Source organism: Streptomyces sp. NPDC033178, from assembly GCF_055577685.1.
Genome location: NZ_JBVIPT010000005.1, coordinates 112,983 through 326,628, shown reverse-complemented (window position 1 = coordinate 326,628; position 213,646 = coordinate 112,983). Strand labels below are relative to the sequence as shown.

At 70.6% G+C, this 213,646-nt stretch carries 187 protein-coding genes, 1 tRNA gene and 1 pseudogene (1 of these 189 running past the window's edge); 79 read left to right on the top strand and 110 right to left on the bottom strand.

Translation table 11 applies throughout. From position 1 onward, the window contains the following. The first annotated feature begins 465 nt into the window (after window positions 1-465). Window positions 466-2,262: a coagulation factor 5/8 type domain-containing protein gene (locus ACZ5VQ_RS15015; RefSeq protein WP_469105237.1), complete on the top strand. Its 1,797-nt coding sequence runs from the start codon at window positions 466-468 to the stop codon at window positions 2,260-2,262. Window positions 2,263-2,351: 89 nt separating this feature from the next. Here the strand turns inward: ACZ5VQ_RS15015 and ACZ5VQ_RS15010 are convergent, their stop codons facing one another. From ACZ5VQ_RS15010 to ACZ5VQ_RS14990, 5 genes are all read right to left on the bottom strand, one after another. Then, window positions 2,352-3,191, bottom strand: coding sequence for a carbohydrate ABC transporter permease (locus ACZ5VQ_RS15010; protein ID WP_469105236.1), 840 nt, complete (start codon window positions 3,189-3,191; stop codon window positions 2,352-2,354). Further along, window positions 3,188-4,552, bottom strand: coding sequence for an ABC transporter permease (locus ACZ5VQ_RS15005; RefSeq protein ID WP_469105235.1), 1,365 nt, complete (start codon window positions 4,550-4,552; stop codon window positions 3,188-3,190). Before ACZ5VQ_RS15005 ends, ACZ5VQ_RS15010 begins: the two co-directional genes overlap by 4 nt. Window positions 4,553-4,557: 5 nt before the next feature. Further along, window positions 4,558-5,883, bottom strand: coding sequence for an ABC transporter substrate-binding protein (locus ACZ5VQ_RS15000; protein ID WP_469105234.1), 1,326 nt, complete (start codon window positions 5,881-5,883; stop codon window positions 4,558-4,560). A gap of 74 nt (window positions 5,884-5,957) precedes the next feature. After that, window positions 5,958-7,631 (bottom strand): glycoside hydrolase family 13 protein, encoded by a 1,674-nt coding sequence (locus tag ACZ5VQ_RS14995; protein WP_469105233.1) that lies wholly within the window; start codon window positions 7,629-7,631, stop codon window positions 5,958-5,960. A 161-nt stretch (window positions 7,632-7,792) separates the two neighbouring features. Then, the gene (locus tag ACZ5VQ_RS14990; protein WP_469105232.1) at window positions 7,793-9,067 is read right to left on the bottom strand and encodes an ABC transporter substrate-binding protein; all 1,275 of its coding nucleotides are present in this window, start codon (window positions 9,065-9,067) and stop codon (window positions 7,793-7,795) included. A gap of 165 nt (window positions 9,068-9,232) precedes the next feature. Here ACZ5VQ_RS14990 and ACZ5VQ_RS14985 point away from each other — a divergent pair, with 165 nt between their 5' ends. The 3 genes from ACZ5VQ_RS14985 (at window position 9,233) to ACZ5VQ_RS14975 (ending at window position 12,938) form a co-directional block, all read left to right on the top strand. After that, window positions 9,233-9,748, top strand: a complete 516-nt coding sequence (locus tag ACZ5VQ_RS14985; protein WP_189840474.1) for a PadR family transcriptional regulator — start codon at window positions 9,233-9,235, stop codon at window positions 9,746-9,748. Beyond that, the gene (locus tag ACZ5VQ_RS14980; protein WP_469105231.1) at window positions 9,745-10,515 is read left to right on the top strand and encodes an ABC transporter ATP-binding protein; all 771 of its coding nucleotides are present in this window, start codon (window positions 9,745-9,747) and stop codon (window positions 10,513-10,515) included. The genes ACZ5VQ_RS14985 and ACZ5VQ_RS14980 overlap by 4 nt, the downstream gene beginning before the upstream one ends. 131 nt (window positions 10,516-10,646) lie before the next feature. Then, on the top strand, window positions 10,647-12,938 hold the full coding sequence (locus ACZ5VQ_RS14975; RefSeq protein ID WP_469105230.1) for an ABC transporter permease: 2,292 nt from the start codon (window positions 10,647-10,649) through the stop codon (window positions 12,936-12,938). A gap of 29 nt (window positions 12,939-12,967) precedes the next feature. On the opposite strand, the gene ACZ5VQ_RS14970 is transcribed toward ACZ5VQ_RS14975, so the two are convergent. The 13 genes from ACZ5VQ_RS14970 to ACZ5VQ_RS14910 form a co-directional block, all read right to left on the bottom strand. Continuing rightward, a complete protein-coding gene (locus tag ACZ5VQ_RS14970) occupies window positions 12,968-13,960 on the bottom strand; it encodes a hypothetical protein (RefSeq protein WP_469105229.1) in 993 nt (330 codons plus the stop codon). A 103-nt stretch (window positions 13,961-14,063) separates the two neighbouring features. After that, complete coding sequence (pgi, locus tag ACZ5VQ_RS14965) at window positions 14,064-15,719, bottom strand: glucose-6-phosphate isomerase (protein WP_469105228.1); 1,656 nt, start codon at window positions 15,717-15,719, stop codon at window positions 14,064-14,066. Between the two features lie 239 nt (window positions 15,720-15,958). Beyond that, entirely contained in the window at window positions 15,959-16,294 is a 336-nt protein-coding gene (locus tag ACZ5VQ_RS14960) for an RNA polymerase-binding protein RbpA (RefSeq protein ID WP_003957010.1), read from the bottom strand. 235 nt (window positions 16,295-16,529) lie between these two features. Next, window positions 16,530-16,760, bottom strand: coding sequence for a preprotein translocase subunit SecG (gene secG / locus ACZ5VQ_RS14955; RefSeq protein WP_055615078.1), 231 nt, complete (start codon window positions 16,758-16,760; stop codon window positions 16,530-16,532). A gap of 145 nt (window positions 16,761-16,905) precedes the next feature. Continuing rightward, a complete protein-coding gene (gene tpiA, locus ACZ5VQ_RS14950) occupies window positions 16,906-17,682 on the bottom strand; it encodes a triose-phosphate isomerase (RefSeq protein WP_469105227.1) in 777 nt (258 codons plus the stop codon). 6 nt (window positions 17,683-17,688) lie between these two features. After that, window positions 17,689-18,900, bottom strand: a complete 1,212-nt coding sequence (locus tag ACZ5VQ_RS14945) for a phosphoglycerate kinase (protein WP_469105226.1) — start codon at window positions 18,898-18,900, stop codon at window positions 17,689-17,691. A gap of 129 nt (window positions 18,901-19,029) precedes the next feature. Next, a complete protein-coding gene (gene gap, locus ACZ5VQ_RS14940) occupies window positions 19,030-20,040 on the bottom strand; it encodes a type I glyceraldehyde-3-phosphate dehydrogenase (RefSeq protein ID WP_469105225.1) in 1,011 nt (336 codons plus the stop codon). A 213-nt stretch (window positions 20,041-20,253) separates the two neighbouring features. After that, entirely contained in the window at window positions 20,254-23,208 is a 2,955-nt protein-coding gene (locus ACZ5VQ_RS14935; RefSeq protein WP_469105224.1) for a M14 family metallopeptidase, read from the bottom strand. A 288-nt stretch (window positions 23,209-23,496) separates the two neighbouring features. Next, window positions 23,497-24,486, bottom strand: coding sequence for a DNA-binding protein WhiA (whiA, locus tag ACZ5VQ_RS14930; protein WP_055615083.1), 990 nt, complete (start codon window positions 24,484-24,486; stop codon window positions 23,497-23,499). Further along, entirely contained in the window at window positions 24,477-25,544 is a 1,068-nt protein-coding gene (locus tag ACZ5VQ_RS14925) for a gluconeogenesis factor YvcK family protein (RefSeq protein ID WP_269653520.1), read from the bottom strand. Before ACZ5VQ_RS14925 ends, whiA begins: the two co-directional genes overlap by 10 nt. Then, window positions 25,541-26,647, bottom strand: a complete 1,107-nt coding sequence (gene rapZ, locus ACZ5VQ_RS14920) for an RNase adapter RapZ (protein ID WP_469105223.1) — start codon at window positions 26,645-26,647, stop codon at window positions 25,541-25,543. The genes ACZ5VQ_RS14925 and rapZ overlap by 4 nt, the downstream gene beginning before the upstream one ends. Further along, complete coding sequence (gene uvrC, locus ACZ5VQ_RS14915; RefSeq protein ID WP_469105222.1) at window positions 26,644-28,713, bottom strand: excinuclease ABC subunit UvrC; 2,070 nt, start codon at window positions 28,711-28,713, stop codon at window positions 26,644-26,646. The genes rapZ and uvrC overlap by 4 nt, the downstream gene beginning before the upstream one ends. A 64-nt stretch (window positions 28,714-28,777) precedes the next feature. Then, complete coding sequence (locus ACZ5VQ_RS14910; protein WP_469105221.1) at window positions 28,778-29,449, bottom strand: response regulator; 672 nt, start codon at window positions 29,447-29,449, stop codon at window positions 28,778-28,780. A gap of 223 nt (window positions 29,450-29,672) precedes the next feature. Here ACZ5VQ_RS14910 and ACZ5VQ_RS14905 point away from each other — a divergent pair, with 223 nt between their 5' ends. Beyond that, window positions 29,673-29,885 carry a hypothetical protein gene (locus ACZ5VQ_RS14905; RefSeq protein ID WP_469105220.1) on the top strand — a complete coding sequence of 71 codons (213 nt, stop codon included), beginning with the start codon at window positions 29,673-29,675 and terminating at the stop codon, window positions 29,883-29,885. A 266-nt stretch (window positions 29,886-30,151) separates the two neighbouring features. On the opposite strand, the gene ACZ5VQ_RS14900 is transcribed toward ACZ5VQ_RS14905, so the two are convergent. Further along, window positions 30,152-32,803 (bottom strand): nitrate- and nitrite sensing domain-containing protein, encoded by a 2,652-nt coding sequence (locus ACZ5VQ_RS14900; RefSeq protein WP_469105219.1) that lies wholly within the window; start codon window positions 32,801-32,803, stop codon window positions 30,152-30,154. 248 nt (window positions 32,804-33,051) lie between these two features. Continuing rightward, window positions 33,052-34,431 carry an ABC transporter substrate-binding protein gene (locus ACZ5VQ_RS14895; RefSeq protein ID WP_469105218.1) on the bottom strand — a complete coding sequence of 460 codons (1,380 nt, stop codon included), beginning with the start codon at window positions 34,429-34,431 and terminating at the stop codon, window positions 33,052-33,054. A gap of 172 nt (window positions 34,432-34,603) precedes the next feature. Here ACZ5VQ_RS14895 and ACZ5VQ_RS14890 point away from each other — a divergent pair, with 172 nt between their 5' ends. The 4 genes from ACZ5VQ_RS14890 (at window position 34,604) to ACZ5VQ_RS14875 (ending at window position 38,194) form a co-directional block, all read left to right on the top strand. Next, the gene (locus tag ACZ5VQ_RS14890; RefSeq protein WP_200398986.1) at window positions 34,604-34,954 is read left to right on the top strand and encodes a response regulator; all 351 of its coding nucleotides are present in this window, start codon (window positions 34,604-34,606) and stop codon (window positions 34,952-34,954) included. A 220-nt stretch (window positions 34,955-35,174) separates the two neighbouring features. Continuing rightward, window positions 35,175-36,122 (top strand): hypothetical protein, encoded by a 948-nt coding sequence (locus ACZ5VQ_RS14885; RefSeq protein ID WP_469105217.1) that lies wholly within the window; start codon window positions 35,175-35,177, stop codon window positions 36,120-36,122. A 129-nt stretch (window positions 36,123-36,251) separates the two neighbouring features. Then, the gene (locus ACZ5VQ_RS14880) at window positions 36,252-37,286 is read left to right on the top strand and encodes a LacI family DNA-binding transcriptional regulator (protein ID WP_469105216.1); all 1,035 of its coding nucleotides are present in this window, start codon (window positions 36,252-36,254) and stop codon (window positions 37,284-37,286) included. Beyond that, window positions 37,283-38,194 carry a carbohydrate kinase family protein gene (locus tag ACZ5VQ_RS14875; RefSeq protein ID WP_326730742.1) on the top strand — a complete coding sequence of 304 codons (912 nt, stop codon included), beginning with the start codon at window positions 37,283-37,285 and terminating at the stop codon, window positions 38,192-38,194. Before ACZ5VQ_RS14880 ends, ACZ5VQ_RS14875 begins: the two co-directional genes overlap by 4 nt. A 72-nt stretch (window positions 38,195-38,266) precedes the next feature. Here the strand turns inward: ACZ5VQ_RS14875 and uvrA are convergent, their stop codons facing one another. Further along, the gene (uvrA, locus tag ACZ5VQ_RS14870) at window positions 38,267-41,374 is read right to left on the bottom strand and encodes an excinuclease ABC subunit UvrA (protein ID WP_469105215.1); all 3,108 of its coding nucleotides are present in this window, start codon (window positions 41,372-41,374) and stop codon (window positions 38,267-38,269) included. Between the two features lie 247 nt (window positions 41,375-41,621). Between uvrA and ACZ5VQ_RS14865 the strand changes: the two genes are divergently transcribed. The 5 genes from ACZ5VQ_RS14865 to ACZ5VQ_RS14845 all read left to right on the top strand — a co-directional run bounded on the left by ACZ5VQ_RS14865 (window position 41,622) and on the right by ACZ5VQ_RS14845 (window position 46,055). Further along, entirely contained in the window at window positions 41,622-42,344 is a 723-nt protein-coding gene (locus tag ACZ5VQ_RS14865) for a maleylpyruvate isomerase family mycothiol-dependent enzyme (protein ID WP_469105214.1), read from the top strand. Window positions 42,345-42,354: 10 nt separating this feature from the next. After that, the gene (locus ACZ5VQ_RS14860; RefSeq protein WP_143637485.1) at window positions 42,355-43,011 is read left to right on the top strand and encodes an MBL fold metallo-hydrolase; all 657 of its coding nucleotides are present in this window, start codon (window positions 42,355-42,357) and stop codon (window positions 43,009-43,011) included. A 481-nt stretch (window positions 43,012-43,492) separates the two neighbouring features. Beyond that, window positions 43,493-44,377 carry an ABC transporter substrate-binding protein gene (locus ACZ5VQ_RS14855; RefSeq protein WP_469105213.1) on the top strand — a complete coding sequence of 295 codons (885 nt, stop codon included), beginning with the start codon at window positions 43,493-43,495 and terminating at the stop codon, window positions 44,375-44,377. After that, the gene (locus tag ACZ5VQ_RS14850) at window positions 44,374-45,288 is read left to right on the top strand and encodes an amino acid ABC transporter permease (protein ID WP_469105212.1); all 915 of its coding nucleotides are present in this window, start codon (window positions 44,374-44,376) and stop codon (window positions 45,286-45,288) included. The genes ACZ5VQ_RS14855 and ACZ5VQ_RS14850 overlap by 4 nt, the downstream gene beginning before the upstream one ends. Next, window positions 45,285-46,055, top strand: coding sequence for an amino acid ABC transporter ATP-binding protein (locus ACZ5VQ_RS14845; protein WP_307525707.1), 771 nt, complete (start codon window positions 45,285-45,287; stop codon window positions 46,053-46,055). The genes ACZ5VQ_RS14850 and ACZ5VQ_RS14845 overlap by 4 nt, the downstream gene beginning before the upstream one ends. A 173-nt stretch (window positions 46,056-46,228) precedes the next feature. On the opposite strand, the gene aroQ is transcribed toward ACZ5VQ_RS14845, so the two are convergent. Then, entirely contained in the window at window positions 46,229-46,702 is a 474-nt protein-coding gene (gene aroQ, locus ACZ5VQ_RS14840; protein WP_469105211.1) for a type II 3-dehydroquinate dehydratase, read from the bottom strand. Between the two features lie 103 nt (window positions 46,703-46,805). Between aroQ and ACZ5VQ_RS14835 the strand changes: the two genes are divergently transcribed. Both ACZ5VQ_RS14835 and ACZ5VQ_RS14830 read left to right on the top strand, forming a co-directional pair. Then, window positions 46,806-47,852, top strand: a complete 1,047-nt coding sequence (locus ACZ5VQ_RS14835) for a S66 family peptidase (protein ID WP_469105210.1) — start codon at window positions 46,806-46,808, stop codon at window positions 47,850-47,852. Between the two features lie 92 nt (window positions 47,853-47,944). Continuing rightward, window positions 47,945-49,216, top strand: coding sequence for an MFS transporter (locus tag ACZ5VQ_RS14830; protein ID WP_469105209.1), 1,272 nt, complete (start codon window positions 47,945-47,947; stop codon window positions 49,214-49,216). Between the two features lie 188 nt (window positions 49,217-49,404). Here the strand turns inward: ACZ5VQ_RS14830 and ACZ5VQ_RS14825 are convergent, their stop codons facing one another. From ACZ5VQ_RS14825 to ACZ5VQ_RS14795, 7 genes are all read right to left on the bottom strand, one after another. Continuing rightward, on the bottom strand, window positions 49,405-50,505 hold the full coding sequence (locus ACZ5VQ_RS14825; RefSeq protein WP_469105208.1) for a calcium:cation antiporter: 1,101 nt from the start codon (window positions 50,503-50,505) through the stop codon (window positions 49,405-49,407). 71 nt (window positions 50,506-50,576) lie between these two features. After that, a complete protein-coding gene (locus tag ACZ5VQ_RS14820; RefSeq protein WP_362074377.1) occupies window positions 50,577-50,879 on the bottom strand; it encodes a hypothetical protein in 303 nt (100 codons plus the stop codon). Window positions 50,880-51,010: 131 nt separating this feature from the next. Beyond that, window positions 51,011-52,012 (bottom strand): TerC/Alx family metal homeostasis membrane protein, encoded by a 1,002-nt coding sequence (locus ACZ5VQ_RS14815; protein WP_362074374.1) that lies wholly within the window; start codon window positions 52,010-52,012, stop codon window positions 51,011-51,013. A 286-nt stretch (window positions 52,013-52,298) separates the two neighbouring features. Then, complete coding sequence (locus ACZ5VQ_RS14810) at window positions 52,299-54,329, bottom strand: TerD family protein (protein ID WP_469105207.1); 2,031 nt, start codon at window positions 54,327-54,329, stop codon at window positions 52,299-52,301. A gap of 45 nt (window positions 54,330-54,374) precedes the next feature. After that, the gene (locus ACZ5VQ_RS14805; RefSeq protein WP_151478427.1) at window positions 54,375-54,953 is read right to left on the bottom strand and encodes a TerD family protein; all 579 of its coding nucleotides are present in this window, start codon (window positions 54,951-54,953) and stop codon (window positions 54,375-54,377) included. A 140-nt stretch (window positions 54,954-55,093) separates the two neighbouring features. Beyond that, entirely contained in the window at window positions 55,094-57,232 is a 2,139-nt protein-coding gene (uvrB, locus tag ACZ5VQ_RS14800) for an excinuclease ABC subunit UvrB (protein ID WP_469105206.1), read from the bottom strand. A gap of 40 nt (window positions 57,233-57,272) precedes the next feature. Then, window positions 57,273-58,136 (bottom strand): MHYT domain-containing protein, encoded by an 864-nt coding sequence (locus ACZ5VQ_RS14795; RefSeq protein WP_469105205.1) that lies wholly within the window; start codon window positions 58,134-58,136, stop codon window positions 57,273-57,275. A gap of 277 nt (window positions 58,137-58,413) precedes the next feature. Between ACZ5VQ_RS14795 and ACZ5VQ_RS14790 the strand changes: the two genes are divergently transcribed. The 4 genes from ACZ5VQ_RS14790 (at window position 58,414) to fdhA (ending at window position 62,834) form a co-directional block, all read left to right on the top strand. Then, on the top strand, window positions 58,414-59,289 hold the full coding sequence (locus ACZ5VQ_RS14790) for a glycerophosphodiester phosphodiesterase (protein ID WP_469105204.1): 876 nt from the start codon (window positions 58,414-58,416) through the stop codon (window positions 59,287-59,289). Window positions 59,290-59,380: 91 nt separating this feature from the next. After that, window positions 59,381-59,935: a methylated-DNA--[protein]-cysteine S-methyltransferase gene (locus ACZ5VQ_RS14785; RefSeq protein WP_469105203.1), complete on the top strand. Its 555-nt coding sequence runs from the start codon at window positions 59,381-59,383 to the stop codon at window positions 59,933-59,935. Between the two features lie 283 nt (window positions 59,936-60,218). After that, the gene (locus ACZ5VQ_RS14780; protein WP_469105202.1) at window positions 60,219-61,490 is read left to right on the top strand and encodes an MFS transporter; all 1,272 of its coding nucleotides are present in this window, start codon (window positions 60,219-60,221) and stop codon (window positions 61,488-61,490) included. A gap of 117 nt (window positions 61,491-61,607) precedes the next feature. Next, window positions 61,608-62,834, top strand: a complete 1,227-nt coding sequence (gene fdhA, locus ACZ5VQ_RS14775) for a formaldehyde dehydrogenase, glutathione-independent (RefSeq protein ID WP_469105201.1) — start codon at window positions 61,608-61,610, stop codon at window positions 62,832-62,834. 93 nt (window positions 62,835-62,927) lie between these two features. Here fdhA and ACZ5VQ_RS14770 read toward each other — a convergent pair whose 3' ends face one another. After that, a complete protein-coding gene (locus ACZ5VQ_RS14770; RefSeq protein WP_362074352.1) occupies window positions 62,928-63,356 on the bottom strand; it encodes a VOC family protein in 429 nt (142 codons plus the stop codon). Window positions 63,357-63,455: 99 nt separating this feature from the next. On the opposite strand from ACZ5VQ_RS14770, the gene ACZ5VQ_RS14765 reads away from it, so the two are divergent. After that, window positions 63,456-64,361, top strand: a complete 906-nt coding sequence (locus tag ACZ5VQ_RS14765) for a pseudouridine-5'-phosphate glycosidase (protein WP_469105200.1) — start codon at window positions 63,456-63,458, stop codon at window positions 64,359-64,361. Then, the gene (locus ACZ5VQ_RS14760; protein ID WP_469105199.1) at window positions 64,358-65,302 is read left to right on the top strand and encodes a carbohydrate kinase family protein; all 945 of its coding nucleotides are present in this window, start codon (window positions 64,358-64,360) and stop codon (window positions 65,300-65,302) included. Before ACZ5VQ_RS14765 ends, ACZ5VQ_RS14760 begins: the two co-directional genes overlap by 4 nt. 234 nt (window positions 65,303-65,536) lie before the next feature. On the opposite strand, the gene ACZ5VQ_RS14755 is transcribed toward ACZ5VQ_RS14760, so the two are convergent. Next, entirely contained in the window at window positions 65,537-66,331 is a 795-nt protein-coding gene (locus ACZ5VQ_RS14755; protein WP_469105198.1) for a methyltransferase domain-containing protein, read from the bottom strand. Window positions 66,332-66,582: 251 nt separating this feature from the next. Between ACZ5VQ_RS14755 and ACZ5VQ_RS14750 the strand changes: the two genes are divergently transcribed. Beyond that, a complete protein-coding gene (locus ACZ5VQ_RS14750; RefSeq protein ID WP_200398960.1) occupies window positions 66,583-67,710 on the top strand; it encodes a magnesium and cobalt transport protein CorA in 1,128 nt (375 codons plus the stop codon). A 66-nt stretch (window positions 67,711-67,776) separates the two neighbouring features. Here ACZ5VQ_RS14750 and ACZ5VQ_RS14745 read toward each other — a convergent pair whose 3' ends face one another. Then, window positions 67,777-68,205 carry a CBS domain-containing protein gene (locus ACZ5VQ_RS14745; protein WP_469105197.1) on the bottom strand — a complete coding sequence of 143 codons (429 nt, stop codon included), beginning with the start codon at window positions 68,203-68,205 and terminating at the stop codon, window positions 67,777-67,779. Between the two features lie 158 nt (window positions 68,206-68,363). On the opposite strand from ACZ5VQ_RS14745, the gene ACZ5VQ_RS14740 reads away from it, so the two are divergent. From ACZ5VQ_RS14740 to ACZ5VQ_RS14720, 5 genes are all read left to right on the top strand, one after another. After that, window positions 68,364-69,005, top strand: coding sequence for a nucleoside/nucleotide kinase family protein (locus tag ACZ5VQ_RS14740; protein WP_469105196.1), 642 nt, complete (start codon window positions 68,364-68,366; stop codon window positions 69,003-69,005). A 76-nt stretch (window positions 69,006-69,081) separates the two neighbouring features. Continuing rightward, complete coding sequence (locus tag ACZ5VQ_RS14735) at window positions 69,082-69,477, top strand: PPOX class F420-dependent oxidoreductase (RefSeq protein WP_469105195.1); 396 nt, start codon at window positions 69,082-69,084, stop codon at window positions 69,475-69,477. Between the two features lie 57 nt (window positions 69,478-69,534). Further along, window positions 69,535-70,251 carry a DUF2293 domain-containing protein gene (locus ACZ5VQ_RS14730; protein WP_469105194.1) on the top strand — a complete coding sequence of 239 codons (717 nt, stop codon included), beginning with the start codon at window positions 69,535-69,537 and terminating at the stop codon, window positions 70,249-70,251. A 371-nt stretch (window positions 70,252-70,622) separates the two neighbouring features. Continuing rightward, window positions 70,623-71,102 (top strand): anthrone oxygenase family protein, encoded by a 480-nt coding sequence (locus ACZ5VQ_RS14725; protein WP_362074334.1) that lies wholly within the window; start codon window positions 70,623-70,625, stop codon window positions 71,100-71,102. Window positions 71,103-71,330: 228 nt separating this feature from the next. Next, window positions 71,331-72,818 (top strand): glutamate synthase subunit beta, encoded by a 1,488-nt coding sequence (locus ACZ5VQ_RS14720; protein WP_469105193.1) that lies wholly within the window; start codon window positions 71,331-71,333, stop codon window positions 72,816-72,818. A gap of 109 nt (window positions 72,819-72,927) precedes the next feature. On the opposite strand, the gene ACZ5VQ_RS14715 is transcribed toward ACZ5VQ_RS14720, so the two are convergent. Next, window positions 72,928-73,428: a carboxymuconolactone decarboxylase family protein gene (locus ACZ5VQ_RS14715; RefSeq protein WP_469105192.1), complete on the bottom strand. Its 501-nt coding sequence runs from the start codon at window positions 73,426-73,428 to the stop codon at window positions 72,928-72,930. 47 nt (window positions 73,429-73,475) lie between these two features. On the opposite strand from ACZ5VQ_RS14715, the gene pdxR reads away from it, so the two are divergent. The 4 genes from pdxR to ACZ5VQ_RS14695 all read left to right on the top strand — a co-directional run bounded on the left by pdxR (window position 73,476) and on the right by ACZ5VQ_RS14695 (window position 78,490). Further along, window positions 73,476-74,885: a MocR-like pyridoxine biosynthesis transcription factor PdxR gene (pdxR, locus tag ACZ5VQ_RS14710; RefSeq protein WP_469105191.1), complete on the top strand. Its 1,410-nt coding sequence runs from the start codon at window positions 73,476-73,478 to the stop codon at window positions 74,883-74,885. Between the two features lie 247 nt (window positions 74,886-75,132). Continuing rightward, on the top strand, window positions 75,133-76,824 hold the full coding sequence (locus tag ACZ5VQ_RS14705) for a PEP/pyruvate-binding domain-containing protein (RefSeq protein ID WP_469105190.1): 1,692 nt from the start codon (window positions 75,133-75,135) through the stop codon (window positions 76,822-76,824). After that, complete coding sequence (locus ACZ5VQ_RS14700; protein WP_469105189.1) at window positions 76,742-77,560, top strand: hypothetical protein; 819 nt, start codon at window positions 76,742-76,744, stop codon at window positions 77,558-77,560. Before ACZ5VQ_RS14705 ends, ACZ5VQ_RS14700 begins: the two co-directional genes overlap by 83 nt. 213 nt (window positions 77,561-77,773) lie before the next feature. Beyond that, a complete protein-coding gene (locus ACZ5VQ_RS14695) occupies window positions 77,774-78,490 on the top strand; it encodes a protein tyrosine phosphatase family protein (protein WP_469105188.1) in 717 nt (238 codons plus the stop codon). A gap of 89 nt (window positions 78,491-78,579) precedes the next feature. On the opposite strand, the gene ACZ5VQ_RS14690 is transcribed toward ACZ5VQ_RS14695, so the two are convergent. Together ACZ5VQ_RS14690 and ACZ5VQ_RS14685 are read right to left on the bottom strand one after the other, a co-directional pair. Next, entirely contained in the window at window positions 78,580-78,843 is a 264-nt protein-coding gene (locus tag ACZ5VQ_RS14690) for a DUF397 domain-containing protein (protein ID WP_055616070.1), read from the bottom strand. Continuing rightward, window positions 78,844-79,704 carry a helix-turn-helix domain-containing protein gene (locus tag ACZ5VQ_RS14685; RefSeq protein ID WP_469105187.1) on the bottom strand — a complete coding sequence of 287 codons (861 nt, stop codon included), beginning with the start codon at window positions 79,702-79,704 and terminating at the stop codon, window positions 78,844-78,846. A 178-nt stretch (window positions 79,705-79,882) separates the two neighbouring features. Here ACZ5VQ_RS14685 and ACZ5VQ_RS14680 point away from each other — a divergent pair, with 178 nt between their 5' ends. The 3 genes from ACZ5VQ_RS14680 (at window position 79,883) to ACZ5VQ_RS14670 (ending at window position 83,385) form a co-directional block, all read left to right on the top strand. Then, a complete protein-coding gene (locus tag ACZ5VQ_RS14680) occupies window positions 79,883-80,521 on the top strand; it encodes an ATP-binding protein (protein ID WP_469105186.1) in 639 nt (212 codons plus the stop codon). 91 nt (window positions 80,522-80,612) lie between these two features. After that, window positions 80,613-81,068: a hypothetical protein gene (locus ACZ5VQ_RS14675; protein WP_143637573.1), complete on the top strand. Its 456-nt coding sequence runs from the start codon at window positions 80,613-80,615 to the stop codon at window positions 81,066-81,068. Between the two features lie 454 nt (window positions 81,069-81,522). Continuing rightward, entirely contained in the window at window positions 81,523-83,385 is a 1,863-nt protein-coding gene (locus ACZ5VQ_RS14670; RefSeq protein ID WP_362074545.1) for an ABC transporter ATP-binding protein, read from the top strand. Window positions 83,386-83,514: 129 nt separating this feature from the next. Here ACZ5VQ_RS14670 and ACZ5VQ_RS14665 read toward each other — a convergent pair whose 3' ends face one another. The 4 genes from ACZ5VQ_RS14665 to ACZ5VQ_RS14650 form a co-directional block, all read right to left on the bottom strand. After that, entirely contained in the window at window positions 83,515-83,685 is a 171-nt protein-coding gene (locus ACZ5VQ_RS14665) for a hypothetical protein (RefSeq protein WP_186001198.1), read from the bottom strand. A 203-nt stretch (window positions 83,686-83,888) separates the two neighbouring features. Next, window positions 83,889-84,602 carry a DUF899 domain-containing protein gene (locus ACZ5VQ_RS14660; RefSeq protein ID WP_469105185.1) on the bottom strand — a complete coding sequence of 238 codons (714 nt, stop codon included), beginning with the start codon at window positions 84,600-84,602 and terminating at the stop codon, window positions 83,889-83,891. Between the two features lie 109 nt (window positions 84,603-84,711). Continuing rightward, entirely contained in the window at window positions 84,712-85,980 is a 1,269-nt protein-coding gene (locus ACZ5VQ_RS14655; protein ID WP_469105184.1) for a cytochrome P450 family protein, read from the bottom strand. A gap of 127 nt (window positions 85,981-86,107) precedes the next feature. Beyond that, complete coding sequence (locus ACZ5VQ_RS14650; RefSeq protein WP_469105183.1) at window positions 86,108-87,553, bottom strand: amidohydrolase; 1,446 nt, start codon at window positions 87,551-87,553, stop codon at window positions 86,108-86,110. Window positions 87,554-87,700: 147 nt separating this feature from the next. Between ACZ5VQ_RS14650 and ACZ5VQ_RS14645 the strand changes: the two genes are divergently transcribed. Further along, window positions 87,701-88,651 (top strand): endonuclease/exonuclease/phosphatase family protein, encoded by a 951-nt coding sequence (locus ACZ5VQ_RS14645; RefSeq protein WP_469105182.1) that lies wholly within the window; start codon window positions 87,701-87,703, stop codon window positions 88,649-88,651. Window positions 88,652-88,785: 134 nt separating this feature from the next. On the opposite strand, the gene ACZ5VQ_RS14640 is transcribed toward ACZ5VQ_RS14645, so the two are convergent. From ACZ5VQ_RS14640 to ACZ5VQ_RS14615, 6 genes are all read right to left on the bottom strand, one after another. Then, a complete protein-coding gene (locus ACZ5VQ_RS14640) occupies window positions 88,786-90,738 on the bottom strand; it encodes an FUSC family protein (protein ID WP_469105181.1) in 1,953 nt (650 codons plus the stop codon). A gap of 664 nt (window positions 90,739-91,402) precedes the next feature. Then, window positions 91,403-92,134 (bottom strand): DUF7873 family protein, encoded by a 732-nt coding sequence (locus tag ACZ5VQ_RS14635; RefSeq protein ID WP_200398941.1) that lies wholly within the window; start codon window positions 92,132-92,134, stop codon window positions 91,403-91,405. A gap of 45 nt (window positions 92,135-92,179) precedes the next feature. Further along, window positions 92,180-92,965 (bottom strand): nucleotidyltransferase domain-containing protein, encoded by a 786-nt coding sequence (locus ACZ5VQ_RS14630; protein ID WP_469105180.1) that lies wholly within the window; start codon window positions 92,963-92,965, stop codon window positions 92,180-92,182. 109 nt (window positions 92,966-93,074) lie between these two features. Further along, window positions 93,075-93,512: a hypothetical protein gene (locus ACZ5VQ_RS14625; RefSeq protein WP_469105179.1), complete on the bottom strand. Its 438-nt coding sequence runs from the start codon at window positions 93,510-93,512 to the stop codon at window positions 93,075-93,077. Window positions 93,513-93,607: 95 nt separating this feature from the next. Continuing rightward, window positions 93,608-94,288: a hemerythrin domain-containing protein gene (locus tag ACZ5VQ_RS14620; RefSeq protein ID WP_469105178.1), complete on the bottom strand. Its 681-nt coding sequence runs from the start codon at window positions 94,286-94,288 to the stop codon at window positions 93,608-93,610. 402 nt (window positions 94,289-94,690) lie between these two features. Continuing rightward, window positions 94,691-95,872 carry a peptidoglycan recognition protein family protein gene (locus ACZ5VQ_RS14615; protein ID WP_469105177.1) on the bottom strand — a complete coding sequence of 394 codons (1,182 nt, stop codon included), beginning with the start codon at window positions 95,870-95,872 and terminating at the stop codon, window positions 94,691-94,693. Window positions 95,873-96,012: 140 nt separating this feature from the next. Between ACZ5VQ_RS14615 and ACZ5VQ_RS14610 the strand changes: the two are divergent. The 4 genes and pseudogenes from ACZ5VQ_RS14610 to ACZ5VQ_RS14595 form a co-directional block, all read left to right on the top strand. After that, window positions 96,013-96,321: pseudogene (locus tag ACZ5VQ_RS14610) on the top strand (pyrophosphohydrolase domain-containing protein); the annotation flags it as partial. 90 nt (window positions 96,322-96,411) lie between these two features. After that, window positions 96,412-97,554: an asparaginase gene (locus tag ACZ5VQ_RS14605; RefSeq protein WP_362074280.1), complete on the top strand. Its 1,143-nt coding sequence runs from the start codon at window positions 96,412-96,414 to the stop codon at window positions 97,552-97,554. A gap of 218 nt (window positions 97,555-97,772) precedes the next feature. Continuing rightward, complete coding sequence (locus ACZ5VQ_RS14600) at window positions 97,773-98,192, top strand: RidA family protein (protein ID WP_362074277.1); 420 nt, start codon at window positions 97,773-97,775, stop codon at window positions 98,190-98,192. 9 nt (window positions 98,193-98,201) lie between these two features. After that, window positions 98,202-98,816 carry a gamma carbonic anhydrase family protein gene (locus ACZ5VQ_RS14595; RefSeq protein WP_469105176.1) on the top strand — a complete coding sequence of 205 codons (615 nt, stop codon included), beginning with the start codon at window positions 98,202-98,204 and terminating at the stop codon, window positions 98,814-98,816. 19 nt (window positions 98,817-98,835) lie between these two features. Here the strand turns inward: ACZ5VQ_RS14595 and ACZ5VQ_RS14590 are convergent, their stop codons facing one another. From ACZ5VQ_RS14590 to ACZ5VQ_RS14580, 3 genes are all read right to left on the bottom strand, one after another. Continuing rightward, window positions 98,836-99,840: a glycoside hydrolase family 6 protein gene (locus tag ACZ5VQ_RS14590; RefSeq protein ID WP_469105175.1), complete on the bottom strand. Its 1,005-nt coding sequence runs from the start codon at window positions 99,838-99,840 to the stop codon at window positions 98,836-98,838. Window positions 99,841-100,102: 262 nt separating this feature from the next. Continuing rightward, window positions 100,103-100,819, bottom strand: a complete 717-nt coding sequence (locus ACZ5VQ_RS14585) for an aspartate/glutamate racemase family protein (RefSeq protein WP_362074269.1) — start codon at window positions 100,817-100,819, stop codon at window positions 100,103-100,105. Window positions 100,820-100,821: 2 nt separating this feature from the next. Continuing rightward, entirely contained in the window at window positions 100,822-102,324 is a 1,503-nt protein-coding gene (locus ACZ5VQ_RS14580; protein WP_469105174.1) for an NCS1 family nucleobase:cation symporter-1, read from the bottom strand. 252 nt (window positions 102,325-102,576) lie between these two features. Between ACZ5VQ_RS14580 and ACZ5VQ_RS14575 the strand changes: the two genes are divergently transcribed. Together ACZ5VQ_RS14575 and ACZ5VQ_RS14570 are read left to right on the top strand one after the other, a co-directional pair. Further along, window positions 102,577-103,302 carry a GntR family transcriptional regulator gene (locus ACZ5VQ_RS14575; protein WP_469105173.1) on the top strand — a complete coding sequence of 242 codons (726 nt, stop codon included), beginning with the start codon at window positions 102,577-102,579 and terminating at the stop codon, window positions 103,300-103,302. After that, complete coding sequence (locus tag ACZ5VQ_RS14570; protein ID WP_469105172.1) at window positions 103,299-103,706, top strand: (2Fe-2S) ferredoxin domain-containing protein; 408 nt, start codon at window positions 103,299-103,301, stop codon at window positions 103,704-103,706. The genes ACZ5VQ_RS14575 and ACZ5VQ_RS14570 overlap by 4 nt, the downstream gene beginning before the upstream one ends. Window positions 103,707-103,780: 74 nt before the next feature. Here ACZ5VQ_RS14570 and ACZ5VQ_RS14565 read toward each other — a convergent pair whose 3' ends face one another. Next, entirely contained in the window at window positions 103,781-104,530 is a 750-nt protein-coding gene (locus tag ACZ5VQ_RS14565) for a uracil-DNA glycosylase (RefSeq protein ID WP_469105171.1), read from the bottom strand. 66 nt (window positions 104,531-104,596) lie between these two features. On the opposite strand from ACZ5VQ_RS14565, the gene ACZ5VQ_RS14560 reads away from it, so the two are divergent. After that, window positions 104,597-105,103 (top strand): RNA-binding S4 domain-containing protein, encoded by a 507-nt coding sequence (locus ACZ5VQ_RS14560; RefSeq protein WP_469105170.1) that lies wholly within the window; start codon window positions 104,597-104,599, stop codon window positions 105,101-105,103. Between the two features lie 159 nt (window positions 105,104-105,262). Here the strand turns inward: ACZ5VQ_RS14560 and ACZ5VQ_RS14555 are convergent, their stop codons facing one another. From ACZ5VQ_RS14555 to ACZ5VQ_RS14545, 3 genes are all read right to left on the bottom strand, one after another. Next, the gene (locus tag ACZ5VQ_RS14555) at window positions 105,263-105,733 is read right to left on the bottom strand and encodes a DoxX family protein (RefSeq protein WP_469105169.1); all 471 of its coding nucleotides are present in this window, start codon (window positions 105,731-105,733) and stop codon (window positions 105,263-105,265) included. A gap of 218 nt (window positions 105,734-105,951) precedes the next feature. After that, a complete protein-coding gene (locus ACZ5VQ_RS14550) occupies window positions 105,952-106,644 on the bottom strand; it encodes a class I SAM-dependent methyltransferase (RefSeq protein WP_469105168.1) in 693 nt (230 codons plus the stop codon). Between the two features lie 167 nt (window positions 106,645-106,811). After that, on the bottom strand, window positions 106,812-107,849 hold the full coding sequence (locus ACZ5VQ_RS14545; protein ID WP_469105167.1) for an acyltransferase domain-containing protein: 1,038 nt from the start codon (window positions 107,847-107,849) through the stop codon (window positions 106,812-106,814). A gap of 35 nt (window positions 107,850-107,884) precedes the next feature. Between ACZ5VQ_RS14545 and ACZ5VQ_RS14540 the strand changes: the two genes are divergently transcribed. After that, complete coding sequence (locus tag ACZ5VQ_RS14540) at window positions 107,885-108,148, top strand: DUF6343 family protein (RefSeq protein ID WP_469105166.1); 264 nt, start codon at window positions 107,885-107,887, stop codon at window positions 108,146-108,148. Between the two features lie 118 nt (window positions 108,149-108,266). Here ACZ5VQ_RS14540 and ACZ5VQ_RS14535 read toward each other — a convergent pair whose 3' ends face one another. The 5 genes from ACZ5VQ_RS14535 to rpsA all read right to left on the bottom strand — a co-directional run bounded on the left by ACZ5VQ_RS14535 (window position 108,267) and on the right by rpsA (window position 114,002). Continuing rightward, window positions 108,267-108,647: a tetratricopeptide repeat protein gene (locus ACZ5VQ_RS14535; protein ID WP_055617514.1), complete on the bottom strand. Its 381-nt coding sequence runs from the start codon at window positions 108,645-108,647 to the stop codon at window positions 108,267-108,269. 49 nt (window positions 108,648-108,696) lie between these two features. After that, a complete protein-coding gene (coaE, locus tag ACZ5VQ_RS14530) occupies window positions 108,697-109,305 on the bottom strand; it encodes a dephospho-CoA kinase (protein WP_469105165.1) in 609 nt (202 codons plus the stop codon). A gap of 120 nt (window positions 109,306-109,425) precedes the next feature. Next, window positions 109,426-110,364 (bottom strand): PAC2 family protein, encoded by a 939-nt coding sequence (locus ACZ5VQ_RS14525; RefSeq protein WP_362074236.1) that lies wholly within the window; start codon window positions 110,362-110,364, stop codon window positions 109,426-109,428. Between the two features lie 184 nt (window positions 110,365-110,548). Next, window positions 110,549-112,075 (bottom strand): flavin monoamine oxidase family protein, encoded by a 1,527-nt coding sequence (locus ACZ5VQ_RS14520; protein WP_469105377.1) that lies wholly within the window; start codon window positions 112,073-112,075, stop codon window positions 110,549-110,551. A 415-nt stretch (window positions 112,076-112,490) separates the two neighbouring features. Next, complete coding sequence (gene rpsA / locus ACZ5VQ_RS14515; RefSeq protein ID WP_362074233.1) at window positions 112,491-114,002, bottom strand: 30S ribosomal protein S1; 1,512 nt, start codon at window positions 114,000-114,002, stop codon at window positions 112,491-112,493. A gap of 245 nt (window positions 114,003-114,247) precedes the next feature. Between rpsA and ACZ5VQ_RS14510 the strand changes: the two genes are divergently transcribed. Both ACZ5VQ_RS14510 and ACZ5VQ_RS14505 read left to right on the top strand, forming a co-directional pair. Then, entirely contained in the window at window positions 114,248-115,213 is a 966-nt protein-coding gene (locus tag ACZ5VQ_RS14510; RefSeq protein ID WP_469105164.1) for a class I SAM-dependent methyltransferase, read from the top strand. A gap of 42 nt (window positions 115,214-115,255) precedes the next feature. Continuing rightward, window positions 115,256-117,874 (top strand): ATP-dependent RNA helicase, encoded by a 2,619-nt coding sequence (locus ACZ5VQ_RS14505; protein ID WP_469105163.1) that lies wholly within the window; start codon window positions 115,256-115,258, stop codon window positions 117,872-117,874. Here the strand turns inward: ACZ5VQ_RS14505 and pgfA are convergent. The 3 genes from pgfA to ACZ5VQ_RS14490 all read right to left on the bottom strand — a co-directional run bounded on the left by pgfA (window position 117,864) and on the right by ACZ5VQ_RS14490 (window position 120,919). After that, window positions 117,864-118,856 (bottom strand): cell envelope lipid trafficking protein PgfA, encoded by a 993-nt coding sequence (pgfA, locus tag ACZ5VQ_RS14500; RefSeq protein ID WP_469105162.1) that lies wholly within the window; start codon window positions 118,854-118,856, stop codon window positions 117,864-117,866. The two genes, ACZ5VQ_RS14505 and pgfA, sit on opposite strands and share 11 nt — an antisense overlap. A gap of 60 nt (window positions 118,857-118,916) precedes the next feature. Beyond that, a complete protein-coding gene (locus tag ACZ5VQ_RS14495; protein ID WP_469105161.1) occupies window positions 118,917-119,051 on the bottom strand; it encodes an SPW_0924 family protein in 135 nt (44 codons plus the stop codon). A gap of 152 nt (window positions 119,052-119,203) precedes the next feature. Continuing rightward, on the bottom strand, window positions 119,204-120,919 hold the full coding sequence (locus ACZ5VQ_RS14490; protein WP_469105160.1) for a lytic transglycosylase domain-containing protein: 1,716 nt from the start codon (window positions 120,917-120,919) through the stop codon (window positions 119,204-119,206). A gap of 310 nt (window positions 120,920-121,229) precedes the next feature. Between ACZ5VQ_RS14490 and ACZ5VQ_RS14485 the strand changes: the two genes are divergently transcribed. After that, window positions 121,230-122,084: a DUF4184 family protein gene (locus ACZ5VQ_RS14485; protein ID WP_469105159.1), complete on the top strand. Its 855-nt coding sequence runs from the start codon at window positions 121,230-121,232 to the stop codon at window positions 122,082-122,084. On the opposite strand, the gene ACZ5VQ_RS14480 is transcribed toward ACZ5VQ_RS14485, so the two are convergent. Further along, window positions 122,005-123,093, bottom strand: a complete 1,089-nt coding sequence (locus ACZ5VQ_RS14480) for a serine hydrolase (protein ID WP_469105158.1) — start codon at window positions 123,091-123,093, stop codon at window positions 122,005-122,007. The two genes, ACZ5VQ_RS14485 and ACZ5VQ_RS14480, sit on opposite strands and share 80 nt — an antisense overlap. A gap of 245 nt (window positions 123,094-123,338) precedes the next feature. Continuing rightward, complete coding sequence (polA, locus tag ACZ5VQ_RS14475; protein ID WP_469105157.1) at window positions 123,339-126,065, bottom strand: DNA polymerase I; 2,727 nt, start codon at window positions 126,063-126,065, stop codon at window positions 123,339-123,341. A gap of 188 nt (window positions 126,066-126,253) precedes the next feature. On the opposite strand from polA, the gene ACZ5VQ_RS14470 reads away from it, so the two are divergent. From ACZ5VQ_RS14470 to ACZ5VQ_RS14430, 9 genes are all read left to right on the top strand, one after another. Beyond that, a complete protein-coding gene (locus ACZ5VQ_RS14470) occupies window positions 126,254-128,557 on the top strand; it encodes an FdhF/YdeP family oxidoreductase (protein ID WP_469105376.1) in 2,304 nt (767 codons plus the stop codon). A gap of 61 nt (window positions 128,558-128,618) precedes the next feature. Then, window positions 128,619-129,107, top strand: coding sequence for a PaaI family thioesterase (locus ACZ5VQ_RS14465; protein ID WP_469105156.1), 489 nt, complete (start codon window positions 128,619-128,621; stop codon window positions 129,105-129,107). Between the two features lie 66 nt (window positions 129,108-129,173). Next, a complete protein-coding gene (locus ACZ5VQ_RS14460) occupies window positions 129,174-129,584 on the top strand; it encodes a hypothetical protein (RefSeq protein WP_469105155.1) in 411 nt (136 codons plus the stop codon). A gap of 128 nt (window positions 129,585-129,712) precedes the next feature. Continuing rightward, window positions 129,713-130,213: a Tat pathway signal sequence domain protein gene (locus ACZ5VQ_RS14455; RefSeq protein WP_469105154.1), complete on the top strand. Its 501-nt coding sequence runs from the start codon at window positions 129,713-129,715 to the stop codon at window positions 130,211-130,213. A gap of 280 nt (window positions 130,214-130,493) precedes the next feature. Next, a complete protein-coding gene (locus tag ACZ5VQ_RS14450; protein WP_469105375.1) occupies window positions 130,494-131,729 on the top strand; it encodes a branched-chain amino acid ABC transporter substrate-binding protein in 1,236 nt (411 codons plus the stop codon). A gap of 111 nt (window positions 131,730-131,840) precedes the next feature. After that, window positions 131,841-132,773: a branched-chain amino acid ABC transporter permease gene (locus ACZ5VQ_RS14445; protein WP_055615817.1), complete on the top strand. Its 933-nt coding sequence runs from the start codon at window positions 131,841-131,843 to the stop codon at window positions 132,771-132,773. 5 nt (window positions 132,774-132,778) lie between these two features. Beyond that, window positions 132,779-134,608: a branched-chain amino acid ABC transporter permease gene (locus tag ACZ5VQ_RS14440; RefSeq protein WP_469105153.1), complete on the top strand. Its 1,830-nt coding sequence runs from the start codon at window positions 132,779-132,781 to the stop codon at window positions 134,606-134,608. Window positions 134,609-134,613: 5 nt separating this feature from the next. Further along, window positions 134,614-135,525 carry an ABC transporter ATP-binding protein gene (locus ACZ5VQ_RS14435; protein WP_469105152.1) on the top strand — a complete coding sequence of 304 codons (912 nt, stop codon included), beginning with the start codon at window positions 134,614-134,616 and terminating at the stop codon, window positions 135,523-135,525. Next, window positions 135,522-136,238, top strand: a complete 717-nt coding sequence (locus tag ACZ5VQ_RS14430; RefSeq protein ID WP_055615814.1) for an ABC transporter ATP-binding protein — start codon at window positions 135,522-135,524, stop codon at window positions 136,236-136,238. The genes ACZ5VQ_RS14435 and ACZ5VQ_RS14430 overlap by 4 nt, the downstream gene beginning before the upstream one ends. A gap of 101 nt (window positions 136,239-136,339) precedes the next feature. On the opposite strand, the gene ACZ5VQ_RS14425 is transcribed toward ACZ5VQ_RS14430, so the two are convergent. Beyond that, window positions 136,340-136,996: an ANTAR domain-containing response regulator gene (locus tag ACZ5VQ_RS14425; protein WP_055615813.1), complete on the bottom strand. Its 657-nt coding sequence runs from the start codon at window positions 136,994-136,996 to the stop codon at window positions 136,340-136,342. 100 nt (window positions 136,997-137,096) lie between these two features. Here ACZ5VQ_RS14425 and ACZ5VQ_RS14420 point away from each other — a divergent pair. Together ACZ5VQ_RS14420 and ACZ5VQ_RS14415 are read left to right on the top strand one after the other, a co-directional pair. Beyond that, window positions 137,097-137,170 (top strand) — tRNA-Leu (locus tag ACZ5VQ_RS14420). A 105-nt stretch (window positions 137,171-137,275) separates the two neighbouring features. Next, window positions 137,276-138,058, top strand: coding sequence for a transcriptional regulator (locus ACZ5VQ_RS14415; RefSeq protein ID WP_469105151.1), 783 nt, complete (start codon window positions 137,276-137,278; stop codon window positions 138,056-138,058). Between the two features lie 20 nt (window positions 138,059-138,078). On the opposite strand, the gene pyk is transcribed toward ACZ5VQ_RS14415, so the two are convergent. Beyond that, window positions 138,079-139,515 (bottom strand): pyruvate kinase, encoded by a 1,437-nt coding sequence (pyk, locus tag ACZ5VQ_RS14410; RefSeq protein ID WP_469105150.1) that lies wholly within the window; start codon window positions 139,513-139,515, stop codon window positions 138,079-138,081. Window positions 139,516-139,647: 132 nt separating this feature from the next. Continuing rightward, window positions 139,648-140,376 (bottom strand): SIMPL domain-containing protein, encoded by a 729-nt coding sequence (locus ACZ5VQ_RS14405; protein WP_469105149.1) that lies wholly within the window; start codon window positions 140,374-140,376, stop codon window positions 139,648-139,650. A gap of 151 nt (window positions 140,377-140,527) precedes the next feature. On the opposite strand from ACZ5VQ_RS14405, the gene ACZ5VQ_RS14400 reads away from it, so the two are divergent. After that, window positions 140,528-142,339 (top strand): 5'-nucleotidase C-terminal domain-containing protein, encoded by a 1,812-nt coding sequence (locus ACZ5VQ_RS14400; protein ID WP_469105148.1) that lies wholly within the window; start codon window positions 140,528-140,530, stop codon window positions 142,337-142,339. Window positions 142,340-142,389: 50 nt separating this feature from the next. Here the strand turns inward: ACZ5VQ_RS14400 and ACZ5VQ_RS14395 are convergent, their stop codons facing one another. From ACZ5VQ_RS14395 to ACZ5VQ_RS14370, 6 genes are all read right to left on the bottom strand, one after another. Next, window positions 142,390-143,832, bottom strand: a complete 1,443-nt coding sequence (locus ACZ5VQ_RS14395) for a lysine N(6)-hydroxylase/L-ornithine N(5)-oxygenase family protein (RefSeq protein ID WP_469105147.1) — start codon at window positions 143,830-143,832, stop codon at window positions 142,390-142,392. Beyond that, on the bottom strand, window positions 143,829-145,211 hold the full coding sequence (locus ACZ5VQ_RS14390) for a pyridoxal phosphate-dependent decarboxylase family protein (RefSeq protein ID WP_469105146.1): 1,383 nt from the start codon (window positions 145,209-145,211) through the stop codon (window positions 143,829-143,831). Before ACZ5VQ_RS14390 ends, ACZ5VQ_RS14395 begins: the two co-directional genes overlap by 4 nt. A gap of 362 nt (window positions 145,212-145,573) precedes the next feature. Then, window positions 145,574-148,114, bottom strand: a complete 2,541-nt coding sequence (gene pepN, locus ACZ5VQ_RS14385) for an aminopeptidase N (RefSeq protein WP_469105145.1) — start codon at window positions 148,112-148,114, stop codon at window positions 145,574-145,576. Window positions 148,115-148,207: 93 nt separating this feature from the next. Next, the gene (locus ACZ5VQ_RS14380) at window positions 148,208-148,681 is read right to left on the bottom strand and encodes a response regulator (RefSeq protein ID WP_469105144.1); all 474 of its coding nucleotides are present in this window, start codon (window positions 148,679-148,681) and stop codon (window positions 148,208-148,210) included. Between the two features lie 183 nt (window positions 148,682-148,864). Continuing rightward, a complete protein-coding gene (locus tag ACZ5VQ_RS14375) occupies window positions 148,865-149,221 on the bottom strand; it encodes a chorismate mutase (RefSeq protein WP_469105143.1) in 357 nt (118 codons plus the stop codon). Between the two features lie 113 nt (window positions 149,222-149,334). Next, window positions 149,335-150,225 carry a helix-turn-helix domain-containing protein gene (locus ACZ5VQ_RS14370; RefSeq protein ID WP_362074168.1) on the bottom strand — a complete coding sequence of 297 codons (891 nt, stop codon included), beginning with the start codon at window positions 150,223-150,225 and terminating at the stop codon, window positions 149,335-149,337. Window positions 150,226-150,347: 122 nt separating this feature from the next. On the opposite strand from ACZ5VQ_RS14370, the gene ACZ5VQ_RS14365 reads away from it, so the two are divergent. Beyond that, complete coding sequence (locus ACZ5VQ_RS14365; protein ID WP_469105142.1) at window positions 150,348-152,192, top strand: glycoside hydrolase family 35 protein; 1,845 nt, start codon at window positions 150,348-150,350, stop codon at window positions 152,190-152,192. Between the two features lie 104 nt (window positions 152,193-152,296). On the opposite strand, the gene ACZ5VQ_RS14360 is transcribed toward ACZ5VQ_RS14365, so the two are convergent. Next, the gene (locus ACZ5VQ_RS14360) at window positions 152,297-153,094 is read right to left on the bottom strand and encodes a S1 family peptidase (RefSeq protein WP_469105141.1); all 798 of its coding nucleotides are present in this window, start codon (window positions 153,092-153,094) and stop codon (window positions 152,297-152,299) included. A 175-nt stretch (window positions 153,095-153,269) separates the two neighbouring features. On the opposite strand from ACZ5VQ_RS14360, the gene ACZ5VQ_RS14355 reads away from it, so the two are divergent. After that, entirely contained in the window at window positions 153,270-154,166 is an 897-nt protein-coding gene (locus ACZ5VQ_RS14355; RefSeq protein ID WP_469105140.1) for a hypothetical protein, read from the top strand. A 164-nt stretch (window positions 154,167-154,330) separates the two neighbouring features. Here the strand turns inward: ACZ5VQ_RS14355 and ACZ5VQ_RS14350 are convergent, their stop codons facing one another. The 4 genes from ACZ5VQ_RS14350 to ACZ5VQ_RS14335 all read right to left on the bottom strand — a co-directional run bounded on the left by ACZ5VQ_RS14350 (window position 154,331) and on the right by ACZ5VQ_RS14335 (window position 160,382). Continuing rightward, window positions 154,331-155,377 carry a hypothetical protein gene (locus tag ACZ5VQ_RS14350; protein WP_469105139.1) on the bottom strand — a complete coding sequence of 349 codons (1,047 nt, stop codon included), beginning with the start codon at window positions 155,375-155,377 and terminating at the stop codon, window positions 154,331-154,333. Between the two features lie 114 nt (window positions 155,378-155,491). Continuing rightward, window positions 155,492-158,548 carry a helix-turn-helix transcriptional regulator gene (locus tag ACZ5VQ_RS14345; RefSeq protein ID WP_469105138.1) on the bottom strand — a complete coding sequence of 1,019 codons (3,057 nt, stop codon included), beginning with the start codon at window positions 158,546-158,548 and terminating at the stop codon, window positions 155,492-155,494. 61 nt (window positions 158,549-158,609) lie between these two features. Continuing rightward, entirely contained in the window at window positions 158,610-159,527 is a 918-nt protein-coding gene (locus tag ACZ5VQ_RS14340) for an SDR family oxidoreductase (RefSeq protein ID WP_469105137.1), read from the bottom strand. An 87-nt stretch (window positions 159,528-159,614) separates the two neighbouring features. Beyond that, window positions 159,615-160,382 (bottom strand): SDR family oxidoreductase, encoded by a 768-nt coding sequence (locus ACZ5VQ_RS14335; RefSeq protein ID WP_469105374.1) that lies wholly within the window; start codon window positions 160,380-160,382, stop codon window positions 159,615-159,617. Between the two features lie 161 nt (window positions 160,383-160,543). Here ACZ5VQ_RS14335 and ACZ5VQ_RS14330 point away from each other — a divergent pair, with 161 nt between their 5' ends. The 4 genes from ACZ5VQ_RS14330 to ACZ5VQ_RS14315 are packed head-to-tail and all read left to right on the top strand — an operon-like array spanning window position 160,544 to window position 164,064. After that, window positions 160,544-161,359 (top strand): enoyl-CoA hydratase family protein, encoded by an 816-nt coding sequence (locus ACZ5VQ_RS14330; protein WP_469105136.1) that lies wholly within the window; start codon window positions 160,544-160,546, stop codon window positions 161,357-161,359. Then, window positions 161,352-162,206 carry a CoA transferase subunit A gene (locus ACZ5VQ_RS14325; RefSeq protein ID WP_469105135.1) on the top strand — a complete coding sequence of 285 codons (855 nt, stop codon included), beginning with the start codon at window positions 161,352-161,354 and terminating at the stop codon, window positions 162,204-162,206. Before ACZ5VQ_RS14330 ends, ACZ5VQ_RS14325 begins: the two co-directional genes overlap by 8 nt. Further along, window positions 162,203-163,009, top strand: a complete 807-nt coding sequence (locus ACZ5VQ_RS14320) for a CoA-transferase subunit beta (protein WP_469105134.1) — start codon at window positions 162,203-162,205, stop codon at window positions 163,007-163,009. Before ACZ5VQ_RS14325 ends, ACZ5VQ_RS14320 begins: the two co-directional genes overlap by 4 nt. Then, window positions 163,009-164,064, top strand: coding sequence for an NAD(P)H-dependent flavin oxidoreductase (locus ACZ5VQ_RS14315; protein ID WP_469105133.1), 1,056 nt, complete (start codon window positions 163,009-163,011; stop codon window positions 164,062-164,064). The genes ACZ5VQ_RS14320 and ACZ5VQ_RS14315 overlap by 1 nt, the downstream gene beginning before the upstream one ends. A 94-nt stretch (window positions 164,065-164,158) precedes the next feature. Here the strand turns inward: ACZ5VQ_RS14315 and ACZ5VQ_RS14310 are convergent, their stop codons facing one another. Genes ACZ5VQ_RS14310 through ACZ5VQ_RS14300 form a run of 3 tightly spaced genes read right to left on the bottom strand, consistent with a single transcriptional unit; the run spans window position 164,159 to window position 166,788 of the window. Next, window positions 164,159-165,316: an acetyl-CoA C-acetyltransferase gene (locus ACZ5VQ_RS14310; protein ID WP_469105132.1), complete on the bottom strand. Its 1,158-nt coding sequence runs from the start codon at window positions 165,314-165,316 to the stop codon at window positions 164,159-164,161. A gap of 44 nt (window positions 165,317-165,360) precedes the next feature. Further along, window positions 165,361-165,972: a TetR/AcrR family transcriptional regulator gene (locus tag ACZ5VQ_RS14305; RefSeq protein WP_362074533.1), complete on the bottom strand. Its 612-nt coding sequence runs from the start codon at window positions 165,970-165,972 to the stop codon at window positions 165,361-165,363. A gap of 30 nt (window positions 165,973-166,002) precedes the next feature. Further along, window positions 166,003-166,788 (bottom strand): SDR family oxidoreductase, encoded by a 786-nt coding sequence (locus tag ACZ5VQ_RS14300; protein ID WP_469105131.1) that lies wholly within the window; start codon window positions 166,786-166,788, stop codon window positions 166,003-166,005. 48 nt (window positions 166,789-166,836) lie between these two features. On the opposite strand from ACZ5VQ_RS14300, the gene ACZ5VQ_RS14295 reads away from it, so the two are divergent. Beyond that, window positions 166,837-167,994 (top strand): acyl-CoA dehydrogenase family protein, encoded by a 1,158-nt coding sequence (locus tag ACZ5VQ_RS14295; protein WP_469105130.1) that lies wholly within the window; start codon window positions 166,837-166,839, stop codon window positions 167,992-167,994. Further along, window positions 167,994-169,007 (top strand): acyl-CoA dehydrogenase family protein, encoded by a 1,014-nt coding sequence (locus tag ACZ5VQ_RS14290; protein ID WP_469105129.1) that lies wholly within the window; start codon window positions 167,994-167,996, stop codon window positions 169,005-169,007. The genes ACZ5VQ_RS14295 and ACZ5VQ_RS14290 overlap by 1 nt, the downstream gene beginning before the upstream one ends. A gap of 34 nt (window positions 169,008-169,041) precedes the next feature. On the opposite strand, the gene qcrB is transcribed toward ACZ5VQ_RS14290, so the two are convergent. From qcrB to ACZ5VQ_RS14270, 4 genes are all read right to left on the bottom strand, one after another. Then, window positions 169,042-170,673 carry a cytochrome bc1 complex cytochrome b subunit gene (gene qcrB, locus ACZ5VQ_RS14285; RefSeq protein ID WP_469105128.1) on the bottom strand — a complete coding sequence of 544 codons (1,632 nt, stop codon included), beginning with the start codon at window positions 170,671-170,673 and terminating at the stop codon, window positions 169,042-169,044. 114 nt (window positions 170,674-170,787) lie between these two features. Continuing rightward, complete coding sequence (locus tag ACZ5VQ_RS14280; RefSeq protein ID WP_469105127.1) at window positions 170,788-171,510, bottom strand: vWA domain-containing protein; 723 nt, start codon at window positions 171,508-171,510, stop codon at window positions 170,788-170,790. A 36-nt stretch (window positions 171,511-171,546) separates the two neighbouring features. Continuing rightward, window positions 171,547-172,650, bottom strand: a complete 1,104-nt coding sequence (locus ACZ5VQ_RS14275) for a magnesium and cobalt transport protein CorA (RefSeq protein ID WP_469105126.1) — start codon at window positions 172,648-172,650, stop codon at window positions 171,547-171,549. An 18-nt stretch (window positions 172,651-172,668) separates the two neighbouring features. Continuing rightward, on the bottom strand, window positions 172,669-172,887 hold the full coding sequence (locus tag ACZ5VQ_RS14270; RefSeq protein WP_469105125.1) for a hypothetical protein: 219 nt from the start codon (window positions 172,885-172,887) through the stop codon (window positions 172,669-172,671). Window positions 172,888-172,962: 75 nt separating this feature from the next. On the opposite strand from ACZ5VQ_RS14270, the gene ACZ5VQ_RS14265 reads away from it, so the two are divergent. After that, window positions 172,963-173,805, top strand: a complete 843-nt coding sequence (locus ACZ5VQ_RS14265; RefSeq protein ID WP_469105124.1) for a chitosanase — start codon at window positions 172,963-172,965, stop codon at window positions 173,803-173,805. A gap of 396 nt (window positions 173,806-174,201) precedes the next feature. On the opposite strand, the gene ACZ5VQ_RS14260 is transcribed toward ACZ5VQ_RS14265, so the two are convergent. The 3 genes from ACZ5VQ_RS14260 to ACZ5VQ_RS14250 all read right to left on the bottom strand — a co-directional run bounded on the left by ACZ5VQ_RS14260 (window position 174,202) and on the right by ACZ5VQ_RS14250 (window position 181,355). Beyond that, window positions 174,202-175,662 (bottom strand): glutamate synthase subunit beta, encoded by a 1,461-nt coding sequence (locus ACZ5VQ_RS14260; protein WP_362074103.1) that lies wholly within the window; start codon window positions 175,660-175,662, stop codon window positions 174,202-174,204. Next, window positions 175,655-180,250, bottom strand: a complete 4,596-nt coding sequence (gene gltB, locus ACZ5VQ_RS14255; protein WP_469105123.1) for a glutamate synthase large subunit — start codon at window positions 180,248-180,250, stop codon at window positions 175,655-175,657. The genes ACZ5VQ_RS14260 and gltB overlap by 8 nt, the downstream gene beginning before the upstream one ends. A gap of 373 nt (window positions 180,251-180,623) precedes the next feature. After that, entirely contained in the window at window positions 180,624-181,355 is a 732-nt protein-coding gene (locus ACZ5VQ_RS14250) for a VIT1/CCC1 transporter family protein (protein WP_469105122.1), read from the bottom strand. 273 nt (window positions 181,356-181,628) lie between these two features. On the opposite strand from ACZ5VQ_RS14250, the gene ACZ5VQ_RS14245 reads away from it, so the two are divergent. The 6 genes from ACZ5VQ_RS14245 to ACZ5VQ_RS14220 all read left to right on the top strand — a co-directional run bounded on the left by ACZ5VQ_RS14245 (window position 181,629) and on the right by ACZ5VQ_RS14220 (window position 188,788). Continuing rightward, window positions 181,629-182,642 (top strand): ADP-ribosylglycohydrolase family protein, encoded by a 1,014-nt coding sequence (locus ACZ5VQ_RS14245; RefSeq protein WP_469105121.1) that lies wholly within the window; start codon window positions 181,629-181,631, stop codon window positions 182,640-182,642. Window positions 182,643-182,863: 221 nt separating this feature from the next. Beyond that, entirely contained in the window at window positions 182,864-183,967 is a 1,104-nt protein-coding gene (locus tag ACZ5VQ_RS14240; RefSeq protein WP_469105373.1) for an ADP-ribosylglycohydrolase family protein, read from the top strand. Between the two features lie 7 nt (window positions 183,968-183,974). Further along, window positions 183,975-185,120, top strand: coding sequence for an ADP-ribosylglycohydrolase family protein (locus ACZ5VQ_RS14235; protein ID WP_469105120.1), 1,146 nt, complete (start codon window positions 183,975-183,977; stop codon window positions 185,118-185,120). Beyond that, entirely contained in the window at window positions 185,117-186,634 is a 1,518-nt protein-coding gene (locus tag ACZ5VQ_RS14230) for an ADP-ribosylglycohydrolase family protein (protein WP_469105119.1), read from the top strand. The genes ACZ5VQ_RS14235 and ACZ5VQ_RS14230 overlap by 4 nt, the downstream gene beginning before the upstream one ends. A gap of 76 nt (window positions 186,635-186,710) precedes the next feature. Next, the gene (locus ACZ5VQ_RS14225; protein WP_469105118.1) at window positions 186,711-187,919 is read left to right on the top strand and encodes a CaiB/BaiF CoA transferase family protein; all 1,209 of its coding nucleotides are present in this window, start codon (window positions 186,711-186,713) and stop codon (window positions 187,917-187,919) included. Beyond that, window positions 187,916-188,788 carry an HpcH/HpaI aldolase/citrate lyase family protein gene (locus ACZ5VQ_RS14220; RefSeq protein WP_469105117.1) on the top strand — a complete coding sequence of 291 codons (873 nt, stop codon included), beginning with the start codon at window positions 187,916-187,918 and terminating at the stop codon, window positions 188,786-188,788. The genes ACZ5VQ_RS14225 and ACZ5VQ_RS14220 overlap by 4 nt, the downstream gene beginning before the upstream one ends. 68 nt (window positions 188,789-188,856) lie before the next feature. Here ACZ5VQ_RS14220 and lgt read toward each other — a convergent pair whose 3' ends face one another. The 11 genes from lgt to hisI all read right to left on the bottom strand — a co-directional run bounded on the left by lgt (window position 188,857) and on the right by hisI (window position 198,265). Continuing rightward, a complete protein-coding gene (gene lgt, locus ACZ5VQ_RS14215) occupies window positions 188,857-189,918 on the bottom strand; it encodes a prolipoprotein diacylglyceryl transferase (RefSeq protein WP_469105116.1) in 1,062 nt (353 codons plus the stop codon). Between the two features lie 198 nt (window positions 189,919-190,116). Continuing rightward, the gene (locus ACZ5VQ_RS14210; RefSeq protein WP_362074074.1) at window positions 190,117-190,890 is read right to left on the bottom strand and encodes a DsbA family protein; all 774 of its coding nucleotides are present in this window, start codon (window positions 190,888-190,890) and stop codon (window positions 190,117-190,119) included. Between the two features lie 101 nt (window positions 190,891-190,991). Beyond that, entirely contained in the window at window positions 190,992-191,807 is an 816-nt protein-coding gene (gene trpA / locus ACZ5VQ_RS14205) for a tryptophan synthase subunit alpha (RefSeq protein WP_388468824.1), read from the bottom strand. Continuing rightward, complete coding sequence (gene trpB / locus ACZ5VQ_RS14200) at window positions 191,804-193,096, bottom strand: tryptophan synthase subunit beta (RefSeq protein ID WP_469105115.1); 1,293 nt, start codon at window positions 193,094-193,096, stop codon at window positions 191,804-191,806. Before trpB ends, trpA begins: the two co-directional genes overlap by 4 nt. 177 nt (window positions 193,097-193,273) lie before the next feature. Next, a complete protein-coding gene (gene trpM, locus ACZ5VQ_RS14195) occupies window positions 193,274-193,561 on the bottom strand; it encodes a tryptophan biosynthesis modulator TrpM (RefSeq protein ID WP_469105114.1) in 288 nt (95 codons plus the stop codon). Between the two features lie 9 nt (window positions 193,562-193,570). After that, entirely contained in the window at window positions 193,571-194,380 is an 810-nt protein-coding gene (gene trpC, locus ACZ5VQ_RS14190; protein ID WP_189840339.1) for an indole-3-glycerol phosphate synthase TrpC, read from the bottom strand. 168 nt (window positions 194,381-194,548) lie between these two features. After that, window positions 194,549-195,007 carry a DUF2752 domain-containing protein gene (locus ACZ5VQ_RS14185; RefSeq protein WP_362074062.1) on the bottom strand — a complete coding sequence of 153 codons (459 nt, stop codon included), beginning with the start codon at window positions 195,005-195,007 and terminating at the stop codon, window positions 194,549-194,551. A gap of 118 nt (window positions 195,008-195,125) precedes the next feature. Next, window positions 195,126-195,365 (bottom strand): HGxxPAAW family protein, encoded by a 240-nt coding sequence (locus tag ACZ5VQ_RS14180; protein ID WP_200398865.1) that lies wholly within the window; start codon window positions 195,363-195,365, stop codon window positions 195,126-195,128. A gap of 203 nt (window positions 195,366-195,568) precedes the next feature. After that, the gene (locus tag ACZ5VQ_RS14175) at window positions 195,569-196,210 is read right to left on the bottom strand and encodes a TIGR02234 family membrane protein (protein WP_362074059.1); all 642 of its coding nucleotides are present in this window, start codon (window positions 196,208-196,210) and stop codon (window positions 195,569-195,571) included. 112 nt (window positions 196,211-196,322) lie between these two features. Next, window positions 196,323-197,816 (bottom strand): anthranilate synthase component I, encoded by a 1,494-nt coding sequence (locus ACZ5VQ_RS14170; protein WP_469105113.1) that lies wholly within the window; start codon window positions 197,814-197,816, stop codon window positions 196,323-196,325. A gap of 11 nt (window positions 197,817-197,827) precedes the next feature. After that, on the bottom strand, window positions 197,828-198,265 hold the full coding sequence (hisI, locus tag ACZ5VQ_RS14165) for a phosphoribosyl-AMP cyclohydrolase (RefSeq protein WP_469105112.1): 438 nt from the start codon (window positions 198,263-198,265) through the stop codon (window positions 197,828-197,830). Window positions 198,266-198,349: 84 nt separating this feature from the next. On the opposite strand from hisI, the gene ACZ5VQ_RS14160 reads away from it, so the two are divergent. After that, complete coding sequence (locus ACZ5VQ_RS14160; RefSeq protein WP_469105111.1) at window positions 198,350-198,985, top strand: TIGR03085 family metal-binding protein; 636 nt, start codon at window positions 198,350-198,352, stop codon at window positions 198,983-198,985. Between the two features lie 20 nt (window positions 198,986-199,005). Here ACZ5VQ_RS14160 and ACZ5VQ_RS14155 read toward each other — a convergent pair whose 3' ends face one another. The 10 genes from ACZ5VQ_RS14155 to hisD form a co-directional block, all read right to left on the bottom strand. Next, window positions 199,006-200,256: an MFS transporter gene (locus ACZ5VQ_RS14155; RefSeq protein ID WP_469105110.1), complete on the bottom strand. Its 1,251-nt coding sequence runs from the start codon at window positions 200,254-200,256 to the stop codon at window positions 199,006-199,008. A gap of 40 nt (window positions 200,257-200,296) precedes the next feature. After that, window positions 200,297-200,884, bottom strand: a complete 588-nt coding sequence (locus ACZ5VQ_RS14150) for an ArsR/SmtB family transcription factor (RefSeq protein ID WP_362074044.1) — start codon at window positions 200,882-200,884, stop codon at window positions 200,297-200,299. Between the two features lie 143 nt (window positions 200,885-201,027). Then, window positions 201,028-201,783 carry an imidazole glycerol phosphate synthase subunit HisF gene (gene hisF / locus ACZ5VQ_RS14145; protein WP_469105109.1) on the bottom strand — a complete coding sequence of 252 codons (756 nt, stop codon included), beginning with the start codon at window positions 201,781-201,783 and terminating at the stop codon, window positions 201,028-201,030. Next, the gene (locus ACZ5VQ_RS14140) at window positions 201,780-202,178 is read right to left on the bottom strand and encodes a RidA family protein (protein ID WP_469105108.1); all 399 of its coding nucleotides are present in this window, start codon (window positions 202,176-202,178) and stop codon (window positions 201,780-201,782) included. Before ACZ5VQ_RS14140 ends, hisF begins: the two co-directional genes overlap by 4 nt. Continuing rightward, window positions 202,175-202,909, bottom strand: a complete 735-nt coding sequence (priA, locus tag ACZ5VQ_RS14135) for a bifunctional 1-(5-phosphoribosyl)-5-((5-phosphoribosylamino)methylideneamino)imidazole-4-carboxamide isomerase/phosphoribosylanthranilate isomerase PriA (RefSeq protein WP_469105107.1) — start codon at window positions 202,907-202,909, stop codon at window positions 202,175-202,177. The genes ACZ5VQ_RS14140 and priA overlap by 4 nt, the downstream gene beginning before the upstream one ends. A 3-nt stretch (window positions 202,910-202,912) precedes the next feature. Then, entirely contained in the window at window positions 202,913-203,563 is a 651-nt protein-coding gene (gene hisH, locus ACZ5VQ_RS14130; RefSeq protein WP_469105106.1) for an imidazole glycerol phosphate synthase subunit HisH, read from the bottom strand. Further along, complete coding sequence (locus ACZ5VQ_RS14125) at window positions 203,554-203,718, bottom strand: hypothetical protein (protein WP_200398857.1); 165 nt, start codon at window positions 203,716-203,718, stop codon at window positions 203,554-203,556. The genes hisH and ACZ5VQ_RS14125 overlap by 10 nt, the downstream gene beginning before the upstream one ends. 4 nt (window positions 203,719-203,722) lie before the next feature. Beyond that, window positions 203,723-204,316: an imidazoleglycerol-phosphate dehydratase HisB gene (hisB, locus tag ACZ5VQ_RS14120; RefSeq protein ID WP_359725515.1), complete on the bottom strand. Its 594-nt coding sequence runs from the start codon at window positions 204,314-204,316 to the stop codon at window positions 203,723-203,725. Beyond that, on the bottom strand, window positions 204,313-205,428 hold the full coding sequence (locus tag ACZ5VQ_RS14115) for a histidinol-phosphate transaminase (RefSeq protein WP_469105105.1): 1,116 nt from the start codon (window positions 205,426-205,428) through the stop codon (window positions 204,313-204,315). The genes hisB and ACZ5VQ_RS14115 overlap by 4 nt, the downstream gene beginning before the upstream one ends. Further along, complete coding sequence (hisD, locus tag ACZ5VQ_RS14110; protein WP_469105104.1) at window positions 205,425-206,747, bottom strand: histidinol dehydrogenase; 1,323 nt, start codon at window positions 206,745-206,747, stop codon at window positions 205,425-205,427. Before hisD ends, ACZ5VQ_RS14115 begins: the two co-directional genes overlap by 4 nt. 212 nt (window positions 206,748-206,959) lie before the next feature. Here hisD and ACZ5VQ_RS14105 point away from each other — a divergent pair, with 212 nt between their 5' ends. From ACZ5VQ_RS14105 to ybaK, 4 genes are all read left to right on the top strand, one after another. Next, window positions 206,960-208,543, top strand: a complete 1,584-nt coding sequence (locus ACZ5VQ_RS14105) for an oxidoreductase (RefSeq protein ID WP_469105103.1) — start codon at window positions 206,960-206,962, stop codon at window positions 208,541-208,543. 173 nt (window positions 208,544-208,716) lie between these two features. After that, entirely contained in the window at window positions 208,717-209,772 is a 1,056-nt protein-coding gene (locus ACZ5VQ_RS14100) for a hypothetical protein (RefSeq protein WP_469105102.1), read from the top strand. 11 nt (window positions 209,773-209,783) lie between these two features. After that, window positions 209,784-210,524 carry an LON peptidase substrate-binding domain-containing protein gene (locus ACZ5VQ_RS14095; RefSeq protein WP_190230354.1) on the top strand — a complete coding sequence of 247 codons (741 nt, stop codon included), beginning with the start codon at window positions 209,784-209,786 and terminating at the stop codon, window positions 210,522-210,524. 49 nt (window positions 210,525-210,573) lie between these two features. Continuing rightward, window positions 210,574-211,125 (top strand): Cys-tRNA(Pro) deacylase, encoded by a 552-nt coding sequence (gene ybaK / locus ACZ5VQ_RS14090; protein ID WP_469105101.1) that lies wholly within the window; start codon window positions 210,574-210,576, stop codon window positions 211,123-211,125. 194 nt (window positions 211,126-211,319) lie between these two features. On the opposite strand, the gene ACZ5VQ_RS14085 is transcribed toward ybaK, so the two are convergent. The 3 genes from ACZ5VQ_RS14085 to ACZ5VQ_RS14075 all read right to left on the bottom strand — a co-directional run. Further along, on the bottom strand, window positions 211,320-211,955 hold the full coding sequence (locus ACZ5VQ_RS14085) for an AAA family ATPase (protein ID WP_469105100.1): 636 nt from the start codon (window positions 211,953-211,955) through the stop codon (window positions 211,320-211,322). A 34-nt stretch (window positions 211,956-211,989) separates the two neighbouring features. Beyond that, window positions 211,990-212,841 carry an ABC transporter permease gene (locus ACZ5VQ_RS14080; RefSeq protein ID WP_469105099.1) on the bottom strand — a complete coding sequence of 284 codons (852 nt, stop codon included), beginning with the start codon at window positions 212,839-212,841 and terminating at the stop codon, window positions 211,990-211,992. 70 nt (window positions 212,842-212,911) lie between these two features. Further along, a protein-coding gene (locus ACZ5VQ_RS14075) for an ABC transporter ATP-binding protein (protein ID WP_469105098.1) crosses the window boundary here: on the bottom strand, window positions 212,912-213,646 show its 3' portion. 297 nt of this gene lie beyond the right edge of the window; 735 of the gene's 1,032 nt are visible here — the last part of the coding sequence; its start codon lies off the right edge, out of view — the gene reads right to left on this strand; the stop codon is at window positions 212,912-212,914.

The following is a 213,646-nucleotide window of genomic DNA, read 5'->3' as shown; positions in this document are numbered from 1 at the left end:
TTGTCTCCGCCGCCTCCACCCGGAGGGGGGGGGGGGGGGGGGGGGGGGGTTTTTTTTCCCCCCCCCCCCCCCCTACCCATTCCCGTCCCTTACTCAGGGGCTCCGCCCCCGAACCCCCGCTCCTCAAACGCCGGAGGGGCTAAAGACTGCACAGCCGCCCCCACACCGGCACCCGCACCGGGCCGTCCTCGGATCGGCCAACTCCTCGCGTCACCAACCCGTGCGGCCCTTGGCACGCACAAGGTTCATCTCTCCCAGCCCAGAAGGCACTTACGTCTCCCTCCCCGCTTCCGGCCTCATCTCAACCGAAACGGCGAGATCAGTTGATGTTCACTCAGTAACAGCATGCATGGACTCCGGTCACAACTCTTGACGTGTGGTTCACGTGGATGAAGCATTCATCGGCGAGAGAGCGCTCCCTGAACCCCCCACCGTTCATTTCATGAACCAGGAGTGTCGCCCCCCATGACCCCTTCCCCCACAGATTCCTCGTCCTCCGGCAGAACTCCCCTCGCCCGCCGGTCGGTTCTCGGCGCCGTGGCCGCGGCGGCGGCCGCGCCAGGGCTGCTCGCCCTGTCGTCGTCGGCATCCGCCGCTCCCGCCCGCGCCCGGGCCCTGCCGGGAGGTGGCGATCTCGGCCCGAACGTCATCGTCTTCGACCCGTCCACCTCAGGTATCCAGGCCAAGCTGGACCAGATATTCGCCCAGCAGGAGACGGCGCAGTTCGGCACGGGCCGCTATCAACTGCTGTTCAAGCCGGGCACGTACAGCGGGCTCAACGCCCAACTCGGCTTCTACACCTCCATCGCCGGGCTCGGTCTGTCTCCCGACGACACCTCGATCAACGGGGACGTGACCGTTGACGCGGGCTGGTTCAACGGCAACGCCACCCAGAACTTCTGGCGTTCGGCGGAGAACCTCGCTCTCACCCCGGTCAACGGCACCAACCGCTGGGCGGTCGCGCAGGCCGCTCCGTTCCGGCGCATGCACATCCGGGGCGGTCTCAACCTCTCCCCCAACGGCTACGGCTGGGCCAGCGGCGGTTACATCGCCGACAGTCGCATCGACGGCACGGTCGGTCCGTACTCGCAGCAGCAGTGGTACACCCGCGACAGCTTTGTGGGCGGCTGGCTCAACGCCGTCTGGAACATGGTGTTCTCGGGCGTCGAGGGCGCCCCGGCGCAGACCTTCCCGAACCCGCCGTACACCACGCTCACCACCACGCCGATCTCCCGCGAGAAGCCGTTCCTCTACCTCAACGGCACGGAGTACCGCGTCTTCCTGCCGGAGAAGCGCGTCAACGCGCGCGGCACCACCTGGGGAGCCGGCACGCCTCGCGGTACGTCACTGGCGCTGACGCAGTTCTACGTGGCGAAGCCCGGCGTCACCGCCGCCACCCTCAACGAGGCACTCACGCAAGGCCTCCATCTGCTGCTGACGCCGGGGATCTACCACCTCGACCAGCCGATCCAGGTCAACCGTGCCAACACCGTGATCCTCGGCCTCGGTTACGCCACCCTGATCCCGGACAACGGTGTCACCGCGCTCAAGGTGGCCGATGTCGACGGCGTCCGCCTCGCGGGCTTCCTCATCGACGCCGGGCCCGTCAACTCCGCCACGCTGCTTGAGGTCGGCCCCACCGGCGCTTCGGCCGACCACTCCGTCAACCCGACCACGGTGCAGGACGTCTTCATCCGCATCGGCGGCGCGGGCGCCGGCAAGGCCACCACCAGCATGGTGATCAACAGCCGCCACACGATCATCGACCACACCTGGGTCTGGCGCGCCGACCACGGCGCCGGAGTCGGCTGGGAGACCAACCGGGCCGACTACGGTGTCCGCGTCAACGGCAACGACGTGCTGGCCACCGGGCTGTTCGTCGAGCACTTCAACAAGTACGACGTCCAGTGGTACGGCCAGGGCGGCCGCACGATCTTCTTCCAGAACGAGAAGGCGTATGACGCCCCGAACCAGGCCGCCATCCAGAACGGCGACATCAAGGGGTATGCCGCCTACAAGGTCGCCGACACCGTGACCACGCACGAGGCATGGGGCATGGGCAGCTACTGCTACTACAACGTCAATCCGGCGATCCTCCAGCACCACGGATTCGCGACGCCGGTCAATCCGAACGTGAAGTTCCACAACATCATGGTCATCTCACTGGGCGGTCAGGGTCAGTACGAGCGCGTCATCAACGACACGGGCTCGCCGACCTCGGGATCGGACACGGTGCCGTCCGTGGTGACCTCATACCCGTGACCGGACCACCGTGAGGGACCGGTAGGGGGGCGGGAGGCAGGAAATCCACCCCCGCCTCCCGCCTCCCGCCTCCCGCCTCCCGAGGGACGTCACTTCACCGACCCCGCCATAACCCCCTGCACAAAGTGCTTCTGGAAGGCGAAGAAGACCACCACCGGCACCACGAGGGACAGGAACGCCCCGGGCGCGAGCACATCGATGTTGCTACCGAACTGCCGTATCTGCGACTGGAGTTCAACCGTCAGCGGCTGCGAGGAACTGTCGGCGAAGAGCAGCGCGACAAGCATGTCGTTCCAGACCCACAGGAACTGGAAGATGGCGAGACTGGCGATGGCGGGACGCCCGACCGGCAGCACGAGCCGCGTGAAGATCCGCCACTCCCCACCGCCATCCATCCGCGCGGCCTCCAGCATCTCCTTCGGCATCTCGGCGAAGTAGTTCCGCAACAGGAAGATCGCGAACGGCAGTCCGTAGGAGACGTGGAACAGCACGACTCCGGGAATCGTGCCGAACAGCCCCAGCTCCCCGAAGAGTTTGGCCACCGGCAGCAGCCCGATCTGCACGGGCACCACCAACAGCGCGACCACCAGCAGGAAGAGGGGGTCACGGCCGGGGAAGTCCAGCCAGGCGAAGGCGTACCCGGCGAGCGCGGCAATCACGACGACGAGGAATGTCGTCGGCACCGAGATCAGCACCGTGTTCCAGAACGCCTGCGTCATCCCCGAATTGCCCAGCAGCGCCGAGTAGTTGTCGAAGGACAGCTGCCCGGGAGAGGCCAGCGCGGTCCACCAGCCACCCGTCGCGGTCTCCTGGGCGGACCGCAGCGAGGAGAGGAACAGCCCGGCGAGCGGAGTGAGCCAGACCAGGCCGACCAGCACCAGGAACGCCTGCACGAGACTGCTCGCGAGCCCCCGCCTGATCGCGTTCATCGCTGACTCCCTCGGAAACGGCGGACGTTGAAGACCATGGCGGGGATGACCAGAAGCAGGAGCAGCACACCCAGCGCACTGCCCAGGCCCTGGTTGTTGCCGCCGCCGAAGGACACCAGCCACATCTGGGTGGCCAGCACGGTGGCGTCCTCCTGCACCGGACCAGGCGCAATGATGTAGACGAGGTCGAAGACCTTCATCACGTTGATCACCAGGGTCACGAAGACCACGGTGAGGACGGGCCCGAGCAGCGGCACGGTGATCCGGCGGAAGATCTGCCACTCGTTGGCGCCGTCCATCCGGGCCGCCTCCAGCGCGTCACGCGGCAGGGCGGCCAGCCCGGCCCCGATCAGCACCATGGCGAAGCCGGTCCAGATCCACAGGTACGCGCCGATGATGGCGGGCGTCACGAGCGCGGGACCGAGCCAGGAGATGCCCTCGTACGGCGCGGCGAAGTTCGAGGCGGGCAGCCGCACGGTGTACGAGCCCGGATCGAGGCCCTGGAAGCGGAAGGAACCGTCGGCCGCGGTGGTGCCGCTCGCGACCGCCGCACCGTCGCGAACCGCCTCGACCTTCATCTCCGGCAGCCCGCTCTCCGTCCTGTCGACCTTGCCCTGCTCCCCTCCCCCACCACGTGTGAAGTCGAGGTAGACGACACCGCGCAGTTCGTCGGCCGACGCCTTCCGCCCCGACGCCGGGTACGCCGACCGCGCGTCCCCCGGCAGGTCCTCGGCACGTACGCCCACCAGACCGAGCCCGACGGTGTCACCGGGGGACGCGGTGGCCGTCGTACCGTACGAGCCGTCGGCGGCCTTGGTCAGGCCCTGGCCGTCGCGGGCCCGGGCGTTCGGGTACGACGACGCGTCCTTGAAGGCGTCGTGCACGGAGACGGCGGCGGCGTTCAGGACGCCCTTCTCGGGGTCCTCGTCGTACGCGAGGCGGAAGATGATGCCCGCGGCGAGGAAGGAGACGGCCATCGGCATGAACAGCAGGAGCTTGAACGCCGTCGCCCAGCGGATCTTCTCGACCAGGACGGCCAGGACGAGACCGAGACCGGTGAGCAGCGTCGGTGCGACGACGACCCAGATGGCCGTGTTCCGAACGGCCTTGAGCGTGGCCGGGTCGCGGAACATCTCGGTGTAGTTGTCGCCGCCCACGAACCGGTTGCCGGAGGCGTCGAAGAAGCTGCGGCCCACGGAGAACAGCACGGGGTAGACGACGAGCGCGCCGAGCAGGAGCAGGGCGGGGAGGACGAACGCGACGGCGATGATCCGGGCCCGGCGCCGGGCGCGACGTCTGCGTTCGCGGTCGGCCGGGGCGGCGGGCGGCGGGCTCGCCTCTTTGAGGAGCGTGGCGGTCACGGCGATCAGCCCTTGTACGCCTTGGCCGCCGCCTGCTCCAGCGCGGCGGCGGTCCCCTTCGGGTCGGACGGGTCGCGCAGGAAGTCCTGGAGGAGCTTCCACTCGCCGGCGCCCTTGGTGCCGCCGAACGCGGCCGGGGCCTGGTCCGACATGTCGAAGCGGACCGAATCCCCCGCGTCCACCAGGGACTTGGCGGTCTCGCGGGTGATGTCGTCGCCGTAGGAGGCGAGGTCGAGCTTCTTGTTCGGGGAGAGGAAGCCGCCGACCTCGGCCCACACGGCGGAGGCCTCGGGGGTCGCGAGGTACTCCAGGAACTCCATGGCGGCCTTCTGACTCTTGCCGTCCTTGAGGACGACGGCCGCGTCGCCGCCGCTGACCACGGGTGCCTTGCCGGTGCCGACCGCGGGGAAGGGGAAGAAGTCCGCGTCCTCGCCGATCTTCCTGCCGAACTGGTCCTTGGCGACGCCGGCCACGAAGTCGCCCTCGTAGACCATGCCCGCCGTGGGCTCGGGCCCGAAGACCTTCTCGACGGAGCCGGGGAAGTCGGTGTTGAGCGCGCCCTTCTGGCCGCCGGCTATCAGCTCCTTGTCCTTGAAGAGCTTGCCGAGGGTGGTGAGGGCGTCGACGACGGTCGGGTCGGTCCACTTGATCCTGTGGGCGGCCAGGGCGTCGTACTTCTCGGGGCCGGCCTGCGAGAGGTAGACGTTCTCGAACCAGTCGGTGAGCGTCCAGCCGTCCTGTCCTGCGACGGAGAAGGCCGCGAGGCCCGACTCCGAGACGGTCCGCCCGGCCTTCAGCATCGCGTCGTACGTCGTCGGTGTCTTGACGCCCGCCTCGTCGAGGGCGTCGGGGCTGTACCAGACGGTCGACTTGTGGGCGGCCTTGAAGTAGAGGCCGTACAGGGTGCCGTCGACGCTGCCGTAGTTCTTCCACACGCTCGCGTAGTTGCCGTCGACGGACTTCTGGGCCGTCTTGGAGAGCGGCTTGAGCCAGCCCTCCTTCGCGAACTGCTGGAGCACGCCGACCTGCGGGACCATCACCACGTCGGGGGCGTTACCGCCCTCGATCTTGCTGCCGACCACCGTGGAGACGTTGTCGCCGGTGGACGTGAACTGGGTCTTGGCGCCGGTCTTCTCGGTGAACGCGTCCAGGACCTTCTGGAAGTTCTTCTGCTCGCTGCCGGACCAGACACCGGCCACGTTGATCGTCTGACCGCTGAGCGGCTTGTCGCCACCGCCCGCGGAGACAGGGCCTCCTCCGCAGGCGGTGGCGCCGAGGGAGAGCGCGAGGGCGGTGCAGCTCGCGAGCAGGGTCGTACGTCGTCGCATCATCGTTGATGTTCCTTCGAGAGCAGGAGAATTGACGGTCAGTCAGCCAAGGTGGGGGTGGTACGGGAGTCGGCCGCTCAGGGGTTGGTGCAGTCGCTGATCCACCAGGCGGCCGTCGAGCCGGGCAGGACGCCTGGCGCGCAGGGGCCGCTGGACAACAGGGGTGTGCCGGAAACCGGCGCGGACGTCGGCGCCGTACCGAAGTTGACGGCGCACACCAGGCCGTCGCCGCGGACGAAGGCGAGGACGCCGGGCTGGGTGTCCAGCCAGCGCAGCGCACCCTCGCCCAACTGGGGCAGCCCGGCCCTCAGTTGGAGTCCGTCGCGGTAGAGGTGCCAGAACGAGTGGGTGTCGGCGAGGGCGCGGTCGGTGGCGTACTCGGCGAAGTAGGCGGGCTGCGGCAGCCATGGCTTGGCGCTCTCGGCGCCGGAGGTGAAGCCGAACGGTGAGGCGTGCCCCGACCACGGCAGCGGCACCCGGCAGCCGTCGCGGATCCGGGCGCGGCTCCCGGTGCGGCGGAAGATCGGGTCGGTGAGCACGTCGTCGGGCAGATCGACGACCTCGGGCAGTCCGAGCTCCTCGCCCTGGTAGATGTACGCGGCTCCGGGCAGCGCCAGCATCAACAGCGCGGCGGCGCGGGCGCGGGCGGCGCCCAGGCCGCTGCCCTCGGTGCCCAGTTCGCCGTAGCGGGTGACCGTGCGGACCTGGTCGTGGTTGTTGAGGACCCAGGTGACCGTCGAGCCGGTGCCCGCGATGTCCTGCATGGCGTGGGAGATGACCTTGCGGAAGGCGTCCGCGTTCCAGGGCGCGCTCAGCAGGTCGAAGAAGAAGGCCTGGTGCAGCTCGTCGTGGCGTACGTACAGGGCGTGTTCGCGGGCGGTCGGCACGGAGACCTCGCCGACGAGCAGCCGCTCCTGGCCGTCGCGGGCGGTGTACTCCTCGCACACCGACCGCCAGTGCCGCCAGACGTCGTGCACCTCGGGCTGGTTCCAGGCGAGCGGGTTGACCGAGTCACGGGTGCGGGCGTCGGCCTCGGGGTCGGGCGAGTCCGGCAGCTCGGGGTGCTTGTAGAGGCCGGCGGCGACGTCGATGCGGAAGCCGTCGACGCCCCGGTCGAGCCAGAAGCGCAGGGCGTGGTCGAAGTGGGCGCCGACCTCGGGGTTGCGCCAGTTCAGGTCGGGCTGTTCGGGTGTGAACATGTGCAGGTACCACTGGCCGGGGGTGCCGTCCTGCTCGGTGACCCGGCTCCAGGCGGGGCCGCCGAACATGGAGTGCCAGTTGTTGGGAGGCTCGGAGCCGTCCGGGCCGCGGCCGTCGGCGAAGTGGAAGCGGGCGCGGTTCTCGCTGCCCGGTGCCGCGACCAGAGCCTCCTGGAACCACGGGTGCTCCTCCGAGCAGTGGTTCGGGACGATGTCCAGGAGCACCTTGATGCCGAGCCGCCGGGCGTCCGTCATCAGCAGGTCGAACTCGCTGAGGTCGCCGAAGACCGGGTCGACGTCGCAGTAGTCGGCCACGTCGTAGCCGTGGTCGTGCTGCGGCGAGGGGTAGAAGGGGCTGAGCCAGACGCCGTCGACGCCCAGCTTCTTCAGATACGGCAGTCCGGCCCTGACCCCGGCGAGATCGCCGATGCCGTCGCCGGTGCTGTCCAGAAAACTCCGGACGTAGACCTGGTAGATCACTGCGTCGCGCCACCAGCGGTGCATGTCGATCGTCACCCGTTGACCTGTCTGTGCGTGCCTCCGGTTATGCATGCATGTTAAGTAGCCGTGTCGCGCAGGTGTCAACGAGTAGGCGGAGAGTCCTCAGAAGTTGGGGTTTTATAGGAGGATATTTCTATCCACTGATAGCCGAGACGAGACGTGCGCGTTACCTAACAAGTAACCAGGGCCCGTCGAGTGTGACGGAAGAGGGCTCAGCCCTGGCGGGAGATGTCCGCCAGCTCGCGCGCGAGGCGTCCCACCGCGGCCTCGGGCGTCTGACGCCCGGTCATCGCGTCCTGCACCACGGCCTGCACGGCCAGGCTGACCTGGTCGTAGCGCGGACTCTTGGGACGCGGCGCCGCCGCCGCGACGCTCGCGCGCAGCGTCGGCAGATACGGGAACCGCCGGATCAGCTCCGGGTCCCGGTAGAGCGCGGCCCGTACGGGCGGCAGCGCGCCCTTGGTGAGGACCAGACGCTGCACCCGCTCACTCGTCAGGTACGCGATGAGGCGCGCGGCGGAGTCGGGGTGGCGGGCATGTGCGCTGACCGCGAGGTTGGAGCCGCCGAGCACACTCGCGCCCGGCCCGTCGGGTCCGGGCAGCGGCACCGCGCCGATCTTCCCGGCGACCGCCGAGCCCTTGGCCGAGGCCCCGACATAGGCGTACGGCCAGTTGCGCAGGAAGAGGAGACGGCCGTCCTGGAAGGCCTGCTTGGACTCCTCCTCCTTGTACGTCAGCGCCTTCCTGGGGATCCAGCCGTCCCGCACGCCGCGGGCGAGGAAGCCGAGGCCCTCGCGGGCCGCCGCCGAGTCGACGGTGACGCGCTCGCCCTCGTCGCCGAGGATCGTGCCGCCCGCCGAGTAGACCGCCTCGGCCGCGTTCACCGTGAGCCCCTCGTAGGGCAGGAACTGGCCCGCGTAGCCGTCGAGTCCGTACTTCGGCGCGATGTCCTTCGCCTGTTTCTCCAGCTCGGCCCAGGTGCGCGGCGGAGCGAGGCCCTCCTTGTCGAGGATGTCCTTGCGGTAGAGGAGCAGTCCCGCGTTGGTGACGTACGGGACCGCGTACAGCCGTCCGTCGTACGTCGCCGTGTCCTCGACCTGCGGCAGGAAGCCGTCGAGCGGGAAGCGGTCCCGGGACAGCGGGGAGATCCAGCCGGCGGCGGCGAACTCCGAGGTCCAGGCGACGTCGATGTTCAGGATGTCGAAGCGGCTCCGGTCGCCGCCGCGCAGGTCGGTGGTCATCTGCGCCCGGGTCTCGTCGGCGGAGTCCGGGAGCTCGACGAGGGTGACCTTCTCGCCGGGATGGGTACGGTTCCAGCCGTCGAGCAGCGGCCCAAGATAGCTGGTGAGATCCCCTGCGGTGGCCAGCGTGAGCGGACCCCGGCCGCCGCCGCGCGCTCCGTCGGTCTGCGCGCCCGAGGCGACGTAACCGGTCAGAACCACCGCCGCGACCAGGAGTCCCCTACCCGCGGCACGTATCCACCGCATAGGTTCCTCCTTGGTACACCGGCTGCCGGGCACCTTCGCCCGGAGTCAGAGGCCATGTATACCTGTTAGGTATGGGCGATACTAGGGCCTGCGGCACATCGGCCCCTCAACACCGGCTGGAGCGCCCCGAAGGCGAACCGAGAGAAAAGGCGGAGGAGAGCACTGGTGCGGCTGCCCCTCCTGGCCCTGCTGGCGCGCGGCCCGGCCCACGGATACGAGCTCAAGCAGGACCTTGAGCAACTGCTGGGCTCCGCGTACCCTCAGCCGAACGTCGGCCAGATCTATGTGACGCTCGGCCGCCTCGAGAAGTCGGGACTGATCGAGGGCGAGGAAGTCGAGCAGTCGAGCCGGCCCAACAAGAAGATCTACCACCTCACCGACGCCGGGCGTGAGGCGCTGCGCGCCTGGTACGAGGAGACGGCGGACGAGCCGCGTGTGCGGGACGAGTTCTTCATGAAGCTCGCGCTCGCGCCGCAGACCGGACTCGCCGACCAGATCACCCTGATCAACAAACAGCGGCGCGAGTACCTGAACACCATGCGCAGCCTGTCGAAACTCGCCGCCACCGAGAGCCGGGACAACCGCATCTCCCAGCTGCTCATAGAGGGCGCCATGCTGCATCTGCAGGCCGACCTCGACTGGCTGGAACGCTGCCAGGAGGAATTGGAGGAGCTGGAGTGAGCCGCACCGCTCCTTCGTCGCGCGCCGAGGGCGCTCCCCTGCTGCGCGCCGAGAGCCTGGTCAAGACCCACTACGGCGAGGGCGCGCCCGCGCATGCCGTGCGGGGCGTGGATCTCGCCGTACGGCAGGGTGAGTTCATCGCCGTCACGGGCCCCTCGGGCGCCGGGAAGTCGACGCTGCTGCATCTGCTGGGCGGGCTCCAGCGACCGGACTCTGGCAGCATCTGGCTGGACGGCACGTGCACAGACGCGTACGGCGAGGCCCGCTGGGCGGTCGAGCGCCGGCGTCGCATCGGCATCGTCTTCCAGTTCTTCAACCTGGTCTCGAACCTTTCGGTCGCCGACAACGTCGAGCTGCCCGCCCTGCTCGCCGGCCTCTCGCCCAAACAGGCCCGCGCCGAGCGTGAGCAGCTCCTCGCCGAGCTGGGCCTGGAGGGCAAGGAGCGCAGCATGCCGGGCGAGCTGTCCGGCGGCGAGCAGCAGCGTGTCGCGCTGGCCCGCGCCCTGGTCAACCATCCGCCCCTGCTGCTGGCCGACGAGCCAGCGGGCAGCCTCGACAGCAAGGGCACCCGCGAGGTGACGCGGCTGCTGTCCCGTTTCCACCAGCGCGGCCAGACCATCGTGCTGGTCACCCATGACGCACGGCTCGCGAGCGCCGCGGACCGGGTGATCAGCTTCTTCGACGGCCGTATCGCCGACGACGCGGAGCTCGGCACCGCGCCCGCGCGCGGCACGGGGATATCCGGCGTGCTGGAACTGAGGGACTGAGCGGCATGCGCGAGCCTCTGTCGAAGGCCATCCGCCAGGACCTCTCCGCCGTGCACGGGCCGCGGAACCGGTCCCTCGCGCGCGGGCCGCGGAGTCGGCCCTTCGTACGCGGGCCGAGGGGCTGAGCCGCCGTGCGGGCCACCCTGCGCTGGGCGCACGCCGATCTGCGCACGCATCGCGGCGAGGCGCTGTTCATCGTGCTCGCGACCGCCGGGATCGTCGCCTCGCTGCTGCTGGCCACGGCACTCTTCGGGTACGCGACCAACCCCTGGCAGCGCGTCTTCACCCAGTCGCAGGGCGCACACGTGTGGATCCACACCGGCCCGTCGGCCGACGCGCGCGAACTCGCCGAGGTGGACGGCGTCACGTCCGTCTCGGGCCCGTACCCCACCGCCGCGGCCACCGTCGAGTCGCGCGGCACCCGCGCCTCCGTCGAGCTGCGCGGCATCGTCGGCCGGCCCGCGACCGGCCGTCCACTGCTTGCCTCCGGCCGCTGGCTCGACCCCGCCACGCCGGACGGTGTGGTGCTGGAGAGCAGCCTCGCCCGGGCACTGTGGGCCGAGCCCGGGGACACGCTCACCGTGCCCGGCACCGCACGGACCCTGACCGTCCTCGGCGTCGCCGACAGCGCCGAACCCCGTTACAGCCCCGGAGAGCGGCCGGGCCTCGTGTGGGCCCTCCCGGCCGCCGTACGGCACACGGACGGGCGCGGCGGCCAGGTGACCGGCCTGCGGCTGACCGATCCCGGTGACACGAACTACGCCGTCCAGCGTGCCGTCACCCTGCTCGGCCCGGGAGCGGTCACCGACGTCTCGCACTGGCAGCAGGCGCGGTCGGAGGCCCAGGGCGGCAACCGGCTGCTCGGCCAGGTCCTCGGCCTGTTCGGCCTTGGCGCCCTGGTCGCCGCCGCGCTCGCCGTGCACGGGGCGATCGGCACCCGTATCCGCGGCCATCTGCGGGACATCTCGGTCCTGAAGGCGATCGGCTTCACCCCGGGCCAGGTGGTGCGGATCTTCCTGCTCCAGCATGTGGCGTTCGCGTTCCTCGGCGCCGTGCTCGCCACCGTCCTCATCCAGGCCCTGGGCAGCCGGGTCCCGGGGCGTCTCGGGGACGCGGTCGGTGTGTGGCAGGGGCTGCCGGGGCACACCGCGGCGCTGCTCGCCGTGCCCGTGGCCGCTGTGCTGTTCATCGCCGCGACGACCGGGCTCGCGGCCTGGCGGGCCGGGCAGGTGCCTCCGGTGCCGGGGCTGCGGGCCGCGGCACCGCTCGGCGGCCGGCTGTCGGGCCTGGCGCGCGGGGCGCTCGGGCTGAGGCTGCCGTCCGCGCTGGTCCTGGGCTGGCACAAGGCGTTCTCGCGCCGGCCCCGCTCGCTGGCCACGCTCGCCCGGCTGGCCCTGCCGCTGCTGCTGATCGTCGTGGCCATGAGCGCCTGGAGCACCATCGACCGCTTCCAGACCAGGCCCGACCAGGTCGGCCTCGCCGCCGCGCTCACCGTACGGGCCGACGAGACCCTGACCGATCCGGACGTACGCGCCCTGCTGGCCCGGAACCCGCGGGTCGACGCCGTCCACCCGGGCGTCGAGGTGGCCGCCCTGGTCCCCGGCCAGACGGGCACGATCGCCCTGCGCGGACTGGGCACGCAGGAGGATCCGTACCCGTTCTCGCTGGCGGAGGGACGCCCCGTGCGCGGCCCCGACGAGGCGGTGGCCGGTCAGGGTCTGCTCGACCTGCTGGACGTGCGTGTCGGGACCTGGGTGCGGATCACGGTCGGCACGCGGCCGCAGATCCTGCACATCGTCGGGCGCAGTATCGAGCCGGAGAACAGCGGCCGGGTCATCTCCACCTCGCTCGACACCCTCCGGGAGAACAACCCGGGGCTCGGACCGGCCCTCTATCAGCTCCAGCTGAGCCCCGGCGCCGACCCGCAGCGGGTGGCCGCGGAGCTGACCGAGGCCGCGCACGGAGACATCAGCGTGCACGCCGTGCCGAACCCGGCCGACGGGCTCTCACCGCTGCGCGGAGTCGTCGTGGGGCTGATCGCCGTGCTGGCCCTGATCGGCCTCATCGAGCTGCTCACGGCGATCGGTGGCACGGTGCGCGAGGGCGAGCGCGATCTGCTGGCGCTGAAGGCGATCGGGCTGACCCCGCGGCAGATCACCGCGATCACGGTGACGGCCACGGGGTGCACGGCGCTGGCCGCGGTCCTCGTCGCCGCGGCGCTGGGGGTGCCGCTCGCCCACTGGCTGATCGACGCACAGGGCAGGTCGAGCGGTATCGGCGCCGGGATCGCCCAGGGGCCCTCCCCCGGACTCCTGCTGCTCCTCGGCACGGCCGCCGTGCTCGGCGCCGCCGCGCTCGCCGCCCTGCCCGCGGCCCGATCGGCCCGCCGACGGCTCGCGGACACGCTGAGCGCGGTGGCCTGAGCCGCCGGGTCGGGTCAGGACCGGGTCGCTCAGGACCGGTACGGCGACTGCGGCGGCTGCGGCTGCGGCTGCGGCTGCGGCGGTCCGTACGGGTTGCCCTGGACGTACGGCGAGTGCGGGACGCCGTTGCCCGGCGGGTACGGCTGCCCCGGAGGAGGTGCGTACGGCTGTCCCGGTGGCATATACGGCTGACCGGGAGGCGCGTAGGGCTGCCCCGGCGGCGGGTACATGTTCCCCTGAGGCGGCACGAATCCGTTGTTCCGTGCGTACGGCCGGGGAGCCGGGAGCGTCGACGGATGCGCGCTCAGCCGGATGCCGTGGTGGCGTCGGAGCCGGTGCAGCTCCAGGGCGGCGATGCCCGTGACCGTCAGCGGGGCGCCCAGGATGAAGACGATCCCCAGCTTGAAGCTGAGCCCGTGCAGATCACCGGTGACCAGGTCCGGAAGGGCCATCAGCCACGTCGTCACGGTGGCGAGCAGCGCCGGCAGGGCGCGGTGCACGGCGGCGGAACCGAAGAAGTTCCCGGACAGCTGCACCGCCCCGTACATCAGCATGCCGGTGATCCACATCGCCGGCAGGCCGAGCACCACCGTCCAGATGGTTCCGAGCTGGATCGACAGCTGCCACAGCAGCACCGTCCCGACGACCATGACGATGAAGAGGAGCAGCAGCTTGAGCGAGTTGAACAGGGACCCGCGCAGCTCGCGGATCCTGCCGGTGCGCCGCCAGACGAAGAGCATCACGCCCACGGTCAGCGGGGTGATGAACAGCAGCACGAGGGCCGCCACCACGATGTTCTCGAGTACCTCGTTGAAGTCGAACTTGCCCTCCACGAACGTGTACACGCCGAACGCCGCCACAGCTCCGGCAATGACACGTACACGCTTGAGGCGCTCCACCGACGGATCGACCGCCGGTGGGATCCACGCCGGGTGGAACACCGCCTGGGCTACGGCCTTGGGCTGCAGAATCGACGCCACCGACAGGTTGCGGCTGAGCCATCTTCCGCGCGAACCAGCCATGTTCAGCTCCCCCGAGCCCTCGACGCCATGATCGCCGGGAATTCTACGGGAGGCGGACGGTCAACTCACCGTCCGCCTCCCGACCCACACGACTACTCCACGACTACTTCCGGCCCCGCAGTTCCCGGTACTTGGCCACGAGCGCGGTGGTGGACTCGTCGAGGCCCGGCACGTCCGCACCCTCCGTCAGCGCGGGCTCCACACGCTTGGCGAGGACCTTGCCGAGTTCGACGCCCCACTGGTCGAAGGAGTCGATGTTCCAGATCGCGCCCTGCACGAACACCTTGTGCTCGTAGAGGGCGATGAGCTGGCCGAGCAGCGACGGGGTGAGCTCGCGCGCGAGGATGGTGGTCGTCGGGTGGTTGCCCTTGAACGTCTTGTGCGGCACCAGTTCCTCGGGCACGCCCTCCGCCCGCACCTCGTCCGGCGTCTTGCCGAAGGCCAGCGCCTGCGTCTGCGCGAAGAAGTTGGCCATCAGCAGGTCGTGGTGGGCGACCAGACCCGGCAGCAGATCGGCGACCGGCTCGGCGAAGCCGATGAAGTCCGCCGGGATCAGCTTCGTGCCCTGGTGGATGAGCTGGTAGTACGCGTGCTGTCCGTTGGTGCCCGGCGTGCCCCACACGACGGGGCCCGTCTCCCACTCCACGGGACGCCCGTCGCGGTCCACGGACTTGCCGTTGGACTCCATGTCGAGCTGCTGGAGGTACGCGGTGAACTTGGACAGGTAGTGCGAGTACGGCAGCACCACATGCGACTGGGCGTCGTGGAAGTTGCCGTACCAGACACCCAACAGGCCAAGGAGCAGCGGCACGTTGTACTCGGCGGGCGCGGTCCTGAAGTGCTCGTCGACGAGGTGGAAGCCGTCGAGCATCTCCCGGAAGCGGTCCGGGCCGATCGCGATCATCAGCGACAGACCGATCGCCGAGTCGAACGAGTAGCGACCGCCGACCCAGTCCCAGAACTCGAACATGTTGGCCGTGTCGATACCGAAGTCCGAAACCTTCTCGGCGTTCGTCGACAGCGCCACGAAGTGCTTGGCGACGGCTTCCTGACCGGCCTTCAGCTCGGTGAGCAGCCAGTTCCGGGCGGAGGTCGCGTTGGTGATCGTCTCGATGGTGGTGAAGGTCTTCGAGGCGATGACGAACAGCGTCTCGGCCGGGTCCAGGTCCCGTACGGCCTCGTGGAGGTCGGCCCCGTCCACGTTCGACACGAAGCGGACGGTCAGGTCGCGGTCGGTGAAGGACCGCAGGACCTCGTAGGCCATCGCCGGGCCGAGGTCGGAGCCGCCGATGCCGATGTTCACCACGTTCTTGATGCGGCTGCCGGTGTGCCCGGTCCACTCGCCCGAACGGACGCGCTCGGCGAAGCCGGCCATCTTGTCGAGGACGGCGTGCACGGCCGGTACGACGTTCTCGCCGTCGACCTCGACGACGGCGTCGCGCGGGGCTCGCAGCGCGGTGTGCAGGACCGCGCGGTCCTCGGTCGTGTTGATCTTCTCCCCGCGGAACATGGCGTCCCGCAGTCCGAACACGTCCGTGGCTGCGGCCAGCGCGCGCAGCAGCCGCAGCGTCTCGTCGGTGACGAGGTGCTTGGAGTAGTCGACGTGCAGATCGCCGACCTGAAGCGTGTATCCGGTACCGCGTCCGGGGTTCCGGGCGAACAGCTCGCGGAGCTGCGCCTCGCCGAGTTCCTCCCGGTGCCCGGCCAGAGCGGTCCACTCGGGTGTCTGGTCGAGCCTGGTACGGCTGTCTGCGTTCATGTGGGACTTCCGCCTCTTTCCTGCCTGTGCTGCGTACCTTGCCCCGCTGCCGGTCCCAACCTAATTGATCAGGGCGGGACGTGAGCTGTCGTCCCGCCGTCGTCCGGCTCAACAACAGATACGTCCGGCTGGAGCACGCGTATCAGCGCGGCGGAGGAGGAAGGCACAGGCACAGTCCTCGTGCGCGTCCCAAACACGTCCGGCCGGACACCCATGGGTGTCCGGCCGGACCTCGACTCCTAGATCTCGCCCCGCAGTTTGGCGAGCGCCTCGGCGAGGATGGCCTCGCCGTCCGCGTCGCTGCGCCGTTCCCGTACGTACGCGAGGTGCGTCTTGTACGGTTCGGTGCGCGGCGGGTCCGGCGGGTTGTCCCGGTCCTGTCCGGCGGGGAAGCCGCAGCGCGGACAGTCCCAGGTATCGGGGACCTGCGCGTCGCTGGCGAAGCTGGGCTGCGTCTCGTGCCCGTTCGAGCACCAGAAGGAGATGCGCAGCCGCGGCGCGGACTCGCCACGCTCGGCCTCGCCCATCGGCCCCGCCCCGACCCGGCTTCCTCGGATCGCGTTGCCACTTGCCACGGTCGTAACTCCCTGCGTAATGGTGCCGCAAAGCGAGTCGGCGTTTCGCTTCGCTGCGAGCGCCTCAGTCTACGTAAGGCCCAACGCGCGTCTAGTGGATGGAGTTACACCCCGCCGCAAGACGCAAGCCCCATGATAGGCCGCGCTTGCGGGCGCGTACCGTACATGGGGCCTTACGTGCGGAATGTGCTTGCGTAATGTGCGTTTGTGCTGGTGCAGCGGTGTCGGGCGGTGATCAGTTGTTGACCTTCATCAGAAGGCCCAGCACCACAATGGACGCGAACCACAGCAAACCGACCACCACGGTGATGCGGTCCAGGTTGCGCTCGGCGACCGAGGAGCCGCCGACGGAGGACTGCATGCCGCCACCGAACATGTCGGACAGGCCGCCGCCCTTCCCCTTGTGCATCAGCACCAGCATCATCAGCAACAGGCTGAAGACGATCAGGGCGATCGAGAACCCCATAACCACGGCTGGACCAACTTCCTCGGACTTGGAACGGACGACGGGGGCCGGCGCTTCGGGTACGAAGCCGCCCGGCCCCCGCAAGGGTACGACGTAACGCCGCTACGGCCTACTCGCAGGTCGTCGGTTCGTTACGGAACGCGGCTCACTGGTCGCGGAAGCGGACGATCTTGACGAACTCCTCGGAGTCCAGGGACGCGCCGCCGACCAGGGCACCGTCGATGTCGGGCTTCGCCATGATCTCGGCGACGTTGCCGGCCTTGACGGAGCCGCCGTACTGAATACGGACGGCGTCGGCCAGTTCCTGCGTGTACAGCTCGACGAGCTTGCCGCGGATCGCCGCGCAGACCTCCTGGGCGTCGTCGGAACCGCAGACCTTGCCGGTGCCGATGGCCCAGACGGGCTCGTACGCGATCACGATGGTCTCGGCCTGCTCGGCCGGGAGGTCCTTGAGACCGCCCTCGACCTGCGTGAGCGTGTGCGTGACGTGGTTGCCCGCCTCGCGGACGTCCAGCTCCTCGCCGACGCACAGGATCGGGGTGAGGCCGTGCTTGTAGGCGGCCTTGACCTTGGCGTTCACGATCTCGTCGGTCTCGTTGTGGTACTGGCGGCGCTCGGAGTGGCCGATCGCCACGTAGGTGCACTTGAGCTTGGCCAGCATCGAGCCGGAGATCTCGCCGGTGTAGGCACCGGAGTCGTGCGCCGAGATGTCCTGGGCGCCGTACTTGATCTTGAGCTTGTCCCCGTCGACCAGGGTCTGCACCGAGCGCAGGTCGGTGAAGGGCGGCAGGACCGCGACCTCACAGGCCTCGTAGTCCTTGTCGGCCAGGGCGAAGGCGAGCTTCTGGACATGGGCGATGGCCTCAAGATGGTTGAGGTTCATCTTCCAGTTGCCCGCCATCAGCGGCGTACGAGTGGTCATACGGGGTCAGTCCTCCAGTGCGGCGAGGCCGGGGAGCGTCTTGCCCTCTAGGTATTCGAGGGAGGCGCCGCCGCCGGTCGAGATGTGGCCGAATGCCGTCTCGTCGAAGCCCAGGATGCGGACGGCCGCGGCGGAGTCGCCACCGCCGACGACCGTGAAGGCCGGGGAGTCGAGAAGGGCCTGGGCGACCGCCTTGGTGCCCTCGGCGTAGTCGGGGTGCTCGAAGACGCCCATCGGACCGTTCCAGAAGACCGTGGCGGCGTCGGTGAGCTTCGATGCGTACAGCTTGCGGGACTCCGGACCGATGTCCAGGCCCATCTGGTCGGCCGGGACGGCGTCCGCGGCGACGGTGGTGGGGTTGGTGGGCGCCTTGGCCTTCAGGTCGGGGAAGCCCCCGGAGACCACCACGTCGACCGGGAGGACCAGCTCGACGCCGTTCTTCTCGGCCCGCGCGATGTACTCCTGCACGGCCGGGATCTGGTCCTCCTGAAGGAGGGAGGCGCCGATCTCGTGGCCCTGCGCCTTGAGGAAGGTGTACGCCATTCCGCCGCCGATGAGGATGCGGTCGGCCTTGCCGAGCAGCTGGTCGATCACGGCGAGCTTGTCGGACACCTTGGCGCCGCCGAGCGCGACCACGTAGGGGCGCTTGACGTCCTCGGTGAGCTTCTTCAGGACACCGACCTCGGTGGCGATGAGGTAGCCCGCGTAGTGCGGCAGCCGCGCCGGGAGGTCGAAGACCGAGGCGTGCTTGCGGTGCACGGCACCGAAACCGTCGCCCACGTAGACATCGGCCAGGGCGGCGAGCCGGTCGGCGAACTCGCCGCGCTCGGTGTCGTCCTTGGACGTCTCGCCGGCGTTGAAGCGCAGGTTCTCGATGACCGCTACCTGGCCGGGCTCCAGCCCGTTGACCGCGTCGTGCGCGGCGGGGCCGACGGTGTCCTGGGCGAACGCCACGGGCGCGCCCAGCAGCTCGCCGAGGCGCTCGGCGGCGGCGAGCAGCGAGAAGGCGGGGTCCGGGGCGCCCTTGGGGCGGCCCAGGTGCGAGGCGACGACCACCTTGGCGCCCGCCTCGGCGAGGGCCCTGACGGTGGGCAGGACGGCACGGATGCGGCCGTCGTCGGTGATGAGGCCTTCGGCCAGCGGCACGTTCAGGTCGGCGCGGACGAAGACCCGCTTGCCGTCCACACCTTCGGCGAGAAGTTCGTCGATCGTCTTCATGAGGGGGCTCCTAAAGAGGGCTCAAGTGGTCCGAGAGGGCTGATCGATCAGCACGCGGCACAGGGCTCGGGCAGCGCGGCGGTGCGCTGCCCGAGCCCTGTGCTCACATCGAAGTGCCTGCTCTGGGACTTAGAGCTGGCCGCCGACGAAGACCGTGAGGTCCACGAGGCGGTTGGAGTAGCCCCACTCGTTGTCGTACCAGCCGAGGATCTTCACCGTGTTGCCCTCCTGGACCATGGTCAGGGAGGAGTCGAAGGTGCAGGAGGCAGGGTCGCCGACGATGTCCGAGGAGACGATCTGGTCCTCGGTGTAGGTCAGGAAGCCCTTGAGGTCGCCGTCGTCGGACGCCTTCTTGAACGCGGCGTTGACCTCGTCCTTGGTGACCTCGCGCTGCAGCGTCACGACCAGGTCGGTGGCCGAGCCGGTCGGGACCGGGACGCGCATCGCGATGCCGTCGAGCTTGCCCTTGAGCTGCGGGAGGACCAGGGCGGTGGCCTTCGCGGCACCCGTGGTGGTCGGGATGATGTTCTCGGCGGCGGCACGGGCGCGGCGCAGGTCCGAGTGCGGGAAGTCCAGGATGCGCTGGTCGTTCGTGTACGCGTGGACCGTCGTCATCAGGCCCTTGACGATGCCGAAGTTCTCGTCGAGAACCTTGGCCATCGGCGCCACACAGTTGGTGGTGCAGGAGGCGTTCGAGATGACGTGGTGGCTCGCCGGGTCGTACTTGTCCTGGTTGACACCCATCACGATGGTGATGTCCTCGTCCTTGGCCGGAGCCGAGATGAGGACCTTCTTGGCGCCACCGGTGATGTGCTTCTCGGCGTCGGCCTTCTTGGTGAAGATGCCGGTCGACTCGATGACGATGTCGACACCCAGCTCGCCCCACGGGATGTCGGCGGGGTTGCGCTCGGAGAGAACCTTGATCGTCTTGCCGTCGACGGTGATCGTGTCGGCGGTGTGCGACACCTCGGCCTTGAGTCGGCCCAGGATGGTGTCGTACTTCAGCAGGTGAGCGGTGGTCGCGGTGTCACCCAGGTCGTTGACAGCCACGATCTCGATGTCTGCACCCTGCTCCAGCAGCGCGCGGAAGTAGTTACGACCGATGCGGCCAAAGCCGTTGATGCCTACGCGGATCGTCACGAACCGATCTCCTCGTTAGGAACGCCGGCTTTGGACGCCGGCGAGTTTGTATGGGATGTCCCCGACCGCCTACGACCCTACCTCCCTGACGCTCCCGGAGTGACATCGAGTGCCCCATACACGGCAGGGCGGCCCGTACCCACCAGTAGGGGTACGGACCGCCCGGGCTTGACGCCCTTGTCGCCGTGTCAGCCGCTCACGGCGTCGCCCGTGTCAGCTGCGCAGCGCCGCCAGGGCCTTGCCCAGCAGGGCCGTCCGGTCGGCGGCCGCGGTGACGTGCTCCAGGCCGAAGCCGAGGAGCACGGTGTCACGCGTGGTGACCGCTCCGTACGTCTTGAAGAGTTCGCCGGACAGACCCCAGTCCTTCACGACCGCGGGGCTGCCCGCGGGCGGTCCGGGGACGCTCCAGGCGCCGAGCGAGGTCTCGAAGCCGTCGGTCTGGCCGGCCGTGCCGCCGGTGACGACGGAGGCGTTGTCGGCGAGTACACCGTGGCCGCCCGATCCCGGGTCGGTGATGTAGCTCAGCGACACCTCCACCGTCTTTCCGGCGTACGCGGAGAGATCGAAGTTGACTTCCTGCCAGCCGTCGGAGGCCCCGGTGAAGCTGTTCCAGGCGCCGCTCGTGCCGGTCGCGGTGCAGCCGGCGGAGCCCGGGGTCAGATAGCGCTTGAGGGCGGGGTGCGCCTGGATGAAGTACCCGGCCTCGCACTCCACGGGAACCGCGGTGCTGGTGGCGCCGCCCTTCTCGGGGAGCGTGGTCCAGTCGTCGGCCCCGGCCGTGTGCGCTTCGAGCGCCGCGTGGTCGTAGCCGGCCTCGGTGTCCCACAGGAGCTGGGTGCGCAGGGTGGGCGCGTCGGCCGCGGTGACCCCGGTGAGGTCGATGGTGCGGGTGAGACGGTTCCAGGCGTAGTCGGAGTGCGTGACCGCCGCCATGGAGGTGCCTGCGAAGGGACCGTAGGGGTTGACGGTCCCCGGGTACGCCCCGGCTCCCGCGCTCGCGAACTGCGGGAACGTCTCGACGGGCAGCGTGTCCGAGGTGACGCTGTACGCGCCCGCCGCGTTCAGCGGGTTGCCGGGGGCGCCGCCGAGCGCTCCCGTGGCTCCGGCGAGCTTGCCCGAGCCGGTGAAGGACGTGACGCCCGGCGTCGTCGTACGGGAGTAGGCGCCGAGGTAGTACTGGCTGAAGTCGTTCGTCAGGGCGCCCGGCAGTGCGACGTTGCCGCCCGCCTGTTCGCCCGCCTCGATCAGCTTGCCGCCCTCGTTGAGGTAGGCGCGCAGTTCCAGCTGGGTGGCGTAGCCGGGGCGGTCGGCGCCCGTGTAGTGGACGACGTTCTTGAAGTGGCCGAGGACGCCGAGCGCGTCCGGCACGCCCTGGGTGGCGACGTCCCAGACGAGCGGCTTGCGGCCGTTGGCCTTCAGGGCGTCGACGTAGGTCTGTGCCTGCGTCGCGGCGGCGGCACCCTCCTCGGCGACCACCAGCGTGTCGGCGCGCGGCCGCTCGGCCACGGTGTAGGCGAAGCGCTCACTGGAGGTGGGCTTCCCGCTCTTCGTCTCGCCGGTGAACCAGACCTCGACCTTGTCGCCCGGGTCGCCGTCCGCCACGAAGGCGCGGTACTCGTCGAAGTAGAGGTTGTCCTCGCCTCCGAAGGTCTCGCCGCCCTTCCAGGGCTTGAGCGCCATGTCCTCCGTACGGCCGCCGTTGACGCGGTACCTGAGCTCCTTGTCGCGTACGGACTTGCGGGCGACGACCGTGATCTCCTGGTCGGCGCCGCGGGAGTACGACGTGGTGAAGGGGGCCGGGGTGAAGTCGGGGGCGTCGATGCCGACCGAGGACTTCGGCTGGTCGGGCCTGGCGGCGGACTCGGCGACGGAGAGCGCGAACGGGACGTTCTTCGCGAACTCCTGCTGGATCAGCTTCTCGTCGTCCGGGAAGGTGAATATCGACTCACAGTCCACCGCGTTCCAGGCGTCGTTCGGGTCGACGTTCGACGCGGTCTGGCAGGTCGACATCTCGGGGGTGAACATCGCCGTGCCGTTGACGTTGGACGCGTGTCCGTCGGCCTCGCCGTTGGTCGTGTAGAGCTCGGAGGAGACCTGCGGGCGGTAGCCGGGGATCGCCGGGTTCTCGGGGGTTCCGGCGAGCGACTTGTAGAGCACGTCGTCCGGGCTCGGCGTCGCCACCTGCCAGCCGACTCCGTAGAGGATCAGTTCGGCGGCGGAGTGGTAGTTGATGCCGTAGTCGAAGCCGATGCGCTTCTCGAAGGCGTCCAGCGCCTTGGTCTCGGGCTCGGAGCCGGGGCTCGCGCCGCGATAGGTCTGGCTGGTCGGGTACGGCGACGAACCCTCGTCGTCGTAGCCCCACTTGTAGGAGAAGTTGCGGTTGAGGTCGACGCCGTCACCGGTGGTCCAGGCGCCGTCGCCGTTGACGTCACGCATGTTCTTGCGCCACTGGCGGTCGCCCTCGGCCTTGAACGTCCAGTCGTAGCCGTCCGGGTTGGCGGACAGGACGAACCACAGCTCGGTGGAGTTCACGAGCTTGGTGACGCGCTGGTCCTTGCCGTAGTTGTCCAGGTAGTAGTGCATCAGGCGCCGGGTCATCTCCGGCGTGATCCACTCACGGGCGTGCTGGTTGGACATGTACAGCATGGAGGGCTTGGCGCCGTCCTTGGTCGTCTTGGCGCCCTTGCTGAGCTTGAGGGCCAGGATGTCCTGCCCCTGGAGGGTCTTGCCGATGGAGACGACCTTCGTCAGGGACGGGTTCCGCTGCCCGGTCCTGAGGATCTCCTCCTGGAGGTTGCCCTTGCCGCTGTAGGGCCGGTAGACGCCGTCCCCCGCGGCGGCCACGCGCGCGCGTGCCTTGGCCGAGAGCTTGTGCTCGGCGAGGTCGACGCCCTTGTTCTCCAGCTGGTCGGCCTGCTTGTCGGTGAGGTAGACCTCGACCGTGGCCGTGCCCTTGTCCGGGACCTGTTCGCCCAGCTCGTGACTGTCCTGGCCGGCCGCGAGGAGCAGGGGTACCTGTTCCTTCGTGACGTCCGCGCGGAACACCTTGACCTCGTCCGCGCCCGGGGCCGTCGCGGCGCCGGGTTCTGCCTGTGCCATGGGTGCGATGGCCACTCCGCCGAGCAGGAGCGCGCCGGCAGCGAGGATCGATCTCGCTCTTCGTCTCATGAGCCCCCCTTGCAGTTGTCCGCCACAGCAGCGAACAGATGCCAGGCTCATGACACTTCATGGTCAAGTCAAGAGCGCGTCGAGGACGGCAAAACGCCGGTGCGGTTACCCCAAATGGGCGCACGCACCGGCGTGTTGAGGATCGGTGCCGATTTCCCCGGTATCGGCGGAGCACCACCGACGGGTCCGCGGACCGGCCTGCGGGGATCTCCCGGGCTCGGCCCGCGATGATCTCCGTGGTTCAGCCCGCGACGATCTCCGTGGTTCACCCCGCCGCGGTCCCGTGGTTCAGCCCGCGAGGTTGTCGGCCATCTCCTCGGTGAGCGTGGACTCCGTACCTGGGATGCCGAGGTCCTGGGCCCGCTTGTCGGCCATGGCGAGCAGCCGGCGGATACGGCCCGCGACGGCGTCCTTGGTCAGCGGCGGGTCGGCGAGCGCGCCCAGTTCCTCCAGGGAGGCCTGCTTGTGCTCCATCCGCAGCCGTCCGGCGGCCGCGAGGTGCTCCGGGACCTCCTCGCCGAGGATCTCCAGGGCGCGACCGACGCGGGCCCCGGCGGCGACGGCCGCGCGGGCCGAGCGGCGCAGGTTGGCGTCGTCGAAGTTGGCGAGCCGGTTGGCGGTGGCGCGGACCTCGCGGCGCATCCGCCGCTCCTCCCAGGCAAGCACGGACTCGTGGGCGCCGAGGCGGGTGAGGAGGGCGCCGATGGCGTCCCCGTCCCGGACGACGACCCGGTCCACGCCCCGTACCTCGCGGGCCTTCGCGGCGATCGACAGGCGGCGGGCGGCGCCGACCAGCGCGAGCGCGGCCTCGGGGCCCGGGCAGGTCACCTCCAGGGAGGACGAGCGGCCGGGCTCGGTGAGCGAGCCGTGGGCCAGGAAGGCCCCGCGCCAGGCGGCCTCGGCGTCGCAGGTGGCCCCCGAGACCACCTGCGGCGGCAGACCCCGGATCGGGCGCCCACGGCCGTCCACGAGCCCCGTCTGGCGGGCCAGCTGGTCACCGCCCGCGACCACCCGTACGACGTAACGGGAGCCGCGGCGCAGACCGCCCGGAGCCATCACGATCAGCTCGGAGCTGTGGCCGAAGATCTCCAGGATGTCCCGCTTCAGCCGGCGCGCCGCCATCGCCGTGTCCAGCTCCGCCTCGATCACGATGCGGCCGCTCACCAGGTGAAGGCCGCCCGCGAACCGCAGGATGGCGGAGACCTCCGCCTTTCTGCAGCAGGTCCGGGTGACGGGAAGCCGGGAGATCTCGTCCTTCACCGCTGCCGTCATCGCCATGGGCCGATCCTTCCATGCATCCGAAAAATACGGTCGTACGCGGCGGCCAACAGCTCCGGATCGTGCCTCGGAGACCCGTCGGTCCGGGCCACGGGCGCCAGCTCGACCGCGGCGCCGAACCGCTTGGCGGCATCGGTCAGTAAATCGCGGTCGGGCACGGCGGCCTCGTCGGCCAGCACCACGTCCAGGGCGAGTTTAGGGGCGTGTCGTCCCAAAACCTCCAAATGACGCTGCGGGGAGAAGCCATCGGTTTCTCCGGGTTGCGGAGCGAGATTCAGGGAGAGGACCCGGCGGGCCTTCGTCTCGGTGAGCGCGTCGAGCAGCTCGGGCACCAGCAGGTGCGGGATCACCGAGGAGAACCAGGAGCCGGGGCCGAGGACCACCCAGTCCGCGTCGAGGACCGCCGCGACGGCCTCGGGGACGGCGGGCGGGTCGTGCGGCACGACGTGCACGGACTGCACCTCGCCGGGCGTGAGCGCCACGGTCGCCTGTCCGCGGACGGTGTCGATGTCCTCGGGCCGCTCCGGGTCGTGGCCCTTGACGAGCGCCTGGAGCTCCAGGGGCACCGCGGACATGGGCAGCACCCTGCCGTGCGCGCCCAGCAGCCTGCCGACCAGGTCGAGTGCCTGGACATGGTCGCCGAGCTGCTCCCAGAGGGCGACGATCAGCAGATTGCCGACCGCGTGCTCGTGCAGCTCGCCCTTGGACTGGAAGCGGTGCTGGATGACGCGCGCCCAGGTCTGGCCCCAGTCGTCGTCGCCGCACAGCGCGGCCAGGGCCTTGCGCAGGTCGCCGGGCGGGAGGACGCCCAGCTCGTCGCGCAGCCGGCCGCTGGAGCCGCCGTCGTCGGCGACCGTGACGACCGCGGTGAGGTCGCCCGTGATGCGGCGAAGCGCGGTGAGGGAGGCGGACAGGCCCATGCCGCCGCCGAGCGCGACGACCTTGGGCTGGGCGCCGCGGCGGCGCGGCTTGGCGCCACGGCCCTCGACGGGCTTGCCCCCGCGTGCCTCGGGGGCCATCCGCCGCAGCCTGCTCAGCCGCGGACTACGTCCCGTCATTCGCGGCCCATGTCCCGGTGGACGACGACCGTCTCCACTCCCTCGGACACCAGACGGGCGGCGAGCTTCTCCGACATGGCGACGGAGCGGTGCTTGCCGCCGGTGCAGCCGACCGCGATGGTCACATAGCGCTTGCCCTCGCGGCGGTAGCCGGTCTGGATGAGGCGCAGCAGCTCTGCGTACCGGTCGAGGAACTCCTTGGCACCGGGCTGGTTGAAGACGTACGCGGCCACCTCCTCGTTCAGGCCGGTGTACTGGCGCAGCTCCGGGACCCAGTGCGGGTTGGGCAGGAACCGCATGTCCACGACCAGGTCGGCGTCGACCGGCAGGCCGTACTTGAAGCCGAAGGACATGACGGTGGCCCGCAGCTCGGGCTCCTCCTCGCCGGCGAACTGGGCGTCCATCTTGGCGCGCAGCTCGTGCACGTTCAGGCTGGAGGTGTCGATCACCAGGTCGGCGTCGCCGCGCAGCTCGCGCAGCAGTTCGCGCTCGGCGGCGATGCCGTCGACGATGCGTCCGTCGCCCTGGAGGGGGTGCGGTCGGCGCACTCCCTCGAAGCGGCGCACCAGGGCGTCGTCCGAGGACTCCAGGAAGACGATCCGCCGGGTGACGTGCTTGGTCTCCAGGTCCGCGAGGGACTCGCGCAGGTTGTCGAAGAATCGACGCCCGCGGACATCGACGACGACCGCGATCCGCGCCACGTTCCCCTGCGAGCGGGCGCCGAGCTCCACCATGGTGGGGATCAGCGCGGGCGGCAGGTTGTCGACGACGAACCAGCCGAGGTCCTCCAGACACTTGGCGGCGGTGGACCGGCCCGCGCCCGACATCCCGGAGATGATCACCAGCTCCGGAATGGCCGCCTCGGGGACGCCGGCCGTCTCGTTGGTCGTGCCCGTGTTCACTTCCGCTCCGTCTTTCTGTGCCGCTTCGTCGGCTTCCTGGCCGGCTTCCTCGCCGGCCGCTTCTCGTTGCGTTCGATCCTCGCGTGCCTCGCTGTGCGATGCCTCTGTTTCGGCCGCCTGCGGTTCCCCGGTTCCGGCCGCGGGCGGTTCGGTTTCCGCCGTGCGCCCTGCCGAGGGTTCTTCCTGCTCGTGCTCGGTCATCTCTCCTGCCCCCGTCGTTCGTCCGAGGAGCCCGCGGACACGGGCTCCCCCGCGGAACCCGCCGTCGTCTCGGATTCCGCGTCTGTCGCGTATTCCTCTGTCGCGAGTTCCTCGTCTTCCATGATCTCTCCAGTCGCGGTGTTCACGGCGGGAGCCGCCGGGGCCGCCTGGGCGAGGGCCACGGCGATCGACTCGGCCGTCTTGCGGCCTATGCCGGGAACCTCGCAGATCTGGTCGATTGTCGCGGACCGCAGCTTCTTCACCGAGCCGAAATGCTTGATCAACGCCTGTTTGCGCGTCTCACCGAGGCCCGGCACGTCGTCCAGCGGGCTCGCCCTGAACCGCCGGGCCCGCTTGGCGCGCTGGTAGGTGATCGCGAAGCGGTGCGCCTCGTCGCGCACACGCTGAAGAAGATAGAGCCCTTCACTGGTACGTGGCAGCACCACCGGGTCGTCCTCGCCGGGCACCCAGACCTCTTCGAGGCGCTTGGCCAGGCCGCACACGGCGATGTCGTCGATACCGAGCTCGTCCAGCGCGCGCTGGGCTGCGGCGACCTGCGGCTGTCCGCCGTCGACGACGACCAGCTGCGGGGGGTACGCGAACCGCTTGGGCCGCCCGTCCTCCTCGGTGAGCCCGGTCTCGCCGTCGGCCCACTCGCCGGTCTTCTCCTTGTCGGCGAGGTACCGCTTGAAGCGGCGGGTGATCACCTCGTGCATGGACCGGACGTCGTCCTGGCCCTCGAAGCCCTTGATCTGGAAGCGGCGGTACTCGCTCTTGCGCGCCAGCCCGTCCTCGAAGACAACCATCGACGCCACGACGTCGTCGCCCTGGAGGTGCGAGATGTCGTAGCACTCGACCCGCAGGGGCGCGCTGTCCAGATCGAGGGCCTCGGCGATCTCTTCGAGCGCCCGGGAGCGGGTGGTGAGGTCGGAGGCCCGCTTGGTCTTGTGCAGGCCGAGCGCCTGGAGCGCGTTGCGCTGGACCGTCTCCATGAGGGCCTTCTTGTCGCCGCGCTGCGGGATCCGCAACGACACGTTCGACCCGCGGCGCTCGGCGAGCCACTCCTGGACGGGCTCCACGAGTTCGGGCAGCGCCGGGACGAGCACCTCCTTCGGTACGGAGTCGCCGGTCTCCTCGCCGTAGAGCTGCTGGAGCGCGTGCTCGACCAGGTCACCCGTGGTGACTGCCTCGACCTTGTCGGTGACCCAGCCGCGCTGGCCGCGGACCCGGCCGCCGCGTACGTGGAAGATCTGCACGGCCGCTTCCAGCTCGTCCTCGGCGAGCGCGATCAGGTCGGCGTCCGTCGCGTCGGCGAGCACGACGGCGCTCTTCTCCATGGCCTTCTTGAGGGCCTCGATGTCGTCGCGCAGGCGGGCGGCCCGCTCGTACTCCATCTCCTCCGCCGCGTCCGTCATCCGGCGCTCCAGACGGCGGATGTACGTCCCGGTGCGGCCGGCCATGAAGTCGCAGAACTCCTCGGCGAGTTCGCGGTGTTCCTCGGGGGAGACCCGCTCGACGCAGGGGGCGGAGCACTTGCCGATGTAGCCGAGCAGACAGGGGCGGCCGGTACGCGCGGCGTTCTTGAACACGCCCGCGGAGCACGTCCGTACGGGGAAGACGCGCAGGAGGAGATCCACGGTGTCGCGGATCGCCCACGCGTGCCCGTAGGGACCGAAGTAGCGCACGCCCTTCTTCTTCTGGCCGCGCATCACCTGCACGCGCGGGAACTGTTCGTTCATGGTGACCGCGAGATACGGATAGCTCTTGTCGTCGCGGTACTTGACGTTGAACCGGGGGTCGAACTCCTTGATCCAGGAGTACTCCAGCTGCAGCGCCTCGACCTCCGTGGACACCACCGTCCACTCCACCGACGCGGCCGTGGTGACCATCGTGCGCGTCCGCGGGTGGAGGCCGGCGAGGTCCTGGAAGTAACTCGCCAGGCGCTGGCGCAGGCTCTTCGCCTTCCCGACGTAGATCACCCGGCGGTGTTCGTCGCGGAATTTGTAGACCCCCGGCGAGTCGGGGATCTGTCCCGGCTTGGGGCGGTAGCTGGAGGGGTCGGCCATGTCTCACACCCTACTGGCGGGGTGTGACAGCGCGACGGCCTGTCGGCCCCCGGTGGGCCACTGGCTAGCGTGACTCCAGAAACGTGAGAACCGCCAGCACCCGCCGGTGGTCGTCCGCGGCCTCCGGCAGGCGCAGCTTGCCGAGAATGCTGCGGACGTGCTTCTCGACGGTGCCCTCGGTCACCCACAGACGCCGGCCGATGCCGGCGTTCGAGCGGCCCTCGGCCATGAGCTCCAGGACCTCACGCTCCCGGGTGCTGAGGAAGGACAGCGGGTCGTCGCGGCGCTGGGCCGAGACCAGCTCCCGCACCAGGGAGGGGTCGACGACCGAGCCGCCCTTGCGGATGCGGTCCAGCGCCTCGATGAACTCGTCCACGACCGTGACCCGGCTCTTCAGCAGATAGCCGATCCGCCGCCCGCTCGCGAGCAGCTCCAGGGCGTCCTCGACCTCCACGAAGGCGGACAGGACGAGGATGCCGAGGTCGGGATACCGCTCTCGGATGCCGCGGGCCGCCTTCAGCCCCTCCGTGGAGTGGGTGGGCGGCATCCTGATGTCGACGATCACCAGGTCCGGCACGTGCTCGGCGACCAGTTCCAGGAGTGCGTTCGCGTCGCCTGCCTGGCCCGCCACCTGGTAGCCGAGGCGCTCGCAGAGGCTGGCCAGACCCTCTCTGAGCAGGACGTCGTCGTCGGCCAGGACGACTCTCCCGCGCGCGGATGGCTGTGCTGCGTCCATGGTGTTCCCCGTCCGCTCGGCCGACCGGTGCGGTGCGCGTCTGCGGTACGCCTCCAACAGCCTGCCGGACATGGCCGGTTACGGCTAGCCGCAGGTGGGCAATGGTGGAGAACCGGAAGCCGTTTCGGGGGCTGGCCGTGACGACACGAAGACAGTTCGAGGGAATGCTCGTAGCAGTGCAGATGCAGGTGGGCCGCCGCCCCGGGCGAGGAGCGGCGGGCCGATGACCGAAAGGCTGCGGAAGATGCGACAGACACGGATCGAGAAGCGACGGCGGTCGGTCCGTGTGCGGCCGTACGAGGACGAGTTCTCCCCGTACGGGGACGAGGAGCGGTACGCGGACGGCCTGCTGTCCGGCCTCGACCCGCGCGACCCCGACATCGTGCGCGCCAAGCGCCTGCGGTCGGCACCGAACGGCGGGACACCCCGCCCCTGAGGCCGGACGGCCGCCTCACCGTCCGTACAGACCGCCCGGAGCGCGCGTACGTCACCGAGTTCCAGGACTCCCCCTCGCTGGATCTCCGACACTGCGTGCGTTCCGGGCCGTCACGTGTCCGGGGACGGCCGCCGTCAGGCCGGAGACGACCGCCGGTCAGGCCGGAGACGACCACCGGTCACGCCGGGGACGACTGCCGGTCAGTCGGTGGACGACCGCCGGTCAGTCCCGGGAGGGCCGCCGATCAGTCCCGGGAGGGCCGCCGGTCACTCCGCGGCGGACCGCGGCAGGGGCAGCCGTGCGATCAGCGTGGTCCCTCTGCCCGGCGGGCTTCTGACGGTCAGCCTGCCGCCGGTCGCCTCGACCCGGTCGGTGAGCCCGATCAGCCCGGAGCCGCCGCCCGGTTCGGCTCCCCCGACCCCGTCGTCGCCGATGACGACCTCCAGGACGTCCTCGTACACCCTCGCCCGCACCTCGACCACCGTCGCGCGCGCATGCTTGGCGGCGTTGGTGAGGCACTCGGAGGTCACGTAGTAGACGGCCACCTCGATCCGTTCCGGGAGGCGGGCCCCCGGGAGCTCCAGATCCAGCTCCACCGGCACGGAGGAACGCCTGGCCAGGGCGCGCAGGGCGGGGCCCAGGCCGCCCTTGGAGAGGATCGCCGGATGGATGCCCCGCGAGATCTGCAGCAGGTCCTCGAAGGTGTCGTCCAGACCCTTGCCGATGTGCGCCAGCTGCTCGACGAGCTCGGCCGGCTGGTCCTCCGTCATGGACTCGGCCATGCGCAGGTCCAGCTGGAGCGAGACGAGACGCTGCTGGACGCCGTCGTGCAGATCGCGTTCGATGCGCCGCCGGGACGCGTCACCGGCGGCCACCACGCGCGCGCGTGAGGCGGCCAGTTGGGCGCGGCTGTCCGCGTTGGCGATGGCGGTGGCGATGAGCTCCGTGAAGTCGGCGAGGCGCGACTCGGCTCCCCTGGGCAGCGGTTCGGGGCGCGAGGCGGATACGACGACGGCACCCCAGAGGCGGTCGTCCACGACGATCGGCGCCCCGACGGAACGGCCGACGCGGGCCGCGCGCCCGGTGGCGGCCACCGCCCGCGCCGCCTCCTGGCCCTCGGTCGCGGCCGTACGGGCGGAGCCGAGGACGGTGGCGGCACCGTCGGCCTCGTACCGCAGGACGGCCGCGGAACTCGTGCTCAGCAGCAGTCCCACCTCGTGCGCGACGGCCGTGAACACCTCGTGCGGCGGGACGCCGCGGGCCACCAGGGTGGCGACGCTGCGCAGCGCGGCCTGTTCGCGGGCGGCCCGGCGGCTCTCGGTGACGTCGCGCGCGGCGGCGTAGATGAGGCCCTCCTCGATGACGGGACGGCAGCTCCACTGGAGCCAGCACTCGGTGCCGTCGCCGCGTACGTGGCGGTTCTCGAACTCGACGACCTCGGCGCCGGTCGCCAGCCGGTCGAGGATGGCCTGGACGCGGTCCCGGTCCTCCTCGTGCACGAAGTCGATGTACGGCCGGGACAGCAGGGTGCTGCCGGGGTAGCCGAGTGTTCTCTCGAAGGCCGGGTTCACGCGCTTGAAATAGCCGTCGAGACCGCTGATGCACAGCAGGTCCAGGGAGAGGTTGAAGATGCTCTCCAGCTCCTGTTCGGCCTTGTCGCGCCGTCCGTGGGCAGCGGCGAACGACGCCATGGTGGCGTTCATGCCGCACAGCAGCTGCGCCCAGGTCCCGCCGAAGGCCGCGACGTCGGCCCGGTGTCCGAGCCGGTTGTCGTCGATCGCCGTGTTCATGGTGCGGATCTCGGCGGCGAACCGCTCGCTGGTCACGTGGAGCTCGCGAAAGGTGTCGGCCACGTCGCCGATCTCGTCGCGTCCCGTGTAGCGGATGTCGTACGACAGGTCGCCGTCGGCGAGTGCCTTGGCGCCCTCGGACACCTCGGTGAGGGGGCGGTTGATCGAGCGGCGCAGGGCCAGCGCGAAGACGGTGACGGCGAGAAGGACCACTACGGAGAGGCCCAGTTCGCGTTCACCGCGGTCCTTCACGGCCCGCAGATCACGGTCGGCGGCGGTCGCCAGCTCGTCCTCGGCGGCGTCCGCGATCGCGCGCAGGGCGGTGAGGCGGCCGGTGGAGGCGGCCAACCAGCGGTCCAGTGAGGGCAGTTTCGCGGTGTCACCCGCGGCGAGGGCCTCGCGTGTGGCCCGGACCGTGCGGCCCGCGGGCTGGAGCAGCACGCCCGACAGCCGCACCTTGAGCCGTCCCGAGACGTTCTGCCGGAAGGTGTCGAGCTGGGCCGCCTCCAGTGCCTGCCAGGGGTCGCTCAGTGCCTGCGAGGGGTCGCCCCTGGCACCGGGGGCGTTGCCGGGGCCCGTCGCGAACAGGACGGCCAGGTCGGCGCGTTCGCGCTCGGCGGCCTCGATGGCCTCCAGTACGGCCAGATAGCCGTCCGCGGCACGGCCGGAGGCCCGTGAGGGGCGGCCCGAGTCGAGCTGGTGGACGGTGTTGAGCAGGTCGTTGGTGAGGCTCGCGTACGTCTGCTCGGTCTCCGTCGCGGTGAACGAGCCGCTGCCCGCCTCCAGTCTGGTCGCGAAGAGCTGCCGGCCCTTGGCGTCGAGCTGTCCGAGGACGTCCGGCTGCCCGGCCCCGTCCGCGGCGCCTTCCCGCGCGGCGGTCAGCGCCCGGTCCGTGGCGCGCCGGGCGGCGTCCCGTTCGGCCGTCACGCCCGGCCGGCCCGGGTCCACCGCCACGAGGACCTCGGCGAGGCGCTCGCGGGCCAGGGTCTCGGTGAGCGCGGTCAGGGCGAAGGAGATGCGCGTGGCGGTCCTGAAGTCCCGCAGGGTGCGCGCCTCGCGCCAGTCGGTCACGGCCGAGAAGACCGTGAAGGCGAGGAGCCCGGAAACCGGCAGCAGCACCAGCAGCATGAGCTTGGTGCCGACGCGCAGCCGGGCGAGCAGCGGGGTTCCGGCGCGCGTGCGCCCGGTTCGTCCGGACCGTCCAGGTGGTCCAGGCGGTCCGGACCAGCCAGGAAGTCCGGGCCGTCCGCCCCGGCCGGGCCTCCGCAGGCGGAGAGGGCCGCGTGCGCCGACGGATCTCCGTACGATGCCCGGCTGCTCTCGTTCCGCGTCCTCGGGCCCGCGTATACCGCCCGGGGTACGTCGTCCGCCGGGTCTCATGGCCCGGCCGACGGGTAACCCTGGTGGTCGGCCAGGTCCTTGTCGATCCGGCGGACCGCCCTGTCCAGGGCGGCCTTCACCGGGGCACGGTCGAGCATGATCTCCGCGAAGGCCCGCGAGAAGGCACCGCTGACCGCCGGATAGGCCGGGGTCTGCGACCTCGGCCGCGCGACTCCGCTCTTCAGCTGCTCGATGAACAGGCGCTCGGCACCGCCCTCGGCGAACCTCGGCGAGAGCTCGACGGCGCTGTCCGTCGCCGGGATCGCCCCGTTGGCCCGGCTCATGCGCAGGACCTCCCGGGGCTTCAGGAGGTACGCGAGGAACCGCCAGACCGCGTCCCCGTCGACGGCGCCCGCCGTGACACCCCACTGCCAGGAGCCCATACCGGTGACCGTCCCCTTGCCGAAGTCGGGCAGCGGAACGATCTTCACGTCGTCCGGGAACGCCTTGCTGAACTCCGGGTACGTCCAGTGCCCCACCCAGGAGACGGGGCTGCGCCCGCTGGTGAAGGCCTTGTCGTCCTTGTTCGGGTCGACCAGCCCTTCCTCGACCCAGTTCTGGAGGGTGGTCATCGCCCCGACCGCCTCCGGCCCGTTGAGGAAACCTTCCGCCGTCCGCAGGTCCCGGGGGTCGATGAGGTCGCCGCCGGCCGACCAGACGGCGGGCGCGAACCCGTAGGTGTTCCACTCCTGGCCCGAGAGCGTGTAGTTGAGGCGCAGGTCGAGGGGCTTTTCGTAGCCCTCCTTGCGCAGCTTCCGCAGGATGCCGGTCAGTTCGGTGGCCGTCCAGGCGTCGTCCGGGCCGCTCGGGACACGGATACCGGCCGTCTTCAGGACGGAGGGGCGTACGTAGAGGCCGAGCCCGGAGTCGAAGGTGCCGACACCCCACAACCGGCCCTCATAGGTGCCCTGTTTGCGGATCGAGGCCAGGAGATCGGCCTTCACCTCCTCGGGCACGCAGGAGTCGATCGGCTTGAGCTTGCCCGACCAGGCGTAGTTGTAGAGGTTCGGGCCGTCGAAGTCGAGCAGGTCGGGCAGTTCGCCGCTGGCGGCCGCGGAGACGACCAGTTCGTCGTACGGGCGCTCCTCGGGAAGCGTGATCAGCTCGACCCGTACGTCCTTCTGTGCTGCGTTGAAGTCCTTGACCTGGCGGCGCAGTGTGTCGAGCTCTCCGCTCGGTCCCGCGTGGAACCACACGGTGATGTCGGTGGCGCCCTCGAGCCTGCCGTCGCACGTGGTGTCGCCGCGATTGTCGGGGCGCTCGCCGTCGTCCCCACCCCCGTCGCAGCCGACGGCGACCAGGGCTGCGGACAGCACTCCCGCGAGGACCGCGCGGCGCATCCGGTGCATCCCGGCTTTCCTGTTGGGCTTCTTCATCGCGCACCCCCACCAGACCGAAAGGACACGGTCACCCCAGGGCAGCGACATGCTACCGCGCGTCACCCGCCACTGCGCTGTGTGAGCTCGAACGAAGTTCTCCGGCATGGGACTTCAGCACTTTCCGGCTAGCCGGAAAGCCAACCCGGCAGCCGGTTGGGAAGCTGTCCGCATGTCCATGCGCTGTCTCATCGTCGATGACAGCGCCCGGTTCCTGGAGGCCGCGCGCGCCCTGCTGGAGCGTGGCGGGGTCCGGGTCGTCGGCGTCGCCTCGACGGGCGCGGAGGCGCTCACGCGCGCGCGGGAACTCGCCCCGGACGTCGCCCTCGTCGATCTCGACCTGGACGGCGAGAGCGGCCTCGACGTCGCGGGACTGCTCGCGGACACCGTGCCCGCAGTGATCCTCATCTCGACGCACTCCCTGGAGGACTTCCAGGAGTTGGTGGCGGACAGCCCCGCCCGCGGCTTCCTGCCCAAGTCGGCGCTGTCGGCACGGACGATCCGGGACCTTCTGGAGCCCTGAGACGGACGCCCTGACCGGCATGGTGGGGAACTCGTCCGGACAGCGCGGTTGCGCACCAGGTGTTGTCCGGGCCTGATCAACACGCTTCAATGCGGGGTGACTTGGGGCGGGCAGCACCGCGCAGGGACGCCGGCGTCCCCCGCACGCCGACCGTGTGGCCCCTCCGACCAGCCCGAACGGCCCGACCAGCCGTTGCCAGCACTCACAGAAAGGCCCCTGAATGCGGGACGGCACACAACACGCGGGCGATGCCACGGCGGAGCTGGAGACGGCCCTGCGGGGCGGCCCCTTCCATGTCGCCCTGCGCGCCGCGATCGCCACCCGCGGACTGCCACTGCAGCGCGTGCAGCACCATCTGACGCGGTACGGGGTCAAGGTCGGTGTGACGAGCCTGAGTTACTGGCAGCAGGGCGCCCGGCGTCCACAGCGCCCCGAGTCTCTGCGGGCCGTGCGCGCCCTGGAGGAGATACTCCAACTGCCGGACGAGTCCCTGATCCGGCTGCTCGCGAAGGCCGACGAGCGCCCCGAGGCGGAACGCGCCGCGGCCCGCTCGTACCGCTCCCTGGTGGAGGCCTCCGGCGCCCTGGAGAAGCTGCTGGCCGAGCTGGACTCACCGCTCGACGGCGGGCTGCACACCATCGGCCACCACGAGCGCGTACGGATCGGCACCCGGCGCGAGCTGCTGGGACGCGACTCCCAGCACATCGTGCGCGCCCACAAGGAGGGCATCGACCGCTTCGTCGCCATCCACCACGGCGATCCGGGATGCGCCCCGGAGGACATGGCGGTGCAGGCCCTGGAGAACTGCCGCACGGGACGCGTCCTGTGGCACCACGACACCGGTGTCCTCGTCGCCGAGCTGCTCTTCGACACACGGCTGCGCGCGGGCGACACCTTCCTGTTCCGCTACGGCGTCGAGGACGGCACGGCCGGCGCGTGCACCGAGTACGTCCGCGGGTTCGGTTTCTCGGGCGGGCAGTACGCCCTCCAGGTGCGCTTCGCCGAGGACACGCTGCCCGTGCGCTGCCACCGGTTCACCCAGCACTCGGCCGCGGCACCGCGGAGCGGGCGCCAGGAGCTGGCACTGAGCGACCGCCACCGGTCGGTCCACGTGGTGGAGCAGCGGGTGCGGTCGGGGATCGTGGGGATCGGGTGGGACTGGGAGTGAGAGGCCGGCTCCGGACCTCTTGACGTAAACGCTTACGTAAGCGTTTACGTCTTCCGCGGTATCGGGTACGGTCCGATCCGGGACGGCGCCCGACGCGGGCGTCGGCGAGGGCGAGGGAGGGGCTCATCCATGGCGACCATGGTCGACGTGGCCCGGAGCGCGGGCGTGTCCGTCGCGACGGTCTCGCACGTGCTCAACGACACCCGCCCGGTGCGGCCGGCCACCCGCCAGGCCGTGCTCGACGCCATCGACGAACTCGGTTACACGCCCAACACCCTGGCCAGATCCCTCGTCACCTCGCGCACCCGGTCGATCGGGCTCGCGGTGTCGGCGATCAGCAACCCGTACTTCACGGAGATCCTTCAGGGCGTGGAGGCCGGTGCCCTGGAGCGCGGCTACAGCCTGCTGATCGCGGACCCGCACGACGATCCGGTGCATGAGCGCAAGGTGGTCCAGCTGCTGCACGAGCGGCGGGTGGACGGCATGCTCGTCGCGCCGTCCGCGCATCCGGAGGAGCTTCTCGGCTACCTCGGGCGGCACGACGTACCGACGGTGTTCCTGGACCGGCTGGTCGCCGACGGACGGACGCCACCAGGTTTCGTGTTCGACCAGGTCTGCGCGGAGAACACCGAACCCGTCACTCTCCTGGTCAGGCATCTCGCCGAGCTGGGTCACAAGAGGATCGGCCTGGTCGCGGGCATGCCGGGGCTCAGCACGACGAGTGAGCGGATCTCCGGCTACCGGCACGGCCTGGCGTACGCGGGCCTCCCGTACGACGAACGGCTCGTGGTCCCCGGCAACTCCGAGGCGGCGGGCGCCGAGCGCGCGACCGACGCCCTGCTGTCCCTCCCGGCGCCGCCGACGGCACTGGTCACCGCGAACAACGCGATGACCATCGGCGCGCTGCGGGCCGTGCGCGAGAGGGGCCTGTCCGTGCCTCGTGACCTGGCCCTGTGCTGCTTCGACGACTTCTCCTGGGCGGACCTCTTCTCGCCCCGGCTCACCGCGATCTCCCAGCCAAGCAAGGAGATCGGTGCCCAGGCCGTACGGCTGCTGCTCGACCGGCTGGACTCCCCCGGCCGCGAGGCCCGAACGGTCCGGCTGCCCTCCGCCTTCGTACACCGCACCTCGTGCGGCTGCCCCGAGAAAGGATCCGACTCGTGATCGTCGTCGCCGGTGAGGCCCTGATCGATCTGGTGCCGCGTGAGGCGGGCGCGCTCGCGGGGCTCGACCCGCGGCGCGGCGGCGGCCCCTACAACACGGCGGTGGCGCTGGGCCGGCTCGGCTCCCCCGCGGCATTCTGTTCGCGGATCTCTCAGGACGCCTTCGGCGAGGCCCTGGTCGGCGGACTGCGCGAGGCGGGCGTCGACGTGTCGTCCGTGCAGCGGGGTGCCGAGCCGACGACCCTCGCCGTCGCGTCGATCGGCGCGGGCGGTTCGGCCCGTTACTCCTTCTACGTGGAGGGCACCGCGGACCGGCTGTTCTCGGCGCCCTCCCAACTCCCGGACGGGACAAGAGCGGTGTCGTTCGGTACGTGTTCGCTCGTACTGGAGCCGGGTGCGACCGCGTACGAGGAGCTGATGCGGATCGCGTCCGCGCAGGGTGTGTTCACCGCGCTCGACCCCAACATCCGCTCGGTGCTGATCCCGGACGCGGACGCCTACCGGGCCCGGTTCAAGAGCTGGCTGCCGTCGGTGTCGCTGCTCAAGCTGTCCGAGGAGGACGCGGAGTGGCTCGGCGGCACTCCGCGCGAGTGGCTGGCCTCGGGCCCTTCGGCCGTGGTCGTCACGCGGGGCGGCGACGGGCTGACCGCCTTCACCCGTGACGGCGCGGAGTACTCCGTGCCGGGCGAACCCGTCGACGTGGTGGACACGATCGGCGCGGGCGACACGGTGAACGCCGCGCTGCTGCACGGCCTCGCCGCCCGCGACGCACTCTCCGGGCCGGCGCTCGCGGGTCTGGGAGCCGATGGCTGGGCCGAGTTGCTGCGGTTCGCCGCACGGGCCGCGGCGATCACCTGCTCACGGGCGGGCGCGGAACCGCCGTACGCGCATGAGGTGGGTGTTTTCTAGGCGGCAACACGCCGCGCCCCCTGGCGAGTTCCCATGGAGCGCGGCGCGTTGGACGTGGGCTGCGGAGCCGCCTCAGGCCTTGCGGGCCCTCGTCGTCTTCTTCGCCGGGGTCGCCTTCTTCGTGACCGCGGCCGCCTTCTTGGTGGCCGTGTTGTTGGCCGCCTTTTCGGTGGTGGCCTTGGCGGTGGTGGCCTTGGTCGTGGCCCTGGCGGTGGCCTTGGTCGTGGCCCTGGCGGTGGTCTTGGCCGTCGCCGTCTTCTTCGTCGTCGACCTGGCGGCCACCGCCTTCTTGGCGGCCGTCCTGCGCGGGGCCTTCACCTCCGAGGCGTCGCTGACGCGCTCGGCGCCCAGGACCTCTCGCAGGAACTTGCCCGTGTGGCTGGCCGGAACCCCGGCGACCTCCTCGGGTGTGCCCTCCGCAATGACGAGGCCACCGCCACCACCGCCCTCGGGGCCCATGTCGACGACCCAGTCGGCGGTCTTGATGACATCGAGGTTGTGCTCGATGACGATGACCGTGTTGCCCTTGTCGACCAGGCCGGACAGCACGGTGAGCAGCTTGCTGATGTCCTCGAAGTGCAGACCGGTGGTCGGCTCGTCGAGGACGTACACCGTGCGTCCGGTGGAGCGCTTCTGGAGCTCGCTGGCGAGCTTCACGCGCTGGGCCTCACCGCCGGACAGGGTGGTCGCGGACTGACCGAGCCGGACGTAGCCGAGGCCGACGTCGTTCAGCGTCCTGAGGTGGCGGGAGATCGCCGGGACCGCCTCGAAGAAGTGCATGCCTTCCTCGATCGGCATGTTCAGGATGTCGGCGATGGACTTGCCCTTGTAGTGGACGTCCAGGGTCTCCCGGTTGTAGCGGGCTCCGTGGCAGACCTCGCACGGGACGTACACGTCCGGGAGGAAGTTCATCTCGATCTTGATCGTGCCGTCACCCGAGCAGTTCTCGCAGCGGCCGCCCTTGACGTTGAAGGAGAAGCGGCCGGGCATGTAGCCGCGGACCTTCGCCTCGGTCGTCTCGGCAAACAGCTTGCGGACGTGGTCGAAGACTCCGGTGTACGTCGCCGGGTTCGACCGGGGGGTGCGGCCGATGGGCGACTGGTCGACGTGCACGACCTTGTCGACGAGGTCGTCGCCGTCCACGCGCGTGTGCCGCCCGGGAACGCTCCTGGCGCCGTTCAGCTCGCGGGCCAGGTGCGTGTACAGGATGTCGTTGACCAGCGTGGACTTGCCGGATCCTGAGACTCCCGTGACGGCCGTGAGGACGCCCAGCGGGAACGACACGTCGATGTCCTGCAGGTTGTTCTCGCGGGCGCCGTGCACCGTGAGCTGCCGGGACGGGTCGTGGGGACGCCGGATGTCGGGCAGCGGGATGGCCTTCTTGCCGGACAGGTACTGACCGGTCATCGACTCGTCGTTGGCGAGCAGCTCCTTCAGGGAACCGCTGTGCACGACCTTGCCGCCGTGCTCGCCCGCGCCGGGGCCGATGTCGACGATCCAGTCGGCGACCTTAATGGTGTCCTCGTCGTGCTCGACGACGATGAGCGTGTTGCCCATGTCGCGCAGCCGGACCAGGGTCTCGATGAGCCGGTGGTTGTCACGCTGGTGCAGGCCGATGGAGGGCTCGTCCAGCACGTACAGCACGCCGACCAGGCCCGAGCCGATCTGGGTCGCCAGGCGGATGCGCTGGGCCTCGCCGCCGGACAGGGTGCCCGCGGCGCGGTTGAGCGAGAGGTAGTCGAGGCCTACGTCGACCAGGAACCGCAGTCGTTCGTTGACCTCCTTCAGGACGCGCTCGGCGATCTTCTTGTCCCGGGCGTCGAGCCTCAGCTCGCCCAGGAAGTCCGCGCAGTCGCTGATGGACATGGCGGAGACCTCGGCGATCGACTTCTCCATGACCGTGACCGCGAGGACGACCGGCTTGAGGCGCGTGCCCTGACAGGTGGGGCAGGGTACCTCGCGCATGTAGCCCTCGAAGCGCTCGCGGCTCGCGTCGCTCTCGGCCTCGCTGTGCCGCCGCTTCACGAAGGGGACGGCCCCTTCGAAGGGCGTGGTGTAGACACGCTCTCTGCCGTACCGGTTCCGGTAGCGGACCTCGATCTGCGTCTTGTGTCCGTGGATCAGCGCCTTCTTGGCGCGCTGCGGAAGACCGGCGAAGGGGATGTCGGTCCGGAATCCCAACGCGTCCGCGAGGGCTCCGATGAGGCGTCCGAAGTAGTCCTTGGTGTGGCCGTGCGACCAGGGGTGGATGGCACCCTCGTCGAGGGACTTGTCCTCGTCCGGGACGATCAGCTCCGGGTCGACCTCCATGCGCGTACCGATACCCGTGCAGTCCGGGCAGGCGCCGAAGGGCGAGTTGAAGGAGAAGGAGCGGGGCTCCAGTTCCTCGAAGGACAGGTCGTCGTACGCGCAGTACAGGTGCTCCGAGTACATGCGCTCGCGCTCGGGGTCGTCCGCGGGGAGGTCGACGAAGTCGAGCACCACCATGCCGCCGGAGAGACCGAGGGCGGTCTCCACGGAGTCGGTCAGACGGCGCTTGGCGCCCTCCTTGACCGTGAGGCGGTCGATGACCACCTCGATGGTGTGCTTCTCCTGCTTCTTCAGCGTGGGCGGCTCGGTGAGCTGGATCGTCTCGCCGTCGACCCGGGCGCGGCTGTACCCCTTGGTCTGGAGATCGGAGAAGAGGTCGACGAACTCGCCCTTGCGCTCGCGCACCAGCGGCGACAGGACCTGGAAGCGGCTTCCCTCCGGCAGCTCCAGGACCTTGTCGACGATGGCCTGCGGCGACTGGCGCGTGATGGGGCGGCCGCACTCGGGGCAGTGCGGCTTGCCGATGCGCGCGAAGAGCAGACGCAGATAGTCGTAGACCTCGGTGATGGTGCCGACCGTCGAGCGCGGGTTGCGCGAGGTCGACTTCTGGTCGATGGAGACCGCCGGGGAGAGGCCTTCGATGAAGTCGACGTCCGGCTTGTCCATCTGGCCGAGGAACTGCCGGGCGTACGAGGAGAGCGACTCCACATAGCGCCGCTGGCCCTCGGCGAAGATCGTGTCGAAGGCCAGCGAGGACTTGCCCGACCCCGACAGGCCCGTGAAGACGATGAGCGAGTCGCGCGGGAGGTCGAGCGAGACATTCTTGAGATTGTGCTCGCGCGCTCCACGGACGATGAGACGGTCGGCCACGCCGGTCCGCACCTTTCTTGAGAGAAGTGACAGGGGCGAGGCCCCCGGCTTTTCAGACGACGGGGCCCCCGTCTTTTTCAGACTAGAGGGAGCCACTGACAGCGCCGGTCTGGTTTCCCTGCTTCACAACAATCCCGGGCCCTCCAGCATGCCCGACGCCGCACCCGACCATATAGCACGCGCATTCGATTTACGGCGGCCGCCCGCAACCTTCACCCAAACGTGTGGCGGGACTATCGTCGGGCCCATGAACGATCATGTGCGCGACCTGGCGTCTGTACGTGACGCGACCGAACGGCTGCTCAGCGCAGTCGGCAAACTGGACAACGCCTCCGTGGCCGAGCCGTCACGGCTGCCCGGCTGGAGCCGCGGCCACGTCCTGGCCCACCTGGCCCGCAACGCGGACGCCCTCGTGAACGTCCTCGAAGGCCGGCCGATGTACGTCTCCGGGGAGGCCCGGGACGCCGACATCGGGCGGGACGCCCCGCGTCCCCTGGAGACACAGCTCACCGACCTCCGCGAGAGCGCGGCCCGCTTCCAGGAGACGGGAGCCGCGCCCGCGGACTGGTCCCGCACGGTGGAGCTGCGCAACGGCGTCACCGACTCGGCGTCCGGAGTGCCGTTCCGGCGGTGGATCGAGGTCGAGCTGCACCACGTCGATCTGGGGATCGGATACGACCTGGAGGACCTCCCGGAGGAGTTCGTGGAGCGCGAGATCGTCTTCCTCACGGACCGCTTCGCCGGGCACCCCGAGGTGCCGCAGACGCGCGTCACCGACGGCACGCGCGCGTGGAGCACGGGACGCGTCCCCGGAGACGGCGGCCCGGAGCGAGCGGTGGGCACCGGGGGCGGTCCGGAGGTGACGGTGACCGGCCCCGCGCCCGCCCTCCTCGGCTGGCTCGCGGGCCGCCGCGACGGGTCCGCGCTGAGCGTCGACGGCGGTCCGCTGCCCGCACTCCCCCCGCTATAGGCTGGGCGTCATGACGTACAGCGGAGCGGTGACAGTCGGCGGCCCTGCGGACGTGCACGAGTTGCGGGACCTGATGATCTCCAAGGTCGCGGTCGGCCCGATGAACAACAACGCCTATCTGCTGCGCTGCCGCGCCACGGACGAGCAGTTGCTGATCGACGCGGCCAACGACGCCGGCACGCTGCTCACTCTGATCGGTGACGACGGCATCGCGTCCGTCGTCACCACGCATCAGCACGGCGACCACTGGCAGGCACTCGCGGAGGTCGTGACGGCTACGGGCGCGCGCACGTACGCGGGACGGGACGACGCCGACGGCATCCCCGTCCCGACGGACGTGCCGGTCCAGGACGGCGACACGATCCGGGTGGGGCACGTGGAACTGACCGCACGCCACCTGGTGGGCCACACGCCCGGCTCGATCGCCCTGGTCTACGACGACCCGCACGGGCATCCGCATGTGTTCACGGGGGACTGTCTCTTCCCGGGCGGTGTGGGCAACACACGTAAGGACGCGAAGGCGTTCGCCAGTCTGATCCACGACGTCGAGACGAAGATCTTCGACGCGCTGCCGGACGAGACCTGGGTCTATCCGGGACACGGCGACGACACGACGCTGGGCGCCGAACGTCCGCATCTGCCGGAGTGGCACGCGCGGGGTTGGTGAACCGTACGGCGCCGGACGGGCATTGGTGAGCCGTTCGAACACCGTGCCCCGGCGTGCGCCGGGGCACGGCCGCACGCCGGGCCGCGGCGAACCGTCGGGCACCGGGCCGGAGTTGGTGAGGCGTCCGATGTCGGGTGTGCGGTCCCCGGCCGTGCGCGCCGGTGCGCGCCCCGTGTGAACGGAGCGCACACTCCGGTGCCCCGCACGCGCTCCCGGCGCACGGGGAGCGCGCGGTCCACTGGTAGCTGGTCCCGCACAGGATGACGGCTCCTGCGCGGACGGGTCGCCGGCCTATCGATCCCCGCCCTCGGCCGGCGGCCCCGCCCTGGCAGCGGTGGCCGACGTCCGGCGGCCACCGCCCAGGACCCCGTGACGCCCCGGCGCCCCACGAGTTCACAACATTGCAACACCCGTTCCCATTATGCGGACAGTTGCCCCTGTGACCTCGACAGACAGGCCTGCCCACTGTCACTCTCCCGCCATGCATCTTGCCCAACGCACCTTGCGCCGTGCCGCGTCCACCGCCACCGTCGCTCTGCTCGCCGTCGCCGTCGGCTGCGCCCCGCAGCCCGAGGAGAAGGCCTCCGACAAGCCCTCCGGTTCCGGCGCCGAATCGTGCGCCAAGGGCAAGCTGGGCACGGAAGTCTCCGGGAAGCTGACCATCGCGACCGACGAACCCGCGTACGAGCCGTGGTTCAAGGACGACAAGCCGGCCAACGGCGAGGGCTTCGAATCGGCCGTCGCGTACGCCGTGGCGAAGCAGCTCGGCTACGACAAGGGCGATGTCGTCTGGCAGAGCGTGCCCTTCAACAAGGCATTCGCGCCCGGCGAGAAGACCTTCGACTTCGACATCAACCAGGTGTCGATCAGCGACGAGCGCAAGAAGGCCGTCGACTTCTCGTCCGGCTACTACGACGTGCGCCAGGCCGTCATCGCGCTGAAGGACTCCAAGGCCGCGAAGGCGAAGAGCATCGCCGATCTCAAGGGCGTGAAGCTGGGCGCACAGGTCGGCACCACCAGCCTGAACTACATCGACGACGTCGTGAAGCCGACCGAGGAGCCGGCCGCGTACGCGAAGAACGACCAGGCCAAGTCCGCGCTGAAGAACGGCCAGGTGGACGCCATCGTGGTCGACCTGCCGACCGCGTTCTACATCACCGCGGCCGAGGTGACGGACGCGAGGATCGTCGGGCAGTTCGAGAACCAGGGCGGTACGCCCGAGCAGTTCGGTCTCGTCCTGGACAAGGGCAGCGCGCTCACGTCGTGCGTGACGGACGCCGTGGACGCCCTGCGCGAGGACGGCACCCTCGCCGCCGTCGAGAAGCAGTGGCTGTCCGACGCCGTCGACGCACCGGTCCTCAAGTGACGCTCGTGAAGGAGGAGTCGGCCGGGGAGCCGGAAGGAGACTCCGGCGAGGGAGGGGTGCGCGAAGCGTACGTCCCGTCGCGGCGGCGGATCGAGCGGGAGCGGTACAAGCGCTCCCGTGCCCGCCGCGCGACGGCGATCGCCGCGCTGTCCACCCTCGTGACCGGCATCGTCCTGTACCTCGTCGTCGTCAACGCGCCCGGCTGGCCGCGCACCAAGGAGACGTTCTTCAGCGCGCAGTACGCGCGCGAGGCGTTCCCCAAGGTCCTGGAGGGGCTGTGGCTGAACGTCCGGCTCCTGCTGGTGTGCGGCGTCGCGGTCCTCGTCCTCGGCATGCTGATCGCCGTCGCCCGCACCCTGCGCGGTCCGGTGTTCTTCCCGCTGAGGGCGCTGGCCGCCGCGTACACCGACTTCTTCCGCGGGCTGCCGCTGATCATCAACCTGATGATCGTGGTCCTGGGTGTGCCGGCGCTGCGGCTGCAGGGCGTCACGGTCGATCCGGTGCTGCTGGGCGGGACGGCGCTCACCCTGACGTACTCGGCGTACGTCGCCGAGGTGTTCCGCGCCGGCATCGAGTCGGTCCACCCCTCGCAGCGCGCCGCGGCCCGCTCGCTGGGGCTGAGCAACCGGCAGGCGCTGCGGTACGTGGTACTCCCCCAGGCCGTCCGCCGTCAGGTGCCGCCGCTGCTCAACGACCTGGTGTCGCTGCAGAAGGACACCGGGCTCGTCTCGATCGGCGGAGCCGTCGACGCGGTGCGCGCCGCGGACATCATCGTGGGCCGCAGCCTCAACTACACGCCGTACATCGTCGCGGGACTCGTCTTCGTCGCGCTGACCATCCCGATGACCCGCTTCACCGACTGGGTCACTGCGCGGATGGACCGGCGGCAGGCGCAGGGAGGGAGCATATGAGCGAGACACCCAAGGACTCCGGTGTGCCCGTGCTGCGGATGGAGGCCGTCCGCAAGACCTTCGGCGACTCGGTCGTCCTGCGGGACGTCGATCTGGAGGTCGCCCCGCACACGGTGACGGCGCTGATCGGGGCCTCCGGCTCGGGCAAGTCGACGCTGCTGCGCTGCGCGAACCTGCTGGAGGAGATCGACGACGGCGCCATCTGGCTGGACGACGAGGAGATCACCGACCCCCGGGCCGACCAGGACGCGGTGCGCCGCCGGATCGGCGTGGTCTTCCAGGCGTACAACCTCTTTCCGCACATGACCGTCCTGCAGAACATCACGCTGGCCCCGCGCCGCGTGCACGGCGTGGACCGCGCGGAGGCGGAGGCGCACGCCCGTGAGCTGCTCGACCGGCTCGGGCTCGGCGCCAAGGCGGGCGAGTACCCGGACCGGCTGAGCGGCGGCCAGCAGCAACGGGCCGCGATCGTCCGCGCCCTGGCCGTACGCCCCAGGCTGCTGCTCCTCGACGAGATCACCGCGGCCCTCGACCCGGAGCTGGTGGGTGAAGTCCTCGCTGTCGTACGGGACTTGAAGGACGACGGCATGACCATGGTGCTGGCCACGCACGAGATGGGCTTCGCCCGCGATGTCGCGGACCAGGTCTGCTTCCTCGACGGCGGCGTCGTACTCGAACGGGGCACCGCCGAGGAGGTGTTCGGTGACCCGCGGGAGGAGCGCACGCGGCGTTTCCTGCGCCGGATCGTGGAGGCGGGACGGCTGTAGCCGACGGCCTGGCGCGGGGCGAGTCGGCTGTAGTTGACCGCCTGGCGTGAGGCGGGGCGGGATTCGCGGCCCGGGGCGGACGTGGACGGCGTTCGGAAATCCTGGATCAAGGTCATGCGTCGATGGTGGCACCCGCCACTGACAATCGGCCGCCGTCCGCCCGGAGCCTCCCGTCAGGCATCCGCCCGAGCCGCTCCCGCCAGCGCCGCGACCCGCTCCACCCCGAACACGTAACCCTGTACTCCGCAGCCCGCGATCACGCCGTCGGCGCGGAGCGAGACGTACGAGTGGTGGCGGAACTCCTCGCGCTTGTGGATGTTGGAGATGTGGACCTCCAGTACCGGGAGCCCGTCGCAAGTGTTGAGGGCGTCCAGGATCGCGACGGAGGTGTGCGAGTAGGCGCCCGGGTTGATCACGATCCCGGAGTGGCCGAGGCGTGCCTCGTGGATCCAGTCGACCAGCTCGCCCTCGTGGTTGGACTGGCGGAAGTCCACGGTGCCGCCGTGCGCGGCCGCCGCCTTGGCGCACATCGCCTCGATGTCGGCGAGGGTGTCGGAGCCGTAGATCTCCGGCTGGCGCTGCCCGAGGAGATTCAGGTTGGGGCCGTTGAGAATCATGATCGGGGCGTTGGCGAGGGTGCGGGGCACGGTTCCTCCGGTCCGGTCGGATGGCTCGGCCCGTTCGGGACCGCTGCTCGGACCCGGTTTATCACGGTGCGCCGACACCGCGACGGCCCCTACCCTCCCTCGCATGACGACTCCCGCGTACCCGCCCAAGCCCGTGCCCGGCGACCGGGTGGCCGTGATCTCGCCGTCCGCCGCGCTGCCGGGGATCCTTCCGCTCCCGTACGAGCTGGGCCTGGAGCGGCTGCGCAAGGAGTACGGCCTGGAACCGGTCGAGTATCCGGCGACCCGGAGGATGGGTTCGACGCCCCAGGAGCGGGCCGACGACATCCATGCGGCGTTCGCCGACCCGGACGTCAGGGCGGTCATGGCGTCGATCGGCGGTGACGACCAGATCACCGTGCTGCCGCTGCTGGACCGGGAGTTGATCCGCGCCAACCCGAAGCCGTTCTTCGGGTACAGCGACAACACGAACCTGCTCGCCTACCTGTGGAACACGGGGATCGTCGGCTACCACGGCGCAAGTGTGATGTGCGAGCTCGGCCGGCCCGGCGCCATGGACCCGCTGACCGCCGAATCCGTGCGGGCGGCACTCTTCGGCTCGGGCGAGTACGAACTGCGTCCGGCCGAGCGGTGGCGCGACGTCGACCGCGACTGGGCGGACCCGGCGACCTTCGGGTCGGAACCCGAGACCCGGCCCGGCAGCGGATGGATCTGGGTCAACGCCGACCGGGTGGTGGAGGGCCGCGGTTGGGGCGGCTGTCTGGAGATCCTGGCCTGGCTGCTGATGGCAGACCGGGAGATCCCGCGCGACCTCTCCGTCCACGACGGCGGCGTGCTCTTCCTGGAGACCTCGGAGGAACTGCCGAGCGGTGAGGAGGTCTTCCGCGTCCTGCGGAACATGGGCGAGCGCGGGCTGCTCCGGCGCTTCTCCGCGCTGCTGATGGGCCGGGCGAAGACGTGGTCCTTCGAACACCCCAACAGCCCTCAGGAGGGCGCCCGTTACGCGGCGGAACAGCGCGAGGCCGTACTGCGCGCCATGCGGGCGTACGCCCCCGACACCACGATCGTCTTCGATGTGGACCTCGGACACACCGACCCGCAAATCGTCATCCCCTACGGGGGCGTGATCCGCGTGGACGGTCCCGCCCGGCGCATCACAGTGACCTACTGAGGCCACCGGGCCCCCGCGCGCCCCCGTAACTCTTGGTGACCGTGGGTAGTTGACGCGGCATGCACCGTGCACGCACAGTAAAGCCCCCTTCCATGCCGCGGCTCGCGGCGGCCTCGCTCGCCGGTACGGCCATCGAGTTCTACGACTTCTTCGTCTACGGAACGGCGGCCGCGCTCGTCCTGGGCCCGCTCTTCTTCCCCACGTTCTCGCCGGTGGCGGGGACGCTGGCGGCCTTCGGGACATTCGGTGTCGGGTTCGTGGCGCGGCCGTTGGGCTCGGTCCTGTTCGGGCACATCGGGGACCGGCACGGACGACGGCCCGTTCTCGTCATCTCCTTGCTGCTGACCGGCGCCGCGACCGTCGCGGTCGGCTGCGTACCGACGTACGACTCCATCGGTACGGCCGCTCCCGTGCTGCTCCTTGTGCTGCGTTTTCTGCAGGGGCTGGGGCTCGGCGGGGAGTGGGGCGGGGCGGTGCTGCTGACCGCGGAACACGCTCCGCCCGACCGGCGTGGGCTGTGGTCGAGCTTCCCGCAGATCGGGCCCGCGGTGGGGTTCGTCCTCGCGAACGGGGTGATGCTGGTGCTGTCGGCGACACTCTCCGAGGCGCAGTTCGCGAGCTGGGGGTGGCGGGTGCCGTTCTGGGCGGCGGGCGTGCTCGCGGCGGCGGGGCTGTGGCTGCGCTCCTCCCTGGCGGAGAGCCCCCAGTTCCTCGAACTGCGCGAGCACGCGCGCGTACCGCTCGCCGAGGTCGTACGCGAGCACTGGCGGCTCGTCCTGCTGACGGCGGGGGCGCTCGCGATCGGATACGCGGTGTTCTACGCGGTGACGACCTGGTCCCTCGCCTACGCGACCGAGCGGCTCGGGGTGAGCCGTACGGTCATGCTGGCCTGCATCATGGCGGCCGTCGTGGTGAAGGGCGCGCTGACTCCGGTGGTGGCGATTCTCGGCGACCGCTACGGGCGGCGGCCGCTGTGCCTGGCGGGCTGCGCTGCCACCGCCCTGTGGATGTTCCCGATGATCGCGCTGCTGTCGACGGGCGAGCCGCTGCTGATGTTCCTCGGATTCCTGGTCGCGCTGATCGCGTTCGTGACGATGTTCGGCGTGATCGCCGCGTATCTGCCGGAGCTGTACGAGCCGCGGGTGCGGTGCACCGGTGCGGCCGTGGGCTACAACCTGGGCGGTGTGCTCGGGGGCGCGCTCACGCCGATCGTGGCCACGGCGGTCGCCGAGCAGAGCGGGCGGGTTCCCTGGGGTGTGCCCGCCTATCTGACGGGCATCGCGCTGCTCAGTCTGGGGTGCTTCGCGTTGCTGCCGGAGACTCGGCCGGTGGTTGTTGTGGCTACGGAGCCGGCCACGGGGTGAGCCCTCCGCAGGCCGTACGTAAACGCTTGCGTAAGCGTTTACGTACGGCCTGCAGGGCTCGTTGGGCTCTGCCGATACGCCCATGAGCTCCAAGGGCAGGTTCCGTGGCGGCTGCGGGACTGTGGGGGCTGGTCGCGCAGTTCCCCGCGCCCCTTCGGGGCCCGGCCTACTGGGCGCGGGCCCGGCTTCTACGGGTTGATCGCGAGTTCCAAGTACGCCGCGAACACGACCAGGTGGACGCCGCCCTGGAGTGGGGTGGCCCGGCCGGGGACCACGGTGAGGGAGCTCACCACCACGGTCAGGGCGAGCAGGACCATGTGGGTGGCGCCGAGGCCGAGGACGAGCGGGCCGGAGAGCCAGATGGAGGCGACGGCCACGGCGGGAATGGTGAGGCCGATGCTGGCCATCGCCGAGCCGAGGGCGAGGTTCAGGCTGGTCTGCACCCGGTCGCGGCGGGCGGAGCGCAGTGCGGCGATCGTCTCGGGGAGCAGCACGAGCAGGGCGATGATCACGCCGACCACGGAGTGCGGCATTCCGGCCGCCTCCACTCCGGACTCGATGGTGGGCGACACGCCCTTCGCGAGACCGACCACGCCGACGAGGGCCAGGCCCAGGAGTCCCAGGCTGATGCGTGCGCTTGAGGAGGACGGGGCGCCGGCATGGTCGTCCGCGTCGATGACCTCGCCCTGCCGGGTGATGGGCAGGAAGTAGTCGCGGTGCCGCACGGTCTGGGTCGCCACGAACAGGCCGTAGAGGACGAGTGAGGAGAGGGCGGCGAAGGTGAGCTGGGCGGTGGAGAACTCGGGGCCCGGCTTGCTGGTGGTGAAGGTCGGCAGCACCAGGCTGAGCGTGGCCAGCGTCGCGACGGTCGCGAGGGCGGCGCCGGTGCCCTCCGCGTTGAAGACGGCGATCCCGTGCCGCAGTGAGGCGACGAGCAGACTCAGCCCGACGATGCCGTTGCAGGTGATCATCACGGCCGCGAAGACGGTGTCGCGGGCGAGTGTGGAACTCTTGTCGCCGCCGTCCGCCATCAGGGTGACGATCAGCGCGACCTCGATGATCGTGACGGCTACGGCGAGGACCAGTGAGCCGAACGGTTCACCGACCCGGTGCGCGACCACCTCGGCGTGGTGCACGGCGGCCAGCACGGCCCCGGCCAGTACCAGCGTCACCACGGCGACGACGGCGCCGGGCAGATCGCGGCCCCAGGTGAAGGCCAGCAGAACGACCGCCAGCACGGGCACGACGGCCGTCCACTGCGTCACGAGTGACCGGAGCCGAACGATCATGCAGCGATCGTCGCAGAGGTGAACGGGCCCCGCACTCCGGTCGCACGGGCCCCGTTCACGGACGGCATGGGCTACTTGAGCGGGCCCATTTCCCGTACGTCGCAGTTGGTGTAGACGCGCTCACCGACGCACAGCGCGCCCAGTTGCTCCGCCAGCTTGGCCGTCTCGGGGGCGTCGCTGTTGCTCATGGCCTCCTCGTACGAATCGAATTCGATCAGGGCCAGATAGCGGCGGGGGTTGTCGCGGTCCTGCAGGAGCACGCGGTGAGTGGGCCCACCCGGCCTGCCGGCGTTGCGCTCCCCGGCTTCCTGGAGCAACTGCTGCATCTCTTCCAGGCGCTCGGTCTCGAAGTCGATGATCTGCACGAACTTCATCGGTGCCTCCATCCGGCCACGGCGTTCCCGGGCCGGGAAACGCGCTCAGGAAACAAGCAAGCACCGAGAGCGGTGGTCGGCAATTCGCCGCGGGCCGCTCCCGGTGCTGGTTGTTTCTACGTCCGACGTGGTCAGGCCTCGATACTGTCCTTCGGAGCGCCTTCGTCGTCGCTCTGCGCCGCCTCGGCCGCCGCCTGCTTCTTGGAGGCCATCAGGCTGGTGATCGTGGTGACCACCAGGACCGCGCAGATCACGCCGAGGGAGACCGGGATGGAGATCTCCGGGACGTGGACGCCGGACTCGTGCAGCGCGTGCAGCACGAGCTTGACGCCGATGAAGCCGAGGATGACCGACAGGCCGTAGCTGAGGTGGACCAGCTTCCTGAGCAGTCCGCCGATCAGGAAGTACAGCTGCCGCAGACCCATCAGCGCGAACGCGTTGGCCGTGAAGACGATGTACGGGTCCTGCGTCAGGCCGAAGATCGCCGGGATCGAGTCGAGCGCGAAGAGCACGTCGGTGGTGCCGATCGCGAGCATGACGACCAGCATCGGCGTCATGACCCGCTTGCCGTTCTGCTGGATCCACAGCTTGGTGCCGTGGTAGCGGTCGGCGACGCCGAAGCGCTTCTCGGCGGCCTTGAGCAGCCTGTTCTCCTCGAACTCCTCGTCCTCGTCGTCGGCGCGGGCCTCCTGGATCAGCTTCCAGGCGGTGTAGATGAGGAACGCGCCGAAGATGTAGAACACCCACGCGAAGCTCGCGAGGATCGCGGCGCCCGCGGCGATGAATATCGCGCGCAGGACGAGCGCTATGAGGACACCGACCAGCAGCACCCGCTGCTGATACTGCGTGGGCACGGAGAACTTCGCCATGATCAGGACGAAGACGAAGAGGTTGTCGACGCTCAGCGACTTCTCGGTGATGAAACCGGCGAAGAACTCTCCGGAGGGCTGGCCGCCGGAGAAGACAAGCAGTCCGAGGCCGAACAGCGCGGCCAGAATGATCCAGACGACCGTCCAGATTCCGGCTTCCTTGATTGATACGTCGTGCGGCTTGCGGCCGATGAAGAAATCGACCGCGATGAGGGCGGCAAGGCCCACGATCGTCAGGACCCAAAGGGTCACGGAAACATCCACTGCGCCTCCGGCAGTACGTAACGGCAAGTGTCAGCGTCGTCGCTGCCGGAGGTCTCTTCCACCCGATGCATGTGGGGCGCGTGATGCGCCCGGTGCACTCGGGCCGACGCCCCGGGATCTGAACCAGATCCGTATTGACGGGTACGCCGCAGTAGGTAGGGAGTACTCCCCTCCGCACGGACGACAGTACCCCAATCACCAAGGAAAGGTAAAGAGATTAGTAAAAGAAGAACCAAAAGTGCTGGTCAGAGGACTTGAAGAACTCTTGGTAAAGGGTGCGCGGGCCTCAGCGGTTCCAGGAGCGGCGGGCTGCCGCGACCTGGGTGAGGACGTCCTGGAGCACCTGGCTGCTCGGGGGGACGCGCGAGGGATCGTAGGTCCACGCGTGCCCGACCCACGGGTCGGCGAGGTGGTCGTCGGGCGTGGGCGTGAGCCGGAGCAGCGAGCGCCACAGCGGGTCGAGCAGCGGCCCGTAGGCGGTGGCGTCCTCCCGGTCGGCGACCAGCATGAGGTGGACGCCGACGGCCGGGCCCTCGTCCGCGAGATAGCGCAGCTGGGTCACGGCACGGTCGTCGAAGCCGTGCGGGAAGTCGTTGACGATCAGCAGTTGCTCGGCCGTGTCGAGGCCGGGCGGCAGGGAGTCGGCAGCGCCGCCGCGGATCGCCATCTGTACGAGATCGACGCGCTGCGTGAGCCGGGCCAGAACGTCGGTCACGCCGGCGGCACCTGCGGCAGGCGGGCCGTTGAGCACGCCGGTCTGCACGAGGGGAGCGAGGGACGAGGAACCGGAGCCCGCCGGGTCGATGACATGCAGTGTGTACTCGCCCGCCGGGTAGACGGCGAGCAACCGGGCCGCTATCGCCACCGCGGTGTCCATGCCGAGGCGGCGCAGGTCGTCGGAGTCGGCGATCGAACCGTCGAAGGATCCGGAGCGTCCGCTGTCGATCCACAGACCGCGCTCCAGCGGCAGCCGCACCAGCATCGGAATGCTCAGGCCCGCGCTCTCGGGCAGGTGGAGGTCGCCCAGGCGCAGGGCCATGGGGACCTCCATCGGGACCCGGTAGCCGTGCCAGACGGGGTTGTCCCAGCGGGCGAAGGCGGGCGGCAATGCCGGCTCGACGACCTCTGCCTCGGCGGTGAGCTGGGCGAGGTCGCGGTCGAGGGCCTCCCTGGCCCGGTCGATCAACTGGGAATGCTTGGCGCGGGCGGCCTCACGCGCCGCGTCGCCCTGTCCGCCGATGCGGCTGCGCGGGTCGGACAGGACCCTGTCGAGCTCCTGCTCCATACGCGACTCGGCGAAGTCGACCGCGCTGCGGTACGCGGCCGTGGCGCGGGCCAGGTCCTCGAACATGCCCCACACCTGGTTGTACAGGCGCTCCTCCATCGACCAGCCGGTCGCATCGCCCGCGACGGGCTGCGCGGGCTGTCCCGGCTGGGCCGGGGGCGCTGTCGGCGGGGGCGGCGGAGGCGCGGCGGCCTGCCGTCCCGGGTGGCTGTAGTTGACGGGTCCGCCTCCGGGGCCGGTGGGCTGGGTGACGGCGGACGGGTCCGGCTGTCCGGGGTGGCCGCCCTGCGGCGTCGCGTGCCCGGGAGTGCCGGACGCCGTGTGTCCCTGCCCGCCCGGGTGTCCGTGCTGCGGTGTTACGTGGCCGGGGGCGCCCTGAGGCGTGGCTCCGCCCTGGTTCTGGCCGAGCGCCGGGGTCGTGGCGTGCCGCGAACGGTCGCCCTCCGACGTGCGCGGCGGGGGCGCGGCCACCGAACGGGCAAGGCCCTGGGCGACCGCTTCGTTGATGCTGCCCGCGAGTTGGCGGGCCTCGGGCAGGCCCTGGTCGGCGAGGAGTTCGGCGAGGCCGCCCGCGTATCCCTGGCCCACGGCGCGGACCTTCCAGGCACCCTGCCTGCGGTAGAGCTCGAGTGCGACGACGGCCGACTCCGCGTCGAGTCCCGTGATCGTGTAGCTGGCGACCTCGGAGCCGTCGAGTCCGGTGACCGCGATGAAGGGCGCGGCGACGGAGCCGAACCTGACCGGCCCGCTGCCTCCGGACGGCAGCGCGAGCAGCACGCTGACACGGTGCACGGACTCGGGCAGGGCGTCCAGGTCGCACGCGAGGCGGTGGTCGGCCGCCGCCTGCTTGGAGACCTCCAGGCCGGGCAGAGTGGGTGAGCCCGGGTGGGCCACCCACTCGACGCCGTGCACCGTGCCCTGTTCGTCGCTGAGCGTGGCCCCGGCCACGATCGGTTTTCCGGCCGACACCCGGATCTCAAGTCGGGCCTGGGGCAGCGGGTGGTTCTGCCCCCGGACCAGCTCAGCCGTCATCGCCTTCGTTCCCCCTATGTACTCGTGCGCCGGGTGCCGGGCTGCCTACAGGTGCGGCAGGATCGCCGGCATCAGGTCCTGGAAGGTACGGCCGTTGGCAGGCGTACCGAGAGCGGTCATCTGCCAGCCCGTGCCCGCGCGGTGGACCTTCGCCATGATCTGCGCCGTGTACTGGCCGCCGCCGGCCAGGGTGTAACGGGCCAGCTCCTGGCCGTTGGTCTCGTCGACCAGACGGCAGAACGCGTCCTGCACCTCCTGGAAGGTCTGGCCCGTGAACGAGTTCACGGTGAAGACGATCTGGTCGATGTGGACCGGGATGCGCGCGAGGTCGACGAGGATCGCCTCGTCGTCGCCGCCCTGGCCCACGCCGCCGACGAGGTTGTCACCGGTGTGGCGCACGGAGCCGTCGTCGCTGACGAGGTGGCGGAAGAACACCACGTCGACCGGCTGCTTGTCCGCGAACAGCACGGCGGACGCGTCGAGGTCGATCTCACGAGTGCGAGAGCCGAACAGGCCACGTCGCGGGGCGGCCTGCCAGCCGAGCCCCATGCGGACCGCGGTCAGCGTGCCTCCGTCGTTCTTCTGCAGACTGATGGCCTGACCCTTGGTCATGTTGACCGTCACGCGCTGTTCCCCTCTCGAACTGTCCCCTGTTGCCGCAGAGTCCTGCGGTTGACCAGCAACCCTACGCAGAGCCACTGACAGCGCCGAACCCTGGTGCACACTTTGTGTCGGTCTTGCAACACAGCGCGCCACTCCGGGTGTCAGGCGATGCCGGCTTCCTTCATCTGTCGCAGTTCCTTCTTCATCTCCGAGACCTCGTCACGCAACCTCGCGGCGATCTCGAACTGCAGGTTCGCGGCGGCCGCGCGCATCCGCTGTGTCATCTCCTCGATCTGCTCGGCGAGTTCCGCCGCGGGCCGGTCGGTCGGGACGGTCTCCTTGGCCTTGCCCTTGGCGGACTTGGCTCCCTTGGCGGCCTTCCCGCCGAGCGCGGGCACGGGGGCCTTGGCGCCCTTGCCGTCCGACGACTTGCGGTAGCCCGAGCCGAGCAGCTGTTCCGTGTCGACGTCCTCGCGGGCGATCTGCGCCACGATGTCGTTGATCTTCTTACGGAGGGGCTGCGGGTCGATGCCCCTCTCCGTGTTGTACGCGACCTGCTTCTCCCGGCGGCGGTTGGTCTCCTCGATGGCCTTCTCCATCGCCGGGGTGATCTTGTCGGCGTACATGTGGACCTGACCGGACACGTTGCGGGCGGCGCGGCCGATGGTCTGGATCAGGGAGGTGCCGGAGCGCAGGAAGCCCTCCTTGTCGGCGTCGAGGATCGACACCAGGGAGACCTCGGGCAGGTCGAGGCCCTCCCTGAGGAGGTTGATGCCGACGAGGACGTCGAACTCGCCGGCCCGCAGCTCGCGCAGCAGCTCGACGCGGCGCAGGGTGTCGACGTCGCTGTGCAGATAGCGGACCTGGATGCCCAGTTCGAGGAAGTAGTCGGTGAGGTCCTCGGCCATCTTCTTGGTGAGGGTGGTGACCAGGACGCGCTCGTCCTTCTCGGTGCGCTTGCGGATCTCGTGCACCAGGTCGTCGATCTGCCCCTCGGTGGGCTTGACGACGACCTCGGGGTCGATGAGGCCGGTGGGGCGGATGATCTGCTCGACGAAGCCGTCGCCGCGCGAGAGCTCGTACTTGCCCGGTGTCGCCGACAGGTAGACGGCCTGGCCGATGCGCTCCTGGAACTCCTCCCACTTCAGGGGGCGGTTGTCCAGGGCGGACGGCAGCCGGAAGCCGTGGTCGACGAGGGTGCGCTTGCGGGAGGCGTCGCCCTCGTACATCGCGCCGATCTGCGGGACCGTGACGTGCGACTCGTCGATGACGAGCAGGAAGTCGTCAGGGAAGTAGTCGATCAGCGTGTTCGGCGGGGAGCCGGGCTCGCGGCCGTCGAAGTGCATCGAGTAGTTCTCGACGCCCGAGCAGGAGCCGATCTGGCGGAGCATCTCCAGGTCGTACGTCGTGCGCATCCGCAGGCGCTGGGCCTCCAGGAGCTTGCCCTGCTTCTCCAGCTCGGAGAGACGCTCGCCCAGTTCCTTCTCGATGTCGTTGGCGGCGCGCTCCAGGCGCTCGGGCCCCGCGACGTAGTGGGAGGCCGGGAAGACGTACAGCTGCTGGTCGTCGCTGATGATCTCGCCGGTGAGCGGGTGCAGCGTGGAGAGGGCCTCGATCTCGTCGCCGAACATCTCGATGCGGACGGCCAGCTCTTCGTAGACCGGGAAGATCTCGATGGTGTCGCCGCGGACGCGGAACGTGCCGCGGGTGAAGGCCAGGTCGTTGCGCGTGTACTGGATGTCGACGAAGCGGCGCAGGAGGTCGTCCCGGTCGATCTCGTCGCCGATCTTGAGGTTGACCATACGGTCCACGTACTCCTGGGGCGTACCCAGGCCGTAGATGCAGGAGACCGAGGCGACCACGACGACGTCCCGGCGGGTGAGCAGCGAGTTGGTCGCGGAGTGGCGCAGGCGCTCCACCTCCTCGTTGACCGAGGAGTCCTTCTCGATGTAGGTGTCCGACTGCGGGACGTAGGCCTCGGGCTGGTAGTAGTCGTAGTACGAGACGAAGTACTCGACGGCGTTGTTCGGCAGCAGCTCGCGGAACTCGTTGGCCAGCTGGGCGGCCAGTGTCTTGTTCGGCGCCATCACGAGGGTGGGGCGCTGGAGCTTCTCGATCATCCACGCGGTGGTGGCGGACTTGCCGGTGCCGGTCGCGCCGAGGAGGACCACGTCCTTCTCACCTGCGCGGATACGCCGTTCGAGGTCGGCGATGGAAGCGGGCTGGTCGCCGCTGGGCTGGTAGGGGCTGACGACCTCGAAGGGCGCCACCGTGCGTTCGATCTTTGATACGGGCCGCATGGGTTCCACCGTACGACCCCGCACTGACAACGGGGTCGCGTCACCAGTTCTGCGGGGTGCGGGAACCGGGGCGCCTGGAGCTCCGGCGCTGGCCCGGCACGGACCGGCGGCCGGTGTGGCGGACGGTGTGGGCCGGGATGCCGGGCTTCTGCTCGGCGGGGCTCCAGTCGGGCTTGCCCATGACCATCAGCGGGTCGAACATCACGACGACACCGGCCAGCAGCAGAAAGGCCAGGGGGCCGACCATCATGGGGGCCAGCAGGGTCGCGGGCGAGTCCCCGGACGGGGTGCTGACGGCGCTGTGCAGATGAACGTCGAGGGCGGCCATGCCGGTGTAGTGCATGCCGCTGACGGCCAGACCCATGACGAGGCTCGCGCCCACGCTCCACAGGAAGCCGCGGACCTGACCCGCCGCCCACAGGGCCGCGATCGCGGCGACGACGGCTATGACGACCGAGGCGGAAACGGTGAAGGTGTTGTACTCGAGCTCTCCGTTGAGTCGCATTCCGGCCATGCCCAGGTAGTGCATCGAGGCGATGCCGAGGCCGGTGATGGTGCCCCCTGTGAACAGGGCCGTTCCTGAGGCTCCCTTGTAGCCGACAATGAAGATCCCGATGCCGACCATGACGATCGCGACGCCGAGGCTCGCGAACGTCGTCAGTTTGTCGTAACGGACCGGGGTCTCCTGGACGGAGAAGCCCATCATCGCGATGAAGTGCATGGTCCAAATGCCGGAACCGATCGCCGCCGAACCGAGAGCGAGCCAGCCCGGCCGCCAGGAGCGGGTGACGAGCATCGACCTCGTGGTGCAGCGCAGGCCCAGCGCTCCACCGAGGCAGGCCATCAGGTACGCCACCAGCGGCGTGACGAGCCCGTAGCTGAATCCGTCGACCGTGCCCTGCATGCGCGGTTGCCCTTCCGCCCTGTTGAGTCCCGGAAATTCGTGAGATGCCCCCGTCCCAGGACCGCCACGGCGGTCAGGGTTGACGCAGAGAGTATGACTCGCCCCGGAACGCTCGAACGATTTTCCGGCAAAGAATCACGACCTTGCCCCACTTGTGCGGCACACGTGATCGGACATGGGCAACTCCATTCAATCTGTGGCCATCCTGCACCCCCCTGCTGTTGACCCTCTGCTGTCACTCTAGGACGGTCCGTGAACACAGACGCAAGGAGTACGCATGCATGCGCGCGCTGCCGCCGCCACGACCACCGCGCTCCTGGGAGCCGCTGTCGTTGTTCTCCCCGCACCCACCGCCCACGCCGCTCCGGACACCGACCGGACTCAGGTGATCGCCCACCGCGGCGCCTCGGCCTACGCCCCCGAGAACACCCTGGCCGCCATCGACAAGGCCGACGACCTCGGATTCCGCTGGGTCGAGAACGACGTCCAGCGCACCAAGGACGGCCAGCTCGTGGTGATCCACGACGACAGCCTGACCCGCACGACCGACGTCGAGGAGGTCTTCCCCGGGCGGGCCCCGTGGAAGGTCAAGGACTTCACCGCCGCGGAGATCGCGCAGCTGGACGCGGGCAGCTGGTTCAGCCCCCGGTACGCGGGCGCGCACGTACCGACCCTGAAGCAGTACATGAACCGGGTTTCACGAAATCACCAGAAGCTCGTCCTGGAGATCAAGAATCCCGCTCTCTACCCGGGAATCGAGCGGGAGACCCTCAAGGTCCTCGGCAACGAGGGCTGGCTGGGGCCGGCCCACGTTCGGAGCAAGCTGGTCGTACAGAGTTTCAGCGCGGACAGCCTTCGGACCGTGCACGCGCTGCGGCCCGACATCAAGACGGGCTTCCTGGGTACGCCGGCGGTCGCGGAGCTGCCCGCGTACGCGCAGTTCGCCGACCAGATCAACTCGTCGCACACGACGATCTCCCTCGGCTACGTCACCGCGATCCACGCGCTCGAAGGACCGCACCGCAAGCCGCTGGAGATCTCCACCTGGACCGTCGACACCGCGGCGGACGCACGGCGCGTCGCGGGCTTCGGCGTGGACGGCATCATCACGAACAAGCCGGACGTGGTGCAGGAGGCGCTGAACGAGGGCTGAACCCGCCTTCACCAGCTCTCGCCGGTGGCACGGACGCTCGCATGCGTCCGTGCCTCCGGCGTTGTCGGTGGTGCGCCGTACCGTGGAGCGCATGGACAGCCATGGGCAGAACGAGCAGCGAGTGGTGTGGGCCGTCGTCGACAGCGACATCGGTCCGCTGCTGCTGGCCGCGACCGGCGAAGGCCTGGTCAGCGTCGATTTCCACGCCACGGACGCCGTGCGCGACAAGGCGCTCGACCGGCTCGGGTCCCGGTTCGGCACCGAGCCCGTCGAGGCACCCCAGTCCCCGCTCCTGGCCGAGGCGATACGTCAGATCGCGGCGTACTTCGCGGGCGAGCGCAAGGACTTCGACCTGCCGCTGGACTGGTCCCTGATCTCCGGGTTCAACCGCCAGGTGCTGCGCGAGCTGGCGTCCGGCGTTCGGTACGGGTCCGTGGTGGGGTACGGCGATCTGGCCCGGCGGGTCGGCCAGCCGGGGGCAGCCCAGGCGGTGGGCATGGCCATGGGCGCCAACCCGCTGCCGGTCGTCGTGCCGTGCCACCGGGTGGTGGAGAGCGACGGCGGGATCGGCGGGTTCGGGGGCGGCCTGGAGACCAAGCGGAAGCTGCTGGCGCTGGAAGGGGTACTGCCGGAGCCGTTGTTCTGAGGGTGCCTTCGTGCTGACGGTGCCTCGGTCTGAGGAGTACCTCCGTCCGAGGGGTGCCTCCTCCCGAGGAGTACCTGGGGTGCCTCGGTCTGAGGGGTGCCTCGAAGCGCTCGGCCGTGGGGGCGCGGTCGCTGTTGTCGTGAAGGTGTCCTGAGCTCAGGACCAGGGGGGAGGATGCGCCGGTGACCACATCGATCACGCGCGGGGATGTGTCCGAAACGGTGCGGTTCGCGGCGGCGGGCCGGGTAGGCGCGTCGAGTTGCAGTGCCGCGGGACGCTGCCGGTGACCGCCGTCGAGCGGCCGGTCGCCGGGCCAGTCGACGCGGAAGCACTGCCGGCACTGCGGCGCCGGACAACCGCCGTCCTCGTCGCCGGCCAGATCCTCGGCGGGCTCGGTGTGGCCACGGGTATCGCGCTCGCGGTCGTACTGGCCCAGGAGGTCGCCGGCACCGAGTCGCTGGCCGGGCTGGCGCCCACCGCGACGGTCACGGGGACGGCCGTGCTCTCCGTGCCACTCGCCGCGCTGATGACCGCGCGCGGCCGCCGGCCGGGGCTCGTGCTGGCGTACCTCATCGGAGCGTTGGGCGCGGGGATCGTCGTGGTCGCCGCGGTGATGGACAACTTTCCGCTGCTGCTGCTCGGCATGGCGGGGTTCGGCGCGGCCTCGTCCGCGAATCTGCAGGCGCGCTTCGCGGCAGCGGATCTGGCCGAGCCGCAGCGGCGGGCACGCGCCATCTCGAACGTCGTGTGGGCCACGACGATCGGCGCGGTCCTCGGTCCCAACATCGCCGCGCCCGCCGGTCGCAGCGTCTCCGGGTTCGGCATACCGGAGGCGGCGGGCCCCTTCCTCTGGGCGGCCGGGGTCTTCCTCATATCGGCGCTCCTGGTCGCGGTGCTGCTGCGGCCCGACCCGCTGCTCACAGCACGTGCGCTGGCTCCGGTCGAGGAGCAGTCCCCCGCCGCGCGTTCCATACGGGCCGGGGCGGCCGCCGTCCGGGCCTCGCCGCGGGCCCGGCTGGCCCTGATGACCGTGGCGGTCTCGCACACGGCGATGGTGTCGGTCATGTCGATGACACCGGTCGATCTCGGTCACCACGGCGCGAGCATCGATCTGATCGGGCTGGTCATCAGCATCCACATCGCGGGCATGTTCGCGTTCTCGCCCGTCATGGGCCGGTTGTCCGACCGGTTCGGGCGGCTGGCGGTGATCGGTCTTGCCGTGGGGCTGCTGGCCTGCGCGGCGCTGCTCGCTGGCACCGCGGGCAGCAGTCACACGCAGACCGCCGTCGGGCTCTTCGTGCTGGGTCTCGGCTGGTCGGCCGGTCTCGTCTCCGGCTCCGCGCTCCTGACGGACTCCGTGCCGCAGCCCGCGCGTGCCGCCGCACAGGGCCTGTCCGACCTGACCATGAACACCGCGGCGGGTCTCGGCGGCGCGGCGGCCGGACTCGTCGTCGCCCAGGCGAGCTACGGCTGGCTGAACCTGGTCGCCGCCTGTCTGCTGCTGCCGCTCGGCGCGCTGGCGCTGTTCACCCGGGGCCGGCCCGCCACATCGTGACGTCCCCATGGAGACCCGCGCGAAGGCTGGCCGGAACGGTGCGGCGGTAGCAGACTCCGCCATGCGCACAGCCACTGGCATCCGAAGTCACGGGGGCCGAAGGGACGGCGATCACGTATGAGCGGGAACAGGGCAGTCGCGTATCTCAAGCCGGGCGCGGTGGAAGTCAGGACCATCGACTACCCGACGCTCGAACTGCAGGACGGGCCAGGGGTGGCATCCGCGAACATCGGCCGCAAGTGCCGGCACGGAGTCATTCTCAAGGTGCTCGCCAGCAACATCTGCGGCAGCGACCAGCACATGGTGCGCGGCCGGACGACAGCGCCCGAGGGGCTCGTCCTCGGGCACGAGATCACCGGGGAGGTCGTGGAGCGAGGCCCGGACGTCGAGTTCGTCGAGGTCGGGGACATCGTCTCGGTGCCGTTCAACATCGCATGCGGACGGTGCCGCAACTGCAAGGAACGCAAGACCGGCATCTGTCTGAACGTCAACCCGGCCCGCCCCGGAGCAGCCTACGGCTATGTCGACATGGGCGGCTGGGTCGGCGGCCAGGCGGAGTACGCCATGGTCCCGTACGCGGACTTCAACCTGCTGCGGTTCCCGGACCGGGACCAGGCGCGCGAGAAGCTCCTCGATCTGACCATGCTGTCGGACATCTTCCCGACGGGGTTCCACGGGGCGGTGACCGCGGGCGCCGGGGTCGGCTCGACGGTGTACGTCGCCGGGGCGGGGCCGGTCGGTCTCGCGACCGCGGCGTCGGCGCAGCTGCTGGGCGCCGCCGTCGTCATCGTCGGCGACCTGAACGCCGAACGTCTCGCGCAGGCCAGGAGCTTCGGCTGCGAGACGGTCGACGTGAGCCAGGGCGACGTGGGCGAGCAGATCGACCAGCTCCTGGGTGAGCCGGAGGTGGACGTGGCCGTCGACGCGGTCGGTTTCGAGGCGCGGGCCCACGGTCCCGACGCCCCGGAGGCACCCGCCACGGTCCTCAACTCGCTGATGGGCATCACGCGCGCGGGTGGCGCGCTCGGCATTCCGGGCCTGTACGTCACGGACGACCCCGGCGGGATCGACCAGGACGCGCGGACCGGGACGCTGAAGGTACGGCTCGGTCTGGGGTGGGCGAAGAGCCACCGCTTCACGACCGGTCAGTGTCCGGTGATGCAGTACCACCGGGGCCTGATGAAGGCGATCCTTCACGAGCGGGTGCACATCGCCAAGGCCGTCAACGCGACGGTGATCGGCCTGGAGGACGCTCCCCGCGGCTACGCCGAGTTCGATCAGGGCGCCAGCCGCAAGTACGTCCTCGATCCGCACGGGGCGCTGAACGGAGCGAGGCCTGTCTGAGCCCCGAAGGCCGAAGGGGTGTCCACGCGCGCGTGGACACCCCTTCCCCAGTCAGGTCCGAGAGCTGCTCGGGAATGCTCGGGGACCTGAGAGCTAGTCGTAGTGCCGCGCTTCGAAGACGTTCCCGTCCGGGTCGCGGAAGTAGAAGCTCCGTTTGGCCTTTCCGCGGGCGCCGTACGCGTCGTGGGTGAAGTCCGAGAGGGGGACGGCACGCTCCTCCAGGCGGGCGCGGAGCGCGTCGAAGTCCTCGCCGGGGAGGGACAGGCATACGTGGTTGACCGGGTGGCCCGCGCTTGCGGCCGCGTCGGGGACGACGTCCATGCGGGGGGCCATGGTCAGGGGCGCGAGGTCGAAGATGGTCTCCTCGTTGAGGCGTACGGAGGGGAAGGACACCTTCCCCGCGGCGAACTCGGTGACCCTGATGGGCTCAAGGCCCAGCGCCTTCTCGTAGAAGTCGGCCGAGGCCACCGGGTCGCGTACCCAGAGGACGACATGGTCGAGACGTGTCGAGTTGTCCGTCATGGCCTCAGGCTGCTGCCCCGTTGTGCTGGTCGCAAGGGTTTGGCCAGGCGCGTCGCCCGCCAGGGATGAGGGGAGAACCGACAGACAGGAGGCACGCGCGTGCTGGTGGTTTCCGAAGAGGTACGGGAGGCGCTCGCCGCGGGGCGGCCCGTGGTGGCACTGGAGTCCACGATCATCGCGCACGGGCTGCCGCGTCCGCGCAATCTCCAGGTGGCATTGGAGCTGGAGGACGCCGTACGCCAGGAAGGTGCCGTTCCCGCGACGATCGCCGTGCTCGACGGGCAGCCCCGCGTGGGTCTCGACAAGGAGCAGTTGGAGCGGGTCGCCAACGAGGACGGCATCCGCAAGCTCGGGCATCGCGATCTGCCGCTCGCGGTCGCCGCGGGGGTCAGCGGGGCGACCACTGTGTCAGCGACCGCGCTGCTGGCCGCGCAGGCGGGCGTACGGGTGTTCGCGACGGGCGGGCTCGGCGGCGTACACCGGGAGTGGACGGTGACGCAGGACGAGTCCGCCGATCTGGGGCTCCTGGCACGGACCCGGATCACGGTGGTGTGCGCAGGGGTGAAGTCGATCCTGGATGTGCCGGCGACCCTGCAGCGGCTGGAGACGCTGGGGGTCGTGGTCGCCGGATACGGGACAACGCACTTCCCCGGCTTCTATCTGTCCGACTCGGGTCACCCGGTGGACTGGACCCTGGAGTCGCCCGGCGAGGTCGCGGCCGTCATGCGCGCGCAGGACGCACTCGACGGGCCCGAGTCGGCGCTGATCGTCGCCAACCCGGTGCCGGAGGCGGAGCAGCTCGATCCCGAACTCCACGCGCGCGTGCTCGCCGACGCGCTGAACGCGTGCGAGGCGGAGGGTGTGAGCGGCCAGGCGGTGACACCGTTCCTCCTCGGCTACCTGGTGCGCCACACCGAAGGGGCGTCACTGAGCGCCAATCTGGCGGCGGTACGCGGCAACGTACGGCTCGCGGGGCGGATCGCGGCGGCCTGGGCAGGCGCGTGACCGGGGCGAGCGGCCCCGGCAGAGCTCCCGGCAGTGCTCCCGGCGGGGCTCTCCTGGTCGTAGGCGACGTCGTCACGGATGTCGTCGCCCGGCACCGTGGGCCGCTCGCGTCCGGCACCGACACAGCCGCTGTCGTCCGGACCGTGCCGGGCGGCGCGGGCGCCAACGTCGCGTGCTGGGCGGCCCGCCGGGACGGCACGGAGGTCCGCCTGCTCGGCAAGGTGGGCATGGATTCCGCCGCGTGGCACGAGCGCGAGCTGGCCACTTCGGGAGTACGCCCCCTCCTGGTCATCGACCCCGAGGCGCCGACCGGGACGGTGATCTGCCTGGTGGACACGGGCGCTGCGGCAGAGCGCACGTTCCTCACGGACAGCGGCGCGTCCCTGCGGCTCACCCCCGGCGACTGGTCGGAGTCACTGCTCGACGGTGTCACCCGGCTGCATCTGTCGGGCTATCTGTTCTTCTCCGAGCCGTGCCGTGCGCTGGTGGCGGTGGCGGTCGAGTCGGCACGCGCGCGTGGGGTGCCGGTGAGCGTGGATCCGGCGTCGGCGGGATTCCTCACGGAGCTGGGAGTGGACCGCTTTCTCGCGCTCACCGAGGGCGTCGACGTCCTGCTGCCGAGCCGGGACGAGGCCTGTCTGCTGACCGGTCTGCCCGATCCGGCGGACGCGGCGGCCAAGTTGAGCCGCCACGTTCCGCTGGTGGTCGTCAAGCAGGGCGGGGCCGGAGCCCTGGTCGCCCGGTCGGGGGAGGTCCGGGCCCGGGTTCCGGCGGTGCCCGCGATCCCGGTCGACACGACGGGTGCCGGGGACGCCTTCACCGGAGCCTTCCTGGCCGCGCTCCTCGCGGGCACCCGACCGGAGGAAGCGGCTGTGGAGGGGTGCCGGGCCGGGGCACGGGCGGTGGAACAGGTGGGCGGGAGGCCGACGACGAACGCGTAGGCCTCCCGGGCCCGTGCCGTGGGCCGCCCCGATCCGCCTCGGCAGCCCATCCGGACTGCCCCGGGCTGCCCCGGACCACTCCGGACTGCCCCGGACCGCCCCGGTTCGGCCCGGGCCGGCCCGGGCCGGCCGTGGAGGCATGCGCGTCCGAGCCCCGCGGCGGCGAGGCACAAGCACTCCGGCCCTCGCGGGGCACTGTGCCCTCGCCGCGGACTGCGCCCTCGCCACGCGGTGCTACACCTTGCGCCCCCACGCCGAGATCAGCGGCGCCGTGGCCAGGTCCATCCCGCCCGCGGCCACGTTCGCGAGGTGCCGGTCGATGTCCTGGTCCGTGGCGAGGCCCGCGGCGACGAGCCGGTCGCGGACCTGACGGATCGTCGCGGACTCCAGCGCTCCGCAGGCCGGCAAGGTGATCGGGAAGTACGCGTCGGCCTCGACCTGTCGCAGCCCGGCCTCGCGGAGCAGCCGCGGAAGCCGACGCCCGTACGCGAGGTCGGCGCCGTGCTCGGTGAGCAGTTCACGGAAGCCGTGGCGCAGCCGGTTGGCCAACTGCTGTTCGGGGCCGCGCTCGTCGGGGCAGGCCAGCGGCTGGAGCGCCGGGTCGGCGTCCTCGACCAGGAGCCGTCCGCCGGGCCGCAGCGCTCTGATCATCGAGTGCAACGCCCTCTCCCTGTCCGCCACATGGACCAGGACGAGCCGGGCGTGCACGAGGTCGAAGCCCTCCCCCGGCGGCTCGTCCACGCCCACGTCATGGACGCGCAGCTCGACGGGAGGACGGAACGCCGAGGTGGCCCAGGAGGTGTCGACGTCGGTCGCGACCACCTTGCCGGTGGGGCCGACCTTCTTGGCGAGCCAGGACACCACGGACGTGCCGCCCGCGCCGACCTCCCAGCAGCGCCAGCCGGATCCGATACCGAACCGTTCGATGTGCCGGAACGTCGTGGGGTCGAAGAGAGCGGCGAGGGCGTCGAAACGCTGCCCCGCCTCGGTCTGCCGGTTGTCGAGGAGATACCCGTCGGTGCGCGTCATGCGCCGATCATCCCAGTTGTCTCGCTTGTCCATGATGGTTGACGCTCCCGAAGTCAAGCGCGTCGTCGGCCGCATGGGCCGCGCTCGGCCCGCCAACAGCCGTCGTCGCCTCGTCAGTACCGGCCGACACGGTGGACCTGGAACGGAATCCTCCGTTCCCACAGGCTTTCCCGGCCGTCAAAACATCCTGGCAGACTGGCCGCGGCAAGGCGCAGAGTGCGGCGCGAGGAGATCCACGCAAGGAGATCCAGATGTCCATGGCAGGGAATCTGCGGAAGGTCACGGGCCTGAGCAAGGTCGGCGGCCTCCGCAGGGTGGCACGGCTGACACGACGGCGCGCCCGTGTCGACCTGAGTCACCCCGCCCGGTCTCCGCTGGGCACAGCGGTGGTGAACTGCGTGGCGTACGAAGAGGGGTCGAGGGTCCCCGCCGGCCGCGATCTGGTCGAGACGGTGCAGCGGATCCGCAAGGCCGACGGCGGATTCGTCTGGCTCGGGCTGCACGAGCCGACGGAAGTGGAGTTCGCGGGCATCGCCGAGCTGTTCGACCTCCACCCGCTGGCGGTCGAGGACGCGGTGGACGCCCATCAGCGCCCGAAGCTGGAGCGGTACGGCGACACGCTGTTCGCCGTGTTCAAGACGGTCTGCTACGTCGAGCACACCGAACTGACCGCGACCAGCGAGGTGGTGAACACCGGCGAGATCATGGTGTTCGTCGGCCAGGACTTCGTGGTCACCGTGCGGCACGGCAGGCACGGTTCGCTCGGCCCATTGCGCGAGGAGTTGGAGGCCCGCCCCGAGCAGCTCGCCAAGGGCCCGGCCGCGGTGCTGCACGCGATCGCGGACCATGTGGTGGACGACTATCTGAACGTCACGGACTCGGTGCAGGAGGACATCGACCAGGTCGAGACGGATGTGTTCGCCGCGAACGGCGCGCGGGCCGACCCCGGGCGTATCTACCAACTCAAGCGTGAACTCCTTGAGCTGAAGCGGGCGGTGGTCCCGCTCGGCCGCCCCATCATGGATCTCGCCACCCGGCCGATCAGGGTGATCGACCCGGAGATACAGGCGTACTTCCGCGACGTCTCCGACCACCAGCTGCGGGCCGCCGAGCAGATAGCCGCGTTCGACGAACTGCTCAACTCGATTCTGCAGGCGCATCTCGCGCAGGTGAGCGTCGCGCAGAACGAGGACATGCGGAAGATCACGGCATGGGCGGCACTGATCGCCGTGCCGACCATGGTCTGCGGGGTCTATGGCATGAACTTCGACTACATGCCGGAGCTGCACTGGAAGTTCGGCTACGGCATGGCCGTCGGCGTGATCGCCATCGTGTGCTCCACGCTCTACCGGGGGTTCAAGCGCAACGGCTGGCTGTGACACCGCTCGTCCGGCGCGCATGGCCGGACGAGCGCGTGTCCCGGTCGTGCCGTGGGGACCTCGGGGTCAGCGTGCCGCGCTCTTCGCGTAGACGCTCTCGGCCCAGCCCGCGAGTTGTTCGTCCGTCAGGTGCGCGGCCAGGTCGGCCTCGCTGATCATCCCGACCAGGCGCTTGTTCTCGATCACAGGAAGGCGGCGGATCTGGTGCCCCTGCATCTCGCGGAGCACGTCGCTCACGTCGGCGCCCGCGTCGATCCAGCGCGGTGTGCCCTTGGCCATCTCCCCCGCGGTGATGCGTGCCGGGTCATGGCCCATGGCCACGCAGCCGATCACGATGTCCCGGTCCGTGAGAATGCCGCAGAGCCGTTCGTTCTCGTCACTGATGGGCAGCGCGCCCACATTGAGTTCACGCATCAGCTGGGCGGCACGGTCCAGCGTCTCGTGAGCGGGGATCCACTGGGCGCCGCGGTGCATGATGTCTCCGGCGGTGGTCATGTAGTACCTCCCGGTGCCGGACGGCCGGCGCGGCGCGGGGAGGCACCGCTAGTCCCGGCGCCCTACATTCTCGCCGGGTACGAGGAGATACGCACCCGGAAGTTCGCGGCTTCCGCCCGGCATCCCGGCCCGCCACACCCGTCCGCCCGCGCGGCATCATGGGCCGGGTGCGACTCGAAGCGATCACCTGGGACCGGCTCGGCGACCTCCTCGCCGAGCGTCTGCTCGACCTGAAGCCGGCCGACGGCAGCCCCTGGCCTCGTATCGCCTTCGACGGGGCTCCGGCCGCCCGGCCCGGCGACCTCGCCGAACTCGTCGCCGAGGCCCTGCGCCTGCGCGGCCGGTCCGCACTCGTCGTCGGTACGGGGGACTTCCTGCGGCCCGCTTCCCTCCGGTTCGAGTACGGCCACCAGGACGTCGAGGCGTACTACGACGGCTGGTTCGACACCGGCGCCCTGTGGCGCGAGGTCTTCGGCCCGCTGGAAGCCGGCGGCGACGGCCGTGTACTTCCCGACCTCTGGGATCCGAACACCGACCGGGCAACCCGTAGCCCGTACGTCCAACTCCCGCCCGGCGCCGTGCTGTTGCTGCACGGTCCACTACTGCTGCACCACTGGTTTCCGTTCGACCTCACCGTTCACGTACGCCTCTCACCGGCCGCGCTGCGTCGGCGCACCCCCGAGAGCGAGCACTGGACGCTTCCCGCGTACGAGCGCTACGAGAGCGAGACGGCCCCGGGCGACACGGCCGACGTCCTGGTGCGCGCGGACGACCCACGCCACCCGGCGTGGAACGGATGATCCGAGGTGGGTCTTCCGTCTCGCGATTCTCACGAAAGGACTTTTACATGCACGCGCATATAGTTAGTGTGGCGGTATGACGATCTCCTTCGACGACTCGGTCCGTGCACTCCTCGACGGCAAGAACTTCGCCAGCGTCGCCACTCTCGGTCCCGGCGGGGCTCCCCAGAACTCGGTGGTCTGGTTCAAGCGCGAGGGCGACACCGTCCTCTTCTCCTCGACCGACGGCCGGCAGAAGATCCGCAACCTCCGGCGCGACCCCCGGATCAGTATCTCGGTCTACGACCTCGCCAACCCCTACACCTCGGTGGAGATCCGCGGCACCGCCGAGATCCTCCCCGACGAGGGCAAGCGCCTTCCGTACGAGCTCTCGCACAAGTACCTCGGCGTCGACCCTCCCTCGGAGAAGGAGGACGAGGTCCGCGTGATCGTCCGTGTCGTGCCCGAGCGGATCGTCGGCTTCTCGGCGTGAACAGGATTCTCGGCGGGAAGCGGACGGGCCGCCTCGCCGGACGGGAATGACACACCCATGACGACCACGGCAACTCCCCCGCCCCGTACCGGGCTTCTCGTCGTCCAGCCGGTCAAGCGGCGGCACTGTGCCGAGTGCCGGGGCGGGCCGCTCTCGTTGCTGGTACTGGAGGAGGGGTCGCCTCGGTGTCTCGACTGTGCCGACCTCGGGCATCTGGTGTTTCTGCCCCGGGGGGACACGGCGTTGACGCGGAGGTCGCGGGAGGGGAGCGCGCTGTCGGCAGTGGTCGTACGGTTCAACCGGCGGCGCGGCCGGTACGAGCGGCAGGGTGTGCTCGTCGAGGACGCGGCGCTCGCGCGGGCCGAGGAGCGCTGTCTCGCGGACGCGGAGGCGCGGCGGCGGCGCCGGGCCCGGGACGCGCGACGGCGGGCCGCGGAGGATGTGCGGTTCACGGAGGCGTTCGCGGAGGAGATCCGGCGGCTGTTTCCCGGTTGTCCGGACGGTCGGGCGCACGCGATCGCCGGGCACGCCTCGGTGCGGGGCAGCGGGCGCGTGGGCCGCAGTGCCGCCGGGCGCGCCTTGTCCGAGGGCGCGGTGACATCGGCGGTGCGCGCCGCGGTCCGGCACACGGACACCCCGTACGACCAACTGCTGATGAGCGGCGTTCCGCGGCATGAGGCCCGGCGCCGGATCGCTCCCACGGTCGAGGCGACGCTCGCGGGGTGGCGGGCGAGCGCGGGCGGGACAAAGCGGGGGGAGGCATTGCGGGGGTGAGGCACTGCCGGGGTGAGGCACTGCGAGGGTGAGGCACTGCGGGGGTGAGTGAAATCCGCCCCGGCCACTCACCCGAACAGCCCTCGGTCACGCCCCGGCTCTCCAGGCGCTCCCACCCCGGGTCCGCCAGGGTCCACCCGGGGCCATCCCGGGCCCGCCCAGGGTCCACCCGGGGCCATCCCGGGTCCGCCCCGAGACGACCGAACATGCCCCCGAGTTCCTCGGCCATGGTCACCCTTCCCGTACGGCATTTCACTTGTGGTGACAGGGAGCGCCGGGCAGGATCTTTGGGTTCGGGGTCGTCCGGACCGGCGGTTCTGGGAGCGGTGCGCGAGTTGTTGCCCAAGGGTTTTGCTTACGCGGGAGTTGCCATGATCGAGGGACCGTTCTTCGTCATCACCATGGTGGGGGTGCTCGGCACCGGGCTGGTGGCCGGTGTTTTCTGTGGGTTCTCGACGTTCGTGATGAAGGGCCTCGCCGCGCTTCCGCCCGCGCAGGGAGTCGCCGCGATGCAGGCGATCAACGTGACCGCGCTGATGCCGGCGTTCATGTTCCTGTTCATCGGTTCGGCCGTGATGTGTGCCGTGCTCGCGGTGGTCACCTTCGTGCTGTGGCCCGACGAGGGCACCGTGGAGATGCTGCTGGGCAGTGCGCTGTATCTGTTCGGCTGTTTCGGGGTCACGATCGCGGCCAATGTCCCGCGCAACAACAAGCTGGCCACGATGGAGGCCGGTACGCCGGAGGCCGTCGCGTACTGGCCCACGTATGTGAGCGAGTGGTCGATGTGGAACCACGTCCGCACGGTCGCGTCGGCCGCCGCCGCGATCTCGTACGTACTGGCGCTGACCTGAGGCGTACCCGGTAGCGCTCGTCGGCCCACGTGGCCGCTCCCCCGATGGCCGCGCCCCCGGTGGATGTGCCTCCGGTGGATGTGCCCGCGCACGTCCGAGGCGGGCGCGGCCACGGCGTCGTATCGTGGCGGGAAGAGTCTGCCGATAGGCCCTCGGCCCGCCGCCCGGACGATGGCGTCGGAGACGGAGACCGCAGGGGCACCGTTCACGTACGTGAGGGAGACGGCTGTGGCCGATCCCAAGGGTTTCCTCAATGCCTCCCGCGAGGAGTGGCCCCGGCGCCCTGTCGGGGAGCGTGTCCATGACTGGGACGAGGTGTACGTCCCGGGGGCTCTGCTGCCGATCATCCGCACGCAGGCCGACCGGTGCATGGACTGCGGTGTCCCGTTCTGCCACGAGGCCTGTCCGCTGGGCAATCTGATCCCCGAATGGAACGACCTGGTCTCGCGCGACGACTGGCGGGCGGCGAGCGACCGGCTGCACGCGACGAACAACTTTCCCGAGTTCACCGGCCGGTTGTGCCCCGCGCCGTGCGAGGCGGGCTGTGTCCTGGCGATCAACCAGCCGGCGGTCACCATCAAGAACGTCGAGGTCGCCATCGCCGACCGGGCCTGGGAGGACGGGTTCGCGCCGCCGCGGCCGCCGGACCGGCTGTCCGACAGGACGGTCGCGGTGATCGGCTCGGGGCCCACCGGGCTCGCCGCGGCGCAGCAGCTGACCCGGGCCGGGCACACGGTCGCCGTGTACGAGCGGGACGACCGGATCGGCGGGCTGATGCGGTACGGGATCCCCGAGTTCAAGATGGAGAAGCGGCATGTGGAACGGCGGGTCGCCCAGATGCGGGCGGAGGGAACGAAGTTCCGCACGTCGACCGCCGTCGGCCGGGACGTCGGGGCGGCCGAGTTGCGGGCCAGGTACGACGCGGTCGTCCTCGCCGTGGGTGCCACGGCCTGGCGTGAACTTCCGGTCCCCGGGCGGGAGTTGAGCGGCATCCATCAGGCGATGGAGTATCTGCCGCTGGCCAACCGGGTGTGCGAGGGGGATCTGGAGACGTCACCGCTGTCGGCGGCGGGCAAGCATGTCGTGATCGTCGGTGGTGGCGACACGGGCGCCGACTGTCTGGGCACGGCGGTGCGCGAGGGCGCGAGGTCCGTGACGCAGCTGGACATCTACACGCAGCCGGGCGTGGAGCGGGACGAGGACGCCGACCCGTGGCCGGTGTACCCGAAGATCTACCGGCTGTCGGCGGCGCACGAGGAGGCCCGGGACCTGGAGACGGCGCCCGCGGCGGACGCGGACGCGCGGCTCTTCGCGGCGTCGACGCTCCGGTTCACCGGTGACGCGGCCGGGCGGGTGCGCTCGTTGCATCTGGTCGAGGTCGATGCGGAGCGCCGCCCGCGCCCCGGGACCGGGCGGGTGCTCCCCGCCGACCTCGTGCTGCTCGCGCTCGGCTTCTCCGGCCCCGACCGCTCCGACGGCCTCGTCGACCAGCTCGGACTCGGGCTCGACCCCCGTGGCACGATCACCCGCGACGCGGACTTCGCGACGAACGTGCCCGGCGTGTACGCGGCGGGGGATGCCGCGCGCGGCCAGTCCCTGATCGTGTGGGCCATCGCCGAGGGGCGGGCGGTGGCGGCAGCGGTGGACCGCCATCTGACGGGCACCTCTCGGCTGCCGGCACCGATCGGACCGTACGACCGCCCGATGACCGCATAGCCCACCGCGCAACCGGCACCGCCGCTCCCACCCACCGCACGCCGCCCACCGCACACCGCCCGGCACTCTCTCAGCTCCCGCCCGCCGCTGTGGCTCTCGCTCCCGCTCGTCAGCGTTCGTCCGTCCCAGCCGTCTTCGCCGTCGACAGAGCGACCCGGTTCCAGGTGTTGATCGCGAAGATCAGTGCCAGCACCTGGGCCAGTTCCTTGTCGTCGAACCGGGCCGCGGCCTCGGCGTAGACGTCGGCCGGGACGCCTCCGTCGGCGACCAGGGTCACCGCCTCCGTCAGGGCGAGGGCCGCGCGCTCCTTCTCGGTGAAGAAGTGCGGGGCCTCGCGCCACACGGCGACCATGTGCAGCCGGTCCTCACTCTCGCCTGCCTTTCGCGCGTCATTGGTGTGCATGTGGAGGCAGTACGCGCAGTGGTTGAGGTGCGAGGCGCGGATCTGGATCAGCTCGACGAGGGCCGGGTCGAGCCCCTCGCGGGCCGCGATGTCGAAGCCGACCAGGGCGCGGAACGCCTTCGGAGCGGCCTTCGAGAAGTCGATCCGGGCGTTCGTCGTGTGCGCCGCGTTCATCGTGGTCGTCGCGTTCATCGTGTTCGTCGTCATGACTATGAATCTACGAGCCGGAAAGACCCCTTGTAGGGTGCATTTCCATGGCGGATTCATGGGTCAATTCGGCGGAGCGCATCGGCGCCGACCTGCATCTGGAACTGGGCGGTCCGGGTGGCCGTCGCGCCGCTCTGAGCCGCGCCTTACGCGAGGCGGTCCGCAGCGGGCGCCTCGCCCCGGGCACCCGTCTCCCTCCGTACCGCTCGCTCGCCGCCGACCTGGGCGTGGCCCGCAACACGGTCGCCGACGCGTACGCCGAGCTCGTGGCCGAGGGCTGGCTGACCGCGCGGCAGGGTTCGGGCACGCTGGTCGCCGAGCGGGCCGAGCCGTTGGGTGCGCACGCGCGCGTACCCAAAAAGGCACCCCCACGCGCGCGTGGACCGCGCCACGACCTGCGGCAGGGCACGCCGGACGCGTCGTCGTTCCCGCGCGCCGCATGGCTGGCCTCGTACCGGCGGGCTCTGCGGCAGGCCCCCAACGAGGCGTTCGGGCCAGGTGATCCCGCCGGCCGGATCGAACTGCGGGTGGCGCTCACGGAGTACCTGGCACGCGCGCGTGGCGTCCGTACGGAGCCGGGGCGGATCGTGATCTGCTCCGGCTTCGCGCACGCCCTGCTGCTGCTGTTCCCCAAGGTGCTGCGCGGTCCGCTGGCCGTCGAGTCGTACGGCCTCGCCTTCCACCGCGAGTTGCTGACCGCGGCGGGCGTACGGACCGTACCCCTGCCGCTCGACGAGGACGGCGCCCGGGTGGACGGCCTGGGCAGGGAGCGGGCCGTACTGCTCACGCCCGCGCACCAGTTCCCGACCGGTGGACCACTGCATCCCGCGCGGCGGGCCGCCGTGATCGACTGGGCACGCGCGCGTGGAGGGGTGATTCTGGAGGACGACTACGACGGGGCGTTCCGCTACGACCGCAAGCCCGTGGGGGCGGTACAGGGCCTGGACCCTGAGCGGGTCGTCCACATCGGCTCGGTCAGCAAGAGCCTGTCGCCCGCGTTGCGGCTGGGCTGGATGGTCCTTCCGGAGCGGTACGTCGAAGGGGTCCTGGAGGCCAAGGGCGAGCGGGAGGCGTGGGCGAGCGTCCTGGACCAGCTGACGCTCGCGGACTTCGTCGTCTCGGGGTCGTACGACCGTCATGTGCGGCGGATGCGCCAGCGGTACCGGAGGCGGCGGGACCGGCTGGTCGACGCGCTCGCCGTGCACGCCCCGCACGTCGAGGTCACCGGGATCGCGGCCGGGCTCCACGCGGTGCTGCGGCTGCCGCCCGGGAGCGAGCAGTCCGCGGTGAAGGCCGCCGTGTGGCAGGGCCTGGCGCTGGACGGGCTCGCGGAGTTCCGGCACCCAGAGTCGTCCATGACCGCGCCGGACGGTCTGGTCGTGGGGTATGCGACGCCTTCGGAGCACGCCTACGGGGCGGCGCTGGAGGCGTTGTGCGCGGCGCTGCCGCCACCGTGAGTACCGGTGAGGAGTGAGTACCGGGTGCCGGGTGAGTACGGGGTGAGGAGCAGTTCGTCGGCCGGAATCCGACTTCCGGATGACATGGAACACAACAGCAAGTGGGATCCTCGGCTGAGGAGGCGCGTTGTTGTCGCGGCCGTACCCCGGTCGGACGGGAACTCGCCCCCATCCTTCGTTCCGTCGTCAGGCGCAGGGCCACCCCCGCGCGTCCCCCCTGTTGGCGGTCGGTCCTGGAGGGTGTTCGATGACGACGGTCGACGAACGTCATGGAGACGGTGCGCGCGACGGGGACGACCAGGGCGGTGTCCCCCGCATACGCGATCCGCTGGCCTCCCGGTTTCCTCGGACCGCCCCTGAAGTTCCTCGACTCGCCGCGGAAGCGGTCCCCTTGAGTGATCCGCGGGCGGCACGCATCCCGTTCGCAGGCTCCAAGGCGGCGCATCTGGCGCGCGCCGCGCCGGCCGGGTTGCCGGTGCTGCCGGGGTTCGTCGTGCCGTACGGCGAGCGGGCCGGCGAGTGGGCCGGCGACGGCGACCTGGAATCGCTGCGCCGTGCCTGGCGGGAGCTCTCCGCCGACGGCACACGCCCCCTCGTCGTACGGTCCTCCTCGCCTCAGGAGGACACCCAGGAGTCGTCCCTGGCGGGCCAGTTCGCGTCCGTGCTGGACGTACAGGGCTGGCACGAGTTCCGTGCGGCCGTGCGGACCGTGCTCGACTCGGCACACCGGCCCGACGGCACGGTGGCTCCGATGGCGGTCCTGGTGCAGCCGATGCTCACGGCCCGCGTCGGTGGGGTCATGTTCGGCGCCGACCCCGTGGAGGGGCGGACGGACCGGATGCTGGTCAGTGCGGTGCGGGGCGGGCCCCACTCCCTGGTCAGCGGTGAACAGCCCGGCACGAACTACTGGTTGAGCCGCTGGGGACGGCTGCTGCGCACTGAGCCCGACGACCCCGAAGGACTGCTCGGAGCCGACGGACTGCGCCGCCTGGCCCGGCTGGCGCGGCAGGCGCGCGGGGTCTTCGGCGGGCCGCAGGACATCGAGTTCGGGTTCGACGCGTCGGGGCAACTGTGGCTGTTCCAGAGCCGGCCGATCACGGCGATGGCGGCGCGGCCCACGCGCGGGGCACGACTGCTCGGCCCCGGACCAGTGGCGGAGACACTGCCGGATCAACTGGAGCCACTGGAGGAGGACTTGTGGGTGGCCCCGATGGCACGGGGGCTGGCCGCCGCGCTCGACATCGGGGGCACCGCGCCCCAGCGTCAGCTGCGCTCGGTCCCGGTCGTCACGGCGGTCGGCGGACGGGCCGCGGCGGATCTGCGGCTGCTGGGCGCCGCACCGCCCCGGAACCGATGGCTCGCGCTGCTCAACCCGGCACCGGGTGCCCGCCGGCTGGCCGCCGCGTGGCGGGTGGGCCGGCTGACGTCGGCGCTGCCCGGTCTCGCGGTGGACCTCGTCGCGGACGTCGACCGCCGGCTCGCCGAGACACCGTCCACGGACCGGCTCACCCGCCCCGATCTTCTCTCCACCCTCCGCTGGACCCGTACCGTGCTGGTCTCGCTGCACGCCCAGGAAGCTCTCGCGGGCGCCCTCCTCCCCGAGCCCCGCGCCACGGCAGCGGGCACGGCCCTCGCCGCTCTCACCGAGTCCCGCGCCCTCGGCGTACCGGACGAGAGGAACAGGAACAACGGGAGGAACAACAAGAACAACAACAGGTCCTCGGTCAGGAGCCCCAGGGAGACCCCTGGTGAGGCGCGTCGCCTACTTCTTCGGAGGCGCGGCGGCCGCGGGAGCGGGGACGTACGTCGTCATCTATCTGTACCGGTGGCAGTGGCAACGGGCCATCCTGTGCGGGGTGTTGCTGCTGGTCGTCGAGGTGATGCTGCTCGGGATCGTGCTGCTCGGGCGGCTCGCACGGATCGAGGAGCGCATGCGTGACGCGGACCGTCGGCAGGAGGATGTGCTGGCTCGGCTGCGGGAGAAGGACGCCCGGCCGGCGGGTGACCGGTTCCGCTGGCTGGACGAGCCGACGAGTCGTACGTACGTCTTCGTGCCGGTCCTGATGGTCACCGGTGTGCTGCTCTCCGGTCTCGCCTGGATCGTGCAACGGATCGCGTCGGCCACGGCCCGGCCCACGGCGGAACGGCGGCTCGCGGGACGGCTCGCCGTCCTGGCGGCACCCGATCCGGCCCGGGACGCCGATCCGGACGGCAAGGACGCCTTCGACGACCTGGACGGCCTGCCACCCATCGGCGCGCGAGGACGGCACGCCCGTACCGTGCGCGCGCTCGTCGTGAGCGCGGTCGGGGCCGCGCTGGTCGGCGCGCTCGTCGTGGGGCTCGCCGACCTCACCCAGACCCGCGAGGAGGACGCGAAGAACTCCGAGGCGACCTCTCTGCTGCTGAAGGTCGACATGCGCGGTACGAACATGACCGCCGAGCGGGAATCGCTCGCCGCGCACCAGCTCTGGGAACGCTGCCGGGACTCGACGTCCGTACCGCTGAACCGCGCCACCCTCGGCAAGTTGGGCGACGGTCTCTTCGCGGGCGTGGTCCAGCCCGCGCTGACCGACCACGACCGGATGCGGCTGCGCGGCTGCCTGGAGGACACCGGCCTGGACCGTACGCACCTCACGGTGGTCGGCATCGGCGACGCGGACGCGGACGACGACTGAGCGCGCACCCCCGGTCAACGCCGGGCCCCGGGGCAGCGACCCGAGACCCTGACCCGAGACAGTGAACCGAGACAGTGATTCGAACCGGGAACTCCGGTCGCTTCCGCCCCCTCCCCCACACGGGCAACTTCTGCCATACACGGACAACTCGCGCCCCGGCGGCCCGGGTTACGATGCCAAGGCGCCCCTCCTCCCCGAGCCTCCGGGTCGCCCATGGCTGTCGTCGCCCCGTCCCCGCCCCGCGGCACCCTGCCCACCGGCCGTCCGCGCAGATCCCTGCGCAGAACGGTGCTGCGTGTCCTCGCCGCGCTCGGTCTCGGCTATCTCGCCCTCTGGGCGACCGGCGCGCTGGGCATCCTCGCGCTGTCGTACTGGACCCGGGAACAGACCCCTCCGCCGGAGGGGACGCACGCGGTTCAGGGCATTCACCACTTCCAGCCCGTGGACGCCGAGGGTGCGCTGTGGCGGGGCGCCGCGCCCTCCCCCGCGGGCTACCGGGAGCTGGCCGGGCTCGGCTTCACCACGGTCGTCGACCTGCGCGCCGAGGACCTGAGCGCCTCCCAGCTGGCCGGTCCCGCCAGGGCCGGTCTCGATGCCGTACGGCTGCCGATCCGGGACGGACAGACCCCGACGCCGCACCAGGTACGACGCTTCCTGAGCGTCGTGGGCGCGGCCCCGGGGCCGGTGTTCGTGCACTGTGGGGCGGGTGTGGGCCGTACGGGGACGATGGCCGCGGCGTATCTCGTGCAGGCCGGGCAGGAGTCCCCGTCGGCGGCGGTCCGGCGCAACCTCGCGGTCGGACCGCCTTCGATCGAGCAGATCTACTACGCGCTGAGCCTCGGCCAGGACCGTGCAGAGCAGCCGCCCTTCCCGATCGTGGCGGTGAGCCGGCTGGTGGACGCGCCTCGGCGCATATGGTCCTGGTGGTGAATCGACTGGGTCACTGGATCAACTGAATGCCAAGGTAGGAAGCACGTGGGACAAGTGGATGCGGATCAAGGAGCGGCCGGTCGGCGGCCTCAGGAGAGCAGGAAGTCGGCCTCCCCCGCCTTGGCTCCCTGGATGAACGCGGTCATCTCGCCGGGGGTGTAGATGAGGGCGGGACCATCCGGATCCGCCGACTGACGGACCGCGATCCGGCCGTCGGAGAGCTTCATCGCCTCCAGGCAGTTGCCGCCGTTGCCGCCGCTCCACGGCTTGTGCCAGCCTTCGCTGCCCAGTTCCCTGGCGGGCATGCCGTTGTAGATCCGCGCGTTGCGTATCCGGGTCTTGATGCGATCCATTCACAGCTCCTTGCGGAGATCCAGCAGGATCTCCTTCGTGCGATGTGCCGTGGCGGCCTGCGCCGCCATGCGGTCCATGACCTCGAGGTGGGTTGCCACCTCGGTACGTCCGTCCAGGTAGACGGCGCCGGTCAGGTACTCGCTGTAGACCATGTCCGGCAGTTCGGGCATGGCAAAGCGGAACAGCACGAAGGGCCCGTACGTGCCCGCGTGCGGCCCCGAGGAGAAGGGGGCGATCTGCAGCGTCACATTGGGCAGCTTCGTGGCCTCGAGCAGCCTGTCGATCTGGGCGCGCATGACCTCGGGGCCGCCGACGGGGCGGCGCACGGCGGTCTCGTCCATCACGGCCCAGAACCGGGGCGCGCCCTCGCGCGTCAGCAGCTCCTGGCGTTGCATGCGCAGCGCCACATGGCGCTCGATGTCCTCGGGTCTGGTCTGGCCGATGGCGCCGGATTCCATGACGCCACGCGCGTACTCCTCGGTCTGCAGCACTCCGGGAACGAAGTGGGGTTCGTACGAGCGGATGAGGGCGGCCGCGCCCTCCAGGCTCACGTACATCGAGAACCAGCCCGGCAGGATGTCGTGGAAGCGCTGCCACCAGCCCGGCAGGTTCGCCTCCTCCGCCAGGGCGACGAACGCCTCGGCCTCTTCGTCGGAGACGCCGTACGACTTCAGCAGGAGCTGGAGGTACGGGATTTTGAGCGCTACCTCGGCCATCTCCATGCGGCGGACGGTGGCGGAAGTGACACGCAGGATGCGCGCTGCCTCCTCGCGCTTGAGCCCCGCGCGCTCCCGCAGGTCGAGCAGGCGCCGTCCGAGGACGACCTGCCCGACCGTCGGCGCGGACCGCGGCTCGCTCACGTCCACCTCCACTTTGTCCGGACAGCCCGGGCGGCGCCCGTTCGGGCCCCGAACCGGGTACCCAACTGACGCCGCGCCACGTGCTGTTGCGAGCAGTGTGCCATGGCCATACGGCACGGAACACTGCACTCTGCAATTTTCAGAGTGACACTTGCCAAGTGTTCACGACGGGGAGATAGTGGCAAACGTGATTCCGTCCGCGCCGTTAGGAACAGACGCAGCCGAGGACCGGTTCCGTCTCGGTGCCGCCGCTGGGGTACGCCCCGAGGCAGCAGCCGAGCGCCGGTTCCGCTTCGAGTTGGCCGCACATCCGGGCTCCGCGGCACAGGCCCGGCATCTGACGCGTGCCCGGCTCTCGGGCTGGTCGGTCTGTGAGGACACCTGCGACACGGCGGAGCTCGTCGTCTCCGAACTGGTCACCAACGCCATCGTGCACACGGCGAGCCGCCATGTGGTGTGCGAGCTGCACGACGGCGGCGACCTGGTGCGGATAGCAGTCCGTGACGAGGGGTGTGCGCCGGGTGAGCCCCACCCGTCGCCACAGCGTCCCGAAGAGGAGCACGGGAGGGGACTGCTTCTCGTCGCGGCGATGTGCACAGCCTGGGGCGCCCAGGAAACCGGTCCCGGACTGCTGGTCTGGGCCGAACTGCCGCGCTCGGCGAACAACGGCGCCGAGCCGCGGTCGGACCTGGGCTGGAGTGCGAGGAGCCGGCCGGCCCCAGCCGGCTCCTCGCCGACCGGGGAACACGCGCACGGGGAACACGCGCATGCGGAGCCGAGCGGCTCGCAGGCGCCCCCGGCCGGGCACGACTGGTAGTGACCTGAATCGTTCCAGCCGGCTTCCCGGCTGGTGCGGCGACAGCCGTTTCCGGATGGTTCGGAAAAATTGGAGAACGGACGGGGGCTGAATGGGTGTGAGGGCGACGTCGGCCGGTGCGCCACGGGTGCTGAACCTGGACACGCTGGTCCGCCTGGAGCGCGGCCTGCGGACGACGTCCGGGACCGGGCCGTCGCGGCGGCTGACCGTGCCGGAGGGCATGCGGGCGCCGCTGGGCTGTGACGCGGTGGCCATGCCCGCGAGACTCGGCCCGCTGCTGATGCCCCGCCTGCCGCGCGTCGGCTGTGTGTACGCCGACAGCACGCACTGGTGGTGGCTCGTGCCCTCCGACTCCGACGTCGCCCTGGAATGGCCGGCGCCCGCGCACTACGCCACGGGGGCACTCGTACCCGCCTCGCCCGGTCTCCCCGGACTCATCCACAAGCCCGGCGGCACGCTCCCCTACACGCCGCCGATCCCGCTCTATCTGGCGCTGTGCCGGTTGACGGGGACTCCGCCGGCCTGGACGAGGCCGGTCAGCGCGTGAGCGCTCCGCTGGGGTGCGCTGCATTCGTCTGCGGATAGTCGTGGGCTGGTCGTGCCCCGCGGCGGAGCCGCTTATGTCACAGCCCCGCGTCCCTTCGGGGCGCGCCCCCACAGCGCGCGGCCGTAAGCGCCCGGGCGTGCTCCGGTTACGCCGTGGCGGACCGGGCGCGCGCCCTGCCCGATGGCGTCCCGCGCCGCGATAGTGGCCGTTCGTCCACGATCGGGGGAGGTCACCGGTGGGACCGGCGGAATCTGCGGGAGCTGCGAAGAAGACCGGGCGGAGAACCACGAAGAAGACCGGGCCGACGGGACCCGTGAAGACGGGCTCTGTGAAGACGGGCTCTGTGAACGGGAAACCCGGCGCGTCCGAGCCCGAGCCATCCGAGCCCCAGTCGTCCGGGCCCGGGCCGTCCGAGTCCGAGCGGCTGCTCTTCGGTGGCGCCTTGCGCTACGACATGGGCTGGTCGCAGCACTCCGACGCGTTTCTGGAGCTGAACTTCCGGGCCATGGTGACGCGGCTGCCCGCGCTGCTGGCGTCCAGTTTCCGGCTCGCCTGGCAGGCGGACCGGCGGGCGGCACGGATCGTGGTGGGCGCGGAGGTGGGCCGCGGCCTGGCCCAGGCGGTGAGCCTGCTGGCCGTCAACAGCGTCCTGGGGCGTCTGATGGCGACCGGCCCGGTGGAGGACCGGCTGCGCGACGCGGTGCCCGCGCTCGTCGTCGTCGCCGTCGTGATGCTGGTCGCCGCACTGCTGCGAGCCGCCTCGACGTACGCCACGGGCCGTCTCGAACCGAAGGTGGAGCGCGTCGCGACGGAGCTGTATCTGGAGCGGGCCGCGGCCGTCGAACTCTCCGCGATCGAGGACGAGGCCTTCCACAAGCTGCTGGACACAGCACAGTACGGCGCCTCGTCCGCCCGGCGGATGATCAGGATCGCCACGCGCGTGGTGAACGCGGGGATCTCACTGATCGCGGCGGCCGGCGTGCTGACGGTGCTGCACGTGGCGCTGCTGCCGCTGCTGGTGACGATGACGCTGCCGAGCGCGTGGAGCGCGCTGACCATGGCGCGGCACCGCTACTCGTCGTTCCACGCCTGGGTGCAGCATGCCCGGGCCGGCCAGCTGATCAGCGGTCTGCTCACCGAGCCCGCCGCGGCGCCCGAGATCCGCGTCCACGGGGTCGGTCCCTTCCTGCTGCGGCACTTCCGCGCGATGTCGGAGTCCGCCGAGGCGGAACAGGCCCGGCTGGCCGGGCTGGGGGCACGGACCGGGCTGATCGCGGCCGCCTGGACGGGCCTCGCGACCGTGGCGACGTACGCGACGCTCGGCGGGCTGCTGCTGGGCGGTGCGATGGCGCTGTCCGTGGCGGGCACGGCGGTGATCGCGATCCGTACGGGCTCCGGGAATCTCGACACACTCGTCCTGGAGGTCAACAGCCTCCATGAGGACGCCCTGTTCGTCGGGGATCTTCAACGCTTGTACGTGGAGGCGGCCGAACGCGCCATCCCGGTCGGCGGCGAGCCGCTGCCCGAGGAGCCGCGCGAGATCCGCTTCGAGAACGTCACGTTCACCTATCCGGGCAGTGCGGCCCGCCCCGCGCTCTCGGACCTGACGCTCAGCGTGCCGCTCGGCAAGATCGTGGCGCTGGTCGGGGAGAACGGCTCCGGGAAGACCACTCTGGTCAAGCTGCTGTCGGGCCTGTACGCGCCGCAGCGGGGCCGGATCCTGTGGGACGGCGTGGACGCGGCGACCGTCGACCGGCACCAGCTCGCCGAGCGCATCGCGATGGTGGCGCAGGACTTCAAGAGGTGGCCGTTCACGGCCCGGGTGAACGTCGCGATCGGCCGGACGTCGGCGCCGATCACCGACGAGCGGCTGCGCACGTCCGTCGCCGAGGCGGGCGCCGAGGACGTGGTGGACGATCTGCCGCGCGGTCTGGACACGCTGCTGGCCCGTATGTTCAGCGGCGGCCACGAGTTGTCGGGCGGCCAGTGGCAGCGGCTCGGTATCGCGCGGGCGGCCTACCGCAGGGGCGCGATCCTGGTCGTGGACGAGCCGACGGCGGCTCTCGACGCCCGCGCCGAGCTGGAGGTCTTCGAGAAGATCCGGGCCCTCGCGGGTACCGGTCAGACGGTCATCCTCATCACACACCGCCTCGCTTCGGTGCGCCACGCCGACCTGGTGCACGTCCTCGACCAGGGCCGGCTCGTGGAGTCGGGCACTCCGGACGAGCTGCTGTCCTCGGGTGGGGTCTACGCCGAGCTGTACTCGCTCCAGGCGGAGCAGTTCGCGGCCAAGGTACCGGCGCCCAAGGCCGGGTGAGGGTCGGCCGAAGGCCGGTGCACCTTACGCCGGGCGCGCCTTGGGCCGGGCGCGCCTTGGGCCGGATGCGGCTTGGGCCGGATGCGGCTCACGCCGGGTGAGGCCTCCGGCTGCGGCCGCCGCCCCGGCTCACTCGGCGAGTTCCCGCACGACCACCAGGAAGGCGTCCGTCGACAGGTCCATCACGACCTCGACGTGCTGCCCCTCCAGGCGGCGCGCCTGCGCGAACTCCTCGGCCGGCCACGAACCACGCGGCCCACCGGCGGGAAAGCGCTCCAGCACCGTTCGCCCGTTCACCACGTTGCACCTCCATTTAGCGCTGCTCTCCTGAGATCTCCTGAGAGCCCTTGAAGAGTTAAACGCCAATGATGGGGTGGACGTCTCGCGAAGTGACGTTACTGAGACGTAGCTGACACGCGGTCATCACACCTTGTGAAACATCTCTCAGGCCGTACCGACCTTCTGTACGGCCCTTCGCGTGGCCTTTTGTGCCGCGGCCGGACTCAGTCCTCGTACTCGTCGTGGTACCGGATGCGCTCGCTGCCCGCGGGCGCGCCCAGTGCCGACGCGCGCCCCTCCGGCTGCTCCCACTCCTCCTGCCGGCCGAGGGCTGTGAGGTCCAGGAGACTCGTGGTGGAGCCGAGTCCGTCGAGTCCGCGCTCGTACGTCGAGTAGGTGTGGAAGATCCGCTCGCGGTCGCGGAGGAAACAGCTCAGCCCCGGCCGTTCACAGGGCTCGTGGCTCTGGCCGCCGGCACTGCTGTCGTGGCCCTCGAACGACACCTGGAAGTCGTGGTTGAAGTCGTTGTCGTACGACGAGTACCAGGGCACCGTCCATCCCATCCGCGCCTTGAAGGGCAGGATCTTGGTGTACGGCGCCCTGGAGACCACCGCGAACTCGGTGCCCCGCGCGTGCAGATGCGCGAGGTGCCCGATCTGGTCGACGAACGCCGAGCAACTGCGGCAGCCCGCGTCCCACTCCGGCGCGAACATGAAGTGGTATACGACGAGTTGAGGCCGCCCTTCGAAGAGGTCGAACAGCGTCGCCTTGCCGTCCCCGCCCTCGAAGACGTACTCCTTGTCGATCTCGACCATCGGCATCCGTCGCCGCTCTGCGTTCAGCGCGTCGCGCGCGCGGGTCGCTGCCTTCTCCCTGACCAGCAGTTCCTCGCGCGCGCCGCGCCACTCGTCGCGCGACACGATCCGCGGAAGCGTCATCTGCCCCTCCTCCGGTGCGGTGCTTTCCCTGGGGTGGACCGGAAGGAGGAGCGGAACTCATCGGTGGGGCACGGAATTTCTTTTCTTCAGTACGTCACCGGAAGTTTCTTCAGTACGTCACCGGAAGCGTGAGCAGGCCCCGGGCGCGGAGGGACGGTCGCCACCGAAGGGCGCCCGGGTCGCCGTCGAGTTTCAGGTCGGGGAGGCGTTCCAGGAGGGCGGCCAGGGCGATCTCCGTCTCCAGTCGGGCCAGCGGTGCGCCCAGGCAGTAGTGGATGCCGTGTCCGAGCGCGAGATGTCCGGTGGCGTCGCGCCCGAGGTCGAACCGGTCGGCGTCCGGGAAGCGGCGGGGGTCGCGGTTGGCGGCGGCCAGGGACAGCAGGACCGTCTCGCCCGCCGGGACGGTGACGTCGCCGATCGTCACGTCCTCCAGCGGGAAGCGGCGGATGGCCAGCAGAGCCGGTCCGTCGTAGCGGACGAACTCCTCGACGGCGGCCGGGAGCAGGGTGGGGTCCGCGCGGAGAGCGGCCAGTTGGTCGGGGTGCTGGAGCAGCGCGAGGACCGCGGTGCCGATGAGCTGCACGGTGTTCTCGTATCCCGCGAAGAGGATGAGGAAGGCGAGCGACATCAACTCGTCCTCGGTGAGCCGGCCGTTCCCCGCGCTGTCACCCTCGTCCCTGACCGCGATGAGGTCGGAGAGCAGGTCGTCGGCGGGCTCTTTCCGCTTGTCGGCGAGGAGTTGGGTGAAGAAGCCGAGCATCGCCACGACGGCCTCTTTGGCGGCCTGCGGCCTGGCCGGGTCCGGCGCGACGAGCACGTCGGTCCAGGCCCAGAAGTCGCGACGGTGCTGGTGCGGTACGCCGAGCAGGTCGCAGATGACGGTGACGGGGAGGGGCGCGGCGTAGGCGGCGATCAGGTCCGTACTGCCGTGCGGACCATCGTCCGTACCCAGTACGTCGTCCGTGCCCAGTGCGTCGTCCGTGCCCAGTACGTCGTCCGTACCCAGTGCGTCGAGAAGCCGGTCGGCGGTCTGCCGGATGGGGACACGCAGTTGCTCGACGCGGCGCGTCGTGAAGGCCCGGCCGACCAGGCGGCGGATGCGTGTGTGGTCGGGCGGATCCATGTTGAGAAGGTTCGCGTCCAGGGCGGGCGGCAGAGCAAAGCCCTTGTAACCACCGGGCAGCGCATGCCTCTTGTCCAGCGAGAGAAGCGGGTCCGCCAGCGCCTTGCGTACGTCGTCGTAGCGCGTGACCAGCCAGGCGGGGCTACCGTCGGGGCCGGTGATGCGGTGCACGGGGGCGGTGTCGCGCAGCCGGTCGTAGACGGCGTACGGGTGGGCGAGAAGGCCATCGGTGACGAGGTCCTGGTCAGTGGACATGAGCCAACCCTAGGCGCCCTGGAGGGGCGCGGGGCTGCGTACATATGCGGCTCCGCCGCGTGGGCGCGACCAGCCCCCACCGGCCCGCAGCAGAACGAACCGCACACCCCCACACCCAGCGGAGCGCTCACGTGTCGTAGTCCTGGATCCGCTTGCCGTGGCTCCGGTCGATCAGGGCGGGCATCCGTTCGCTCATCTCCCGCACGATCGCGGGCACATCGAGCGTGAGCAGCTCACGGTCGCGCATGATCACCCGCCCGTCGACGATCGTCGTGCGTACGTCACCGGAGCGGGCGCTGTGCACGAGGGTGGCGGCGAGGTCGTGCACGGGCTGGGTGTGCGGGCCGCTCACGTCGACGAGGATGATGTCGGCGCGACGCCCCGGCGCGAGGCTGCCGATCTCCTCGCCGAGGCCGACCGCCCGCGCGCTCTGCAGTGTCGCGTGGTGCAGGGCCTGTCGGGAGGTCAGCAGGCGCGGGTCGTTCTCGGTGAACTTCTGCACCAGCGCGGTGAGGGCCATGGACTCCCACACGTCCAGGGAGTTGTTGGACGCGGCCCCGTCCGTGGCGAGACCCACGGGGATGCCGAGCTCACGGAGTGCGCGTACCGGAGTCGTCGTGGGCCAGGCGAACTTGAGGTAGCCCCGGGGCGCGCTCGCCACCGCGATCCGGCCCGTGGCGCGGGCGAGTACGGGCAGGTCGCGCTCCATGATCCCGGTGCCGTGCGCGATGAGCAGGTCGGTGTCGAGGAGCCCGGCCCCGGCCAGCACCCCGATGGGTGTGCGACCGTGGCGGGCGAGGCTGGTGTCGGCCTGGTCGCGGTTCTCGGAGGCATGGATGTGCACCAACAGGCGGTGCTCGCGGGCGAGTTGCGCGGTGGCGGCGAGGTCGGCGTCCTCGACGGTGTACGGGGCGTGCGGGGCGAGTGACGTGGTGATGCGGCCGTCGGCGGTGTCGCGGTGGCGGAGGGCGAAGTCCAGCGACCGCTCGCGCCCCTCGGCGCCCTGGGAGGAGAAGAAGGCCTGTCCGAGGTTGGCGCGCATCCCGCTCTCGGCGGTCACGGCGGCGACGGTGTCCATCGAGAAGTAGTGGTCGGCGAAGCAGGTGACACCGCCCCGGATCATCTCGGCGCAGGCGAGCCGCGCGCCCAACTCCACGTCCTTGTCCTGGAGGTTGGACTCGATGGGCCAGACGAAGTCGTTGAACCACTCCTCGACGGGCACGTCCTCCGCGATACCGCGCAGGGTGACCATCGGGGCGTGCGTATGGCAGTTGACGAGGCCGGGCATCGCCACCTGTCCGCGCGCGTCGATGTGCTCGACGGCGGAGAGGCCGGGAGCGGGGTGGTCAGCTGCGGAGAGGTCCACGGCGCCCGTGGTGATCGTCTCGATGCGGCCGGCCCGTACGACGATGGTGGCGTCCTCGACGAAGCCGATCTGTTCGTGATCGTCGTGCACCAGGGCGGTGCACCGGGTGATAATGAGATCGGCCGGGGCTTTTGTGCCGGGCGAGTTGGCCCGATCATCGGCAGAGGCGTTGGGCGTCGCGTCGGGCATGGGCTCGGGCGAGGTCATCACGCCACGGTACGACGGGATCGTGCCGTCGGGTGACGTGAACCGCGCATCCTGTTCCTGCCCTGTCGCCCCGGCGGTTTCGCGCGCACGCTGGCCTCACCATTCGACGGGCGGGCCCTGGAAGGCGCGTCCGGGAAGGAGCCCGGCATGCTCCTCGGCACCTGGAACCTGGAGAATCTGTACCGGCCCGGCGGCGACTTCGGACCGCGCGGCGAGGACGCGTACAAGGCGAAGCTCGCCGCGCTGGCGTCGGTCGTCACTGAGCTCGACCCCACGCTGCTCGGCGTGCAGGAGGTCGGCGATCCCGAGGCGTTGGAGGACCTGGCCGCGATGCTGGACGGCGACTGGCACATCGCGCTCTCGGAGCATCCGGACAGCCGCGGCATCAGGGTCGGCTTCCTCAGCCGCCCGAAGCCACGGAAGATCACCGACACGAACACCTTCTCCGAACCGCTGCGGGCCGTTCAGAGCGACGACGACAGTGAGCCGGTCTCCCGGACGGGCCGCGGCATCCTGACCGCGGAGATAACCGTGCGGGGGATGACCCTGGCCGTGGCGGTCTGCCATCTCAAGTCGAAGCTGCTGACGTACCCGGGCAAGCGGTTCCAGCCCCGGGACGAGGGTGAGCGGGCCCGCTACGGCGCGTACGCCCTGTTCCGGCGGGCCGCCGAGGCCACCACACTGCGGACCGTCGCGGACGGCCTCCTCGACGGCAGGGGCAAGGAACGGAACGTGGCCGTGCTCGGCGACCTCAACGACGAGGTCACGGCAGCCACAACCCAGATCACACAGGGTCCGACCGGTTCCGAGATCGGCACGGCGGGCTTCGAACGGCCCGACAAGGGCGACGCGGCGCGGCTCTGGAACATCGCACCGCTCATCCCGGAGGAGCAGCGCTTCTCCCGCGTCCACGCGGGGCGTCCCGAACTGATCGACCACATACTGGTCAGCCGACTGCTGCTCGACCATGTGACCGCGGCGGGGACAGGGACACCGGTCCAGGAGACCCCGCTGCCGTCGATCGACGAGGACCCGGGAAAGCGGCGGGACGCGGCGGGCTCGGACCATGCGCCGGTGTGGGCGCGGATAGAGCCGTGAGGCCGGGAGAGGCCTGAGGCCTCACGGCTGAGGGCTGAGGGCTGAGGGCTGAGGGCTGACGCATGATGCCTGACGCCTGGGACCTGAAGGCCTGATGCCTTACGTCTTGGGCGAGTCCTGACGGAGTTCGCCGCTCAAGCGCTGAGGAGGTTGGCCGGCGGGTCCGCGAGGCCGGCGCGTTCGCGCTGTTCCACGAGTTCGTCGAGGAGGGTGGCGAGGCGCTCGGTGTGCCGCGGGGTGAGCCGGCCCGTGTCGTCGAGGTGCACGGCGCAGGCGGTGGTGGTGTCGACGAGGCGTTCGAGGGTGGCGGCGACCTCGTCGGTGCCTTCCGTGTGCCGGGCCATGGTGGGCAGTTCGGCGGCGGCACGGTCGATCGCGGCACGCGCCTCGGCCAGCTTCCGGTAGGCCTCGCGGCGCAGCGCCCAGCGGGCGGCCCGGTCGTCGGCGCCGCTCAGCACGTGGGTGAGATACGCGTGGGCGGCGTCGGTGGCGGCGGTGAGGCGGGCCTTCACGTTCCCGCCGCGCTGTCCCGGAGCCGGCAAGTGGCCGACGATCAGCACGATCGCGCAGGCCAGCAGCGTCTCGCCGATACGGCTCCAGGATGCTTCCGGCTCCCCGCCGACCATGACGAGGGCGAGTACGAGGACGGTGACGACGGCGGTCTGTGCGGCGAAGTGCCTGGTGGCGACGGGTATCAGGGCGCCGCTGATCGCCACGAGCGCCACCAGCCCCTCCGGCCGGGGCAGCACGGCCGCGAACCCCGCGAAGACGAGGGCGCCCAGGACGGTGCCGGCCGCCCGGTTGAGCACGCGCGAGACGAGCGGCCCGAGGTCCGGCTTCACAAGGAAGACGGCGGTGGCCGGCAGCCAGTACCAGTGCACGTGGTGGAAGGCCTGTGCGACCGCCGCGCTGGCTCCGTAGGACAGGGCGACGCGGAAGCCGTACTCACGGCCGCCCTCACCGGTGACGGTGTGGAGCAGGGCCTTGGCGCGGAAGGGTCGTAGGCGCAGTCCCTTGTGGGCGGTCTGACGGGCGCCGCGGTCGAGGGGGTTGGTGCCGGTGCCGCCGTGGCCGGCAGCGCTGTGCTCGTCACCGGCCTTGTTCCCGTCAGTCTGCCGGCTGCCGGGCTTCCTGCCGCCGCGGTCGAAGGTCTCGGCGGCGTGCAGGAGTGCGTCGTCGAGGGCGCGCAGTCCGGGTACGGACCGGGCGGGCGCGGGCAGCGGTCCGCAGGGTTCGCCGGTCCGTACGGCGACGGCGAGCCGTCGCGGCCCCTCCGCCGTACGGGCGGGCAGCGCGTCCCCGGCCCAGGCCAGCGCGGTCGCGGCCTCGGCGAGCGGCAGCGCGGCGGCGTACTGCGCGCGCAGCCGCCGCTCGGCGGAGGAACTGGCGTACCGCCGCAGCCTCGGCCCGGCGAACGCGTCCTGCGCGTGATCGAGCGCGGCGGTGAGGGCGGCCCGACGGGCCCCGGCCTGCTCGCCGCCGGCAGCGGCAAGCAACTCGGCGATGGCGTCGTAGACGTCCGCGACAGCCACCCGCTCCCCGTCGAACCGGAAGTCATGGGCGAGGGCACCGGGCGTGGGCAGCACAAGCCGCAGCACGATCAGCCAGGCGGCTCCGGCCAGGAAGAACAACGCTCGCTGCCACCCGGGTTCGGGCAGTGGCATCCCGGCCCCGATGGCCGCGGCGACGAGCAGCTGCGTACCGGCTCCGGAGGACACGGGCCCCACGGCGCTCACGGCCCCGGCGAGCAGCCCGAGCGCGGTGAGTATCAAGGTCAGCGGAACGGCCCCGAGGCCCTCACCCGCGTACGTACCCACGACGAGCCCCGTGGCCCCGGCGAGCCCGGGCACCCCGATGCGGTGCACGGCGGTCCGCCGGCTCCCCGGCCGGTCGTTGATCCCGGCGAGCATGGCTCCCAGGGCGGCCATGACCCCGACGGACTCCCGCCCGAGGAGCACGGCCGCGAGCAACAACGGCCCGGCGGCGAGCGCCCCGCGCACGACGGCATTCCACGGCACGGGCCCCCTTTGCGCACGCAGCGCATGCGTGAGCCAGGGAGGCAGGGCAACGGAGAAAGGTCGCGGCACGGGCACGGGGCTCCTGTCGGGACGAGGGCGGTTGCGGGTGGCATGCCTTCGGGCGACGTCGGCCTGGGCGGTGGTGCTTACGGTAGGTCGGGTTCCTGGAGAGTAAGGGACCTATGCGTTTCGTGGGTGTGACGATTGTCGTGATGGCCGCGTTCTTTATGTACGCAATCGAGGGGGCGGGCCCGGCATCGGTTCTCCGGGGGTGGGCCGATCCGCGAGCAAACGGGAGCGGGCCCGGAGGCGTAGCCGGCCCCCGAGCCCTGTGATGCCACCCATGTCGCACACCGGCACGCTTGAGAACTCAGGTCAGTGTTATGTCGCCGCGTCCTGCCTTTGGACCACCGCACATCGAGCTGTGCGGGCCGGACTTGAACCGGCATTTCGACGCCCGGAGCCTGAGTCCGGTCGATCCGGCGATCGGCGGCGAATGCTGAGTCTGGAGCAATAGTCTGAGATTGATCGCGGTCTGCCTCTGCCGATTGGGCTACCGCGGCGCGATGGGCACCTCGTACGGGTTGTACGAGTGGTGTACGGGTGCCGGGTTGGTGCCGCGGGGAGGACTCGAACCTCCACTGGAACCGCGAAGTCACGACAAGCTTCAGTTTCAGCTTGCGCTCCTCGCGCACCCCGGCCGTCCTTCTTGTTGGCCGGGGAGTCTCTGAGGCTACCCGAACAGGTAGCCGAACACGGCGTCCCCGACGCGCTGGTCGGTGACATCGGCGCCGTTCGCCTCTTCCCGGGCGAACTTGACGGCCTGCTGCATCTTCTCGACGCGGTCGAGCAGTTCGTTGACGCGCCGCGCGGGAAGGGCACCGGAGAACTTCACGGTCGTCCAGTACCCGACGGGGATGTCCTCGTAGTACACCTCGACCTGCGCCGGATGCTTGTCGGTCGCCTCCGCCTTCACGTGGTTGCGCGGGACCTTCTTCGTCCGCAGCGTCCTGACCGGCTCGGTCTTCCACGCGTCGGTCGACGGGTCCTGCACCCACGACTCGGAGGCGTCGAGCACGGGCAGCTTCCGCACGAAGGTGTTGAGATCGGTGAGCTGCTTCTCCAGAAACAGCAGATAGGACACCGGCACGTCGGCGACGAGCACCCGCCCGTCGACCTTGACGTCCGCGCGGGCCGTGCAGTTGGCCCAGTCCTTGGTGGCGGTCACGTCGAACAGCCGGGTCAGCGTGGCCGCGGTGTCCCGCAGCACATCCTCGGCCTGCACCTGCACCCGAGTCGACTCGGGCGGCAACTGCTCACCCTCCTCGTCCTTGGGCTGATACGTACGCGAGATGCCGGCCAGCAACGCCGGCTTCTGCAGCCCATGATGAGCAGCCGTCAGGTCCTGATGGGACTTGGACTTGATGCCCTTCTCCACCGCGATGATCTGATTGAGTTTCGCCACGTCGGTGACGGTAGCAGTGTCAACTTGACGATTTCCAAGGGTTATTCAGCGGCGCGGCAGTGCGGGGAACAACCCACCCGCCCGTTCGAAGAGTGCCTCGGTTGCCGCAACGGCCCGGAGCAACGGGTTCACGTCCGATTCCGCGGACAGGGAGCCGATGATGTCGTCGACGTCCCGCAGCCCCGCCCGCTCCAGCAACCGCTTCTCGTTCGTCACCCACTCGCCCCGTCCCGCCAGTACCGCGTGTCCGGCCTGCATGGCGGCTGTGGCGATGGCGCCTGCGACCTCTGTGCGGCGGTCGTTCGGGGCATGGTTGGCCTTGGTGTAGGCGAGGGTCATGCGGGCGGTGTCGTGCCAGCGGGTGTGGGCGGTGTGGCGGAGCTTCTGCGGGTAGGCCGCCGGTCGGGGCAGCGTGCCGTGGAGCACCTCGTTGACGGCCAGTTCGGCGGCCAGCAGATAGCTGGGGATTCCGGCGAGGTAGAAGAGCAGCGGTTCGACGTGGAAGCGGCCCTCCTCCGCCTCCGCCAGCTCGTGTTCGACGACGTCGAGGTCGCGGTAGTGGACGTCGACGCGGCGGCCGTCGATCGTCAGCCACGCGCCGCCGTTGAAGACGCCGCCTCCCCAGCCGCCGATCTCCGAGACCTCGCCCTTCCAGCCGATGGCGCGGAGGGCGGCGGGGGTGAAGGCCCCGCGGTAGTAGACGGCCAGGTCCCAGTCGCTGTCGGGCGTGTGCGTGCCCTGGGCCCGAGAGCCCCCGAGAGCCACCGCCCGGACCGCCGGGAGGGCGGCCAGACGGTCGGTGACGGCGTCGAGAAAAGCACGGTCGTTCACAGGCGGTCACTCGCAGAGTTGTTGCTCGTAGGGTTGTGGCTCGGAGGGTTGTGGCTCGCAGGTCTCTCGGCCACAAGGCTCTTGGCCACAGGCCCTTCTGAAGTGCGCGTCACGGTCGTCGCCGCGGGGGCACTCCGATCGTTACGCCGCCCGCGACCGTGTGCGCCTGGACCACCGTGCCGTGCTGCACACCGCCGCTGATGGAGTTGTGGACGGAGCCCGGGGCGGGGGCCGTGGAGGGCGGGGTCAACTCGTCCAGCAGCGCGCGGAGTTCGGCGGCGGCCGCGGGATCGTCGCGCAGTGTGCGCCGGAGCCGGGTGCGCCAGGACGCCTGGACGTCCGCCGCGGCCTCCTCGTCGTCGGCGTCCCGCGCGGCGACGAGATCGGCCCGCGATTCCTCCAACTCGCCCACGACGGCCTCTTCGTCCCGCCCTCGCGAGAAGAGAACGACGACCCGATCCCGTACGTTCGCCCAACCGTCGGTCACCATCTGCTGCACGAGCGCTGTCGCTCCGGCCGCCGCCAGCGCCGCCAACTCCGCGTCCATCGGGCCCCCTTCGAATCGGCGTATGGGCTTCCACGGTAGCCGGAGCGACCGACAACGCCCCCGCACGGCAACCGAGGATTCCCCGGGGCACGCGCTCACCCATACACCCGTGCCACCCTCCGCTCGTACCCCCGCCTCCAGAACGCCCTCCACAGGAGTGCGATCGGCGTGGGCACATCCGCGAGGAGGCGTTTGCGTTCGCCGGGCAGGGCGTAGTGGAGCAGCATGCCGAAGAGGGCCGGCAGTCGGTGGCCCGCCGCCTTGAGCTCGCCCTTGACGAACTCCTCGAACTCGGCCTGGCTGACCTGGCGGGTGATCGCCGGAAAGACCTCGGCCTCCTCCAGGGCGAGGTGAGGGCGCAGGACGTCCAGCAGTTCACGGATGACCGGGGCGCGTTCGGGAAGGGGGCGGTTGCGGTCGGCCGCGTCGTCGGCGAGTTTCTGGATGAGGGTGTGTTCCTTCTCCAGCTCGTCGAGGATGGTGCCGATGCTCGGCTCCCGGTCGCGTACCAGGGGGTGGAGCTTTTCGTCCTCGCCGTGGTGGTGCTGATGGAGTACGGCGATCACCAGCTCGATCTGTTCCTGGACCGCTTCGGCCCGCCGGCCGGACTCGGCGGCGTCTGCCAGTCGGCCAAGCTCCTCGCGCAGCCCGCGATGGATCAGGATTCCGCCGATGTCGTCAGGCTGTGGCTGCGACTGTGACCGCGGCTGTGACTGCGGATTCGGATTCGGCTGCCCATTCCGCCGCGGATTCGGCTGCGGTCGTTCCGTCGTCATGGCCGACTCCGTCCCCCGTGTGGTCTCCGTCGAGGCGTACGGAAGCCATCCCTAGCGGGCGCGGAGCGGTCACGCGAGGCCGCTCGTGCAGGTCGCGCAGGGCGGGCGAGTCACGCACCGGCGCGCCCGGTCCCGTCGACCGGCCGAAGGTGTGACAGCTGTGCCGTACGTCGGCTGCCGGGGCTCCTGAATCAGCGCGTATCCAGGTCCTCGTACGCCGTCCGGCCGTTTCCGCGTGCGCCGGTACCGGTCCGCCCCCGTACGCGGGGCCGGGCGGACACTCCGGTGGGAGTGATCCCGAACGCCCGTGCCCGGCGGACGTGTTGCGTACGGGGAGGGCAGCGCGGGAGGCAGCGCTGCGGGGCCACCCGACGGCACCCCCGCGGCACTCGGCGGTGCTGCTCAGCCGGTGCCCGCCGCGGCCTTTCGCAGCTTCGCGAGCTCCCCGTACATCACGTCGCCCGGGCACTCCGTCGACAGCCAGTCGCGGTGGCCGCTGATCTCGTGGACGTCCTTCGTGGTGCCGTTGATCGGGTTGGTGTACGTGACCCGGGCCTGGGGGTCGACCCCGTGGAAGCGGGTCAGGGCGCGGACCAGGCTGGTGAGCGACGCGCGGGCGGCGTCGGTCGGGCCCTGTTCCATCAGGTTGCCGAGGAGTGCGATGCCGAGGTTGCCCGAGTTGAAGCCGCCCACGTGGAAGGCGGTCACGAGCTTGCCGTCGGCGTCGTGGGCCGCGACGCCGTCGTCGCCCGAGTAACGGCCCTCGTAGACGTTGCCCTTGTCGTCGATGAGGAAGTGGTAGCCGATGTCGCCCCAGTCGTTCGTGATCGCGTGGAGCTGGTAGATCGCGCGCACCGTGGCGGCCGGGTCCGGGTCGTCGTTGGCGGTGGCGGTGTGGTGGACCGTGAACGCCTGGAACGGGTAGTACGCCGTCGGCGTGTTCTCCGTGCCGTCCGGCTTGAAGCGGAGCTTCTCGTCCGCGCCCCAGGCCGCCCGCGAGAGGTAGGCGACACCGCGCACCCGGGTCGTGTCCGCCGGAACGGCCACCTTGCGGCTCGGGCCCTGCGTCGTGTCGATGGCCAGCGAACGCAGCCCGGTGGCTCCGTCCGGCGCCTTCACCTCGTAGCCCGCGGCCCGGTCGACGGGGATGAGCAGCGCGCCGCCGTTGCTGTCCGAACAGCCGTTGCCGCTCAGGGACTTCCAGGCTCCCTTGCCGCCGTCGGCGTCGGTCAGCCGGATGCCGCCGCCGGTGGCCTCACGGGTGCCGGCCCAGCGCACGCCCACGTAACCGATGGGGAAGGCGGCCTCCACCGGCGCCTCGCCCGTGGCCTCCTTGGCGCGGGTCTTCGGGAAGGTCTCGGAGGTCGTACCGGGCTCGGCGTCGGTGGTGTCCGAACCGGCCGCGTCCGAGTCGGTGTTGGCCATCACGACGGGGGTGAGCGCGGCGCCCGCCGCGACCGCGCCCGCCGCACCGATCAGCCCGCGCCGCGTGACGCGGGACCGGGCACGGTGAGACGTGGGAGAGGAGGGAGGTTGAGACGTGGGAGAGGAGGGAGGTGTGGGGGTGGTGGGGGGAACAGTCATGGGGCTTCCTTCGGTGTTCCTGGTCGTTCCTGACGGCGGCGGGGCGTTACGGGCCCACACTCCAGCCATGCTTGAAGACTCAACGGAGCATAGGGGTTCCGGTTACCGGCCTACTCCGTGCCCCTCGATAAAATCCCCGGATGCACTCCTCCCCCTCCTCCCCCGCACGTCTCGTCCGTGAATTTCATCTGGCCTTCGGACTCGACACCCGTACGACACCGACGGAGGTCTCCCCGCAACTCGCGGCCCATCGAGGCGAGTTGCTTGCGGAGGAGGCCGCCGAGGTGGCGGAGGTCGCCGTCGCCGGACCGCTCGACCGGCTGGCGCACGAGCTCGCGGACGTCGTGTACGTCGCCTACGGCACCGCACTCGTGCACGGCATCGAGAGCCTCAGTCCAGCGCCTGAGCGACTCGGCCCGCCGGCCGGGGACATCGCCGCGCACAGTGATTGACACGTACACGCAACACCCGGGAAAACACCGCTTCCTACGGTCGGCGGGCGAGCGCCGATCACCGACCCGCGAGGAGCCGTGCCACCCGTGAAGATCGCCCACCGTACAACCGCCCTGCTCTGTTCGTTCGCCGTAGCCGCGGGAGTCTCGCTGGCAGGCGCGAGCGCCCATGCCGAGGAGAGGAAAGACCTGCCCGAAGTGGCGGTGATCGGTACGGGCGGGACCATCTCCGGGGTCAGTACGAACCGCGTCTCGTTCCAGGACTACAAGTCGGGGCAGCTCGCGATCTCCAAGATGGTGGACGAGCTGCGGCCGGAGGTGGACGGGCTGGCCGACGTGACGACCGAGCAGTTCGGGAACAAGGGGTCGAGCGGGTACTCCATCGCGGACTACCGCAAGCTCACCGCATCCGTGGACGCCGCGCTGAAGAAGAACGACGCCGTCGTGGTCACCACCGGTACGGACACGATGGAGGAGTTCGCGTACTGGCTCGACCTGACCGTGCGCAGCGACAAGCCGGTGGTCCTCACGGGTTCGATGCGCCCGTGGACCGTCATCGGCACGGACGCGCCGGCCAATCTCTACAACGCCGTCAAGCTCGCCGCGAGCCGCAAGACCAGGTGCTACGGAACCGTCGTCATGCTCAACGACGAGATCCAGGCCGCCCGGGAGGTCCGCAAGACCAACGCACTGCGCATGGACACCTTCGAGAGCGGGCGTTCCGGGGTGCTCGGCGCCGTCGACCAGGACAACATCCGGCTCAACCGGGCACCGGCCCGCGTCCAGAAGTGCGGCAAGGCCGGCTGGCGTACGCCCTTCGACCTGGACCGGATCGTCGGCAGGGCAAGTGCCAAGGAGAGCAAGCCGCTGCCGAAGGTGGAGATCGCGTACTCGTACCAGGACGCGGGCGGCGAGGCCATCAAGGCGTTCGCGGACGGCGGCGCCAAGGGGGTCGTGACGGCCGGCACGGGCGCCGGCGGCATATCGCCCGCGATGTCGACCGCGCGGACGGACGCGGTGAAGAAGGGGGTGACGTTCGCGTCGACCACCCGCACCGGATCGGGCGCGGTGTACGACTCGACCGGCACCACCGGCGTCATCGGTGCCGAGGACCTGAGCCCGCAGAAGGCCCGGCTGTTGCTGCTCCTGTCGCTCGCGGCGACGAACGACGAGAAGCTGATACGGGAGTGGTTCGCGACGCTGGGGACGGCCCAGTTCACGACCAGGTGACGGACCGGTTCACCACCGGGTGACGGCCCGGTTCACCACCGGGTGACGGCCGAGTCGGCCACCAGGTGACGGCCGACGGCGGCCGACAACACCTCGCGGAGGATCGGCGGAGGATATTGGGATGCGGCCCCGCAAGCCGGGGCCGCATGATCGGCGGGTTGCCCCTCAACAGCCACGAGTCCCTCGACATCCACCGATCCGTCCGCGGGAGGCCACCCATGCTGAAGCGCGTCACCGTCCCCACCCTCTTCACGCCGCCCACCTACTCCCACGCCTCCGTCGTCGAGGCGGGCACGCGTCTCGCCTTCCTCGCCGGGTCCGTGCCTCTCACCGACGACGGCGAGCTCGTCGGCCCGGGCGATCCCGTACGGCAGGCCGAGCGGGTGATCGCGAACCTGGGCGAGCAACTCCGGGCGATCGGCAGCGACTTCGAGCATGTGGCGTACACCGACGTGTATGTCGTGAGCAGTGACCCCGCGGTGCTCTCCGAGGTGTGGGACGTCGTGGAAGCCTCCCGCCTCAGCGTCGGCCCGCACTCCTCCACCCTCCTCGGCGTCGCGTGCCTCGGGTACACCGGCCAGCTCGTGGAGATCACGGCCACGGCCGTGGTCCCGGACCCCGCTTCCGACCAGGCCTAGAGTCCCCCCATGTTGATCGAACACCGCGGGCAGCGCCCCGTCGTCCCGGCCTCCGCGTACGTCGCGCCGTCCGCCGTCCTCTGTGGCGCGGTCACCCTCGGCGAACGGGCCCGTGTACTGCACGGCGCCGTGCTCACCGCGGAGGACGGGGAGGTGAGGACCGGCGAGGACGTCGTCGTCATGGAGAACGCCCTCGTTCGGGGACGGCGACGGCACCCCGCGCTCATCGGAGACGCCGTACTCATCGGACCGCACGCCCACGTCAACGGCGCCCGGATCGAGGACGAGGTCTTCGTGGCCACCGGAGCCTCCGTCTTCCCCGGAGCCGTCGCGGGCGCCGGTTCGGAGCTGCGCATCAACAGCGTGCTGCAGGTCAACTCGATCCTGCCGCCCGGCTCGGTCGTGCCCATCGGCTGGATCGCCGTCGGGGCCCCGGAGGCCAGGCTCTTCGCTCCTGGCCGGCATGACGAACTGTGGGAGGTGCAAAGGGAGTTGGACTTCCCGGGCACGGTGTACGGCGTCCCGCGCGGCACCTCCATGCGGGACATCATGACGCGACAGGCGGACTACTTCGCGGCCCACCTCGACGACCACGTCCTCGACGACGCCCCCTCGACCGACTGACCTCCCGGGCCGTGCCCGTTCAACCGCGGGCGTTCCGGGCCAGCTCCAGCGCGTACGACGGCCACCACTGCCCGGCGGTCGGTCCGCCCCGGCAGGTGCCGTCGGACTCGCCCGGCCGCTTGATCCACAGGTAGGCGTCGATCAGCGGGGCACCCGTGGCGGTGGTCGGCGGTGTTCCGAGGGCCCTGCCCGGCGGATTGCACCAGGAATCGGTGCCGGTGTGGGGCCCGTTGCCGTTGCGGCTGGTGTCGATCACGAGGTGCTTGCCGCCGAGAGCCGCCGACAGCTGCTTCCCGTACGCCGAACTGGCCGCGTCCGTCTGGAAGTTGGAGACGTTCAGCGCGAAGCCGTCGGCGCGGGCGACGCCCGATTCCGTCAGTGGCTCGACCAGTCGTGAAGTGTCCGGCAGCCAGGCGGAGTTGCCCGCGTCGAGGTAGACACGGGTACCGGGCTGCCGCTTGAGGCGGTCCACGGCGTACGCCAGCAGCGCGTACCGTTCCTCGGCCACGACCGAGTCGCAGCCCGCCACCGTCTGCGCCACTGCGTCCGGTTCGACGATCACATACGCGTCCCGGTCGCCGAGCCCCGCCGCGAACTCGTCGACCCACTTCCGGTAGCCCGCGGCGTTCCGGGCCCCGCCCTGCGAATAGGACCCGCAGTCGCGGTGCGGGATGTAGTACGCGACGAGCACGGCCGTACGTCCCTGTCGTGCGGCGGCGGTGGTGCGGGCCCGTACCACCGCCCGGGACGCGGGGCCGTTGAGCCACTCGGCCTGGGGACGCGTGGCGATCCGGTCCATGAGCAGGGCGTCCGCGGTCCGTCCCGTGAGGCGCCATTCGGCGGCCTGCAGGGCGGCGCGGGAACGGGGATCGACCCAGAAGGCGTCCACGGCATCGCGCCCCTCCACGTGCGGCCCGGCCGGACCGACACCCTGCACTCCGCGTGCACCCGGCACCTCACGTGCACCCGAAGTCCCGGCACCGCACACGACCGCCGACGCGGCGACCACCAGAGCGGCAAGCACGACGGCAACCACCCGGGCCAGACCCCCGGCAAGGCCCCGGCCACCAGCAAGCCACCGGACACGGGCGCGGGCACGGGTGGCACAGGCAACCAACCGGACACAGGCACCGACACCAGCGACCACGACCGACTCCGTTCCCACCGCCGGAGGCAACGCCGGCGACTCCTCCGCGGGGCACCGCCCACGTGCCGGCACCGCTCCCCCGGAGTCTGCGGTCAGCCGCGCCCGGCCACCCCGTTCGCCGCCTCGGGGGCCCGGAGAATCACTCCGACGGCGGCCCCCAAGTACGCCGCTTCGGCAGCGGCTTGGCGTAGCTTCCCGCCCGGCTCGTCGTCAGGCCCAGCGACACCAGCGACTCGGCGAGTTTCACCGCCGCGCCCACCCCGTCGACGACCGGCAGCCCCAGCTTGTCCCCGACCGCCCGCTGCAGCCCGGTCATCCCGGCGCACCCGAGCACCAGGACCTCGGCGCCCGCGTCCCGGGCCCGCTCGGCTGCGGCCACGAAGGCCGCTTCCGTGCGCTCCGAGTCGCCGAGGTCGAGGACGCCGAGCCCGGTGCCCACGACGGCGGCACAGTTCTGGGCCACCCCGGCTCCGTACAGGCTGTCCTCGATCTGCCCGGCCGACCGCTCCAGCGTGGTGACGACGCCGTACCGCCGCCCGAGCAGGCACGCGAGATGGGCGGCCGCCTCGGTGATGTCGACGACGGGTACGTCCACGAGTTCCCGCACGCCCTCGCGCCCGTGCTCCCCGAAGCCGGCCATGACGACGGCGTCGTACGGACCCTCGTACGTCCGCAGGGTGTCGATGACGGCGGCCGCCGAGAGATAGCTGTCGAGCCAGCCCTCGGCGGACTCGGGTCCCCAGGCGGGGGTGAGTCCGAGCACGGTGGTGCCCGGGCCTGCTGCGGCCCGGGCACCTCGCACGATCTCCTCTGTCATCCCCTGCGTCGTGTTGCAGTTGGTGACGACGATCCGCACGCTCAGCCCTCCACGGGAGCAGAGGTCTGAGCCGAAGTCGGAGCCGGCCCGGTGACGGGGGCGGCCGCGGCGCGCTCGGAGCGGCACAGGAGCGCGTACAGTCCGGCGGCCAGCGCCGTCCCGATGAACCACGAGTACGGGGCGACCTCGCTGAAGGTCGTCACCAGTGCGAGCACCGCCGAGACCGCCGCCGCGGGCAGGAACGCCCACAGGGCCTTGGGGTTGACGCCCTTCCGGTAGTAGTGACGCGACCCGGGCTCGGCGTTGAAGAGCTCGTCGACGTCGATGCGGCCGTGCTTGACCCAGAAGTAGTCGAGCATGATCACACCGAACAGCGGGCCGAGGAAGGCGCCGAGACCGCCGAGGAAGTACTGGACGACCGTGGGGTTGGAGAAGAGGTTCCACGGGGTCACCACCAGCGCGGCCACCGTGCTGATCAGGCCGCCGACCTTGAAGGTGATCTTCTGCGGCCAGACGTTGGCCAGGTCGTAGGCGGGCGAGACGAAGTTGGCGACGATGTTGACGCCCATGGTGGCGATGGCGAAGGTCAGCGCGCCCAGCACCAGGACCCAGGTGTTGCCGATCTCGGCGACGAGGTGGGCCGGGTCGGTGATCGCCTTGCCGAACACCTCCAGCGAGCCGGCCGTCACGATGACCGACACGATCACGAAGGCGGTCGAGTTGATGGGCAGGCCCCAGAAGTTGCCGCGCTTGACCGTCCGGTAGTCGGGCGCGAAGCGCGAGAAGTCGCAGAAGTTGAGCATCAGCGTGCCGTACGTGGCGAGGATCAGCCCGATCGCACCGAACCACTGGCGCCACTGCTCACCGACGGAGACCGGGTTCGGAGTCGTCGTGAGCGAGATGGTCCAGTCGGCCTTGGCGAGGATCCAGATCGCGAGGGCGATCATGACGAGCCAGATGGCCGGACCGCAGAAGTCCTGGAACTTCCGTACGGATTCCATGCCCTGGCTGATGATGAGCGCCTGGAGCAGCCACAGCGAGAGGAAGGACACCCAGCCGAGCGCGTCGAGGCCGAGGAACGAGCTGTGGGTCCAGGACTCCAGGCCGGGCCAGGCCGCGAGCAGCATGATGTTGACGGCTACGGATGCCAGATAGGTCTGGATGCCGTACCACATGATGGCGATGACGGCCCTGATCAGGGCCGGGATGTTGGCGCCCCAGACGCCGAAGCTGATGCGGCCGATCACGGGGAAGGGCACGCCGTGTTGCTGCCCGATCTTCCCCATCCAGTTCATGCCGACGTAGATGAGCACGAAGCCGACGAGCAGGGACGTGAAGATCTGCCAGACGTTCATGCCGAGGACCAGCAGGCCCGCCGCGAACGTGTAGTTGCCGAGGTTGTGGACGTCGGACATCCACATGGCGAAGAGGTCGAAGACCTTCCAGTTGCGCTTGCCCGCGGGCGCGAGGTCTTCGTTGGTGAGCCGGGGATCGGGGACGAACGCCGGCGTGCCGGTGGCTGTGGCTGGATCGGCGAGGGACACAAGGCCTCCATGAGCGAGGGGACGGCGGGAGGACTGCGGGGAGTGCGGGTGCGGGGTGCCAGGAGAGGGAGGGGACGGGGGTGGTGGCGTGGGGTGTGGGACGTGGGGAGGCTGCGGCCTGAGGCCGGGGAGCAGCCGCTTACAGTTTTGGTATACCAAACTGACGTCATGGTCTCGCCACCGACGACATCTCGCCATGTCCGTACGGTTACAGCTCGGTAAAACCGTCCCTGGTTCGGCGAGGATGGACCCATGACAACGGTGGAACCGCTGGGGGCGGTACGCGAGCGGGTCCTCGGCTCGCTGCGGCAGGAGATCATCGCCGGGCGGCTGCTGCCCGGCGACCGGCTGGTCGAGCGCGAGCTGGCCGAGCGGTTCGGGGTCTCCCGTGTACCGGTCCGCGAGGCGATCCGGGCCCTGGTCGCCGAGGGTTTCGTCCTCTTCGAGACCCCGCGACGTACGGTCGTACGCCGCCTGACCCCGACGGACGTCGCGGAACTCTTTGAACTGCGCGAGGCCCTGGAGGTGTACGCCACAGGTCTGGCCGCGCAGCGCGCCACCCGGGCCGATCTCGCCGAGCTGGAGGAGCTCCTCGACCGCGCGGCGACCGCGACCCGCGCGGACGACGCTGAGGCGATCACCGACATCAACACCCGTTTCCACGACCGGATCCTGGCGATGGCCGGGAACAGCCTGCTGATCTCCGTGATGGAGCCGGTCGACGGCCGGCTGCGCTGGCTCACCCGCCAGAACGAGGAGTGGCCCCAACTCCTCGCAGAACACCGCGAGTTGTACGCTGCCATCGCCTCCGGCGACCGTGAGCGGGCCCGCGCCCACGCCCTGGCCCACGTACAGGCCAACTACCGCTCGACGGTGCGCCACCTCTTCGGCGACAGCGACAGCGACAGCGGCCCTGGCCCCGGCGCCGTCTCCCATGCCAATGCCAACCCCGGCTCCGGCTCCGAGGGAGAAGCGTGACCGTCCGTACGGCCATCGGTGCCGCGAGGACCCGTCCCTGCACGCTCGTCGTCTGCCGCGGCTGCTGCTGCGGCGATGCGCGCAAGTACCCGGACTACGACCACGAGTGGCAGCTGGACCGGCTGCGCGCCGCGGCCGAGGCCTCCGGCGGCCGCCTCGCGGTCCGTACGACGGACTGCCTCGGCCCGTGCGATCAGGCCAACATCATCGTCGTACAGCCGTCGGGCGAGGGCCGCAGGCGAGGCGGCCGGCCCGTCTGGATCGGCTGGTCGATGGGCGACGACTGCACCGACGAGATACTCCGCTGGGCGCGGGCCGGCGGCCCCGGTGTCGCGCCTCCCCCGGCCACCCTTGAGCTGCAGTTCGTGCAGTCGGCGGGCGAACGGGACCGGGCGCGACGCTGAGCGCTCCACGGCAACGCGGTACCCGCCGCATACCCGCCGCTGCGGGCCGTCCGTTGCTGGTCACGCCCGGGGCTCTAGCCCTCGTACGTCCGGGTCGGTAGGTCCGCCGCCTTCGCCGCCGTGCGCAGCACGTTGCGCAGCATCTCGGGGGTGAGCCGCCCCGTGAAGGTGTTGCGCTGGCTGACGTGGAAGCAGCCGAAGAGCTCCAGTGGCCGGTCGGGGCCGTCCAACGTGACCCGTGCCCCGTGCGCGAAGGCCGGGCGGGGCCGGGGCACCGTCCACCCCGCCTCGGCGAACGCGGGCAGCGCGGCCTGCCAGCCGAAGGCACCGAGCACGACGACCGCGCGGAGGGTGGGCCTGAGCAGCCGCAGCTCGCTCACCAGCCAGGGCCGACAGGTGTCCCGCTCCTCCGGTGTGGGCTTGTTGGCGGGCGGCGCGCAGTGCACGGGCGAGGTGACGCGTACGCCGTGGAGGGCCAGCCCGTCGTCGATGCTCACGGACGTGGCCTGGGACGCCAGCCCCACCTCGTGCAGCGCCGCGTACAGCACGTCCCCGGACCGGTCGCCCGTGAACATCCGCCCGGTGCGGTTCCCGCCGTGTGCCGCGGGCGCGAGTCCGACCACCAGCAGCGAGGCGTCCGGCGGCCCGAAGCCCGGCACCGGGCGGCCCCAGTACGTCCAGTCCGCGAAGGCGGCCCGTTTCGTCCGGGCCACCTCCTCCCGCCAGTCGACGAGCCGCGGGCAGGCCCGGCACCCGGCGATCCGCTCGTCCAGCTCGGCCAGGCTGCGCTCCTGATCCATACCCCCACGGCGCTCCTGATCCATACCCCCACGGTATGCCCGGCGGAAAACGGTTCCGACTGCCTGTCCGTCGAGGACTAAGGTCGGACCATGGCTTCAGGGACTCAGGGGAACGGCAAGGACGGGACCGGCGCAGGCGGCTCCGACGCCGCCGCGGCCGACGCGAAGGTGGCCGCGAAAGCGGCCGCGCCCGCGAACGGCGAGACCGTGCGCGTCGACAGCTGGATCTGGTCCGTACGCCTCGTGAAGACCCGTTCGATGGGCGCCACCGCCTGCCGCGGAGGCCATGTCCGGGTGAACGGCGAACGCGTCAAGCCCGCGCACACCATCCGCGTCGGCGACGAGGTCCGGTTGCGGCACGACGGCCGGGAGCGGGTCGTCGTCGTGAAACGTGTGATCCGCAAGCGGGTGGGGGCGGCGGTCGCCGCCGAGTGCCTTGTCGACAACAGTCCGCCGCCTCCGCCTCGCGAGGCCGTCGCCCCTGCGGGTGTCCGCGACCGGGGCGCGGGGCGGCCCACCAAGCGGGACCGGCGCGAGCTGGAACGTCTGCGGGGGCTTGGGGCGCCTGATGGCGGCCCCGGGGCACCTACCTCTTGATCTTGGCAAGTCGGGTGCACCGGGTGCGGGCCGTCCGTGGCTGGTCGCGCAGTTCCCCGCGCCCCTGAAGGGGCGTCCCCGCAGACCCCGGCACCCGGCACCGCGTCCGGCAGGGCCCTTGGGGTGGCCCGCAGGACGCCGACCGGACTCCGTCCGCCATCAGGCGCGTCGGCCGACCAGCCTCGGCAGCTCGGCGGCATCCCTCCGCCGGGCCCAGGCTATGAGCGCCAGCGGAAGTATCAGGATGAGCGGGGTCGCCGCGTTCTCCCCTCCGAACACGGTGACCTGGGTGATGAACGCGCCCACCATCAGCGCGCCCAGCGACACCGCCGCCACCGACGAGAGCACCGGGATCAACAGAGCGACGGCACCGGCCAGTTCGAGCGCACCGATGCTGTACATCCCCGCGCTGCCCCAGCCCATCTCGTTGAACACCTCGGCCGCCGAGGGGTGCGCGATGAGCTTGGGCAGCGCGCTCGCGAACGCGTAGAAGAGGGCGAGCAGCACCTGCAGTCCCCGCAGGGCGAGGCGGGCACGACGGCCACGAGCGGTCGCGGACTCGGCGATGACGGTGCCGGTGCGGGTGCCGGAGGTGGCGGTGGCGGTGGCAGTGGCGGTGGTCTCGAACATGGGGGTCTCCTGTGTGAAGCGGTGCGCGTTGCTGTCACAGAGGAAGACCGGCCCTGTGTCCGAAACTCATCGCCACACGAAGAACTCGTTGCCCGCAAAGGGGCTTCGTCCGCTTCGGACCGTCAGACCCGCAAGTCGGCTGACCCGCAAGTCGACAGACTCACCGGCCGACAGGCTCACCGACCGACGGACCCGCCGACCGACAGACCGTCAGGCCCTCACGCCGGCACAGCCCGCACCCACACCCGGTCCTCCGTCAGATACCGGTCGACCTTCAGCCCCGCCTCCCCCAGCGCCTCCTCGAACGCCTCCTTCGTGAGCGGCCGGGCGAGGAACGTCTGCGTCCACACCGCGTCCGGGAACACGTACTCCGCCCGCACCGAGTTGACCCCGTTCCCGACCGGCTCCGCCGACAGCATCCGGATCGTGAACCCGCTCGGGTCCTCCCGCTCGCGCGGCAGATTCGTGTGGTAGTCCTCGCCCTCGCGCTGGATCAGCACGCACCCGTCGTCCGCGACATGGCTCCGGCAGGCGTCGAGCATCCCGCGGCGCACCTCGTCGTCTCCGTTGTGCACGAGGAACGACGCGAGCATCACCACGTCGAACTTCTCCCCCGCCAGGTCGAGCGTCTCGATGGGGCTGCATATCGTGCGCGCCCCACGCACCCGCTCCAGCATCTCGGCCGACTCGTCCACCGCCGTCACCGTGAAGCCCCGCTCCAGGAGGGGGTGGGTCATGCGCCCCACACCGCTGCCCAGTTCGAGAATGTGCGCCCCCGCCGGCACGGCCCCGGCGATGATGTCCGGCTCGTCCCCGACGGACAGCCGCGAGTACAGCTCCACCGCGCAGCCGTCCGGCGTGATGGCGCCGGGTCCTGTCCCTTCGTATCCCTCACGCATCTCGATCGTCATACCAGCCCAACGGCCCGTGCCCGCCGCCTCGTTCCCACCACCGCCCACACCACCCGTTCGAGTGACACCTCGAACTGGCCAGGAACTGACCGGTAGTTGACCGTTACCGGCGTGAGCCGATCACAAATCTTTCGGTTCCTTCGGTCCGCGGTCCGCGGTCCGGTCAGTCACCACGCGAACCAGCCATGTCCGCCGTACCAGTGGCCGCCCGCCCGCAGATGGTCCCCGACCGCCCGCTCGACCCTGGTGCGCCGCGGCAACCCCTCCACCGGCAGCTCCGGGTCGCCGAAGACGAATCCCACGGGACCCTTGTCGTCGGCCTTCGTCTCCTCGTACGCGATCCGGAACCGCTCCTGGAAACTCACGATGTTGGAGTCCGCCGGGAGGTACCGCTGCAACTGCCGGTCGAGCAGCCAGGAGTGGCATTCCGCCACCGCGTAGCGCTCGTCCGGGTAGTGGCGGGCGAAGAACTCCCGTGCCAGGTCCAGCGACTGGTCGCAGGCCTCCGGTGACAGGGGCCCCCGGAAGTCGGCGATGTGCACGCTCAGACAGAGGTCTCCGGGGCCGGTGTCGAGTCCCGCGGCCGAGGCCGCCTCCCCCGTGTGGCCGCCGAGCCGCGCGCGCTGGAACTGCAGCCGCCCCAGCTGGTACAGCTCCCCGTGGAAGTGCAGCCCGATCCACCAGGGCACCAGCAGCCCGCTGGTGCCGACGCGTCGCCGGTGCACGGCCATGTGCCGGCCCAGGTCGGCGAGGGTGCGCCGGGACACGTCCGCCGGAACGCCCCGCTGCAGGTGATAGGCGCGCACATACGGCAGCGCGGCGAGGAAGACGAACACATGGAAGGTGCGCCCCAGCGCTCCGGTGGACTCCGGGAACGCGGGCGGCTCCCACCCCTTGCCGATCTCCCCCATGCCGCGTACGAACCTGGCGACGCACCGCCGCAGCAGCGTCATCGCCTCCGGGTCCGCCACCAGCCTGCCGCGCAGCGCGACGAGTTCGTTGACGTACTCGTGCGGCACGGACAGGTCGAGCAGGATGTCCGGCAGCGCGATCGCGTCCGGCAGGGCGTCCTCCGCCCGTGGGCCGTCGGGCTCGCCCTCGCTCTCCAGGTCCCTCAGCCATCCGGCGAGCCTCTCGTCCGCCCGCAGCTCCTCCACCAGCACAGTTGCTCCCCGTTCGTCCGCCTCTTGGTGAACGTGCACCACGAAGAGTACGTTTCCCGGTAGGAGTAGTGGTCCCGATGCGTACGGGTAGTGAACCGTCGACTGCACGCAGTGTGCTGCGGGCGCGCCTGTGGCTCAGTGTGTGGGGGCTGGTCTGGGCGATCGCGGGGACGGTCGCGTTCCTTGTCGCCGGGCGGCCGGGCTGGGCGATCGCCTGCGGAGTGCTGTGGCTGATCGTCACCGTCGATCTGTCGATGGTCCTCAGGCACATCCGCCAGGGGCCCCACTACCAGCCTGGCCCCGACATCCCGCCGTACCGACCGCCGGAACACCGCCTCTAGGGCGCGCACTTCGCCGCCCAGCTCTCAGGCACCGCCCAGCTCTCAGGGCTCTCAGGCTCTCAGCGCCAACGGCCTCACGTCAGGAGTCGTCCCCGCGCCCCAGAACTCGTACCACGCCTCAGGAGTCGAACCGCGCCGCAGCCAGATACTCCGGCTGCGGATCCAGCGCCGCGGCGAGCCTGAAGTGGCGTAGGGCCTGGTCGGAGCGGCCGGAGCGCTCATAGGTGCGGGCGAGCGCGAAGTGCGCGAACGCGTTGTCCGGCTCGCGCTCCAGCACGATGGTGAACTCCAGCTCGGCGGGCCGCAGTTGCGCCGCCGCGAAGAAGGCACGCGCGCGCAGCAGCCGGGCCGCGGTGTTCTCGGGGTGTGCGGCGATGACTCGGTCCAGCAGCTTCACCGCACCCCGCGGATCCCGCGCGGCCAGCAACTGCTCGGCGGCACGGAAGTCGATGACATGCGTCTCCGGAGTACGTCCGGTGAATCCGCTGGTCTCGGGCACGGCAGAGTCCTTCCCTCACTGCACGGAGTCAACGCCCCCGAGGGGCCCACTATTCCGAGGCCGCCCGGGCCCGCCGGACCAGATCCGCCCACACGTCCCGTACGCGCCGCTGCAGGGCTTCCAGTGGTACGTCGTTGTCGATGACGACGTCCGCGATCTCCAGGCGCTTGTCGCGCGTGGCCTGGGCGGCCATGCGGGCGCGGGCGTCCTCCTCGGTCATGCCGCGCAGCCGCACGAGCCGGTCGAGCTGGGTCTCGGGGCTCGCGTCGACGACGATCACGAGGTCGTAGAGGGGCGCGAGGCCGTTCTCGGCGAGCAGGGGGACGTCGTGCACGACCACGGAGTCCTCCGTGGCGGCCTCTTCGAGCTCGCGGGAGCGGGCGCCGACCAGGGGGTGCACGATCGAGTTCAGCACGGCTAGCTTCTCGGCGTCCGCGAAGACGATCGACCCGAGCTTGGGCCGGTCCAGGCTGCCGTCCTCGGCGAGCACGTCCTCGCCGAAGGCGTCCACCACCGCCGCGAGTCCCGCGGTTCCCGGCGCGACGACCTCCCGCGCGATCCTGTCGGCGTCGATCAACACGGCGCCGTGCTCCACGAGCAGCCGCGACACCTCACTCTTGCCGGCACCTATCCCACCGGTCAGGCCCACCTTCAACATGCCCACGAGCTTAGGCCCCACCATCGGAATCACGCCGACGGGGCGCCCCACAGGGGCGCGGGGAACTGCGCGACAAGCCACAACCGACCCGCGGACGAATACGGGCTCAAAGCGGAGCGCTCACGCGTCGCCCTCCCGCTCCGCCAGGAACTTCTCGAATTCGAGCCCGATCTCGTCCGCAGACGGAATCTCGACCGGCTCGGCCATCATGTTGCCCCGCGTCTCGGCGCCCGCGGCGGCGTCGTACTGGTGCTCAAGTCCCTGGACGAGCGCGACGAGTTCCTCGTCGCCCTCCTGGATCTGCCGGTCGATCTCGGTCTGCGTGCGGTGCGCCTCGGTGCGCAGGGAGTGCGCGATCCCGGGCAGGACCAGACCGGTGGCCGCGGTGATGGCCTCCATGACGGTCAGCGCCGCGTCCGGGTACGGGGAACGGGCGATGTAGTGCGGCACGTGGGCGGCGACGCCCAGGATGTCGTGTCCGGCCTGCATCAGGCGGTACTCGACCAGCGACTCGGCGCTGCCAGGGACCTGGGCTTCGTCGAAGGGGCTGCGATGGCCCGGGACGAGATCCGTGCGGTTGCCGTGCGGCGTGAGGCCCACGGGACGCGTGTGCGGTACGCCCATGGGAATGCCGTGGAAGTTCACGGACAGGCGCACGCCGAGGCGCTCCACGATCTGCTGGACGGCCGCGGCGAAGCGCTCCCACTCCACGTCCGGCTCGGGGCCGGAGAGCAGCAGGAACGGCGCGCCGGTGGCGTCCTGGACGAGCCGCACGTCCAGCGTGGGCTCCTCGTAGTCGGCCCAGCGGTCGCTCCTGAACGTCAGGAGCGGGCGCCGGGCGCGGTAGTCCACGAGCCTGTCGTGGTCGAAGCGGGCCACGACCTGATGGGGCAGCGAGTCGAGCAGCCGGTCGACGATCTGGTCGCCGGTCTCGCCCGCGTCGATGTATCCGTCGAAGTGGTAGAGCATGACAAGACCGGCCGACTCCTGGGCGAGCGCCATGTCGACGACAGCCAGGCCCTTCGGCTCCCATGCGTACAAACCCTGCGGATCAAGCACAGTGACCGCTCCTCCTCGTGTTCGTACTCCACAACGCGGACCAGGACACGAGCATTCCCCGCTCACGCCGGTTCGCTGCCCCCTTTTACCTGCTTCTCATCCGCTGCGACCGCGCTTGACCTTGCCATGACAGTGCAACGACGCCATGCCGGTGCAGCGAGGCCGTGACAACGCCACGCCGGTGCTACGACGCCAGCACGCGCGCGTGGAGTGCGGTGACGGCCTTGCGGGCGGACGTGAACGCGCCGTGCTGCCAGGCATCCGTGTAGCTGAGCCAGTCGCCGGCGAAGTAGACACGTCCCGTCGGCTCGTTGAGCGGCTTGTAGCGGGCGTGGTCGGGGCCGCCTGCGGTGTCGTGCCAGGCGGCCTCCAGGTGGGGTGTCTGGCGCCAGTGGTGGGAGAAGGAGGACGCCAGTTCGGTGCGGTACTTCGCCCCGTAGATCTTCACTCCCGCGGCGACCGCACGCGTCTCGCGCTCCTTGGGCGTGAGTTTCGCGTACGCGTCCGCGTCGGCCCCGTAGTTGTAGTAGCCGATCATGACGCCGCGCTCGCCGTGGAAGCCGTGGGACGGGTGCCAGATGTGGGTGACGTCCTGGTCGGTCTCGGTGATGCCGCCGTAGATCCGGTGGTCGAGCTCCCACCAGCGGGAGCGGTACTCCAGGCCGATCTTGCCCGCGGACGACGGGGTGATCGCCTCCAGCGCGGTCTGTACGCCCGCGCCGAGGTTGTGCGGGATCCTGGCGAGGATGTTGGGCGGCAGCGCGCCGACGCAGTAGTCGGCGTCGACGCTCCTAGTCCGGCCGCTCTGGGTGTACGTGACGGTGACGCCGCTCCCCTTGTCGGTGATCTTCGAAACGACGGCCCCCGTGCGTATGCGATGGCCCCCGATCGCCCTCGTCAGGGCGTGCGGTATCCGGTCCATGCCGCCGACCGGCTGGAACATGAGCATCGCCTGGTCGAAGCCGAACTCGAAGGAGAAGTAGCGGCCGACGCCGCTCGCGAACACCTCGGAGGCGGACGGGACATCACCCAGGAGCACACCGGGGGTGCCCGCGGCCGCGGGGACGACCTCGTAGCCTCGGCGCTCGCCGCCCGTGTAGTCCAGTGTGTCTCCCAGGTCGCCGAAGTCCTTGAGGAACTCGACGAGCCTCTCCCGGTCGGCGGCGGTCAACTCCGCGTCGAGGGCGCCCGTGTCGGTGGCCTTGGCGAGCAACTCCGAGACGTACCCGTAGACATCGGCCTTCGCCGTGCGGTACCGCATCGGCTCGGTCATGCCGGCCGACTCGTTGAAGAGGTACGCGTCCGCGTTGACGTTGGTGAACACCTCGACCGGGACGCCGAGTTCGCGGCAGTAGTCGAGAGTGACCATCCACTGGGGCAGACGGGCCGGGCCCGCGTTCATGTACTGCCCGTCGCCGAAGCGGGCCGTCTGCCGGTTGCCGTACAGGTCGGTGGTGGTATCGCCGCCCCGCACCGTGAAGTTGCGGCCACCGGTGCGGTCTCTGGCCTCCAGGACCGTACAGTCGTAGCCCGCCTTGCAGAGTTCGTACGCGGTCGTGAGGCCGGCGATGCCGCCGCCGACGACGACCACCTTGGCCGCGCCGCGTCCGGTGAGCGTGAAGTCGCTCGGCTTCGGGGCGTGGAAGGGCTGTTCGCGCTGGGCTGCCTGGGCCGTGGGGGCGAGGCCGAGGGCTCCCATGGTGGCGAACATCGTGCCCGCGCCGCCGGTGAGGCCCACCTTGCGCAGGAACGAACGCCGACTCGTACCAGGACCGCTCTGAGGCTGTGCCATGACGGGGGCTCCCCTTCTCGATCTTGAACGACCGAGGAAGCCTCCCAATGGCCGGTTACGGCCCGTCAGTTATTCATGTATCCCGCAAGTTTCTGCAACCGCGAGCTTTCGGCCGGCTGAACGCCGCCGCCGACGCCGGGCACCGGGCACCGGGCAGCAGACACCAGGCACCGGGCGCCTGGCGTCAGGCCCCAGGCCCCAGGCCCCAGGCGCCAGGCGCCAGGCACGACAGAGCCCGGTCCGGGCGAGGTCAACGTTTCAACGCACTGCGGGCCCGCACCCAGAAGGGTGCGGGCCCGCAGTCACCAGCTAGTCACTGCCTAGAGGTGTGCGATCAGCTCTGGCCTCCGGCCAGCTTCTCGCGGAGGGCGGCCAGCGCCTCGTCCGACGCCAGGGCGCCGGAGTTGTCGTCCGACTCCGAGGAGTACGAACCGCCGCCACCGCTGCCACCGGAGGCGGCCGGAGCCGCACCCGGGGTGGTGACACCCTCGGCCTCGGCCTGGGCGTCCGCCTCGCGGGACTTGATGACCTGAGCCTGGTGCTGCTCGAAGCGCGTCTGCGCCTCGGCGTACTGGTTCTCCCACACCTCGCGCTGGGACTCGTAGCCCTCGAGCCAGTCGTTGGTCTCGGGGTCGAAGCCCTCGGGGTAGATGTAGTTGCCCTGGTCGTCGTACGACGCGGCCATGCCGTAGAGCGTCGGGTCGAACTCGACCGAGGCCGGGTCGGCACCGAAGGACTCGTTGGCCTGCTTCAGGGACAGCGAGATCCGGCGACGCTCGAGGTCGATGTCGATGACCTTGACGAAGATCTCGTCGTTGACCTGGACGACCTGCTCCGGGATCTCCACGTGGCGCTCGGCCAGCTCGGAGATGTGGACCAGACCCTCGATGCCCTCGTCGACGCGCACGAACGCACCGAAGGGAACGAGCTTGGTGACCTTACCCGGGACGACCTGACCGATCTGGTGCGTACGGGCGAACTGCTGCCACGGGTCTTCCTGCGTCGCCTTGAGCGACAGGGAGACACGCTCGCGGTCCATGTCGACGTCGAGGACCTCGACGGTGACTTCCTGGCCGACCTCGACAACCTCGGAGGGGTGGTCGATGTGCTTCCAGGAGAGCTCGGAGACGTGGACGAGACCGTCGACGCCACCCAGGTCCACGAACGCACCGAAGTTGACGATCGAGGAGACGACGCCGGAGCGGACCTGACCCTTCTGCAGGGTGGTGAGGAACGTCTGGCGAACCTCGGACTGGGTCTGCTCGAGCCAGGCGCGGCGGGACAGGACCACGTTGTTGCGGTTCTTGTCCAGCTCGATGATCTTCGCCTCGAGCTCCTTGCCCACGTAGGGCTGGAGGTCGCGGACACGGCGCATCTCGACGAGAGAAGCCGGCAGGAAGCCACGGAGGCCGATGTCGAGGATGAGACCACCCTTGACGACCTCGATGACGGTGCCGGTGACGATGCCGTCCTCTTCCTTGATCTTCTCGATGGTGCCCCAGGCGCGCTCGTACTGGGCGCGCTTCTTCGAGAGGATCAGGCGGCCTTCCTTGTCCTCCTTCTGGAGAACAAGGGCTTCGATCTCGTCGCCGACCTTGACGACCTCGTTCGGGTCGACGTCGTGCTTGATCGAGAGCTCGCGGCTCGGGATGACACCTTCGGTCTTGTAACCGATGTCGAGCAGGACCTCGTCCCGGTCGACCTTCACGATGACGCCGTCGACGATGTCGCCGTCGTTGAAGTACTTGATCGTCTCGTCGATCGCGGCGAGGAAGGCTTCCTCGTTACCGATGTCGTTGACCGCAACCTGCGGGGTGGTGGCGGTGGTCTCGGTGCTGCTCGTCATGTGGGTAAGGGCTCCGGTACGGACAGTGAGTCGTAGGTACTGCTTACGCCGGGAGCCCGTTTCGCTCTGAAGAAGCCGGACAGCCAAGGAAGCGCCGAATCCGGGCGTGTTCTATGACGAACACTTGCCGGTGGCGCCTCGAAAACCGAGGGGACATACAACAGATGCGAGCGCAGCCTGCTACGTCTGAGGAGCGCAGGCCCGCAGCGCAACTTGTAGCATACGGGGGCAGCCGGACAGGGTCAATGCGCGAAGGCGCACACCCGGGGCGGAACGCCGCATACCCGGCACAAGACCCGTCTCACGAGGCCACCAGGGCCCTGCGGCACCCCTTGCGTGACGGCCGCCGCGGACGGGTCGGACGGAAGAGACCGCAGATTAGTACGAGGGAGCCGATCATCCAAGAGCCCGAACCGTTCGAGCCCGAGGCGACACGACGGGAGGCGGGGTCCGGCGAGAGCACCCGCGCCAATCGTGGCTGGTGGGACCGGAACGCGGACGAGTACCAGGTCGAGCACGGCACGTTCCTCGGCGACGACCGATTCGTGTGGGGCCCCGAGGGCCTCGACGAGATCGAGGCCGAGTTGCTCGGACCGATGGAGGAACTGGCCGGAAAGGACGTCCTGGAGATCGGCGCGGGTGCCGCCCAGTGCTCGCGCTGGCTGGCCGCCCAGGGGGCCCGTCCGGTCGCCCTGGACCTCTCGCACCGACAGCTCCAGCACGCGCTGCGGATCGGCGCCAAGGGGGTGGGGCTCGTGGAGGCGGACGCCGGCGCACTCCCGTTCGCGGACGCCTCCTTCGACCTCGCGTGCTCCGCCTACGGGGCGATGCCGTTCGTCGCGGACCCCGTGAAGGTCCTGTGGGAGGTCCACAGGGTGCTGCGGCCCGGCGGCCGGTTCGTCTTCTCCGTCACGCACCCGATCCGCTGGGCCTTCCCCGACGAGCCCGGCCCCGAGGGGCTGACCGTGACCTCTTCGTACTTCGACCGCACGCCGTACGTCGAGCAGGACGACACGGGCCGCGCGGTGTACGTCGAGCACCACAGGACGGTCGGTGACCGCGTCCGGGACGTGGTCGCGGGCGGTTTCCGGCTGGTCGACCTGGTCGAGCCGCAGTGGCCCGCCTGGAACACCCAGGAGTGGGGCGGCTGGTCGCCCCTTCGGGGAAACCTCATCCCGGGGTCGGCGATCTTCGTGTGCGAGCGAAGCTAGATGGGGCACCCCCGGCCGGAGGCTGGGGGAGAGACTGAGCATGTGATCCGTTACGACGCTCTGGACCTTCTGCCCGTACGCGGTGCGCTGCCCGGCCTGGGCGACGCCCTGGACGCGCACGGCGGTGCCGTGCTCGTCGCGCCGCCCGGCACCGGCAAGACGACCCTCGTGCCGCTCGTGCTCGCCGGTCTGGTCGGCGACGGGCCCGTACGCCGTGTCGTGGTCGCCGAGCCGCGGCGGATCGCGGCTCGGGCGGCCGCGCGGCGGATGGCGTGGCTGCTCGACGAAAAGGTCGGCGAGAGCGTCGGGTACACGGTGCGCGGGGAGCGGGTGGTCGGTCCACGCGCGCGCGTGGAGGTCGTCACGACCGGTGTGCTGCTGCAACGGCTGCAGCGGGACCAGGAGCTGGCGGGCGTCGACGTGGTCGTGCTCGACGAGTGCCACGAACGGCATCTGGACGCCGACACGGTGGCCGCGTTCCTGTTGGACGTACAGGCCGCTCTGCGTCCCGAGCTGCGGTTGGTGGCCGCCTCCGCGACGACCGATGCCGAGGGGTGGGCGAGGCTGCTGGGCGAGGTGCCGGTGGTCGAGGCGCAGGGCGTGTCCCATCCGGTCGAGGTGGTCTGGGCGCCGCCCGTACGCCCTGTGCGGCCGCCGCACGGCATGCGGGTGGACCCGGTGCTGCTGACGCATGTGGCGTCGGTGGTGCGGCGGGCGCTTTCCGAACGCGACGGGGACGTTCTGTGCTTCCTGCCCGGTGTCGGGGAGATCGCGCGGGTCGCCGGGCAGCTCGGCGGGCTCGGTGATGTCGAGGTGCTTCAGGTGCACGGTCGGGCGCCGGCGGCGGTGCAGGACGCGGTGCTGTCCGGGGGTGCGCGGCGACGGGTGGTCCTCTCGACGTCGGTGGCCGAGTCGTCACTGACGGTTCCGGGGGTGCGGGTGGTCGTGGACTCCGGTCTCGCCCGCGAGCCGCGGGTCGATCACGCGCGGGGGCTGAGCGCGTTGGCGACGGTACGGGCCTCGCAGGCGGCCGGCCGGCAGCGGGCGGGGCGCGCCGGGCGCGAGGCCCCGGGCGCGGTGTACCGGTGCTGGGCGGAGGCGGAGGACGGGCGGCTGTCGCGTTTCCCGGCGCCGGAGATCAAGGTGGCCGATCTGACGGCGTTCGCCCTCCAGGCGGCCTGCTGGGGCGATCCCGACGCCTCGGGGCTGGCTCTGCTGGATCCTCCGCCGGGAGGCGCCATGGCGGCCGCTCGGGGCGTTCTGGAGGCCATCGGCGCTGTGGGCTCCGACGGGCGTCCGACTGAGCGGGGTGTACGGATGTCGCGGCTCGGGCTGCATCCGCGGCTGGGGCGGGCGTTGCTGGACGCGGGGCACTCCGTGGGTGCGGAGCGTGCAGCGGAGGTCGTCGCCCTCTTGAGTGAGGAGCCGCCGCGGGAGTACGGGGATGACCTCGCGTCGGCGTTGAGGGGTGCCCGGCGCGGGGGTGACGCGTATGCCGGGCGGTGGCGTACGGAGGTTCGGCGGCTGCGGGCCGCGTCGGCGCCCGCGCCTTCGGTGCGAAGTCTCTCCCGCCCACACACCACCCGTGACCGTCGCCCGGGGGAACCGCGCGCCGACGCTCCGCGCGGGGAGGCTCCGAGCGGGGGCGCTCCGGGCGGGAACGGCACGCCCGGGACACCGCAGACCGGTGACGACCACGCCGTCGGGCTCGTCGCCGCTCTCGCCTTTCCCGAGCGGGTTGCCCGGAAGCAAGGGGGCTCCTTTCTCATGGTGTCCGGTACTCGGGCCGAGGTGGGTGACGGGAGTGGGCTGCGGGACGCTTCGTGGATCGCGGTCGCCGTCGCCGACCGGCCCGTCGGTGCGGGGCACGCGCGCGTGCGGCTCGGGGCCGTGGTGGACGAGGGGGTCGCGCGCGAGGCGGCCGGAGCCCTGTACGGCAAGGGCGACGAGGTGCGCTGGGCCGACGGGGACGTCGTGGCACGGCGGGTCGAGCGGCTGGGCGCAGTGGAGCTGGCGGTGCGGCCGTTGCGGAACGCCGAGCCCGGGCTCGTACGGGAGGCGCTGCTTGAGGGGTTGAGGGACGAGGGGTTCGGGGTGCTGCGGTGGTCGCGGGACGCCGGGGTCCTGCGGCAGCGGCTGGGGTTCCTCCACCACCGGCTCGGTGCCCCTTGGCCCGATGTGTCGGACGACGCGCTGCACGCGCGCGTGGACGAGTGGCTGGAGCCGGAGTTGGGCCGGGCACGGCGGCGGGCCGATCTGGAGCGGATCGACGCCGGGCAGGCGTTGGGCCGGCTGTTGCCGTGGGCGTCCGGGGAGGCGGCCCGGTTCGACGAGTTGGCGCCCGAGCGCATCGAGGTGCCGAGCGGGTCCAGGATCCGGGTCGACTACACGGATCCCGAACGGCCCGTGCTGGCGGTGAAGTTGCAGGAGATGTTCGGGGCGCGGGAGTCCCCGGCCGTCGCCGGGGTGCCCGTGGTCGTGCATCTGCTGTCGCCGGCAGGCCGCCCGGCCGCCGTGACGGCCGACCTGGTGTCCTTCTGGCGGGACGGCTACCGGGGCGTGCGGGCGGAGCTGCGCGGCCGGTATCCGAAGCACCCGTGGCCGGAGAACCCCGCCACCGCCGAACCGACCAGGCACACGAACGCACGTCTCAGGCGCTGACCGGTTCCGGTTCGCGGGTCTCCGTCGGTGAGGGGTCGCCGGGGCGGCGGCTGCGGGCCTCCAGGTAGAGGGAGAGCGACAGCAGGCCGGCGCCCAGGACCAGGAAGCCCCACGGCAGGTACGAGGTCATCAGCAGGACGAGCAGCCGCTGGGACTTGACCAGGTCGACCGTCGAGCGGATGTAGTCCTCGCGCATCTTCACGTGCCCGGCGAAGGCGGTCACCTTCTCGCGGCCGCCGAGGAGGGTGCCGCCGCGCAGTTCCTCCTTGTGGATCTCTTCTCCGTAGACGGGTGCTCCGGTGGTGGGTTCGACCCAGAACCTGCGGACCGTGGTGTACCAGCGGGTCGTGCCCGTCTTGGCGACCGACTCCGGAGTGATGCCTTCGACGGGCATGATCTTCGGGAAGGGCACTTTGGTCCAGGGGATGGTCTGCTCGAAGTAGTAAACGTTTACGCCCCGGAAGTCCTGCTCGCCCTCGTAGTGGATCGGCGCGGTGATACGGGCCTGCGCGTCGAAGTACTCGTAGTCCCTCTTCTCCGTGAGGAAGGGCCACTTGAACTCGATGCCCTCGCGTTTGACCGGGTCGCCGTCGACCATCTCGCCGGTGGCGTGGACGGGTTCCTGGGTGTGCGCGTCGAAGATGTAGCGCTCGGGGATCTTGGAGACCATCTTGCCGTCGGGGCCCTGGACGTAGGAGAGGCCGTCCCAGACGACGACGTCGCGGCCCGCGGTCTTCTCGATCTTCTCGGAGGCCTCGACGTTGCCCTTGAGGGTCTGTACGACGGTGACCTTGTCGACCTTCTTGGCCTTCATCGTGCCGTAGTCGAGGAGGGTCGCGTCCTTCGCCTCCAGGACCATGTCCTGGTACTGGTCGGCCGGGATCTTGGCGAGGCGCGGGAAGGCGTACCAGCGCATCAGCGGGGACAGCGCCGCGAAGAACACGGCGAGGGCGAGCAGGATCAGGCTGGCCTTGCGGCGCATCTCGGCGGCCCTCCCTGTGCGTTGGGGGTGTGCGTCATGGGCGTGCGGTGCGGGCGTGTGTCACGGGTGTCTGGGGACGGTGGTGAGCAGCGGCTTGGGGGACGTCTCGCCCGCCGGTGAACCCATGGCCGTGACGGTGAGGACGAGCGCGAGCGCGACGGCGAGACCGGTCGCGGCGGCGATCAGGGCACGCATGCGGGGCCTCCCGACTCAGCGAAGCTGATACATCGTCAGGTCGGGCACCGTAGCAACGGGCGGGCGAGATGAGAACACGTTGCACACACAGAACGACGGTGCCCCTCCACCAGGTCGGTGGAGGGGCACCGTCGTTCTGAAGGCCTGCGAGGCTACGAGGCGGAGGGGCTCGGTGAGGCGGTCGCTGCCGCCGCCGTCACCTTCAGCTCGACCGTCAGCGTCGCGCCGCCGGTGGTGTTGATGCGGAGCAGGAACGTGCCGGCCGTGTCGTCCGCGTACAGCTTCGGGAGCTTCAACAGACCGTTCGCGTCCGTCTTGAGGCCCGTGAGGGTCCGTACGGTCTTGCCGTCCGTGTCCTTGAAGTAGGGGCCCTTGTCGTTGGCGGTCGCGTCATCCGCCGCCTTGATGAGCGTGGCGGTGGCCGCGACGCCGTCCGCGGCGGCACCCTTGTAGGTCGCCTTCAGCTCGACCTGGTCCGCGAACTCGCCGCCCGCGACGCAGGTCAGCGCGGTGTCGCTGGTACGAGCGAGGGCGTCGGCCTGGCGCGCGGTGACCGTCGCCCTGTAGTCGAGGCCGGTGACGGCACGGCCGACGACGGTGGCGCGGACCGTGAAGTCGCCCGTCTTCTCACCTGCCTTGAGGGCGGGCGCGGTGGCCACGCCAGAGCTGTTGGTGACGACGGTCGCGACGCTCTCGCCGCCGGTGAAGACGGAGTCGGTGTCGCCGACGATCGTGAACCGGACCCGGACCTTCGCGACGGCCTTGCCGGCCTCGGTCTCGGTGCGGGTGGCGATCTTCTCGGCGAAGGCGTCGCCCGCGGTCGCGGTGAGCTTGGCGGTGCCCGCGTCCTCCAGGTGGTCCACCGTGTCGGTGGGCGTGGGAGGCGCCGGAGTCGTCGGCGGCGTGCTCGGCGGCGGGGTCGTGGTGGGCGGCTTCGGACTCGGGCTGGTGGAACCGCCGCCGCCCGGCGTCTGGGAGCCGGGCGGGGTCGTGCCCGGCGGGGTCGGCGTCGGGGAGGAGCTCGACCCGTTGTTGTCGTCGCTGCGGCCGGAGGGCAGCGTGCCCGTGCCGTCCGGGACCTCGTGGGTGCCCTTGCGGTAGTACTCCAGCCACGACAGGACCGTGTTCAGGTAGTGCGTCGAGTTGTTGTAGCTGAGGATCGCGCGCCTGAGGTCGGCCTTGTCGGACAGGTCCCAGCCGAACCGGCACAGGTAGCCGCCGGCGGCGAGGGCCGCGTCGTAGATGTTGTTGGGGTCCTTCTTGCCGTCGCCGTTGCCGTCGCGGCCCGACCACTCCCAGGTGGAGGGAATGAACTGCATGGGGCCGACGGCACGGTCGTGGGTGGTGTCCCCGTCGTACTCGCCGCCGTCCGTGTCGGTGATCCTCGCGAAGCCGTTGCCGTTGAGGACCGGGCCGAGGATCGGGGTGATCGTGGTGCCGTTGGCGTCGACGCGGCCGCCGCGTGCCTGGCCGGACTCGACCTTGCCGATGGCGGCGAGGAGTTGCCAGGGCAGGTTGCAGCCGGGCTTGGATTCACCCAGCGCCGTCTCGGCCTTCTTGTAGGCGTCGAGGACGGTCGCGGGTATGCCGGCCTCGGCTTCACCCGTGCCGGTCGGCGTTCCGGTGCCCGTGGTGGGCGTCGGGGTGGGGCTGTTGAGCGGCGGGAGGTCGGTGTAGTACGGCGAGTTGCCGGTGGCGCTGTTGTCGGCGTCCGGGTCGGACGAGGGCTGGGAACCGGTGTTCTGTCTGCCCTGCGCGGTGTCGGTCACGCCCGGCGCCTGGGACGCGGACAGCGCCGCGACCGCGACCGCGGCCACAGCGGTGGTTGCCGCCCCCTTGACAACTCGCCTGCCGAATTGCGCCGCCATTGCGTGAACCCCTCCCGTGGACGATCGCCCGCGCGTCGCGCGTTTCCTGTTGTCCGGCCGCACTCCCCAGCACGGTGACCCAGGCGACCCTACGACAACTTCCGTTGCGCAGACACCCGTTCGTGCCCGTTTTTCACCGGTTGGCCATATCCCGTTTCTCCTGCCCTGGCGTCCTGGAGGCATGCGGGACCGACGGGAACTGCCGACCGCATACTGAGCGTCATCGATCAAGGGATCGCCCGGACCGTTCATGGCCGACAGGCCGTCGCGCGCGGTCGGTGGCGGTCAATGTCGTTCGCAAGGAGCCCCGTTGCCGTTCACCCTCAGCCATGCCGCGGCCGTCCTGCCGGCCGTGCGCACCGACGGGACCGGACGCGGCCGACTGGTTCCGGCCCTGCTCGTGGCCGGTTCGTTCGCGCCCGACATGACCTATTACGCGGCGAGTGTGCTGCCGGAGGCGATGGAGTTCGGCGACTTCACGCACTCCTTCACCGGGGTGTTCACAGTCGACGTACTGGTCGCCTGGGCGCTCGTGGGTGCCTGGCTGGTGCTGCGCGAGCCGTTGGTGGCCCTGCTGCCGCGCGGCCGGCAGGGACGGGTCGGGGCTCTTCTGCGCTGCGGTGCGCCGCGCGCCCGCGTCCGGCCCTCACTGGCCCTGTGGTGGTACGTGTCCGCGGTGGTCGGTTCGTTGACGCATGTGGTGTGGGATGCGTTCACGCACCTCGACCGGTGGGGCATGCGGGTCTTTCCGGTCCTCGGGCAGGAGATCGCGGGCTCACCGCTCTACTGGTATCTGCAGTACGGCGGTTCGGCGGTCGCCGCGGTGGTGATCGCGGCCTTCGTGGTGGTCGCCCTGCGGCGGCAGCGCGACACGGAGCCCGTGGGGGTGCCGGTGCTGTCCGTACGGGACCGGTGGCTCGCTGCGGCCGTGATCGGTGGCTGCGCGACGGTGGCCGCGGTGCGGCGGGCGACGCGCTGGTGGGACCACTGGTCGGCGAGCGCGAAGCCCTGGGAGCTGATTCCCACCGTGTGCTTCGGGGCGGGGGCGGGTCTTGCCGTCGGCCTCGCGCTGTACGGCGTGGCGGTCAGGGTGTGGCGTCCGGCTCCGGTTCGTCCCAGCCCGGCAGCGCTTCGTACGGAGCCGAGCCGTCCGACTCCTCGCTGATCGCGGTCTCCGGGGTGAGGTCGCGGCCGATACCGCGGCCCTGCCCCAGGCCCCGGTGGACGGCCTGGGCTATGCGCTCGATGGTGCGGACGCCGTACGCCATCGTCGGGTTGTCGTGGGACAGGACGACGATGCGGTAGCTGCGGCCCTCGCCGGTGAAGGCGCCGATGCTGTGGACGCGCCAGCCGTGGGTGGCTCTGGGCAGCCAGCCGTTCTTGACGTGTGCCGTCAGTCCCTGCGGCATGCCCGCGGGGACGCCCCAGCGCTGGTCCGCCCGGACCTCGGAGAGCAGCTTCAGGCCGTAGGCGCGGGTGCGGAGGAAGGACTGGGCGTTCGTCAGTACGTCCAGCAGGCGCAGCTGGTCGGTGGCCGTGGTGCGGGTGAGGCCCCAGTAGCGGCCCGGGCCCAGGAGGGTGGCGCTGGTGCGGACGCGGGTGAGGAAGTCGTTCAGATAGCTGCGGCCAAGGTCGGCCCAGAGGCGCACGGCCGAGTCGTTGTCTGAGCTGACGATCATGGGGCGTACGTTCGTCTCCTCCCACTGGGTGAGCCGGCGCCCCAGCTCCTCGGCGCGGCGGAGCAGTCCCTCCATGATCAGCACCTTGACGACGCTCGCCGAGTCGTACTGCCGCTCGCCGGCGCGTGCGCAGGTCAGTCCGGAGTCGTCCTGCACCGCCACGGAGACCGCGCCGTCCCTCGACGACAGGGCCGCCTGGATGTCCTGGGACAGCCGGGCGGCCAGATCGGGGGCATGGGGGGCCTGGCAGGTGACGGTGTCGGTGGGGTCGGCAGAGGAGGCGTGGTGGCCTGTGGCGCCCGGCCGGGAGTGCCGCCGGTCGGTCCAGTCGGTCCAGTCGGCGGTGTCGGCCGGGACACGTCTGGTCGTGGCGCCGGCCGGGATTCTGGGGCTGGCCGCGGTGGCCGCGACGGCGGGAACCGGGGTGAGGAGCACGGAGGCGAGGGCTGCGACGAGGGCGGTGCGGCAGTGTCGTACGTACCGCACGCGCTGCATGTGTCGTATGTGAGGACCCATGCCCGCATCCTTGCGGGGCGCTCCGCTGGGGGCTTGTGGTCGGGGGCCACGTGGGTGACGGGCCCCTCCGGGGGTTGGGGGGTCGGGGGGACGTTGGATGCCGGGCGCGGGTGGGTTTGGGCTGAGTGCGCAGTTTCCCGCGCCCCTAAAAACCTAGGGGCGCGGGAAACTGCGCGACTCAGCGCAAACCCACCCGCAGCCGAATACCGCGCCCCCGTGGAGGGCTAGTGGGCCGCCGACTCCCAGTCCGCGCCGGAGCCGACCGAGACATCCAGGGGAGCCCGGAGATGCACCGCGTTGGCCATCTCGTGGCGGACCAGTTCCTCGGTCTTCGCGCGCTCGCCCGGGGCGATCTCCAGGACGATTTCGTCGTGGACCTGGAGGAGCATGCGGGACTTGAGGTCGGCTTCCCGGAGGGCCCGGTCCACGTTGAGCATGGCGATCTTGACGATGTCCGCCGCCGTGCCCTGGATCGGCGCGTTCAGAGCCATGCGCTCGGCCGCCTCGCGGCGCTGGCGGTTGTCGCTGTTGAGGTCGGGGAGGTAGCGGCGGCGCCCGAAGAGCGTCGCCGTGTAGCCCGTCGCCCGCGCCTCGTCGACCGCCCGGCGCAGATAGTCGCGTACGCCGCCGAAGCGCTCGAAGTACGTGTCCATCAGCGCGCGGGCCTCACCGGCGTCGATGTTCAGCTGCTGGGAGAGGCCGAAGGCCGACAACCCGTACGCCAGGCCGTACGACATGGCCTTGATCTTGCGGCGCATCTCCGCGTCGACCGCGGAGCCCTCCACGGAGAACACCTGGGAGGCGACGGTGGTGTGCAGGTCCTCGCCGGAGGTGAACGCCTCCAGGAGGCCCTCGTCCTCGGAGAGGTGGGCCATCACGCGCAGTTCGATCTGGCTGTAGTCGGCGGTCATGAGGGACTCGAAGCCCTCGCCGACGACGAAGCCGCGGCGGATCGCGCGGCCCTCCTCCGTGCGGACCGGGATGTTCTGCAGGTTCGGGTCCTGCGACGAGAGACGGCCCGTCGCGGCCACCGTCTGGTGGAACGTGGTGTGGATGCGGCCGTCCGCGGCGATCGTCTTGATCAGGCCCTCGACGGTGACGCGGAGCTTCGCCTGCTCGCGGTGGCGGAGCATGATGACCGGCAGTTCGTTGTCGGTCTGGCCGGCGAGCCAGGCGAGCGCGTCGGCGTCCGTCGTGTAGCCGGTCTTCGTCTTCTTCGTCTTGGGCAGGCCCAGTTCGCCGAAGAGGACTTCCTGGAGCTGCTTGGGCGAGCCGAGGTTGAACTCGTGCCCGGCGGCCGCGTGCGCCTCCTTCACGGCCTGCTGGACGGCGCCCGCGAACATCTGCTCCATGGCTTCCAGGTGGGCCTTGTCGGCGGCGATGCCGTGCCGCTCCAGGCGGGCCAGGAGCACGGAGGTGGGGAGCTCCACGTCACGCAGCAGGTCGGCCGCGCCGACCTCCTTCAGGCGCTCGGTGAACGCCTCGCCCAGGTCGAGGATCGCGCGGGCCTGCACCATCAGCGCGTCGGCCTCGGCCCCTTCGTCGGCGCCGAAGGCGAGCTGTCCGTCGGCCGTCGCGGCGGGCGCCAGCTCACGGCCGAGGTACTCCAGGGACAGCGCGTCCAGGTCGAAGGAGCGGCGGCCCGGCTTGACGAGGTAGGCGGCGAGCGCGGTGTCCATGGAGACGCCCTCGATGCTCCAGCCGTGCTCGGCGAAGACCCGCATCACGGCCTTCGCGTTGTGCAGCACCTTGGGCTTGTCGGGGTCGGCGAGCCACGCCGCGAACGCGTTCTCGTCGGGCTCGTCCAGCTCCGACGGGTCGAACCACGCGGCGGCGCCGTCGGCCGCGGCGAGGGCGACCTCGGCGACCGAGCCCGTGCCGAGCGCCCAGGTGTCGACCGTGGCGACGCCCAGCACCGCGGTGCCGTGCTCGGCGAGCCACGGCTTGAGCTCGCCCGCGCCGAGGACCGTGCCGTCCACCGCAACGCCCGCGGCGGCCGGCGGACCGGCGTCCGCCTCCTCCGCCCCGGGGTCGACGGCCAGCAGCCGCTCGCGCAGCGAGGGGTTACGGATCTCCAGGGTGTCCAGGACCATCGCGACGGCCGTGCGGTCGTACGGAGCGCGCTCCAGGTCGGCGGCCGACTTCGGCAGCTCGACGTCGCGCACCATCTCCGTGAGGCGACGGTTGAGCTTGACCGCGTCCAGGTGGTCGCGGAAGTTCTGCCCGGCCTTGCCCTTGACCTCCTCGGCGCGCTCGACCAGCTCCGCGAACGACCCGAACTGGTTGATCCACTTCGCGGCGGTCTTCTCGCCGACCCCGGGGATGCCCGGGAGGTTGTCGGAGGGGTCGCCGCGCAGGGCCGCGAAGTCGGGGTACTGCGCGGGCGTCAGCCCGTACTTCTCGAAGACCTTCTCCGGGGTGAACCGCGTCAGCTCGGAGACGCCCTTCGTCGGGTAGAGCACGGTGGTGTGCTCGGAGACCAGCTGGAAGGAGTCGCGGTCGCCGGTGACGATCAGCACCTCGAAGCCCGCGGCCTCGGCCTGGGTGGCGAGCGTGGCGATGATGTCGTCCGCCTCGAAGCCGTCCACGGCGAACCGCTCGGCGTGCATCGCGTCGAGGAGCTCGCCGATCAGCTCGACCTGGCCCTTGAACTCGTCCGGGGTCTTCGACCTGTTCGCCTTGTACTCGGTGAACTCCTCGGAGCGCCATGTCTTGCGCGAGACGTCGAACGCCACCGCGAAGTGCGTGGGCGCCTCGTCGCGCAGCGTGTTGGCGAGCATCGACGCGAAGCCGTAGATCGCGTTCGTCGGCTGGCCCGTCGCCGTCGTGAAGTTCTCCGCGGGCAGCGCGAAGAACGCTCGGTACGCCAGCGAATGCCCGTCCATGAGCATCAGCCGCGGGCGTCCGCCGCCGGAGGTCTTCTCGGTCTTCTTCGATGCTGAATCTGCCACGCCCCCGATCCTGCCACGCCCCACTGACAGTCGGACCCGCCCCGCCCTCCACGACCGCCCCCGCGCCGTGTCCCTCACACCTTTCACACCGCACGCGATCATCGCCCCGGACGGGCCGCGATCGTTGTCACCACCACGTGGGAGGATCGAGGACGTACCTCATACGTGTGCTCGAAGAGGAGGCCGAGATGGCCGGCAAGCCGCCCCAGAGTGATCCGGTTCAGGACGCGCCACAGGTCGCCGGCCCGAAGCACGCCGCCGCCGGACTGCCCGCGGTCGGGCACAGCCTGCGCATGGCCCAGCAGCAGATGGGTGTGAAGCGCACGGCGCTGACGCTGCTGCGGGTCAATCAGAAGGACGGCTTCGACTGCCCCGGCTGCGCCTGGCCCGAGCCGGAGCACCGGCACACGGCGGAGTTCTGCGAGAACGGCGCGAAGGCGGTCGCCGAGGAGGCCACCCTGCGCCGGGTGACCCCGGACTTCTTCGCCGCGCACACGGTCGCCGACCTCGCGACCCGCAGCGGCTACTGGCTGGGCCAGCAGGGCCGTCTCACCCAGCCCATGTATCTCGCGGAAGGCGCCGACCACTACGAGGCGGTGCCCTGGGAGCGCGCCTTCGACATCATCGCCGAGGAGCTCACCGGCCTCGACTCCCCCGACGAGGCGCTGTTCTACACCTCGGGGCGCACGAGCAACGAGGCGGCGTTCCTGTACCAGCTGTTCGCCCGCGAGTTCGGCACGAACAACCTGCCGGACTGCTCCAACATGTGCCACGAGTCGTCGGGTTCCGCACTGAACGAGACGATCGGCATCGGCAAGGGCAGCGTCCTCCTGGAGGACCTCTACAAGGCCGACCTGATCATCGTCGCCGGGCAGAACCCGGGTACGAACCACCCGCGCATGCTCTCCGCCCTGGAGAAGGCGAAGGCGGGCGGCGCGAGGATCATCACGGTGAACCCGCTGCCCGAGGCGGGCATGGAGCGCTTCAAGAACCCGCAGACCCCCCAGGGCATGTTCAAGGGCGCCGCGCTCACCGACCTGTTCCTGCAGATCCGCATCGGCGGCGACCAGGCCCTCTTCCGCCTCCTGAACAAGCTGATCCTCGCTGAGTCCAACAGCGCCTCCGGCGCGGGGTCGGGCGCCGTCGACAAGGCCTTCATCGACGAACACACCCACGGCTACGAGGAGTTCGCGGAGGCCGCCCGCGCCGCCGACTGGGACGAGACGCTCACCGCGACGGGCCTCACGCGCGCGGAGATCGACGAAGCCCTGCGCATGGTCCTCGCCTCGGAGCGCACCATCGTCTGCTGGGCGATGGGCCTCACGCAGCACAAGCACTCCGTGCCGACCATCCGCGAGGTCGTCAACTTCCTTCTGCTGCGCGGCAACATCGGCCGCCCGGGCGCGGGCGTGTGCCCGGTGCGCGGCCATTCGAACGTGCAGGGCGACCGCACGATGGGCATCTTCGAGCGCCCCGCGCCCGCCTTCCTGGACGCCCTGGAGAAGGAGTTCGGCTTCGCCCCGCCGCGCGGCCACGGCTACGACGTCGTACGGGCCATCCGCGCCATGCGTGACGACAAGGCGAAGGTCTTCTTCGCGATGGGTGGCAACTTCGTGTCGGCCTCCCCCGACACCGAGGTCACCGAGGCGGCCATGCGCCGCGCCCGCCTCACCGTGCACGTGTCGACGAAGCTCAACCGCTCGCACGCCGTCACGGGCGCGCGTGCCCTGATCCTGCCGACGCTGGGCCGCACCGAGCGCGATCTCCAGGGCAGTGGCGAGCAGTTCGTGACCGTCGAGGACTCCATGGGCATGGTGCACGCCTCTCGCGGCCGGCTGGAGCCCGCGAGCGAGCACCTGCTGTCCGAGCCCGCGATCGTCGCCCGCCTCGCCCGCCGCGTCCTCGGCGACGAATCCCGCACGCCCTGGGAGGAGTTCGAGAAGGACTACGCCACGGTCCGCGACCGCATCGCGCGAGTGATCCCGGGCTTCGAGGACTTCAACGCGCGCGTGGCCGACCCGAACGGCTTCGCGCTGCCGCACGCCCCGCGCGACGAGCGCCGCTTCCCCACGGCCACCGGTAAGGCCAACTTCACGGCCGCGCCCGTCGAGTACCCGAAGCTGCCCGAGGGCCGGCTACTCCTGCAGACGCTGCGCTCGCACGACCAGTACAACACCACGATCTACGGCCTGGACGACCGCTACCGGGGCATCAAGAACGGCCGCAGGGTCGTCCTCGTCAACCCCGAGGACGCCCGCGAGCTCGGCCTCGCCGACGGCTCGTACACCGATCTGGTCGGTGAGTGGAAGGACGGCGTGGAGCGGCGCGCCCCCGGTTTCCGGGTCGTGCACTACCCGACGGCACGCGGCTGCGCGGCCGCGTACTACCCGGAGACGAACGTGCTGGTGCCGCTGGACGCCACCGCCGACACCAGCAACACGCCCGCCAGCAAGTCCGTCGTCGTGCGTCTGGAACAATCGGCAGCCAACTGAGCGTTCGCTTAGCGAGCGCGGCCGCTCGGGCGGCGTGATCGACGACGAAGGAGCAGAACCCATGGGCGAGCAGCACCACGCGAAGTTCCCGCAAGAGGTCATCGACGAGTACGCGGCGCTCGGCGTGGACCTGGTCGCCATGTTCTCCGCCGGACACCTCGGCACGCGCATGGGCGTCCAGGTCGTCGAGGCCTCCGCGGACCGCGTGGTGGGCACCATGCCGGTCGAGGGCAACACCCAGCCGTACGGGCTCCTGCACGGCGGCGCCTCCGCCGTGCTCGCCGAGACACTCGGCTCGGTCGGCGCCATGCTGCACGGCGGCAGCTCCAAGATCGCCGTCGGCGTCGACCTGAACTGCACCCACCACCGGGGCGCCCGTTCCGGCCTGGTGACCGGCGTGGCCACGCCCCTGCACCGGGGCCGCTCGACAGCCACGTACGAGATCGTGATCAGTGATGAGGACGGCAAGCGGGTGTGCAGCGCGCGGCTGACGTGCCTGCTGCGCGACGTGAATCCGAGCGACGCCGAGCGCGTCAACGCGACGAACTGACCCACCGGAAAACCCTTGTCCGCGGGCGGCGTTGATCCCGGGCAACCGGCGGCATAGCGTCAAGGGATGGGAACGGGTGGGGCCCCCTGGCGGGGGCCGGTGCTTGGACTGGTGCTCCTGACCGGCGCTCTGGCCACCGGGTGCGGCGAGTCCGGCCCGCAGGGCGGGACGGCGGGCACACGGGCCGCCTCCGGTGTGCCGTCGTCACCGCCCGCCACACCTCCCGAGGACCTGTGCGCCCGGATCGTCGCCCACTGGTCGCGGGAGGTGCTGGACAGCGGCACCTACGGGGACTACCAGTCAATGGGCCTGTCCAACGGGCAGTACGGGATCCTGATGGAGGTCGTGGACGCGGCGCGGGCCGAGAAGAAGCGCTCCGGCGAACAGGCGGCGCGGGAACTGATCGACCGCAGTACACGCGAACGCTGCGCAGAGCGCTACCGCGACGGCAATCCGACGGGAGGGCCCTGGAGTTGAGCGGCGTCGGTCCGGTCGAACCGGGCGAGGGCACACACGCGTGGGACACCGTCGAACCGGTCCCGCCGCTCCTCCCCGGGTCCCCGCGCGAACGTCTGACAAGTCTGTACGCCCGGCACCGCCGTGCCATGCTCGCATCCGCCACCGCGGTCGCCCTCGTCGCGGGCGGCGGCTACCTCTTCGCGACCCGGCCCCACGATCCGCCACCGCCCGAAGCGCCCTACCCGTCCCAGGCGGTGGCCATCACCTATCTCGGCACTGAGGGCCCGCCCGCAAACGCCCCCAGCAGGAGCTTCAGCTTCGCGGTGCAGGTCACCGCGCAGTCCGGACCCACGATCACCATCGTGCGCATCTCGCAGCCCTACGCGACCCTCTCGCTGACGTCGGTCCCGCGCCCGCCGTTCCGGACCAAGCCCGGTTTCGGTCACAAGATCGTCGTCACGATGCATGTCACGGAATGCGCGAATGTGCCGTCAAACGCCGCTCTCCCTTTCCTGGACGTAACTCTGCGTAATACGCGCGCAATAGAAGACCACAGCTTCATCCTGGGTGAGCGCTATGCGCACGACCTCTCAGGAGCCCTGCAAGTAGCCTGCAGCAACGACTCCCGGTCATCACCAAAACGGTAGGACGCTCCTGAAATGACCACGGCACGTCCTGCAGGTTCTCACTATGTGGACCGGACGAATCGGCCGGAATTCTGCCCATCCACCCACTGAGTACCGCTCTGCATTACCTCGTGTCATAACAAGAGCGTCACAGCATGACTCAGACTCTCCTCCACGTTCCCCCGACACGCCTAGAGTCACGGCCAGTCACCGCGCCATCGGATTCGAATTATTTTCGGCCCAGCGCTCGACTCGGCCCGTTCCACGAGGAAGGGCCGTGCCAGGGAAAGGACTGCTGATCGTGCGTCAACGTTCGCTCATCGCCATCACCGCCGCGTTGGCGGCGGGAGCACTCACCCTCACCGCCTGCGGCTCGCGCGACGAGGACGGCGGCGGTTCGGACTCCAACGGCGGTGGCACCACCGTCGTCATCGGCGTCGACGCCCCGCTGACCGGCGACCTCTCCGCGCTGGGCCTCGGAATCAAGAACTCCGTGGACCTCGCCGCCAAGACGGCCAACAAGGAGAAGACCGTCGAAGGCGTCACCTTCAAGGTCGAGGCCCTCGACGACCAGGCGCAGCCCTCCTCGGGCCAGCAGAACGCCACCAAGCTGGTCGCCGACAAGGACGTCCTCGGTGTCGTCGGCCCGCTGAACTCCTCGGTCGCCGAGTCCATGCAGAAGGTCTTCGACGACGCCAAGCTCGTCGAGGTCTCCCCCGCCAACACCAACCCGGCCCTGACCCAGGGCACGAAGTGGAACGGCGGCGAGAAGGCCCGCCCGTACAAGTCGTACTTCCGCACCGCGACCACGGACGCCATCCAGGGCCCGTTCGCCGCGCAGTACGTGTACAACGACGCCAAGAAGAAGAGCGTCTACGTCATCGACGACAAGAAGACCTACGGTGCCGGCCTCGCCGCCACCTTCACCGACGAGTTCAAGAAGCTCGGCGGCAAGGTCGTCGGTACGCAGCACATCGACCCCGACACCAAGGACTTCTCCGCCGTCGCCACCCAGGTGAAGAGCTCCGGTGCCGACGTCGTCTACTACGGCGGCGAGTACCCGCAGGCCGGCCCGCTCAGCAAGCAGATCAAGGCCGCGGGCGCCAAGATCCCGCTGGTCGGCGGCGACGGCATCTACAGCGCCGACTTCATCAAGCTGGCCGGCGCCAGCGGCACCGGCGACCTCGCCACCTCGGTCGGCGCGCCCGTCGAGGACCTGCCCTCCGCCAAGGAGTTCGTCGCCAGCTACAAGTCCGCGGGCTACAAGGAGGCCTACGAGGCGTACGGCGGCTACTCCTACGACTCGGCCTGGGCGATCATCGAGGCCGTGAAGAAGGTCGTCGAGGACAACGACGGCAAGCTTCCGGACGACGCCCGCGCCAAGGTCACCGAGGCCATGCAGGGCGTCACCTTCGACGGCGTGACCGGCAAGGTCGCCTTCGACGAGTACGGCGACGCGACCAACAAGCAGCTCACCGTCTACTCCGTCGAGGGTGGTACCTGGAAGCCGGTGAAGTCCGGCACCTACACAGGCTGATCCACACCCGCATCACCACATGAGCCGCGCGGGGCGCTGCACCACAAGCGCCCCGCGCGGACTCGCATCCGGTCACATCCCTCGACTATCCGAACGCTCGGAGGACATGCGGTGAACGAACTGCCGCAGCAGCTGGTCAACGGCCTGCTACTGGGATCCATGTACGGGCTGGTCGCCATCGGCTACACGATGGTCTATGGCATCGTCCAGCTCATCAACTTCGCCCACGGCGAGATCTTCATGACCGGGGCCTTCGGCGCGCTCACGGTCTATCTGTACGTACTCCCCGACGGCACCACCATGTGGATCGCCCTGCCGCTCATGCTCGTCGGCGCCATCTTCGTCGCCGTCACCGTCGCAGTCGGAGCGGAACGGTTCGCCTACCGCCCCCTGCGCACCGCACCACGCCTGGCCCCCCTCATCACCGCCATCGGCCTCTCCCTGGCCCTCCAGCAGGCGGTATGGGCCTGGTACCCCAACGCCAAGTCGGCGCGGACCTTCCCGCAGATCGAAGGCGGCCCCTTCGAGATCGGCAGCGTCACCATCCAGACCGGTGACGTCTTCCTCTTCATCGCGGCCCCCATCAGCATGGCCGTCCTCGCCTACTTCGTCATGAAGACCCGGACCGGACGCGGTATGCAGGCCACCGCCCAGGACCCGGACACCGCCAAGCTCATGGGCATCAACACCGACCGCATCATCGTGGTCGCCTTCGCCCTCGGCGCCGCGTTCGCCGCCGTCGGAGGCCTCGCCTACGGCCTCAAGTACGGCCAGATCGACTTCCGCATGGGCTTCATCCTCGGCCTCAAGGCCTTCACCGCCGCCGTCCTCGGCGGCATCGGCAACATCTACGGAGCCATGATCGGCGGCGTCGTCCTCGGCCTCGCCGAGACCATGGCCACCGCCTACATCGCCGACGTCCCCGGCATGTCACAGCTCGGCGGCCAGTCCTGGGCCAACGTCTGGGCCTTCGTACTCCTCATCCTCGTGCTCCTCTTCAGGCCACAGGGCCTGCTCGGCGAGCGCGTCGCGGACAGGGCGTGAGACCTATGACCACACAGACCACCAGCCCCCAGACGCCCGCCAAGGAGCCGGCCGGCTCCACCGCCGGACTCATCGGCATCCCCCCGAACATCGGACGCGCCCTCGCCACCGGCGGCGGCATCCTCACCATCATCTCCACCTTCCTCGCCTGGACCTGGACCGCCGCATTCCCCGGCGACCTCACCGTCTACGGCTACCCCGGCGGCCTACAGGTCCTCGTCCTCATCGGCGGCGCCCTCACCACGCTCTTCGGCCTCGCCTCCTACGGCATCAAGGGCCTGCGCTGGCTCACCCCCGCAGGCGCCGACAGCGCCATCAAGCTCGCCGCGCTCGCAGCGTTCGCCACCGCCTGGTACACGATCATCGCGATCAGCACCAAACTCGGCGGCCTCGCCAACCTCGAACCCGGCGGCTGGATCGTGGCCGTCGCCACCCTCACCGCCCTGGTCGGCTCGCTCTCCCTGCCGTTCCAGCGACCGGCACCCGACCCGTACGACCCCGACGACACCGCCTGGGAGCAGTTCCGCCACCAGCGCCGGTACGACGTCACCGTCGTCAAGGCAGCCTTCGCCTCCGGCACCACCAAGGCCCCGGCCCACAAGCTGCCCGCATACGCCGAAATCCTCGTCATCGTCGCCGCACTGGCCCTCGGCCTGACCGTCTTCACCTACGGCATCGGCACCGAATACGACGAGCAGTTCATCGGCTTCCTCATCACCGCGGGCCTCGGCTTCGCCGCCGCAGCCAAGGCCGGACTCGTCAACAGGCTGTCCGCACTCACCTCCAAGCACCGCAACGTCACCATGATCGGCGCGTTCGTCGCCGCCGCCGCATTCCCCTTCACCCAGTCCGACGACCAGTACGCGACCATCGGCGTCTACATCCTGATCTTCGCCACCGTCGCCCTCGGCCTCAACATCGTCGTCGGCCTCGCCGGACTCCTCGACCTCGGATACGTCGCCTTCCTCGGCGTCGGCGCCTACACCGCGGCCATGGTCTCCGGCTCCCCCTCCTCCCCCTTCGACATCCACCTGCCGTTCTGGGCCTCCGCCCTCCTCGGCGCAGCCGTCGCCATGGTCTTCGGCGTCCTCATCGGCGCCCCCACCCTCCGACTGCGCGGCGACTACCTCGCCATCGTCACCCTCGGATTCGGTGAGATCTTCCGCATCACCGTCCTCAACATGGACGGCACCAGCGGACCCGACATCACCAACGGCTCCAACGGCATCTCCTCGATCCCGAACCTCAACATCCTCGGGTTCGACTTCGGCCAAGAGCACAGCATCGCCGGATTCACCATCGCGCGCTTCGCCAACTACTTCCTGCTGATGCTCCTCATCACGCTGGTCGTCGTGGTCGTCTTCCGCCGCAGCGGCGACTCCCGCATCGGCCGCGCCTGGGTCGCCATCCGCGAGGACGAAACAGCCGCACTCGCCATGGGCATCAACGGCTTCCGCGTCAAACTCATCGCCTTCGCCCTCGGCGCAGCCCTCGCCGGCCTCGCCGGATCCGTCCAGGCACACGTCACCTACACCGTGACACCCGAGCAGTACCAGTTCGCCCACGTCGTACCGCCCAACTCGGCCTTCCTCCTCGCAGCGGTCGTCCTCGGCGGCATGGGAACCATCAGCGGCCCCCTCGTCGGCGCCGCACTGCTCTACCTCATCCCCGCCAAGCTCCAGTTCCTCGGCGACTACCAGCTCCTCGCCTTCGGCCTCGCGCTCGTCCTGCTGATGCGCTTCCGTCCGGAAGGCCTCATCCCGAACCGGCGCCGCCAGCTCGAATTCCACGAGGAAGCGGAAGCTCCCACAGTCCTCAGCAAGGCAGGGGCCTGACCACCATGACTACCGACACCACCACCAAGGGCGCCGCACCCGGCGCCACCACCCCCGGCGAAACCGTCCTCGACGCACGCGGCGTCACCATGCGCTTCGGCGGCCTCACCGCCGTACGCAACGTCGACCTCCAGGTCAACAGCGGAGAAATCGTCGGCCTCATCGGCCCCAACGGCGCCGGCAAGACAACCTTCTTCAACTGCCTCACCGGCCTCTACATCCCCACCGAGGGAGAGGTCCGCTACAAGGGCACCGTCCTGCCGTCCCAGTCCTTCAAGGTCACCGCCGCCGGCGTCGCCCGCACCTTCCAGAACATCCGTCTCTTCGCCAACATGACGGTCCTGGAAAACGTGCTCGTCGGCCGCCACACCCGCACCAAAGAAGGACTCTGGTCCGCACTCGTACGCGGACCCGGCTTCAAGAAAGCCGAAAAAACCTCCGAAGACCGCGCCATGGAACTCCTCGAGTTCATCGGCCTCGCCGCCAAGCGCGACCACCTCGCCAGAAACCTCCCCTACGGCGAACAGCGCAAGCTCGAAATCGCCCGCGCCCTCGCCAGCGAACCCGGCCTCCTCCTCCTCGACGAGCCCACCGCCGGCATGAACCCGCAGGAAACCCGGGCCACCGAAGAACTCGTCTTCGCCATCCGGGACATGGGCATCGCCGTCCTCGTCATCGAGCACGACATGCGATTCATCTTCAACCTCTGCGACCGCGTCGCCGTCCTCGTCCAGGGCGAAAAACTCGTCGAAGGCGACAGCGCCACAGTCCAGGGCGACGAACGCGTCATCGCCGCCTACCTCGGCGAACCCTTCGAAGACGCACCCGGCCAGGAGGAGCTCGCCGAGGTCGAAGCCGCCGAGGCACAGGCCGACGCCTCCACGGACGCCGCGCCCCGCAAGGAGAACGACCGATGACCGCACTCCTCGAAGTCGAAGACCTCCGGGTCGCCTACGGCAAGATCGAAGCCGTCAAGGGCATCTCCTTCAAGGTCGACGCCGGCCAGGTCGTCACCCTCATCGGCACCAACGGCGCCGGCAAGACCACCACCCTGCGCACCCTCTCCGGCCTCCTCAAGCCCGTCGGCGGCCAGATCAAGTTCCAGGGCAAGTCACTGAAGAAGACCCCCGCCCACCAGATCGTCTCCCTCGGACTCGCCCACTCCCCCGAGGGGCGGCACATCTTCCCCCGCATGACGATCGAGGACAACCTCCGCCTCGGAGCCTTCCTCCGCAGCGACAAGGCAGGCATCGACAAGGACATCCAGCGCGCCTACGACCTCTTCCCCATCCTCGGGGAACGCAGGAAGCAGGCCGCCGGAACCCTCTCCGGCGGCGAGCAGCAGATGCTCGCCATGGGCAGGGCCCTGATGTCCCAGCCCAAGCTCCTCATGCTCGACGAACCCTCCATGGGCCTCTCGCCGATCATGATGCAGAAGATCATGGCCACGATCTCCGAACTCAAGTCCCAGGGCACCACCATCCTGCTCGTCGAGCAGAACGCCCAGGCAGCACTCTCGCTCGCCGACCAGGGACACGTCATGGAGGTCGGCAGCATCGTCCTCTCCGGATCCGGCCAGGACCTCCTCCACGACGAGTCGGTCCGCAAGGCGTACCTCGGCGAGGACTGAGCCGGCCTACCTTCACAGCCCGGCTACTCGCATACGGCTGAGGCCCGCACCCGATGACACGGGGTGCGGGCCTCAGCCACGTACGTACTTCCGCGCGACGCTCAGCCCTTCGCGGCCTTCTTCTCGTCCGCGTCCTGAATAACCGCCTCAGCGACCTGCTGCATCGACATACGACGGTCCATCGACGTCTTCTGAATCCAACGGAACGCCGCCGGCTCCGACAGGCCGTACTCCGTCTGCAGCACCGACTTCGCACGATCCACGAGCTTCCGCGTCTCCAGACGCGTCGTGAGATCCTCGATCTCCTTCTCCAGCGCCTTCAACTCCGTGAAGCGCGAGACGGCCATCTCGATCGCCGGAACGACATCGCTCTTGCTGAACGGCTTCACCAGATACGCCATCGCACCGGCGTCGCGGGCACGCTCGACGAGGTCACGCTGCGAGAACGCGGTGAGCATCAGCACCGGGGCGATGGACTCCTCGGCGATCTTCTCCGCGGCGGAGATGCCGTCCAGCTTCGGCATCTTCACATCGAGGATGACGAGGTCGGGGCGGTGCTCCCGGGCGAGCTCGACGGCCTGCTCACCGTCACCGGCCTCGCCTACGACCGTGTACCCCTCTTCTTCGAGCATCTCCTTGAGGTCGAGACGGATCAACGCCTCGTCCTCGGCGATGACGACACGGGTCGTCAGCGGAGGCACGTGCGACTTGTCGTCGTCGGGCGCGTCTACGGGCTGGGGCGACTCGGGGGCGGTCACGGGGGCTCCTCGTTATGGGGCAGGTACTGCTCCCGAGAGCCTACCTAGCTACGGTATGGTTAGAACGCGGCGGGTCGGAGTGTTCCTTCGATTCGCAGGAGCTCCGGTAGTCCAATCGGCAGAGACGATACCCTCAAAAGGTATTCAGTGTGGGTTCGAGTCCCACCCGGGGCACTTTCCTTCGATTCGAAGGTCGACACAAGAAAGCGGATGTCCACGTTCTCGTGAACATCCGCTTTTTGCTGTGTGTCGAGACGATCAGCCTCGCAGAGTGGCCACATGTGCGACATGGGCACACGCAAGCGGGCACTCGCGCTGGTAGGCCAGGGGCGCAGCCTGAACTCGGTCAGCAAGGAAACTGGCGTCTCCCGGGCGGCGATCCGCTCCTGGCAGACACGGATCGAACCGCTACCACGCATGCAAACCCAGACCGAGCCGTGCGTCAGATGCCGCCGCGCTCCGGCACAGCCCGAAGACGCGGAGACGTACTCCTACCTCCTGGGCCTGTATCTCGGCGATGGCTGCATCAGCGCTCATCCACGGAATGGGCACTATCTCCGCATCGCGTGCGCGGACGCATGGCCTGGCCTCATCGACGCTTGCGAAGCCGCCGTCCGCTCGATCAACCCAACGCAGCTCGCCTACCGCGTCCAGGCTCAGGGCCACGTCTCAGTCGTCGGCTACAGCCGACACTGGCCCTGCTTCTTTCCCCAACACGGCTCGGGCAAGAAACACGAACGTGCCATCTTCCTTGAATCCTGGCAACAGGAAATCGTCGACGTCCACCCGTGGGAATTCATCCGCGAACTCATCCACTCCGACGGCTGCCGCATCACCAACTGGACCACGCGCCTCGTTGCTGGCGAGAAAAAGCGCTACGAGTACCCCCGGTACTTCTTCACCAACAAGTCGGACGACATCCGGAAGCTCTTCAGCGACACCCTCGACAAGGTCGGAGTCGAGTGGACCACGCTCGCCCGCGGCAGCGACCCCTTCAACATCTCGATCGCCCGCCGCGCCTCCGTAGCCCTCATGGACACCCACGTGGGCCCCAAGTACTGACCCCACGCCCCCACTTGGACCTACTTGGGGCTGTCGTCCTCGCCGATGTGGTGGACGCGGACCAGGTTGGTCGAGCCGGAGACCCCGGGCGGGGAGCCGGCCGTGATGACCACGACGTCGCCCTTCTCGCAGTGGCCGTACTTCAACAACAGCTCGTCCACCTGGTCGACCATCGCGTCGGTCGAGTCGACGTGGGGGCCGAGGAAGGTCTCGACGCCCCAGGTCAGGTTGAGCTGGGAGCGGGTGGCCGCGTCCGGGGTGAAGGCGAGGAGGGGGATCGGGGAGCGGTAGCGGGACAGGCGGCGGACCGTGTCACCGCTCTGCGTGAACGCGACCAGGTACTTCGCGCCCAGGAAGTCGCCCATCTCCGCCGCCGCTCGGGCGACCGCGCCGCCCTGGGTGCGGGGCTTGTTCCGGTCGGTCAGGGGCGGGAGGCCCTTGGCAAGGATGTCCTCTTCCGCGGCCTCGACGATGCGGGACATCGTGCGGACCGTTTCGATGGGGTACTTGCCGACGCTCGTCTCGCCGGACAGCATCACCGCGTCCGTGCCGTCGATCACGGCGTTGGCCACATCGCTCGCCTCTGCCCTCGTCGGGCGGGAGTTGTCGATCATCGAGTCGAGCATCTGGGTGGCGACGATGACCGGCTTGGCGTTGCGCTTGGCGAGTTTGACGGCGCGCTTCTGGACGATCGGGACCTGTTCGAGGGGCATTTCGACGCCGAGGTCGCCTCGGGCGACCATGATGCCGTCGAAGGCGGCGACGATGTCGTCGATGTTCTCGACGGCTTGGGGTTTCTCGACCTTGGCGATCACCGGGAGGCGGCGGCCTTCTTCGTCCATGATCCGGTGGACGTCCTCGATGTCGCGTCCGCTGCGGACGAAGGAGAGGGCGATGACGTCGCAGCCTGCGCGAAGGGCCCAGCGGAGGTCCGCCTCGTCCTTCTCCGACAAGGCGGGGACGGAGACGGCGACGCCGGGGAGGTTGAGGCCCTTGTTGTCGGAGACCATGCCGCCTTCGATGACGGTGGTGTGGACGCGGGGGCCGTCGACGGAGGTGACTTCGAGGCAGACCTTGCCGTCGTCGACGAGGATGCGTTCGCCGGTGGTGACGTCGGCGGCGAGGCCGGAGTAGGTGGTTCCGCAGGTCTGGCGGTCACCCTCCGTGCCCTCTTCCACCGTGATGGTGAAGGTGTCTCCGCGTTCAAGGAGTACGGGTCCTTCGGTGAAGCGGCCGAGTCGGATCTTCGGGCCTTGAAGGTCGGCGAGGATTCCGACGCTGCGGCCGGTCTCGTCGGAGGCCTTTCGCACGCGCTGGTAGCGCTCCTCGTGGTCGGCATGGCTGCCGTGGCTGAGGTTGAGGCGGGCTACGTCCATTCCGGCTTCGACCAGTGCCTTGATCTGGTCGTACGAGTCGGTGGCGGGGCCCAATGTACAGACGATTTTTGCTCGGCGCATGGTTCGAGCCTAGGCCTTACCAGCGGGTAGGGAATTGGTCGGGCATGACTACTCAACAACCTTTGCGTGAAGGGCTGTTGACAAGTGTTGAATTGTGCACGGGGCCGCTCCGATGAGCATTTCGGAGGGCTTTCAGAGCACCGGCGGTGACATTGTGAAGCGGGCGTTGACCTGTGCGTAGACGTGCTGTCGTTCGGGTTCGAGGTCGAGGGCGGGGGCTCCTTCGGGGGCTGACGCGTCGAATGCCATGGTGCGCATGCTTCGGGCGGATCCCGTTTCCATGCCGTAGGGGTGGGCGTTCTCGGCGCCGATGTCGGCGAGTTCCACGAGGGCGGCGAGTGTGGTGCCGAGGGCCTCGGCGTATTCGCGGGCTCGTTGGACGGCTTCGCGTACTGCCTGTTGCCTGGCCTGGCGGTGGGCGGGTGAGTCGGGGCGCAGGGCCCACCAGGGGCCGTCGACGCGGGTGAGGTCGAGGTCGGCGAGTCGGGTGGTGAGTTCGCCGAGGGCGGTGAAGTCGGTGAGTTCGGCGGTGATGTGGACGCGGCCGTGGTAGGCGCGGATGCGTTCTCCGCGGCCGTGTTTGGTGAGTTCGGGGGTGATGGAGAAGGCGCCGGTCTCCAGTTTTTCGACGGCGTCGCCGTAGGTCTTGACGAGGTCGAGGGCGGTGGCGTTGCGGCGGGTCAGGTCGGTGAGGGCGTCGCGGCGGTCGGTGCCGCGGGCGCTGACGGTGATGCCGATGCGGGCGATCTCGGGGTCGACTTCGAGGTGGGCTTCGCCGCGGACGGCGATGCGGGGTGCGTCGGGTGTGCCGTAGGGGACTGCGGAGCGGTTTTCCTCGGGGCCTTCGGAGGGTGAGGTCATACGTCCCACTCTGTCACCGGCGGCCCGTTTCCGGGGCTCGTCGGTCATCAGATCGAAACCTGCGGGGTCTGTTGCGGTACGTCATGACCGGGTCAGAATCTACGCGCGTATCTGCGTGTGTTGTCGACCGTTTCCCGAGGAGTAGCCCGTCATGCCGTTGAACCGTCGGAAGTTCCTGAAGAAGTCCGCCGTGACCGGCGCGGGGGTCGCCCTGGCCGGTGCGGTCGTGGCGCCGAGTGCTCAGGCGGCGGAGGCTGCGGTGGCGAAGGGTGGCAGGAAGCCGAAGCGGTATTCACTGACGGTGATGGGCACGACCGATCTGCACGGTCACATCTTCAACTGGGACTACTTCAAGGACGCGGAGTACAAGGATGCGGCGGGCAACGCGCAGGGTCTGGCGCGGATCTCGACGCTGGTGAACGCGGTCCGCAAGGAGAAGGGCCGGTGCAACACGCTGTTGCTGGACGCCGGTGACACCATTCAGGGCACGCCTCTGACGTACTACTACGCGAAGGTGGACCCGATCACCGCCAAGGGCGGTCCAGTGCATCCGATGGCGCAGGCGATGAACGCGATCGGTTATGACGCGGTGGCGCTCGGCAACCATGAGTTCAACTACGGAATCGAGACGCTGCGGAAGTTCGAGTCGCAGTGCCGTTTCCCGCTGTTGGGTGCGAACGCGCTGGACGCGAAGACGCTGAAGCCGGCCTTCCCTCCGTACTTCATGAAGACGTTCCATGTGAAGGGCGCCCCGCCGGTGAGGGTGGCCGTGCTGGGTCTGACGAACCCCGGTATCGCGATCTGGGACAAGGCGTATGTGCAGGGCAAGTTGACGTTCCCGGGTCTTGAGGAGCAGGCGGCGAAGTGGGTGCCGAAGCTTCGGTCGATGGGTGCGGACGTGGTGGTCGTGTCGGCGCACTCCGGTTCGTCGGGCACGTCCTCGTACGGTGACCAGCTGCCGTACGTCGAGAACTCGGCGGGGTTGGTGGCGCAGCAGGTGCCGGGGATCGACGCGATTCTGGTCGGGCACGCGCATGTGGAGATTCCGGAGCTGAAGGTCACCAACACGAAGACGGGGAAGACGGTCGTTCTGTCGGAGCCGTTGGCGTACGCGGAGCGGTTGTCGCTGTTCGACTTCGAGCTGGTCTTCGAGAAGGGGCGTTGGACGGTCGAGTCGGTGTCGGCGTCGGTCCGCAACTCGAACTCGGTGGCCGACGACCCGAGGATCACGAAGCTGTTGAAGGACGAGCACGACGTGGTCGTGGCGTATGTCAACCAGGTGGTCGGGACGGCGACTGAGACGCTGACGACGGTGGAGGCGCGATACAAGGACGCCCCGATCATCGACTTGATCACGAAGGTCCAGCAGGACGTGGTCAAGGCGGCGTTGGCGGGTACGGAGTACGCGTCGTTGCCTGTGTTGTCGCAGGCGTCGCCGTTCTCGCGTACGTCGGAGATCCCGGCCGGGGATGTGACGATCCGGGATCTGTCGAGTCTGTATGTGTACGACAACACGCTGGTCGCGAAGTTGATGACGGGTGCGCAGGTGCGGGCGTACCTGGAGTACTCGGCGCAGTACTTCGTGCAGACGGCGGCCGGTGCCGCGGTCGACGTGGAGAAGCTGACGAACGCGGGCAACCGGCCGGACTACAACTACGACTATGTGTCGGGTCTGACGTACGACATCGACATCGCTCAGGCGGCGGGTTCGCGGATCAAGAACCTCTCCTACGACGGTGTGGCGTTGGACGACACGCAGCAGTTCGTGTTCGCGGTGAACAACTACCGGGCCAATGGCGGTGGGGCGTTCCCGCATGTGGCGTCAGCGAAGGAGCTGTGGGCGGAGTCGACGGAGATCCGTACGCGGATCGCGGAGTGGGTGACGGCGAAGGGTTCGCTGGACCCGAAGGAGTTCGCGTCGGTGGACTGGAAGCTGACGCGTGAGGGGACGCCCGTCTTCTAGTCGGCTGCTGTTCGGCTGGTTCTGGTCGGCTTCTGTTCGGCCGGCTGGGTCTATTCGGCGAGTGGTGTGAGCATCCGTGGCTGCTGCCTGGCGGGCGGGATCTGGGGCTGCTGGGTGAGTCCGAAGGTCGTGAAGGCCGTTCGGCTCGGCAGTGGGTAGGGGTCCTTGCCCGTCAGGGAGTTGAGGATGCTCGCGCTGCGCCAGGCGGTGAGGCCGAGGTCGGGGGCGCCGACGCCGTGGGTGTGCCGTTCGCCGTTCTGGACGTAGACGGCTCCGGTGACGGAGGGGTCGAGGACGAGGCGGTGGCGGTCGTCGATGCGGGGGCGGTCGGAGGCGTCGCGGCGCATGTAGGGGTCGAGTCCGGCGAGGATTCGGCCGAGGGGGCGTTCGCGGTAGCCGGTGGCGAGGACGACGGCGTCGGTGGTGATGCGGGAGCGGCCGGCCTGTTGGGCGTGTTCCAGGTGGAGTTCGACCTTGGTGGTGGCGATGCGGCCCGCGGTGCGGACGTGGACGCCGGGGGTGAGGACGGTGTCGGGCCAGCCGCCGTCCAGGGTGCGGCGGTAGAGCTCGTCGTGGATGGCGGCGATGGTGTCGGCGTCGATGCCTTTGTGGAGTTGCCATTGGGCGGGGACGAGCCGGTCGCGTACGGGTTCGGGCAGGGCGTGGAAGTAGCGCGTGTAGTCGGGTGTGAAGTGTTCGAGCCCGAGTTTTGAGTACTCCATGGGCGCGAAGGCCTCGGTGCGGGCGAGCCAGTGGATTTTTTCGCGGCCGGCTGGGCGGTTTCTGAGGAGGTCGAGGAAGACCTCGGCACCGGACTGTCCCGAGCCGATGACGGTGATGTGTTCGGCGGTGAGGAACCGGTCGCGGTGTTCGAGGTAGTCCGCGGCGTGGATGACGGGCACGCCGGGGGCTTCGACGAGCGGGCGGAGCGGTTCGGGGATGTAGGGGGCGGTGCCGATGCCGAGGGCGATGTTCCTGGTGTAGGTGCGGCCGAGTGCTTCGGCTTCGCCGTCGCTGTCGAGTTGGGTGAAGTCGACTTCGAAGACGTCGCGTTCGGGGTTCCAGCGGACGGCGTCGACCTGGTGGCCGAAGTGGAGTCCGGGGAGGCTGTCGCTGACCCAGCGGCAGTAGGCGGCGTATTCGGCGCGGTGGATGTGGAGCCGTTCGGCGAAGTAGAAGGGGAAGAGGCGTTCGCGGGCCTTGAGGTAGTTGAGGAAGGTCCAGGGGCTCGCGGGGTCGGCGAGGGTCACCAGGTCGGCGATGAAGGGGACTTGGAGGGTGGTGCCTTCGATGAGGAGGCCGGGGTGCCAGTCGAAGGCGGGGCGCTGTTCGTAGAAGGCGGTGTCGAGTTCGGCCAGGGGGTGGGCGAGGGCGGCGAGGGAGAGGTTGTTGGGGCCGATGCCGATGCCGACGAGGTCGCGGGGGGCTTCGGGCTCGTGGTGTACGGGGTGTTTGGGGTGCGTGGGGGGTGTCGGGGACGTGGGGGGCGTCATCGCGGGGTGTGTCCTTCCACCAGTTTCAGGAGCGCGGCCAGGTCGTCGGCTCCGGTGTGCGGGTTGAGCAGGGTGGCTTTGAGCCAGAGGCGGTCGTCGAGGCGGGCGCGGCCGAGGACGGCTCGGCCTTCGGTGAGGAGGGTGCGGCGTACGGCGGCCACGGTGTCGTCGGTGGCGTCGGTGGGCCGGAAGAGGACGGTGCTGATGGTGGGCCGGTCGTGGAGTTCGAAGCGGGGGTGCCGGTGGATGAGTTCGGCGAACTCGGCGGCTTGTTCGCAGACCTGGTCGACGAGGGTGCCGAGTCCGGTGCGGCCGAGGGTTTTGAGGGTGACGGCGATCTTGAGGATGTCGGGTCGTCGGGTGGTGCGCAGGGAGCGGCCGAGGAGGTCGGGCAGGCCTGCTTCGGTGTCGTCGTCGGCGTTGAGGTAGTCGGCGTGGTGGGCGAGTGGGGCGAGGTCGTGGCGGTCGCGTACGGCGAGGAGGCCCGCGGCGATGGGTTGCCAGCCGAGTTTGTGCAGGTCGAGGGTGACGGTGTGGGCGCGGGCGAGGCCGTCGAGTTTGGGGCGGTGGCGGTCGCTGAAGAGGATGCCTCCGCCGTAGGCGGCGTCGATGTGGAGGCGGGCGCCGTGGGCTTCGCAGAGGGTGGCGATGTCGGGGAGCGGGTCGATGAGGCCGGCGTCGGTGGTGCCTGCGGTGGCGGCGACCAGGAGGGAGCCGCGGGGGCCCTGGAGCGCGGTCAGGGCTTCGTTCAGTGCGGCGGGGTCCATGGTGCCTGCGGGGGCGGGCACGGTGACGGGTTCGGGGAGGCCGAGGAGCCAGGTGGCGCGGCGGAGGGAGTGGTGGGCGTTCTCGGCGCAGACGAGCTGGGTGTGGCCGTGGCGTTCGCGGGCGAGGAGCAGGGCGAGTTGGTTGGACTCGGTGCCGCCGGTGGTGACGAGGGCGTCGCCGGCTGTCCGGGCCTGGCCCGCCTCCCGGTAGACCTCGGCGGCGAGGGCCCTGGTGACGAGGGATTCGAGTTCTGAGGCGGCCGGGGCCTGGTCCCAGGAGTCGAGGGAGGGGTTGAGGACGGAGGCGGCGAGGTCCGCAGCGGTGGCGACGGCGAGGGGCGGGCAGTGGAGGTGGGCCGTGCAGAGGGGGTCCGCGGGGTCTGCCGCACCTGCCGTGAAGGCTTGGACGAGGGTGCGGAGGGCGTCTTCGTCGCCGTGGTCCGGTAGGGGGTCGCCGAGGGCCTCGCGGAGGCGGGCGGCGACCTCGGTGGGGCCGCCGGACGGGAGGGGGCCGTCACGGGTGGCTGCGCCGGCTGTCAGTGCGTCGAGCACGGTGGTGAGCAGCGGTCGCAGGGTGGTCGGGCCTTGGGGGCCTGATGCGAGCGGGCTCATGGTCGTCCTCCGGGGCGCGGGGCGGGGACTTCCAGCGTGTCTGTGTTTGGGGCCGCGTGCCCGGAGAGTGCGGTGATCAGCACTCGAAAGGGGTATTGGCGCTTCGCGCCGGGGTTCTTGGCGCTCCGCGCCGGGGATTGTGGGGACGTGCGGGTCGGTGGGAGCTGGTCGCGCCCACGCGGCGGAGCCGCAGATCGATACAGCCCCGCGCCCCTAAAAGATGGCGGTTCGCGGCGCCCCAGTAAGAAAGCTGGCCCACTGCCCCTGAAACCGAAAGCAGGCGGTTGCCCACGCCCGGTAAGAAAACCGGCCCGCGCCCCTGTTCGCGAAGGGCGCGAGGCCGGTCGGTCAGTCCTCGTGCTCTATGACTCTCGTACTCGCAATGCCCTTGCCAAGTCGTCCAGTTGGTCTGTGAGTTTGCGGCGGAGGGCGGGGGTGGGGGTGGTCTCTGTCAGGCATTGTTCGCCTGCCTGGAGGGTTTCCGGGGTGATGGCGTAGACCGGGAAGGCCCAGCGGCCGGCTGCTTCGGCGATGGCGGGGCCGCGGCGGGCGGCCACGGCTGTCGCGTCGTTCCAGTAGAGGTCGACGTACTGGCGTACGAGGTCGGTCTGTTCCGGTTGCCAGAAGCCCTGGGCGGTGGCGGTGAAGAGGTAGTTGGAGAGGTCGTCGGTGGTGAACATCGAGTCCCAGGCGGCGCGTTTGGCGACGGGGTCGGGGAGGGCAGCGCGGCAGCGGGCGGCGCCTTCCTGGCCGGTGGCGCTGGGGTCCTGGACGAGTTCGGTGTCGATGACGGCGTCGTCGATGGCGCCGAGGACGGCGAGGCGGCCGAGGATGCGCCAGCGCAGTTCGGGGTCGAGTTCGGGGCCGCCGGGGACGGTGCCTTCGGAGAACCAGGCGCTGATGGTGTCGGGCTGGGCGGCGACGTCGATGAGGTGGCGTACGGCGATGAGGCGCAGGCCGGGGTGGTCGCCGTCCTCGGTGCGGCGGATGAGGTCGCGGCAGAGCGAGGTGAGGGTGGCGAGGGCGGCGGGCCGTTCGTGGGCGGGCAGATAGCGGTCGGCGACCTGGGCGGCGGCGAAGGTGAGGACTCCCTGGACGACGGCGAGGTCGCTCTCCTCGGGGAGGTGGGCGCGGGCGGTCTCCAGGTAGGCGGCGGGGGCGAGGTCGCCGTCGCGGACCATGTCGCGCAGGGTGTTCCACAGGACGGCGCGGGTGAGGGCGTCGGGGACGTCGGAGATGCCGCGCAGGGCGGTCTCGGAGGACACCTCGTCGAGGCGGATCTTGGCGTAGGTGAGGTCGAGGTCGTTGGGGACGACGAGGGCGGGGCGGGTGCCGGGGCGGGGTTCGGGGGCCGGCTGTTGCGGGACGTCCGTCTCGTAGCGTTCGCGCAGGAGGAGTGCGCGGCTGTCGTTGAGGTCGCGGTCGTAGACGCCGACGGTGACGCGGTGGGGGCGGCTGCCCGCGCGGTCGAGGGTGAGGGTCCACTCCCCCGGCTCGGCGGTGACGGACGCGGTGAGGGTGTCGACGCCGGTGGTGCGCAGCCAGGAGTCGGCCCAGGCGTGGACGTCGCGTTCGGTGGCCGCGGCGAGGGATTCGATGAAGTCGGCGAGGGTGGCGTTGGCGAACCTGTGGCGGGCGAAGTGGGTGTTGATGCCGGCGAGGAAGTCCTTCTCTCCGAGCCAGGCGACGAGTTGGCGTAGTGCGGAGGCGCCCTTGGCGTAGGAGATGCCGTCGAAGTTGAGCATCGCGGAGGCGGTGTCGGGGACGGCCTCGGGGTCGGGGGCGACGGGGTGGGTGGAGGGGCGCTGGTCGGCGTCGTAGCCCCAGGCCTTGCGGACGATGCCGAAGTCGGTCCAGGTGTCGGTGCCCCACTCTCTGGGGGGAGTCCCCCCAGACCCCCCAAGGCTGACTTCGGTGAGGGTCTGGTAGCCCATGTACTCGGCGAAGGACTCGTTCAGCCAGATGTCGTCCCACCAGCGCAGGGTGACGAGGTCGCCGAACCACATGTGGGCCATCTCGTGGGCGATGACCATGGCGCGGGTCTGGCGTTCGGTGTCGGTGACGGCGGAGCGGTAGACGAACTCGTCGCGGAAGGTGACGAGTCCGGGGTTCTCCATGGCGCCGGCGTTGAACTCGGGGACGAACGCCTGGTCGTAGGAGTCGAAGGGGTAGGACTCGTCGAACTTCTCGTGGTAGCGGTCGAAGCAGGCGCGGGTGATGTCGAGGATCTCGTCGGCGTCGGTGTCGAGGTGGGGGGCGAGCGAGCGGCGGCAGTGGATGCCGAAGGGCAGGCCGCGGTGTTCGGTGCGCACGGAGTGCCAGGGTCCGGCGGCGACGGCGACGAGGTAGGTGGAGATGAGCGGGGTGGCGGCGGCCCGCCAACTGCCGTCCTCCTGGCGCTCGGTGATGCCGTTGGCGAGTACGGTCCAGCCTTCGGGGGCCGTCACGGTCAGCTCGAAGACGGCCTTGAGGTCTGGCTGGTCGAAGGCCGCGAAGACGCGCTGCACGTCGTCCATGAACAGCTGCGTGTAGACGTATGTCTCGCCGTCGGTGGGGTCGGTGAAGCGGTGCATGCCCTCGCCGGTGCGGGAGTAGCGCATGGTGGTGTCGATGCGCAGTTCGTGCTCGCCGGTCGTGAGGTCCTTGAGCGGCAGCCGGTTCTCGTCCAGGGCGAAGGTGTCCAGGTCGAGGTGGTGGCCGTCGAGGGTGACGGAGCGCAGTTCGGCGGGCTTGAGCTCGACGAAGGTGTCCCCGTCCGCGCGGGTGGTGAAGCGGATGACGGTACGGGAGTCGAAGATCTCGTCGCCGCGCGTCAGGTCGAGTTCGATCTGGTAGCGATGGACGTCGAGGAGCTTGGCACGGGTCTGCGCTTCGTCGCGCGTCAGTACGGACATGGGTGCCATGCTGCCTGATGGGCGTGATCCGGCACAGGGGTGGCCTGGTCCGGGCGGGGTCGCGCCCCTGGCCGGTCGGGGTTGCTTCCCCGTCGGTCGGGGTTACGTCCCCGGTCCCACGTAGCGTGCGGCCCTCGGCTGTTCCTTCACCAGGGCGCGGAGTTCGCGTACTTCGCGTTCCAGGGACTGGTAGCGCTGGTGGGCGTCGTAGAGGTAGCGGACCTTGGTGCGCAGGGCCCAGGGGTCTATGGGTTTCATGACGAGGTCGGCGACGCCCAGGTGGTAGGCGGTGGCGGTGAGTTCGGCGTCGGGGCCGAAGCCGGTGACGAGGATGATCGGGATGAGCTGGGTCTGTTCCACGCCCCGCATGTAGCGGACCACGTCGAGGCCGCTGACGCCAGGCATCCGTACGTCGAGGAGGAGCAGGCCGACGTGGCCGCGCAGGACTTCCTTCAGCGCGTCGTCGCCGCTGGTCGCCCGCGTCAGGTGGTAACCGAGCGGGGCCAGGGCGCTTTCCAGGGCGTAGAGCGTTTCCTCATGGTCGTCGACTATGAGGATCTTGGCATCCGGCGGCATGGAGCGAAGTCCCCTCGCTTGGACGACAAGCTTATGTCCGAACCGACCGACAGGGAGTACTCGTGTACTGACAAGGAGTGCTCAGCGCAGGATGCCTTATTTCGGCGCGCACGCCGAGAGGGCGGACCTACAACGGCATGAGAATCGGCGTGGGAAGTGGAGCCTGCCGGTGGGCCGTTGTGGTCATTCCCGGACGCCCGCGCCACCCGCGCCGCCCGCGCTGTCCGCGATGCTCTCGTGGTGGCGGATGACCTCGGCGATGATGAAGTTGAGGAGCTTCTCCGCGAACGCGGGGTCGAGTCTGGCGTTCTCGGCGAGGCTGCGCAGCCGGGCGATCTGCTGGGCCTCGCGGGACGGGTCGGCGGGCGGCAGCTGGTGGGCCGCCTTGAGGTGGCCGACCTGTTGGGTGCACTTGAAGCGTTCGGCGAGCATGTGGACGACGGCCGCGTCGATGTTGTCGATGCTCTCGCGCAGCCGGGCGAGTTCGGCGCGGACGGCCGGGTCGACGCCGCCTGCGTTTCCGGTGTTGCTGGTGGTCATGGTGGGCAACCCTACGTGGCGTGCCGCGGGTGGTGCGCGGCCGTTCGATCAACGTTTTCCGGGGAGTCCCGGCCATCCTGCCCCCGGAGAGTCCCGGTGTTCCGGTGTCCCGGTCATCGTGTTCCCGGGGAATGGAGCATCGGCGGATCGTCGGGGTCGGGGACCTGGTTGCTCCAGCCGCCGGGGACGGTGCGTCCCTGTTGTTCCCGGAAGCGCACGGGTGCCGTCCCGACGCGGCGGGTGAACAGGCGGGAGAAGTAGGCCGGGTCGTCGTAGCCGACGCGTCTGGCGACCGCGGCGACGGGGAGTTCGGTGGCGGCGAGGAGTTCCTTGGCGCGGCCGAGGCGGATGCCGAGGAGGTAGTCCTTGGGGCTGCAGCCGGCGCCTCGGCGCACGGCGGTGCGCAGTTCGGCGGGGGTCATGCCGTGGCGGGCGGCGTGGTCGGCGACGGAGAGCGGCTTGAAGGCGTCGCGGGCGAGGGCCTGGAGGACCTGTTCGCCATCGGGGGCGGTGTCGGCGCGGGCGCGGCGCAGGGTGACGAGGAGTTCGTGGACGGCGGCGCTGGTCTCGACCTCCAGGAGGGGGTTGCCGAGGCGGGCGGCGCGGGCGATGCGGGCGACGGTGGTGCGGGCGGGGCCCGCGTCGGAGAGGGGGACGACGGGCCGGGCCGGTTCGATGTAGCCGAGTTCGGTGTACGTGTCGGCGGTGGGGCCGGTGAAGTCGACGAAGGCCTCGTCCCAGCCGGTCTCGGGGTCGGGCGCGTAGTGGTGGGGTACGCCGGGGGTGAGCCAGAGCAGGGCGGGCGCGGTGACGGCCGTGCACCGCCCGTCGGTGGTACGGAACCAGCCGCGTCCGGCGCTGACCACGACGGCCACGTGGTGGTCGAGGGTGCGGGGTCCGACGGTGGGCAGCGCCCCGTACTGGAGGCCGACGCCGAGGCAGACGAGGCCGAGCTTGTGGTGGGCGGGTCCGGGGCTGAAGAACCGCATCCAGGTGTGGTACATCGGCTGTCCTCCCACCTGTCCGGCAAGCCCGTCCCGCGCTCCGTCGGCGGTGTCAGCTGCGTCCAATCACCGCTGATCTTTGTCCATGGACCGGGTCGCCGCCAGGGGTCAGGGTGGTGCTCATGACCGAGTTCACGGTGGGGGACACCGACTTTCTGCTGGACGGGCGGCCGGTTCGGCTGCTGTCGGGGGCGCTGCACTACTTCCGGGTGCACGAGGGGCAGTGGGGGCACCGGCTGGCGATGCTGCGGGCGATGGGCCTCAACTGTGTGGAGACGTACGTCCCGTGGAATCTCCACGAGCCGCGGCCGGGCTCCTTCCGGGACGTCCAGGCGCTCGGCCGGTTCCTGGACGCCGCCCGGCGGGCCGGGCTGCGGGCGATCGTGCGGCCGGGTCCGTACATCTGCGCCGAGTGGGAGAACGGCGGGCTGCCGCACTGGCTGACCGGCGGGTCGGGCGCGCTCGTGCGCACGCGTGACGAGCGGTTTCTGGGCCATGTGGAGCGCTGGTTCGCCCACCTGCTGCAGGAGATCGTGCCCCGGCAGATCGACCGCGGCGGTCCGGTGCTGATGGTGCAGGTGGAGAACGAGTACGGGAGTTACGGCTCGGACCAGGTGTATCTGAGCCGGCTCGCCGACCTGCTGCGCGAGGGGGGCGTGAGCGTGCCGCTGTTCACGTCGGACGGTCCCGAGGACCACATGCTCACCGGCGGCTCCCTGCCCGGTGTCCTGGCGACCGCGAACTTCGGGTCGCACGCGCGCGAGGCCTTCGAGACGCTGCGCCGGCACCGGCCGACGGGTCCGCTGATGTGCATGGAGTTCTGGTGCGGCTGGTTCGACCACTGGGGCGCCGAGCACGTCGTACGCGATCCCGGTGACGCCGCCGACGCGCTGCGGGAGATCCTGGAGTGCGGGGCCTCGGTCAATCTCTACATGGCGCACGGCGGCACGAACTTCGCGGGCTGGGCGGGTGCCAACCGGGGCGGCGGCGCGCTGCACGACGGGGTGCTGGAGCCGGACGTGACGTCGTACGACTATGACGCGCCGATCGACGAGTACGGGCGCCCCACGGAGAAGTTCTGGCGGTTCCGGTCGCTCCTCGCCGCGTACACGGACGGCCCGCTGCCCGAACTGCCCTCCGCACCGGCCCCGTTGGGCTCCCCGGCGGCCGTGGACCTGACCGGCTGGGCGTCCCTGTCCGCCGTGCTCGACGCGCTCGGCGGGCCCGAGACCGAGCGGCCCGTACCGCCGACCTTCGAGGAACTGGACGTCGACCGGGGACTCGTCCGCTACACGGTCGACGTTCCGGGACCCCGCCGTCCGTACCCCCTGACCGTGCGCGGTCTGCGGGACCTGGCGACGGTGTACGTCGACGGGGAGCCGGCCGGAGTGCTCACCGAGGACGAGCCGCAGCTCAAGGAGCCGGTCGCCGGTCCCGCGCGCGTGGACCTGTGGGTGGAGTCGCTGGGCCGGGTCAACTACGGCCCACGCACCGGGGAGACCAAGGGCATCACCGGCGGCGTACTGCACGAACGGCAGTATCTGCACGGGGTGCGGGCGCGGGCGCTGCGCCTGGACGCGTTCGACACCGGTGTGGAGCCGGTGCCGTTCCGCCCGCTTCCCGTTTCCGGTGCCCCCGGCCTGTACCGGGGCACGGTCACGGTAGACGGCGCGGGGGATGCCCGTCTCGAACTCCCCGGCTGGACAAGGGGGTTCGCGTGGATCAACGGCTTCAACCTGGGCCGCTACTGGTCCGTCGGCCCCCAACGTTCCCTGTACGTCCCCGGCCCGGTCCTGCGCGAGGGCACCAACGAGGTATGGCTCCTGGAGTTCGAGGAGGCGTCCGGGCCCCCGGTCCTGCGGAGCGTGGGCGAGGCGAGCGAGACGGGCGAGGCGGGGGCTGAGACGGGCAGCGGGGACCAGCGAACGCCGAGCACCTTCACTGTGTCACTCGGGCCCACTCTTTAGGGCGCGGGGAACTGCGCGACAAGCCCTCACCGGCCCGCACCCAAAAGCAAGCGGGCGCCCCGGCAAAACACCGCGAACGCCCACCCCACCCGCCCCGCCGAAGGCTAAAGCGTCGCCGCAGCCCGGGCTATCGCCGAAGAGAAGGCGGACACCTCGGTGTACACCCCCGGTACGAGCGGCCGGGCGCACCCGTCGCCCCAACTGACGATCCCGATCTGGAGCCACTTCCCGCTGTCGTCCTTGCGGAACATGGGCCCGCCGGAGTCGCCCTGGCAGGTGTCGACCCCGCCGCGCGGAACGCCGGCGCAGATCTCCTGTCCGGCGATGAGCCGGCTGCCGTAGTGCCGCTTGCACTGGCGGTCGGCGACGAACGGCACCTTGGCCTTGAGGAGTTGCGTGGAACCGGTGTTCGCGTTCTCCGAGGTGTCGCCCCACCCGGCGATGGTGAACGTGCCCCTGTTGTAGCGGGTGTTCGTCGCGAGCTTCAGCGTGGGCAGGTTGATGGGCCGGGCGAGTTTGATGAGCGCCCAGTCCTTGCCGCTGCCGTTGTAGCCCGGGGCCTGGAGGACCTTGGTGGACTTGACCTTGATGGCGCCGGAGGCGTTGAGGTCGGCGACCCCGGCCGTGGCGGTGATCCGGGTGGTGTTGCCCGAGCCGTCCACGCAGTGCGCGGCGGTCAGGACGACGTCCTTCTTGTAGAGGGCACCGCCGCAGCCCATGGACAGGCTGACCATGAACGGGAACTCGTTCTGCGCCGCGGGCGTACCGCCGACGACCGGCACGGGCGCCGCGTGCGCGGCGACGGGCTGGAGGCTGGCGGTCGCGAGCGCGACGGCACCGATCGCCGCGGCGCGCTTGAAGGCGGATCTCTTGAGGAGACTGACTGCCCTGTTTGTCAACATGATCCCTTTCATGGGGGGGTTGAGTGCGCAGAAGAGCGCACAGAAGTATGAGGATCATGACGCATGGGCGGCAAGGGTGGATCTCACTCCCCCACCGGGCAACCCAACCCGGGAGAATCCGCTCGCGTCCCCTTAAAGTGGAATGGGGGTTCAGGGCCTCTCTGGGGGTACGGACGTGACGAACGGCGGTCCGGTCGAGCACGGCTACCCGCACCTGGACACGGTGCGGGCGGCGGTCACCGCGCTGTACAAACGGCTCTCGTACGACACCATCCACACGTTCGCCACCAGCGTGGCCCTCGCCGACGTGGCGTTCTGCGACACGGACGATCTGCATCTGGGCGCTCAGCGGGTCGCCCGCGAGCTGGTGCGGCACTTCCGTCTGCCGGATGCCCGCATGATCGTGAGCTTCCGCGAGATGGAGCACGCGGCGAACGTCGAGCTCGCCGCGGGCCCCGAGTACTTCATCGAGCTGAACGACCGGTTCCGCACCCACCGCAGGGACATCGGCGCGGCGCTCGCGCACGAGGTGATGCACGTCTATCTGCACCGACTGGACCTGTCGTTCCCCGGCACGCGCGACAACGAGATCCTCACGGACACGGCGACGACGTATCTCGGTGCGGGCTGGCTGCTGCTCGACGCGTACCGGGAGGACGCGGCGTCCTCGCAGAAGCTTGGCTATCTGACGCCGGAGGAGTTCGGATACGTGCTGGCCAAGCGGTCCCTGGTCTTCGGTGAGGACCCGGCGACCTGGTTCACCAGCCCGCAGGGGTACACCGCGTACACGAAGGGCATGACGCGGGCCCGTCACGACGAGCGGCAGCCGCCGCTCACCGCGGCGGGGTGGGCGGGGCGGCGGCGTTATGCGAAGGACCGGCGTCATGCGCAGGACCATGTGGTCGCGGCCGGGCCGGCCGACGTGCCGTACGCCTTCACGCCGGAGGGGCGCGGGCCGCTGCGGGTGTCGTTTCCCTGTCCGACCTGTCATCAGCGGATTCGGGTGCCGGTACGGGGGCGGGTTCGGGCTCGGTGTGGGTTGTGCCGGACTGTTCTGGAGTGCGACACGTAGTCGAAGACGCGGTGACGGGTCGTGGGATCGCCGCGGGTGCGTTGTGGCTGGTCGCGCAGTCGCCCCGCGGAAGGCCGCCGCCCGTCTGTGCCGTTGACGGGCGGCGGCCTTCCGGCCCCCGCTTCCCCCGAGGTTGGCTCCGGCCGTACGGCCGCGCGTCTCGCTCAGTCGTACATGCGCCAGTCGTACGTCAGTCGGTAGTGGCCGCCGTGGCCGCGGTAGTCGGCGACCGCCGGGGCCGTGAAGGGCCGGCCGGCCCAGCGGCCGGTGAGGGAGGGGATGACCGCGTTGACGGTGACGGGCTTGAACACCTCGTCGCCGAAGAGGCCCTTGAGCTGGTCGAAGACCCAGCCGACGGCCGCGCCGACGGCCATCCCGATGAGGATGCCGACCGGCCCGCCGGAGGCGCCGATCGCGCCTCCGACGGCCGCGGCAAGGTAGGCGGTGACCTTCTTCCTGATGAGGTCGAGCAGTGCGCCCACGTAGTCGGCGAGGCCGCCCCAATCGACCTCGGCGAGCACCAGCGTGACGAAGTACGACTTCGGGTACGTGGTGCCCTCGTCGAGGCCGAACCAGTGGAAGCGGCGCGGCGGGTCGTACACCTTGACGTCGCCGTCGTCGAAGCTGCGGACCTTGAACTGGCCGATCTTCAGGGTGTCACCGCTCTCGTCCACGCTGGTCCCGGCGAGATGGATCTCGTCGGATCCCCACTCGGACGTCTCGTCCACGCACTGCACACGGTGGATCCGCAGTTCCAGTCTGTGCAGGGCGGCCGGTACGGCGGCCGGGCCCCGCGGGGCCGACTCCTCGGGGAGGAGAGAAGTCGGCGGCTTCCTGAGCTCGTCGGCCGGGAACCTCAGCCGCTCGGGAAAGCCGAGGCGCTTGACCTGCGTGTCCACGGAGGCGGGCGAGCGCAGGTCGACACGGGCCAGGTCACCGAGCCGCCGGGACCGTACGGCACCGGTCTTGACATCGGCGAGGACCGCGGCCGCCGCCTTCTTCTTCCTTTCGTCGGTGAGGCTGTCGAAGCGCCGCGCGACGAGGTGCTCGGCGGCCGTCCTGTCCGCGGGCAGTGGGTACTTGGCGGGCTCCGCATAGTGGGCGGCGACCTTGTCGGCGGCGAGCGTGAGTTCCTGGACGACGCGCTCGGTGACGGCCCGCACCTTGGCATGCGGGACGTCGGTCACCATTCGATGGGTGTTCTCCGGCATTCCTGTTCATCCCCCGTTGGTTACCGCTCCCTTCGCGACTGTTTCCGCGAAGGTCCGACCGACGGTACGGACAGGGGGAGTCCGGGCGCCCCGGGATGCGCCCCGGGGAAATCCCTAGGGTGCGCGATCGGGCTCCGGTCGTCCGGGCTCCGGTCCGGGCTCGTCCGCGGCCAGCATCGCCGTGAGCCGCGTACGGGAGTCGACGCCCAGCTTGGGGAAGATCCGGCCGAGGTGGTACTCGACGGTCTTGACGCTGATGACGAGTTCGCGTGCCACCTGCCGGTTGGTGAGTCCGGAGGCGACGAGGCGGGCGACGGCCAGTTCCTGGGGCGTGAGCAGCGCCGCTCCGCGGGCCCGTGGCTCCCGTTCGGCCGCGGATCCGGCGACACCGAGTCCGCAGGCCGCCAACTCCCGTTGGCAGCGCCCGAGATCGGGCGGCGCGTCGAGGCGTACGAGGAGGTCACGGGCGGTGCGCAGCTGCTCGCCCGCGCGGGTGCGGCGGCCCGCCCGGCGCAGGAAGCCGCCGTAGGCGAGGTGCAGCAGCGCGCGGTCGAAGGGTGCCTCGACGTGTGCGGCGTGCTTGAGGCCTGAGCGGAAGGCGCGCTCGGCGGCCACGGTGTCGCCGCGCGCGGCCTCCAGGGTGCCGCGGGCCCGGGCGGCGACGAGCAGCGCCCCGTGGTGGCCGCGCTGGGTGGCGAGGACCTCGTACGGGGCAAGGGCCTGGACGGCACGCTTCTCGTCGCCGAGGGCGGCCCAGGCTTCGGCGAGCAGGTCCGCCCAGGGGACCGTGCCGGGCTCCTCCAGATCGCCGCGCGGGGCGAGCGCGAGCAGGGGCCCCAGGGCCGTGAGGACCTCCTCGGGCCGGCCCTGGGCGCGGGCGAGGTGGGCCTCGGCGAGCGCGGCCCACAGGGCGGGGTTCACATGGCCGCCGGCCGCGTAGACGCGGGCCACGCGCGCGTGTGCCTGTGCCTTGGCGAACGCGCCGCGCACCGCGTGCACCTGGGCGGCGAGCATCCTGCAGTACAGGGCGATGTGCGGCTGGTCGGTGTCGGCGGCCAGGGACAGCGCGAGGTCGGTGTGGACGATCGCGTCGTCCCAGCGGCCCGCGCGGTACTCGGCGGAGGCGAGCGCGGTCGCGGCGACCACCCGGAAGGAGGCGGCGCGCCCGTGGCAGGCGCCGAAGACCCCGCCCAGGTCCCGTACGGCGCCGGTGAGGTCGCCGGTCCACTCGCGCAGGGTGCCGCGGCCGAGGAGTTCCTCCAGCTGGGCGGGGGTGGCGAGCGCCGGGTCGGGCAGCGGGGCGAGTGCGTCGAGCGTCTGCGGGGCCCGGCCGCTCATGGCCAGGCCGTTGAGGCGCAGGACGCGGATCATGTCGGTGGCCGTGTCGTCGGGTGCGAGGCGGATCGCGAGGTCGGCCCACTCGGCCATCTCGGCGCCGTGCGACATGCTGCCGTGCAGGGCGGCGAACTGGCCCGCGATACGCGCCCCGAGGACGGGTTCGGCCGCCGGGTCGCACCGGTGCCAGGCGTCCGTGAGCAGTGCCTCGGCGCGGTCCAGGTCGAACAGGCTCAGCCTCCCCAGCAGATAGCTGCGCCAGCCGCCGGGGGTGAACTGCGCGATCCGCTGGGCGACTTCACCCATGTTCGGTACGTCTCCGGCGAGCAGGGCGCACTCGACGGCTTCGAGGGTGTACTGCTCGTACACCGCCGGGTCCGGGCCGAGCCGTGCGGCGGCCGTCAGCTGTCCGGCCGCGTTCGCCCAGGCGCCTTCGGCGGCGAACCTGCGTCCCAGGGCGGCGAGTTCGGCGGCGAGTTCCGGATCGGGAGCGGCCGCGGCGAGCGCCCGGTGGCGCAGTCGGTGTGCCTGGTCCCGGACGGTGCGGGCGGCGCTCAGGTGCAGGGCCGCGCGGCGGGAGGGGCCCAGCTGGTGGTAGACGGCGGCGTGTACGAGGGGGTGCGGGAAGCGGATCACCGGATCGCCCGGGGTCTCGGTCAACAGGCCCGTGTGGACGGCCTCTTCGAGTGCGGTGAGGACGTCGGCGGCCCTGCGTTCCTCGTCGAGCAGGTCCGCGCCCGCGACCTCCCAGGCGTCGGCCGGCGTGCAGTGTGTGCCGAGTACCGCGGCCGCACAGACCAGGGCGTCGGCGGCCGGCGAGCAGGCGGCGAGCTTCGCCAGCACGAGGGCCGTGAACGACTTGGGGGCGGGCGGCGTCACATCGGGCTCGCCGAGCGCCTCCAGGAGCCCGGCCCCTTCCTGTTCCAGGAGTGCCTTCACATGGAGGGGGTTGCCCGCGGTGTGCGCGTGCAGCCGGGCGGCGGCCCGCGCGGTGAGTCCCTGTACGCCCAGCCCTCCGCCGAGTTCGGCCAGTTCGGCGGGCCCGAGCCCGTCGAGCCGTACCCGCACGGCGTCGTCCGCCGTGAACAGCCTCCGCAGCCCCGCGGCCAGCCGCGCGTCCTCGGCGTCCCGCACGACGACGAGAACGAGCACCCGATCGGCCCGCAGCCGCCGCACGGCGAAGGCGAGGGCCTGGAGGGAGAGGTGATCGGCCCATTGGGCGTCGTCGAGGACGAGCGCGACGGAGGTGTCGGGGGCGGGAGAGTCGCGGCTGTCGGGGGCGGGGGTATCGGGCGCGGGGGTGCCAGGAGCGGAGAAGCCGGTAGCGGGGGAACCGGGAGCGGAGGAGCCAGGAGCGGAAAAGCCGGGCACGGGGGAACCCGAGGCGGGGGAACCCGAGGCGTCGGGGCCGCGCGCGGACCGGTCGTCTGCTGAGGCCGGGGCGCCGCCCGCTCCCTGTGCCTCGTCCAGGGCCTCCAGCAGTGCCGCCCCGGCCGCGTGCGCGTCCGGCCAGCGCCCGCCACCGCCCCCGGTCCCGGTCCCGTCCCCGGTGCCGCCGCCACCCCTGCCCAGCAGTTGCTCCAGTACTCCGAAGGCCAGCTCCGACTCGGCCTCCTCCCCCGCCCCGTACAGCACGCGCGTGTCGTCGCGGAGGAAGCGGCGTATCAGGGCGGTCTTGCCGATGCCGGCCGGGCCCTCGACGAGTACGCGCTGCGGGTGTCCCGCGCGGGCGCGCTCGCGTGCCGCCGCGAGGAGCGCGAGGTCGTCCGTTCGCCCTACGAACTCCACCTGAGCCACCTCCACCCGGCCCGCCCTGCTGGGCATCCTCGCGAGCACGGGGTGCAGGGTCAAAGGGTTCCCCGCGCGTTGCCCTCCTAGGTGTCGTACGCCGATCGCACTACTGCGCTCCGTAGACCGGCTGGGGCGTCTCCGCCTCGGCGAGCAGTTCGAGCGCCGCGTCGCCGGCCTCGGCGGGAGTCCACCGCGCCCCCTTGTCCGCGCCCGGGCCGGGCCGCCAGCCCTCCATGACGGTGATGCGGCCGCCCTCGGTCTCGAAGACCCGGCCGGTGACGCCGGCGCTCGCGGCGGAACCGAGCCAGACGACGAGCGGCGACACGTTCCCCGGCGCCATCGCGTCGAAGCCGCTGTCGGGTGCCGCCATCGTCTCGGCGAACGTTCCCTCGGTCATGCGGGTCCGCGCGGCGGGCGCGATGGCGTTGACCTGTACTCCATAGCGCCCCATCTCGGCGGCGGCCACCAGGGTGAGCCCCACGATCCCGGCCTTCGCGGCGCTGTAGTTCCCCTGCCCGACGGACCCCAACAGCCCGGCTCCGGAACTGGTGTTGACGATCCGCGCCTGCGGCACGCGCCCCGCCTTCGCCTCCGCCCGCCAGTGCGCGGCGGCATGCTTCAGCGGCAGGAAGTGGCCCTTCAGGTGGACGCGCATGACGGCGTCCCAGTCGTCCTCGTCGAGGTTCACGAGCATCCGGTCACGCAGGAACCCGGCGTTGTTGACGAGCGTGTCGAGCCGCCCGAAGGCGTCCACGGCCGTGTGTACGAGGGATGCGGCGCCCTCGGTCGTGGCGATGTCCCCGCCGTGCGCCACCGCCTCGCCGCCGGCCGCCGTGATCTCCTCGACGACCTGCCTGGCCGGGCTGTCGGGGCCGGGCGAACCGTCGAGCCCGACGCCCAGGTCGTTGACGACGACACGCGCCCCCTCCGCCGCGAAGGCGAGCGCGTGCGCCCGCCCGAGCCCTCGTCCCGCGCCCGTGACGATCACGACCCGCCCGTCGCAGATTCCGCTGCCTGCAGTCATCCCGCTTCTCCTCCCTCTTTTTCCTCGTCGGCCTTCTGCTCGTCAGCCCTCTGGTCGTGGGGCTTCTCCTTGTCGGGCTCCTGCTCGTCAGCCCTCTGCTCGTCGGGCTTCTCCTTCTCGGGGCTTCTGTTCGTCGGCCTTCTCCTCGTTGGCGGTCGCCGCGTCCAGGAACGCGGGCCGCTCGCCTCCGCCGTGCACGAGGAGGCCGGCCCCGGTGATGTACGCGGCGGCGTCCGACGCGAGGAAGACGGCGGCTCTGCCGACGTCCAGGGGCTCGGCGAGCCGCCCCATGGGGACGGTGCGGGAGACGGCCGCGATGCCGTCCTCGTCCCCGTAGTGGAGGTGGGACAGCTCGGTGCGGACCATCCCGACGACGAGGGTGTTCACCCGCACGTCCGGCGCCCACTCCACGGCCATCGAGCGCGCGAGGTTCTCCAGGCCCGCCTTGGCCGCCCCATAGGCCGCCGTGCCGGGCGAGGGCCGTGTCCCGCTGACGCTGCCGATCATCACGACGGAGCCACGCGCGCGCCTGAGCTGCTCGTACGCCGCCAGGGACGCCGTCAGCGGCGCGGTGAGGTTGAGCTCGATCACGCGCGCGTGCCGCTCGGCGTCCGTCTCCGCGAGCAGCCGGTAGGGGGCGCCGCCGGCGTTGTTGACCAGCACGTCGACCCGCGGCAGCCCGTCGAAGAAGGCACGCACGGCCGGTGGGTCCCGCAGATCGAGGGGGACGAACTGGACGCCGTCGACCGGCACTTCGGGCGGTCTGCGCGCACAGGCCACGACCTCGGCGCCCGCCTCGACGAACGCGCGGGCGATCCCGGCGCCCACGCCCCGGGTGCCGCCCGTGACCACCACGAGCCGCTTGCCGGACGGCTTGTCCGACGGACCCTTCGGCGGCCTGCCTGACGGCTCGTCCGACGGCTTGTCCACAGGGCCTCCCGCTCGTCGGTGTTCGCTGTTACCTTCACAACCGGCGCACCTAACAAATGTTTGGTCGAAAGGTAGCTGATGAGCTGATGGGTGTCTCCACCTCGTCCCCGGAAAAGGGGATTTCCGTCGTCACGGTCGACTTCCCGCCCGTGAACGCGCTGCCGGTGCGCGGCTGGTTCGAGCTGGCCGACGCCCTGCGCGCGGCAGGCCGCGACGCCGAGGTCCGCTGTGTGGTGCTGGCCGCCGAGGGGCGGGGGTTCAACGCGGGCGTGGACATCAAGGAGATACAGGCGCAGGGCGGCAGCGCGCTGCTCGGCGCCAACCGCGGCTGCGCCGACGCCTTCGCCGCGGTGTACGAGTGCGAGGTGCCCGTGGTGGCGGAGGTGCACGGCTTCTGCCTGGGCGGCGGAATAGGCCTGGTGGGCAACGCGGACGCGATCGTGGCGAGCGAGGACGCGACCTTCGGCCTGCCCGAGCTGGACCGGGGCGCCCTGGGCGCGGCCACCCATCTGGCCCGGCTGGTGCCGCAGCACCTGATGCGCGCGCTGTACTACACCTCGCGCACGGCGACGGCGGCCGAGCTGCACCGGCACGGGTCGGTGTGGCGGGTCGTGCCGCGCGGTGAACTACGTGCTGCCGTCCTGGAGTTGGCCCGTCAGATCGCGAGCAAGGACGGGCAGCTGATCCGGCTCGCCAAGGCCGCGATCAACGGCATCGATCCCGTGGACGTACGCCGCAGCTACCGCTTCGAGCAGGGCTTCACGTTCGAGGCGAACCTCGCGGGGGTGGGCGACCGGGTCCGGGACACGTTCGGAGGGGATCGGGAAGCCGGAAGGAACCGGGAAGTCGAAAGGAATCAGGAAGTCGGAAGGGATCAGGAAGGAGGGGGCGCAGGTGAGTGACAAGACGATGACGGCCGACGAGGTCGTCTCCCGGCTCCGGAGCGGGATGACCCTCGGCATCGGCGGATGGGGCTCGCGCCGCAAACCGATGGCCCTGGTGAGAGCACTGCTCCGCTCCCAGGTCACCGACCTCACGATCGTGTCGTACGGCGGCCCGGACGTCGGGATGCTCGCCGCCGCGGGGCGGATCCGCAAGCTGGTCGCGGCTTTCGTGACGCTCGACTCGATCCCCCTGGAGCCGCACTTCCGTGCCGCCCGGCAGAGCGGGGCCTTCGAGCTGACGGAGGTCGACGAGGCGATGTTCATGTGGGGGCTGCACGCCGCCGCGAACCGGCTGCCCTTCATGCCGGTCCGGGCCGGCATCGGCTCGGACGTCATGCGGGTCAACCCCGGCCTGCGGACGGTCACTTCACCGTACGAGGACCCGTCGACCGGGATCCGGGAGACCTTCGTCGCCATGCCGGCCCTGCGCATGGACGCGGCCCTCGTCCACGTCAACCGCGCGGACCGCTCGGGCAACGGCCAGTATCTGGGCCCGGACCCGTACTTCGACGACCTCTTCTGCGAGGCCGCGGACGATGCGTACGTCTCCTGCGAGCGGCTGGTGGACCGCTTCGACGGCGCGGTGCCGCAGACCCTCCTCGTCAACCGGCACTCGGTCACGGGAGTCGTCGAGACGCCCGGTGGCGCACACCCCACCTCCTGCGTCCCCGACCACGACCGCGACGAGCCCTTCCAGAAGCTGTACGCGACGACACCGTGGCCCGAGTTCACCGAGCGGTTCCTGTACGCGGACGAGAAGGCCTACCAGTCGGCCGCACAGACCTGGCACGAGGAGCGGCGATGACGGACGCGACCAGCCCCTCTCCCCTCCCGCCCACCGGCGCCCCTGTTCCCCCGCCCACCCGCGCCTCGCTCCTCCCGGCCACCCGCGCCGAGTACTGCGTGATCGCCTGTGCCGAGGCGTGGCGGGACAACGGCGAGGTGCTCGCGAGCCCCATGGGTGCCGTCCCCTCCGTCGGCGCCCGGCTCGCCCGGCGGACCTTCGCCCCGGATCTCCTGCTCACCGACGGCGAGGCGATGCTGATCGGCCCGGACGGCACGCCCGAAGGGTGGCTGCCCTACCGCAGGCATCTCACGATGGTCACCGGCGGGCGTCGGCACGTGATGATGGGCGCGAGCCAGATCGACCGGTTCGGCAACCAGAACATCTCCTGCATCGGCGACTGGGAGCGGCCCGCCCGGCAGCTGCTCGGGGTGCGGGGCGCGCCCGTCAACACCCTGAACAACCCGGTGAGTTACTGGGTACCCAAGCACGCGGCGCGGGTCTTCGTCGAGAAGGTCGACATGATCAGCGGGGTGGGGTACGACAGCGCGGCCGCGGCGGGTCCCACGGCGACCCGCTACCACCGCATCCCCCGGGTCGTGTCGAACCTGGGAGTGTTCGACTTCGCGACGCCGGACCACTCGATGCGGCTCGCCTCGCTGCATCCGGGGGTGACGGTCGAGGAGGTCCTGGCGGCGACCGGGTTCGAGGTGACGATCCCCGACGAGGTCCCGTACACCCGCGAACCGACCCCGGCGGAGCTGGAGTTGATCCGCGAGGTCATCGACCCGCAGGGGCTGCGCGACCGTGAGGTCCCGGGCTGATGGAGACCGCGCTCACGAAACTGGCCGGCGTCCGGCACCCGATCGTGCAGACCGGGATGGGCTGGGTGGCGGGCCCGCGTCTGGTCTCCGCCTCGGCGAACGCGGGAGCGCTGGGCATCCTGGCCTCCGCGACGATGACCCTCGACCAGCTGCGGGCGGCGGTCCGGGAGGTCCGGTCCCGTACGGACGCGCCGTTCGGTGTGAACCTGCGCGCGGACGCGGGGGACGCCCGCGACCGCGTCCGGCTGATCGTCGAGGAGGACGTGAAGGTCGCCTCGTTCGCGCTGGCGCCCTCCCGTGAGCTGATCGCCGAGCTCAAGGACGCGGGGGTCGTCGTCATCCCCTCCGTCGGCGCCCGCCGTCACGCCGAGAAGGTCGCGGCCTGGGGCGCGGACGCGGTGATCGTGCAGGGCGGGGAGGGCGGCGGCCACACCGGCGAGGTGGCGACCACCGTCCTCCTGCCCCAGGTCGTGGACGCCGTCGACATACCGGTGATCGCGGCGGGCGGCTTCTTCGACGGCCGGGGCCTGGTCGCGGCGCTGGCGTACGGCGCGGCGGGCATCGCCATGGGCACCCGTTTTCTCCTGACCTCCGACTCCACGGTCCCGGACGCGGTGAAGGCCCGGTACCTCGCGGCCACGGTGAAGGACGTGACGGTGACGACAGCCGTGGACGGCCTCCCCCACCGCATGCTCCGCACGGACCTGGTCAACTCCCTTGAGGAGGCGGGCCGTACGAGAACACTGACCCGGGCGGTACGCCGGGCCGCCCGCTTCCGAAAGCTCTCGGGCCTCACCTGGCAGCAGATGGTCCGCGACGGCCTGGCGATGAAACACGGCAAGGACCTCACCTGGAGCCAGGTCCTCCTCGCCGCCAACACCCCGATGCTGCTGCGCGCCTCGATGGTCGAGGGCCGCACTGACCTGGGGGTGATGGCCTCGGGCCAGGTGGCAGGCCTGATAGAGGACCTGCCTTCGTGCGCGGAGCTGGTGGCTCGGGTGATGACAGAGGCCCAGGAAACACTCCGCGCGCTCCCGGACCCCGGCTCACCATGAGCGCCCTTCTTTCAGGGGTGCGGGGCTGTGACACTCTGCGGCTCCGCCGCGTGGGCGCGACGAACCACGCCGGACCCGCACCCGACCGAACAACCTAAAGCCGCTCGACAATCGTCACGTTCGCCTGGCCCCCGCCCTCGCACATCGTCTGCAACCCGAACCGCCCCCCGGTCCGCTCCAGTTCATGCAGCAACGTGGTCATCAGCTTCACCCCGGTCGCCCCCAGCGGATGTCCAAGGGCAATCGCGCCCCCGTTGACATTGACCCGGTCGGGATCCGCCCCGGTCTCCTTCAACCAGGCGAGCACCACAGGCGCGAACGCCTCGTTGATCTCGACGAGGTCGATGTCGCCGATGGACATCCCGGCCTTCTTCAAGGCGTACGCGGTAGCCGGAATCGGCGCCGACAGCATCCGTATCGGGTCCTCCCCCCGCACCGACAGATGGTGAACCCGCGCCCGAGGCGTGAGCCCGTGCTCCCGCACGGCCTGCTCGGAGGCGAGCAGCATCGCGGCCGCGCCGTCGGACACCTGGGAGGAACAGGCGGCGGTGATGGTGCCGCCCTCCACCACCGGCTTCAGCCCGGCCATCTTCTCCAGCGAGGTGTCCCGCCGCGGCCCCTCGTCCACGGCAACGTCCCCGAACGGCACGACCTCCCGCTCGAAACGCCCCTCGTCGATCGCCCGGACCGCCCGCCGATGCGACCGCAGGGCGAACTCCTCCTGGTCCCGCCGGCTGATCCCCCACTTCTCGGCGATCAACTCGGCGCCGTAGAACTGGTTGACGGGCCGGTCCCCGTACCGCGCCCGCCACCCCTCGCTCCCCGCGAACGGGCCCTCCGTGAGTCCCAGCGGCTCCGCGGCCTGGCGGGAGGCGAAGGCGATGGGGATCCGCGTCATGTTCTGGACGCCGCCCGCGACCACCAGGTCCTGTGTGCCGGACAGGACACCCTGCGCGGCGAAGTGCACGGCTTGCTGCGAGGACCCGCACTGCCGGTCGATCGTCACCCCGGGCACCTCCTCGGGCAGCCCGGCCGCCAGCCAGCACGTCCGCGCGATGTCCCCGGCCTGCGGCCCGACGGTGTCCAGACACCCGAAGACGACGTCCTCGACGGCGGCCGGGTCGACACCGGACCGCGCGACTAGGGCCTTCAGCACATGCGCGCCCAGATCGGCGGGATGGACCCCGCCGAGGCCACCCTTCCGACGCCCCACGGGCGTACGGACCGCTTCGACTATGTAGGCCTCGGCCATGACGACTCCTCGGGCTCCTCAGTGGGTCCAATGGGTTCAGTGGGCTACGTACGCACGGCGATTCCGTCGAGGACCATCGACAGGTACTGCCGGGCGATCTCCTCCGGGCTGTGCTGTCCGCCGGGCCGGTACCAGGACGCGGCGACCCACACCGTGTCGCGCACGAACCGGTAGGTGAGCCGGATGTCGAGGTCGTCCCGGAAGACCTCGCCGGCCACTCCCCGTTCCAGCGTGGCCAGCCATGTCTTCTCGAACTTGCGCTGCGACTCGGCGAGGAACGCGAACCGCTCCTGCGCGACGAGGTGCCTGGACTCCCGCTGGTAGATCGCGACGGCCGCGCGGTGCCGGTCGATCTCCCGGAAGGACTCGGTGACCAGGGCCTCCAGCGTCTCGCGCGGGCCGAGCTCGGCCTCCAGAACGGTGTCGTACCCGTCCCACAGCTCGTCCATGAAGGTCCGCAGGATCTCCTCCAGCATCGATTCCTTGGAGTCGAAGTGGTAGTAGAGGCTGCCGGCGAGCATGCCCGCGTGGTCCGCGATCTTGCGGACGGTGGTGGCGTTGTAGCCCTGCTCGGCGAAGACCTCGGCGGCGGTGTCGAGGAGTTCGCGACGGCGGGCGGGCGCGGCGGTCACCTGGGGCTTCTTCTTGGGAGGCACGTTCGTAGGGGGCACGGAGCCATTGTGGTCCTAGGCATGCTGGCTGCTGACGGAGACCGCTTCTCCGGTCATGTACGAGGAGTAGTCGGACGCCAGGAACACGATCACGTTGGCCACCTCCCACGGCTCGGCGTACCGCCCGAAGGCCTCGCGGTCCGTCAGCTCCTGCAGCAGTTCGGGGGTGGTCACCTTCACCAGGTGCGGGTGCATGGCGAGGCTGGGCGAGACGGCGTTGACCCGCACGCCGTACGCCGCCGCCTCGACGGCCGCGCAGCGGGTCAGCGCCATGACGCCCGCCTTCGCCGCCGCGTAGTGCGCCTGGCCGGCCTGGGCGCGCCAGCCCACGACGGAGGCGTTGTTGACGATCACTCCCCCGTCCGCCTGCGTCTTCAGCAGCCGCAGGGCCGCCCGCGTGCACCGGAACGTGCCGTTGAGCGTCACATCGAGAACCCGGGACCACTGCTCGTCGGTCATGTCGACAAGGTCCGAAGTCCCGCCGAGGCCGGCGTTGTTGACGACGATGTCGAGCCGCCCGTGCTGCCGCACGGCCGCATCGAAGAGCGCCTGTACCTGGGCCTCGTCGGTGACGTCGCACGCGAGCGCCGAGACGCCCTCGAACTCCCCGGCCAGCTCGGTCTCGTACTCCTTGAGTCGTCGCGCGTGCGCGTCGCTGATCAGCACGCGCGCGCCCTCCTCCAGGAAGCGGCGCGCGGTGGCCCCGCCGATGCCCGCGCCCGCGGCGGCGGTCACCACCGCGGTGCGTCCCTTCAGCAGCCCGTGCCCGGGCACGTATGCCGGACTCTCGACGCCTGTCATGACGCCACGCTAACCTACCAAACACTTGTTAGGGAAGGATCGCCGCTGATGGACCTCGACTTCACGGCCGACCAGGACGCCTTCCGCGCCGAGGCGCGCGCCTGGCTGCACGCGCACGTCCCGTCGCCGCCGCTGCCCTCCCTGGAGACCGAGGAGGGCTTCGCGGCCCACCGCGCCTGGGAGGCCGAGCTCGCCGCGGACCGCTGGTCGGTGGTGTCCTGGCCGGCCGCGTACGGCGGACGGGACGCCGGGCTCGTACGGTGGCTGATCTTCGAGGAGGAGTACTACGCGGCGGGCGCGCCGGGCCGGGTCGGCCAGAACGGCGTCAACCTCCTCGCGCCGACCCTCTTCGACCACGGCACGGAGGAGCAGCAGGCCCGGATCCTGCCGCCGATGGCCTCCGGCGAGGTCGTCTGGGCGCAGGCCTGGTCCGAGCCCGAGGCGGGGTCCGACCTCGCCTCCCTCAGGTCCAGGGCGGTGCGTACGGACGGCGGCTGGCGCTTGAGCGGGCAGAAGACGTGGTCGTCGCGGGCCGCGTTCGCCGACCGCGCGTTCGGCCTGTTCCGCAGCGAGCCGGACACCCCGAAGCCCCACCATGGCCTCACCTACCTGATGTTCGACCTGCGCGCGCCGGGCGTGACCGTCCGCCCGATCGGCCGTCTGGACGGCAAGCCGGCCTTCGCCGAACTCTTCCTGGACGACGTGTTCGTGCCGGACGAGGATGTGATCGGCGAGCCCGGCCAGGGCTGGCGGGTCGCCATGTCGACGGCGGGCAACGAGCGCGGTCTGACCCTCCGCTCCCCCGGCCGCTTCCTGGCCTCGGCCGACCGCCTGGCCGCGCTCTGGCGGGCGCGCGGCCGGGACCCGTTCACCCGCGACCGGGTGGCCGACGCGGTGATCGGCGCCCGCGCCTACCAGCTCTTCACCTACGCGGGCGCCTCCCGTTTCCTCGACGGCGAGCCCATCGGCCCGGAGTCCAGCCTGAACAAGGTCTTCTGGTCCGAGTACGACATCGCGCTGCACGAAACGGCACTCGATCTCCTGGGCGGGGACGGGGAGTTGACAGCCACCGCTGACGACGAGGACGGCAACTGGACCGAGGGGTACGTCTTCTCCCTCGCCGGTCCCATCTACGCGGGCACGAACGAGATCCAGCGCGACATCATCGCCGAACGCCTCCTGGGCCTGCCAAAGGGACGCCGCTGATGCGTTTCCTCCTGGACGACGAACAGCGTGCCTTCGCCCACTCGCTGGACGCCCTGCTGACGGCGGCGGACACCCCGTCGGTCGTACGGTCGTGGGGCGCCGGTGACCATACCGCCGGGCGGGCCCTGTGGACCCGTATCGCCGACGCGGGGGTGTTCGCGCTGGCGGTCCCCGAGGCGTACGAGGGTGTCGGGCCGCTCCCCGTCGAACTGGCCGTCGCCTTCGTGGAGTTGGGGCGGCACGCGGTACCGGGTCCACTGGTGGAGACGGTGGCGGCGGCCGCGCTGCTGACGGAACCGGGCCTGGCGAAGAGGTTCCTGCCGGGGCTGGCCTCCGGGGAGACGATCGCGACGGTGGCCCTGAACGGCTCGTACGCGCTGGACGCAGACGCGGCCACCATCCACCTCACGGTCGAGAGCGGCGCGGACGGCGAGGACGGCGAGCGTGGTGAAGGCGGTGCGGGCGGCGAGTTGAGGCTGGCCCAGGGGTACGGGCACGGGCACGGGCCGGTCCGTACGTCCATGGATCCGGCCCGGCGTCTCACCCGGCTGGAGCAGGCGGGCGGCGAGCTCCTCGCGGCCGGCCCTCAGGTCACCGCGGCCACCGCCCACGCGCTGACCTGGGCCCGGCTCGCGACCGCCGCGCAGGCGCTCGGCGTGGGGCTGACCCTGCTCGACAGGACGGTGACGTACGTCAAGCAGCGCAGCCAGTTCGGTGTCCCCATAGGCTCGTTCCAGGCGGTCAAGCACCGACTGGCCGATGCCAAGATCGCGTTGGAGTTCGCGCGCCCGCTCCTCTTCGGCGCGGCCCTGACCATGGACCCGGCCGATGTGGCCGCCGCCAAGGTCACGGCCTGCGAGGCGGCGTACACGACCGCCCGTACCGCCCTGCAACTGCACGGCGCGATCGGCTACACCGCGGAATACGACCTCTCCCTGTGGCTGACCAAGGCCCGCGCGCTGCGCACGGCTTGGGGCACGCCCGGGGAGTGCCGCGAGCTGGTCCTCAAATAGCTGAGCCCCTCAGTGGCCCCCAGTAGCCGCGCGCTCAGTGGTGGTGGTCGTCGCTGCTGGTGAGTTCGCGGTACTCCTCGACGGTCGGCTTGGGGATGTGCGCGTTCTGCCCGTACATGGCCCGGGCCAGCCCCGCCCGCAGCCGCTGGGACGGCTTGACCTTCCGCTCGACGCCGTTCGCGTCGACGAGCGGGCCCACGTCGTAGGGCGGGTCCTGCTCGTGCTGGGTGAGGGTGAACCGCTGGGCCTGGGTGAGGGGTTCGTGCACCTCGACGAACTCGCCGTGCGGCAGCCGCCTGATGACGCCGGACTCCCTGCCGTGCAACACCTTGTCGCGGTCACTGCGCTGGAGCCCCATGCAGACGCGTCTGGTGATGACGAAGGCCATCACCGGGACCACGAAGAAGGCGATCCGTACGAACCAGGTGATCGAGTTGATCGACAGATGCAGATGCGTGGCCACGATGTCGTTGCCGCCGCCGATCAGCAGTACGCCGTACAGACTCAGCCAGGCCACGCCGAGCCCCGTGCGCGTGGGGACGTTGCGGGGCCGGTCCAGGATGTGGTGCTCGCGTTTGTCCCCGGTGATCCACGCCTCGATGAACGGGTAGACGCCGATCGCCACCATGATCAGCGGGAAGAGGGAGAAGGGGATGAAGACGCCCAGCTGCAGGGTGTGGCCCCAGGCGTTGATCTCCCATCCCGGCATCACCCGGATCAGCCCCTCGGAGAAGCCGAGATACCAGTCGGGCTGGGCGCCGGTGGTGACCAGATCGGAACGATAGGGCCCGAAGGCCCACACGGGGTTGATCGTCGCGATGGCGCCCATCATCGACAGCACGCCGAAGACCAGGAAGAAGAAGCCGCCGGCCTTGGCCATGTAGACCGGCATGAACGGCATGCCCACCACGGACTTCTGCTCGCGGCCGGGCCCGGGGTACTGGGTGTGCTTGTGGTAGAAGACCAGGATCAGATGGGCGACGACCAGGCCGAGCATGATCCCCGGCAGCAGGAGGACATGGATCGGGTACAGCCTGGAGATGATGTCGTGTCCCGGGAACTCCCCTCCGAAGAGGAAGAACGCGAGATACGTGCCCACGATCGGCACGGACAGGATCGCGCCCTGCGCGAAACGGAGGCCGGTGCCGGAGAGCAGGTCGTCGGGGAGCGAGTAGCCGGTCAGACCGGTGATGATGCCGAGGAACAGCAGGGTCCAGCCGAACAGCCAGTTCAGCTCGCGCGGCTTGCGGAACGCGCCCGTGAAGAACACGCGCATCATGTGCACGAGCATTCCGGCGACGAACACGATCGCGGCCCAGTGGTGGATCTGCCGGATCAGCAGTCCGCCGCGCACGTCGAAGCTGATGTCGAGGGTGGACTCGTACGCCCTGGTCATGATGATGCCGTTGAGGGGTTCGTACGAGCCGTTGTAGACGACCTCGGCGGCGCTGGGCTCGAAGAAGAGGGTGAGGTAGACACCGGTGAGGATCAGGATGAGGAAGCTGTAGAGGCAGACCTCGCCCAGCATGAAGGACCAGTGGTCCGGGAACACCTTGCGCATCTGGGTCTTGGCCAGCGAGTAGACCCCGAGCCGCCCGTCGGCCCAGTCGGCCACCTTCTCGCCCTTGCCCGTCCGTGCCGCTCGCCCGTTGCTCCGCGCGTCCATGCGTGGCCCTCCCCATAGGCTCAGTTCAGAGTGGCACGGGGTGCTGCGAAGCCAAAGGGGTTGGTCAGGTCCACGATCCGGCTGCGCGACCGGCCCTCGCCGAGCCGCAGGGTGTCACTCGACGATCCCCGCCGCCCGCGCCGCCGACAGCCACCGTGGGAACTCACCCAGCAACCGGTCGTACAGCTCACCGTCGGAGACACCCCGGCGGGGATCGGAACCGGCGTGGAAGAACCCGGCGTTGTCGACGATCCGCTTGCCCGGAACGGCCAGGTCGTCGAGCCTGCGCAGGAAGTCGAACTGTTTGCTGGACGGGTCCCCGAAGCCGATGAACTGCCAGAACAGGGGCAGCTTCGCCGCCTTGCACAGGTACCGCTCCGCGGCGAGTTTGTTGATCGGGCCGCCGTCGGTCTGGAAGACGACCAGGGCGGGGTCCTTGGAGCCGCTGTCGAGGTAGTGGTCGATGACGGCGTCCATCGCCAGGTGGTAGCTCGTCTTGCCCATGTGCCCGAGCCCGGCGACGATCCGCTCGATACGCCCCGCGTGGTTGTCGAGCGCGATGTCGGTGACGGCGTCGACGTCCGTGGAGAAGAAGACGACAGGCACGGTCCCGTCGTCGTCGAAGTGCGCGCTCAGGCCGAGGACGCGGTCGGCGAGCGCCTGCACACTGCCGTCGGCGTAGTACGGCTTCATCGACCCCGAGTAGTCGACGACGAGATAGACAGCGGCCCGCTGCCCGCTCAGCCCGTGCTTGGTGAGGGAGACCCCCGCGCTCTTGTAGAGGCTGACCAGCGCGGGTGCGGTCTCCTCCACCTTGGTGAGGCTGATCCCGGCCATGCGGGCTCCTTCCGGCCATGATCCGACCGGGTGAGCCTAACCGGCCGCCCGCTCCCGGAACGCCGGAAGCTCGAAGAGCCGCCGCCTGGCCCCGTCGCCCATCAACTCGACCAGCGGGAATACCAGTTCCCACAGATCCTCCTTCTCGACGCCGACGGCCAGCGAGTCGAGGTCGGGATCGGAGAGCGCGCCCGCGGCCTTCGCGACGATCCGCCGGGCGGTCGGCGGCAGCGCCGCCACCATCGGGAGGAACTCCGCCCACAGCCCGGTCGCCACGACCCCGCGGACGAGCCCGTCGAGCACCGTGCGGTCCCGCAGCGCGGGCAGCGCGGCGACGGCCCGCAGCTCGTCCTCGTCGAGCGCGGCCACGATCGGCAGGAGCGACTCCCACAGGTCCTGCTCGGCGGTGGTGCGGACGAGGGAGTCGAGCCGGGCCTCGGGCTGGGCGGCGGTGAGGGAGGCGATCCTGGCCCGCTGTTCACCGGAGGCCATGCTCGCGACGGCCATGGCCTCCGGCCAGAGCCCGGCGTCGGCGGCGGAGGCAATGACCGACGACACCCGCTCCTCGCCCAGCAGCTCGACGATGTGGCCGAGCCGTTCCGGGTGGTCGATGACGAAGCCGGTGAGCAGCAGGGTCGTGTCGTCGAGCCGCGGCAGGATCCGCAGCAGCGCGGAGTCCCGCAGATGCCCGACGAACCGGCCCATCGTGAGGTGGTCTCGGCGGTCGGCGAGGACGAGGGCGATGCGTACGACGATGTCGTCGTCCAGTCTGCCCATGATCCCGGCGATCCGGCGCGGGTCGACGTGGTGGCAGCAGCGGGCCGTGAACTCGGGCGGGAGCCGCTCGATGATGTCGGCGGCGCGGCCGGGTTCGAGGCGTCCGGCGAGGGCGGCGGCCAGCTGCGGCCCGAGCGCCTTCTGCGAGATGCCCGCGGCGACACCCGCGGGCAGCAGCTTCGTCTTCGCGGCGATGCGGTCGAGGATCCCGGGGGCGTCGTCGAAGAGCGTCGCGACGGATCTCTCGCGGAAGGCCCGCACGTCCTCGACGGGCAGTTCTTCGAGGAACGCCAGCTGCCGTGGTTCGACATCCAGCAGGCGGGCGAGCTTCAGGATCTCGGCCCTGCTGCGCAGTGTGTCCATGCGGTAGGGGTCTCCTGGCTAACGGAGGAGCATCCGGCGGAGGGGTTCCCTGGTCAGGGCCGGTACGAGGGTCAGGGCGTCCTCGACGGCCTCGTTCAGCCCGGATGCCCGGCGCTCCCGTGCCCGGCGCAGTGCCTGTGTGAGGGTCCGGGCCTGTGTGTCGTCCAGCGTTCCGAAGCTCTCCGGCGGTGGCGCGCCCAACTCCGCCCGCAGCAGCGCCAGTTCCTCCGCGCTCACAGGTCCTCCCCCGACGCTCACTGGTTTCTCCACCCGATGCGGCACGGCACTCCGGGCCGATCGTACTCTTTGCCCATGAAACGCGCTGGCCGTCTGATGTTCGTCGCCGTCCCTCTCGTCGCGGTGGCGGTGTACGTCGCCGTGCCCGGTGGGAAGGGCGACGACGGGCCCTCCGACAGCCGGAGCTCCTCCTCCCCGTCGACCTCCTCCGGGTCGGCCGCCGCCGACCTGGACTCTCCGGAGAAGAAGGAGCTGGCCCAGCGGATCGTGTCGAGTGCTGAGAACTCCAGCCTCGACTGGCGTGCCCAGTACGACTACATCGAGGACATAGGAGACGGCCGCGGCTACACCGCCGGGATCATCGGCTTCACGACCGGCACGCACGATCTGCTCACGCTGGTCGAGCTGTACACCGAGTCGCATCCGGACAACGCCCTGGAGCCGTACCTCCCGGCCCTGCGCTCCGTCGACGGCTCGGACTCCCACGAGGGGCTGGACCCCGGTTTCACCGCCGCCTGGAAGGAGGAGGCGCAGAAGGACGCCTTCAAGCGCGTCCAGGACTCCCAGCGCGACCGCGTCTACTTCGACCCGGCGGTCAGCCTCGCCAAGCGCGACGGCCTGGGCGCCCTCGGCCAGTTCATCTACTACGACGCCATGGTCATGCACGGCCCCGGCGACCCCGGCTTCCACGGCATCCGCGAGCGCGCCATGGCCGAGGCCGACACCCCCGCCGAGGGCGGCGACGAGCAGAGCTACCTCGACATCTTCCTGGACACCCGCCGCGCCACCATGAAGTCCGAGAAACGCGACACGACCCGCGTGGACACGGCTCAGCGGAGGTTCCTGTACGACGGAAACCTGGACCTCCGCACTCCGCTGGTGTGGAAGGTGTACGGCATGCCGTACAAGGTCGACTAACGCATTTTCCTCGCCCCCGCCGCCCCTACCCATTCCCGTCCCTTACTCAGGGGCTCCGCCCCCGAACCCCCGCTCCTCAAACGCCGGAGGGGCTGAAGATTCGGACGCCGGAAGGGCTGAAGATTCGGACGCCTGAGGGGCTGAAGATTTCGCAGCCCGGGCCGACACACTCAGCCCGTCCGGCGTTTGAGGACGAGCGCGTTCAGCGCGATACGGGGGTCTGGGGGCGCAGCCCCCAGGGACGGGACGGGTAGGGGCGGCGGGGGCGAGAAAAAGGCCCCGGACGCACCACGGCGCCCACCATCGTCCGGTCGGGGACAAAGGGCAGGCGCCGCGCTCAGTTCCGTACGCCGTTGTACGGGACGTCTGTTGGGTGGAGCGTCAGGCCATGAGGGATCAGACCATCAGGGAGCGGTCCGTCGGACGGATCGGCGCCGGCAGTTCGCTCTCCCCGGTCAGGAAGCGGTCGACCCCGCGGGCGGCCGAGCGGCCCTCCGCGATGGCCCACACGATGAGGGACTGGCCACGGCCGGCGTCACCGGCGACGTACACGCCGGGGACGTTGGTCGCGAAGTCGGCGTCGCGGGCGATGTTGCCGCGCTCGTCGAGGTCGAGGCCGAACTGGGAGACCAGGCCGTTCTCCTGGTCCGTCCCCGTGAAGCCCATCGCCAGCGTCACCAGCTGGGCGGGGATCTTGCGCTCGGTGCCCGACTTCTGCGTCAGCTTGCCGTCCACGAACTCGACCTCGACGAGGTGCAGCCACTGGACGTTGCCGTCCTCGTCGCCCTCGAAGTGGGTGGTGGAGACGGAGTAGACCCGCTCGCCGCCCTCCTCGTGCGCGGAGGTGACCTTGTAGAGCATGGGGAACGTCGGCCAGGGCTGGTGCGGAGCACGGTCCTCGCCCGGCTGGGGCATGATCTCCAGCTGCGTGACGGAGGCCGCGCCCTGGCGGTGGGCGGTGCCCACGCAGTCCGCGCCCGTGTCGCCGCCGCCGATGACGACGACGTGCTTGCCCTCGGCGGTGATCGGGGGCGCCACGTAGTCGCCCTCCTGCACCTTGTTGGCGAGCGGCAGGTACTCCATCGCGAAGTGGATGCCGTTCAGCTCACGCCCGGGGGCCGGCAGGTCGCGGGAGACGGTCGCGCCGGCCGCGATGACCACGGCGTCGTACCGCTTGCGCAGGTCCGTCGCCTTGAGGTCGCGGCCGATCTCGATGCCCGTACGGAAGCGGGTGCCCTCCGCGCGCATCTGCTCGATGCGGCGGTTGATGTGCCGCTTCTCCATCTTGAACTCGGGGATGCCGTAGCGCAGGAGGCCGCCGACGCGGTCCGCGCGCTCGTAGACCGCCACGGTGTGGCCGGCCCGCGTGAGCTGCTGGGCGGCGGCGAGGCCCGCCGGGCCCGAGCCGATGACCGCGACCGTCTTGCCGGAGAGCCGCTCGGGGGCCTGGGGTGCGACGTCGCCGCTGTCCCACGCCTTGTCGATGATCGAGACCTCGACGTTCTTGATGGTCACGGCGGGCTGGTTGATGCCGAGGACGCACGCCGACTCGCACGGGGCGGGGCACAGCCGGCCCGTGAACTCCGGGAAGTTGTTCGTGGCGTGCAGGCGCTCCGAGGCGGCGGACCAGTCCTCGCGGTACGCGTAGTCGTTCCACTCGGGGATGAGGTTCCCGAGCGGACAGCCGTTGTGGCAGAACGGGATGCCGCAGTCCATGCAACGCGAGGCCTGCGTGGGGATGATGGGGAGCAGCGAGCCCGGAACGTAGACCTCGTTCCAGTCCTTGAGACGCACGTCCACCGGACGCGTCCTGGCGACCTCGCGGCCGTGGTTGAGAAAGCCCTTGGGATCAGCCATTGGTCGCCGCCTCCATCATCTTCTCGGTGATCTCGGTCTCGGTGAGACCGGCTCGCTCGGCGGCGTCCTTGGCGGCGAGCACTGCCTTGTACGTGCTGGGGATGATCTTGCTGAAGCGGTCCACCGACACGGCCCACTCGGCGAGGAGCTTCTCGGCGACCGTGGAGCCGGTCTCCTCGGCGTGGCGGCGCACGACGTCGTGCAGCCACTGCTTGTCGGTGTCGTCGAGCTCCTCGACCGCGCCGAGGTTGCCGACGTTGACGTTGTCGCGGTCCAGGTCGATGACGTACGCGATGCCGCCCGACATGCCGGCCGCGAAGTTGCGGCCCGTCTCGCCGAGCACGACCGCGTGACCGCCGGTCATGTACTCGCAGCCGTGGTCGCCCACGCCCTCCGAGACGACCGTGGCACCGGAGTTGCGGACGCAGAAGCGCTCGCCGGTACGGCCCCGGAGGAACAGCTCGCCGCCGGTCGCGCCGTACGCGATGGTGTTGCCCGCGATCGTCGAGAACTCGGCGAGGTGGTCGGCGCCCCGGTCGGGACGGACGATCACCCGGCCGCCGGAGAGGCCCTTGCCGACGTAGTCGTTGGCGTCGCCCTCCAGGCGCAGCGTCACACCGCGCGGCAGGAAGGCGCCGAAGGACTGGCCGGCCGACCCGGTGAAGGTGATGTCGATGGTGTCGTCGGGCAGACCGGCGCCACCGAACTTCTTCGTCACCTCGTGGCCGAGCATGGTGCCGACCGTGCGGTTGATGTTGCGGATCGCGACCTGGGCGCGCACCGGCTGTGCACCGGTCGCGGAGTCCGCGGCCAGCGCGTCGGCGGCGAGCTTGATCAGCTCGTTGTCGAGCGCCTTCTCCAGGCCGTGGTCCTGCTCGATGACCTGGTGGAGCGGGGTGCCCTCGGGCAGTTCCGGCACGTAGAACAGCGGGCTCAGGTCGAGGCCCTGCGCCTTCCAGTGGGTGACCGCGCGCTCCACGTCGAGGTTCTCGGCGTGGCCGACGGCCTCCTGGATGGTGCGGAAGCCCAGCTCGGCGAGGATCTCGCGGACCTCCTCGGCGATGAACTCGAAGAAGTTCACGACGTACTCGGCCTTGCCGGTGTACCGGTCGCGCAGGGTCGGGTTCTGGGTGGCGATGCCGACCGGGCAGGTGTCCAGGTGGCAGACGCGCATCATGACGCAGCCGGAGACGACGAGCGGCGCGGTCGCGAAACCGAACTCCTCGGCGCCGAGCATCGCGGCGATGACGACGTCACGGCCGGTCTTCAGCTGGCCGTCGGTCTGTACGACGATGCGGTCGCGCAGGCCGTTGAGCAGCAGGGTCTGCTGGGTCTCGGCGAGGCCCAGCTCCCAAGGTCCACCGGCGTGCTTGAGGGAGGTCAGGGGCGAAGCGCCCGTACCGCCGTCGTGGCCGGAGATGAGGACGACGTCCGCGTGCGCCTTCGAGACACCCGCGGCGACCGTGCCGACGCCGACCTCGGAGACCAGCTTCACGTGGATCCGCGCCTGCGGGTTCGCGTTCTTCAGGTCGTGGATCAGCTGGGCGAGGTCTTCGATGGAGTAGATGTCGTGGTGCGGCGGCGGGGAGATCAGACCGACACCCGGGGTGGAGTGCCGGGTCTTGGCGACCCACGGGTAGACCTTGTGGCCGGGCAGCTGGCCGCCCTCGCCGGGCTTGGCGCCCTGGGCCATCTTGATCTGGATGTCGTCGGCGTTGACCAGGTACTCGGAGGTCACGCCGAAGCGGCCGGAGGCGACCTGCTTGATCGACGAGCGGCGCGCCGGGTCGTACAGGCGGTCCGCGTCCTCGCCGCCCTCACCGGTGTTGGACTTGCCGCCCAGCTGGTTCATGGCGATGGCGAGCGTCTCGTGGGCTTCCTTGGAGATGGAGCCGTAGGACATGGCGCCGGTGGAGAAGCGCTTGACGATCTCGCTCGCCGGCTCGACCTCGTCGATGGAGATCGGCTCGCGGCCGGACTTGAAGCCGAACAGGCCGCGGAGCGTCATCAGGCGCTCGGACTGCTCGTTCACACGGTCCGTGTACTTCTTGAAGATGTCGTACCGGCGGGTGCGCGTGGAGTGCTGGAGCCGGAAGACCGTCTCCGGGTCGAACAGGTGCGGCTCACCCTCACGGCGCCACTGGTACTCGCCGCCTATGTCGAGGGCGCGGTGCGCGGGCGCGATGCCGCTGGCCGGGTACGCCTTCGCGTGGCGGGCGGCGACCTCCTTGGCGATGACGTCGATGCCGACGCCGCCGATCTTGGTGGCCGTGCCGATGAAGTACTTCTGGACGAAGGCCGTGTCGAGACCGACGGCCTCGAAGACCTGGGCGCCGCGGTAGGAGGCGACGGTCGAGATGCCCATCTTGGACATGACCTTGAGGACGCCCTTGCCGAGCGCGTAGATCAGGTTGCGGATGGCCTGCTCGGACTCGATGCCGGGGAGGAACGTGCCCGCCCGGACGAGGTCCTCGACGGACTCCATCGCGAGGTACGGGTTGACGGCCGCGGCGCCGAAGCCGATGAGGAGGGCCACGTGGTGGACCTCGCGGACGTCGCCGGCCTCGACCAGCAGACCCACCTGGGTGCGCTGCTTGGTGCGGATGAGGTGGTGGTGGACGGCCGCGGTGAGCAGCAGCGAGGGGATCGGCGCGTGCTCGGCGTCCGAGTGACGGTCCGAGAGGACGATCAGCCGGGCACCGTTCTCTATGGCGGCGTCGGCCTCGGTGCAGATCTCCTCGATGCGCGCGGCGAGCGAGTCGCCGCCGCCGGAGACCCGGTACAGGCCGGAGAGCGTCGCGGCCTTCATGCCCGGCATGTCGCCGTCGGCGTTGATGTGTATGAGCTTGGCCAGCTCGTCGTTGTCGATCACCGGGAAGGGCAGGGTGACACTGCGACAGGACGCGGCGGTCGGCTCCAGGAGGTTGCCGGCGGGGCCGAGGGAGGAGCGCAGCGAGGTGACGAGCTCCTCGCGGATGGCGTCCAGCGGCGGGTTGGTGACCTGCGCGAACAGCTGGGTGAAGTAGTCGAAGAGCAGCCGCGGGCGCTCGGACAGGGCCGCGATCGGCGAGTCCGTGCCCATGGAGCCGAGGGGCTCGCCGCCGGACTTGGCCATCGGCGCGAGGATGACGCGCAGCTCCTCCTCGGTGTAGCCGAAGGTCTGCTGGCGACGGGTGACGGAGGCGTGCGTGTGCACGATGTGCTCACGCTCCGGGAGGTCCTCCAGCTCGATCTCGCCGGCCTCCAGCCACTCCGCGTACGGGTTCTCGGCGGCGAGGCCGGCCTTGATCTCGTCGTCCTCGATGATGCGGTGCTCGACGGTGTCGACGAGGAACATGCGGCCGGGCTGCAGGCGGCCCTTGCGGACGACCTTCGCGGGGTCGATGTCGAGGACGCCGACCTCGGAGCCGAGGACGACGAGGCCGTCGTCGGTGACCCAGTAGCGGCCGGGGCGCAGACCGTTGCGGTCCAGTACGGCGCCGACCTGCTTGCCGTCGGTGAAGGTGACACAGGCCGGGCCGTCCCAGGGCTCCATCATCATGGAGTGGAACTGGTAGAAGGCGCGGCGGGCCGGGTCCATGGAGTCGTGGTTCTCCCACGCCTCCGGGATCATCATCAACACGGAGTGCGGGAGGGACCGGCCGCCGAGGTGCAGGAGTTCGAGCACCTCGTCGAAGGAGGCGGAGTCGGATGCCTCGGGCGTACAGATCGGGAAGACGCGGTCGAGCTTGTCCTGGTCGCCGAAGAGGTCGGAGACGAGCTGGGACTCGCGAGCCGCCATCCAGTTGCGGTTGCCCTTGACCGTGTTGATCTCGCCGTTGTGCGCGACGAAGCGGTACGGGTGGGCGAGCGGCCAGCTCGGGAAGGTGTTCGTGGAGAACCGGGAGTGCACGAGCGCGATCGCGGAGGCGAAGCGGCGGTCGGACAGGTCCGGGAAGAAGGGCTCCAGCTGGCCGGTGGTCAGCATGCCCTTGTAGACGATGGTCCGGGCGGAGAGCGACGGGAAGTACACGTCGGCCTCGCGCTCGGCGCGCTTGCGCAGCACGAACGCCTTGCGGTCGAGATCGATGTCCTGGCTGGATCCGTCCGCGACGAACACCTGGCGGAAGAGGGGCATCGTCGAGCGGGCGGTGGCGCCGAGAAGTTCGGGGGCGGTCGGGACCTCGCGCCAGCCGAGGACCGTCAGACCCTCTTCGGCGGCGATCGTCTCGATCCGTGAGACGGCCTCATCGGCGGTGTCCTCCGGAAGGAAGGCGATACCGACCGCGTACGAGCCCGCCTCGGGCAGCTCGAATTCGGCCACCTCGCGGAAGAAGGTGTCGGGCACCTGGGAGAGGATCCCGGCCCCGTCGCCGGAGTCGGGCTCCGAGCCGGTCGCGCCGCGGTGCTCCAGATTGCGGAGCACGGTCAGCGCCTGCTCGACCAGCGCGTGGCTCGCCTCACCGGTGAGGGTGGCCACAAAGCCGACGCCACAGGCGTCGTGCTCGTTGCGCGGGTCGTACATCCCCTGCGCGGCAGGGCGAGCATCCATGAAGGACCAGTTCTGGCCATTCGCGGAGTGCTGGGACGGCTGGCGCGGCGTACGCATCGGCTCTCCCGTCGTCGTCGTGGCATATGCAAGTGCCGAGGGACGACGTTGGCCCTCTGCGAAAGGTGCAAAATTTCGTGCAGGTTACATGATGGAGCCGTTCTCGGGAACCGGATACGGCGTTCCAACATGCGGACGCCGCGGGTCGCGGCGGAGGCCGCTCGTGGCGGCTGAACAAGGGGACCTATTCGGACAGATCAATGACCGTCGGCCCGATCGCGGCAGGCAACGTCGCCCAACGCTTCAATTGCTGTGCAGGCGTCATTGCCCGCAGCGCTTACGGCTCATGCCCAGTGGTTAAGGATTCGAAACCGCCGAGTAACGACTACTTATGCAGTCCCTTGCATAGCTGCTCGACTCAACGGCGCGCGGGTCATCCTACGGCCGTACCGAACAGAGTGCCCAGGGCGTACGTCACACCGGCCGCGGCACCGCCCAGCGCGAGCTGCCGCAGCCCGCTGTACCACCAGGACTTCGCGGTCACCCGGGCCACGATCGCACCGCACGCGAAGAGCCCGAGGAACGCGAGCAGCAGCGCGGGCCACAGAGCGGTCGCGCCCAGCAGATAGGGGAGTACGGGGAGCAGGGCGCCCAGGGCGAACGAGCCGAAGCTCGACACGGCGGCGACGGTCGGCGAGGGCAGGTCACCGGGATCGATGCCCAGCTCCTCGCGAGCGTGTATCTCCAGGGCCTGCTCGGGATCCTTCGACAACTGCCGGGCGACTTCACGGGCGAGATCGGGCTCGACGCCCCGCGCCTGGTACAGCTCGGCGAGCTCACGCTCCTCGTCCTTCGGGTACTTCCTCAACTCCCGGCGCTCGACGTCGAGTTCGGCCTCGACGAGCTCGCGCTGCGAGGCGACGGAGGTGTACTCGCCGGCCGCCATGGAGAAGGCACCGGCGGCCAGCCCCGCGAGTCCGGTGATGACGATCGTCCGATGGGACACGGCACCGCCCGCCACACCCGTCATCAACGCCAGGTTGGAGACCAGACCGTCCATCGCACCGAAGACGGCGGGGCGCAGCCAGCCGCCGCTGACGTCCCGGTGGGTGTGGTTGTCGCGATGCGCCTCGTGAAGCGCCGCCTCGGTCTCGATGATGGCCATGCCCGGGTCTCCCGAAGTGCTGCTAGGAGTGCAACTTAGACTATTTCTACTCTTGGACAACACCCAAGCTACGCCCGAAATTTCGCCGCCGCCAGCAAGGAAGGCCGTACTTACCTGGGCTTTCACCACCCTTCGCTCATCCGTAGAGACCTGCGCACAGATGTCGACCGGGTGACGCTGAGCCGCGCGAGGCTCCGCCGAACCACTTGGTGGGGACAGATCCGCAAAGGGTCCCTCAGACCTTCCGGGACCCCGCGATGGAGAGGCACCGTCATGGCTTCGATTGCCTGCGTTCCCTCGGTCCCGGCTCCCGGGGACGCCACCGGCCTCCGCGATCGGGCGCGCGGCGCACTGCTCGGACTCGCCGTCGGGGACGCGCTGGGGGCGCCCGCCGAGAACATGAAGCCGTCCGAGATCCGCGCACGCTGGGGCCGCATCACGGGGTACGTGACCGAGACTCCGGCCGGCACGGACGACACGGAGTACGCGATCTTCTCGGGGCTGCTCCTGGCCCGGCACGGTTCGGCGCTCACGCCCCGGCATGTGGAGGCGGCCTGGCACCACTGGATCGCCGACCTCGACGAGGGTCCGTTCCGGGGCGCGGGCTTCAGCGAGCGGGGCACGCTGGAGAACCTGCGGCGGGGCCTGGCCGCCCCGATCTCCGCGCAGCACCGGCACGCCTGGAGCGACGGCCTCGCCATGCGCGCGGCCCCCTTCGGCGTCTTCGCGGCGGGCCGCCCCGCGGAGGCCGCCCGCCTGGTGGCGATCGACGGTTCGGTGAGCCACGACGGCGAGGGCATCTACGGCGGCCAGGCGGTCGCGGCGGGCGTGGCCGCGGCGATGGCGGGCGCCCCGCCGATGGTGGTGGTCGCCTCGGCCCTGGCGGTGATCCCCGACGACTCCTGGACGGCCCGTTCGCTGCGCCGCGCCGTCGCCTGCGCCCACCGCGGCGAACGCGCCGTCCGCTCCGCCGTCGTCATCGGCGGCTACCCCTGGACCGACCTCGCCCCCGAGGCCGTCGCCCTGGCCTTCGGCGCGTACGCGGCCGCCGACGGCGACTTCACGGAAGCGGTCCTCACCGCGGTCAACATGGGCCGCGACGCCGACACCACGGCAGCGGTGGCGGGCGCCCTGGCCGGCGCGACGAAGGGCGCCTCGTCGATCCCACCGACCTGGTCGGCAGCGATCGGCCCGGCAAGAGGCAGCTGCCTCCCATCCATGCAGGGCCACCACATCCTGGACGTGGCGGACCTCCTGACCCCGGACGAGGACGAGGTACCCCAGTGAAACCAGAACTACTGAACGACCCGAACGAGGGCGCCCCTTCAGCGACACGAGGAACGGCACACCCAGCCGCCCCGTCAGGGGCGCGGGGAACTGCGCACCCAGCCCCCACGGACCCGCACATCACACCCCGGACGCCCACGACTCCCTCAGGGGCGCGGGGAACTGCGCACTCAACCCCCACAGACCCGCACACCACACCCCGGACCGACACTCCACGGCGAATCGAAGGCCTCCTGCTCGGCCTGGCCGCAGGCGACGCCGCAGGCTGGCCCGCCGCCAGGCACAGAGCCGCCCGCATGCCCGAATGGACACGACGCCTCACCCGAGAACTGGACACCTTCGCCGAACAGAACGCCACAACCACCCTCCCCGTCCCCATCGCCCTGAACCAGCCACCGGAACCCCTCAGACTCGGCCCCTCGGACGACGCCGAATGGGCTGCATTCGCGGCGGAGGCCGTCCTGCGCGCCACCGACCCCGGCGCACTCGGCGACCTGAGCCGAGAACGCCGCATGCGCGCGGCCATCGACCTCTCCTGGAACGCCATCGCCAGCGAAGTCGCCGCGGCGGCCGACCGCGCCCCCGAGGTCGAGTCGGCCGTACTCCCCCTGCGCGCCCGCATCTCCGTACGGGCGGGCCTCGGCAACCTCGCCACCGGCCTGCGCCCGCCCGCCACCGGCCACGACAACCCCCACTACTTCGACGACGCGGCCTGCGTACGGGCCTGCGTGCTGGCGGTGGCCCACGCCGGGGACCCTCAACTCGCCGCGGAACTCGCCGAGTTCGACGCCCGCTACACCCAGGACGGCGACGGCGTGCACGGCGCCCGCGCGATGGCGGCGGCGCTGGCCCTCGCCCTGGCCGGCGAGGACGCCGACACCTGCGTGGCAGCCGCGCTCGCCGAACTCCCGGAGTCCACGGAGATCGGCCGCAACGCCCGCCACGCGCTGGCGCTCGCCCGCGAGGCCGACAGCGCCTTCAGCCTCGTACCGCTCCTGGAACACCAGATCGTCGACCACGTCTACAGCTACGGCATCGCCGCCGCCGAGACCGTCCCGGTGGCCCTCGCCCTCGCCACCGCCTCGCACGGCCGGATCGCCGAGGCGGTACCCGCGGCCGCGTGTCTGTCCCGGGTCGCGGACTCGGCCCCGGCTCTCGTCGGCGCGCTGACCGGCGCGATCGGCGGCGGCACGGCGATCCCGGCCTCCTGGCGCGACGCGTGCCGCACGCTCTCGGGCTGCGCGCTCCCCCGGCTGACCGGCACGGACCTGGTGGAACTCGCCGAACTGCTGGCAGCCACGGAACTGGCCCTCTCAGGGGGATGATTCGGACATGACGCCCACCGCACTCGCAACCCTGGAAGAACGGATCACCCGAAGCCTCGTGGGAGCCGCCGTCGGCGACGCGCTCGGCGGCCCCGTCGAGGGCTACTCCCCCGAGCAGATCGCCGAACGCCACGGCGGCCGGGTCCACGGCATCGTCGGTCCCTGGAACGGCGACGACTGGCGCACGGCCCGCCCCATCGCCCCGTACCACAAGGGCGACGGCCACGTCACCGACGACACCTTGATGACGCACGCGCTGGTACGGGTGTACGCGAAGGTCCGCGACCACCTGGACGCGTACGCCGTCGCCGACCACCTGGTCCCCGACCTGATGACGACACCGCGCTGGATTCCGGAACTGGAGGCCGAGGCGCTCCCCCTCCACCGGATCTTCCTGGCGGAGAAGTGGCTGGTGACGAGGATCCACTACGGCCACGTGGACCCCCGCGAGGCCGGCGCCGGCAACATCGTCAACTGCGGCGCCGCGATGTACATGGCACCGGTCGGCCTGGTCAACGCGGCCAACCCGGCGGGCGCGTACGCGGAGGCCCTCGACATCGCGGGGGCCCATCAGTCGTCGTACGGACGCGAGGCCGCGGGCGTGTTCGCGGCGGCGGTGGCAGCGGCCTGCACCCCGGGCGCAACCCCGGACTCGGTCGTCGACGCCTGTCTGTCGCTGGCGAAGGACGGCACACGGGCGGCCATCGAAACGGTCTGCGACACGGCGTCGCGCTACTCGGACTTCGAGTCGGCGCTACGCCCCCTGCGCGAGGCGGTGGCGCCCTATGACACGGTCGGCCCCGACTACCGCGCCCCGTCCCTGGGCGCCCGTCGCCCCTCCCGCATCCACTCCATCGAGGAACTCCCGGTCGCCCTCGCCATGTTGCTCATCTCCCGCGGCGACTACCGGCACGCGGTCCTGGGCTCGGTGAACTACGGCCGCGACTGCGACTCGATCGCCACGATGTCCGGGGCGCTGACGGGCGCCCTCGGCGCGGAGATCCCGCCCGACTGGGCCAAGACGGTCGCGGAGTCCAGCCGCCTGGACCTGCAGGCTCCCGCGACGACGCTCACAGAGGTGACCCGCGAGATCTTCACCCGCGACACCACCCGCCGCCGCACCCACGAGACGGCCTACGCGGAGCTGACATGACCCCCCTCCTGCGCCTGACCTGGGTCCAGCCGGAGGACCTACTGGGCCACGAACTCCACCAGGCGGAGGAGGACGGCCGCGAACCATCGGCCATCGCCGCCCGCTGGCACAGGGCGGGCGGCCCCCAGTCCCCCCAACGAGCAGGCGCCTCCCCCCAACCGGCCACCCCCTACCTACGGGCCCTGGCCCAGGACCTCCTGGACGAACTGGCTGACCTACCAAGCAGGTTGAAGGACAGAGAGCCAACGACCCTGCCCAAAATCAAAGCCCTCTGCCCCCGCTGGCCCACAACAGCAGAGGGCCCCCTCCTCACCGCTGTGGGCAATCGTTCCGCTGGGGCGGAACGGGTGGGCACAGCAGCCCTCAGCCGAAGCTCCGGGGGCGTGGGGGCAGCGCCCCCACCTTCGGGAAGGGGCGGGCCTGGGGAAGAAAACCCATCCCTGACCCCAGCCACACTCCACCCCCGCCTGGAAGCCGCCTGGCTGGGCAGAGCCGCAGGCTGCCTCCTCGGCAAGCCAGTGGAAAGACTCCCCCTGGACGGCATCAGAGCACTGGCCAGAGCCACCGGCAACTGGCCCCTCACCACCTGGTTCACAGAACGAGGCCTCCCCCCGGACCTCAAAGCCACCCACCCCTGGAACCGCCGCTCCGCCCCCACCTCCCTCGCCGAGAACATCGACGGCATGCCGGAGGACGACGACCTCAACTACCCCCTCCTGAACCTCCTGCTCCTCCAACGCCACGGCAAGCACTTCACCACCACGGACGTGGCCCGCCTCTGGCTGGACGAACTCCCCGCAGGCCGCACGTTCACCGCGGAACGCGTCGCCTACCGCAACCTCCTCGACGGCATCGAACCCCCGCACACGGCCCACCACCGCAACCCGTTCCGCGAATGGATCGGCGCCCTGATCCGCGCGGACGCCCACGGCTGGACCAACCCGGGCGCCCCGGCGGCCGCCGCGGAACAGGCGCACAGGGACGCCACCCTCACCCACACCGCCAACGGCGTCTACGCGGCGATGTTCACGGCTGCCGCCATCGCCGAGGCGGCCACCGGCACGAGCGACATCCACACCTGCCTGCGCACAGGCCTCACAGTCGTCCCGCCCGACTCCCGCCTCGCCCGAGCCATCCGCCAGGCGATCCAACTGACCCTGGAGCACCGGGACTTCGAGACGGTCGTCGACGAACTGCACGCCACCCACGCCGCGTACCACTGGGTCCACGCCATCCCCAACACGGCCCTGCTCGCCGCCGCCCTCACCCACGCGGACGGCGACTTCACGGCCTCCATCTGCCGTGTCGTGTCGGGCGGCTGGGACACGGACTCGAACGGCGCGACGGCCGGCTCGATCACGGGCCTGCTCGCGGGCGCCCCCGAAGCGATCCCGTCCCGCTGGACGACCCCCCTCAAGAACCGACTGGCCACGTCCATCGGCGACTTCAACGGCACGGGCTTCGACACCCTCGCCGACCTGACAGCCCAACTGGCGACCCGTCCGACCACCTGACCCCTCCCCCTGCGCAGCCAACTCCCCATCACCATCCGCATCCCCATCTCCATCCCCACCAGGAGTCCCCCCACCCATGACCCAAACCGCCGTGACCGCACCGGCACCCCTCACCGGCCTCCGTGTTCTCGACCTCGCCACCCTCTTCGCCGGCCCCCTCGCCGCCACGATGCTCGGCGACTTCGGCGCGGAGGTCATCAAGGTCGAGCACCCCCGCAGACCGGACCCGTCCCGCGGCCACGGCCCGTCGAAGAACGGCATCGGCCTGTGGTGGAAACTCCTCGGCCGCAACAAACGCACGATGACGCTGGACCTCTCCACCAAGGGCGGCCGAACCACCCTCCTCCGCATGGCCGCCTCCACCGACGTGATCATCGAGAACTTCCGCCCCGGGACCCTGGAGAAATGGGACCTCGGCTGGGAGGAGTTGTCGGCGGCGAACCCCCGCCTGGTCCTGGCCCGCGTCACCGGCTTCGGCCAGTTCGGCCCGTACGCGCACCGCCCCGGCTTCGGCACACTCGCCGAGGCGATGAGCGGTTTCGCCGCGATCACCGGAGAACCGGACGCCCCGCCGACCCTCCCGCCCTTCGGCCTCGCCGACTCGATCACGGGCCTGGCCACGGCGTACGCGGTGATGACGGCTCTCGCCGCCCGCGACCGCACAGGCCGCGGGCAGGTCGTCGACATGGCGATCATCGAGCCGATCCTCACGGTCCTGGGCCCGCAGCCGCTCTGGTACGACCAGTTGGGCCACGTCCAGCCCCGCACGGGCAACCGCTCCCAGAACAACGCGCCCCGCAACACCTACCGCACCGCGGACGGCAGTTGGGTCGCTGTCTCGACCTCGGCCCAGTCGATCGCCGAACGCGTGATGCTCCTGGTCGGCCGCCCCGACCTGACCGCCGAACCCTGGTTCACCACCGGCGCGGAACGGGCCCGCCACACGGACGTCCTCGACGAGGCGGTCGGATCATGGATCGCCGAACACACCCGCGAGGAGGTCATTGCGGAGTTCGAGAAGGCGGAGGCGGCGGTGGCCCCCATCCAGGACGTACGCGACGTCATGACGGACCCTCAGTACGCCGCCCTCGACACGGTCACGACCGTCGACGACCCCGAACTGGGCCCGCTGCGTATGCAGAACGTCCTCTTCCGTCTCACCGACACCCCCGGTGGAATCCGCTGGGCGGGCCGCCCGCACGGCGCCGACACGGACACCGTCCTCGCCGAACTCGGCCTGACGGAGGCCGAGATCACCACGCTCAGATCGGAGGGCGCCCTGTGACCACGGAAGCCACCGGCGCCACAGGTGCCACGGGAGCGACCGACGCCTTCCCTCTCACCTGGCTGTACGTCCCCGGCGACCGCCCCGAAGTGGTGGCGAAGGCCCTGGTCGCCGGCGCCGACGTGGTCGTCGTCGACCTGGAGGACGCGGTCGCCCCCGACCGCAAGGAGTACGCCCGCGCCGCCACCGCCGACCTCCTGTCCGAGCCGTCCCCGCTCCCGGTCCCGGTGCACGTCCGCGTCAATGCCCTGGACAGTCCGGAGTCCGCCGCCGACCTCCGGGCCCTCGTCGCGCTCCCGGCCCTGTCGAGCCTCTCGGGCCTCCGCCTGCCCAAGGTCACGGCCCCCGCCCAGGTCGTACGTACGGCGGACGGGACGCCGCACATCCCCCTGTACGCCCTCCTGGAATCGGCCCTCGCCGTCGAGCACGCCTACGCGATCGCCACGGCCCACCCCGCCCTGCGCGGCATCTCGCTCGGCGAGGCCGACCTCCGGGCCGACCTCGGCGTACGCGACGACGCGGGCCTCGACTGGCCACGCTCCCGAGTGGTCCTGGCCGCCCGCGCGGCGGGGCTCGCCCCGCCTCCCCAGTCCGTCCATCCCGACGTGCGCGATCTCGCCGGTCTGGCCGCGTCCTGCGCCCACGGCCGCGCGCTGGGCTTCCTCGGCCGCGCGGCCATCCATCCCCGCCAGCTCCCGGTGATCGAGACGGCCTACCTCCCGACCCCGGAGGACATCGAATCGGCCGAGTCGGTCGTCAAGGCCGCGGCCACCCACCCCGGCGCCCAGGCCCTCCCGGACGGCCGCTTCATCGACGCGGCGGTGGTGGCGGCGGCCCACCGCACCCTGGCTCTGGCCCGCCGCCGCTAGTCGTGCACGTACGCGTGGAGGGGGCGCCCCCGATTACTCGGGGCGCCCCCTCCACGTACGAACTGAGGTCAGGCCTTCTTGGCCGACTCGGCTTCTTCGTCCTTCGCCTCGACGGAACTCGACGAGTCGTCGGTCTCCGGCTCAGAGGAGCCGGAGTCGGAGTCTGATTCGGCCTTGGCCGTCTCCTTCTCGTCCTTGGACTTCTCAGCGTCGGGCTTCTTGCCCTTGGAGTCCTTGGTCTCGGAGTCCTTGTCCTCGGACTTCTTGTCCAGCGTCACCGCTGCGCCGTCGTCGTCGGTGTCCCCGTCGGAGGCACCCGGTTCGACGACCTCTTCGCGTCCCGGACGACGCCGGGCCGACAGCACGATGTAGAGGACGGCGAGGAGGAAGACGACGATCGAGGTCCACTCGTTGAGGCGCATCCCCAGGAAGTGGTGGGCCTCGTCGACGCGCATGGCCTCGATCCAGAAGCGGCCCGCGCAGTACGCGGCCACGTACAGGGCGAAGGCGCGGCCGTGGCCGAGCTTGAAGCGCCGGTCGGCCCAGATGACGAGGACCGCGACACCGATGCACCACAGCGACTCGTACAGGAAGGTCGGGTGGTAGTAGCCCGGCACCCGGCCGTCCGTCGTGGACGTGATGTGCAGCGCCCAGGGGAGGTCCGTCTCCCGCCCGTACAGCTCCTGGTTGAACCAGTTGCCCCAGCGGCCGATGGCCTGCGCGAGGGCGATGCCGGGCGCGAGGGCGTCGGCCCACGCGGGCAGCGGGATCCCCCGGCTGCGGCAGCCGATCCAGGCACCCACCGCGCCGAACGCGATGGCGCCCCAGATGCCGAGGCCGCCCTCCCAGATCTTGAAGGCGTCGACCCAGTCCTGACCCTCGCTGAAGTACAGCTGGTAGTCGGTGATGACGTGGTACAGCCGCCCGCCGACGAGACCGAACGGCACGGCCCACACGGCGATGTCCGCCACGGTGCCTGGTCGGCCCCCGCGCGCGATCCATCGCCTGTTGCCGAGCCAGACGGCTACGAAGACGCCGATGATGATGCAGAACGCGTAGCCGCGCAGCGGAATGACGCCGAATAGTTCGTACACTCCGCGCGACGGGCTGGGGATGTAGGCAATTTCCATGGCGGAGTCGACGCTACCCTGCCGGGCGGCACGTACGGCAACCCGCCCGGGCTACGGCTCCATAACGAGACCGACGGGACCCACGGGGCCTCCGGTGCGGATGTGACACCCGCGAAGCCCCTGCGGCCCACCGGCCTCCTCCCCGGCCTCACACTTCAGCGCCTCACAACTCGGCCTCAGGCGCTGCGGTGCCGCGGCTCACGCCTTGTCGGCCTGCTGCACCATCTGCTTCAGCTTCGCCGGAGTCATCGACTGGTCCTGGTAGATGTTCTTGCCGTTCAGCAGCACTGTCGGCGTGCCGCTGAAGCCGCCGCCCTGGAAGGCCTGGTGGGACTTGGCGACCCAGCTGTCGTGCGCGCCGTCGTCGACGCACTTCTTGAACGTGCCGGTGTCCAGCCCGTCGACCTTGCCGGCCAGCTCGATCAGTTTGCTGTTCTTCGCGTACGCGTCGTCCGTCTCGGCGGGCTGGTTCTCGAACAGCACGTCGTGGTACGCGGTGAACTTCCCGGCGTCCTGGGCGCACGCCGCGGCGTTGGCCGCGCGCAGGGAGCCGCTGCCGCCCATGTTCCCGTCGATCAGGGTCGCGAGGTGGTACTCGACCTTGAGCTGTCCGGCGTCCGTCAGCTCGTGGATCGTCGAGCGGTAGGCGTCCTCGAAGCTCTTGCAGGCCGGGCAGCGGAAGTCCTCCCACACGGTGAGGGTCGACTTGGCGCTCTCCTTGCCGACGGGGATGGCGAGGCTGTCGTCGCCGTTCGCCCCCGAGGGGGCCGTCACCGGGCCCGCCGTGTCGGTCTTGTCCTTGCCCGCGTTCGCGGCAAGGACACCGCCGACCGCGGCCAGTGCCAGCACGCAGACGACGGCACCGCCCACGATCAGCACGCGTCGGCGCTTCTCGGCCGTCTTCTGCTTCGCTCGCTCTTCCGCCAGCCGCTCGCGGGCGGTGCGCTTTCCCTCACGGTTCTTCTCGCTCACATCCCGCAGAACGAACCGGGGAGGCGCACCGCGCCTCCCCGGCCCCAGGTCCACCCGTTCGAGTGAGCGGATTGTCCGTTACGTGCTCGAACGGACATGGGTCACGCCGTGCCGCGCACGCCCTTCGCGAGGTCGGCGGCGAGGGCGCGTACGGCGTCCAGGCCCGCGGCCTCGTCCGGGGCGTCCAGCATCCGCTTCACGAAGGCCGAGCCGACGATGACGCCGTCGGCGAAGCCCGCGACCTCCGAGGCCTGCTCGGCGTTCGAGACGCCGAGGCCGACACAGACCGGGATGTCGGTGGTGGCCTTGGTGCGCCGCACCAGGTCCTGGGCCTGCGCGCCCACGGACTCACGCGTCCCGGTGACACCCATCAGCGAGGCCGCGTAGACGAAGCCGGAGCCCGCCTTCGTGATCTCGGCGAGCCGGGCGTCCTTGCTGCTGGGCGCGACGACGAAGACGGTCGCGAGACCGTGCTTCTCGGCGTGCTCCCTCCACAGCGCGGACTCCTGCACGGGCAGGTCGGGCAGGATGCAGCCCGCGCCGCCCGCCTCGGCCAGCTCGGCGGTGAAGCGCTCGACGCCATAGCGGTCGATGGGGTTCCAGTACGTCATCACGAGGACGGGCTTGCCAGTCGCCTCGTATGCCTCGCGGACCGTGCGCATGACGTCCGCGATCTTGACGCCGCCGCGCAGGGCGATGTCGTCGGCGGTCTGGATGACCGGTCCGTCGAGGACGGGGTCGCTGTGCGGCAGACCGACCTCGACGACGTCCGCGCCGCCCTCGAAGACGGCCTTGACGGCCGCGATCCCGCCGTCGACGGTCGGGAAGCCGGCCGGCAGGTACGCGATGAGCGCGGACCGCCCCTCGGCCTTCGCACCGGCGAGGGTGTCGCTCAGCAGTTGGATGTTGCCGCTCACTTGGCGTCCCCCTCGATCTCCGCGTTGTCGCTGTCGGCGTCCGCCTCGACGACGGCGTCGGCACCCTCGTCGTACAGGCCGAAGTAACGGGCGGCCGTGTCCATGTCCTTGTCGCCGCGCCCGGACAGGTTGACGACGATCAGCCCGTCGGGCCCCAGCTCCTTGCCGACCTCCAGGGCGCCGGCCAGCGCGTGCGCGCTCTCGATCGCCGGGATGATGCCCTCGGTACGGGAGAGCAGGCGCAGGGCCTGCATCGCCGCGTCGTCGGTGACGGCACGGTACTCACCGCGGCCGCTGTCCTTGAGGTACGCGTGCTCGGGGCCGATGCCCGGGTAGTCGAGTCCGGCCGAGATCGAGTACGGCTCGGTGATCTGGCCCTCCTCGTCCTGGAGGACGTACGACCGCGAGCCGTGCAGGATGCCGGGCTCGCCCGCGGTGAGGGTGGCCGCGTGCTCGCCGGTCTCGATGCCGTGTCCGGCGGGCTCGCAGCCGATGAGGCGTACGTCCGCGTCCGGGATGAAGGCGTGGAAGAGGCCGATGGCGTTCGAGCCGCCGCCGACGCAGGCGACGGCCGCGTCGGGGAGACGGCCCGCGCGCTCCAGGATCTGCCGCCTGGCCTCGACGCCGATGACGCGGTGGAAGTCGCGGACCATGGCCGGGAAGGGGTGTGGTCCGGCGACGGTCCCGAAGAGGTAGTGGGTGCGGTCGACGTTGGCGACCCAGTCGCGGAAGGCCTCGTTGATGGCGTCCTTCAGCGTGCGGCTGCCGGACTTCACGGCGATGACCTCGGCGCCGAGCATGCGCATCCGGGCCACGTTCAGGGCCTGACGCCGGGTGTCGATCTCGCCCATGTAGATGGTGCATTCGAGGCCGAACAGCGCGCAGGCGGTGGCCGTCGCGACGCCGTGCTGGCCGGCGCCGGTCTCGGCGATGACCCGCGTCTTGCCCATACGCCTGGTGAGCAGGGCCTGCCCGAGCACGTTGTTGATCTTGTGGGAGCCCGTGTGGTTCAGGTCCTCGCGCTTGAGGAACACCCGGGCGCCACCGGCGTGTTCGGCGAAGCGCCGCACCTCGGTGAGGGAGCTGGGGCGGCCGGTGTAGTGGACGAGCAGGTCGTCCAGTTCTCGGGCGAACTCGGGGTCGGACTTCGCCTTGTCGTACTCCACGGCGACCTCGTCCACGGCGGCGACGAGCGCCTCCGGGATGAACTTGCCGCCGAACGCGCCGAAGTACCCCTCGGCGCTGGGGACCTGACCCTCGGGGTCGGGAATGAAGAACTCGCTGGACATGCGGTTACCTCGCAGGGGCGAAAGCCCCGGTCAACAGGTCGGATGGACGGTCACGTATGCGCCACGGCCGTCGGCGGTTCGCTCATGTGGAGGCGTACCACTCCCCGCCGCGACGGCGCGAGGCCCCACGGCGGTGATCAGCGACGATCGGCTGTGCCGAACCGGGCCGCGGCCTCGTCAGGAGACGGGGCGGAGCCCACTGTCGGCGGTGGCGCGTGCGCGCCGGCGCCATCGCATGCCGTTGACCTGGCCGGGCTCGTCACCGATGACGTACCGCACCCGGCGGCCGTGCACACGCCGCGCGGGCGCCCGGCAGCCTCGCGGACGGCAGCCGCGGGCAAGCCGTGCGTAGGGGCCACGGGCCACCGAGGGGCCGGCGGCGGCCGACCGTACGCGCGCCGGACCACCGTCGGGGCCAGGGCCCGGACGGGTGGTCGTGGCGGCGAGGGAACGGTCGGCGTACATCCCGGAGGGTCAGCCCCGTCCGTGCCGCAGCGCGGGATGGGCTCCCGCGGCGACCAGGTCGGAGACGGCCGTCTTCGGGTCCCGGCCGGTGACCAGGGACTCGCCGACCAGCACGGCGTCGGCGCCGGCGTTGGCGTACGCGATGAGGTCGTGCGGCCCGCGGACGCCGGACTCGGCGATCTTCACGATGTGCGCGGGGATCTCGGGGGCGACGCGGTCGAAGGTGCCGCGGTCGACCTTGAGGTCCTTGAGGTTGCGCGCGTTGACGCCGATGACCTTCGCGCCGGCGTCCACCGCCCGCTCGACCTCGTCCTCGTCGTGCACCTCGACGAGCGGGGTGAGCCCGATGGACTCGGCGCGCTCGATGAGGGACTCCAGGGCAGGCTGGTCGAGGGCGGCCACGATGAGCAGCGCGAGGTCCGCGCCGTACGCCCGGGCCTCCCACAGCTGGTAGGAGGTGACGATGAAGTCCTTGCGTAGCACCGGGATGTCGACCCGGGCGCGGACGGCCTCCAGGTCGGCCAGCGAACCGCCGAAGCGGCGCTGCTCCGTGAGAACGGAGATGACGGCCGCGCCGCCCGCCTCGTAGTCGGCGGCGAGTGCGGCGGGGTCGGCGATCGCGGCGAGCGCGCCCTTGGACGGGCTGGAGCGCTTGACCTCGCAGATGACCTTGACGCCGTCACCGCGCAGGGCCGCGACACCGTCCTTGGCAGCCGGAGCCTTCGCGGCGCGCTCCTTGAGCTCGTCGAGGCTGACGCGCGCCTGCCGCTCCGCGAGGTCGGCACGGACTCCGTCGATGATCTCGTCGAGCACACTCACGCGAGCGGCCCCCTTCCCAGACGGTTGACAGTTGAAGCGCTTCTGCGGTTGACCCGGGTCCGTCTCGCTTCGGACGAAACCGATGGTCACTGCGATGGTATCCGGAGGAGGGCTTAGGCCTCGCATCCGGTTGACGCCGGTCCCACTACCTGGACGTTCACCGATTGATCAAGGATGCAGCCAGCCACCGAACGGCAGGTTCCGGACAACCGTGAAGACCAGCAGCAACGCGCCCAGGCCCCACAGGACGGACGGCCGGGGATCGATGCGCAGCGGCCGCCCCCGGACGGTACGGATCACCCATACGGTCCATACGACGGCGAACACGAGATACCCCACGACGGCGACCGCGTTGGCCCCGAGCGCCGCCACGAGGTCCCCGTGCGCGACGGCGTGCGCGCTGCGCAGTCCGCCGCAGCCGGGGCAGTACACGCCGGCGTACTGGAGCAGCGGACAGGCGGGGTAGTGCCCCGGTTCGTTCGGGTCGACGGCTCCCACGTACGCGAAGGCGCCGGCCACGGCCGCGAGGATCCCGCCGGGCACGAGGAGCCGACGCGCCACGGACCCCTGCGGCACGGGTCCTGGAGCGGGCGTCACCCTCCGGGTTTCGGCGTTCACCCCACGCATTCTGCCGCGCCGGGCCGCGCACCGCACACATGCCCGTACGCGAAGGAGCGCGTCCGTACGCGAAAGAGGCGGGCCCGGCACTCGAAGCCGGCCCCGCCTCTCCGCACGCCGTGAAGGATCAGCTCTCGGCGGACGCGGACGCCACCTGGTGGGTCCGGGGGGCGGCCTTCTGCTTGCCCAGGCCCGCCGCACTCATGGCCATGCCGACGACGCCACCGAGGGCCACGACGACCATGCCGGCCCAGAAGCCCAGCGGGCTGGCCATCACCATGAAGGCACCGGAGATGCAGAACCCGATGATCGCTATGGTGACACCGGTCCAGGCGGCCGGAGTGTGACCGTGGTTGCTGCCCGCCATGACTTAGCTCCTCATGATCTGTGTTGCTGTGCGTGTGTGAGTCGGACGCTCGCCGACCATTGTCCCGCACGCGCGCGTGTGGCCTGCGCGGGGGTATCGAGCCCCGTCAGGTACGCGGGGGCCTGTGCCCCGGAAGGGGCGCGGGGAACTGCGCGACCAGCCCCCACCGGCGGGCAGCCAACCTACGGCATCCCCACGGAGTGCTAGGCACCGGTCGGGTCCTCGCCCCGGTCCAGCGCCTTCCAGATCTCCTCGGGCCGGTCCGGGTCGGCCGGGGCCCGGGTCTTGCGGGGCCGGGGCGTGCCGTCACGCTCGTACCGCCCCGACATGGCGGGCCACAGCCGCCCGTACCGCAGGGCGAGGAGCCCGGCGAGAAGCAGCAGCACACCACCCGCCGCGGCCACGTACGGCCAGGCGGTGTGGGTCATGGCGTCCACGGTCGCCCCGCTGTCGCCGGAGGCCTGCGCCGCCTTCTCGTCGAGCGCGGAGCTGTCGGAGGCGCCGAGGAGCGCCGAGACGACGGTGCCCGCGCCGGAGAGCGCGAGGAGCCCGGCGACCAGGAAACGGCCGGCACGGCGGACGGCGAAGACGGCGACGAGAGCGGCGAGGCCCACTATGGCGAGGGACGCGGGCACGCCCGTCACATCGCCGCCCTTGGCGCTCAGCGGGAAGTCGCCGCCGGCCACCGTCGCGGTGCCCTCCGCCCAGCCCTGCCGCGAGGCGAGCAGCGCGACGACCGCGCCGAGCGCGCCGAACAGCAGGGCGAGGGCGAGGCTTCGGCGGCCGGACCGGGCGGGTCCGGGGGCTTCGGATCGGGGGTGCGGAACAGCAGTCACGTACTCCACTATCGCCTGAACCCCGGGCGAACCGTCACCCGGGGTTCACGTGACTCGCGTCCCACTGTCCGCGTACGTCCGGCTGTAGGGCCGTTTCCCGCGGTCCGGGCCGATGTGCGCCCTACGGTCGCCCGAGCCGGTTCGCGGTGTGGACCGCGCGCAGGACGGCCGCCGCCTTGTTGCGGCACTCGGTGTCCTCGGCGACGGGGTCCGAGTCGGCGACGACTCCGGCGCCGGCCTGCACGTACGCCGTGCCGTCCCGGAGCAGGGCCGTCCGGATGGCGATGGCGGTGTCGGAGTCGCCCGCGAAGTCGAGGTAGCCGACGCAGCCGCCGTACAGCCCGCGCCGCGAGGGCTCCAGTTCGTCGATGATCTGCATCGCGCGGGGCTTGGGGGCTCCGGAGAGGGTGCCCGCGGGGAAGCAGGCGGTCAGTACGTCGAAGGCCGTACGCCCTTCGGCCACCCTGCCCGTCACCGTGGACACGATGTGCATGACGTGCGAGTACCGCTCGATGGACATGAAGTCGACGACCTCGACGGAGCCGGGCTCGCAGACCCGCCCCAGGTCGTTGCGCCCCAGGTCGACGAGCATGAGGTGCTCGGCGCGCTCCTTGGGGTCGGCGATCAGCTCGTCGGCGAGGGCCTGGTCCTCCTGGACCGTGGCGCCGCGCGGCCGCGTGCCCGCGATGGGGTGCACCATCGCCTGCCCGTCCTCGACCTTGACCAGGGCCTCCGGGGAGGAACCCACGACGTCGAAGCCGTCGAAGCGGAAGAGGTACATGTACGGGGACGGGTTGGTGGCCCGCAGGACCCGGTAGACGTCCAACGCGCTTGCCGTGCACGGTGTTTCGAAGCGCTGGGAGGGAACGACCTGGAAGGCCTCGCCGGCCCGGATGCGCTCCTTGATGTCCTCGACGGCGACCTGGTAGTCGGGGCCGCCCCACAGCGCGGTGTACTCGGGAAGCTCGGACGGCGGGAGTGCGGCCGGGGGCTGCGAGACGGACCGCGAGAGGTCGGCCTCCATGGCGTCGAGGCGGGCCACCGCGTCCGCGTACGCCTCGTCGACGCCCGTGTCGAGATCATTGTGGTTGATCGCGTTGGCGATCAGCAGGACCGAGCCGTCCCAGTGGTCCATGACCGCGAGGTCGCTGGTGAGCAGCATGGTCAGCTCGGGCAGCTGGAGGTCGTCGCGCTCGCCGGGGCCGATCTTCTCCAGTCGGCGGACGATGTCGTAGCCGAGGTAGCCGACCATGCCGCCGGTGAACGGGGGCAGTCCCTGGTCGTAGACGAGGTCGTGGGGCGTGTGCAGGGTCTCGATGGTGGCGCGCAGGGCCGCGAGGGGGTCGCCGTCGACGGGGACACCGACGGGCGGGGTGCCGAGCCAGTGGGCCTGGCCGTCGCGGGCTGTCAGGGTCGCCGCCGACCGGACGCCCACGAACGAGTAGCGGGACCAGGAGCGGCCGTTCTCCGCGGACTCCAGGAGGAAGGTGCCGGGGCGCTCGGCGGCGAGCTTGCGGTAGAGCGCGACGGGCGTGTCGCCGTCCGCGAGGAGCTTGCGGCTGACGGGGATGACACGCCGGTCGGTGGCCAGCTTGCGGAAGGTCTCGAGGTCCATGGCGGCTGACCTTACTGATCCACGGCCGGTACGCCGGAATCGGCGCCCGTGGTGTCCACGGTGCCCTCGGTGCCCTCGCCGTCCTTGAGGAGCACGTCGGCGTCGAAGCAGGTGCGGTCGCCGGTGTGGCAGGCGGCGCCCACCTGGTCGACCTTGACCAGCACGGTGTCCGCGTCGCAGTCGAGGGCGACGGACCTGACCCACTGGAAGTGGCCGGAGGTGTCGCCCTTGACCCAGTACTCCTGGCGGCTGCGCGACCAGTAGGTGCACCGGCCGGTCGTCAGCGTGCGATGCAGCGCCTCGTCGTCCATCCAGCCGAGCATCAGCACCTCTCCGGTGTCGTACTGCTGGGCGATGGCGGGGACGAGCCCGTCGGCGCTGCGCCTGAGGCGGGCGGCGATCTCGGGATCCAGGCTGCTGGGCCTGCTGGGCGGGGGCGTGCTGGTCATGACGCCCATTGTGCCGCGCCGGTCCGACACTCCTGTGCCCTTGTCCACTGGGCGGACCCCGGAGGCAGTCGTAGGCTGGCAGGTATGTCGACCCATGCCAAGCGTGAACGACTTCTCCTCGCGGATCTGTTGGAGACGGAGGGCCCGGACGCCCCCACTCTGTGCGAGGGCTGGAACACCCGTGATCTCGCCGCGCACGTGGTCGTGCGCGAGCGCCGCCCGGATGCCGCGGGCGGCATCCTGATCAAGCAGCTCGCCTCACGCCTCGACCGGGTGATGGCCGAGTTCACCGACAAGCCGTACGAGGAGCTGATCCAGCTCATCCGTACGGGGCCGCCGCGCTTCTCGCCCTTCTCCCTGAAGCAGATCGACGAGGCGTCCAACGCGATCGAGTTCTACGTCCACACCGAGGACGTACGCCGCGCCCAGCCCGACTGGGTTCCCCGCGAGCTCGACCCGGTCTTCCAGGACGCCCTCTGGTCCCGCCTGGAACGCACGGCCCGCCTGATGGGCCGCGGCACCCCCACGGGCCTGGTCCTGCGCCGCCCGGACGGTCAGACGGCGGTCGCCCACCGGGGCACCCCCGTCGTGACGGCCACCGGCGAGCCCTCGGAGCTGCTGATGTTCCTGTACGGCCGCAAGAACGCGGCCGAGGTGGAACTGGAGGGCGACAAGGAAGCGATCGCGAGGCTGCACGAGGCGAAGCAGCTGGGCATCTGACAGCTGCTTCGGGAGTCCGGCTACCTCGGGAGTTCGGCCCGGCGGAGGTCACGGACGCACAGCGTCAGTACCCCGCCGAGGCCGCACACGGCCGCGCTGACGATGAAGACCGGGCCCGTGCCCCACGCGCCGATCGCGACGGCGGACACCGGCATGCTGAGCGGGGCGAGACCGAGGCTGACGATGCCGCCCACGGAGCTGACCCTGCCCAGGTAGGCGGGGTCGGACCGGGTCTGCAGCAGTGCGCCGCACAGGGCGCCGCTGAGGCCCGTGAGCAGGCCGATGAGGACGGCGACGCCCGCGGCCGCGACGACGTTCGGCACGTAGGCCAGGGCGCCGACCGCGACCGAGCCCGCCAGGATCGTCACCGCCATGACGTGTCCGGCGTGCGGAAGGCCCCCGCGTACGGCGAGCAGAAGTGCGGCGGCGCCCGCGCCCACGCCGAACCCGGCGAGCACCCAGCCCACCCCTGAGGCGCCCCAGCCGCGCTCGTCGGCGAGGAGGGTCAGCCCCACGTTGAGCGGGCCGACGAAGCCGAGGTCCCCGAGGGCGATGGCGACGATCAGCGGGGCGAGGACGCGGTGGCCGCGGATGTAGCGCAGTCCGTCGCGGAGGTCGCTCCAGGCGGTGGGGCGCTCGGCGTCCCTCTCGTCCCTGGGAAGGTCGGCGACCCGCAGGGAGACCAGCAGGGGCACCGACGCCGCGATCAGCAGCCCGGCCAGTCCGAAGGCGGCGGCCGGCCCGCCCAGCGCGATGCCCAGACCGCCGAGCGGCGCGCCCACGACGTTGGCGAAGCGGATGGCGAGGCCGCGCATGCCCTGGACTCGGGTGAGCTGGCCGCGGCCGGTGATACGGGCCGGCAGGGCGCCCACCGCGGGCATGAAGACGGCGTCGACCGTGCCGAAGACGAGGGCGAGCAGCGCCAGCGGCCACAGCCCGGGGGGCGTGGCGAAGAGCAGTGCGGCCACGGCGAGCACGGCCGCACACCGCACGGCGTCACTGCCGATGACGACCTTTCGGGGCCCGAACCGGTCGGCCACCACTCCCCCGCCCAGCATCAGCAGGGCGCGCGGCACGGCGCTCACGGCCGCCACGATCCCCGCCTGCGCGGGCGTGCCCGCCTGGACGGCGGCCCAGGTCAGCGCGAGGTAGTAGATGTTGTCGCCGACCATGGACGCGGTGTAGGCGCCGAGCCACCGCAGGACGTTGGGGTCCCGGTGGGCGGGGCGCTCGGCGGCGAGCGGTTCGGATATCGCGGGGGTGACGGTCACGACGACGGCCTCTCTGGGGCGCGCGGGCGCGGGCGAACTCTCAGGTGCGGAACGGGAATCCGTACACATGCAGCGCGACGTTCTCGCGCCCCTCGGTCGCGCCGGCCGCCTCGGCGGCGCGGCCCTTCTCGTCGTACTTCCTGGCGAGGGCGAGCAACTCCTCGCCGAGTTCGGCCAGTTCGGCGGGGGTCAGCCGCAGCAGCGACTCGTTGTCCGGTGCGGCGGAGTTCCATTCGGGGCCCCAGGTGGGGCGTTCGTCGAGGTAGCGGCGGTACATGTCGGCCCGCTGCTCGTGGAAGAGCCTGGTGGCGGCCAGATGTGCGGAGGCCCTCTCGGGTGCGTCCCGGAAGTCCTTGTCCCTGATGCTGACGCCCTGCGACGAGGGCTGCCACCAGCGCTCGCGGCCGTCCCCGCTCTGCGGCTCGGCCGCCTCGATCAGCCCGTGCTCGGCGAGCTTGCGCAGGTGGTAGCTGACCAGTGAGACCGCTTCGTCGACCTGCTCGGCGAGCTGGGACGCGGTGGCGGTGCGGGCCACGCACAGCCCTCGGTACAGCTGCATCCGCAGGGGGTGGGCCAGGGCCTTGAGGGTTCCCAGGTCCGTGATCGGGAGGTTCTCCGTGCCGCTCATGACACCACCGTAGATACGAAAGGAAAGTTGCGCAATATAAATTGCGCAACTTTCCTTTCCCTTCCCGCCACGAGTAAGCCCCGGCCACCAGGTGACCGGGGCTTACCGAAACCTCTCCTACGCGAGACCGAGTCTCCGGGGCGTCACCGCACCGGATGCCCCGCCTCCCGCAACGCCTGCTTCACCTCGCCGATCCGCAGGTCGCCGAAGTGGAAGACGGACGCGGCGAGCACGGCGTCCGCGCCCGCGGCGACGGCCGGCGGGAAGTCGGCCAGCCTGCCCGCGCCGCCGGAGGCGATCACCGGCACCGTGACGTGCTTCCGTACGGCCTCGATCATCTCGATGTCGTAGCCGTCCTTCGTGCCGTCGGCGTCCATCGAGTTGAGCAGGATCTCGCCCGCGCCCAGCTCGGCGGCCCGGTGCGCCCACTCGACGGCGTCGATGCCGGTGCCCTCGCGGCCGCCGTGGGTGGTGACCTCGAAGGTGCCCTCGGCGGTCCGGCGCGCGTCCACCGACAGGACCAGCACCTGCCGCCCGAAGCGCTCCGCGATCTCGCGGATCAGGTCGGGGCGGGCGATGGCGGCCGTGTTGACGCCGACCTTGTCCGCGCCCGCCCGCAGCAGCTTGTCGACGTCCTCGGCGGTGCGGACGCCGCCGCCCACGGTGAGCGGGATGAAGACCTGCTCGGCGGTGCGCCGCACCACGTCGTACGTCGTCTCGCGGTTGCCCGAGGACGCGGTGATGTCCAGGAACGTCAGCTCGTCGGCGCCCTCGGCGTCGTACACCTTGGCCATCTCGACGGGGTCGCCCGCGTCGCGCAGGTTCTGGAAGTTGACGCCCTTGACGACCCGGCCGTTGTCGACGTCCAGGCAGGGGATGACTCGTACGGCCAGGGTCATGACTCGGGTGCCTCTCGGTACGCCTCCACCTCGACCTCGACCACCAGGCTGGGGTCCACGAAACCGGAGACGATGATCATGGATGCGGCGGGCCGGACGGAGTCGAACAGCTCCTTGTGAGCGCGTCCGACATCCTCCACATCGCGGGCGTGGGTGAGGTACATGCGCGTCCGTACGACGTCCTCGCGGCCGAGATCCAGCTGCTTCAGCGCCGCCAGCGCGACGTTGAACGCGTTGACCGCCTGCTCGTACGGGCCGCCTCCGGCGATCTCGCCGTCCACTATCGAGGTGCAGCCGGAGACCAGTACCAGCCCGTTCGGCAGTTCCACCGCGCGGGAGTACCCGAAGGCGTCCTCCCAGGGGGCGCCGGTCGTGACGCGTCGCAGCTCGCTCACTTGGCCACCGCCTCCAGGGCCTCTTCCAGGGTGAACGCCTTCGCGTACAGGGCCTTGCCGACGATCGAGCCCTCGACACCGAGGGGCACGAGCTCGGCGATGGCACGCAGGTCGTCAAGGGACGAGACCCCGCCGGACGCCACCACCGGGCGGTCGGTCGCCGCGCACACGTTCTTCAGCAGCTCCAGGTTCGGGCCCTGGAGCGTGCCGTCCTTCGCGATGTCCGTGACGACGTACCGCGCGCAGCCCTCCTTGTTGAGGCGCTCCAGCGTCTCGTAGAGGTCGCCGCCGTCGCGGGTCCAGCCGCGGCCGCGCAGGGTCGTGCCGCGTACGTCGAGGCCGACCGCGATCTTGTCGCCGTGCTCGGCGATGACCTTGGCGACCCACTCGGGGGTCTCCAGGGCGGCCGTGCCGAGGTTCACCCGGGTGCAGCCGGTGGCGAGGGCCGCGGCGAGCGTGGCGTCGTCGCGGATGCCGCCGGACAGCTCCACCTTGATGTGCAGTTCCTTCATGCGCTCCGCGACCCCGGCGATCAGCGCACGGTTGTCACCCGTGCCGAACGCGGCGTCCAGGTCCACGAGGTGCAGCCACTCGGCACCCGCCCGCTGCCAGGCGAGCGCCGCCTCCAGAGGAGAGCCGTACGAGGTCTCCGTACCGGACTCGCCGTGGACGAGGCGGACCGCCTGGCCGTCACGGACGTCGACGGCGGGGAGGAGTTCGAGCTTGGCCATGGTCTACAGGGTTCCGATCCAGTTGGTGAGCAGCTGCGCTCCGGCGTCGCCGGACTTCTCGGGGTGGAACTGGGTGGCCCACAGAGCGCCGTTCTCGACGGCCGCGACGAAGGGCTTGCCGTGCGTCGACCAGGTGACGAGCGGGGCGCGCATCGCCGGGTTGGCGACTTCGAGGTTCCAGTCGTGGACGGCGTACGAGTGCACGAAGTAGAAGCGCGCGTCCGTGTCCAGGCCGGCGAAGAGCTGCGAGCCCGTCGGTGCCTCGACGGTGTTCCAGCCCATGTGGGGCACGATGTCGGCCTGCAGCGGCTCGACCGAGCCGGGCCACTCGTCGAGGCCCTCGGTCTCCACGCCGTGCTCGATGCCGCGCGCGAAGAGGATCTGCATACCGACGCAGATGCCCATGACCGGCCGGCCACCGGCGAGACGACGGCCGACGATCCAGTCGCCGCGCGCCTCCTTCAGCCCCTTCATGCATGCGGCGAAGGCGCCCACACCGGGCACCAGCAGGCCGTCCGCGTTCATGGCCTTGTCGAAGTCACGCGTTATCTCGACGTCGGCACCCGCGCGCGCGAGGGCGCGTTCCGCCGAGCGCACGTTCCCGAAGCCGTAGTCAAAGACGACTACGCGTTTGGAAGGGGAGCTCAATTCCACACCTCCAGCCTCAGGACGCCCGCGACCAGACACATGCCGGCGCCGATCGACAGCAGCACGATGAGACCCTTCGGCATCTGCTGCTTGATGAAGGAGTAGACGCCGCCGAGCAGGAAGAGCCCGACGACGATGAGGATGGTGTTGAGGCCTGTCATGGCTTTACAGCGCGCCCTTCGTGGAGGGAAGGATTCCGGCGGCGCGCGGGTCGCGCTCGGAGGCGTACCGCAGGGCCCGGGCGAGGGCCTTGAACTGGCACTCCACGATGTGGTGCGCGTTGCGCCCGTACGGCACGTGGATGTGCAGCGCGATCTGGGCCTGCGCGACGAAGGACTCGAAGATGTGCCGGGTCATCGTCGTGTCGTACTCGCCGATCATCGGCGCCATCTTCTCGGGCTCGGTGTGCACGAGGTACGGGCGGCCGGAGAGGTCGACGGTCACCTGCGCGAGCGACTCGTCCAGCGGGACCGTGCAGTTGCCGAAGCGGTAGATGCCCACCTTGTCGCCGAGGGCCTGCTTGAAGGCGGCGCCGAGCGCGAGGGCGGAGTCCTCGATGGTGTGGTGCGAGTCGATGTGCAGGTCGCCCTCGGTCTTCACGGTCAGGTCGAACAGACCGTGCCGGCCGAGCTGGTCGAGCATGTGGTCGTAGAAGCCCACTCCTGTCGACACATCGACCTTGCCGGTTCCGTCGAGATCGATCTCGACGAGGACCGAGGTCTCCTTGGTCACCCGCTCCACACGTCCTACGCGGCTCATGCGCTCTGCTCCTTCTTCAGTTCACGTACCGCGTCGAGGAACGCGTCGTTTTCGGCGGGGGTTCCGGCGCTGACCCGCAGCCACCCCGGTACGCCGTTGTCCCGGACCAGGACGCCCCGGTCGAGGATCTTCTGCCAGGCGGTGTGCGACCCGTTCTCCCCGTCGAACCGCCCGAACTGCACGAAGTTCGCGTCGGACTCGGTCACGTCGAAGCCGATCGCCCGCAGTTCGAGGACGAGCCGGTCCCGCTCGGTCTTCAGCTGCTCGACGTATCCGAGCAATGTGTCGGTGTACTCCAGGGCGGCCAGCGCGGTCGCCTGCGTGACGGCCGACAGGTGGTACGGCAACCGTACGAGCTGGACGGCGTCCACGACCGCCGGGTGCGCGGCGAGATAGCCGAGGCGCAGCCCGGCCGCGCCGAACGCCTTCGACATCGTCCGGGAGACGACGAGATTCGGCCGACCTTCGAGCAGCGGCAGCAGCGAGTCGCCGTGGCTGAACTCGATGTACGCCTCGTCGACCACGACCATCGACGGCTTCGCCGCCTGCGCGGCCTCGTACAGCGCGAGGACCGTCCCGGGCGGAACCGCGTTGCCCGTGGGGTTGTTGGGGGTGGTGATGAAGACGACGTCGGGCTTGTTCTCGGCGATCGCCTGCTCGGCGGCCGCGAGGTCGATCGTGAAGTCCTCGTTGCGCGGCCCGGAGATCCATCCCGTGCCGGTGCCGCGCGAGATCAGGCCGTGCATCGAGTACGAGGGCTCGAAGCCGATCGCCGTGCGGCCGGGCCCGCCGAAGGTCTGCAGCAGCTGCTGGATGACCTCGTTCGAGCCGTTGGCCGCCCAGACGTTCCGGAGGCCGACCGCGTACTTGCCGGTCTTCGTCAGGTACTTGGCCAGCTCGGTGCGCAGCTCGACCGCGTCCCGGTCGGGGTAGCGGTTGAGGTTCCGCGCGGCCTCGCGCACCCGCTCGGCGATCCGCTCGACGAGCGGCTCGGGCAGCGCGTACGGGTTCTCGTTCGTGTTCAGCCGTACGGGGACGTCCAGTTGGGGCGCGCCGTACGGGGACTTGCCGCGCAGCTCGTCGCGTACGGGGAGGTCGTCGATGCCGGTCACTTGCTGGGCACCTTCCAGTCGAACCGTGCCTTGACGGCGGCACCGTGGGCGGGGAGATCCTCGGCCTCGGCGAGCGCCACCACGTGGTGGGCCACCTCCGCGAGGGCGTCGCGCGTGTAGTCGACGATGTGGATCCCGCGCAGGAAGGACTGGACCGACAGACCCGAGGAGTGGCAGGCGCAGCCGCCGGTCGGGAGGACGTGGTTGGAGCCGGCCGCGTAGTCGCCGAGCGAGACGGGCGCCCAGGGGCCGACGAAGATCGCACCGGCGTTGCGGACACGGTCCGCGACCGCGCTCGCGTCGGCCGTCTGGATCTCCAGGTGCTCGGCGCCGTACGCGTTGACGACCCGCAGGCCCTCCTCCACGCCGTCGACCAGCACGATCGCGGACTGCCTGCTGCTCAGCGCCGGGACGATCCGGTCCTCGATGTGCTTGGTGGCCGCGATCTGCGGCTCAAGCTCCTTCTCCACCGCGTCGGCCAGCGCGACCGAGTCGGTGACCAGGACGGCGGCGGCCAGCGGGTCGTGCTCGGCCTGGCTGATCAGGTCGGAGGCGACGTGCACCGGGTCGGCGCTCTCGTCGGCGAGGATCGCGATCTCGGTCGGACCGGCCTCGGCGTCGATGCCGATCCTTCCGGCGAAGTAGCGCTTGGCGGCGGCGACCCAGATGTTGCCCGGGCCCGTGACCATGTTGGTGGGCGGGCAGGACTCGGTGCCGTACGCGAACATCGCGACGGCGGTCGCGCCGCCGGCCGCGTACACTTCGTCGATCCCGAGCAGCGCGCAGGCGGCCAGGATCGTGGGGTGCGGCAGGCCGCCGAACTCGGACTGGGCCGGGGAGGCGAGGGCGATCGACTCGACGCCCGCCTCCTGCGCCGGGACCACGTTCATGATCACGGACGACGGGTAGACGGCCCTGCCGCCGGGCGCGTACAGCCCGACCCGGTCGACCGGCACCCACTTCTCGGTGACCGAGCCGCCGGGCACGACCTGAGTGGTGTGCGTGGTGCGGCGCTGCTCGCGGTGGACGATGCGGGCGCGGCGGATCGACTCCTCCAGGGCCGCGCGGACGGCCGGATCGAGCTGTTCCAGTGCCTCCGTGAGCGCACGCGCCGGGACGCGGACGGACTCCAGGCGTACGCCGTCGAACTTCTCCGCATAGTCGATCAGCGCCGCGTCTCCCCGATGATGCACGGCCTCGCAGATCGGACGCACCTTCTCCAGGGCGGCCGAAACGTCGAAGTCGGCTCGGGGCAGCAGGTCGCGCAGAGCGGAGCCCTCGGGGAGGGCGTCGCCGCGCAGATCGATTCGGGAGATCACGAACCAATTCTCTCAGACGGGGTTCGGGCGCCGGACTGCTGTATCAATCGCTGATACGGGCCTCGGATCACCGGTGGGCACGTGGCCCGATTTCGTTGTTGGTGCGTGTTCCGGAAGATCACCTTCACCATTGGCGTTCAGGCAGTCACTCAGCGGGCATCACAGGAACGACTGTACGAAACCCGCGAGTAGCGGGGGAGAAAGGGAAGACCGTGACCCAGGGGGCCGGCGTCCGCGCCGGAGAACTGCCCGATGACCTGACCGCCGCCGAAGCCGGGATGTGGCAGGCGTTCCGCAACGGCAGCGTGTACGACCTGCGCGCCGGGGACACGACCGTCGACGATCCGCACGGCGGCCATCCATGGGGCCCCGAGCGCTGTGTGCGGGCCCGGATAGTGGCCTGGCTGCTGCTGGACGGACCGCCCGCGCTCGACGGCCGCGTCGCCTCCCTCAAGCTGACCGGCGTCCAGATCATCGACGTGCTGGACCTGGCGGGCGGCACGATCGAGCCGTACGTCGAGATCAAGGGCTGCCGGTTCGAGAAGGAGATCCTGCTGCCGGAGGCCCGGTTCACGACCGTGCGCCTGGTGGACTGCGCGGTGCCGCGCCTTGAGGCGGCCCGGGTGCACACCGAGGGCGATCTGCATCTGCCGCGCTGCCGCTTCCACAACGGCGTACGCCTCACGGACGCGCACATCGGCACGGACCTGCTGCTCAACCAGGCGATCGTCTACCGGGACCGGCGCGGGCGCTCCCTCACCGGCGACGGGATGACCGTCGGGCAGGACCTCCAGGCCGAGATGCTGGAGTCGCACGGCGAGCTGAGCCTGCGCGGCGCGAAGGTCGGCGTCTCGCTCAGCCTGCGCGGCAGCCGGCTGGCCAATCCGTACGGGAGCCGCCGCGCGCTGAACGCACCGCAGCTGACCGTCGAGCGCACGCTGTACCTGACCCCGGCGAGCGTCGGCGACCCCCTCCACACCAGTGGCCGCACCCCGGCGCGCGGCACCCGCGTCCAGCGGTTCGAGTGCGAGGGCGGGATCCGGCTCGACGACGGCCGGTTCGGGGACGCGGTCGACTTCGAGCAGGCCCGGCTCATCCTGCGGGACGGCCAGGAGGTCTCGCTGCGCCGCGTCCAGGTGCCCGAACTGCGCTTCCTCGGCGAGCGGCCGCAGCGCGGACGGGTCGTGCTGAACGGCGCGAAGGTGGTCAACCTGATGGACCAGGCGACCAGCTGGCCGGGCGCGGGGCAGCTGCAGATGGGCGGCTTCCAGTACGAGTACCTCGTGCCGCGCGGCCCGTTCCCGCTCGCCCGGCGCCTGGAGTGGGTGGCCGCGGCGACCCCGGAGTACAACCCGGAGCCGTACGAGCGGCTGGCGACCGTGCTGCGCAACGGCGGCGAGGACGAGGACGCCCGCGAGGTGCTGCTCGCCAAGCAGCGCCACCGGCGCGAGAACCTGCCGATCGCCGCCAAGCTCTGGGGGTACGCGCAGGACTGGACGGTCGCCTACGGGTACCGGCCGGGGCGGGCGGCCGTGTGGATGGCCGTGCTGTGGGCGGCGACCTCCATAGCCTTCGCACATGCCGACCATCCGCCGCTCAAAAGCGGCGAACATCCGCCGTGGAACCCGTCGCTGTTCGCCCTGGACCTGCTGCTGCCGGTCATCGATCTCGGCCAGGTCGGCTACTGGCAGCTGCGCGGCGGCTGGCAGTGGCTGTCCGCGGTGGTGATCCTGCTGGGCTGGGTCCTCGCCACGACGGTGGCGGCGGGCGCGACACGGATGCTGCGCAGAGGATGAGCAGGGGCCGGGCAGAGGTTGAGCAGGCCTCTCTCCCGGGTCGCGCACAACTGCTTGACACATGAACAACAGTCACCTTTTACCCGGCCTTGACCATTCCGCACGCAACCAAACCATGGTTACAAAAGCGTCACCGCGTACCCCCTGGCACCCGTCCGACCTGCGGGTTTTCAATGGGCACCACCATGGCACTGCTGCGCGCGTTCCTCCGTACGGCACGGATGGCGCGGAACACTTCGCGCCTCGCCGCCGGCCTGCCCGCCGACGACGAGGTACTGCTCGACGCGCCGGACGAGCGGCTCGGACCGGCGCTCGTCGCCGCGGGCCGCGGCGAGTACGGGACCGCGGCGAAGCTGCTGTCCACCACCCGGGAGGCCGCCGAGTGGGAGAACCGGGACCGGTACGCGACGCGCCTGGCCGCCTTCGCGCGCTCCCGGCCGGAGTGGTTCGACGACTGGTGCTCCGACGCCCCGCACGACCCGGACGCCCTGCTGGTCAAGGCCGAGCTCGCGGTGTGCCGGAGCTGGGAGTCGCCGGCCCGCGCCGAGCTGCTGCGCCAGGTCGCGCCGCTGATCTCCGCGGCCGCCGAGGGCGACCCCCGCGACCCGGTGCCGTGGCGCATCGCGCTCGACCACGCCCGGGGCACGAACACCCCGCACACCGCGTTCGAGCGGCTGTGGACCGAGGCCGTACGCCGCTCCCCGCACCACTACGGCTGCCATGTGGCGGCCCTCCAGTACCTGTCCGCGGCCTGGTACGGCTCGCACCGCGAGTGCTTCGACTTCGCCGAGCGGGCCGCGCAGGACGCGCTGCCCGGCTCCCTCGTCCAGGCCCTGCCGGTGCGTGCTGCCTTCGCGTATCTCACCGAGGGCGGCGGAGCGGCCGTGCCGCGCGAACGCCTCGACAGGGCGGCCGACCTCGCGATCGCCGTCTCCGGGGAGTACGCGACCGCCGACCCCTGGCCCGCGGAGGTCCGCAACCTGCTCACCTACGTGCTGATCCGCCTCGAACGCTGGCAGGACGCACTGGCGGAGCTGCATCGGATCGGGCCGTACGCCACCTCGTTCCCCTGGGACCGCGTCTCGGACGACCCGCTCGGCCAGTTCCTCGAACTGCGCGACGGAATACGGATCGAGGTGGCCTCGGGCATGCCCCTGAAACTACGCAACGGGGATCTTCCGTATCCACGGAGTGAGCACGGCGGACGTGCGCCCTCCGGTGACCATTAGGCTTTCTCGTCGTGACCACCGTCCGGCTCCCACTCTTCCCCCTGAACTCGGTGCTGTTCCCCGGGCTCGTACTGCCCCTGAACGTCTTCGAGGAGCGCTATCGCGCAATGATGCGCGAGCTCCTGAAGACCCCCGAGGACGATCCGCGCCGGTTCGTCGTCGTCGCCATCCGCGACGGCCACGAGGTCGCGTCCACCGCGCCCGGTATGCCGGACCAGACCGCCGTACCCCAGCGCGGGCCCGCGGCCGGCTTCGGCGACGACCCGGCGAAGGCCTTCCACGAGGTGGGCTGCGTCGCGGACGCGGCGACCATCCGGGAACGGGCCGACGGCAGCTTCGAGGTGCTCGCCACCGGTACGACCCGGGTGCGGCTGCTCTCCGTGGACGCCTCCGGTGCCTTTCTGACGGCCGAACTGGAGGAGCTGGAGGAAGACCCCGGCGAGGAGGCCGGCGCGCTGGCCCAGGGCGTGCTGCGGGCCTTCCGGCAGTATCAGAAGCGGCTCGCGGGGGCCCGGGAGCGGTCCCTGTCGACCGGGGCCGAGCTGCCGGACGAGCCGGCCGTCGTCTCGTACCTGGTCGCGGCCGCGGCGATGCTCGACGTACCGGCGAAGCAGCGGCTGCTCCAGGCGCCGGACACGGCGTCCCGGCTCCGCGAGGAGCTGACGCTGCTGCGGGCGGAGACCGCGATCATCCGCAACCTGCCGTCGTTGCCCGCGTCGGAGCTGACGCGGGGCCCGACGAGTCTCAACTGACGCGGACCAGCAAGGGCAAGTGGACCAGCAAGGGCGAAGGGCACGGGTCTTGGCCAAGAAGTCGAAGAAGCAGCAGCAAAAGGGGGCGCGCGAAGCGCATTCGAATATGGGTGGTGGGGGGCGACGGGCGGGAGGGACGCCCGCGACCGTGGCGCTCACCGCGGCGGGCGTCGAGTTCACGGTCCACGCCTACGAGCACGACCCTTCGCACCCCTCGTACGGGGAGGAGGCGGCCGAGGCGATGGGCGTCTCCCCGGACCGGGTCTTCAAGACGCTGGTCGCGGACGTCGACGGGGAGCTCACCGTCGCCGTCGTGCCGGTGGCCGGCTCGCTCGACCTCAAGGCGCTGGCCTCGGCGGTGGGCGGCAAGCGGGCCGCGATGGCCGATCCGGCCGCCGCGGAGCGTTCCAGCGGGTATGTGCGCGGGGGGATCTCGCCGCTCGGGCAGCGCAAGCGGCTGCGTACGGTGCTGGACGCGTCGGCCTCGGCCCACGCCACCGTTTGTGTGTCCGCGGGGCGGCGGGGGCTTGAGGTGGAGCTTGCTCCGGAGGACCTCGCCAAGCTCACGGACGCGGTGCTGGCTCCTGTCGGGCGTGCGTGACCCCTGGACGGGGAGCGGGTTCTCGGTTAAGTACCGAGGGCATGTCGAAGAAGACGCGCAAGAGGAAGTGGCGGGTCAAGAAGGGGCGGTCGAACCACGGGCATCGCCCGGCGTAGGACCGTTTTCAGCCGCGGGTGCGTGGGGGTTGCTCGCGCCCACGCGGCGGAGCCGCAAATGTCACAGCCCCGCCCCCCTCACGGGCCGCTCTGAGGGTACTGGGGCTGGTCGTACGGGTCCGGGTCCCTCGGGGCGAACAGAGCGGTCAGGCCCAGGTGGACCAGGAGGGCCGAGACGGACCAGGCGAGCAGGGCGCCCTTGGCGTTGAGGACGAGGGGGGCGTCGAAGGTGACGCCCTTGCCGGCCTCCTTGGCGTGGGCGATCACGTCCTGGGTGGGGCCGAGCCAGATGCCCAGGCGCCAGGCGAGCAGGGAGGCGAGGATGCCTCCGACGGTGAGCGCGACGATCAGCGGAATGCCGCCGCGACGCCGCAGCAGGAAGACGACCACCGCGGTGACCAGGCCGAAGCCGACCGCGAGCAGGGAGAAGGTGCCGTCCACGCCGATGGCCTGCTCCCCCTCCACGTCCTTGGGGTAGACCGCCGCGCCGTCCGAGACCAGCGGCACACGCGGCGCCAGCCAGCACCACAGCAGCCCGAGCAGTACGCCGCCGATCGCCGTCGCGACCGTGATGACGGCGGCCTCGCGCAGTTCGGTCTTCATCCCGGGGCCGTCCTCCTCATGACCGGGCGCATACCCGGGGGGCGGCGCCTGCCAGACGTGGTGCGGAGGCTGGTGGTTCGGCTGTGGAGGCGGAGTCAGCGGTGCGGTCACACCGACATCGTGCCAGGCCCGCCTGTCGGCCGCGTCACCGGACGGCCGCCCGGCGGTAGGCCCAGGTCGCGACGGCCAGCGAGGCGACGCCGACGCCCGCGCACACGGCGAGGTCGAGCAGGACGACACCCCACTCCGGGTCCGCCCCGAAGGTCAGCGCGAAGGCCTCGACGCCGTACGTGGAAGGCAGCAGGTCACGCGCGTACTGGACGACCATCGGCAGCCGGTCGGGCGGCAGCACCCCGAGCAGCAGCGCCGCGGACATGCCCAACTGTCCGAGCAGTGTGGCGAGTTCGGGCCGGGGGGCGAGCAGTCCGAGCGCCGCCCCGAGCCCGGCGAGCGCGGCGCCCGCGAGCGGGATGACGGCGATGAGGATCCACAGGTGGGTCAGCGGCAGCCCAAAGAGCATGCAGCCGACCACGGCGGTGACGAGGGTCCCCGGCACGGTGAAGGAGGCGTACGCGGCGGCCGCGCCGAGCACGACGGCGGCGGGCGGCACGGGCAGCGTCGCGTAGTGGTCGAGGCCGCCGCTGGCGCGCAGCTGGCCGAAGTACTGGGCGAGCAGGTTGAGCGCCACGAACGCGACCACGAGGACCGACGAACCGGCCACCACGGCATGTGCCTCGTCCCCGCCGTCCACGACCCCGCGCATCAGGACCATGATCCCGACGGACTGGAAGGTCGCCACGAACAGCAGCGGGATCCGGGCCACCCGGGCCCGGGAGAGCTGCGCCCGGTAGACGGCGGCCAGGGCCGGCCAGAGCCGCGCGCGCGGCCCGAGCCCGGCTACGGCACGGACTCCGTCCTCGGTGTCCGTGCCATGACCGGACCGGTTCCCGTCCGCACGGGCTGCGCCGGGCAGGACCTCGGCGGGTACGACACTCACGTCGAGCGGCTCCTGTTCGCTTCGGCTGTCGTCCTGTACCTGTTCCGTACGGCTGTGGAGGCCCGCACGCTCATGCCTTGACCAACCCCCGTACGTTTCCTGCGCTGCCGCCCAGCGCCAGGTACACGTCCTCCAGGCTCGGCGTGGCGAGCGTGAAGTCGTCCAGGGCCGCGAAGGCGGCGCCGCCGGTGACGGCCGCCACGGCCGCGCGGGCCTCCTCGGGGGCGAGCCGCAGCGACCAGCGACGGCCCGACTCTACGGCCCGGTCGCGCAGGGCGGCGACCTCGGGCACGTCGAGGGGTGCGCGCTCGCGCCAGACGAGTTCGAGACGCACCTCGCCGGCGACCTGCTCCTTCAGCCCTGAGGGGGTGTCGCAGGCGATGACACGGCCCCGGTCGAGGACGGCGACGCGGTCGAGGACCGTCTCCGCCTCGATGACGTTGTGGGTGACCAGGAGGACCGTCGTGGCGTGCTCGACCCGGCGCCGGTCGACGGCGCCCCAGACGGCACGGCGGGCGACGGGGTCCATGCCGGTGGTCGGCTCGTCGAGGACGAGGAGCGGCCGCGCGCCGACGAGCGTGGTGGCGAAGCAGGCGAGTCTGCGCTGCCCGCCGGACAGCTTCTTCAGCGGCCGCGAGGCCAGCGCGGTGAGCCCCAGCTCCTCCAGGACCGCGTCCCGCTCGGCCCGCGCGCTGCGTACGTCGAGCCCGCGCAGCCGCCCGGTGGTCTCCGCGGCGAGCGACACGGTCAGCTCGTCCAGCGCGGTGGACTCCTGTCCCAGGTACGCCAGAATCCGCGCCGCCCG

Bases quoted from the DNA above. Each gene is read 5' to 3' on its own strand.
- ACZ5VQ_RS14320 (WP_469105134.1), top strand. From the start codon at position 162,203: ATGACGGACGCGACCAGCCCCTCTCCCCTCCCGCCCACCGGCGCCCCT.
- ACZ5VQ_RS14360 (WP_469105141.1), bottom strand. From the start codon at position 153,094: ATGTTGACAAACAGGGCAGTCAGTCTCCTCAAGAGATCCGCCTTCAAG.
- ACZ5VQ_RS14315 (WP_469105133.1), top strand. From the start codon at position 163,009: ATGGAGACCGCGCTCACGAAACTGGCCGGCGTCCGGCACCCGATCGTG.
- ACZ5VQ_RS14895 (WP_469105218.1), bottom strand. From the start codon at position 34,431: ATGAAGAAGCCCAACAGGAAAGCCGGGATGCACCGGATGCGCCGCGCG.
- ACZ5VQ_RS14865 (WP_469105214.1), top strand. From the start codon at position 41,622: ATGAACGATCATGTGCGCGACCTGGCGTCTGTACGTGACGCGACCGAA.
- ACZ5VQ_RS14180 (WP_200398865.1), bottom strand. From the start codon at position 195,365: ATGGCGGGCAGCAACCACGGTCACACTCCGGCCGCCTGGACCGGTGTC.
- ACZ5VQ_RS14790 (WP_469105204.1), top strand. From the start codon at position 58,414: ATGCATGCGCGCGCTGCCGCCGCCACGACCACCGCGCTCCTGGGAGCC.
- pdxR (WP_469105191.1), top strand. From the start codon at position 73,476: ATGGCGGATTCATGGGTCAATTCGGCGGAGCGCATCGGCGCCGACCTG.
- ACZ5VQ_RS14705 (WP_469105190.1), top strand. From the start codon at position 75,133: ATGACGACGGTCGACGAACGTCATGGAGACGGTGCGCGCGACGGGGAC.
- ACZ5VQ_RS14845 (WP_307525707.1), top strand. From the start codon at position 45,285: ATGAGCGAGACACCCAAGGACTCCGGTGTGCCCGTGCTGCGGATGGAG.
- ACZ5VQ_RS14435 (WP_469105152.1), top strand. From the start codon at position 134,614: ATGACTACCGACACCACCACCAAGGGCGCCGCACCCGGCGCCACCACC.
- ACZ5VQ_RS14290 (WP_469105129.1), top strand. From the start codon at position 167,994: ATGCGTTTCCTCCTGGACGACGAACAGCGTGCCTTCGCCCACTCGCTG.
- ACZ5VQ_RS14330 (WP_469105136.1), top strand. From the start codon at position 160,544: ATGGGTGTCTCCACCTCGTCCCCGGAAAAGGGGATTTCCGTCGTCACG.
- ACZ5VQ_RS15015 (WP_469105237.1), top strand. From the start codon at position 466: ATGACCCCTTCCCCCACAGATTCCTCGTCCTCCGGCAGAACTCCCCTC.
- ACZ5VQ_RS14755 (WP_469105198.1), bottom strand. From the start codon at position 66,331: ATGACGCGCACCGACGGGTATCTCCTCGACAACCGGCAGACCGAGGCG.
- pyk (WP_469105150.1), bottom strand. From the start codon at position 139,515: ATGCGCCGAGCAAAAATCGTCTGTACATTGGGCCCCGCCACCGACTCG.
- ACZ5VQ_RS14370 (WP_362074168.1), bottom strand. From the start codon at position 150,225: ATGTACCACACCTGGATGCGGTTCTTCAGCCCCGGACCCGCCCACCAC.
- ACZ5VQ_RS14465 (WP_469105156.1), top strand. From the start codon at position 128,619: ATGGGCGAGCAGCACCACGCGAAGTTCCCGCAAGAGGTCATCGACGAG.
- ACZ5VQ_RS14235 (WP_469105120.1), top strand. From the start codon at position 183,975: ATGACGCCCACCGCACTCGCAACCCTGGAAGAACGGATCACCCGAAGC.
- ACZ5VQ_RS14460 (WP_469105155.1), top strand. From the start codon at position 129,174: ATGGGAACGGGTGGGGCCCCCTGGCGGGGGCCGGTGCTTGGACTGGTG.
- ACZ5VQ_RS14770 (WP_362074352.1), bottom strand. From the start codon at position 63,356: ATGACGGACAACTCGACACGTCTCGACCATGTCGTCCTCTGGGTACGC.
- tpiA (WP_469105227.1), bottom strand. From the start codon at position 17,682: ATGACCACTCGTACGCCGCTGATGGCGGGCAACTGGAAGATGAACCTC.
- ACZ5VQ_RS14675 (WP_143637573.1), top strand. From the start codon at position 80,613: ATGGGTGTGAGGGCGACGTCGGCCGGTGCGCCACGGGTGCTGAACCTG.
- ACZ5VQ_RS14750 (WP_200398960.1), top strand. From the start codon at position 66,583: ATGTCCATGGCAGGGAATCTGCGGAAGGTCACGGGCCTGAGCAAGGTC.
- ACZ5VQ_RS14555 (WP_469105169.1), bottom strand. From the start codon at position 105,733: ATGTTCGAGACCACCGCCACTGCCACCGCCACCGCCACCTCCGGCACC.
- ACZ5VQ_RS14350 (WP_469105139.1), bottom strand. From the start codon at position 155,377: ATGCCGGAGAACACCCATCGAATGGTGACCGACGTCCCGCATGCCAAG.
- ACZ5VQ_RS14275 (WP_469105126.1), bottom strand. From the start codon at position 172,650: ATGGACACACTGCGCAGCAGGGCCGAGATCCTGAAGCTCGCCCGCCTG.
- ACZ5VQ_RS14185 (WP_362074062.1), bottom strand. From the start codon at position 195,007: ATGCGTGGGGTGAACGCCGAAACCCGGAGGGTGACGCCCGCTCCAGGA.
- ACZ5VQ_RS14995 (WP_469105233.1), bottom strand. From the start codon at position 7,631: ATGCATAACCGGAGGCACGCACAGACAGGTCAACGGGTGACGATCGAC.
- ACZ5VQ_RS14160 (WP_469105111.1), top strand. From the start codon at position 198,350: ATGTCGACCCATGCCAAGCGTGAACGACTTCTCCTCGCGGATCTGTTG.
- ACZ5VQ_RS14265 (WP_469105124.1), top strand. From the start codon at position 172,963: ATGAAACGCGCTGGCCGTCTGATGTTCGTCGCCGTCCCTCTCGTCGCG.
- hisB (WP_359725515.1), bottom strand. From the start codon at position 204,316: ATGAGCCGCGTAGGACGTGTGGAGCGGGTGACCAAGGAGACCTCGGTC.
- ACZ5VQ_RS14480 (WP_469105158.1), bottom strand. From the start codon at position 123,093: ATGCAGCGCGTGCGGTACGTACGACACTGCCGCACCGCCCTCGTCGCA.
- ACZ5VQ_RS14170 (WP_469105113.1), bottom strand. From the start codon at position 197,816: ATGGACCTCGAGACCTTCCGCAAGCTGGCCACCGACCGGCGTGTCATC.
- trpB (WP_469105115.1), bottom strand. From the start codon at position 193,096: ATGTCCAGCGAGTTCTTCATTCCCGACCCCGAGGGTCAGGTCCCCAGC.
- ACZ5VQ_RS14405 (WP_469105149.1), bottom strand. From the start codon at position 140,376: ATGACCTCACCCTCCGAAGGCCCCGAGGAAAACCGCTCCGCAGTCCCC.
- ACZ5VQ_RS14560 (WP_469105170.1), top strand. From the start codon at position 104,597: ATGGCTTCAGGGACTCAGGGGAACGGCAAGGACGGGACCGGCGCAGGC.
- ACZ5VQ_RS14150 (WP_362074044.1), bottom strand. From the start codon at position 200,884: ATGAGCGGCACGGAGAACCTCCCGATCACGGACCTGGGAACCCTCAAG.
- ACZ5VQ_RS14890 (WP_200398986.1), top strand. From the start codon at position 34,604: ATGTCCATGCGCTGTCTCATCGTCGATGACAGCGCCCGGTTCCTGGAG.
- ACZ5VQ_RS14455 (WP_469105154.1), top strand. From the start codon at position 129,713: ATGCTCGCATCCGCCACCGCGGTCGCCCTCGTCGCGGGCGGCGGCTAC.
- ACZ5VQ_RS14300 (WP_469105131.1), bottom strand. From the start codon at position 166,788: ATGACAGGCGTCGAGAGTCCGGCATACGTGCCCGGGCACGGGCTGCTG.
- ACZ5VQ_RS14970 (WP_469105229.1), bottom strand. From the start codon at position 13,960: ATGGCTGGTTCGCGCGGAAGATGGCTCAGCCGCAACCTGTCGGTGGCG.
- ACZ5VQ_RS14430 (WP_055615814.1), top strand. From the start codon at position 135,522: ATGACCGCACTCCTCGAAGTCGAAGACCTCCGGGTCGCCTACGGCAAG.
- ACZ5VQ_RS14495 (WP_469105161.1), bottom strand. From the start codon at position 119,051: ATGCGTGCCCTGATCGCCGCCGCGACCGGTCTCGCCGTCGCGCTCGCG.
- ACZ5VQ_RS14470 (WP_469105376.1), top strand. From the start codon at position 126,254: ATGGCCGGCAAGCCGCCCCAGAGTGATCCGGTTCAGGACGCGCCACAG.
- ACZ5VQ_RS14885 (WP_469105217.1), top strand. From the start codon at position 35,175: ATGCGGGACGGCACACAACACGCGGGCGATGCCACGGCGGAGCTGGAG.
- ACZ5VQ_RS14910 (WP_469105221.1), bottom strand. From the start codon at position 29,449: ATGGACGCAGCACAGCCATCCGCGCGCGGGAGAGTCGTCCTGGCCGAC.
- ACZ5VQ_RS14855 (WP_469105213.1), top strand. From the start codon at position 43,493: ATGCATCTTGCCCAACGCACCTTGCGCCGTGCCGCGTCCACCGCCACC.
- ACZ5VQ_RS14905 (WP_469105220.1), top strand. From the start codon at position 29,673: ATGACCGAAAGGCTGCGGAAGATGCGACAGACACGGATCGAGAAGCGA.
- ACZ5VQ_RS14795 (WP_469105205.1), bottom strand. From the start codon at position 58,136: ATGCAGGGCACGGTCGACGGATTCAGCTACGGGCTCGTCACGCCGCTG.
- ACZ5VQ_RS14925 (WP_269653520.1), bottom strand. From the start codon at position 25,544: ATGACGGGACGTAGTCCGCGGCTGAGCAGGCTGCGGCGGATGGCCCCC.
- hisI (WP_469105112.1), bottom strand. From the start codon at position 198,265: ATGACCAGCACGCCCCCGCCCAGCAGGCCCAGCAGCCTGGATCCCGAG.
- secG (WP_055615078.1), bottom strand. From the start codon at position 16,760: ATGGGGTTCTCGATCGCCCTGATCGTCTTCAGCCTGTTGCTGATGATG.
- ACZ5VQ_RS14490 (WP_469105160.1), bottom strand. From the start codon at position 120,919: ATGGCGGCGCAATTCGGCAGGCGAGTTGTCAAGGGGGCGGCAACCACC.
- rpsA (WP_362074233.1), bottom strand. From the start codon at position 114,002: ATGACGAGCAGCACCGAGACCACCGCCACCACCCCGCAGGTTGCGGTC.
- rapZ (WP_469105223.1), bottom strand. From the start codon at position 26,647: ATGACCGAGCACGAGCAGGAAGAACCCTCGGCAGGGCGCACGGCGGAA.
- ACZ5VQ_RS15000 (WP_469105234.1), bottom strand. From the start codon at position 5,883: ATGATGCGACGACGTACGACCCTGCTCGCGAGCTGCACCGCCCTCGCG.
- coaE (WP_469105165.1), bottom strand. From the start codon at position 109,305: ATGTTGAAGGTGGGCCTGACCGGTGGGATAGGTGCCGGCAAGAGTGAG.
- ACZ5VQ_RS14690 (WP_055616070.1), bottom strand. From the start codon at position 78,843: ATGGATCGCATCAAGACCCGGATACGCAACGCGCGGATCTACAACGGC.
- ACZ5VQ_RS14510 (WP_469105164.1), top strand. From the start codon at position 114,248: ATGCGCGAAGGCGCACACCCGGGGCGGAACGCCGCATACCCGGCACAA.
- ACZ5VQ_RS14365 (WP_469105142.1), top strand. From the start codon at position 150,348: ATGACCGAGTTCACGGTGGGGGACACCGACTTTCTGCTGGACGGGCGG.
- ACZ5VQ_RS14340 (WP_469105137.1), bottom strand. From the start codon at position 159,527: ATGACTGCAGGCAGCGGAATCTGCGACGGGCGGGTCGTGATCGTCACG.
- ACZ5VQ_RS15010 (WP_469105236.1), bottom strand. From the start codon at position 3,191: ATGAACGCGATCAGGCGGGGGCTCGCGAGCAGTCTCGTGCAGGCGTTC.
- ACZ5VQ_RS14440 (WP_469105153.1), top strand. From the start codon at position 132,779: ATGACCACACAGACCACCAGCCCCCAGACGCCCGCCAAGGAGCCGGCC.
- ACZ5VQ_RS14125 (WP_200398857.1), bottom strand. From the start codon at position 203,718: ATGACAGGCCTCAACACCATCCTCATCGTCGTCGGGCTCTTCCTGCTC.
- ACZ5VQ_RS14260 (WP_362074103.1), bottom strand. From the start codon at position 175,662: ATGGCTGATCCCAAGGGCTTTCTCAACCACGGCCGCGAGGTCGCCAGG.
- ACZ5VQ_RS14620 (WP_469105178.1), bottom strand. From the start codon at position 94,288: ATGACGACGGAACGACCGCAGCCGAATCCGCGGCGGAATGGGCAGCCG.
- ACZ5VQ_RS14615 (WP_469105177.1), bottom strand. From the start codon at position 95,872: ATGACTGTTCCCCCCACCACCCCCACACCTCCCTCCTCTCCCACGTCT.
- ACZ5VQ_RS14645 (WP_469105182.1), top strand. From the start codon at position 87,701: ATGCTCCTCGGCACCTGGAACCTGGAGAATCTGTACCGGCCCGGCGGC.
- priA (WP_469105107.1), bottom strand. From the start codon at position 202,909: ATGGCCAAGCTCGAACTCCTCCCCGCCGTCGACGTCCGTGACGGCCAG.
- ACZ5VQ_RS14715 (WP_469105192.1), bottom strand. From the start codon at position 73,428: ATGACGACGAACACGATGAACGCGACGACCACGATGAACGCGGCGCAC.
- ACZ5VQ_RS14600 (WP_362074277.1), top strand. From the start codon at position 97,773: ATGCTGAAGCGCGTCACCGTCCCCACCCTCTTCACGCCGCCCACCTAC.
- ACZ5VQ_RS14830 (WP_469105209.1), top strand. From the start codon at position 47,945: ATGCCGCGGCTCGCGGCGGCCTCGCTCGCCGGTACGGCCATCGAGTTC.
- ACZ5VQ_RS14825 (WP_469105208.1), bottom strand. From the start codon at position 50,505: ATGATCGTTCGGCTCCGGTCACTCGTGACGCAGTGGACGGCCGTCGTG.
- ACZ5VQ_RS14375 (WP_469105143.1), bottom strand. From the start codon at position 149,221: ATGACCACCAGCAACACCGGAAACGCAGGCGGCGTCGACCCGGCCGTC.
- ACZ5VQ_RS14785 (WP_469105203.1), top strand. From the start codon at position 59,381: ATGGACAGCCATGGGCAGAACGAGCAGCGAGTGGTGTGGGCCGTCGTC.
- ACZ5VQ_RS14835 (WP_469105210.1), top strand. From the start codon at position 46,806: ATGACGACTCCCGCGTACCCGCCCAAGCCCGTGCCCGGCGACCGGGTG.
- fdhA (WP_469105201.1), top strand. From the start codon at position 61,608: ATGAGCGGGAACAGGGCAGTCGCGTATCTCAAGCCGGGCGCGGTGGAA.
- ACZ5VQ_RS14245 (WP_469105121.1), top strand. From the start codon at position 181,629: ATGGCTTCGATTGCCTGCGTTCCCTCGGTCCCGGCTCCCGGGGACGCC.
- ACZ5VQ_RS14230 (WP_469105119.1), top strand. From the start codon at position 185,117: ATGACCCCCCTCCTGCGCCTGACCTGGGTCCAGCCGGAGGACCTACTG.
- ACZ5VQ_RS14990 (WP_469105232.1), bottom strand. From the start codon at position 9,067: ATGCGGTGGATACGTGCCGCGGGTAGGGGACTCCTGGTCGCGGCGGTG.
- ACZ5VQ_RS14735 (WP_469105195.1), top strand. From the start codon at position 69,082: ATGACGATCTCCTTCGACGACTCGGTCCGTGCACTCCTCGACGGCAAG.
- ACZ5VQ_RS14860 (WP_143637485.1), top strand. From the start codon at position 42,355: ATGACGTACAGCGGAGCGGTGACAGTCGGCGGCCCTGCGGACGTGCAC.
- ACZ5VQ_RS14540 (WP_469105166.1), top strand. From the start codon at position 107,885: ATGCGTACGGGTAGTGAACCGTCGACTGCACGCAGTGTGCTGCGGGCG.
- ACZ5VQ_RS14820 (WP_362074377.1), bottom strand. From the start codon at position 50,879: ATGAAGTTCGTGCAGATCATCGACTTCGAGACCGAGCGCCTGGAAGAG.
- ACZ5VQ_RS14380 (WP_469105144.1), bottom strand. From the start codon at position 148,681: ATGCCGCCGGATGCCAAGATCCTCATAGTCGACGACCATGAGGAAACG.
- ACZ5VQ_RS14725 (WP_362074334.1), top strand. From the start codon at position 70,623: ATGATCGAGGGACCGTTCTTCGTCATCACCATGGTGGGGGTGCTCGGC.
- ACZ5VQ_RS14880 (WP_469105216.1), top strand. From the start codon at position 36,252: ATGGCGACCATGGTCGACGTGGCCCGGAGCGCGGGCGTGTCCGTCGCG.
- pgfA (WP_469105162.1), bottom strand. From the start codon at position 118,856: ATGCGCCGCAAGGCCAGCCTGATCCTGCTCGCCCTCGCCGTGTTCTTC.
- hisF (WP_469105109.1), bottom strand. From the start codon at position 201,783: ATGACCCTGGCCGTACGAGTCATCCCCTGCCTGGACGTCGACAACGGC.
- ACZ5VQ_RS14310 (WP_469105132.1), bottom strand. From the start codon at position 165,316: ATGGCCGAGGCCTACATAGTCGAAGCGGTCCGTACGCCCGTGGGGCGT.
- ACZ5VQ_RS14390 (WP_469105146.1), bottom strand. From the start codon at position 145,211: ATGAGCCCGCTCGCATCAGGCCCCCAAGGCCCGACCACCCTGCGACCG.
- gltB (WP_469105123.1), bottom strand. From the start codon at position 180,250: ATGCGTACGCCGCGCCAGCCGTCCCAGCACTCCGCGAATGGCCAGAAC.
- ACZ5VQ_RS14660 (WP_469105185.1), bottom strand. From the start codon at position 84,602: ATGACGCTTCCGCGGATCGTGTCGCGCGACGAGTGGCGCGGCGCGCGC.
- ACZ5VQ_RS14520 (WP_469105377.1), bottom strand. From the start codon at position 112,075: ATGTTCGCCACCATGGGAGCCCTCGGCCTCGCCCCCACGGCCCAGGCA.
- ACZ5VQ_RS14575 (WP_469105173.1), top strand. From the start codon at position 102,577: ATGACAACGGTGGAACCGCTGGGGGCGGTACGCGAGCGGGTCCTCGGC.
- ACZ5VQ_RS14655 (WP_469105184.1), bottom strand. From the start codon at position 85,980: ATGTCCACTGACCAGGACCTCGTCACCGATGGCCTTCTCGCCCACCCG.
- ACZ5VQ_RS14280 (WP_469105127.1), bottom strand. From the start codon at position 171,510: ATGGCCGGGATCAGCCTCACCAAGGTGGAGGAGACCGCACCCGCGCTG.
- ACZ5VQ_RS14810 (WP_469105207.1), bottom strand. From the start codon at position 54,329: ATGACGGCTGAGCTGGTCCGGGGGCAGAACCACCCGCTGCCCCAGGCC.
- ACZ5VQ_RS14225 (WP_469105118.1), top strand. From the start codon at position 186,711: ATGACCCAAACCGCCGTGACCGCACCGGCACCCCTCACCGGCCTCCGT.
- ACZ5VQ_RS14670 (WP_362074545.1), top strand. From the start codon at position 81,523: ATGGGCTGGTCGCAGCACTCCGACGCGTTTCTGGAGCTGAACTTCCGG.
- ACZ5VQ_RS14745 (WP_469105197.1), bottom strand. From the start codon at position 68,205: ATGACCACCGCCGGAGACATCATGCACCGCGGCGCCCAGTGGATCCCC.
- ACZ5VQ_RS14415 (WP_469105151.1), top strand. From the start codon at position 137,276: ATGTGCGACATGGGCACACGCAAGCGGGCACTCGCGCTGGTAGGCCAG.
- ACZ5VQ_RS14100 (WP_469105102.1), top strand. From the start codon at position 208,717: ATGGGCACCACCATGGCACTGCTGCGCGCGTTCCTCCGTACGGCACGG.
- ACZ5VQ_RS14595 (WP_469105176.1), top strand. From the start codon at position 98,202: ATGTTGATCGAACACCGCGGGCAGCGCCCCGTCGTCCCGGCCTCCGCG.
- ACZ5VQ_RS14565 (WP_469105171.1), bottom strand. From the start codon at position 104,530: ATGGATCAGGAGCGCCGTGGGGGTATGGATCAGGAGCGCAGCCTGGCC.
- ACZ5VQ_RS14695 (WP_469105188.1), top strand. From the start codon at position 77,774: ATGGCTGTCGTCGCCCCGTCCCCGCCCCGCGGCACCCTGCCCACCGGC.
- ACZ5VQ_RS14650 (WP_469105183.1), bottom strand. From the start codon at position 87,553: ATGACCTCGCCCGAGCCCATGCCCGACGCGACGCCCAACGCCTCTGCC.
- ACZ5VQ_RS14730 (WP_469105194.1), top strand. From the start codon at position 69,535: ATGACGACCACGGCAACTCCCCCGCCCCGTACCGGGCTTCTCGTCGTC.
- ACZ5VQ_RS14900 (WP_469105219.1), bottom strand. From the start codon at position 32,803: ATGCTGCTGGTGCTGCTGCCGGTTTCCGGGCTCCTCGCCTTCACGGTC.
- uvrB (WP_469105206.1), bottom strand. From the start codon at position 57,232: ATGCGGCCCGTATCAAAGATCGAACGCACGGTGGCGCCCTTCGAGGTC.
- pepN (WP_469105145.1), bottom strand. From the start codon at position 148,114: ATGGCACCCATGTCCGTACTGACGCGCGACGAAGCGCAGACCCGTGCC.
- uvrC (WP_469105222.1), bottom strand. From the start codon at position 28,713: ATGGCCGACCCCTCCAGCTACCGCCCCAAGCCGGGACAGATCCCCGAC.
- ACZ5VQ_RS14395 (WP_469105147.1), bottom strand. From the start codon at position 143,832: ATGACGCCCCCCACGTCCCCGACACCCCCCACGCACCCCAAACACCCC.
- lgt (WP_469105116.1), bottom strand. From the start codon at position 189,918: ATGGAAATTGCCTACATCCCCAGCCCGTCGCGCGGAGTGTACGAACTA.
- ACZ5VQ_RS14400 (WP_469105148.1), top strand. From the start codon at position 140,528: ATGCCGTTGAACCGTCGGAAGTTCCTGAAGAAGTCCGCCGTGACCGGC.
- ACZ5VQ_RS14250 (WP_469105122.1), bottom strand. From the start codon at position 181,355: ATGGCCATCATCGAGACCGAGGCGGCGCTTCACGAGGCGCATCGCGAC.
- trpM (WP_469105114.1), bottom strand. From the start codon at position 193,561: ATGTACGCCGACCGTTCCCTCGCCGCCACGACCACCCGTCCGGGCCCT.
- whiA (WP_055615083.1), bottom strand. From the start codon at position 24,486: ATGGCGATGACGGCAGCGGTGAAGGACGAGATCTCCCGGCTTCCCGTC.
- qcrB (WP_469105128.1), bottom strand. From the start codon at position 170,673: ATGGACGCGCGGAGCAACGGGCGAGCGGCACGGACGGGCAAGGGCGAG.
- ACZ5VQ_RS14295 (WP_469105130.1), top strand. From the start codon at position 166,837: ATGGACCTCGACTTCACGGCCGACCAGGACGCCTTCCGCGCCGAGGCG.
- ACZ5VQ_RS14625 (WP_469105179.1), bottom strand. From the start codon at position 93,512: ATGGACGCGGAGTTGGCGGCGCTGGCGGCGGCCGGAGCGACAGCGCTC.
- ACZ5VQ_RS14935 (WP_469105224.1), bottom strand. From the start codon at position 23,208: ATGAGACGAAGAGCGAGATCGATCCTCGCTGCCGGCGCGCTCCTGCTC.
- ACZ5VQ_RS14945 (WP_469105226.1), bottom strand. From the start codon at position 18,900: ATGAAGACGATCGACGAACTTCTCGCCGAAGGTGTGGACGGCAAGCGG.
- ACZ5VQ_RS14740 (WP_469105196.1), top strand. From the start codon at position 68,364: ATGGGCCGGGTGCGACTCGAAGCGATCACCTGGGACCGGCTCGGCGAC.
- ACZ5VQ_RS14550 (WP_469105168.1), bottom strand. From the start codon at position 106,644: ATGACGATCGAGATGCGTGAGGGATACGAAGGGACAGGACCCGGCGCC.
- pgi (WP_469105228.1), bottom strand. From the start codon at position 15,719: ATGAACGCAGACAGCCGTACCAGGCTCGACCAGACACCCGAGTGGACC.